The sequence below is a fragment of the Paenibacillus abyssi genome (assembly GCF_014640295.1).
Taxonomy (GTDB): domain Bacteria; phylum Bacillota; class Bacilli; order Paenibacillales; family Paenibacillaceae; genus Paenibacillus_D; species Paenibacillus_D abyssi.
In genome coordinates this window covers 57,672-288,357 of the sequence record NZ_BMGR01000004.1, presented here as the reverse complement: position 1 = coordinate 288,357, position 230,686 = coordinate 57,672, and the positions used below count along the sequence as shown (strand labels likewise).

General features: G+C 49.2%; 210 protein-coding genes, 1 pseudogene and 2 riboswitches (2 of these 213 only partly in view). Of the genes and pseudogenes, 174 read left to right on the top strand and 37 right to left on the bottom strand.

Features of this window, described 5'->3' with window-relative positions; translation table 11 throughout:
* Together IEW11_RS08045 and IEW11_RS08040 are read left to right on the top strand one after the other, a co-directional pair.
* Positions 1 to 93: the 3' end of a vWA domain-containing protein gene (locus IEW11_RS08045; RefSeq protein ID WP_188530539.1), read on the top strand. 1,200 nt of this gene lie to the left of the window's left edge; the window shows 93 of its 1,293 coding nt (coding positions 1,201-1,293); its start codon lies off the left edge, out of view; it ends in the stop codon at positions 91 to 93.
* Positions 94 to 270: 177 nt separating this feature from the next.
* Positions 271 to 726: a gamma-glutamylcyclotransferase family protein gene (locus tag IEW11_RS08040; protein ID WP_229725023.1), complete on the top strand. Its 456-nt coding sequence runs from the start codon at positions 271 to 273 to the stop codon at positions 724 to 726.
* Positions 727 to 1,056: 330 nt separating this feature from the next.
* Here IEW11_RS08040 and IEW11_RS08035 read toward each other — a convergent pair whose 3' ends face one another.
* Together IEW11_RS08035 and IEW11_RS08030 are read right to left on the bottom strand one after the other, a co-directional pair.
* Positions 1,057 to 2,094 carry a ribonucleotide-diphosphate reductase subunit beta gene (locus IEW11_RS08035; protein ID WP_188530538.1) on the bottom strand — a complete coding sequence of 346 codons (1,038 nt, stop codon included), beginning with the start codon at positions 2,092 to 2,094 and terminating at the stop codon, positions 1,057 to 1,059.
* Positions 2,095 to 2,243: 149 nt separating this feature from the next.
* Positions 2,244 to 4,469, bottom strand: coding sequence for a ribonucleoside-diphosphate reductase subunit alpha (locus IEW11_RS08030; protein ID WP_188530537.1), 2,226 nt, complete (start codon positions 4,467 to 4,469; stop codon positions 2,244 to 2,246).
* Between the two features lie 327 nt (positions 4,470 to 4,796).
* Between IEW11_RS08030 and IEW11_RS08025 the strand changes: the two genes are divergently transcribed.
* The 13 genes and pseudogenes from IEW11_RS08025 to zapA all read left to right on the top strand — a co-directional run bounded on the left by IEW11_RS08025 (position 4,797) and on the right by zapA (position 21,688).
* The gene (locus IEW11_RS08025; RefSeq protein ID WP_188530536.1) at positions 4,797 to 6,398 is read left to right on the top strand and encodes a copper resistance CopC/CopD family protein; all 1,602 of its coding nucleotides are present in this window, start codon (positions 4,797 to 4,799) and stop codon (positions 6,396 to 6,398) included.
* Positions 6,399 to 6,437: 39 nt separating this feature from the next.
* Positions 6,438 to 7,301 (top strand): sensor histidine kinase, encoded by an 864-nt coding sequence (locus IEW11_RS08020; RefSeq protein WP_188530535.1) that lies wholly within the window; start codon positions 6,438 to 6,440, stop codon positions 7,299 to 7,301.
* Positions 7,294 to 7,992, top strand: coding sequence for a response regulator (locus IEW11_RS08015; protein ID WP_188530534.1), 699 nt, complete (start codon positions 7,294 to 7,296; stop codon positions 7,990 to 7,992). Before IEW11_RS08020 ends, IEW11_RS08015 begins: the two co-directional genes overlap by 8 nt.
* A 144-nt stretch (positions 7,993 to 8,136) precedes the next feature.
* On the top strand, positions 8,137 to 8,808 hold the full coding sequence (locus IEW11_RS08010) for a YcnI family copper-binding membrane protein (RefSeq protein WP_188530533.1): 672 nt from the start codon (positions 8,137 to 8,139) through the stop codon (positions 8,806 to 8,808).
* Between the two features lie 588 nt (positions 8,809 to 9,396).
* Positions 9,397 to 9,758: pseudogene (locus IEW11_RS25435) on the top strand (transposase); the annotation flags it as partial.
* Between the two features lie 170 nt (positions 9,759 to 9,928).
* Positions 9,929 to 11,011 carry an FtsH protease activity modulator HflK gene (hflK, locus tag IEW11_RS08000; protein ID WP_188530532.1) on the top strand — a complete coding sequence of 361 codons (1,083 nt, stop codon included), beginning with the start codon at positions 9,929 to 9,931 and terminating at the stop codon, positions 11,009 to 11,011.
* Entirely contained in the window at positions 11,008 to 11,877 is an 870-nt protein-coding gene (hflC, locus tag IEW11_RS07995) for a protease modulator HflC (RefSeq protein ID WP_188530531.1), read from the top strand. Before hflK ends, hflC begins: the two co-directional genes overlap by 4 nt.
* 426 nt (positions 11,878 to 12,303) lie before the next feature.
* Positions 12,304 to 13,797, top strand: coding sequence for a spore germination protein (locus IEW11_RS07990; protein WP_188530530.1), 1,494 nt, complete (start codon positions 12,304 to 12,306; stop codon positions 13,795 to 13,797).
* A 19-nt stretch (positions 13,798 to 13,816) separates the two neighbouring features.
* The gene (locus IEW11_RS07985) at positions 13,817 to 14,920 is read left to right on the top strand and encodes a GerAB/ArcD/ProY family transporter (protein ID WP_188530529.1); all 1,104 of its coding nucleotides are present in this window, start codon (positions 13,817 to 13,819) and stop codon (positions 14,918 to 14,920) included.
* Positions 14,913 to 16,112 (top strand): Ger(x)C family spore germination protein, encoded by a 1,200-nt coding sequence (locus IEW11_RS07980; protein WP_188530528.1) that lies wholly within the window; start codon positions 14,913 to 14,915, stop codon positions 16,110 to 16,112. The genes IEW11_RS07985 and IEW11_RS07980 overlap by 8 nt, the downstream gene beginning before the upstream one ends.
* Positions 16,113 to 16,689: 577 nt before the next feature.
* On the top strand, positions 16,690 to 17,724 hold the full coding sequence (gene pheS / locus IEW11_RS07975; protein ID WP_188530527.1) for a phenylalanine--tRNA ligase subunit alpha: 1,035 nt from the start codon (positions 16,690 to 16,692) through the stop codon (positions 17,722 to 17,724).
* A 33-nt stretch (positions 17,725 to 17,757) separates the two neighbouring features.
* Entirely contained in the window at positions 17,758 to 20,199 is a 2,442-nt protein-coding gene (gene pheT, locus IEW11_RS07970) for a phenylalanine--tRNA ligase subunit beta (protein WP_188530526.1), read from the top strand.
* 100 nt (positions 20,200 to 20,299) lie between these two features.
* A complete protein-coding gene (gene zapA / locus IEW11_RS07965) occupies positions 20,300 to 21,688 on the top strand; it encodes a cell division protein ZapA (protein WP_188530525.1) in 1,389 nt (462 codons plus the stop codon).
* Positions 21,689 to 21,816: 128 nt separating this feature from the next.
* Here zapA and IEW11_RS07960 read toward each other — a convergent pair whose 3' ends face one another.
* The 3 genes from IEW11_RS07960 to IEW11_RS07950 all read right to left on the bottom strand — a co-directional run bounded on the left by IEW11_RS07960 (position 21,817) and on the right by IEW11_RS07950 (position 23,810).
* The gene (locus tag IEW11_RS07960; RefSeq protein ID WP_188530524.1) at positions 21,817 to 22,503 is read right to left on the bottom strand and encodes an SDR family NAD(P)-dependent oxidoreductase; all 687 of its coding nucleotides are present in this window, start codon (positions 22,501 to 22,503) and stop codon (positions 21,817 to 21,819) included.
* A 340-nt stretch (positions 22,504 to 22,843) separates the two neighbouring features.
* Positions 22,844 to 23,254 (bottom strand): cupredoxin domain-containing protein, encoded by a 411-nt coding sequence (locus IEW11_RS07955; RefSeq protein ID WP_188530523.1) that lies wholly within the window; start codon positions 23,252 to 23,254, stop codon positions 22,844 to 22,846.
* Positions 23,255 to 23,447: 193 nt separating this feature from the next.
* Positions 23,448 to 23,810, bottom strand: coding sequence for a phage holin family protein (locus IEW11_RS07950; RefSeq protein ID WP_188530522.1), 363 nt, complete (start codon positions 23,808 to 23,810; stop codon positions 23,448 to 23,450).
* 143 nt (positions 23,811 to 23,953) lie between these two features.
* Here IEW11_RS07950 and IEW11_RS07945 point away from each other — a divergent pair, with 143 nt between their 5' ends.
* From IEW11_RS07945 to IEW11_RS07930, 4 genes are all read left to right on the top strand, one after another.
* On the top strand, positions 23,954 to 26,317 hold the full coding sequence (locus tag IEW11_RS07945) for an endonuclease MutS2 (protein WP_188530521.1): 2,364 nt from the start codon (positions 23,954 to 23,956) through the stop codon (positions 26,315 to 26,317).
* An 18-nt stretch (positions 26,318 to 26,335) separates the two neighbouring features.
* Positions 26,336 to 26,755, top strand: a complete 420-nt coding sequence (locus tag IEW11_RS07940) for a DUF350 domain-containing protein (protein ID WP_188530520.1) — start codon at positions 26,336 to 26,338, stop codon at positions 26,753 to 26,755.
* A gap of 127 nt (positions 26,756 to 26,882) precedes the next feature.
* Complete coding sequence (locus IEW11_RS07935) at positions 26,883 to 27,407, top strand: hypothetical protein (protein ID WP_229725018.1); 525 nt, start codon at positions 26,883 to 26,885, stop codon at positions 27,405 to 27,407.
* A gap of 87 nt (positions 27,408 to 27,494) precedes the next feature.
* Positions 27,495 to 28,817, top strand: coding sequence for an MFS transporter (locus IEW11_RS07930; RefSeq protein ID WP_229725016.1), 1,323 nt, complete (start codon positions 27,495 to 27,497; stop codon positions 28,815 to 28,817).
* Positions 28,818 to 28,868: 51 nt separating this feature from the next.
* Here the strand turns inward: IEW11_RS07930 and IEW11_RS07925 are convergent, their stop codons facing one another.
* Positions 28,869 to 29,975, bottom strand: coding sequence for a CotH kinase family protein (locus tag IEW11_RS07925; RefSeq protein WP_188530519.1), 1,107 nt, complete (start codon positions 29,973 to 29,975; stop codon positions 28,869 to 28,871).
* Between the two features lie 98 nt (positions 29,976 to 30,073).
* Positions 30,074 to 30,394, bottom strand: a complete 321-nt coding sequence (locus IEW11_RS07920; protein WP_188530518.1) for a c2 calcium-dependent domain-containing protein 4C-like protein — start codon at positions 30,392 to 30,394, stop codon at positions 30,074 to 30,076.
* 325 nt (positions 30,395 to 30,719) lie between these two features.
* Here IEW11_RS07920 and IEW11_RS07915 point away from each other — a divergent pair, with 325 nt between their 5' ends.
* From IEW11_RS07915 to IEW11_RS07765, 31 genes are all read left to right on the top strand, one after another.
* Complete coding sequence (locus IEW11_RS07915; RefSeq protein ID WP_188530517.1) at positions 30,720 to 30,944, top strand: hypothetical protein; 225 nt, start codon at positions 30,720 to 30,722, stop codon at positions 30,942 to 30,944.
* 18 nt (positions 30,945 to 30,962) lie between these two features.
* A complete protein-coding gene (locus IEW11_RS07910) occupies positions 30,963 to 31,361 on the top strand; it encodes a spore coat protein (RefSeq protein WP_229725014.1) in 399 nt (132 codons plus the stop codon).
* 125 nt (positions 31,362 to 31,486) lie between these two features.
* Positions 31,487 to 32,425, top strand: coding sequence for a DUF4397 domain-containing protein (locus IEW11_RS07905; RefSeq protein ID WP_188530516.1), 939 nt, complete (start codon positions 31,487 to 31,489; stop codon positions 32,423 to 32,425).
* A 125-nt stretch (positions 32,426 to 32,550) separates the two neighbouring features.
* A complete protein-coding gene (locus IEW11_RS07900; RefSeq protein WP_188530515.1) occupies positions 32,551 to 33,051 on the top strand; it encodes an Lrp/AsnC family transcriptional regulator in 501 nt (166 codons plus the stop codon).
* 17 nt (positions 33,052 to 33,068) lie between these two features.
* Entirely contained in the window at positions 33,069 to 34,286 is a 1,218-nt protein-coding gene (locus IEW11_RS07895) for an aminotransferase class I/II-fold pyridoxal phosphate-dependent enzyme (protein WP_188530514.1), read from the top strand.
* 113 nt (positions 34,287 to 34,399) lie between these two features.
* Positions 34,400 to 34,627, top strand: coding sequence for an aspartyl-phosphate phosphatase Spo0E family protein (locus tag IEW11_RS07890; RefSeq protein ID WP_373289311.1), 228 nt, complete (start codon positions 34,400 to 34,402; stop codon positions 34,625 to 34,627).
* A 126-nt stretch (positions 34,628 to 34,753) separates the two neighbouring features.
* Positions 34,754 to 35,326 (top strand): cob(I)yrinic acid a,c-diamide adenosyltransferase, encoded by a 573-nt coding sequence (locus IEW11_RS07885; RefSeq protein ID WP_188530513.1) that lies wholly within the window; start codon positions 34,754 to 34,756, stop codon positions 35,324 to 35,326.
* The gene (locus tag IEW11_RS07880) at positions 35,323 to 36,279 is read left to right on the top strand and encodes an RluA family pseudouridine synthase (RefSeq protein ID WP_188530512.1); all 957 of its coding nucleotides are present in this window, start codon (positions 35,323 to 35,325) and stop codon (positions 36,277 to 36,279) included. Before IEW11_RS07885 ends, IEW11_RS07880 begins: the two co-directional genes overlap by 4 nt.
* Positions 36,280 to 36,304: 25 nt before the next feature.
* Positions 36,305 to 36,676: an arsenate reductase family protein gene (locus IEW11_RS07875; RefSeq protein WP_188530511.1), complete on the top strand. Its 372-nt coding sequence runs from the start codon at positions 36,305 to 36,307 to the stop codon at positions 36,674 to 36,676.
* Between the two features lie 10 nt (positions 36,677 to 36,686).
* Entirely contained in the window at positions 36,687 to 37,760 is a 1,074-nt protein-coding gene (locus IEW11_RS07870) for a site-2 protease family protein (RefSeq protein ID WP_188530510.1), read from the top strand.
* Between the two features lie 25 nt (positions 37,761 to 37,785).
* On the top strand, positions 37,786 to 39,006 hold the full coding sequence (locus IEW11_RS07865; protein ID WP_229725051.1) for an aminotransferase class I/II-fold pyridoxal phosphate-dependent enzyme: 1,221 nt from the start codon (positions 37,786 to 37,788) through the stop codon (positions 39,004 to 39,006).
* 24 nt (positions 39,007 to 39,030) lie between these two features.
* Entirely contained in the window at positions 39,031 to 39,933 is a 903-nt protein-coding gene (locus IEW11_RS07860) for a 5'-3' exonuclease (protein ID WP_229725012.1), read from the top strand.
* Positions 39,934 to 40,249: 316 nt separating this feature from the next.
* The gene (locus IEW11_RS07855; RefSeq protein ID WP_188530509.1) at positions 40,250 to 43,483 is read left to right on the top strand and encodes a S8 family serine peptidase; all 3,234 of its coding nucleotides are present in this window, start codon (positions 40,250 to 40,252) and stop codon (positions 43,481 to 43,483) included.
* A gap of 227 nt (positions 43,484 to 43,710) precedes the next feature.
* On the top strand, positions 43,711 to 43,905 hold the full coding sequence (locus IEW11_RS07850) for a hypothetical protein (protein ID WP_188530508.1): 195 nt from the start codon (positions 43,711 to 43,713) through the stop codon (positions 43,903 to 43,905).
* Positions 43,906 to 44,061: 156 nt separating this feature from the next.
* On the top strand, positions 44,062 to 45,822 hold the full coding sequence (locus IEW11_RS07845) for a methyl-accepting chemotaxis protein (protein WP_188530507.1): 1,761 nt from the start codon (positions 44,062 to 44,064) through the stop codon (positions 45,820 to 45,822).
* Positions 45,823 to 46,009: 187 nt separating this feature from the next.
* Entirely contained in the window at positions 46,010 to 46,381 is a 372-nt protein-coding gene (locus tag IEW11_RS07840) for a sensory rhodopsin transducer (protein WP_188530506.1), read from the top strand.
* A gap of 138 nt (positions 46,382 to 46,519) precedes the next feature.
* Positions 46,520 to 47,584 (top strand): Gfo/Idh/MocA family protein, encoded by a 1,065-nt coding sequence (locus tag IEW11_RS07835; RefSeq protein WP_188530505.1) that lies wholly within the window; start codon positions 46,520 to 46,522, stop codon positions 47,582 to 47,584.
* Between the two features lie 79 nt (positions 47,585 to 47,663).
* On the top strand, positions 47,664 to 48,773 hold the full coding sequence (locus tag IEW11_RS07830) for a Gfo/Idh/MocA family protein (protein WP_188530504.1): 1,110 nt from the start codon (positions 47,664 to 47,666) through the stop codon (positions 48,771 to 48,773).
* A gap of 20 nt (positions 48,774 to 48,793) precedes the next feature.
* The gene (locus IEW11_RS07825; protein ID WP_188530503.1) at positions 48,794 to 49,597 is read left to right on the top strand and encodes a sugar phosphate isomerase/epimerase family protein; all 804 of its coding nucleotides are present in this window, start codon (positions 48,794 to 48,796) and stop codon (positions 49,595 to 49,597) included.
* 28 nt (positions 49,598 to 49,625) lie between these two features.
* Positions 49,626 to 51,071, top strand: a complete 1,446-nt coding sequence (locus IEW11_RS07820) for a sulfatase family protein (RefSeq protein WP_188530502.1) — start codon at positions 49,626 to 49,628, stop codon at positions 51,069 to 51,071.
* Complete coding sequence (locus IEW11_RS07815; RefSeq protein ID WP_188530501.1) at positions 51,068 to 52,090, top strand: Gfo/Idh/MocA family protein; 1,023 nt, start codon at positions 51,068 to 51,070, stop codon at positions 52,088 to 52,090. Before IEW11_RS07820 ends, IEW11_RS07815 begins: the two co-directional genes overlap by 4 nt.
* Positions 52,091 to 52,657, top strand: a complete 567-nt coding sequence (cysC, locus tag IEW11_RS07810; protein ID WP_188530500.1) for an adenylyl-sulfate kinase — start codon at positions 52,091 to 52,093, stop codon at positions 52,655 to 52,657.
* A complete protein-coding gene (locus tag IEW11_RS07805; protein ID WP_188530499.1) occupies positions 52,654 to 54,072 on the top strand; it encodes a sulfatase family protein in 1,419 nt (472 codons plus the stop codon). The genes cysC and IEW11_RS07805 overlap by 4 nt, the downstream gene beginning before the upstream one ends.
* Before the next feature lie 53 nt (positions 54,073 to 54,125).
* Positions 54,126 to 55,049 carry an AraC family transcriptional regulator gene (locus IEW11_RS07800; RefSeq protein ID WP_188530498.1) on the top strand — a complete coding sequence of 308 codons (924 nt, stop codon included), beginning with the start codon at positions 54,126 to 54,128 and terminating at the stop codon, positions 55,047 to 55,049.
* On the top strand, positions 55,046 to 56,461 hold the full coding sequence (locus IEW11_RS07795) for a sulfatase family protein (RefSeq protein ID WP_188530497.1): 1,416 nt from the start codon (positions 55,046 to 55,048) through the stop codon (positions 56,459 to 56,461). The genes IEW11_RS07800 and IEW11_RS07795 overlap by 4 nt, the downstream gene beginning before the upstream one ends.
* Positions 56,462 to 56,487: 26 nt before the next feature.
* Entirely contained in the window at positions 56,488 to 58,332 is a 1,845-nt protein-coding gene (locus IEW11_RS07790; protein ID WP_188530496.1) for a cache domain-containing sensor histidine kinase, read from the top strand.
* The gene (locus IEW11_RS07785) at positions 58,307 to 59,827 is read left to right on the top strand and encodes a response regulator transcription factor (protein ID WP_188530495.1); all 1,521 of its coding nucleotides are present in this window, start codon (positions 58,307 to 58,309) and stop codon (positions 59,825 to 59,827) included. The genes IEW11_RS07790 and IEW11_RS07785 overlap by 26 nt, the downstream gene beginning before the upstream one ends.
* A gap of 140 nt (positions 59,828 to 59,967) precedes the next feature.
* Positions 59,968 to 61,314 carry an ABC transporter substrate-binding protein gene (locus tag IEW11_RS07780; protein ID WP_188530494.1) on the top strand — a complete coding sequence of 449 codons (1,347 nt, stop codon included), beginning with the start codon at positions 59,968 to 59,970 and terminating at the stop codon, positions 61,312 to 61,314.
* Between the two features lie 66 nt (positions 61,315 to 61,380).
* On the top strand, positions 61,381 to 62,247 hold the full coding sequence (locus IEW11_RS07775) for a carbohydrate ABC transporter permease (protein ID WP_188530493.1): 867 nt from the start codon (positions 61,381 to 61,383) through the stop codon (positions 62,245 to 62,247).
* Positions 62,244 to 63,077: a carbohydrate ABC transporter permease gene (locus IEW11_RS07770; protein ID WP_188530492.1), complete on the top strand. Its 834-nt coding sequence runs from the start codon at positions 62,244 to 62,246 to the stop codon at positions 63,075 to 63,077. Before IEW11_RS07775 ends, IEW11_RS07770 begins: the two co-directional genes overlap by 4 nt.
* A 23-nt stretch (positions 63,078 to 63,100) precedes the next feature.
* Complete coding sequence (locus IEW11_RS07765; protein WP_188530491.1) at positions 63,101 to 65,773, top strand: family 78 glycoside hydrolase catalytic domain; 2,673 nt, start codon at positions 63,101 to 63,103, stop codon at positions 65,771 to 65,773.
* A gap of 308 nt (positions 65,774 to 66,081) precedes the next feature.
* Here IEW11_RS07765 and IEW11_RS07760 read toward each other — a convergent pair whose 3' ends face one another.
* A complete protein-coding gene (locus IEW11_RS07760) occupies positions 66,082 to 66,288 on the bottom strand; it encodes a DUF1657 domain-containing protein (protein ID WP_188530490.1) in 207 nt (68 codons plus the stop codon).
* Between the two features lie 189 nt (positions 66,289 to 66,477).
* Between IEW11_RS07760 and IEW11_RS07755 the strand changes: the two genes are divergently transcribed.
* The 11 genes from IEW11_RS07755 to IEW11_RS07705 all read left to right on the top strand — a co-directional run bounded on the left by IEW11_RS07755 (position 66,478) and on the right by IEW11_RS07705 (position 75,072).
* Complete coding sequence (locus IEW11_RS07755; RefSeq protein WP_188530489.1) at positions 66,478 to 67,338, top strand: DUF421 domain-containing protein; 861 nt, start codon at positions 66,478 to 66,480, stop codon at positions 67,336 to 67,338.
* Positions 67,339 to 67,353: 15 nt separating this feature from the next.
* Positions 67,354 to 67,839, top strand: a complete 486-nt coding sequence (gene spoVAC / locus IEW11_RS07750) for a stage V sporulation protein AC (RefSeq protein ID WP_188530488.1) — start codon at positions 67,354 to 67,356, stop codon at positions 67,837 to 67,839.
* Positions 67,840 to 67,841: 2 nt separating this feature from the next.
* Complete coding sequence (gene spoVAD, locus IEW11_RS07745) at positions 67,842 to 68,861, top strand: stage V sporulation protein AD (RefSeq protein WP_188530487.1); 1,020 nt, start codon at positions 67,842 to 67,844, stop codon at positions 68,859 to 68,861.
* Positions 68,858 to 69,208: a stage V sporulation protein AE gene (gene spoVAE / locus IEW11_RS07740; protein ID WP_188530486.1), complete on the top strand. Its 351-nt coding sequence runs from the start codon at positions 68,858 to 68,860 to the stop codon at positions 69,206 to 69,208. Before spoVAD ends, spoVAE begins: the two co-directional genes overlap by 4 nt.
* 60 nt (positions 69,209 to 69,268) lie before the next feature.
* Entirely contained in the window at positions 69,269 to 69,814 is a 546-nt protein-coding gene (locus IEW11_RS07735) for a YhcN/YlaJ family sporulation lipoprotein (RefSeq protein ID WP_188530485.1), read from the top strand.
* A gap of 161 nt (positions 69,815 to 69,975) precedes the next feature.
* The gene (locus tag IEW11_RS07730) at positions 69,976 to 70,752 is read left to right on the top strand and encodes an IclR family transcriptional regulator (protein WP_188530484.1); all 777 of its coding nucleotides are present in this window, start codon (positions 69,976 to 69,978) and stop codon (positions 70,750 to 70,752) included.
* A gap of 18 nt (positions 70,753 to 70,770) precedes the next feature.
* A complete protein-coding gene (locus tag IEW11_RS07725; protein ID WP_188530483.1) occupies positions 70,771 to 71,544 on the top strand; it encodes an SDR family NAD(P)-dependent oxidoreductase in 774 nt (257 codons plus the stop codon).
* 25 nt (positions 71,545 to 71,569) lie between these two features.
* The gene (locus tag IEW11_RS07720) at positions 71,570 to 72,454 is read left to right on the top strand and encodes a fumarylacetoacetate hydrolase family protein (RefSeq protein ID WP_188530482.1); all 885 of its coding nucleotides are present in this window, start codon (positions 71,570 to 71,572) and stop codon (positions 72,452 to 72,454) included.
* An 18-nt stretch (positions 72,455 to 72,472) separates the two neighbouring features.
* Positions 72,473 to 72,799 carry a UxaA family hydrolase gene (locus IEW11_RS07715; protein WP_188530481.1) on the top strand — a complete coding sequence of 109 codons (327 nt, stop codon included), beginning with the start codon at positions 72,473 to 72,475 and terminating at the stop codon, positions 72,797 to 72,799.
* Entirely contained in the window at positions 72,796 to 73,956 is a 1,161-nt protein-coding gene (locus tag IEW11_RS07710; protein WP_188530480.1) for a UxaA family hydrolase, read from the top strand. Before IEW11_RS07715 ends, IEW11_RS07710 begins: the two co-directional genes overlap by 4 nt.
* An 18-nt stretch (positions 73,957 to 73,974) precedes the next feature.
* Positions 73,975 to 75,072, top strand: coding sequence for a Gfo/Idh/MocA family protein (locus IEW11_RS07705; protein ID WP_229725010.1), 1,098 nt, complete (start codon positions 73,975 to 73,977; stop codon positions 75,070 to 75,072).
* Positions 75,073 to 75,525: 453 nt separating this feature from the next.
* Here IEW11_RS07705 and IEW11_RS07700 read toward each other — a convergent pair whose 3' ends face one another.
* The 3 genes from IEW11_RS07700 to IEW11_RS07690 form a co-directional block, all read right to left on the bottom strand.
* Positions 75,526 to 76,257: a DsbA family oxidoreductase gene (locus tag IEW11_RS07700; RefSeq protein WP_188530479.1), complete on the bottom strand. Its 732-nt coding sequence runs from the start codon at positions 76,255 to 76,257 to the stop codon at positions 75,526 to 75,528.
* A gap of 49 nt (positions 76,258 to 76,306) precedes the next feature.
* On the bottom strand, positions 76,307 to 77,170 hold the full coding sequence (locus tag IEW11_RS07695; RefSeq protein ID WP_188530478.1) for an SDR family oxidoreductase: 864 nt from the start codon (positions 77,168 to 77,170) through the stop codon (positions 76,307 to 76,309).
* Positions 77,171 to 77,289: 119 nt separating this feature from the next.
* A complete protein-coding gene (locus tag IEW11_RS07690; RefSeq protein ID WP_188530477.1) occupies positions 77,290 to 77,733 on the bottom strand; it encodes an Rrf2 family transcriptional regulator in 444 nt (147 codons plus the stop codon).
* 256 nt (positions 77,734 to 77,989) lie between these two features.
* Between IEW11_RS07690 and IEW11_RS07685 the strand changes: the two genes are divergently transcribed.
* A complete protein-coding gene (locus IEW11_RS07685) occupies positions 77,990 to 78,376 on the top strand; it encodes a hypothetical protein (protein WP_188530476.1) in 387 nt (128 codons plus the stop codon).
* A 325-nt stretch (positions 78,377 to 78,701) separates the two neighbouring features.
* Here IEW11_RS07685 and IEW11_RS07680 read toward each other — a convergent pair whose 3' ends face one another.
* Entirely contained in the window at positions 78,702 to 78,977 is a 276-nt protein-coding gene (locus IEW11_RS07680) for a hypothetical protein (protein WP_188530475.1), read from the bottom strand.
* Positions 78,978 to 79,023: 46 nt separating this feature from the next.
* Complete coding sequence (locus tag IEW11_RS07675; RefSeq protein ID WP_188530474.1) at positions 79,024 to 79,320, bottom strand: DUF3055 domain-containing protein; 297 nt, start codon at positions 79,318 to 79,320, stop codon at positions 79,024 to 79,026.
* Positions 79,321 to 79,558: 238 nt separating this feature from the next.
* Here IEW11_RS07675 and IEW11_RS07670 point away from each other — a divergent pair, with 238 nt between their 5' ends.
* On the top strand, positions 79,559 to 80,554 hold the full coding sequence (locus tag IEW11_RS07670) for an HRDC domain-containing protein (RefSeq protein WP_188530473.1): 996 nt from the start codon (positions 79,559 to 79,561) through the stop codon (positions 80,552 to 80,554).
* Positions 80,555 to 80,590: 36 nt separating this feature from the next.
* On the opposite strand, the gene IEW11_RS07665 is transcribed toward IEW11_RS07670, so the two are convergent.
* A complete protein-coding gene (locus IEW11_RS07665) occupies positions 80,591 to 81,673 on the bottom strand; it encodes a zinc dependent phospholipase C family protein (RefSeq protein WP_188530472.1) in 1,083 nt (360 codons plus the stop codon).
* Positions 81,674 to 81,807: 134 nt separating this feature from the next.
* On the opposite strand from IEW11_RS07665, the gene IEW11_RS07660 reads away from it, so the two are divergent.
* The 7 genes from IEW11_RS07660 (at position 81,808) to IEW11_RS07630 (ending at position 89,033) form a co-directional block, all read left to right on the top strand.
* Complete coding sequence (locus IEW11_RS07660) at positions 81,808 to 82,266, top strand: chemotaxis protein CheX (protein WP_188530471.1); 459 nt, start codon at positions 81,808 to 81,810, stop codon at positions 82,264 to 82,266.
* Positions 82,267 to 82,348: 82 nt separating this feature from the next.
* Positions 82,349 to 83,122: an SDR family NAD(P)-dependent oxidoreductase gene (locus IEW11_RS07655; protein ID WP_188530470.1), complete on the top strand. Its 774-nt coding sequence runs from the start codon at positions 82,349 to 82,351 to the stop codon at positions 83,120 to 83,122.
* Between the two features lie 28 nt (positions 83,123 to 83,150).
* A complete protein-coding gene (locus IEW11_RS07650) occupies positions 83,151 to 84,539 on the top strand; it encodes a DEAD/DEAH box helicase (RefSeq protein WP_188530469.1) in 1,389 nt (462 codons plus the stop codon).
* Between the two features lie 92 nt (positions 84,540 to 84,631).
* The gene (locus tag IEW11_RS07645) at positions 84,632 to 85,840 is read left to right on the top strand and encodes an S-layer homology domain-containing protein (RefSeq protein WP_188530468.1); all 1,209 of its coding nucleotides are present in this window, start codon (positions 84,632 to 84,634) and stop codon (positions 85,838 to 85,840) included.
* 113 nt (positions 85,841 to 85,953) lie between these two features.
* The gene (locus tag IEW11_RS07640; RefSeq protein WP_188530467.1) at positions 85,954 to 86,712 is read left to right on the top strand and encodes an ABC transporter ATP-binding protein; all 759 of its coding nucleotides are present in this window, start codon (positions 85,954 to 85,956) and stop codon (positions 86,710 to 86,712) included.
* Positions 86,696 to 87,940: an ABC transporter permease gene (locus tag IEW11_RS07635; RefSeq protein ID WP_188530466.1), complete on the top strand. Its 1,245-nt coding sequence runs from the start codon at positions 86,696 to 86,698 to the stop codon at positions 87,938 to 87,940. Before IEW11_RS07640 ends, IEW11_RS07635 begins: the two co-directional genes overlap by 17 nt.
* A gap of 25 nt (positions 87,941 to 87,965) precedes the next feature.
* The gene (locus IEW11_RS07630) at positions 87,966 to 89,033 is read left to right on the top strand and encodes an aminopeptidase (protein WP_188530465.1); all 1,068 of its coding nucleotides are present in this window, start codon (positions 87,966 to 87,968) and stop codon (positions 89,031 to 89,033) included.
* A gap of 177 nt (positions 89,034 to 89,210) precedes the next feature.
* On the opposite strand, the gene IEW11_RS07625 is transcribed toward IEW11_RS07630, so the two are convergent.
* A complete protein-coding gene (locus IEW11_RS07625) occupies positions 89,211 to 90,512 on the bottom strand; it encodes an aminotransferase class I/II-fold pyridoxal phosphate-dependent enzyme (protein ID WP_188530464.1) in 1,302 nt (433 codons plus the stop codon).
* A gap of 175 nt (positions 90,513 to 90,687) precedes the next feature.
* Here IEW11_RS07625 and IEW11_RS07620 point away from each other — a divergent pair, with 175 nt between their 5' ends.
* Positions 90,688 to 91,479: a helix-turn-helix domain-containing protein gene (locus IEW11_RS07620; protein WP_188530463.1), complete on the top strand. Its 792-nt coding sequence runs from the start codon at positions 90,688 to 90,690 to the stop codon at positions 91,477 to 91,479.
* Positions 91,480 to 91,511: 32 nt separating this feature from the next.
* Here the strand turns inward: IEW11_RS07620 and IEW11_RS07615 are convergent, their stop codons facing one another.
* Positions 91,512 to 92,138, bottom strand: coding sequence for a pyridoxamine 5'-phosphate oxidase family protein (locus tag IEW11_RS07615; protein WP_188530462.1), 627 nt, complete (start codon positions 92,136 to 92,138; stop codon positions 91,512 to 91,514).
* A 156-nt stretch (positions 92,139 to 92,294) separates the two neighbouring features.
* On the opposite strand from IEW11_RS07615, the gene pdxR reads away from it, so the two are divergent.
* Complete coding sequence (gene pdxR / locus IEW11_RS07610; RefSeq protein WP_188530461.1) at positions 92,295 to 93,755, top strand: MocR-like pyridoxine biosynthesis transcription factor PdxR; 1,461 nt, start codon at positions 92,295 to 92,297, stop codon at positions 93,753 to 93,755.
* Positions 93,756 to 93,798: 43 nt separating this feature from the next.
* On the opposite strand, the gene asd is transcribed toward pdxR, so the two are convergent.
* On the bottom strand, positions 93,799 to 94,581 hold the full coding sequence (gene asd / locus IEW11_RS07605) for an archaetidylserine decarboxylase (protein ID WP_188530460.1): 783 nt from the start codon (positions 94,579 to 94,581) through the stop codon (positions 93,799 to 93,801).
* Between the two features lie 143 nt (positions 94,582 to 94,724).
* On the opposite strand from asd, the gene IEW11_RS07600 reads away from it, so the two are divergent.
* From IEW11_RS07600 to IEW11_RS07545, 12 genes are all read left to right on the top strand, one after another.
* Positions 94,725 to 95,030 (top strand): hypothetical protein, encoded by a 306-nt coding sequence (locus tag IEW11_RS07600; RefSeq protein WP_188530459.1) that lies wholly within the window; start codon positions 94,725 to 94,727, stop codon positions 95,028 to 95,030.
* 147 nt (positions 95,031 to 95,177) lie between these two features.
* On the top strand, positions 95,178 to 96,260 hold the full coding sequence (gene gutB, locus IEW11_RS07595; RefSeq protein WP_188530458.1) for a sorbitol/xylitol/iditol dehydrogenase GutB: 1,083 nt from the start codon (positions 95,178 to 95,180) through the stop codon (positions 96,258 to 96,260).
* A gap of 128 nt (positions 96,261 to 96,388) precedes the next feature.
* Entirely contained in the window at positions 96,389 to 97,555 is a 1,167-nt protein-coding gene (locus IEW11_RS07590) for a glycosyltransferase family 4 protein (protein WP_188530457.1), read from the top strand.
* Positions 97,556 to 97,618: 63 nt separating this feature from the next.
* Positions 97,619 to 97,727: riboswitch (TPP riboswitch) on the top strand.
* A 177-nt stretch (positions 97,728 to 97,904) separates the two neighbouring features.
* Complete coding sequence (thiC, locus tag IEW11_RS07585; protein WP_188530456.1) at positions 97,905 to 99,671, top strand: phosphomethylpyrimidine synthase ThiC; 1,767 nt, start codon at positions 97,905 to 97,907, stop codon at positions 99,669 to 99,671.
* Positions 99,658 to 100,779: a ThiF family adenylyltransferase gene (locus tag IEW11_RS07580; protein ID WP_188530455.1), complete on the top strand. Its 1,122-nt coding sequence runs from the start codon at positions 99,658 to 99,660 to the stop codon at positions 100,777 to 100,779. The genes thiC and IEW11_RS07580 overlap by 14 nt, the downstream gene beginning before the upstream one ends.
* Complete coding sequence (thiE, locus tag IEW11_RS07575; RefSeq protein WP_308422713.1) at positions 100,767 to 101,612, top strand: thiamine phosphate synthase; 846 nt, start codon at positions 100,767 to 100,769, stop codon at positions 101,610 to 101,612. The genes IEW11_RS07580 and thiE overlap by 13 nt, the downstream gene beginning before the upstream one ends.
* Positions 101,613 to 101,616: 4 nt before the next feature.
* A complete protein-coding gene (locus IEW11_RS07570; RefSeq protein ID WP_188530454.1) occupies positions 101,617 to 102,438 on the top strand; it encodes a thiazole synthase in 822 nt (273 codons plus the stop codon).
* Positions 102,431 to 103,570, top strand: a complete 1,140-nt coding sequence (gene thiO / locus IEW11_RS07565; RefSeq protein ID WP_188530453.1) for a glycine oxidase ThiO — start codon at positions 102,431 to 102,433, stop codon at positions 103,568 to 103,570. Before IEW11_RS07570 ends, thiO begins: the two co-directional genes overlap by 8 nt.
* Positions 103,571 to 103,820: 250 nt before the next feature.
* Positions 103,821 to 109,985, top strand: coding sequence for a WIAG-tail domain (locus IEW11_RS07560; RefSeq protein ID WP_188530452.1), 6,165 nt, complete (start codon positions 103,821 to 103,823; stop codon positions 109,983 to 109,985).
* A gap of 199 nt (positions 109,986 to 110,184) precedes the next feature.
* Positions 110,185 to 110,472 carry a nucleoside-diphosphate sugar epimerase gene (locus IEW11_RS07555; RefSeq protein ID WP_188530451.1) on the top strand — a complete coding sequence of 96 codons (288 nt, stop codon included), beginning with the start codon at positions 110,185 to 110,187 and terminating at the stop codon, positions 110,470 to 110,472.
* A gap of 27 nt (positions 110,473 to 110,499) precedes the next feature.
* Positions 110,500 to 110,856 (top strand): alpha-helical endospore appendage domain-containing protein, encoded by a 357-nt coding sequence (locus IEW11_RS07550; protein WP_188530450.1) that lies wholly within the window; start codon positions 110,500 to 110,502, stop codon positions 110,854 to 110,856.
* Between the two features lie 2 nt (positions 110,857 to 110,858).
* A complete protein-coding gene (locus IEW11_RS07545; protein ID WP_188530449.1) occupies positions 110,859 to 111,164 on the top strand; it encodes a hypothetical protein in 306 nt (101 codons plus the stop codon).
* Between the two features lie 55 nt (positions 111,165 to 111,219).
* Here IEW11_RS07545 and IEW11_RS07540 read toward each other — a convergent pair whose 3' ends face one another.
* The gene (locus tag IEW11_RS07540) at positions 111,220 to 112,296 is read right to left on the bottom strand and encodes a YheC/YheD family endospore coat-associated protein (RefSeq protein ID WP_188530448.1); all 1,077 of its coding nucleotides are present in this window, start codon (positions 112,294 to 112,296) and stop codon (positions 111,220 to 111,222) included.
* A gap of 188 nt (positions 112,297 to 112,484) precedes the next feature.
* Between IEW11_RS07540 and IEW11_RS07535 the strand changes: the two genes are divergently transcribed.
* The 5 genes from IEW11_RS07535 to IEW11_RS07515 all read left to right on the top strand — a co-directional run bounded on the left by IEW11_RS07535 (position 112,485) and on the right by IEW11_RS07515 (position 117,417).
* Entirely contained in the window at positions 112,485 to 113,576 is a 1,092-nt protein-coding gene (locus tag IEW11_RS07535) for a phosphotransferase (protein WP_188530447.1), read from the top strand.
* A gap of 101 nt (positions 113,577 to 113,677) precedes the next feature.
* Positions 113,678 to 114,859, top strand: coding sequence for a phosphotransferase (locus tag IEW11_RS07530; protein ID WP_188530446.1), 1,182 nt, complete (start codon positions 113,678 to 113,680; stop codon positions 114,857 to 114,859).
* Between the two features lie 40 nt (positions 114,860 to 114,899).
* On the top strand, positions 114,900 to 116,612 hold the full coding sequence (locus IEW11_RS07525) for an HAD-IIIC family phosphatase (protein WP_188530445.1): 1,713 nt from the start codon (positions 114,900 to 114,902) through the stop codon (positions 116,610 to 116,612).
* The gene (locus tag IEW11_RS07520) at positions 116,609 to 116,842 is read left to right on the top strand and encodes an acyl carrier protein (protein WP_188530444.1); all 234 of its coding nucleotides are present in this window, start codon (positions 116,609 to 116,611) and stop codon (positions 116,840 to 116,842) included. Before IEW11_RS07525 ends, IEW11_RS07520 begins: the two co-directional genes overlap by 4 nt.
* Positions 116,839 to 117,417, top strand: a complete 579-nt coding sequence (locus tag IEW11_RS07515) for a GNAT family N-acetyltransferase (protein WP_188530443.1) — start codon at positions 116,839 to 116,841, stop codon at positions 117,415 to 117,417. Before IEW11_RS07520 ends, IEW11_RS07515 begins: the two co-directional genes overlap by 4 nt.
* Before the next feature lie 114 nt (positions 117,418 to 117,531).
* Here the strand turns inward: IEW11_RS07515 and IEW11_RS07510 are convergent, their stop codons facing one another.
* The 3 genes from IEW11_RS07510 to IEW11_RS07500 are packed head-to-tail and all read right to left on the bottom strand — an operon-like array spanning position 117,532 to position 120,730.
* The gene (locus IEW11_RS07510) at positions 117,532 to 118,422 is read right to left on the bottom strand and encodes a glycosyltransferase family A protein (protein ID WP_188530442.1); all 891 of its coding nucleotides are present in this window, start codon (positions 118,420 to 118,422) and stop codon (positions 117,532 to 117,534) included.
* Positions 118,423 to 118,445: 23 nt separating this feature from the next.
* Entirely contained in the window at positions 118,446 to 119,741 is a 1,296-nt protein-coding gene (locus IEW11_RS07505) for a UDP-glucose dehydrogenase family protein (RefSeq protein WP_188530441.1), read from the bottom strand.
* Entirely contained in the window at positions 119,738 to 120,730 is a 993-nt protein-coding gene (locus IEW11_RS07500) for a sugar phosphate nucleotidyltransferase (RefSeq protein ID WP_188530440.1), read from the bottom strand. The genes IEW11_RS07505 and IEW11_RS07500 overlap by 4 nt, the downstream gene beginning before the upstream one ends.
* Positions 120,731 to 120,910: 180 nt before the next feature.
* Here IEW11_RS07500 and IEW11_RS07495 point away from each other — a divergent pair, with 180 nt between their 5' ends.
* The 14 genes from IEW11_RS07495 (at position 120,911) to IEW11_RS07430 (ending at position 134,572) form a co-directional block, all read left to right on the top strand.
* Positions 120,911 to 121,606 carry a glycosyltransferase family 2 protein gene (locus IEW11_RS07495; RefSeq protein WP_188530439.1) on the top strand — a complete coding sequence of 232 codons (696 nt, stop codon included), beginning with the start codon at positions 120,911 to 120,913 and terminating at the stop codon, positions 121,604 to 121,606.
* Positions 121,607 to 121,623: 17 nt separating this feature from the next.
* Positions 121,624 to 122,568, top strand: a complete 945-nt coding sequence (locus IEW11_RS07490) for a phosphotransferase (protein ID WP_188530438.1) — start codon at positions 121,624 to 121,626, stop codon at positions 122,566 to 122,568.
* 154 nt (positions 122,569 to 122,722) lie between these two features.
* On the top strand, positions 122,723 to 123,526 hold the full coding sequence (locus IEW11_RS07485; protein WP_188530437.1) for a glycosyltransferase family 2 protein: 804 nt from the start codon (positions 122,723 to 122,725) through the stop codon (positions 123,524 to 123,526).
* Positions 123,527 to 123,528: 2 nt separating this feature from the next.
* Entirely contained in the window at positions 123,529 to 124,635 is a 1,107-nt protein-coding gene (locus tag IEW11_RS07480; RefSeq protein ID WP_188530436.1) for a glycosyltransferase family 2 protein, read from the top strand.
* A 12-nt stretch (positions 124,636 to 124,647) separates the two neighbouring features.
* On the top strand, positions 124,648 to 125,379 hold the full coding sequence (locus IEW11_RS07475; protein ID WP_188530435.1) for a glycosyltransferase family 2 protein: 732 nt from the start codon (positions 124,648 to 124,650) through the stop codon (positions 125,377 to 125,379).
* 24 nt (positions 125,380 to 125,403) lie between these two features.
* The gene (locus IEW11_RS07470) at positions 125,404 to 126,126 is read left to right on the top strand and encodes a sugar phosphate nucleotidyltransferase (protein WP_188530434.1); all 723 of its coding nucleotides are present in this window, start codon (positions 125,404 to 125,406) and stop codon (positions 126,124 to 126,126) included.
* Positions 126,123 to 127,226 (top strand): CgeB family protein, encoded by a 1,104-nt coding sequence (locus IEW11_RS07465; RefSeq protein ID WP_188530433.1) that lies wholly within the window; start codon positions 126,123 to 126,125, stop codon positions 127,224 to 127,226. Before IEW11_RS07470 ends, IEW11_RS07465 begins: the two co-directional genes overlap by 4 nt.
* 81 nt (positions 127,227 to 127,307) lie before the next feature.
* The gene (locus IEW11_RS07460) at positions 127,308 to 128,372 is read left to right on the top strand and encodes a GT-D fold domain-containing protein (protein WP_229725009.1); all 1,065 of its coding nucleotides are present in this window, start codon (positions 127,308 to 127,310) and stop codon (positions 128,370 to 128,372) included.
* Entirely contained in the window at positions 128,369 to 129,700 is a 1,332-nt protein-coding gene (locus IEW11_RS07455) for a glycosyltransferase family 2 protein (protein WP_229725008.1), read from the top strand. The genes IEW11_RS07460 and IEW11_RS07455 overlap by 4 nt, the downstream gene beginning before the upstream one ends.
* Positions 129,701 to 129,722: 22 nt before the next feature.
* Positions 129,723 to 129,995, top strand: a complete 273-nt coding sequence (locus IEW11_RS07450) for a hypothetical protein (RefSeq protein ID WP_188530432.1) — start codon at positions 129,723 to 129,725, stop codon at positions 129,993 to 129,995.
* 6 nt (positions 129,996 to 130,001) lie between these two features.
* Positions 130,002 to 131,186: a glycosyltransferase gene (locus IEW11_RS07445; RefSeq protein ID WP_188530431.1), complete on the top strand. Its 1,185-nt coding sequence runs from the start codon at positions 130,002 to 130,004 to the stop codon at positions 131,184 to 131,186.
* Positions 131,187 to 131,207: 21 nt separating this feature from the next.
* The gene (locus tag IEW11_RS07440; protein ID WP_188530430.1) at positions 131,208 to 132,236 is read left to right on the top strand and encodes a glycosyltransferase family protein; all 1,029 of its coding nucleotides are present in this window, start codon (positions 131,208 to 131,210) and stop codon (positions 132,234 to 132,236) included.
* A gap of 27 nt (positions 132,237 to 132,263) precedes the next feature.
* Positions 132,264 to 133,397 carry a DegT/DnrJ/EryC1/StrS family aminotransferase gene (locus tag IEW11_RS07435; RefSeq protein WP_188530429.1) on the top strand — a complete coding sequence of 378 codons (1,134 nt, stop codon included), beginning with the start codon at positions 132,264 to 132,266 and terminating at the stop codon, positions 133,395 to 133,397.
* Complete coding sequence (locus IEW11_RS07430) at positions 133,394 to 134,572, top strand: ATP-grasp domain-containing protein (RefSeq protein ID WP_188530428.1); 1,179 nt, start codon at positions 133,394 to 133,396, stop codon at positions 134,570 to 134,572. Before IEW11_RS07435 ends, IEW11_RS07430 begins: the two co-directional genes overlap by 4 nt.
* A 25-nt stretch (positions 134,573 to 134,597) precedes the next feature.
* Here IEW11_RS07430 and IEW11_RS07425 read toward each other — a convergent pair whose 3' ends face one another.
* Entirely contained in the window at positions 134,598 to 135,593 is a 996-nt protein-coding gene (locus tag IEW11_RS07425) for a ketoacyl-ACP synthase III (RefSeq protein ID WP_188530427.1), read from the bottom strand.
* Between the two features lie 313 nt (positions 135,594 to 135,906).
* Here IEW11_RS07425 and IEW11_RS07420 point away from each other — a divergent pair, with 313 nt between their 5' ends.
* The 23 genes from IEW11_RS07420 (at position 135,907) to IEW11_RS07310 (ending at position 161,914) form a co-directional block, all read left to right on the top strand.
* Entirely contained in the window at positions 135,907 to 136,497 is a 591-nt protein-coding gene (locus IEW11_RS07420; protein ID WP_188530426.1) for a YhcN/YlaJ family sporulation lipoprotein, read from the top strand.
* Positions 136,498 to 136,716: 219 nt separating this feature from the next.
* Positions 136,717 to 136,802, top strand: a riboswitch (cyclic di-GMP riboswitch).
* Between the two features lie 77 nt (positions 136,803 to 136,879).
* The gene (locus IEW11_RS07415; protein WP_188530425.1) at positions 136,880 to 138,718 is read left to right on the top strand and encodes a FapA family protein; all 1,839 of its coding nucleotides are present in this window, start codon (positions 136,880 to 136,882) and stop codon (positions 138,716 to 138,718) included.
* Positions 138,719 to 138,924: 206 nt separating this feature from the next.
* Positions 138,925 to 139,149 carry a helix-turn-helix domain-containing protein gene (locus IEW11_RS07410; RefSeq protein ID WP_188530424.1) on the top strand — a complete coding sequence of 75 codons (225 nt, stop codon included), beginning with the start codon at positions 138,925 to 138,927 and terminating at the stop codon, positions 139,147 to 139,149.
* Between the two features lie 693 nt (positions 139,150 to 139,842).
* Positions 139,843 to 140,622 (top strand): tyrosine-protein phosphatase, encoded by a 780-nt coding sequence (locus IEW11_RS07405; RefSeq protein ID WP_188530423.1) that lies wholly within the window; start codon positions 139,843 to 139,845, stop codon positions 140,620 to 140,622.
* Positions 140,623 to 140,671: 49 nt separating this feature from the next.
* On the top strand, positions 140,672 to 141,433 hold the full coding sequence (locus IEW11_RS07400; RefSeq protein ID WP_188530422.1) for a YveK family protein: 762 nt from the start codon (positions 140,672 to 140,674) through the stop codon (positions 141,431 to 141,433).
* Complete coding sequence (locus IEW11_RS07395; RefSeq protein ID WP_229725007.1) at positions 141,417 to 142,097, top strand: CpsD/CapB family tyrosine-protein kinase; 681 nt, start codon at positions 141,417 to 141,419, stop codon at positions 142,095 to 142,097. The genes IEW11_RS07400 and IEW11_RS07395 overlap by 17 nt, the downstream gene beginning before the upstream one ends.
* A 20-nt stretch (positions 142,098 to 142,117) precedes the next feature.
* Positions 142,118 to 143,953 (top strand): polysaccharide biosynthesis protein, encoded by a 1,836-nt coding sequence (locus IEW11_RS07390; protein WP_188530421.1) that lies wholly within the window; start codon positions 142,118 to 142,120, stop codon positions 143,951 to 143,953.
* Positions 143,954 to 143,982: 29 nt separating this feature from the next.
* The gene (locus IEW11_RS07385) at positions 143,983 to 145,356 is read left to right on the top strand and encodes a flippase (RefSeq protein ID WP_188530420.1); all 1,374 of its coding nucleotides are present in this window, start codon (positions 143,983 to 143,985) and stop codon (positions 145,354 to 145,356) included.
* Positions 145,353 to 146,588, top strand: coding sequence for a polysaccharide pyruvyl transferase family protein (locus IEW11_RS07380; RefSeq protein WP_188530419.1), 1,236 nt, complete (start codon positions 145,353 to 145,355; stop codon positions 146,586 to 146,588). The genes IEW11_RS07385 and IEW11_RS07380 overlap by 4 nt, the downstream gene beginning before the upstream one ends.
* The gene (locus IEW11_RS07375; protein WP_188530418.1) at positions 146,585 to 147,724 is read left to right on the top strand and encodes a glycosyltransferase family 1 protein; all 1,140 of its coding nucleotides are present in this window, start codon (positions 146,585 to 146,587) and stop codon (positions 147,722 to 147,724) included. The genes IEW11_RS07380 and IEW11_RS07375 overlap by 4 nt, the downstream gene beginning before the upstream one ends.
* The gene (locus IEW11_RS07370) at positions 147,705 to 149,018 is read left to right on the top strand and encodes a hypothetical protein (protein WP_188530417.1); all 1,314 of its coding nucleotides are present in this window, start codon (positions 147,705 to 147,707) and stop codon (positions 149,016 to 149,018) included. The genes IEW11_RS07375 and IEW11_RS07370 overlap by 20 nt, the downstream gene beginning before the upstream one ends.
* The gene (locus IEW11_RS07365) at positions 149,005 to 149,637 is read left to right on the top strand and encodes an acyltransferase (RefSeq protein WP_229725006.1); all 633 of its coding nucleotides are present in this window, start codon (positions 149,005 to 149,007) and stop codon (positions 149,635 to 149,637) included. The genes IEW11_RS07370 and IEW11_RS07365 overlap by 14 nt, the downstream gene beginning before the upstream one ends.
* A 29-nt stretch (positions 149,638 to 149,666) precedes the next feature.
* On the top strand, positions 149,667 to 150,899 hold the full coding sequence (locus IEW11_RS07360) for a glycosyltransferase (RefSeq protein ID WP_188530416.1): 1,233 nt from the start codon (positions 149,667 to 149,669) through the stop codon (positions 150,897 to 150,899).
* Positions 150,896 to 151,951 (top strand): NAD-dependent epimerase, encoded by a 1,056-nt coding sequence (locus IEW11_RS07355; protein ID WP_188530415.1) that lies wholly within the window; start codon positions 150,896 to 150,898, stop codon positions 151,949 to 151,951. The genes IEW11_RS07360 and IEW11_RS07355 overlap by 4 nt, the downstream gene beginning before the upstream one ends.
* The gene (locus tag IEW11_RS25200) at positions 151,948 to 153,732 is read left to right on the top strand and encodes a sugar transferase (RefSeq protein WP_188530414.1); all 1,785 of its coding nucleotides are present in this window, start codon (positions 151,948 to 151,950) and stop codon (positions 153,730 to 153,732) included. The genes IEW11_RS07355 and IEW11_RS25200 overlap by 4 nt, the downstream gene beginning before the upstream one ends.
* Positions 153,732 to 154,457 (top strand): acetyltransferase, encoded by a 726-nt coding sequence (locus IEW11_RS07345; protein ID WP_188530413.1) that lies wholly within the window; start codon positions 153,732 to 153,734, stop codon positions 154,455 to 154,457. The genes IEW11_RS25200 and IEW11_RS07345 overlap by 1 nt, the downstream gene beginning before the upstream one ends.
* Positions 154,458 to 154,473: 16 nt before the next feature.
* A complete protein-coding gene (locus tag IEW11_RS07340) occupies positions 154,474 to 155,646 on the top strand; it encodes an aminotransferase class I/II-fold pyridoxal phosphate-dependent enzyme (protein WP_188530412.1) in 1,173 nt (390 codons plus the stop codon).
* Positions 155,633 to 156,535: a UTP--glucose-1-phosphate uridylyltransferase GalU gene (gene galU, locus IEW11_RS07335; RefSeq protein ID WP_188530411.1), complete on the top strand. Its 903-nt coding sequence runs from the start codon at positions 155,633 to 155,635 to the stop codon at positions 156,533 to 156,535. The genes IEW11_RS07340 and galU overlap by 14 nt, the downstream gene beginning before the upstream one ends.
* 1 nt (position 156,536) lies before the next feature.
* Positions 156,537 to 157,880 (top strand): UDP-glucose 6-dehydrogenase TuaD, encoded by a 1,344-nt coding sequence (gene tuaD / locus IEW11_RS07330; RefSeq protein WP_188530410.1) that lies wholly within the window; start codon positions 156,537 to 156,539, stop codon positions 157,878 to 157,880.
* Positions 157,810 to 158,382: a VanZ family protein gene (locus IEW11_RS07325; RefSeq protein WP_188530409.1), complete on the top strand. Its 573-nt coding sequence runs from the start codon at positions 157,810 to 157,812 to the stop codon at positions 158,380 to 158,382. Before tuaD ends, IEW11_RS07325 begins: the two co-directional genes overlap by 71 nt.
* Before the next feature lie 20 nt (positions 158,383 to 158,402).
* Complete coding sequence (locus IEW11_RS07320) at positions 158,403 to 158,942, top strand: hypothetical protein (RefSeq protein ID WP_188530408.1); 540 nt, start codon at positions 158,403 to 158,405, stop codon at positions 158,940 to 158,942.
* 30 nt (positions 158,943 to 158,972) lie between these two features.
* Positions 158,973 to 159,830, top strand: coding sequence for a hypothetical protein (locus tag IEW11_RS07315; protein ID WP_188530407.1), 858 nt, complete (start codon positions 158,973 to 158,975; stop codon positions 159,828 to 159,830).
* A 200-nt stretch (positions 159,831 to 160,030) separates the two neighbouring features.
* On the top strand, positions 160,031 to 161,914 hold the full coding sequence (locus IEW11_RS07310; RefSeq protein ID WP_188530406.1) for a PAS domain S-box protein: 1,884 nt from the start codon (positions 160,031 to 160,033) through the stop codon (positions 161,912 to 161,914).
* Positions 161,915 to 161,984: 70 nt separating this feature from the next.
* On the opposite strand, the gene IEW11_RS25315 is transcribed toward IEW11_RS07310, so the two are convergent.
* Complete coding sequence (locus IEW11_RS25315; RefSeq protein WP_188530405.1) at positions 161,985 to 162,146, bottom strand: aspartyl-phosphate phosphatase Spo0E family protein; 162 nt, start codon at positions 162,144 to 162,146, stop codon at positions 161,985 to 161,987.
* Between the two features lie 293 nt (positions 162,147 to 162,439).
* Here IEW11_RS25315 and IEW11_RS07300 point away from each other — a divergent pair, with 293 nt between their 5' ends.
* Together IEW11_RS07300 and IEW11_RS07295 are read left to right on the top strand one after the other, a co-directional pair.
* Positions 162,440 to 162,832: a thiol-disulfide oxidoreductase DCC family protein gene (locus IEW11_RS07300; RefSeq protein ID WP_188530404.1), complete on the top strand. Its 393-nt coding sequence runs from the start codon at positions 162,440 to 162,442 to the stop codon at positions 162,830 to 162,832.
* Between the two features lie 50 nt (positions 162,833 to 162,882).
* The gene (locus IEW11_RS07295; protein WP_188530403.1) at positions 162,883 to 163,608 is read left to right on the top strand and encodes a cyclase family protein; all 726 of its coding nucleotides are present in this window, start codon (positions 162,883 to 162,885) and stop codon (positions 163,606 to 163,608) included.
* Here IEW11_RS07295 and IEW11_RS07290 read toward each other — a convergent pair.
* Together IEW11_RS07290 and glsA are read right to left on the bottom strand one after the other, a co-directional pair.
* Positions 163,605 to 164,474, bottom strand: a complete 870-nt coding sequence (locus IEW11_RS07290; RefSeq protein ID WP_188530402.1) for an SDR family oxidoreductase — start codon at positions 164,472 to 164,474, stop codon at positions 163,605 to 163,607. The genes IEW11_RS07295 and IEW11_RS07290 overlap by 4 nt on opposite strands.
* Before the next feature lie 84 nt (positions 164,475 to 164,558).
* Positions 164,559 to 165,503, bottom strand: coding sequence for a glutaminase A (gene glsA / locus IEW11_RS07285; protein ID WP_188530401.1), 945 nt, complete (start codon positions 165,501 to 165,503; stop codon positions 164,559 to 164,561).
* A gap of 217 nt (positions 165,504 to 165,720) precedes the next feature.
* Between glsA and IEW11_RS07280 the strand changes: the two genes are divergently transcribed.
* The 5 genes from IEW11_RS07280 to IEW11_RS07260 all read left to right on the top strand — a co-directional run bounded on the left by IEW11_RS07280 (position 165,721) and on the right by IEW11_RS07260 (position 173,285).
* Positions 165,721 to 166,392: a tetratricopeptide repeat protein gene (locus tag IEW11_RS07280; protein ID WP_188530400.1), complete on the top strand. Its 672-nt coding sequence runs from the start codon at positions 165,721 to 165,723 to the stop codon at positions 166,390 to 166,392.
* Between the two features lie 154 nt (positions 166,393 to 166,546).
* Positions 166,547 to 168,295, top strand: a complete 1,749-nt coding sequence (locus tag IEW11_RS07275) for a sensor histidine kinase (RefSeq protein ID WP_188530399.1) — start codon at positions 166,547 to 166,549, stop codon at positions 168,293 to 168,295.
* A gap of 93 nt (positions 168,296 to 168,388) precedes the next feature.
* Positions 168,389 to 169,966 (top strand): SWIM zinc finger family protein, encoded by a 1,578-nt coding sequence (locus tag IEW11_RS07270; protein ID WP_188530398.1) that lies wholly within the window; start codon positions 168,389 to 168,391, stop codon positions 169,964 to 169,966.
* Complete coding sequence (locus IEW11_RS07265) at positions 169,963 to 172,857, top strand: DEAD/DEAH box helicase (protein ID WP_188530397.1); 2,895 nt, start codon at positions 169,963 to 169,965, stop codon at positions 172,855 to 172,857. The genes IEW11_RS07270 and IEW11_RS07265 overlap by 4 nt, the downstream gene beginning before the upstream one ends.
* A 236-nt stretch (positions 172,858 to 173,093) precedes the next feature.
* Positions 173,094 to 173,285: a hypothetical protein gene (locus tag IEW11_RS07260; RefSeq protein ID WP_188530396.1), complete on the top strand. Its 192-nt coding sequence runs from the start codon at positions 173,094 to 173,096 to the stop codon at positions 173,283 to 173,285.
* 594 nt (positions 173,286 to 173,879) lie between these two features.
* Here the strand turns inward: IEW11_RS07260 and IEW11_RS07255 are convergent.
* The gene (locus tag IEW11_RS07255) at positions 173,880 to 175,019 is read right to left on the bottom strand and encodes a YfbR-like 5'-deoxynucleotidase (protein WP_188530395.1); all 1,140 of its coding nucleotides are present in this window, start codon (positions 175,017 to 175,019) and stop codon (positions 173,880 to 173,882) included.
* A gap of 103 nt (positions 175,020 to 175,122) precedes the next feature.
* On the opposite strand from IEW11_RS07255, the gene IEW11_RS07250 reads away from it, so the two are divergent.
* From IEW11_RS07250 to IEW11_RS07235, 4 genes are all read left to right on the top strand, one after another.
* Positions 175,123 to 176,670 carry a fumarate hydratase gene (locus IEW11_RS07250; RefSeq protein ID WP_188530394.1) on the top strand — a complete coding sequence of 516 codons (1,548 nt, stop codon included), beginning with the start codon at positions 175,123 to 175,125 and terminating at the stop codon, positions 176,668 to 176,670.
* Positions 176,671 to 176,775: 105 nt separating this feature from the next.
* A complete protein-coding gene (locus IEW11_RS07245) occupies positions 176,776 to 177,708 on the top strand; it encodes a bile acid:sodium symporter family protein (RefSeq protein ID WP_188530393.1) in 933 nt (310 codons plus the stop codon).
* 48 nt (positions 177,709 to 177,756) lie between these two features.
* Positions 177,757 to 179,568 (top strand): two-component system histidine kinase PnpS, encoded by a 1,812-nt coding sequence (gene pnpS / locus IEW11_RS07240; RefSeq protein ID WP_188530392.1) that lies wholly within the window; start codon positions 177,757 to 177,759, stop codon positions 179,566 to 179,568.
* A gap of 124 nt (positions 179,569 to 179,692) precedes the next feature.
* Complete coding sequence (locus tag IEW11_RS07235) at positions 179,693 to 180,412, top strand: response regulator transcription factor (RefSeq protein WP_188530391.1); 720 nt, start codon at positions 179,693 to 179,695, stop codon at positions 180,410 to 180,412.
* Positions 180,413 to 180,454: 42 nt separating this feature from the next.
* Here IEW11_RS07235 and IEW11_RS07230 read toward each other — a convergent pair whose 3' ends face one another.
* Positions 180,455 to 181,324 (bottom strand): helix-turn-helix domain-containing protein, encoded by an 870-nt coding sequence (locus IEW11_RS07230; protein WP_188530390.1) that lies wholly within the window; start codon positions 181,322 to 181,324, stop codon positions 180,455 to 180,457.
* Between the two features lie 168 nt (positions 181,325 to 181,492).
* On the opposite strand from IEW11_RS07230, the gene IEW11_RS07225 reads away from it, so the two are divergent.
* Positions 181,493 to 182,572 (top strand): Gfo/Idh/MocA family protein, encoded by a 1,080-nt coding sequence (locus IEW11_RS07225; protein ID WP_188530389.1) that lies wholly within the window; start codon positions 181,493 to 181,495, stop codon positions 182,570 to 182,572.
* A gap of 74 nt (positions 182,573 to 182,646) precedes the next feature.
* Here IEW11_RS07225 and IEW11_RS07220 read toward each other — a convergent pair whose 3' ends face one another.
* Positions 182,647 to 182,793, bottom strand: a complete 147-nt coding sequence (locus IEW11_RS07220) for a DUF6254 family protein (protein ID WP_188530388.1) — start codon at positions 182,791 to 182,793, stop codon at positions 182,647 to 182,649.
* Positions 182,794 to 182,966: 173 nt separating this feature from the next.
* On the opposite strand from IEW11_RS07220, the gene IEW11_RS07215 reads away from it, so the two are divergent.
* From IEW11_RS07215 to qoxD, 5 genes are all read left to right on the top strand, one after another.
* Positions 182,967 to 183,230 (top strand): metal-sensitive transcriptional regulator, encoded by a 264-nt coding sequence (locus IEW11_RS07215; protein WP_188530387.1) that lies wholly within the window; start codon positions 182,967 to 182,969, stop codon positions 183,228 to 183,230.
* 235 nt (positions 183,231 to 183,465) lie between these two features.
* Positions 183,466 to 184,458 (top strand): cytochrome aa3 quinol oxidase subunit II, encoded by a 993-nt coding sequence (gene qoxA / locus IEW11_RS07210; RefSeq protein ID WP_188530386.1) that lies wholly within the window; start codon positions 183,466 to 183,468, stop codon positions 184,456 to 184,458.
* On the top strand, positions 184,448 to 186,430 hold the full coding sequence (gene qoxB, locus IEW11_RS07205; protein WP_188530385.1) for a cytochrome aa3 quinol oxidase subunit I: 1,983 nt from the start codon (positions 184,448 to 184,450) through the stop codon (positions 186,428 to 186,430). Before qoxA ends, qoxB begins: the two co-directional genes overlap by 11 nt.
* A complete protein-coding gene (qoxC, locus tag IEW11_RS07200; protein ID WP_188530384.1) occupies positions 186,414 to 187,019 on the top strand; it encodes a cytochrome aa3 quinol oxidase subunit III in 606 nt (201 codons plus the stop codon). Before qoxB ends, qoxC begins: the two co-directional genes overlap by 17 nt.
* Positions 187,020 to 187,319 carry a cytochrome aa3 quinol oxidase subunit IV gene (qoxD, locus tag IEW11_RS07195; protein ID WP_188530383.1) on the top strand — a complete coding sequence of 100 codons (300 nt, stop codon included), beginning with the start codon at positions 187,020 to 187,022 and terminating at the stop codon, positions 187,317 to 187,319.
* A gap of 66 nt (positions 187,320 to 187,385) precedes the next feature.
* On the opposite strand, the gene IEW11_RS07190 is transcribed toward qoxD, so the two are convergent.
* Together IEW11_RS07190 and IEW11_RS07185 are read right to left on the bottom strand one after the other, a co-directional pair.
* Positions 187,386 to 187,628: a hypothetical protein gene (locus tag IEW11_RS07190; RefSeq protein ID WP_188530382.1), complete on the bottom strand. Its 243-nt coding sequence runs from the start codon at positions 187,626 to 187,628 to the stop codon at positions 187,386 to 187,388.
* Positions 187,629 to 187,769: 141 nt separating this feature from the next.
* Positions 187,770 to 187,961: a hypothetical protein gene (locus IEW11_RS07185; protein WP_188530381.1), complete on the bottom strand. Its 192-nt coding sequence runs from the start codon at positions 187,959 to 187,961 to the stop codon at positions 187,770 to 187,772.
* Between the two features lie 359 nt (positions 187,962 to 188,320).
* Between IEW11_RS07185 and IEW11_RS07180 the strand changes: the two genes are divergently transcribed.
* The 12 genes from IEW11_RS07180 to IEW11_RS07125 all read left to right on the top strand — a co-directional run bounded on the left by IEW11_RS07180 (position 188,321) and on the right by IEW11_RS07125 (position 197,950).
* Positions 188,321 to 189,631: a hemolysin family protein gene (locus IEW11_RS07180; RefSeq protein WP_188530380.1), complete on the top strand. Its 1,311-nt coding sequence runs from the start codon at positions 188,321 to 188,323 to the stop codon at positions 189,629 to 189,631.
* Positions 189,632 to 189,980: 349 nt separating this feature from the next.
* On the top strand, positions 189,981 to 190,670 hold the full coding sequence (locus IEW11_RS07175; protein WP_188530379.1) for a DsbA family protein: 690 nt from the start codon (positions 189,981 to 189,983) through the stop codon (positions 190,668 to 190,670).
* Between the two features lie 18 nt (positions 190,671 to 190,688).
* Positions 190,689 to 191,102 (top strand): disulfide oxidoreductase, encoded by a 414-nt coding sequence (locus tag IEW11_RS07170; RefSeq protein ID WP_188530378.1) that lies wholly within the window; start codon positions 190,689 to 190,691, stop codon positions 191,100 to 191,102.
* Positions 191,103 to 191,214: 112 nt separating this feature from the next.
* Positions 191,215 to 192,534, top strand: a complete 1,320-nt coding sequence (locus tag IEW11_RS07165) for a sensor histidine kinase (RefSeq protein WP_188530377.1) — start codon at positions 191,215 to 191,217, stop codon at positions 192,532 to 192,534.
* 14 nt (positions 192,535 to 192,548) lie between these two features.
* A complete protein-coding gene (locus tag IEW11_RS07160) occupies positions 192,549 to 193,187 on the top strand; it encodes a response regulator transcription factor (RefSeq protein ID WP_188530376.1) in 639 nt (212 codons plus the stop codon).
* Between the two features lie 156 nt (positions 193,188 to 193,343).
* Positions 193,344 to 193,793, top strand: a complete 450-nt coding sequence (locus IEW11_RS07155) for a thiol-disulfide oxidoreductase DCC family protein (RefSeq protein WP_188530375.1) — start codon at positions 193,344 to 193,346, stop codon at positions 193,791 to 193,793.
* Positions 193,786 to 194,742, top strand: a complete 957-nt coding sequence (locus IEW11_RS07150) for a DoxX-like family protein (protein WP_188530374.1) — start codon at positions 193,786 to 193,788, stop codon at positions 194,740 to 194,742. The genes IEW11_RS07155 and IEW11_RS07150 overlap by 8 nt, the downstream gene beginning before the upstream one ends.
* On the top strand, positions 194,715 to 195,392 hold the full coding sequence (locus IEW11_RS07145; protein ID WP_188530373.1) for a DUF4166 domain-containing protein: 678 nt from the start codon (positions 194,715 to 194,717) through the stop codon (positions 195,390 to 195,392). Before IEW11_RS07150 ends, IEW11_RS07145 begins: the two co-directional genes overlap by 28 nt.
* 73 nt (positions 195,393 to 195,465) lie before the next feature.
* Positions 195,466 to 195,840: an ArsR/SmtB family transcription factor gene (locus IEW11_RS07140; protein ID WP_188530372.1), complete on the top strand. Its 375-nt coding sequence runs from the start codon at positions 195,466 to 195,468 to the stop codon at positions 195,838 to 195,840.
* A gap of 198 nt (positions 195,841 to 196,038) precedes the next feature.
* The gene (locus IEW11_RS07135; RefSeq protein ID WP_229725005.1) at positions 196,039 to 196,995 is read left to right on the top strand and encodes a cation diffusion facilitator family transporter; all 957 of its coding nucleotides are present in this window, start codon (positions 196,039 to 196,041) and stop codon (positions 196,993 to 196,995) included.
* Between the two features lie 214 nt (positions 196,996 to 197,209).
* Complete coding sequence (locus tag IEW11_RS07130; RefSeq protein ID WP_229725004.1) at positions 197,210 to 197,455, top strand: hypothetical protein; 246 nt, start codon at positions 197,210 to 197,212, stop codon at positions 197,453 to 197,455.
* A gap of 12 nt (positions 197,456 to 197,467) precedes the next feature.
* On the top strand, positions 197,468 to 197,950 hold the full coding sequence (locus tag IEW11_RS07125) for a hypothetical protein (RefSeq protein WP_188530370.1): 483 nt from the start codon (positions 197,468 to 197,470) through the stop codon (positions 197,948 to 197,950).
* Positions 197,951 to 197,971: 21 nt separating this feature from the next.
* Here the strand turns inward: IEW11_RS07125 and IEW11_RS07120 are convergent, their stop codons facing one another.
* The 5 genes from IEW11_RS07120 to IEW11_RS07100 form a co-directional block, all read right to left on the bottom strand.
* Entirely contained in the window at positions 197,972 to 198,292 is a 321-nt protein-coding gene (locus IEW11_RS07120) for a hypothetical protein (protein WP_229725003.1), read from the bottom strand.
* A gap of 35 nt (positions 198,293 to 198,327) precedes the next feature.
* Positions 198,328 to 198,759 carry a spore germination protein GerPC gene (gene gerPC, locus IEW11_RS07115; RefSeq protein ID WP_188530369.1) on the bottom strand — a complete coding sequence of 144 codons (432 nt, stop codon included), beginning with the start codon at positions 198,757 to 198,759 and terminating at the stop codon, positions 198,328 to 198,330.
* On the bottom strand, positions 198,759 to 198,983 hold the full coding sequence (locus tag IEW11_RS07110) for a hypothetical protein (RefSeq protein ID WP_188530368.1): 225 nt from the start codon (positions 198,981 to 198,983) through the stop codon (positions 198,759 to 198,761). The genes gerPC and IEW11_RS07110 overlap by 1 nt, the downstream gene beginning before the upstream one ends.
* Before the next feature lie 83 nt (positions 198,984 to 199,066).
* The gene (locus IEW11_RS07105; protein ID WP_188530367.1) at positions 199,067 to 199,519 is read right to left on the bottom strand and encodes an Hsp20/alpha crystallin family protein; all 453 of its coding nucleotides are present in this window, start codon (positions 199,517 to 199,519) and stop codon (positions 199,067 to 199,069) included.
* Between the two features lie 118 nt (positions 199,520 to 199,637).
* Positions 199,638 to 200,171, bottom strand: a complete 534-nt coding sequence (locus IEW11_RS07100) for an Hsp20/alpha crystallin family protein (protein ID WP_188530366.1) — start codon at positions 200,169 to 200,171, stop codon at positions 199,638 to 199,640.
* A gap of 390 nt (positions 200,172 to 200,561) precedes the next feature.
* On the opposite strand from IEW11_RS07100, the gene IEW11_RS07095 reads away from it, so the two are divergent.
* The 15 genes from IEW11_RS07095 (at position 200,562) to IEW11_RS07025 (ending at position 222,991) form a co-directional block, all read left to right on the top strand.
* Entirely contained in the window at positions 200,562 to 201,332 is a 771-nt protein-coding gene (locus IEW11_RS07095; protein ID WP_188530365.1) for a sugar phosphate isomerase/epimerase family protein, read from the top strand.
* A gap of 14 nt (positions 201,333 to 201,346) precedes the next feature.
* Positions 201,347 to 202,474: a Gfo/Idh/MocA family protein gene (locus IEW11_RS07090; RefSeq protein WP_188530364.1), complete on the top strand. Its 1,128-nt coding sequence runs from the start codon at positions 201,347 to 201,349 to the stop codon at positions 202,472 to 202,474.
* Positions 202,475 to 202,836: 362 nt separating this feature from the next.
* Positions 202,837 to 204,231 carry an ABC transporter substrate-binding protein gene (locus IEW11_RS07085; protein WP_188530363.1) on the top strand — a complete coding sequence of 465 codons (1,395 nt, stop codon included), beginning with the start codon at positions 202,837 to 202,839 and terminating at the stop codon, positions 204,229 to 204,231.
* 158 nt (positions 204,232 to 204,389) lie between these two features.
* Positions 204,390 to 207,449: an extracellular solute-binding protein gene (locus IEW11_RS07080; RefSeq protein ID WP_188530362.1), complete on the top strand. Its 3,060-nt coding sequence runs from the start codon at positions 204,390 to 204,392 to the stop codon at positions 207,447 to 207,449.
* A 20-nt stretch (positions 207,450 to 207,469) separates the two neighbouring features.
* Entirely contained in the window at positions 207,470 to 208,351 is an 882-nt protein-coding gene (locus tag IEW11_RS07075; RefSeq protein ID WP_373289312.1) for a carbohydrate ABC transporter permease, read from the top strand.
* A 26-nt stretch (positions 208,352 to 208,377) separates the two neighbouring features.
* On the top strand, positions 208,378 to 209,253 hold the full coding sequence (locus tag IEW11_RS07070) for a carbohydrate ABC transporter permease (RefSeq protein ID WP_188530361.1): 876 nt from the start codon (positions 208,378 to 208,380) through the stop codon (positions 209,251 to 209,253).
* Between the two features lie 14 nt (positions 209,254 to 209,267).
* Entirely contained in the window at positions 209,268 to 211,334 is a 2,067-nt protein-coding gene (locus tag IEW11_RS07065) for a YIP1 family protein (RefSeq protein ID WP_188530360.1), read from the top strand.
* Positions 211,321 to 213,627, top strand: a complete 2,307-nt coding sequence (locus IEW11_RS07060) for a DUF5696 domain-containing protein (protein WP_188530359.1) — start codon at positions 211,321 to 211,323, stop codon at positions 213,625 to 213,627. Before IEW11_RS07065 ends, IEW11_RS07060 begins: the two co-directional genes overlap by 14 nt.
* A 1-nt stretch (position 213,628) precedes the next feature.
* A complete protein-coding gene (locus IEW11_RS07055; protein ID WP_229725002.1) occupies positions 213,629 to 214,510 on the top strand; it encodes a carbohydrate ABC transporter permease in 882 nt (293 codons plus the stop codon).
* Between the two features lie 5 nt (positions 214,511 to 214,515).
* Positions 214,516 to 215,502: a carbohydrate ABC transporter permease gene (locus tag IEW11_RS07050; protein ID WP_229725001.1), complete on the top strand. Its 987-nt coding sequence runs from the start codon at positions 214,516 to 214,518 to the stop codon at positions 215,500 to 215,502.
* Positions 215,503 to 215,552: 50 nt separating this feature from the next.
* Positions 215,553 to 216,620, top strand: a complete 1,068-nt coding sequence (locus IEW11_RS07045) for a Gfo/Idh/MocA family protein (RefSeq protein WP_188530357.1) — start codon at positions 215,553 to 215,555, stop codon at positions 216,618 to 216,620.
* Positions 216,621 to 216,638: 18 nt separating this feature from the next.
* Positions 216,639 to 217,964 (top strand): glucoamylase family protein, encoded by a 1,326-nt coding sequence (locus IEW11_RS07040; RefSeq protein WP_229725000.1) that lies wholly within the window; start codon positions 216,639 to 216,641, stop codon positions 217,962 to 217,964.
* A 105-nt stretch (positions 217,965 to 218,069) separates the two neighbouring features.
* Positions 218,070 to 219,065 carry a LacI family DNA-binding transcriptional regulator gene (locus IEW11_RS07035; RefSeq protein ID WP_188530356.1) on the top strand — a complete coding sequence of 332 codons (996 nt, stop codon included), beginning with the start codon at positions 218,070 to 218,072 and terminating at the stop codon, positions 219,063 to 219,065.
* 165 nt (positions 219,066 to 219,230) lie between these two features.
* The gene (locus tag IEW11_RS07030; protein ID WP_188530355.1) at positions 219,231 to 221,645 is read left to right on the top strand and encodes a beta-galactosidase; all 2,415 of its coding nucleotides are present in this window, start codon (positions 219,231 to 219,233) and stop codon (positions 221,643 to 221,645) included.
* 14 nt (positions 221,646 to 221,659) lie between these two features.
* Positions 221,660 to 222,991 carry a hypothetical protein gene (locus IEW11_RS07025; RefSeq protein ID WP_229724999.1) on the top strand — a complete coding sequence of 444 codons (1,332 nt, stop codon included), beginning with the start codon at positions 221,660 to 221,662 and terminating at the stop codon, positions 222,989 to 222,991.
* 50 nt (positions 222,992 to 223,041) lie between these two features.
* Here IEW11_RS07025 and IEW11_RS24795 read toward each other — a convergent pair whose 3' ends face one another.
* The gene (locus IEW11_RS24795; RefSeq protein ID WP_229724998.1) at positions 223,042 to 223,152 is read right to left on the bottom strand and encodes a YjcZ family sporulation protein; all 111 of its coding nucleotides are present in this window, start codon (positions 223,150 to 223,152) and stop codon (positions 223,042 to 223,044) included.
* A 174-nt stretch (positions 223,153 to 223,326) separates the two neighbouring features.
* Between IEW11_RS24795 and IEW11_RS07020 the strand changes: the two genes are divergently transcribed.
* Together IEW11_RS07020 and IEW11_RS07015 are read left to right on the top strand one after the other, a co-directional pair.
* Positions 223,327 to 225,267, top strand: coding sequence for a TOMM precursor leader peptide-binding protein (locus IEW11_RS07020; protein WP_188530354.1), 1,941 nt, complete (start codon positions 223,327 to 223,329; stop codon positions 225,265 to 225,267).
* Between the two features lie 186 nt (positions 225,268 to 225,453).
* Positions 225,454 to 226,764 carry a polysaccharide deacetylase family protein gene (locus IEW11_RS07015; protein WP_188530353.1) on the top strand — a complete coding sequence of 437 codons (1,311 nt, stop codon included), beginning with the start codon at positions 225,454 to 225,456 and terminating at the stop codon, positions 226,762 to 226,764.
* Positions 226,765 to 226,846: 82 nt separating this feature from the next.
* Here the strand turns inward: IEW11_RS07015 and IEW11_RS07010 are convergent, their stop codons facing one another.
* Positions 226,847 to 227,752: an ArsR/SmtB family transcription factor gene (locus IEW11_RS07010; protein ID WP_188530352.1), complete on the bottom strand. Its 906-nt coding sequence runs from the start codon at positions 227,750 to 227,752 to the stop codon at positions 226,847 to 226,849.
* Positions 227,753 to 227,924: 172 nt separating this feature from the next.
* Here IEW11_RS07010 and arfA point away from each other — a divergent pair, with 172 nt between their 5' ends.
* Together arfA and IEW11_RS07000 are read left to right on the top strand one after the other, a co-directional pair.
* Positions 227,925 to 229,430 (top strand): arabinosylfuranosidase ArfA, encoded by a 1,506-nt coding sequence (arfA, locus tag IEW11_RS07005; protein ID WP_188530351.1) that lies wholly within the window; start codon positions 227,925 to 227,927, stop codon positions 229,428 to 229,430.
* A 73-nt stretch (positions 229,431 to 229,503) separates the two neighbouring features.
* Positions 229,504 to 230,686, top strand: partial view of an alpha-N-arabinofuranosidase gene (locus IEW11_RS07000; RefSeq protein ID WP_188530350.1) — the 5' portion only. It continues 302 nt past the right edge of the window; the window shows 1,183 of its 1,485 coding nt (coding positions 1-1,183); its start codon is at positions 229,504 to 229,506; the stop codon falls past the right edge of the window.

Sequence of the window (230,686 nt, the reverse complement as noted above, 5' to 3'; positions counted from 1 at the left end):
GCTCATCTGGAACCGGATGTCGGGGAGTATGAGGTTCATCTGTTGAATGATCTGCTTGTTGACCTGATTGTTCGTTATACCGAGCATAGATAGGCTTGCTGCCACATGCTTGCACCATAAGCGGACCTGCTTGCAGGATACGCGGTGCAAGCATTTTTTGTCGTGTGGATCGAATGTAAGGGGCATTGCGCCAATGCTGGACAACCGTGGCGGATTACGGCAAACTAGGTTAGAGATGAATTGAAACGTTTTATCAGGACAGATACGCTAGTGGCTAAATTGCGGCTGGATCTAAGAATGGAAAAGGAGAGGTCAGAGGGCATGTTGGATGAGCCGCCATACATACGTGTATTTATATACGGATCGCTGCTGCCGGGTTTGTCGAACCATCATGTGGTTGCTCCGCATCTTCAGTCGATTGTTCCGGGCACCATAGCTGGCACGCTTGTCGATTTTGGTCCTTATCCCGGTCTGTTCCGTACGGGGGACTTACGGTCGGCAGGGACGGTGCGGGGCTGCTGGATTGAAGTGACACGAATCGGGCTGCAAAAGATGGACGAGCTCGAAGGCTTCGCCGGAATAGAGGAAGAGAATGATTATGAGCGGGTTTGGGTACGCGATTCTAATCATCCCAAGATGCAAGGATGGGTATATGTTTGGCGGGATAATCGCGGCTATCCCGTGGTACGCGGTAATTATTGGCCGGATTATTTCGCGGCAAAATAAAAAGCCTGGGCCTCAAGGTTACGCACCTTGACTTGCCCAGGCTTTTTAAATGAAGTTTCACCTGCATATTTCGCAATAGACTGCTGCCGTTGCTTCTGCTTGGCGGCTTATGCAATTACACAATCACAGCCGTGTTCCTTAATTGCCTGCAGCCGTTTTTCTTTTTATTAATATACATTATAACGAATAAAAATTCAACTAATTTCGATCTGTTTATATTATCCAGCAGCACAACACAGCTCCAAAAACCTTGTTTAAATAACAAAAATGGCGTATAAATTGGATGTCAATTTACGCGCCATTTTGTATGTCACATGAAAACCAAGCGGCTTACAGGTCGCCCCAGTTCAGGTTGGATGATTTGCTGTAGTTCGTTACTTTTTGCTCGAAGAAGTCGGTTTTCATGCCGTTCATGTTGCTGAAGCTCTCGACCCATTTCATCGGGTGCTCCGTAATTTCCGGATAAAGGATATCCAGGCCGAGCTTTCTTAACCGTTCGTTGGACAGGAACTTGATGTATTGGTCGATGATGTCGTTCGTCAAGCCGGCAATTTGGTTGTTGGTGATATATTGTCCCCACTCAATTTCATGCTCGACCGCAGTGCGCATCATTTGGCGCAGTTCTTCGACCAGAACCGGGGTGAACAGCTCAGGATTTTCCTTGCGCACTTCCCGGAAGATCCCTTGGAAGAGGGCCAGATGCGTCAGCTCATCGCGCTGGATATATTTGATCTCGGAGACGGTCCCCAGCATTTTGCCTTGGCGGCCAAGCGCATAGAAGAAGCTGAATCCGCTGTAGAAATAGATGCCTTCGAGAATATAGTTGGCCATGATCGTTTTCACAAGATTTTGGGCGGACGGTTCCGCGATAAAATTCTCGTACAGGTCGGTGATGAAACGATTGCGTTTCAACAGGTTTTTATCCTCGCGCCACAGGTTGTAGATCTGGTCGCGCACGTCAGCCGAGCAGACACTGTCCAAAATATAGGAATAGCTTTGGCTGTGTACCGCTTCCTGGAATGTATGCACGGTCAGGCACAGATTGACTTCCGGCGCCGTAACAAATTCGTTCACGTTCGGCAGGTTTGCCGTTTGAAGCGAATCCAAGAAGATCAGGAAGCTAATGATTTTATCATAGCTGTTACGCTCGGAGAGCGACAGGTTTTTGTAGTCTTTGGCATCCTGTGCAAGCGGAATTTCTTCCGGAATCCAGAAGTTGTTCATCATCGTCCGGTACATCTTCGTTGCCCAGTCGTACTTCACGTTATTAAGCTCGATCAGGTTCGTGGTGTTGCCGCCGATCATCCGGCGTTTGCCCCAGTCGCGATCGCCTTCCTCATTAAACAATTTCTTACGCTGCAGTTCCATAATTCACGATTCCTCCTTATAACTTTCCTTATTATATCATTGCCGAATAGGTTTCTGCACATGAAAGAGGCCTTTACGCATAATCCAGATGTGCTTAAGCAGAAGATAAGGCCCCTGAGGGCCTTATCTGGTCATGTAATCTGGTGTTGTTACGAGCTGCAGCTGACACAATCTTCGACCTCAAGACTCTTGTTGCGGCAGTAGTAGACGGTTTTCAAGCCGTTCTCCCATGCAGCCATGTATAGTTCCAAAAATTCTTTTGCTGTATATTCAGGCGTAATGTATAAGTTAAATGATTGCGCTTGGTCGATATGGCGCTGACGGCGGCCGGCAGCTTTGATGCTCCAATGCTGGTCGATATGATGCGCTTCTTTGTAATACCAGAACGTCTCTTCGCTAAGGTTAGGAGCGGTTTGCGGAATGACGGCGTTCTTCTTCTCTTCAATAAAGAATTTGTTGAAGATCGGGTCGATACCAGCTGTTGAACCGGCTATCAGCGATGTCGAGGCAGTCGGTGCAATTGCAAACATCCATGCATTGCGGACACCGTGCTCGGCAACCTGTTTTTTCAGCTCCAGCCACTCAGGGCTGTTATAATCCCGGCGATCGAAGTATTCACCGGTCTGCCATTCGCTGCCTTCATACGCGTTGTACGTGCCTTTTTCTCTCGCAATTTCCATGGAAGCTTTGATCGCGCAGTAGTTGATCCACTCGTACAGCTCGTCCGCACGATCCAGATGCTCTTCACTTTCCCAGTTGACTTGGTTCAGAGCGAGCCATTGATGGTATCCGCTTGTTCCAAGTCCGACGGCGCGGTATTTCTTGTTCGTAATTTCCGCTTGTGGGATCGGGTAGTGATTAAGATCGATTACGTTGTCCATCATCCGCATCTGGCATGCAACAACCTCAGCGATTTCTTCCTTCGAGCGGGTACGGCCCAGATTAAGCGATGAAAGGTTACATACAACATAGTCGCCGCTTTTGACCTGTGTAGTGATAATGCCGTCTTCATGCGTTGTTGAGATGTACTCAGTCGGGCTCATGTTCTGGCAGATCTCGGTACACAGATTGGAGCAGTAGATGATCCCTTTATGTTTATTCGGATTCGCACGGTTTACCGTATCACGGTAGAATATGAATGGTGTGCCGGTTTCAAATGAGCTGGCCAAAATCTTCTTCATGATATCGATCGCCGATACTTCATCCTTGGAGATGTTCGGATTCTCTACGAGCTCTTCATAACGGCGTTCCCATTCTTCGCCCCAGAAATCTTCAAGCGCCCAGCCCATCATGGAGCGAACTTCATGCGGATCGAACAGGTACCAGGATTCGCGCGTCTGCACTTTGCGCATGAACAAATCCGGAATACATATGCCTGGGAAAATATCATGGGCTTTCATCCGGTCGTCGCCGTTGTTGGTTTTCAAGTTCAGGAAATCAAAAATATCTTTATGCCAAACGTCGAGATAGATGGCAACGGCACCGGAACGAACGCCGAGCTGATCAACTGCAATCGCAGTGTTATTGTAGTTCTTGATCCACGGCACAACGCCGCCGGCCACGCCTTTGTATCCGCGGATATTGGAGCCGCGGCTGCGTACCTTCCCGATATAAATGCCCATGCCGCCGCCGAATTTGGATACTTGGGCAAAGCTGGAGTCAACATTGTAAATGCCCCACAGATTATCCGGCACCGTATCGATAAAGCAGCTGGACAGCTGGTGGAACGGCTTGCGCGCATTGGCCAGAGTAGGCGTAGCAACTGTCATTTGCAGGCGGCTCAGCACATCATAGAATTTGCGTGCCCAAGCGAGCTTGTCCTGTTCTTTCATCGCCAGATGCATCGCAACGCCCATGAACAGCTCCTGCGGCAGCTCTAACACTTCTCCGCTAAAGCCTTTGATGAGGTAACGGTCCGCCAATGTTTTCAGTCCGATATAGTTAAACAGATAATCGCGTTCCGGCTTCATATAATTACCGAGCTCCGTTATTTCATCACGTGTATAATGCTCGAGTATGTATTTGCCGTAGAAGCCTTTGTCCGTTAAGTAAGTAATGAGGGAGTAGAAATCGCCATAACCGAAATACCCGTATTTGCGGTTGATTTGCGATTCTTTGTACAGATCATATACAAGCAGCTTTGCTGCGACATATTGCCAATTTGGCTCTTCAATGCTCGTTTTCTCAACGGCAACTTGAATAAGCGTACGTTGAACCTCTTTAGTCGTTATATTATTACGGAAGTAAGGAAGGAGAGCAGTTTCCAGCTCAAGCGGATCGCATCCTTCAAATCCGTCACAAGCAAAATCGATTACTTTCTTTAACTTCGAGAAGATCAGCTCTTCTTTTTGACCATTGCGTTTAATAATATCCACGTATAAGTCACTCCTTGTCGAAAGGCGTCATTGAACCGCTAGATAAACAACAGATAGACAATTGATATCCTACATATACACAACATATTGATAACAGAAAATAAGGTTACACCAAGATATAGTGGCTGTCAAGAAAAAGGATTCGACATTATTTGCGGAAAAAGACAGAAAAATTTGCAAGCCCATACCCCGCTTGAAAAATTCAATATTTGTCCGTTGGTATTCCGTAAGGCTATTTAGTACACTGTTTGATGAAAGGACGTGAATCCGTTGTTGTCAACTGGAAATTTTCAAAACAAAAGAATCACAAGGTGGCTTGCAATCGCAATGCTATTCTTGACATTCATCTCTATTTGGAGCGTCACGCCTCAGACGGCGAATGCGCATGCGTCAGCGGTGCGGTTCGTGCCGGAGCCGAACAGCCGCTTGGACACCGGCCCCTCCAAGGCAGAGATTCAATTCAATGAAGCGGTCGAGCCGGACGTCGGAGCGCTTCAGGTATTGGATTCCATGTCCCGTCTGGTGACGGAATCGCAGCATTCGGTATCGGAAGACCGCCAGACATTATCGATTGATTTGCCGAAGCTCGGTGAAGGGGTATACACGGTCGCTTACAGTGTCGTATCGGAGGACGGGCATCCCGTCTCAGGTTCCTATATATTTGTAGTGGGCAATCCGCCCGCAGCAAAGGACGCCTCTTCTTTTAATCCGCATGATCAGCTTGGACACAGCGGTCATGAGGTCGCCACCCAAATGACCACAGAGCAGTTTGTTATATATGCGGTTAGAGGAATCTATTATGCGGCTTTATTGCTGTCAACCGGATTAATGCTTTGGTACGCACTATTAAAACATAAAAATGAGGTTCAGCTTGCGATGTTCCGCAAATGGGGGCTGTGGACGGTAAGAGCCTTGTTAATTTCATCGCTGCTCTACGTATTCACCCATTCGCGCGAATTAATGGCGGGACAACCGTCATCGGACTGGGCAAGGCTGTTTACGCAAACGGAGATCGGCATGACATGGGGACTTTTAATTGTGCTGGCGCTCCTCGGCTTTGTTATGTTAAGGGCAAACGCAGCGCTGCGGGTTGTTTGGGCGGCTGCTCTGCTCGTATTGGAGGGCTTTAGCGGACATGCGGCGGCATATGCTCCCAAATGGTATTCCTTATCGCTGGGCATCGTCCATCTTATCGCCTCTGCAGTATGGGCAGGAGGATTGGCTTTCCTGCTGGTGCTGTGGTTCGAGGAACGGAAAGATGCCGGAAGGTTTGCTTCGAAGTTTACGAATGCGGCATGGACATCGATTGTGCTGCTGACGTTTACCGGGGTATTATCAGCGGTACTGTTCATTCCAAACTTTTCTTATCTGTTTTATACCTCTTGGGGAACGCTGCTAATTGCAAAGACGGTACTGGTGCTGCTCGTTATCGTCGTGGGAGCATTGCTCAGACGACGCGTGCGCCGCGGTGATCTGCCGGCTAATATTTTCCTGCGGATTGATGCGGCGCTCATGGCTTTGATCATCGTCATTGTCGGAATCTTTACCTATATAAGCCCGCTCCCGGCCAATGAACCGGTATCCAAGCATTTGATGGGCGAGAAGATGCATCTTACGCTGCGGATTACGCCTAATGTGCCGGGTGATAATGAGTTTATGGTAAAGGTATGGCTTCCTGAAGAAACAGGGGTGCCCAAATCGGTGAGACTGCTGCTCAGCTCGGAGGACCGGAAGAATATGGGCCCGATCGAGGTGCCGATCAAGCCGGTAGATGACGACGAGATCGGAGCGTTCACCGGATTTGTAAGAGCGACCTATCAGGCCGAAGGGCCATATATCCCGTTCCCGGGACGCTGGGTGGCGGAAATCAAGGTGCTGGATAAAGAAGATAATGAATTGACGCATCAGGAGACGTTCCGGAACTATTAATGATTCCGCACTGCTATTGTCATTGGAGGAGCGCAGTTGATGTCGTACAAGCAAATCAAGTGGTTAATTCTTTGGATTCCGACACTTACAATCGGCGTATGGGAGTATCTGCGGCATACGATATTGCTGCCGTATCTTTCCATGGAGCTTGGCAATCTGCTCTCGCCATTTATTGTGCTGGCTGTTACCGTAACGCTGCTGCGCAAGCTGTTCTCCCATTTGGAACAAACGCAGGACGAGCTGAGGCGGCATCAAGCGCTCAAAGCCGCGTTGGAGGAGCGTGAGCAGCTGGCAAGAGAGCTGCACGATGGAATTTCACAGTCGCTGTTTCTCATGTCGGTCAAGCTTGACCGGTTGGAGAAAGCGGACACAGATCATGAATTCCGCAGCCAAACGCAGCAGATACGCGATACAGTGAGACATGTATACGAAGATGTGCGCCAGTCGATCGCCGCGCTGCGAACCGCACCAGTAATAACCGACCAGCCATGGATGCAATCGATCCACGATTTGATGGATGAGATCCGCGAAGGAAGCGGGCTGCGTCTTGAGCTGGATTGGCAGCTCTCCGACGGGATGCTGACTGCCAAGGAAAAGGTGGAGCTGCTCGCTATCTTGCGGGAAGCATTGCTTAACGTACAGAAACATGCCCGAGCTTGCCAAGCGGTTGTCCGCTGCAAGCCTCATGGAGAAGACGGGCGCAGCTTCCTCTGTTCGGTAACGGACGACGGAATCGGAATCAGCGGCGAACGAATGAGAGCAAAGGGATGTTACGGCTTGCGGATGATGGAGAACCGGGCCGCTGCGATGGGATGGAGGCTCGACATCCGTGCTGCGGGGCCGGATGGTGCCCGTGGCACAACCGTTACCATAACAGCAAAAGGGGGCGGAGTGGATGAGTAAGAGCGATCACGATCACGTATTCAAGGTACTGCTCGTTGATGACCATCCGCATGGAAGGGATGGCATGCGGACAATTCTTGAGGTTGATCCGGTGTTCGAGGTGGCGGGAGAAGCGACAAGCGGGGAGGAAGCAATTGCGATGGCCGACCGCTTGATGCCTGATCTCATCCTGATGGACATTAATATGCCCGGAATGGGCGGGTTGGAAGCGACGCGGCGCATCAAAACACGCGTGCCCTATGTAAAGATTGTTATGGTGACCGTCTCGGATGACATTACGCATCTGTTCGAAGCGCTCAAACGGGGCGCTCAGGGCTACCTGCTGAAAAATTTGACGCCCTCTTCGTGGCTTGAATATTTGCGGGCAATCGCTGTTGATGAGGCGCCGATGTCCAAAGAGCTTGCCTTCCGCATTCTGCAGGAGTTTTCACCCGGTATGCAAGCAAGCAGCCCAAAGATGGCGCAAGGAGCCGCACCTTCGCCGGGTAACCCTCTTACGTCAAGAGAGCGCGAGATTTTGGGTCGGGTTGCGCTTGGCGAATCGAATCGTGAAATCGCAAGTTCTTTCAGCTTGTCCGAGCATACGGTCAAAAATCACTTAAAGAACATTTTGCAGAAGCTCCATCTTGAGAACCGGGTGCAGCTTACCCGTTATGCGCTGGAGCAGGGGCTCCTTCCCCCGGAAGGTTGACCCTGTCGATCCAATCGTCCATCCTTATGGAGGTCTGTCACAAATTGTACAAGGGGGCATAGCCCTTTCGAGTCATATGCCAGATCGGTTCAGGTGGTTATACTGGGTAACAGCAGTTAACAATTTGACCAGAGGTGAAAGAGGATGAAGAAATGGGTAAGCTTTGCAATTACAGCAATGGCGCTGTTTCTGTTTGCGGGAGTGGCGGCAGCGCATGTAACTGTTCAGCCGAAGGAAGTGACGCAAGGCACATATGAGGTTTTTACGGTACGTGTACCGAGCGAGACGAAAGGTACGAGCACCATCAAAGTGGAAGTTAAAGTGCCTGATGGCGTCAATATTTCACGTATTGAACCGAAGCCGGGCTGGACGAATACGCTGGAACGAGCAGCGGATGACCGAATCATCGGGGTTGCTTGGAGTGCAGAAGGCGATGGGCTCGCCGAAACCGAGTTCAGTGAATTTAAAATGCAGGGCAAGGTCGCGGATGATGCAGCAGCGCTGGAATGGAAAGCCTATCAAACCTATGCGGATGGCAGCACAGTGGATTGGGTAGGCGATGAGGCATCGATCACACAGGTTCTTGCAGGCACCCCTGGAGAAGATGGCCACGGACACGGCGTTGACGCAGCTGCAGGCCACGCGGCGGATACGGATACAGCTGCGGGTGCTGATACAACCGCTGCTGCGGGCGAACAAGCGGCAACTCAGGAAGCAGCCGCTGCCAATCCGCTTTCAACCTGGTTATCGATCGCCGCTCTGGCGCTTTCCTTGATCGCATTGATTATCGCTTTATCACGCAAACGTACGCGTTAATACGTTTGTGTTTGTCCTGGCAGCCTTACGTAAAAGAGTGGAATAGCTCCATATATGGAACTTGAGTGAGGGATTCATCTAACGGGAAAACCTCCCGTAAATTTATTTGCAGTCGTACGAATTGATCCATCTAACTGGAATTCCTCCTTCTAATTCGGCGCTCGAACGATAAGACGAGCTCAATCGATAAAATTAGCGGGAGGATTTCCATCTTTACTTCTTACGGAAGCCTTGAAGGATGAATTAGCTGGAGGTTTTCCAGGATAGCTTGCTTCAGCGGATCAAGGACCGGCTCAGATTGGTCCGGCCACACCCGTGTGGCTGACTGCCGACACGTATCGCCCCACCTGCGCGCTGGGAGCTTCTCGGGGTGCATGCGGCGCTTCTCGCGGTCACCGCCACGGAATCGGAAACCCCCGCCCGAATAAAGTTCTAATTCTCATCATTCGGGTTTATTGATGCTCTGAAGAGAATCATTCGATCTGCTTCGTTTAGGCGTAACCGATTCTTTCCTAAAAACAAACCAAAAGAAGCCTTTCCTTGTTAACATGCAAGTACGACCAAACATGAACAAGGGAGAGGCTTCTTTTGTATATCGAATATACCATGGACCCGCTTACTTTGCCCATGGACTTGCAGGAAGATATCCCCGAAAACCATCTCGTCCGCGTCGTCAATGATGCCGTCAATCGCCTGCCTATGAAGATCTTCACTCCAGCTTATCCCGGCGGTGGTCAAGATAGCTAAACCACCCCAAATTGCTCATGAAAGTCATCATTTACGCCTGCACGCAGCGTATCTACTCTTCCCGCCAAATCACCACAGCCGTTCGCGAGAATAGCATGTTCATGTGGCTCGCCGCCCGGCAGTGCCCAGACTTTCGCACCATGAACCGCTTCCGGTCAGAGCGCTCTTTTTATGTTATTAAGCTGCGATATTTTCGGCTCTTGTGTTGATTTTCCCCATAAGATAAATTACCGGTAAACCGCACAAAGTCATCCAGAATACGGTCATGTGGGAGGAAATGTTTGTAAAGAAGGATGAAACGAAACAGCTATGTCTTTCGTAGTACTACAGTCTTGGTTTTTTTATTTTTATATGAAAGGGGAAATGAATGCTCATGGAGGTTTACCCAGGGGGAAAGAACAATGAGCCGGCCAACGCGCCGCAGCTCCCGGAAGGAACGGTCAAGAAGCTGATTATCGGAGCGGTTATCGCACTTGTGCTGATGATCGGATGGACGACATTCTATACGGTGGAGGAGCAGGAAGAGGCAGCGATCCTGACGTTCGGCAAATATTCGGGAACACAAGATTCAGCGGGTTTGCATTTTAAACTGCCGTATCCGATCCAGCAGGTTGTTATCTATCCTGCAAAGCTGACACAAAGACTACATATTGGCTATCGCGAACAGAACGGAACGATTGTTCCTGTGGAAGAGGAAGCGCTGATGATAACCGGCGATGAGAATCTGGTATCGGCAGACGCGGTTGTGGAATGGCGTGTTGCCGATCTTCATAAATTCCTGTATAACATCGACGATCCGGAGCTGTTTTTGCGGAACATGGCCAGCGCGTCCATTCGGTCTGTCATGGGCGCCACCAATTTGGACTTTGCCATCACGGAAGGAAAGACAGTCATTCAAACCGAGGTAAAGCAGCGTCTGGATGAAATGCAGCTGCAGTACAACACCGGCATTCAGATTGTCAATCTGATGTTCCAGGATATCGAGCCGCCGGAAGGAACGGTGCAGCAGGCGTTCAGAGAGGTTACGAATGCGCGGGAAGAGAAAAATACGAAGATCAATCAAGCGCAAAAGTATGTGAATGATTTGCTTCCAAGAACAAGAGGTGAAGCGCAGGCGGTGCTCGAAAAAGCGGAGGCGGAAAAGCATTCACGCATCGTGAACGCACAGGGTGACGTGGCGAAGTTCAACGCCGTATATAACGAATATGTTAAAAATCCGGATATTACGAGCAGTCGTCTCATTCTGGAGACGCTGGAGAAAATATTGCCTGGCGCGAAAGTCATCATTACCGATGGCGGCAGCGAAACCGTTAATTATTTGCCTTTGAATGAACTGATGAGATCGAACGCTTCCAAATCTTCAGCGGGCGGGACTACGACACCGGCACCGACGCCGGTACCAGCACCGACGCCGGTACCGCAGGAGCCAGCAACTGAAGGAGGCGATGCAAGGTGAGAAAGTGGATTATAGCCGGAGTGAGTTTAGCGGTATTGGTCGTAATATCGATCGGTTCATTGTTTATTGTTAAGGAAGGCGAATACAAAGTCGTGCTGCAGTTCGGTGAAGCTGTGCGAATTCACCATAATCCCGGTATCAAAGTGAAAATTCCTTTCATCGAAACTGTGACATCACTGCCTAAATACCAGCAAATTTATGAAGATGCCCAGGTTGCCTCGATCCTGACGAGGGACAAGAAACCGATCAATGTGGATAATTATACGGTTTGGAGAATTTCGAATCCACAGCAGTTTTTGCAAACGCTGCGTACCGTCTCGAACGCGGAAAGCAGGCTTGGGGATGCGGTATACAGCACAGTTCGACGTAAGCTGTCCGAGATTGACTATGGCAACATTATTAGCGAAAATACGGCGCGTGGTGATTTGAACGACGAAATCACAAAGGATGTGGCCGACGCAGCGGTTAGACAAGGATACGGCATCGAGGTTATCGATGTCCGCATCAAACGGACGGATCTGCCGGATGAGAACAAGGAGAGCGTGTTTAACCGGATGATCTCCGACCGTCAATCGATTGCGGCAGGATACTTATCCGAGGGTGATGAGGAATCGCGTAAGATTACATCGAGTGCTGACCGTCAGGCAAGGGAAATGATCGCCAAAGCGGAATCGGACGCGAAGAAAATCCTGGCCGAGGGCGAGGAAGAAGCGGCTCGGATCTACAACGAAGCGTACGGCAAAGACGCGGAGTTTTACAAGCTATACCGCACGCTGGAAAGTTATGTAACTACAATACAGGATGAGACGGTTATTATGCTGCCGATCGATTCGCCGTATACGAGAACGCTGCTTGGTCAGCAGTGACCGGTATTCTGCAAGGATGAAGGAAGAGGCTGTCCCAAAAGGGATCTTCAATGAGATATTGAAGCTTGATAGGTACCTCTAAATCGGTAAAAATGGCGTCACAGGTCTCTTATCTGTGGCGCCATTTCTCGTCTTCGGACAACTGCGGCCTTCTTCACTCTTTAAACGAAGCAGATCGAATGATTCTGGAGAAGCGTCAGCGGTCGGAAGAACATTCGACTGCGCAGTGAATGCGGTACAACCAAAGCGTTTAAGAGAAAGGGGGTATCCCATCGTCATCATCGATGACTTATGGGATACCCCCCTTTTGCCTTTCTTATTGAAATGTCCTGATAACCAAGCTTCAACTTCAATTGGTTAATTCCCTCAGAAGTGGGGAACCTAACAGGGCAGCCAATGACAAACTAAGAAAGAAAGGTTCATTGTATGACAACATTATCCCACAGCGAAATGAATACAAGCCTTGCGGAGAATCTAACCCGTATTCGAACAACCCTTGGAAACCCGAACGATCTGATCATCAGGGAATTTACCATTCGACCGGGTATTCGCTGTTCGCTTGTTTGTATAGCCGGGATGATCGATAAGGATCTGCTTCATCGGGATGTTTTGCAGCGGGTGATGGCATTCGATTTCTCCGAGTCTGAGCCCCAGGCCGATCGCGGCAGCGTGCTTCAGCTGTTATATTCGGATGCGCTTTCTTTTCAGGATGTAAGGATGGTCACCGCATTCGATCCATTGATCGAAGCGGTTCTGTCAGGGAAATCCGTATTGCTGATTGATGGAAGCGCCAGAGCGCTTGAGTTCGGCAGTCAAGGCGGACCCAGCCGCGGCATTGAAGAACCGCAAACAGAATCCACGGTAAGAGGTCCAAGAGACGGTTTCACTGAAAATATACTCACAAATAAAACATTAATCCGGTATCGTATCAAAGATCCGAAGCTGAGATTTGATTCCTTTGATATTGGAGAGCGTTCCAAGCGGCAAATGTGCGTCATTTACATTGAAGGGCTTACAAACCCGGATCTAGTCGTGGAAGCAAAGCGGCGGCTGCAAACCATCGAGGTGGACGATCCTGAAGGCTCCGGCTCGATCGAGCAATGGATTGCGGATGAATTCCTGACGCCGTTTCCGCTCAGCCTGGAAACGGAAAGGCCGGACAAGATCACGCGCGCACTGATGCAAGGGCAGGCTGCACTGTTGGTGGACGGCACCCCTTTTGGCATTATCTTTCCGGTGACATTGAAGCACTTTATTCACTCGCCTGAAGATTTTTATCAGAATTGGATGGTCGCCACTTTATTAAGGATATTAAGAGTTGTCGCCATCTTTGCAACGATGTTTTTGCCTGCGCTGTACATAGCGCTGGTGGAATACCATCAGGGGATGATCCCGTCCAAACTGGCCTTTTCGATAGCTGGTTCCCGGGAAGGGGTTCCATTTCCCGCCGTGATCGAGGCGTTGTTGATGGAAGGGACGCTGGAGCTGCTTCGGGAAGCAGGGATTCGGCTGCCCAAGCCGATCGGTCAAACGATCGGCATTGTCGGGGGTCTTGTCATTGGCGAAGCTGCGGTATCTGCTGGCATTGTTAGCCCGGTCATGGTCATTGTCGTCGCAATTACGGCAGTATCTTCGTTTGCGCTACCGTCGTATACGTTTTCGATATCCATTCGGATCATCCGTTTTTTTGTGATGCTTGCTGCCGGAATATTCGGTCTGTACGGGATTATTCTGGCTTACATTGCGATCAGCATCCATATCGTGAATTTACAAAGCTTTGGCGTCCCTTATGCAAGCCCGTGGGTACCTCTCATATTGGAGGACTGGAAGGATCTGATCCTGCGGGCACCGGTAACTTTCTTGCGAAAGCGGCCCAAGCTGCTGCATGCCGGTGATCAGGTGCGAATGAGAAAAAAATAATCAGAGAGGAGTGAGCAGAATGCAAAGTGAGAAGAACAAAGCTACTGAAATCGAAATCACATTTACGCTCGCGTCAATGCTGATCGGGATAGGAGTTTTGGCTGCGCCACGGCTGTTGGCGATGCATTCTGAAGGCATCGATGCGTGTATCTCGATCATTCTGGCGGCGTTGCTTACGGCAATTTCTTGTTGGTGCATTGCGAAGCTGGCAGCACGATTTCCGGGAATGAATTTTTATGAATACAGCAGGACAATCGTCACGCAGCCTATTGCGCTTATTCTAGTCATTGCCATGACGCTTTTTATGATGTTGTTTGCCGCCTATGAGGCCAGAGCGATCGCTGTGATTTCCCGGCAGTATCTATTTGATCATACCCCCGTTGAAGTGATTGCGCTGACCTTTTTGATGATTGTAAGTTATGCCGTCCTTGGGTCGCGAATTGCCATTATCCGCTTGAATCTCATGTTTCTGCCGATCGTGGTTTGCACCATTCTATTTATATTGGCCTTCAGCTCTAATATTATCGAGATCAATAATTTGAAACCATTTTTGGTCACGCCCTGGCAGGATATCATGAAGGGGATGAAGGACAGCCTTCTGATGTTTATCGGTTTTTCCGTTTTGCTGTCTTATATTTCATTAATGAAGCGCCCGGAAAAAGCGCCCTCAGCCGCGATGTATGGATTACTGATTATCGTCGTTTTATATGTTGTCGTTTATATTGTCGTAATCGGCGTCTTATCAAATATGGGCACGGAGCATGTGTTGTTTCCTACGTTAGAGCTTGCTAAGGAAGTGAGGATCCCGGGTGATTATTTTGAACGGCTCGAATCGCTTTTTTTTGTTATTTTCATTATGACCATCTTTAACTCGGCAACGATGGCTTACGATACGGCCATGCTGTCCCTGCATTCGGTCATTGGAAAAGGCAAAAAAATTCATTACGTGTTTTGGCTGTCGCCGATTATTTTTTTAACCGCCCTGTTTCCGCAGGATGTGGTCGAGCTGTGGGAACTAGGCGAATTATTGGTGTTGATCAGCTTATTCTTAGGCTATAGCGCCCCGGTTGTGTTGTTATTCATTGCGACTGTAAGAGGACTGAAGGGGGATGTAAATGGTTAGGCCATGGTTCAAAGGGATCGCTTGTTTGATGGCAAGCACGATGCTGCTGACTGGCTGCTGGGACCGGGTGGAAATTGAGGAGCGCGGTTTTGTATTAAGCGTTGCGGTCGATGAAGCGGCCGAAAAAGAGGGGAGCGCTGACGAACCGAAAGGACTGCAGCAATTTGAAGTGACATATCAGTTCATCATTCCTACAGGATTGATGAAAAACGGTAAATCCGGGAGTTCGGATGGCAGCAGCGCTTATTTTAACATCACAAAAACTGGCGATTCGATGTTTGGGATTGCAAGGAGTCTGGCGGCTGAGGTTAGCCGAGCTCCTTTTTTTGAACATTTGAAATTAATTGTCATATCGGAATCCGCTGCCGAAACATTGGGGTTTGCCAATGTCCTGGATTTCTTCATCCGCGATCATGAAATGCGCAGAAGCGTCCGGACCGTCGTATCAAAGGGCCAAGCGAAACAAATGCTGTCGGTTGTCGCGTCCAACGAGGTGATTCCCGCTGAATACATCAGTTCGATATTGGAAAATTCCCGAAAAAATGCGGAAATCGTGAAAAAGGCAAGAATCGGCGATGTGCATGAATATCTGCTGCAGAAGCAAAGCTTTGTGCTGCCGCAGATCTCAAAGATCAACGACAAGGAAGCGGATTTGCGGGGAAGCGCGATGTTCAATGGTACGGATAACAAGCTGGTTGGTTTTCTGTCAGCGGAAGAAACGAAAGGGCTTAATTTTCTGCACGATAAAATTGAAGGAGGCAGCGTCAAAATTAAATGGAACGACAATGTATCAAATTTTGAAATTCGGGAATCAAAAACGACATTGCATGCCGACGTAAAGGATCGTAATCGAATTAAATTCCATTATCACATTAAAACAGAAGGCATCATAGCTGAGCTGTTTGATCGGCCGGATCTGATGTCCGCACCCGTAATCAAAGAAATGGAAAAGCTGATCGAAGAAGAAATTCGCCGTACCGCCGAAAAGACAATCCATAAGGTACAGCGGCAAAAAAAGGTTGATGTACTGCTGCTGCGCAGTCACCTGGAGAAAAACCACTACAGGATGTTCCAGGCCATAGAGCCGGACTGGGAAACCGGGATCAACTATTTTGCCAAAAGCGATATCATCGTCTCCGTTCATGCTAACATCAGGGCGATTGGCGCGATTAACAAATCAGAGAGGCCGTAGAAAGGAAAAATACGATGTGGACGATGCTCACCGAGAGGTTTTCCGTTCAACTTATTTTGTATGCTTTATTATCAGGGATCATACCTTGGGGTGTGTTCACACTCACGGACATGCTCCATCGACACGGAGATCCGCCATGGAAAAGCAGAAAAACCGAGTAGTTTCACTCTTGCAACAAAGGGAAGGTTTGGCTATAATATACGATAATGTATCAAGCAATGAGAACATGTGACAAATGCAAAGACGGAGAAGAGTAAGCAGTGCTTTCGTACAGGGAGAGGACACCGGAGATTGAGAGTGTCTTCATGAAATCAGGCTGCCGAAGTTCGCTCCTGAGCAGGGCTTTGAACGGCAGCGCGCGCTAAGCTGGCCAAGTAGGAGATGCCCGGCGCCGGTCCGTTATCCGGTATGAGGGATTGCCCGTCTGATGAAGATGAAGAGGCGATCCGAATTAGGGTGGTACCACGGTCCTTTCGTCCCTTACGGGGAGAAGGGGCTTTTTTTTATGCGAAACGATGCTTACTCTTAGAGGGTGGCGACAGCCAGAGCCGTTTCAGCTTGTTAGGAGGCGAATGGAATGAAGGAGCGTTTGGAGGCATTACGGTCAGAAGCGCTGCAGGAGCTGCAGCAGGTGGCTGATCCGGGACAATTAAATGAACTGCGTGTCAAATTTCTTGGCAAAAAAGGTGCGTTAACGGAAATTTTGCGCGGCATGGGCTCGCTCAGCGCCGAAGAGCGTCCTGTTATCGGCCAGGTGGGCAATGAGGTGCGCGGCGCAATCGAAGTGGTCATTGAAGAAAAACAGTTGATCTTCCAGCGGCAGGAGACGGAAAACCGGCTTCGCGAGGAAACGATCGATGTGACGCTGCCGGGAACGAAGCCTGCAGCTGGCGCAGTTCATCCGCTTAACAAAGTGGCACAGGAGCTTGAGGACGTATTTATCGGCATGGGATATACGATTGCAGAAGGGCCGGAAGTGGAAACGGATTTCTTCAATTTCGAGGCGCTCAACCTGCCTAAGAATCATCCGGCGCGTGACATGCAGGACTCTTTCTATGTAACGGACGACATTTTGATGCGCACGCATACGTCGCCGGTTCAAGTTCGGACGATGAAAGCGATGAACGGCAAGACGCCGGTTAAGGTCATTTGCCCAGGCAAAGTGTACCGCCGCGATGATGACGATGCAACGCATTCGTTCCAGTTCAATCAAATTGAAGGGCTTGTCATCGATAAAAATATCCGGATGAGCGACCTTAAGGGCACATTGCTGCAATTCGTGCAGCAAATGTTCGGCAAGCAGGCGCAGATCCGGCTGCGTCCGAGCTTCTTCCCATTCACGGAGCCGAGCGCAGAGGTGGATGTTACCTGTGTGCAATGCGGCGGCGACGGCTGCCGGATGTGCAAACAAACGGGATGGCTTGAAATTCTGGGCTGCGGCATGGTCCACCCGCGCGTGCTTGAGATGGGCGGTTACGATCCGAATGAAGTAAGCGGCTTTGCCTTCGGGATGGGCGTGGAACGGATTGCGCTGCTGAAATACGGAATTGACGACATCCGCCATTTCTATACGAACGATCTGAGGTTCTTAAGCCAGTTTGCCAGAATGTGACGCCACTAGAGCGAGGAAAGAAGGGACGAAACGATGAAAGTATCCTATCAATGGTTGAATGAATATATCGATTTGAGCGGTTTCAGCGCGGAAGAATTAGCGGAAAAGCTAACCCGCGGCGGAATTGAGGTTGACGGGGTCGAAGCCCGCAACAAAGGGGTAACCGGCGTTGTGGTCGGTTATGTGAAGAAGAAAGAGAAACATCCCGATGCGGATAAATTGAATGTCTGCACAGTCGATGCCGGGCAAGGCGAGGATCTGCAAATCGTCTGCGGCGCGCGCAATGTTGATGCAGGCCAATACGTTCCGGTTGCGATGATCGGCGCCAAGCTGCCGGATGGCCTGAATATTAAGCGGGCAAAGCTGCGCGGCGTGGAATCGCAGGGCATGATCTGTTCTGCGAAGGAGCTTGGCCTGAACGACAAGCTGCTGCCGAAGGAGCAGCAGGAAGGGATTCTTGTACTTCCTCAGGATAGCGAGATTGGCAGGCCGATCGTTGAGGTTCTGGGTTTGAGCGATGAGATCATGGAGCTTGATCTGACGCCTAACCGTTCCGATTGCTTGAGCATGCTCGGCGTTGCTTATGAGATGGGCGCATTGACCGGACAGCAGGTAAAGCTGCCTGATAACAGGGTGCATGACGCTTCAGAGCAGGCCGCCGATCATATTTCTGTGAGCATCAGCGCACCGGAGCACTGCACGCATTATGCTGCAAGATACATTAAAGGCATCAAAGTCGGACCGTCGCCATTATGGATGCAGAACCGTTTGATCGCTGCCGGCATAAGGCCGATTAACAACATTGTGGATATTACCAACTTTGTCATGCTGGAGTACGGCCAGCCGCTTCACGCGTTCGACGCTGATAAAGTAAGCGGCGGGCGCATTGATGTCCGTTTGGCGAAACCGGGTGAAACGCTGGTCACGCTTGATGACCAGGATCGCCGTCTGGAGCCGCATATGCTGCTTATTACCGATGGCGAGAAGCCGGTCGCGCTCGCGGGTGTCATGGGCGGAGCCAACTCCGAAGTGACGTCGGAAACCGTAAATATCTTGCTGGAATCCGCGAGGTTTGACGGCGGTACAGTTCGCAAGACGTCACGTCAGTTGGGCCTGCGCTCGGAAGCGAGCATCCGCTTCGAGAAGGAAGTGGATCCGGGACGCGTCATTCCTGCATTGGACCGTGCGGCAGCACTGATGGCCGTCTATGCGGCAGGGCTTGTCACCGAAGGCGTAGTGGAAGCTGTTACTGCAGGTGTTAGTCCGGTAACCGTCAAGGTGTCCTTGAGCAAAATCAATGGCTATCTCGGCACGTCCCTTTCCAGCCTGGAAGTAAAAACTATTTTTGGGCGGCTGCATTTCGAATATGAAGTTTCCGGGGATGACGTTTTTGAGGTTCGAGTACCGAGCCGCCGCGGTGACATTACGCGCGATGTCGATCTCATTGAAGAGGTTGCCCGTATCTATGGTTATGATAATATTCCGACGACACCGATCGAAGGGGCATCAACGCCAGGTTCACTGACGCTTCCGCAGGCGATTCGCCGCGAGATCCGCAAGCGGCTCACTAATTCAGGGGTTCATGAAGTGATCAGTTACTCGTTCACCGCACCTGAGCGTACGGGGCTGTTTCCTGCGCTTGCAGGCAATGTATATCCTGTCCGGCTTTCGATGCCGATGAGCGAGGACCGCAGCGTACTGCGTACCAGCCTGATTCCACATTTGCTGGAAATTGCCGGTTACAACCGGAATCGCAAAAATGATAATGTGGCTGTGTTTGAAATGGGCAGCGTGTTTTTGTCCACTGAGCAGGAATTGACACGACTTCCGCAAGAAAAGCATCGTCTGGCAGCTCTGCTGACAGGAAGCCGCACAGATGCGCAGTGGAATGTCAAAACAGCGCCTGTCGATTTCTATGATGTAAAAGGAATGCTGGAAGCAGTGTTCGACCTGCTTGGCATATCAGGCAAAATCACATATGAAGCTGCGGCGCCTGAGCATTGGCATCCGGGCCGGACAGCAGCGGTGCTGCTCGATACGGAAAGAGGCAGTGAATGTATTGGATATGTCGGCCAATTGCATCCGGATCTGCAGCGTGAATTTGATGTGGCGGACACTTATGTATTCGAGATTGAGCTGTCTCCATTGTACGAGGTTGCGGATTTCTCCATCGTATACAAGGCACTGCCCCGTTATCCGGCAATCGGCCGCGATATCGCCGTTGTTCTTGAAAAACAGGTGGAAGCAGGCAAGCTGACTGTATTAATTAAAGAAACTGCCGGCGATTTGCTGGAATCGGTCGAGGTATTCGATGTGTTTACCGGAGAAAAGCTGGGCGCGAATAAAAAGAGCGTGGCATTGTCCCTTGTCTACCGAAACGCTGAACGCACCTTGACAGATGAAGAAGTAACCGAGCTTCATGGCAAGGTTGTGACAGCGCTGGAGCAATCTTTTGGCGCGGAATTAAGAAAATAGGCAGGAAACATCCGAAGTCACATCGAAATAGTTCCATGCGAACTTTGATGTGACTTTTTTCGCGCCAACGATGGGTAAGATTCAGGGAGGTACAAACGCAATGGAAGCAGAACGCACACGGGTTACGGTTGATATATATGGGCATCAATACAAATTAGTAGGTCATTCCAGTGTAGATTACATGAAGCGGGTTGCCTCGCTTGTTGATGAGAATATGAATAAGCTGGCCAAAGGATACCCGAAGCTTGATATGCCGAGGATCGCCGTGCTGGCAGCGGTGCATATGGCAGATGAGGTGTTCCGTCTCCGCCAGGATAATCAGCGGCTGTCTGAGCAAGCGGAGAAGAACAGGAAGCTGGCGGAAGAATTGGCCGAGGCCAAAGCTGTCGTTTTGTCGCTTCGCAGCGATCTGTCCGAGCAAAGAATGAAATCCAATGATGATATTGAACGTTTGCGTGATGAACGCCAGCAGCAGCTTCAGCAGTTGGATGCGAGCTGGCAGGCCCGCTATGAAGAGCTGGATGCAACTTGGCAGAGCAGCGAGCAAGAGAAGCTGCAAGCGATGGAGGCAGAGGCTGAGCGCCGGGAACAGGAGCGGAAAGCTGAGCTGGAGCAGCTGGAGCAGCAATCTGCAGAGCGGATGGAAGCGGAGAGAATACGCTTGGAATCAGATTGGCGCAATAAAGTTCAATCTGTTGAAGAACATCACCAAGCGGAGAAAGAGCGCTTGGAGCAGAGGCTTGAAGAGGCGGAAGTGCGGGCGATGCAGGCGATGGAGCAGGAAGAGGCGGTACGGACCATGCTTCATGGCATAGAAAACGAGCTGAGACAGCGGGAATCACGATTTGCTGAGGCTGAGAAGCGGGTAGAACAGCTTCAGAGCAAAGAAGGCGAGCGAATTCACAAGCTTCAGCAGCTGGAACAGCAGCTCGCGAAGCAGCGGGAACAGCTTGAAGCCGCGCAGAAGCTCGACCAAGAGCGGAAGCAGCAGCTTGCGGCCGCGCAGAAGCTTGACCAGGAGCGCAAGCAGCAGCTTGCGGCTGCGCAGAAGCGGGAGCATGACCAACAGCAGCAGCTTCTTGAATCAAGGAAGCAGATCTCACAATTGGAGCAGGAGCTGGAGAAGAACGCGGTCCGCGAAGCCCAGCTCATGGAACAGCTGCAGGCCCTGGAAGGCAGGGCGGCGGAAGCGGTCCGCCGGGCAGAACAATCGCAGAGTGATGAAGAGCAGCGGGCACAGCTGGAGCAAGAGCTGAAGGAAGAAGCGCAGCAACTTCGGCGGCAGACTGAAGAGGCGGCAGCCGAATTAAACCGATTGAGTGAGACTATCCTTCGTTTGTCGGAGGAGAGTCAAGCCAGCAGGCAGGCTTCCGAATCTTTGAAACGGGAGTATGAGGAGATAAGCGAGGAGCATGCCAAGCTTCGTAATGAATATGCAAAACTTCAGTCGGAATATAACGAGTGGATCGAATTGATCGAGCAAAGCTGAATACCATCCATTAAGTCCGGCTGGAGCAAACAGCAGCGGCAATCGGACTGCACAACAAGACGCCGGATACTGCGCAACCTGGGATGAGCGCAATATCCGGCGTCTGTTGGCGAGATAGCCAATAGATCCTATTTATAGGTAACCAGCGTGCCTGTTGGACTGCCGGCTGGCAGCGAGGCTAACCGAATCAGATCGGGGGTCACCGTGGAGGCTTCCTTACCGGTCGCATGCATCTCGCTCTTAACCGTGCCCGGGTTATACAGATTGGCGATGATCCCGTTCTCGTGTTCTTCATCTGCCAATGTTCGGGTTAGGGACTCGAGTCCGGCCTTTGCGGCGCTGTATGCGGCATAACCGCCTGCGCCGTTCGAAGCTAAGCTGGATGTAATATTGATGATCCTTCCGTATCGGGATTTTCTCATGATGGGAAGCACCGCTCTTGTAAGCAGGAAAGGACCGGTCAAATTGACGGCGATTTGCTTGTCCCATTCTTCTGCCGTCAATTCAATTACGAGTCCGGGCTCGAATACCGCAGCATTGTTAACCAATACGTCGATGTTTCCGAAAGCCGCTACGGCTGCCTGCACGGCTGCGTTTATTTGTGATTCGGATGAGACATCGGCAGGATAAACCAAGGTCTGTCCCTTGCCGCTTGTCACAGCTGCAATTTCCTGCGCGGTTTCCTCCAGTTTGCCTTTGCGTCTGCCGACTAATATTACTGCTGCGCCTTCTCTCGCATAAGCAATGGCGGTCGCATTACCAAGACCGGTTCCCGCACCGCTAATCAATGCAACTCGTCCGTCCAATACGCCCATTCTGATCTCCTCCATCCGACTATTTAGGTTGAGTACATCTTAACAGAGGGAACGCCTTTGGGGGAAGGGGCGGCGCCATAAGACTTTCTTATGCTTCTCATAAGATCTGAGTTGTTCCGGTCCTTGATCCGCTGAAGCAGGCGATCCTGGAAAACCTCCCGCTAAAGGCTGCCAGGGTATAGGGATGGTCAGTCTTCGGAGAAGAGACAACGCTCTTCCGGAACGGAAAGAAGTTCAGGCTGAAGAAGGCCAACCAGTAAATCTGGTTGACCTAATAATACGAAAAAGCCGTCCCTGCGTAGTTAAAAACTACTGGAACGGCCCCTTTGCTATATGGATATTATTCAACGATTAATGTGGAGACCATTTTTGTGTGGCCGACGCCGCAAGGGATGCTGCAAATAATTTGATATTCTCCGGCATCGTCGATTGTGATGGTTTGCGGGTCGCCTGCCTGGATCTTATAATCCGTGTTGGCAATGGCAATGCCATGTACGCCCTGATTGTTTATCAGATTTATTGTGACAGGCTCGCCTTTTTTGATGCGGTATTCGGTTTGGTCAAACTCGAAATTTTTAGCTGCGATCGTCAGTTCTGTTCCGCCTGCAGCACCCGCTTCATTCGTCTGGCCGGTTTCATTTGCCGCATTTGTATTCGATGCATCTGTATTGTTGTTTTCGGTTGCGCCGCAGGCTGCCAATACGAGCACAAGAGCCATAGCCGCAGTGAGCAGCCATAATTTCTTTTTCATTAGAATACCCTCCAAATCAGTTGTATATGCTTCTAGTTAATTGTACTGCAAGTGCCAATCATTTGCAGTGACAATCTGTTGAAGTTAGTATGAACAAATCATGAACGCAGACATTCATTATTCTTCTATATAAATAGAACAACCCCTGTCCGCATTGGAAGCAGACAGAGGCTGTTAGGTGTGCAGCGTCAAGTTAATGATTGTTACGGCTGCGGCCGGCTTCATACGGACTGCTAACCGGTATGAACAAGTCGATAATACCGATCACCAAAGCGGCTAATATCGCGCCAAGCCAAGTAACGGTTACGCCGCTCACTATGAATTGGGCAATCCAGATGACCAGCGCGCTTACAAGAAAACCGACGATCCCTCTGCCGAATGGGGAAACCCGTTTGCCGAATATGCCTTCAATAACCCATCCGAGCGCGGCAATGACCAATGCCAGGAACAAAGCGCTCCAAAAACCGCCAACGGCAAAGCCGGGTACAATAAATCCGACGACCATCAGCACAAGCGCAGCGACGATAAAGCGAATCAGATGTCCAAGAAATCGCATGTACAGCGTCCTCCTTAATTCAGTTAGATTGTGTGCCAAAGTTATTTTCCCCGTATTTGTCCATAACGATGCGTGGAAGGTTCCGTCATGGCATCAATGACTTTCATCGGCTATAATAAGAGCGAGAGGAGTTGGGCTCAAAGGTGAACGATAAAATATTAGCTACCCTTGAATATTCCAAAATTTTATATAGATTGGAACAGCATGCGGCTACGGCACTCGGCAAGCGGGCGGTTCAGGCGCTGCAGCCAAGCCCGGACCTGGAAGATGTCAAACGTTCGCTCCAGGCAACGGATGAAGCCTATAAAGCAGACCGATTGAAAGGCAGCGCACCATTTGGCGGGATAACGGATATTAGCGCACCGCTGCAGCGCGCCAGAATCGGAGGAATGTTAAACGCTGCGGAACTGCTGGATATTGCCAATACTGTCCGTGGTTCACGCCGCGTCAAACGCCATGTGCAGAATCTGCACGACGATGATCCGATTCCTTTATTAGCTATGATTGCGGAACAGCTGTCTGAAGCAAAGCCGCTTGAAGATGCGATAACGGCTTGCATTGACGATCAAGCGGAAGTCATGGACAGCGCGAGCCCTGAACTGGCAACGATCAGGCGCGAGCTCCGGTCGGGTGAATCACGCATCCGCGAGAAGCTGGAACAGATGATTCGCTCCTCATCCGTTCAAAAAATGCTGCAGGACAACCTGATCACGCTGCGTAATGACCGTTATGTCATTCCGGTAAAGCAGGAGTACCGCTCTAACTTCGGCGGTATCGTGCATGACCAATCCGGTTCGGGCGCCACGCTTTTTATTGAACCGGAGGCAATGGTCGCCATGAATAACAAGCTGCGTGAGCTGAAGCTGGCCGAAACGCGGGAGATTGAGAAGATTCTGCAGAAGCTCACCGCTCAAGTGGCGGAATATGAAAATGATCTGATGATCGATCTGGATTTGCTGGGGCAGCTTGATTTTGCATTTGCCAAAGCGAGGTTCGCGCATGGTATGCGCGGGACATTGCCTCGTATGAATGACAGGGGCTTTCTGAAGCTGAAGCGGGGCAGGCATCCGCTCATCGATCCGGGGCAGGTCGTTCCCCTTGATGTTGAGCTTGGCAATTCCTATACGTCAATTATCGTGACTGGACCGAACACAGGCGGTAAAACCGTATCCCTCAAAACCATCGGACTGCTCAGCTTAATGGCGATGTCGGGATTGTTCGTACCTGCCGAGGATGGCAGCCAATTATGTGTATTTGATGCGATCTATGCCGACATTGGCGACGAGCAGAGCATTGAGCAGAGCTTGAGTACCTTCTCCAGCCATCTGACCAATATCATCCGCATTCTGAACGCCATGACTCCGAAGAGCCTGGTGCTGCTTGATGAACTGGGTGCTGGAACAGACCCTGCTGAAGGCTCGGCGCTTGCGATTGCGATTTTGGAGCATATGCATAATACGGGCTGCAGACTTGTCGCTACGACCCATTACAGCGAACTGAAAGCCTACGCTTATAACCGTAATGGCGTCATTAATGCAAGCATGGAGTTCGATATCCAGACGCTCAGCCCTACCTATCGTCTGCTTATCGGTGTACCTGGCCGAAGCAATGCGTTTGCGATCGCGGAGCGGCTTGGTCTATCACGCGATATTATTGATCACGCGCGCGGTGAAGTCAGCGATGAGAATATACGTGTTGAGAATATGATCGCTTCCTTGGAAGAGGACCGGTTAAGTGCAGAGAACGAGCGGCAGACGGCCGAATCACTGCGCCGCGAGATCGAGCAGCAGCGGCTGCAATATGAAGATCAGCTCAAGCGTTTTGAAGACCAGCGTGACCGGATGCTGCTCAAAGCACAGGAGGAAGCGCGGGAAGCCGTCGCCAAAGCCAAACGCGAAGCCGAGCAGATTATATCCGATCTCCGTAAGCTTGCGTTAGAAGAAGGCGCATCGGTGAAGGAGCATAAGCTGATCGAAGCACGCCGTAAGCTTGATGAAGCAGCACCGGAGCTTCACAAGCCGGGTAAGAGCAGCGCCAAATCTCAAAAGCAGCCGCAAAAAATCGGGGCCGGCGACGAGGTCATGGTATATAGCCTGGGCCAAAAGGGGCATGTCGTGGAGCTTACGGGCAGCGAAGCCTTGGTTCAATTAGGCATTCTTAAGATGAAGGTTGCCCTCGATGATCTGGAACTGGTCAAACAGGCATCATCGAAGCCGCAGCAGCCGAAACACGCCGTAAGCTTAAAGCGGACTCGAGATGATGATGTACGGACAGAGCTTGATCTGCGGGGAGCCAATGTTGAAGAAGCGATTATCGAGGTGGACCGGTTTTTGGATGAAGCCTTTTTGTCCAATATGGGGCAGGTTTACATCATTCACGGAAAAGGCACGGGTGTCCTTCGCACGGGAATAACGGATTATTTGCGTAAGCATAGACATGTTAAAAGCTACCGTCTGGGGAATTACGGGGAAGGCGGGGCAGGGGTTACGGTTGCGGAACTAAAATAATGGAGGGAGGAAAAGCGGATGCGGCAAGAAGTCGATCGGCTGCTTGACAATCCCTATACCGGCACGTTAGCTTATGTTTCGGTTGCCGTGCTGGCCTTGATCGTGTTTCTGTTTTGCTTTGAATTTGTTGCCCGCTACAATTGCTGGGATGAGATCAAAAAAGGCAATGTAGCGGTTGCGATGGCAACAGGCGGTAAAATATTTGGGATCTGCAATATTTTTCGCTTTTCCATCGAAGCCAACGATTCGGTCTATCAAAGCATGATATGGAGCATGTTTGGTTTTATTATTTTACTGGCCGCTTATTTTCTGTTTGAGTTTTTGACACCTGTGTTCAAGATCGATGAAGAAATAAAACAGGATAACCGGGCGGTCGGTTTGATTGCGATGATGATTTCTGTATCGTTGTCTTACATTATCGGCGCAACGATCGTTTAAAGAACAAGATTGATCACCGGGGGCGTGGAGAATAGACGTATGAAATATTTGTGGGGAACGTTATTAGTGCTTGCAGTGTTGTTCGTAGTGATTGGCGTAGTATATCTAAGCGGTGGCGGAGAGGAAAGTGAACAAAGTGGATCAACAAACAACAATCTGTCCGTGGTGTCATACTGAAATCGTATGGGATGAAGAGCTTGGACCAGAGGAGTATTGCCCGCATTGTGAGAATGAGCTGAAGGGGTACCGTACGCTCAGCCTAAATGTGGATAATGATGAAGATGAAGATGAAGAGATGAATGACGGGGAGCCGGACATGAATCTGTACTCTTCTGGGCAAGAGGAAGGATTTCGGAGCACGAACCGGTCTATGCTCGCATTAGAAGAGACGGTGGAGCGGATTCTTGATCAGCAGGAAGAGGTTCCTGAATGCCCTTCATGCAGGGAATATATGCTGGAGACCGGGCGGCAGACGATGAGTAAGGAAGAAGGATATGAACCGACTGCTCATGAACATATCGGCGATGCGCTGCTTCCGGTTCCTTTTCAAGTCATCTGGTATGTTTGTCCGACGTGCTTTCAGATGCAGAACCGGCTTCGTTTCAATGACCGCGAGGAGCTGTTGAGGCGTTTAAGCAGCGGGTCGAAATAGTAGTTCATTGGCAGTAACGTACAGCATGCGCTTCCCCTGTTTTGGGAACCTTACCTAAGGTACTTTCCGTAGGTAGGAGGAAGCGGCGTGGAGCACGGAAAATCGACTGTACAATCACGGCTTTATGCAGCCATGCGAGGCTTGCGATTTGATGGGGCGGACTCTGAACATAAGGGTCATGGAGCAGCTCAGGACAGGAAGGACGGAGCACTGGACAAGCAAGCGGTATTATTGCTCGCCGTGCAAGGTTTGTTTGCTGTCGCCAATGCGCTCTCGGGTACTTTTGTTCCCGTGTATTTGTGGAAAACCAGCCAGTCCTTTATGTTGATCGGATGGTTTACCCTGTTTCAATACGCGGTATCCGGATTGACGTTCTGGCTTGCCGGTAAATGGGTCAAGGAACGAAATAAGATGAACAGCCTAAGAATTGGTGTAGTGCTGTCCGGTGTTTTCTATTGTTCCATTTTATTTCTCGGCACCTCGGCAAGCGCTTATGTAGTGCCTCTAGGGATGCTGAACGGGATGGCCGCCGGTTTCTTTTGGCTTGCTTTTAATGTCGTGTACTTTGAAATTACGGAGCCGGATAACCGGGATCGCTTCAACGGCTGGGCTGGATTGCTCGGATCGGGTGCGGGTATTATTGCGCCATGGGTATCGGGCTGGCTTATTACTTCATTTGAAGGAAACAGCGGATACCGGATCATTTTTACGATTTCCTTGGTGGTATATGGCCTTGCGGCTGTGATCAGCTTCTTTCTGCGAAAGCGAAAAGCCGGAGGGCAATACGAGTGGCTTCACGGCTTTCGCCAGCTGAAACGCAGAGACCTGCCATGGAGAAATGTGTTTGCGGCATTGGTTGCGCAGGGAATCCGCGAGGGTGTGTTTATGTTCCTTGTCGGGCTCATGGTCTATATCGCCACGCAAAATGAGCAAAAGCTGGGCAATTTTGCATTGTGGACATCTCTGGTAGGCTTAGTGTCGTTCTGGCTGGTGGGCAAGCGTTTGAAAATGAAGGTTAGAAAACAGGCGATGTTGATCGGTGTAAGCATGATCGCTCTCGTTATTTTGCCGTTATTCTGGAGCGTCGATTACACCATGCTGCTTATTTTTGGAATAGGCACTGCTTTGTTCATGCCGCTTTTTTCGATCCCAATGACGTCATCGGTGTTTGATCTGATTGGTGCAACGGAAGAAAGTGCGCGAAAGCGCGAGGAATTCGTTGTACTGCGTGAGATCGGCCTCGTAATGGGCCGTTTGATTGGCTTAAGCGCCTACTTGCTTGTCATGTCACGCACTAATTCTCCCGCTGCCATGACCTGGCTGCTGCTTGGGGTTGGCGTAATGCCTATTGCAGGCTGGTGGTTCATGCTTCGACAGATGGGTAAGCGTGCTGCAACCGTCAAGCCTTAGGTATGCATATTTGGCGTCGGCGCTGCACCCGCGCCCCTGTCCAGACGAGCGTTACTTAAGGATGGACATTTTCTGACGATCGGACTTTGTCAACAGCTTTAAACGGGACTGCAGGATCGCTCTTCTCTCCCGAATGTAATTCAAGATATATGGAGGCTCTTGTTCAAAAACAGCGTATGTCCATTTTCTTGTATGATCATAACGGATAAGCGGTGAGATGGCGTCGTGCATGGCATGAATTGTGGGTGATAACGTCTCCGCTGTAAATGCTGTTTGCAGCAAGTAAGATAGCAGTTTGTAATAGGATTTCCGGTATTCAGGGATGGACAACACTCTTTTTGTCAGTGTGTTGTAGCCCTGAATCCGAACCAAGTCGCTTCCGCAGGGCTTTCCGTAACAATTTCGTCCCCATGTGCCTTCATAATCCCACGGCAGGATGCAATATAGACGGTTGCTTTTATTCTCAAAGAGGGTATAGTTCTGATCGAAACCGTCATAATTGCCGGTGAGAACTGCACCGGACAGCCACTTTAAATATTGCTCCACATCCAATTGATTGCTCAGGTGGACTCTCAATCTCTCCCCCTTCAACTGATGAAGTTTCCGAATAAATGAGATCAGGCGCACACGGTCTGAGGTTTCTCCGTTTTTTAATTCATATCCGTCGAATAATGATCTTTTCCTGCGTCTCGTTTCCGGATCGATCAGCCCGAAACCGGCATTGTCATTAACGGCGTAGATGATCGACTTTACACCGATCCCTCTGCTTTCAAAGAACTTCCGGTCCACGGCTTCAATCTCTAAGTAAATGCCAATTGGTTGGCCGTTCCACTCTACCCAGCAGTGACGCGTTTTTGAAGCGGGTACGCCAATCATGTTAAAGAAGGCAAATGAGAGCGCGTTGCGCAGCATGGAAGGATCGTCATACTCCGCGTTCCAGTGCAGCGTCGTGCCATCTTCCAATTGAATTTCAAAGGATTTCTTCGGATAATTTCTCGTATGTCCGCCACGATGACGAAGCATGGCAGGCATCCACCTTCCATCCAGCTCTATCTGAATAGGAATGAAACGTTTACTCCAAACATCTCTTTGGCTAAGCTCCTTTAGGTGCTCGGCTTCAATATGGATCCGGCGGGTTGGCAGTCCTCCTATAGACATGAGACCATCCCCTCAGGCAAAAATATAGCCTACGCTAAGCGTCAGGCTATTGTTCGTATTACCATATTCAGGATGATTCTATAATGTCACTTCCCGGATTACATATAAAAATACCAATGCGGGGGCCAGTTCACCATCATGCCGCCGGTGCGATGGCCTTTCGAACCATGGCTGCGGTTTCCATGGGTGCGTTCACCGCCGGTGCGATGGCCTTTCGAACCATGGCTGCGGTTTCCATGGGTGCGTTCGCCGCCGGTGTGATGACCCTTCGAGCCATGGGTGCGGTTTCCATGGGTACGTTCGCCGCCTGTTTGATTGCCTTCGATGCCATGAGAGCGTTGGCCATCATTAAATCCGCCGATCATGTCGCCTCTTGAACCATGAGAGCGCTGGCCTTGCGTACGTTCACCCCTACTCATGTCGCCCCTTGAGCTGTGTATACGTTCTCCATGGGTACGATGGCTGAGGGGGCGTTTTCCTACTGGCCGCTTCATTTGTTTTTTCTTCCGAGTCATTCTCATTCTTTGGTCTGTCATATTATGATTCCTCCTTTTTCGGTTTACTATAAGGTATGAAGCAAGTCTATTAACTGCGATAGTCACCTGCATAGTTTTCTAGAAATTGGTTGTATGATACATATATTTACTTAAGACAGGTCATAATATTGGACGTGTTTGCAGCAGCTGCCGGTGTTTACCATGCGGTAAGCCTGCTCCAATTAACGATGAACAGGGAGGATACAAGATGATATTGCCCTTAACGGCAAAGGAGATGGAGTACATTGTTGACTCTATGTCCAATGAAGATTTGCTGATGAAACAGTGCGCGGTTACGGCCGCAACGGCGAACAATGGGAGCTTGCGCCAGATCTGCTCCCAGATGCAGCAGGTCCATGAGCAGCACTATCAAGCGTTAATGAGCGCTTTATCGTATCACCAATCCATGGCGCCAACACAGCCGCAAAGCTGATTAAAAGGGGGAACACATGTGTATCAATCGCATAATCAGTCTCTAATGCCCGAGCAAGATATGGCGTATACTGTTTTAGCCGACTTAAAAAGAGTATCCAGAGAATACGCAATTGCTGCAACGGAATCAACCTGCCCGGATATCCGTCAGCTTTTTACGAGCCTGCTTAACAGTACGCTCCGCTTGCAGGGAGACCTGTTTCAAACGATGCAGCAGTTGAAGATGTATACGCCCTCTTCACCGGCCTTAAAGCAGGAAATAGACAAGCAGCTGCGGCAGCACGAACAAACCTTTCAGAAAACGAAGCAATTTTTACAGCAAACCAATGGAAATGTCCAACAATTTTCAAATCTGGCGGGACAGCATCAGATGCAGCAAGCCTCGATGCAGCAGCCGAATAATCCTTACTATATGTAGTTGACAGACCGGCGACCGACCCTGTCCCCTGCGGGACCTTGGGCCGGTCTTATTTATCTTCTGAAATACACGGGCGGAGCATAACCATACTACGAGCCTGTATGTTGAAGGAGGAGCTTGTTTGAATGAATGCTAATGAATGGACGATACAGTATTGGAAAAAAGCGAATCTGTACGGGATGCTGTCGGATTACTTCAGATATATCAATCCGGACAAATCAAACTATTACATGAAGCTTCATTGCGATTGGTTGATGAGGCTTGCCAATCACATCGAGCGTTCCGGTGATCCTTTCGATTACCCGATGAGTTCGGTCGGAGGAGGGCTCCCTTACGAGGCGACTTCATCATCTGTCCCGTATTCATCCGGATTTGGAATGCCGCCCGGCATCGGTCATGGCCCCCTGCGAGATCCGTTTCCGTGTCAAGCGGCAGCGTCCCCGTATGTTTCTTATGGCTCGCAGCCGATTCGGATGGAAATATCCGGATCAAGAGTGCGGATCATCCATGCTTCACCTGATGCAGCTGACGTCGATGTATATATCAACGGAAAGCAGGCCGCACATCATTTGGCTTATAAAGATATTGTCCCATATAGCAATGTGACGGCAGGCCAGTACACGATTGATCTTTATCCAGCCGGCCAGAAGGATCGGCCGATCCTGTCACAAACGCTAAACGTACAATCGGGACATTCGTATACGGTTGCAGCCTGCAATAAACAGAAGGATTTAAGGCTTTACGCCTATATTGACGATCCTGCACCGGCAGCCGGGATGGCGAAACTGAAGTTCATCCACCTGTCGCCTGATGCGCCACCTGTTGATATCAAAGTAAAGCAGGGCGCTGTTCTGTTTAAGCAGGTTGGTATCCCGCAAGCAACAGAATATGCTTCGCTGCCTGCGGGAGCGGCAACGATTCAACTGTTCGCGGCAGGGACTGGGGAGCCCGATCTCGAGGTGCCGGAGCTTTCCCTGACGCCGGATTCTGTCCGCACCGTTATTGTATTTGGCTGTCTTAATGGCAGACCGCCGCTTGAAACCTTGCTCTTATCAGATCTTTAATTGCTCGCCATTCGGCTTTATCGACGGTTTGGACCGCCCTTATCAAGAGGCGGTTTTTTTCTTTGCAGGAACGAACATTTAGTTGTAATATAAAGATTATGGTTCGAAGACGTTAGCAGAAGGGAATGAGGCCCGTGGAGAAGTTGAAAACGGACATATTGGAACTGCTTAAGGAAGATGCGCGGCGCAGCCCGGATCTGATTGCGACGATGCTTGACGTACCCGAAGCAGAGGTTACACAAGCGATTCAAGAGCTGGAAAAGGATCATGTGATTGTGAAGTACGCGACTGTGGTTAATTGGAGTAAGGTGAGCGATGAGAAAGTAACCGCACTTATCGAGGTTCAAATTACGCCCGAGCGGGGCCGCGGATTCGAAGGGATTGCGGAGCGCATTTACCTCTATCCAGAAGTTAAATCGGTCTATTTGATGTCTGGCGCGTATGATCTGTTAGTCGAGGTTGAAGGGAAGACCTTAAAGGATGTGGCGTCGTTTGTTTCGAACAAATTGTCGCCGATCGATGCTGTGTTATCAACGAAAACATTTTTTATATTGAAAAAATACAAACAGGACGGAATTATCTTCGAAGATTATGAGGATGATCAGCGCCTGTTGATTTCTCCATAGGATAAGGGTGAAACGCCATGATTAAAGACGAAGAACTGCAAACTTCCAAGGCTACCCGCCGTGCCTCGATGTCTGACTACTTATCGCCTCGGGCGAGGGCAATTCCACCGTCTGGTATTAGGCGCTTTTTTGACTTGGTCAGCGCGAGCAAGGATGTGATCACGCTGGGCGTGGGCGAACCGGATTTCGTTACGCCTTGGCACGTTCGGGAAGCATGCGTATATTCACTGGAAACAGGAAAAACACAATACACCTCCAACTCGGGCACGCCTGAGCTGCGGGAAGCAATCGGCCAGTATATGAACGACCGTTTTCATGTCGAATATGATCCAGCCAAGGAAATACTGGTGACGGTTGGCGGGAGTGAAGCGATCGACTTGGCGCTTCGCGCCTTGATCTCTCCAGGGGATGAGGTTCTTGTTCCCGAGCCTTGTTATATTTCTTATTCACCGATCACAGCGCTTGGCGGCGGTGTTCCGGTCGGCATCGAAACCTTTGCCAAAGATCAATTCAAGCTGACGGCTGAATCGCTCAAGGCGAGCATTACACCGAAATCCAAACTGCTTATCCTTTGCTATCCGAGCAATCCTACCGGGGCGATTATGACCTATGAGGATTGGCTGCCGATTGCTAAGATCGTAGAGGAAAACGACCTCATAGTGATCAGCGATGAGATATATGCAGAGCTTAGCTACAGCGGCAATCATGTCAGCTTCGCCTCTCTTCCGGGGATGAAGGACCGGACGATTGTGGTTAGCGGCTTCTCCAAGGCTTTTGCCATGACAGGCTGGCGCATGGGATATGCCTGCGGCCATCCGGATCTGATAAATGCCATGCTGAAGATTCATCAATACACCGTCATGTGTGCTCCGGTCATGGGTCAAGTGGCGGCATTGGAAGCTTTAACGAACGGAATGGATGAGATGAAACGGATGGTCGAATCGTATAACCAGCGCCGTCGTCTAGTCGTTAAAGGTTTCACCGAAATCGGCCTTGAATGTCACGAGCCGCAGGGCGCTTTCTACGCCTTTCCATCCATCAAGTCAACGGGATTGTCCTCGGAGACATTTGCGGAACGGCTGTTGATGGAAGCAAAGGTAGCAGCAGTCCCCGGCAATGTATTCGGCAAAGGCGGAGAAGGTTATCTAAGGTGCTCTTATGCAACATCGGTATCCCAACTGACAGAGGCACTTGATAAAATTGGGAATTTTGTCCATAAAATTAAAATGTCGTAAAATGAATTGTTTAATCTGAGATATTTTGATATAATTTAACAAATATCTTGAATAATTTGTATAAGCAAAGGGCATGAAGTCGTAACAGTGGATGCAGACAAGGAGGGGTGGCGATGGCTTATGCGGATCACGGGTTGTCTATGTTTGATGACCGAGGCATGGGTAAGTCTCGTAAGTTATCCTCTTCAATTCGAAATCTGGAAGACGAAATTTACCATTTGCGCAGAGTGATGGAACAAACTTATTTGCAAGAGGCCTCTTTTAATTCCGAGGTTGTCATCGAGATCAGCCGCAAGCTCGATCTCAAAATTAATGAGTATATGAAGCAAAAGCGAAAATAAATCGTATGATTATCACCTGTATGGTGACCTTTAACCTGAAGCCGGGCAAGTGGGCTTCTTTTCTTTTTTGGCGCGGCAATATTATGATATAGTTAGGATACGAATAGGGAAGGGAAGAAAATAAGGATGAAAATTTATACGCGGACGGGCGACAAAGGCCAGACTTCCTTAATCGGGGGCCGTGTTCGTAAGGACGATATTCGTGTAGAAGCATACGGAACGATCGATGAGCTGAATGCCTATACCGGCCAAGCCGCTGCGCTCGCAGCCAGATCCGGTGATCTAAGCGATCTTGCGCAGCATCTCGAGCAAATTATGCAGGAGCTGTTCGATTGTGGTTCGGACCTTGCTTTTGCGGATGAAAAACAGCCGGTCTATAAAGTGACAGGCGAACCTGCTGTGGAGCTCGAATCGTTGATCGATCAATATACCGCCCAAGCGCCGGACATTACGCGATTTATCCTGCCCGGGGGAAGCGATTTGTCCGCCCAGCTGCATGTATGCCGTACGGTATGCCGCCGCGCGGAACGGCGCATCGTCACATTGGCGGAGCATCATCCCGTCAATCCCGAAGTGATGATCTATATTAACCGGCTGTCAGATTTTTTCTTCGCGGCTGCAAGAGCGGCAAACGCACGCCAAGGCATGGCGGATGTCGAATATGTACGCAGCGCGGAGGTGTTCCGGAAATCCAAATGACAAATACCCAATATTATGCTCCCCTTACTTTGGAAATCACACCGGATGATGAAGGGAAAATGGTGAGAACGGTCCTTGAGCGCCGGCTGGGCGTCTCCCGCAAGCTGATGTCACGTTTAAAGCTGACGGACGAAGGCATTATGTTAAACGGACGGCGAGTATACACATCGGAGAGGGTCCATGCGGGCGACGTATTGGCGTTACGTATGGAGCAGGAGCAGTCGGATGATATTTTACCGCAGCCGATGTACCTAGATATTATTTATGAAGACGATTATTTATTGATCATCAATAAACCGGCAGGAATCATTGTCCATCCGACTCATGGCCATTATACGGGCACGCTCGCCAACGGCGTTGTTCATCATTGGATGGAACGGGGAGAGAAGATTAGATTTCGGCCTATACACAGGCTCGATCAGGAAACGTCCGGAGTGGTCGCCATCGCCAAAAATCCATATGTGCATCAACAGCTGTCGGAGCAGATGCAGCGCGGGGAGATCGAGAAGGAATACTGCGCTTTTGTATATGGCGCTCCAGAACAGCGTGATGGAACCGTTGACGCTCCGATCGACCGTGACCCGGACATGCCGCATGTCCGAATCGTAACGGCGGATGGATATCCTTCCATTACACATTATCAAACGGTTCATGTTTTCGGCGATCGCGGTGCGTCATTGGTGCGATTGCAGCTAGAGACCGGCCGTACCCATCAAATTCGCGTGCATATGAAACATATCGGCTGTCCGTTGATCGGGGATAAAATGTACGGCAACCCCAAGTTTGCGGAGCTTGGCTGGGCGGAGCAAGCGGAAGCCGCTGCAGGACGCCAAGCACTGCATGCGCAGCGGCTGGCATTTGTACATCCATATACGAAGCAAAATATTTCGTTTAAAGCGGAGCTTCCAGAGGATTTGCTGGAACTGGAACGTTTATTATCAACACTTAAATGATAGATAAAGGGGCTTTCAACTAAAGATGAGCAAATTACAAGTTTATTATTATCCGAAGTGCGGCACATGCCGCAATGCGTTGAAATGGCTGAAAGAAAATGAACGTGAAATGGAGCTTTACGACCTCTTCGAGCAGGCGCCGTCAGAGGGAATCATACGTGGATGGCTGGAGAAAAGCGGCCTGGAATTGAAGAAATTTTTCAACACGTCAGGCGAGGTCTACAAAGAAATGAAGTTAAAGGACAAGCTGCCTAAGATGTCGGAAGACGAGCAGATTAAGCTTCTGGCTTCGAATGGCAGGCTGATCAAACGTCCGGTTGTTTCCGATGGAGAGCAAGTAACGGTCGGCTTTAAAGAAGACGAATATAGCCGCGTATGGTCGGCTTCGGGGAAGTGAGAAGACGGCCGTGACAGATAAACGTAAACAAAACAAGCGCAATCCTTGGTGGATTTTGGGTGCAGTGTTGTTTTTTATCATCACAAAGGGCAAGAGCCTATTGCTCGCGCTTAGTAAGTTTGCAGGTCCGCTGATCAGTATGGCTGTAACCGTGGGCGCTTATGCGCTGTTAAGCCCGATTTGGTTCGCGGTAGGCTTAGTTTTGCTGATTCTTGTACATGAGCTCGGACATGTTATTGCGGCGAAGAGAAAGGGCTTGCCGGTCAGCGCGCCCTTGTTTATTCCGTTTATCGGGGCGTTGATTACGATGAAGCGCCATCCCAAGGATGCAGTTACTGAGGCATACATTGCGTATGGCGGTCCGCTAGTTGGTACGATCGGCGCGCTTATCGTATATGCTGCCGGACTCATCACGGAGATGTCTTTTCTGTTTGTGCTGGCCAATGTCGGTTTTTTTATAAATCTGATCAATCTGCTGCCGATTCATCCGCTTGACGGCGGCCGGATTTCCACGGCTGTGAGCAGGTGGTTATGGGTTCCTGGCCTGATCGGAGGCGCAGTCCTTATCATCGTCATGAAGAGCCCGCTTTTATTTATCATCTGGGCGCTGTTTGCCTGGGATTTGTATCAGAAATTTTTCCGTTACCGCAAGAGCGGCAAACCCTATCATATGGTAGGCGTATACGAGATTGATATTCAGCAGTTGGGGCTGCCGGCGTGGTATTTCTCGGGCGAGCAGCATGCGCGTGAGCTTCCCTTTACGACGTACAGCAAACTAAGCGGTGAACAAATCGTCCGTTTTGATTGGGAGACGTTGAATTTCCGGGGGGAAATGGAACTCCCTTTGCAGGGTATTGTGAAAAAAGTGCAGCTTACCGGAAGTGAACGGTTTGAAAAGGATGGCAGTGAGCAGCTGCGGATTAATGTACGGGTCGATTATGAAAAATACGAGAATGACCGTTACTATGAGGTACCGGTTGCGGTTCGGTGGAAATATGGCTTTGCATACGGCGGATTGGCCCTCTTCTTGTTGTTCATGATGTGGCATATTCAAACCTCCGGCGTTGTAGAGCCAATCCGATAGACCGATTATTGGAGGGAACAGCTTGATTACAGATACAAAATGGCGGTCCGAGCGGCTGCCGCGTTTAGGCTCCGCGATATTTGCCGATGTGGCGTCATGGAAGGAAGAAGCGCGCCAGTCCGGAATGGATGTGATCGATCTGGGCATCGGAAGCCCGGATCGGGCGCCGTCGGATAGGGTTAGGCGAGCGTTAAGCGAAGAGGTACTGCGGCTGGATCGTTACGCATATCCGGCATCACGGGGAAGTGCGGCTTTTCGCGAACAAGCGGCTCTATGGATGCAACACCGTTTTGGGGTTTCCTTGGATCCGGATCACGAAGTGCTTGCACTGATGGGTTCTCAGGACGGATTGGCTCATTTGGCGCTTGCGGTTACGAACCCGGGAGATGCGGTATTGGTGCCAGATCCTGGTTATCCGATCTATGCGGCAGGATTAGCGGTGGCCGGAGTAGAAGCTATCTATGTACCATTGCGGGAAGTGAACGATTTTTTGCCTGATCTTGATGCGATTCCAGAGGAGTCATGGAGGAAAGCAAAATTCATTTTACTGAACTTCCCAAGCAATCCGGTTTCATCGGTAGCGGAGCTGCCGTTCTTTGAGAAGCTGATTAAGATGGCGAAGCATTATGGCGTGCTTGTTGTGCATGATCTGGCCTATTCCGAGATGGCCTTCGATGGTTACAGGCCGCCAAGTATTTTGGAGGTACCCGGGGCGCTCGATATTGCCGTGGAGTTTCATTCCTTATCGAAGAGCTTTAACATGGCAGGCTGCCGGATCGGATTTCTCACCGGTAACCGGGAGGCGATCGGAGCGCTTCGCGATCTGAAGGCTAATCTCGACTACGGCGTTTTTGATGCGCTACAGCAGGCCGGAATCGTGGCGCTGCAGGAGGATATGGAGCGGGTCGGGGCTCCGGTGGGTGCGCTGTATGAGAGGCGGCGCGACAGCTTCGTGCAAGCATTGCGTGAAGAGGGATGGAACGTGGCTAAGCCAAAGGCGACCATGTTTATCTGGGCGGCTCTTCCTGGGGCTGCGGTGTCGAATGGTTGGACATCCCGTCGAATTTCCCAGGAAATGCTGCGCAAGACGGGCGTAGCGGTCATACCGGGCGATGCCTTCGGCCAAGAAGGGGAAGGTTATGTTCGTATCGCATTGGTAGAAGAGGAAGAAAGGTTAGTAGAGGCTGCCAGACGGATTGGGCGATTTATTCGCGAAGAATTGAACCAAAACATGCCGAAATTTTAGTTTTGGGGAAACGGGGGAGAAGAAATGCAAGTTGAGATGGAGATAGAGTTGCAGGCGGCGGATAGACCAAACCGATTGCTGTTGGTGGATGGAATGGCACTTTTGTTCCGCGCATACTTTGCCACATCGTTCACGGGCTCAATCCGCCGCACCAACTCGGGTATTCCAGTGAATGGCGTACACGGTTTTGTACGGTATTTCTGGGATGCCGTTAAGAAGTTCGAGCCTACGCATATTGTATGCTGCTGGGATATGGGAAGCACGACGTTTCGGACAGAGCAGTTCGCTAATTACAAGGCGAACCGGCCGGAAGCGCCGATCGATCTGATTCCGCAGTTTGATCTGGTGAAAGAGGTTGTGGACAGCTTCGGGATCCCTAATGTCGGGATTGCCGGGTTTGAGGCCGACGATTGTATCGGGACGCTTGCAAGGTTCCACAGCAAGGATGCAGAAGTATTCGTGTTAACGGGCGATCATGATATGCTGCAGCTAGTGGATGATCGGGTCACCGTTGTCATCATGAAAAAAGGCCATGGCAATTATGCAGTGTATACACCGCAATTTTTATTGGAGGAACGCAAGCTAACACCGGCTCAGATCATTGATCTGAAAGGCTTGATGGGCGACACAAGCGATAATTACCCGGGCGTAAAAGGCATCGGGGAGAAAACAGCGTTGAAGCTAATCCAAGATTACGGCACGATCGATATCATGTTGGAGCGTCTGCCGGAGCTTTCCAAAAGCATCCGTGCCAAGATCGAAGCGGATCTGGAGATGCTCCATCTGTCACGCGATTTGGCGCGCATCCGCTGCGATGCGCCTGTCGCTATTGAGCTGCAGCAGTGCCGCTGGACGCTGAACCGGGCGAATGTGGTGAACAAGTTCGAGGAACTGGAGTTCGGCAGCTTGATTAAGCTGATTGGGTGATCCCATCCGTCTTAATTGGCATTTAACGGTCATTTTGCAGGCTGAACAAGGAACAGCTCATCCATTATTGGAAGAGCTGTTCTTTTAATTTAACTTATAAAGTTTAGTGAATATAACAATTAGTTTATTATTTATAATATAACTCTATCAACCAGCAGCCTTCAAAATATATGGATAAGTTTATAATATAATATAAATTTTAAGTGATTTATAACGTTCATTGTAACAATAATTAGTAATTTTATACAGAATAACAAGAAAGAAGAGGTTGGTGAGAACTAATTAAACATTTCACTTGTTAAGGAGGTTGATATTGATGTACAAGACAAATGGTTTGTATGATATCAAAGTTTTGATGGTTATCTCATTGCTATTGTTTGTATTCTTCCCCGTTTCTACCTCGTACGGCGAAGGTTCATCAGATGGCAATTCCGCTGATGGCCAGCTCGTTCGTACCGAAGAAGCGTTACCGGGTCAAATCTTGATTAAATATAAACAAAGACCGGACAACCGCAACTTCGGCGCTCGATCGGTAACCAATATATCAGGGACAAGTTATAAGAAACTGGACTATTCTCCTAATATGGATGTAATAGAAAAGATTGAGCAGCTTGAATCCGATCCTGCAGTTGCTTATGCTGAGCCGGTCTACCGGGTTTACACTTCCACTGTGGTTACAGAATCCGTTTATTTTAATCCTTCCGATCCGGTTTATATGAAAACATGGGGACAGCAGGTGACGGGCCTTGCACAAGCGCGGGAGTTTACAACACCTGAACAAAACAAGAGAGTAAAGGTTGCTGTCCTTGATACCGGAGTTGACCTGGATCATCCCGATCTGGCAGGTCACCTGCTTCCAGGCAAAAATTTTGTGACCTCAGAAATCGCCCGTAATCCGAGTGCTCCCCCTCAAGACTATAACGGTCATGGTACGCATGTGGCAGGCATTATCGCTGCGAATGCACAGCATCCGGATGGATACGCAGGCATCGCACCAGGTACATCCATTGTACCGGTTAAAATATTAAATAATAATGGTATAGGGGATACTGCCGGACTTCTATCCGGGATAGAATACGCCATGCAGCAGCAGGTGGACTTTATTAATTTAAGTTTGGGTTTTTATTCCAGTAGCAATGCGGTTCATGATGCGGTGAAGAGAGCGGCTGCCCAGGGTATATTAATTTTTTCGGCTTCCGGTAACGATAGCAACCATTGGATTGGCAGCGAACCCGGTCAGCTTTTCCAATCAAGCAATGATACGGGACGATATTTCGGGTTGACGAATTATCCGGCTGCTTATCCTGAAGTGGTCAGCGTCGGGGCGCTGGCACAGCTTGCAGATCATTCACTAACCATCGCCGATTTTTCCAACATAGGTAAAGTGGATATTGCTGCGCCGGGCGTTAACATTTACAGCACTTATCTTGAAGAGCCCAATGTGATTGGAGACGGGTATGCCGTAATGCACGGTACGTCGCAGGCGGCACCGTTCGCTGCGGGTTTTGCCGCGCTGCTGAAATCGCGCAATCCAGCATTGACAGCAGGGGAAATCCGCCAGATCCTTCAGGATACAGCAAGAGAGATTTCTTTAACAAGGTTGAATTACAATGACAATTCATATCGGCTCGAGCCTTCTACGATGGCTGAATACTTTGGGAGCGGCCTGATCAGGAGCGAAGGGGCATACACATTTCCGAGGCTTCAAATGGATTTGGACACGAGTTTATTCGCAAGCGAGCGTAAGGTAAAAGCTGATGTTCGCATCGTTGATTCGTATGGAGCTATTATCGGGCAAGATGCTGGAGCTGCTCTGCAGGCTTGGAGTGTCAAAGAAGATGAACCGCTTGGTGCAATAACAAGAACGCTCATCTCTGAGAGCGATATTCCCCTTCAGGCGGGAGATGGTGCAGCGACATTGACCCTGCCGGATCAGGATGTTTATCATTTTGTCATTTACAGTGCTAATCGATTGGACGGAGACCGTATGATCCGTTCCAAGTTTTACGAATTGATCCGCAGACCGCGTACGCCGGTAGCGAATCTTGTAAGCGGCGTTTATAACGGCAAACAAACGGTCAGCTTGTCGGACAACACACAAGGGGCCAAGGTTTATTATATGTTCAGCGCTGCAGTTGGTGGCAACGTAACATCGGGAGTATACAACGGCTCCATACCGATCACGGAGTCCGGCGTGCTCACTGTTTTCTCATTGAAGAACCATGTGTTCAGTGAAAAAGCTTATTACCACTATATAATTAACCCAGAGAGTGCTTCTGCGATGCCTGACAGCAGCGCTGGCGGGGAGGTGATTGTCCCAGTCCCTGCCCCGGCACCGACGCCACCAGCTCCGGCACCAATACCAGCACCGACGCCAACGCCGACTCCTGTACCTGCACCGACGCCAGCGGCGCCGGAGAAAGAAATCGTTTCCGGGGAACGCGGAAAGGTTGTTCATGTAAGGCCGGAGCAGAATGAACTGGTAAAGCTTATTGAAGATAACACAATTAATGTAGTGACAATCGATGCGAGAGCTAATGACGATATTGATCAAGTCTATGTGATTCTACCTATAAAGGCGCTCCAGCTTGCTGCGGCGGGCAAGAAGACCGTGAATATTGAAGCGGACGATTTCACCCTCTCGTTTCCTCCGGGAGCGATAGAAAAAGCAGCAGTTGATGCCGACGTTACCTTTATCGCCCAAAAGAAGACCGAGAGCGATATCCGTCCGGCAAAAACGTTTGAAGGCGAACGGCGGTCGCCATTATATGACTTTAACTTATCAGCTGACGGCAAAAAGATAACCAGGTTCAACACGCCTGTTAAAATCTCTTTCTTGATTGATAATACCGGCTACGATCCGGATAAACTAGGCATTTTCCTGTTTGAAGAGACTAAAAATAGCTGGGTCTATGCAGGGGGCAAAATAACCGGAGGCTTGATCGAAGCTAATGTAAAGCATTTTTCTACTTATGGTGTGTTTGAGCTTGATAAAACCTTCGACGACATTAAGGGGCATTGGGCCCGTAAAGAGATTGAAACCTTGGCATCCAAGCAAATCATCACAGGTGTCAACGCATCACAGTTTATACCGGGCGTACAAGTAAACCGGGCACAGTTTGCTTCCCTTTTGGCAAGGACGCTTCTTCTGGATGAGCAGGCTGAGGGGATTCACTTTCATGATGTACCGGCAAACGCTTGGTATGCCCAAGAAGTTATGAGGGCTTTTGAGGCGGGGATTATTAACGGGGTAAGCAGCACCCGTTTTGAACCGGACAAAGCATTGACCAGGGAACAGATGGCTGCGATGCTGGTGAAGGCATACTTGTCCGCTGCCGGGAAACAGCTTAGTGAGATCGGAGAGAATGAGCGTATGAGCTACAAGGATGAGATGGAAATAAGCCCGTGGGCAAGAGAATATGTCCGCGCGGCAGCTGTATTGGGGCTTCTTCACGGTATGCCTGATCAGCGGTTTGAACCGAAAGGAATAACAAGCAGAGCACAGGCAGCGAGAGCTGTCTACCAATTGTTTTCAATCATTCCATCTTAGCTGGATATGTCGTAATATTCATATCATTTGTACTCTGTAACAAATCAAATGAAGAGACATAGAGATATGGCAGATTATTCAAAAGATCTAATGATCCGTTGACGATAAACCGGTAATTTAAGGATATTCCCTTAAATTACCGGTTTTTTTAATTTCAATCTGCTTTTAATATGGAGACAGTCGTTTCAGCTCGCTTTGCAGATTTATTCTAAAAAATAAGGGGAAATATGCCGATTACAATTAAAGAAGATATTGGAAGGTATGAGGCTGTTAGAGATATCGTTTCTGAGCTGGAAGTGTTTTTTGGCGGAGCAGCGCAAGAAATCTTTGTGAAGCTAAGTGCAATGAACAAAGAGGGAGCTTATCCAGCTGGACAAAACGTTGGTGTCTATATTTTCCAGTATATTTCAAATTATCAATAGTATGGAGGCGGAGGGTGCGGAAGGGGACCAAGCGTGCAAGAAGGCAATTGGTTTAACGAAGGAAGAAATTGTGGATCTCATAGCCATATTTGGAAGCTGAACTGAAGCAATTGTGATCGAAATACCGCTCGTCAACAACACATTGGGGGTAACTGCATGAATTTGCGTAAACACATCACATTCTCTTTCCGGTCCTTATCAACCAAATTAATTATGATTTCCCTTATGCTGCTTTGCATTCCAAGCATTACAGTCGGCGTTATAAGTTATATGAATGCAAAAGAAGAAATGAACAACTCGGCTAAAATTCAACTGAAGAATGATGTAAATCTGGTTATATCGACCATTGAGCTTTTAAATAAAGAAGTGGAAAAAGGAAATATCACGCTGGAGGAAGCGCAGGAAAGCGTGAAGGAGAAGATATTAGGGCCATTGGGCTCTGATGGAAAGCGTCCCATCAACAAGGATATCGATTTGGGCGAGCATGGTTATTTTTATATTCTTGACGGGGATGGAATGCTGCTGGCCCACCCCAACATAGAAGGGGATAGTCTATGGGACGTAGTGTTAGAAGACGGTCGGATGCTGGGACAAGAATTAGTGAAATTAGGCCGGAATAACGGCGGCTATCTCATTTATGATTGGCCTTTGCCTAATTCCGCTCAAGTGGCCTCCAAAATTACCTATTCCAAGATGGAAACGGATTGGGGATGGATTGTAGTTGTCGGTTCGTATATGAGCGATTACAATAGCGGGGCGAACCGCATCCTTGAAAGCATGGCCATTACCCTTTTGGTTTCGGTGATCGTTGGGATAATAGTGATGTTATTCTTTGTCAGGCGAATCACAAGGCCGATTAACCGGATCACAGAATACTCAAAACGGGTAGCAAGCGGAGACCTTACGCTTGAGGAGCTTAAAATCCAAAGCAGAGATGAGCTAGGCCAATTAACCGGGCATTTCAATGCCATGGTGATAAACCTGAAGAGGGTTATTTCTCAAGTCAATTCCAGTGCAGATCGGTTGACTGCCTCAGCGGAGCAATTATCGGCCGGCGCCGACCAGACGGGTAAGGCGACAGAACAGATCACCCTGGCTATCCAGGAGGTTTCGTCAGGCTCTGAACAGCAGGTCCAACGGGTATCGGTTGCTAATCGGACCGCACTCGAAACCTCTCAGGGTTTGGAAACAATATCGGCATCCATACAATCCGTTGCCGGGCTGTCGGATGCTGCAAGTAATGAAGCCTCTCTTGGGAATGATGTTGTGAATCAAGCGGTTCATCAAATGAACGAGGTACAGCAGCAAGTACAAAATACAACACAAGTGGTTAATATTCTTGGAGAAAAATCAAATGAGATCGGCGAAATTGTAAGTTTAATTACTGAAATATCCAATCAAACGAATTTACTTGCCTTAAATGCGGCTATAGAGGCTGCACGTGCTGGGGAGCATGGACGTGGATTTGCGGTCGTTGCCGGTGAAGTCCGGAAGCTGGCGGAACAATCGGGTGCTGCAACAGAAGGAATCAGGGAGCTCATTGGGCAGATTCAAAAAGAAATCGCCGGAGCGGTGGAATCGATGCATATGGGGCAAAGATCCGTGAATGAAGGGATTCGAACGGTAAATCAAACGGGAGATGCCTTTAAACGAATATTAAAAATGGTCGAAGAGGTGTCTCTTCAATCCCAAGAGGCGGCGGCGATCGTACAACAGGTGAATGACGGTACGAAGGACATGGTTCATACGATGGAAATGGTGTCTGTCATATCGCAAGAAGCAGCAGGAAACGCTCAGAGCGTAGCTGCAGCGGCGGAGGAGCAATTAGCCTCTATGGAAGAAATTACTTCATCCGCCCAAACTCTTTCGGGAATGGCCGAAGAGTTACAGGATGTGATCAGGAAGTTTAAAATGTAAGAACACGCAGGATTAGTACGCGGCAAGGCTTGAGCAGGGTTTACCGCTCAAGCCTTGTTTGTTTTTGAGAACCTGAATTGTCCCGATCGAACAGCAAGGTGTCGCATATGACAATGAACAATTCAATGGAAAACGATACGCTTAGATCGAGAAGTATATTCTTGTTCGACGGAAGGGAGCAGAGCGTATGATTGGCAAAAAAACCTGGATAATACCGGATGGATTTCTTCAGCCGAAGAGTACGGGAGAAGAAGTGAGCCATGAAGCCGTTTGTGTGTTGAATTTAGGAGATCAGGGTGCTGATATTCGGTTAACCTTTTATTTCGAGGACAGGGAGCCGATGGATCGATTTTTGTCCACCTGCGGCGCACAGCGGACACATCATATCCGGTTGGACAAATTAAAGGACGAAACAGGAAGCTCTGTTCCTATGGGAGTTCCTTATGCGATTAAAGTAGACAGCAGCGTGCCGGTTGTCGTTCAGCACAGCAGGCTCGACACATCTCAGGAGGCATTGGCGCTGTTCACGACGATGGCGTTTCCGGTAACCGAAGAGTAGGAAAAAGAATATTCATTTTGTCCGGATCGAAAATGTGATTGTCCCGATCAGTCATGAAGCGGGCGAAAGAGTTCATTATGATAGAAATAGGAAACGTTTTCAAACCATGCAGGGCCAAATTGCGGAGGAGAGGAAATGATGGATAAACCGATAGGCGTAGGCATTCTCGGTTTTGCGCACGGACATGTCAATGCATACTGCGAGGAGTGGGGCAAGCTCGAACACGGAGTCAAGGTTACAGCAGGCTGGGATCATGATGCGAAACGATTGGAGACCGCCAGGCAAGCTTATGGGATCAAGGCGTACTCCAGTGCCGATGAGCTGCTCGCCTGTGAAGATATTCAGGCGGTAGTGATCGCTTCGGAGACTTTGCTGCATGCGGAACTGGTTGAAGCCGCTGCGGCGCAGGGCAAAGCCGTCGTGCTGCAAAAACCAATGGCGCTCACGTTGGCTGAAGCGGACCGGATCGTAGAGGCTGTTCATAAGCATCATGTTCCGTTTACATTAGCCTGGCAGATGAGAGTAGATGCGCAAAACCTGCAAATGAAAGCGTGGCTGGAGAGCGGCGAGCTTGGTCAGGTATTCATGGTTCGCCGCCGGCATGGGCTGCCAGTAGCGTTAAACGATGAGTTCGTCGACTCGTGGCATGTCGATCCCGCTTATAACCGGGATATCTGGGCGGATGATTCCTCGCATCCGATTGATTTTATCCATTGGCTGCTCGGTGCCCCGGACAGTATCACTGCAGAATTGGAATCGCTTTATCATCCAGAAATCCCAAACGATAACGGTATTGTATTGTTCCGGTATATCGGAGGTCCGATTGCCGAAGTGAGCTGTTCCTTTACGTGCACCGCAGCGGAGAACACGACGGAAATCATTTGTGAACGAGGTACAATCGTGCAAAATTACGGGGATGTGCCCAGCTGCAATGTCCCGCGGCCCGAGGGCGCGGCCGGGCTGAAGCGGTTCGATGTGTCTACGGAAGCCTGGACGGCAAACGATATCGCAAGCCCGCCTCATCATGGGCATCGGATTCGCGGATTGGCTAAGCCGCTGGCTGAATTTATCAGAGGAGAGCGAGAACCGATTGCAACGGCCGAGGAAGGGCGGATGTCGCTGCGTATGGTGCTTGCCAGCTATGTATCTTCCCGGGAGGGACGCCGCGTCCGGCTGGATGATCCGGCTATCGCGCAAGTGTAATCGAAATCCCAAATAACGAGAGACGAAAGGAAGGTGAAGTTTCCGGATTTCCGATCCATCGGAAACCGGAAACGCACATATGGCAGTTAAAATAGGCATTGTCGGAATGAATGGAATCGGTAATAATCATGCGGCCTGTTATAAGGAAGATGAACTGGCACAGCTCGTTGGCGTGTGCGATGTGGTGAAGGAGCGCGCTGACGTAGCTGCTGAAAAATTCGGAGTGAAGGCTTACTACAGCCTCAAAGATATGATCGAGAACGAACCGGATCTGCAGGTTGTAGACGTCACGACAGGTGGAATTGACAACGGCAGCTGGCATTATGAACCCGCGATGGAGGCGATGAGCTACGGCAAGCATGTTCTGATCGAGAAGCCGCTCGCCCACGATATTCACGAAGGAAGAGAGCTGGTTGCATTCGCTGAGAAGCAAAAGGTTTACCTTGGTTGCAATCTTAACCATTATTTCACGCCGCCAGCTGAGAAAGCCAAGCAGTATATCGACAGCGGCGACATCGGAGAGCTGGTCTATTGTCTTGCGAAGATGGGCTTCAATGGCGGGGAAGCAAATTACGCGCCTGCGGGCTCTCCAAAAATCAAGGGCCACCCATACTTCCACATGAGAGCGTTTCTAACCCATCCGTTCAGCGTTATGCGGCATTTCTGCGGTGACATTACGCACATCCAAACCTTTTCCGATCGTCCCGGCTTCCGCCGCAGCGCAGGGGATGTCATGGTCTCGATCAACAGTATTCATGTGAAGTTCGCTAATGGCGGCGTCGGTTATTTGCTCAGCCAAAGGGGAGATGCGGTATACGGCCTTGGCGGCTGGTGGAGCCTGGAGATGGCGGGCACCAAAGGGACGTTCACAATCGAGAATTGCGTGGAAAAGGTATCGTACTGGAAAGCGGAGAAAGGCATCGCCCCGATCAGTGTCCAGCCGGAGCCGGTGGTTACGGATTTCGGGACGAATGATTTCAGCAGAACCTTCAACAACCGTCTTCACGCCTTTTTGGAGGACATATCAAACCAGGTGCCTTTCGATCAACTGCGTGCGAACGGAAGAGACGCGCTAGCCGTATTGGAGTATACCTACGCCGTTCAGGAGTCGTATGAGCGCGGAGGAGAAGTTGTCAGGCCGCACCGGCTGCCGCCGCTGCACGGTAATCCGTTGTTCATGAAAAATTAAATTCTAGGAGGCAATTATAAATGATCAAATTAGGTGTAAATTCCGTTTTATTCAGTCAATTTGACTTTGCAACTGCCGCGAGGCAAATCGCGCTTAGCGGTTATGACGGCGTCGAAATCGCCGCCATCCAAGGAATGTGCGAGCATTTGGATCTGAGCCGCTGGAAGGAGCAAAAAAGCGAGCTGCAGGCGATCGTTCAAGAGAACGGACTGGAGTTTCTGTCTACAGAGGTCGCGTCCTTGAAGGAAGAGAGATTGCTGCCGGCATTCGAAGCGGCTGCGGAAATCGGAATCCCGATCGTCAATGTAGGCCCCGGCGGAAAGCTGGGCGTGGAGGAGGATTTGCAAGCATCGATTGATACATTGGCAAAAATGACGGAGAGAGCGGCTTCGTATGGCATCACTTTATGCGTGAAGGCGCATGTGGGCAATGCCATCTATAATACGCCGACAACGCAACGTGCGATGGAAGCCATCCCATTCCCCGCATTCGGGATCGATATGGATCCAAGCCATATTCACAGAGCGGGAGAAAATGCGGAAGAAGCGCTGCCGGCTGTGCTTAGCCGGGTGAAACACGTTCATATCCGTGACTGCAAAGGCCGTGAGCAGGGGCCGGGCCCGATCGAGCTGCAAGCGTGCGGACGGGGAGAAATCGATCTGTTCGGTTATTGCAAAGCGATGGTAGATGGCGGTTATGACGGTCCGGTAGTGGTGGAAGTGATCGGCTCCAAGCCCGAGCATTCGCTTGCCCAAGTTTCGATTGTTGCGGCAGAGTCATACGGTTATCTGAATGCATGCCTGAAAAAGCTGAATGCCCGATAACACAACCAACGTTTAGGAGGACAAAAACATGCCACAAAAAAAACCGAATGTCATTATTTTTGGTATCGATAGCTTGCGGCGCGATCATATGAGCGCATACGGTTATTCCCGATTGACGACGCCTCATCTGGATAAGGTTGCATCTGAGGGCGTACTGTTCGAGCAGCATTTCAGCCCGAGCATTCCAACTACGCCGGCCTACGCGTCAATGCTGACGGGCATGGATGTGTTCGGAACAGACGTGGTGGCGCTTAGGCACGAGGGCCCGATGGGCGATCATGTGCAGACGCTGGCTGATGTGTTGGGCAAAAATGGATATAACACAACCTGTGTCGGATTCACGGGCAATCCGTCCTCGCGCGGCTTTCAAACTTATCTCGACTACGAATCCTGGGTTCCCGATGAAACCGGACGTACCCCGAAGGCGCAAAATCTAAATGATGTAACGATACCGGAGCTGGAACGCCTTGCCGCTTCAGAGGAGCCGTTCTTCTTATTTCTCAGGCACATGGATCCGCATTCGCCATATTTGCCGCCGGTGCCGTATGAGCGGATGTTCTACGGCAGTGATGAGAAGGCGCCGGATAACCGATCGATGGAACCGGTATATAATTTCAAGCCATTCGCCGACTTCCTGAAATCATGGATCCCTGAAGGCGTTACCGATCAGGAATATGTGACAGCTCAGTACGATGGCGCAATCGCTTATATGGATGCATGCATCCAAAATCTGTTCGCCAAGCTGGAAGCGCTGGGCATCGAAGAAGAAACACTTGTTGTCATCACCTCCGACCACGGTGAAACGCTGTATGAGCACGATTGCTACTTCGATCACCATGGACTGTACGACTGCACGCTGGTCGTTCCGCTCGTTATTAAGTTTCCGGGCCGTGTGCCGGCAGGGAAACGGGTATCCGATGTCTCGCTGATCTCGGATATTATGCCGACGGTGCTCGAGCTGTTAAATATTCAGAGTGAATCCGGTTTTGACGGACGCAGCCTTACGCCTCAGATGGCCGGTAAGGAAACGAAACGAATCAGCGAGTTCTACATTACAGAATGCACCTGGATGCGCAAGCATGGATGGCGCACGCCGGAATGGAAGCTGATCTGCGCGCTGGAGCCGGACTTTCATTTCAAGCCGGAGGTGGAGCTGTACAACCTGATTCAAGACCCGGAAGAAAACGTGAACCTGGCCGATCAAGAGCCGGAGGTCGTGGCATTGCTGCAAAAACGGATGAATGATCATATTGCAAGGCGCGAGCAGCAGGTCGATCGGATCAATCCGATCTATACGAACTTGAACTGGCATGGGAAAGGCAAAACCTTTACCTCATCGCAGGAGGCGTATGAATCGCTTCATATCGGTTCGGTTGTGGGTGCCCGCTCCCTGCAGGCGAAGGATCAGGGTAATGCCCTGCTCAATGAACGAGCCGCTCAAGCTGAGGAAAAGGTAAAGGAAGGTTCAAAATGATCAAAGTCGCAGTCGTCGGTGTCAACAATATCGGTAAAATCCACTGCCGCGCTTATCTGCAGCATCCGGACACAGCGCTTGCCGCCGTGTGTGATCTGATGCCGGAGCGGGCCGGCGCGGCCGGACGTGAATATGATGTTCCCTTCTATACGGATCTGCGGGAGCTTCTGGATAAAGAGACGGTTGATGTCGTCGTTGTGGCAACGGCAGGCGTGGAGAAGGGCAGCCATCATTTCCAGCCTGCCATGACAGCGATCGAAGCAGGCAGGGATGTGCTCGTGGAGAAGCCGATTTCCAATCAGATCGAAGAAGCCCGCCAATTAGTTGCTTTTGCCCGTGAGAAGGGTATCCGGTTAGCCTGCAACTTGAATCATCGATTTACGCCAATGGCTTATAAGGCAAAGGAATTAGTCACACAAGGGAAGCTCGGTTCACTGTTGTTCCTCAATATGCGCCTGACGATTCAGAATCCGCAGGATGAGACGGAATGGCTTCATATGCGGGCGCTGCATCCTCATTCCATCGACGTGATGCGTTATTTTGCGGGCGATGTAAAGCGTGTACAGTCGTTTATGACGAAGGCGCCGGGCAGAAGTTCGTGGTCGACCGTATCCGTGAATATGGAATTCACCTCCGGAGCGGTCGGGCATTTAACAGGAAGTTATGATATGTCGATGCGTCACCCGATTGAATACTGCGAGGTAGCCGGTCATGAAGGGCGGCTTGTGATCGACAATGTCTATGAACAGATGACATACTATCCGCACCACGCCAATGAATTAACAGTTATCAGAAATCCGTTGTTTGGCGGCATGCAAGGATTTAATGATACGTTCGGGCAGCGGATCAACCGTTTCATCGAGCAGATTAAGGCGGGTGCTGCGCCAGGAGACATTGAAGCCTCCGGCGCCGATGCGCTTGCCGCGCAGGAAGTAATAGAAGCTGCAATTCGTTCACACCAGCTTGGCGGAACCCCTGTAGATGTACCGCCAGCCTTGGTAAAGCGGGAGGGGATTTAGATGGACAGACAGCAGGGATCGGTACTTTGGTTTACAGGCTTATCCGGCGCCGGCAAGACCACGACAGCGAGATGCGTGGAAGAGAAGCTCCGCAGCCAAGGCCGGCGCGTGGAATTGTTTGATGGCGACGTGATGCGGGAGACGATCTGTAAGGGGCTGGGCTTCAGCAGAGAGGAAAGGTTTGAAAATACTCGCAGAATCGCGTGGGTTTCCAAGCTGCTTTCGCGCAACGGTGTGGATGTTATCGTATCGGCCATTACGCCATACCAAGAAATGAGGGCATTCGCCCGTCAAGAGATTCCCGGCTTTGTGGAGATCTATGTGAAATGTCCGCTCCAGGAATGCGAGCGCCGGGATGTTAAAGGTCTGTATGCCAAAGCGCGGCGCGGCGAATTAAAACATTTTACGGGTATTTCAGACCCATATGAAGAACCGCTGCATCCTGAAATTACGGTGGACACATCAGCCTTTTCTTTAGAGCATAACTGCGCTTTCATTTTGTCATGGCTGGACAAATACGGGACTGTTGACCGATGCGCCCTGCAGGGAGGATACTATACGATATGAAGATCATTCTGATCTCGCTGGATACGCTCCGCGCCTCCCGGTTAAGCGGGTATGGCTACGGAAAACCGACAAGTCCGCATCTGGACCGTATTGCCAGCCAGGGTGTATTGTTCGAACGCGCATATGCTGCAGACATTCCTACCGAAGTGGCGCACACCGGCATTTTTACCGGCAAGGTCGGCCTGACGACCGGGGTCGTGTCGCATGGCTCGGACCTGACTCATCTGCCCAAAACAACCGCATGGCTGCCCAATATGCTGCGGTCCGCAGGATTTACGACGTCGGCTGTGGATAATTTGTATCAGCTTAAAGAGTGGTTTGCCAGAGGATACCGGTATTACATGAACAGCGTCGGAGGCAACCGCTGGATCGACGGGAAAACCGTTAACGGGCTCGCAATGCCTTGGATCGAGCAGCACAAGGAGGAAGATTTCTTTTTATTCCTTCATTATTGGGACGCCCATACGCCATATTTGCCGCCCGAATCCTACATCCCCGATTTCTATGAAAGCGGCCGTGATCCGTATGATCCGGCGAACAAAAGCATGGAGAAGGCCTATAATCATATGGCATATCCCTTCTTTAAACATCATCATTATGACCTCGTCGGCCCGGTTACAGACGGCGCGTACTACAATGCGCTCTATGATGCGGAGATTCGTTACCTGGATGATCGGCTGAAGGAGCTGGACGATCATTTGAATGCACTGGGCATCCAAGATGATACGTTAATCATTCTGTTCGGTGACCATGGCGAGAGCTTAATGGAGCATGATATTTATTGGGATCATTGCGGATTGTACGAACCTACCGTCCATGTACCCGTCATCATGCGTTGGCCCGGCCGGATTCCGGCTGGACGGCGCGTATCGGGGCTTGTTCAGCAGGTTGATCTGCTGCCGACGATATTGGAGGCGATCCGCAGCGAGGCGCCCCAAGGAATCGACCTGGCCAAGCTTGAGGATCCGTCCGGGCTTGACGGGCGAAGCCTGTGGCCGGCGATCAAAGGGGAAAAGGAAGGGACTCACGATACCGTCTATCTCAGCGAATGCGCTTGGCAGGCGGCGAGGGGGATTCGGACGGACCGTTACAAATTTATCCGCACTTATGATTCAGGCCCGTTCACCCGTCCGCCCAGGGAGCTTTATGACACCATCACCGATCCAGAGGAAACGAAGAACCTGGCGGTTGTGCAGCATGAGCTGGCCGATCAGCTGGAACACCAATTGGAGCAATGGGTTGCCTGTAAACTGGCCGGCCGCAAGGATCCGATGGAGATACAGCTTGAGGAGGCGGGCCTTCCTTTCCGCAAGCGGATCAATCAAATACTGGCTTCTGCAGGACTGACCTGGGAAGATTGGAAGAAGGATCCGCGCCGCGAACGATTCGACAGAGCCGTACAAACCGTTCATTGAGAGGTAAAGCTTACGATCGTACGATCAGAGTCTTTTGCAGAGGGGATGGACGCATGCAGGATATTTTGGGCAGCAATCGCTACATGAAAGAAGAATTTCCTTTCTGGATTACACGGACGGAGCAGGGCTCGATTGCCGAGCATGGCCATGAGTTTGTCGAGCTCGTGTATGTGGCGCGCGGCAAGGGTGTCCATATCTTTCAAGGTACCGAGTACGATATTGATGCCGGAGATGTATTTATCATTAATCCCGGGGAAACGCATGCTTATTCCGTAACCCCGGGCGAACAAATGGAAATTATCAATTGTTTGTTTATGCCCTCTTTCATCCCCGACGCTCTGCTGAGCGAGCTGGAGATTACGGGTTCAATGGACTATTTTTACGTCCACCCTTTTCTGAAGCATGACGTTCGTTTCAACCACCACCTTAATCTGCATGGACAGGATGCAGCAGCTGTCCTTACACTGCTTGAAAGCATGATCCGGGAAATCGGTTTACGCGGTCTGGGCCATACGACGCTGATCAGGCTGCAGATGATCGAGTTACTCGTACTGCTTTCCCGTTATTACACCTTAATGCAAAAACAGCGAATTTACCTCTCCCCGCGCCAATTGGAGCGTGAGATGACCGCCAAGCGCATCTACGGTTATCTGGAACGCAACTATGACAAGAAGATCACTCTGCAATCGCTCGCCGGCTTGTTTAATGTCAGTACCCGCCATTTAAACCGTCTCATAAGGGAGGAGTTCAGCCGAAGCGTGATCGATGTGCTGCATGAGATTCGCATCGAAAGGGCGAAACATTTGCTGCTTGAATCGGATGAAAAGGTCATCGTTGTTGCGACTATGGTCGGGTATGATGACCCGTCGTTCTTCAGCAGGCTGTTTGTCCGGCACGTCGGCTGCTCACCCAGCCAATACCGCACTGGATTAGAGCTTCAAGTGCTGCGCAGTGCTAAGGAGGACGCCCCGGTATGAAAGCAGAATTACCCAATGTACTTTTGATCACGGCTGACCAGCTTCGTTACGATTGTGTCGGGTACAGCGGCAAGTATCCCGTTCGCACGCCGAATCTGGATCTTCTGGCGTCGCAAAGCGTTGCATTCTCTCATGCCTACTCCAATATTCCGGTATGCGGTCCAGCCAGGCAGTCCCTTTTGAACGGGAGAAGGTCGGAGATGTTTGGCGCCCTGTGGAATTATAACGGCGCGCTGCCTGTGGCTTCGCTCCAGCCGGATGCATATGCATGGACCAAAACGCTTGCAAACAGCGGTTATATGTCAGCTTTCCTTGGGAAGTGGGGCGTAAATCCGGTGTTTGATCCTACTGCATTCGGCTATCAGACATACGTGAGTGAATCAGATTACCGGAATTATAGGAAGAATCTTTATCCAGAAGTAAGCTATACCAACGGATTTTTCGGTGAAGTGAATCCGATTCCGGTCGAGGACGCGCAAACGCACTGGTTCGCAAAGCAGGCGATTGAAACGCTTGAGCGGCTGCAATCCGGAGGCGGCCCATGGCATTTGGCCCTTCATTTCCCGGAGCCGCACTTGCCCTGCCGGCCATCGGGACGATTCGCAATGATGTACGATCCGGCCGCCATACCACAGTGGGACGGATTCTCCGAAACCTTCGCGGGCAAGCCCTACATTCAGCAGCAGCAGCTATACAGCTGGGGGATTGAGCAATTCACATGGGAAGATTGGGCCCCTATCGCTGCCAGATATTACGGCATCATCAGCCAAATGGATGAGGCGATCGGCCGTGTTCTTACGGCGCTTGATAAACTCGATGCGGCAAAAAATACGATCGTCATCTTCACGGCCGACCACGGCGACATGTGCGGCTCCCATCGGATGATGGACAAACATTATATCCTATACGACGATGTGGTGCGCGTACCGCTGATCATTCGGCTGCCTGACCGCCGGCAGGAAGGGATCGTATGCAGCCGGTTCGTGTATAATTTTCTTGATTTTGCGCCCACCTTGCTAGAGCTGCTTGGACTGGAGGCTGATGACCCGGGAAATCTGCAGGGAACATCGCTGGTGCCGCTCCTCTCAGAGCATCAAGGCACGATACCATGGCGGGATTTCATCGTTTCGACCTATAACGGACAGCAGTTCGGATTATATACGCAGCGCATGATACGTACGGAGCAATGGAAATATGTGTGGAATCCTACCGATACCGATGAATTATACGATTTGCTGGCCGATCCGGCAGAGCTGGCCAACCGGATCACAGAATCGGACGGCAGCGGGATACTGACTGAGCTGAGGCGTAAATTATACGAGCAGCTGACGAAGGACGGTGATGCGCTTGCAGGCAATGAATGGACCCGCCGTCAACTGCTCGGTGGAAGCAAGCTCGTGCGCAGGACATAAACCCTTTTGAAGAGAGTGGATTGGGCATGCGGCGCTGGAATGATCTGATGTTAAAAACAAAAATGTTTGTTACGTTTTCGGCGGTCTCGTTATTTATTATCCTGTTAACCTGTCTTATTTTCTATTATAAAAATGTTAATGACATCAAAAACCAGACGTACTCGCTGTCAGAAATGATAACCAAGCAGTTCAGCAGAACGTTTGAATTGTATATGCAGGAGATTGAGAAGCTGTCCATATCGATCTTTGGCGACCCCGTTATTCAGAGCAACCTGCTCGCGCATTATGAAACGTTCGATCCCGTTGAAAATAACCGCATTGAAATTTCCATTAATTCGCGGCTTTTTAATCATGCCCACTCAAGGCCCCACGTAGAAAGTATCGCGATCTTCACTTTGGATGGGGATGTCTACTACGTTTCCAAAGGACAAAACCAGCTGTTAAATAATTCATTACAGAATGAAACTTGGTTTGAAAACAACCCGAAAATCTATGAAAATACATTCTTCCTGGTGCCTACCGCCAAAGAAAATGCGATCGGGGGAACGCAAGTCCATGTGATTCCCTTCGTGCGCAATATTAATCGTGTACCTTCACGCAATGTAATGGGATACATGAAGATCAATATTAATGCCGATGTCATCGATAATATGCTGGTTCCTTCAGACACCAACGAAATGGAGAAAAATATGCGGGTGTTTATTATTACGGACGAAGGGCATATCGTGTACGATAACAAACATGAACTGACCGGCCGTACAAGCATCGATATGGACACTTCGATTTTGCAGCGGGATCATCGCTATGGAGATATGATCTGGAACGGCAAGCAGTATCTCTATACCTATGAAAAATCAAGTTATTCCGGCTGGAATACCATGATTCTTATTCCAAATGATTTTATTTTATCAGAGCAAAAAAGATCGCAATACATCCTCATTATCGTCGGGCTCCTCGCCACGCTGATCATAGCTGTGGTTTCTTATGTTTTATCCCACCATATTACCCTTCCGCTGCGCTATATGATGAAGAAAATGAACCGGGTGGAGCAGGGCGATTTCAGCCAACGTATGACATTTGAAGGAAACAATGAAATCGGCCGGTTAAGCCGGATCTATAACAATATGCTGGACAGTATCTCCCGCTTGATCAGCGAGGTTTATGAGTCCAAACTGGCAGAGAAAAATGCTCAATTGTCGGCTTTGCAGGCGCAGATCAATCCGCATTTTTTATACAACACCTTGAATATTATGAAGTCAATCAGCCGCATCCGGGGCATTGAAGAGGTAGCGGAAATGTCAGAATCGCTGGCGGAATTATTTCAATACAGCATGCACAATTTGCAGCATCCGGTGCCGCTAAGGCAAGAAATGGACCATATCCACAACTACATGAACATTCAGCAGCACCGATTCAGCAACCGGTTCGAGCTGCGATGCGATATTCCCGAGGAGCTGCTCCAAGCCTCGGTATTAAAATTAACAATCCAGCCGCTGATTGAAAATGCGATTATACACGGCCTTGGCAAAGTAAAATCCGGAGGTTATATCGATGTGTCGGCACGGAAGGTGAATGGGATTCTAACCATTGAGGTTGCGGATAACGGCAAGGGAATGGATGATGAGCAGCTGTTCCTGCTGCAGCATTCGCTCCGGGCCCCGAATCGGATGAAGGAGCTTCAGGATGAAACACGCGGCATCGGGCTGCGTAACATCGGGCAGCGCATTCAACTGCTGTATGGTGAAAATCACGGGATTGAAGTCGTGAGTCAGCCAGGCGCAGGAACGACGGTAAAACTGAATTTTCCATACCTTACACATGAAAATGAGGAAGGGAAGGCTGCACATGAATATTTTTCTCGTGGAGGATGAGCGGTGGGCTTTGGCTGAATTGGTAGAGTTATTTAAGATTTATGAACCGGAGCATCAAATTTATGCTTTCGAAAATGGCGAGGATGCGTTAGCCGCCGCAAGCCACACCAAGCCGCAGCTGGTATTAACCGATATTAATATGCCGGGCATGGACGGCTTGGAGCTGATCAGCCGATTGAACCGGATCGACCAGACGGTTAAAGGCATTATTTTGAGCGTGCACGATCAGTTTGAATATGCGCAAAAAGGGGTGAAGATCGGGGTTATCGACTATTTGCTCAAGCCTGTAAAAAAGAACGTCCTTTACCAAACGATTGACAAGTCCCTCGAAGGCATAAAAAGCGATGACAAGCAAAAAGAAGAACGGTTGAAGTGGTCGATTACACAAATGATGTTCGATTGTGCCATGAACGAGGATGAGCATACGGTCTCGATCTACCATCGCAAGTATTGCATTGCCTTACTCCTGCTGGAAAACTGGGCCACGAAGAAAAGCTGGAAAGACACATATATTGTCGAGAGCGGGATTAAGAAGCAATTCACTTACAGGGCGGGTAAGGAGAGCGAGGTGGTGTGCGTCGATATCGATTCACAGCGCAAGGTCCTTTTGCTGCCGATGACCGATGACTTACATCGAAGCGCCATCATATCTAATCTTCGTTCATTCTATCAGCAATTGAACCATCATCGTCTCCATGTACATCTCAGTTATGTTTTCAAAAAAGAAAAAGAACGGATGCATACTTGCTTTGACTTCTTAAACAAACAAATCGAGGAACATATGCTATTAGGCAATTCCACATGGATCTATCCGGAGATGAGCAGCCGGGACGTGGATCTCAGCGGAATATGGGATAAGGTCAGAGTGCTGGAAATGTTATATAAAAAAGGCGATATCCTGAAAGGAAAAGAGGCGATCGATAAAATATTGCTGGAGCTTCAAATGAAGGAGATCACAAAGAGACAGCTGATGCTGTTTATTAACGATCTGTTTTACTCTTTAAAATATAATCTTCAATCCTCGGAAAAAAGAGACATCAATATCAATAAATTGCAAGAAGATATTCATTTGTTGGATGAAATCACCACGTTCAGCGAATTGGCGAAATGGCTGGGCGACAAAATAGTAGATGTATTTAGCGGGCATGAAGCGAAGGATATGAAGCCTAAAGGCCTTATTCCCGTTATCTTGAATTGGATCCACACGAATTATCAGTACGATATTTCCTTACAGCAGTTCGCCGCAGACAACCATGTCAGCTTGGGATATTTGTCCAGGCTCTTCAAGTCGCAAACGGGGTATACGTTCTCTGATTATTTGATTCGCTATCGTATAGGCAAGGCGAAGGAGTTGCTGATAGACGGGGTCGATCGAATGTCTGATGTCGGCAGCCTTGTCGGTTACGAGGATCCGAAGCATTTCCGTCATGTTTTCAAAAAAATAGTAGGCGAGCCGCCTAACAGTTATGTGAAACGGATAAATGGCCGTCCTTAGTGAATGTTTTTCTGTAAAAAGAAAAATTCCCCCCCTAAAAAAGTCAAAGGCGCAGGTATTCAGGCGTAATCAAACACCTTAAACTAAAGATGTAAACGCATTCAAAACTTTGATGAGTGAAAAAGGGAGGATGTTTTAGAATGAGAAAAACAAGAAGCAAACTGATCTCCACAGCTTGTATCCTGTTGATCATTACTTTGCTTGCAGCCTGCGGAGGCAACAATGCACCGGCGACCACAAACAATGCGGCAGACCCAGGCGCTCAAACCCCAACCAATACGGCGGAAAAGACGAAAGTCACACTGATGGTCGGCAATACGGGCACTGCACTCGAAGCACTCCGGCATGTAGCGGCTGAAGCTGAGGATAAGCTGAACATCACGATTGAATTCGATATCAAGCCTGATGGCACAGAGGGCGATAATCTGGTCAAGACGCGTTTGGCGACGGGGGATATGGCCGATTTGCTCGTGTATAACTCAGGTTCCCTTCTGCAAGCGATCAATCCGGAGCAGAACTTCGTTGACCTCACAAATGAACCGTACATGGCGACCGTTATGGATTCCTTTAAATCAACGGTAAGCGCCAATGGGAAAGTATTCGGTGTTCCGTTTGGATCATCCAATGCGGGAGCCATTCTATACAACAAAAAAGTATACGCTGAGCTGGGCTTATCCGTTCCGAAAACATGGGCGGAGTTCATGGCGAATAATGAGAAAATCCATGCTGCCGGCAAAACTGCGGTAATCGGCACCTACAAGGATACCTGGACCTCACAGCTGTTCGTGCTGGCGGATTTCTATAACGTACACTCCCAAGTTCCAGCCTTCGCAGAGGATTATACGGCCAATAAAGCCAAATACGCGACAACGCCAGCCGCACTCCGAGGATTTGAGAAAATTGAGGAAGTGTTCAAGGCTGGCTTCATGAATAAGGATTTTCTTGCTACGACATACGACGTAGGACTGAAAATGTTGGCTGAAGGCACCGGCGTCCATTATCCGATGCTGACATCCGCTCTCGATGCGATCAATCAAAATTATCCGGAACAGGTCAATGACATTGGCGTATTCGCACAGCCAAGTGACAGCGCCGATAGGAATGGACTTACCGTATGGATGCCTAGCGCGATTTACATCAATAAAGAAGGTAAAAATGTAGAGGCTGCGAAAAGATGGGTGGAGTATTTCGTCTCTCCTGAAGGGCAGGAAGTATTAACTTCCAAGTTTAACGCGGCCGGGCCTTATGTTATCGAGGGCGTAGAGCTTCCCGACGACGCTTATGAAGGCGTAAAAGAGATGCAGGTTTATTTTGACGAAGGAAGGACTGCTCCGGCACTTGAATTTCTCTCCCCTGTAAAGGGCCCCAACCTGGAAAATATTACAGTGGCTGTAGGAAGCGGCATTAGTAGCGCAATGGAAGGCGCAGAAAACTATGATAAGGACGTAGAGAAGCAGGCTCACCAATTGAATCTTCCGGGTTGGTAAGATTGAATAAGGCCCTGCAATCAGATGCAGGGCCTTATTTTCAGAAGAGGGAGGAGAGAGAACACGATGTCCACAATGACCAAGAGGAGATACTCATATGTGTTTCTGCTGCCGGCTGCGATTATTTATTTTGTATTTTTTCTGCTGCCGACGGTGCTGTCTTTCTTTTTCAGTATGACGAGATGGACACTTACGGATTGGGATTTTATCGGATTTGATAACTATATTACGTTCTTTTCGGAGACCGCGCTCAGCATCGGCTTCCGCAATACGCTTATTTTCGCTGTCGTAACTTGCGGCCTAAAGGTTTTGCTTGGCCTGCTTCTCGGTACCTTGCTGACCTCCAGCATTATATTCAAAAGCTACCTCCGGTCGGTTATCTTCTTTCCGACACTTTTAAGTACCATAGCAGTTGGTATTACCTTTTCAACGATGATGCATCCATCTCAAGGGTTAATCAATATCAGCCTCGCCGCACTCGGGCTTAACGGCCCTGACTGGCTCGGCAATGTCAAAATCGCCCTCTTATCCGTAGCGCTCGTCGATGTGTGGAAAGGTGTCGGGATCGCAACGGTAATCTTTATCGCCGGCATTACGGCGATCCCCCAGGAGTATTATGAGGCGCTAAAAATCGACGGAGGCAATGCCTATGACGGCTTCCGGCATATTACAATCCCGCTTAGCCGGCCGGCGATGAATACAGTTATTATCCTCGCGTTTATCGGGGGCTTGCGTACCTTTGACCTGATATGGGCAATGACCAAGGGGGGACCGGGATTCACCACCGACCTGATCGCCTCGATCATATATAAACAGTACCAAGCGGGCTTTTACGGCCTTGCGACGGCGGGTAATGTCATCCTCTTTATCGGCGTTTCGCTGCTTGCGTTCCCGCTGTATAGGTTCCTGACCAGAAGTGAGGTGGACCAATGAGCACAGGTTTGAAACGATTTGTGACAGGCTTCTTTGCCGTCTTGTTGACAACGGTCGTATTCTGGGTGCCTTTCTATTTCGTCATTATCAACTCCTTCAAAAATCAAGCCGAAGCTGCGGAGATGACGATGGCCCTGCCGACGACATTTGAAATTTTCAACAACTACAAAGAAGTGTTGACGACGGCGGACAACATGCTGATTCGGGCCTTCTATAACAGTACGCTGCTTACTGTCCTGTCCATTATTATTCTAATTTTCGTTAGCGCGATGGCTGGTTTTGTGATGCAGCGCAGAGAAGGCGGAAGGGCATCCTCAACCATTAATTTCCTCGTCCTTGCGGGGCTGATGATTCCGCCCGCCATCGTACCGACAATCTGGGTGCTCGATTCCATCGGATTATTCAAAACGCTGGCAGGAATTACGCTGATCGAGGTTGCGCTTCACTTTCCTTTTTCGGCAATTCTGTACAAAGCTTTCATGTCCACGCTGCCGCGTGAAATTGACGAGAGCGCGTTTATCGATGGGTGCGGCGGTGTCAGGCTGTTTTTCAGTATTATTTTTCCGCTGCTCAAGCCTGTGACCTCAACCATCATAATTTTGCAAGCCATTAACATTTTTAATGATTTCGTCAACCCTTTGTATTTTTTCCCCGGCGCCAATAATGCAACCGTACAGCTTACGCTTTACAATTTTATGAGCCGATTTACGACTTCATGGAATCTGTTATTTGCTGATATCGTATTAATTTCCATTCCGCCGCTCATTCTGTTTATTTTCTTCAATAAAAAGATTGTTGCCGGCATGACGGCAGGAGCGGTAAAGGGATAGTTGGATAAGAGAGGAGAAATGGCATGTTTACAATAACCGGACTTCGCTGTGAATACCTTGAGAATCCCGTGGGGATCGATGTGCTGCAGCCGCGAATCAGCTGGCGGATGGAGTCGGATGAAAGGGCTTCTGCCCAGACCGCATACCGGATTGAAGTGGCCGGGGACGACCGGTTTCAAGAAAAGCTTTGGGATTCCGGGCAAGTGTTGTCGGATCAATCGGTTCATATTCAATTAACCGGGTTAAAGATGGAGTCGCGCCAAAGATACTATTACCGTGTTCAAGCCTGGAACCAGCATGGAGAGTGCTCGGAGTGGTCCGAGACGGCTTTTTGGGAAATGGGACTGTTGAAAGCGGACGAATGGCAGGCCGTTTGGATCGGCGCCCCGGCAAGCTTGCTGCCGGAGAACTCCGAGCAGTGCCCAATGCTGCGCCGCAGCTTCGAATTAGACGGCAAGATCAAGTCTGCGCGCGTCTATGCATCGGCATTGGGCTTATATGAACTGGAAATGAACGGCGTGAAGATCGGAGACGCCTATTTTGCCCCGGGATGGACCAGCTATAAGCATCGGCTTCAATATCAAACCTACGATGTAACCGGCCTGCTGCGGCAGGGCGGGAATGTAATCGGGGCTATGCTCGGGAATGGATGGTACAAAGGAAATCTGGCATGGGCAGGCAGCAAAGATCTGTACGGTGACCGACTTGCCTTACTTTTTCAACTTCACATCACTTTGGAAGACAGCAGGGAAATCACCGTCATATCGGATGACGGCTGGAAAGTGTCCGGCAGTCCGATCCTCATGTCGGAAATTTATCACGGCGAAACCTATGACGCGCGTTTGGAACAGCCGGGTTGGAGCGCAGAAGGCTTTGACGACAGCGGCTGGCAGCCTGTAGTGATCCTTTCGCATACCAAAGCAATCCTCATCGCGCAGGAAAACGTTCCAGTTAGGAAAATAGAAGAGATTAAACCGATCCAGCTGATCGAAACGCCGGCAGGCGAAACGGTCATTGATATGGGGCAGAACATGGTCGGCTGGATCCGCTTCACCGTGAAGGGCGAAGCGGGACAAGAAGTCCAGATCCGGCATGCCGAAATACTCGATGGGGAAGGCAACTTCTATACGGATAATCTGCGCGCTGCGAAGCAATTGATTCGATATGTATTAAAAGGCGGGGAGAGCGAGACCTTTGAGCCGCATTTTACATTCCAGGGATTTCGTTATATCCGGCTGACCGGATTCGAGGAACCGGTCCGGCTCGATGATTTTACGGGAATCGTGCTGCATTCGGATATGGAGCCGACAGGCGATTTCCAGTGCTCCAATCCGCTAATCAACCAACTGCAGCATAATATCGTGTGGGGGCTGAAAGGCAATTTCCTCGATGTCCCGACCGATTGTCCGCAGCGGGATGAACGGCTTGGCTGGACGGGTGACGCGCAGATGTTCATCCGCACTGCTTCGTATCTGGCGAATATTACGCCATTCTTTACCAAATGGCTGCGGGATTTAAAGGCGGATCAAGCCGCGGACGGAGGCGTGCCGTTTGTCGTGCCCAATGTTTTAGGAACGGAGGGCAATGGCTTGTTTGGACCGCCCTTTAACTCTGCCGCCTGGGGAGACGCCGCGGTCATCTGTCCATGGACAATCTATCTCTGTTACGGGGATAAACGAATTTTGGAAGAGCAGTATGACAGCATGAAGGCATGGGTGGACTATATCCGCGGGCAAGGTGAACACGAATACCTTTGGAACACCGGCTTTCACTTTGGCGATTGGCTGGCTCTGGATTCGAAGCCGGATAGTTACATTGGCGCGACAGACCGGGATTATATTGCGACAGCGTTCTACGCCTACTCGGTTTCGCTGATGCAGAAAACGGCTGCCGTGTTGGGTAATACGGAGGATGAGAAAGCTTTCGCAGCGCTTTACTCAAACATACTTAGGGCCTTTACCGATGAATTTGTAACGCCATCAGGCCGTCTATCGGTAGCTACCCAGACCGGGCAGGTACTCGCGTTGATGTTCGGCCTGTTGGAGGGACCGGCCAAGGAAAGGGCGGTTCGTAAATTGATGGAGCTGCTTGAGGAGAGCAAATTTCATTTGACGACAGGCTTTGTGGGCACACCTTATTTGAATCATGTATTGAGCGATAACGGAAACAATGAAGCGGCTTATAAGCTGCTGTTCCAGCAGGATTATCCTTCCTGGCTGTATCAGGTCACAAAGGGCGCAACGACGATCTGGGAGCATTGGGACGGCATCAAGGAGGACGGCAGCTTCTGGAGCAAAGACATGAACTCCTTCAATCACTATGCGTATGGCGCAATCGGCGATTGGCTGTACCGCTCTGTGGCGGGGATTGATACGGATGATCATGAGCCGGGATATAAGCGGATTCGGATTAGGCCGCAGCCCGGGGACGGATTGGACTGGGCGCAGGGACAACTCCAGACGCTTTACGGGTTAGTTCGCAGCCGCTGGGAAAAATCGGATGATGGGAGAATGCGGATTGAAGTGAAGATTCCGCCGAATACGACGGCGGAAATTCATCTGCCTGGCGCAGCTTTGGAAGCAGTGACCGAAAATGGCATAAAGCTTTCAGAGGCTGCCGGCATTTCGTCCGTGACGGATATGGATACAGGCGTGCGGGTGTTGGTGGGTTCAGGTGAATTTCAATTTGCGTATTAATCGGTAAAGCCGGCCCTGTCTGCTCCGCTTTCTTTTCTTTTTCGATCTGGGCAAAAAAGAACCGGCTTCCTGACTAGCATGATTTTCTCCAGAAAGCAGCAGGGAGAGTTCTTCATTCGTTATTCCATTGTTCAAGTTGCTACCGCCTTAATCGACATAATATGACATATTATAAACGATTTATAGAGTCAAAGAACAGTATGAAAAATGGATTTAGCGGAACTTTTTATAGGGGGTTGTCCCAGAAGGTCTAATTAGACCTAGGGGACAACCCTTTTTAAGGATCAGTTACAACAAAGGAATTCCGCTTAGAAACCTTTATATTGGGGTTCTTCATTCTCCAATTGTGTAACACGGTTTTGCACTTGATCCACGATTTGTTGTGTTTGCTGAGCCGCGTTAGTGAAGAGTGTTTTTGCCTCTTGATTTTGAGTGCCCAGAGCAAATTGTTCAAGGCTGGCCTGCGCGCTTTTCAATGAAGCGACGCATGTTTTAACGTCAGATCCGATTGTCATCGATGTCACCCCCCTTCCCTGTTAACGAACAGTAATATAACTCATTTCAGGCGTAATTATACATGCATGCCGCACTCCTGCTTTTCCCTGTTCAGGGTAATGATTGTTCGGTTGATCTGCTCGATTTTGACAAATAATTTGGAATGTGAATAAGTGTTCTCGATTCTTGATCAAAGGAGGAATCAAATTGTGCAGGCATGGCTTGAAGTGGCACTGCGTACGTTGTTGTCCGTGGTCATCCTTTTTTTTATGACGAAGCTTTTGGGGAAACGGCAAATTTCCCAGTTATCCTTGTTTGAGTATATTACGGGAATTACGATCGGCAGCTTGGCCGCATATATCTCATTGGACCTTGAGGCAACATGGTATTTGGGTATTGTATCGCTTATTGTTTGGGTCGGCGTTTCCTTAGGAATTGAATTGCTGCAGCTCAAAAGTAAAACGATGCGAAATTTGATTGACGGCACAACAACGACGCTAATCAAAGACGGAAAAATAATGGAAGATAATTTGAAAAAAGAACGTCTAACCAATGAAGAGCTGTTGGAACAACTGCGCAGTAAAAATATTTTTAAGGTGGCCGATGTTGAATTCGCGGTGATCGAACCAAGCGGTGAAGTGAATGTGCTGCTCAGAAGAGAAAACCAACCGATGACCCCAAAGCATCTAGGCATTAAAGTCGGACCTGAACAAGAACCTCAAGCGGTCATTTTGGATGGCAAGATTATGGATGAACCGCTCGCAACCATCGGATTAAACCGGGCATGGTTGAATACGGAATTGGAGAAGTTAGGTGTTTCCGTCGACAATGTGTTTGTGGGTCAAGTCGACTCTTATGGACAATTATTTGTCGATCTGTTTGATGATCAGATTAAAGTGCCTGTACCTCAAAAAAAAGCTGCATTATATGCCACATTGAAAAAATGTGAAGCGGACCTGGAAATGTTCGGCCTGGCAACTGAGAGTAAACAGGCCAAAGAAATGTACGAACAATGCGCGAAGCAATTGCAGAATGTGATTTCGGACGTTAAACCGATCTTACACCGCTAATTGGAGGAAATGATCATGGCAAACAAAAAAAAGAAAAAACTGACGCCGGTCCAGCAGGAATATCAGGAGCTAGCCAAAAAAAGGGAGCCGGCCCGGCCGGTTGTTAAAAATTGCTTCAGGGCTTTTATTGCCGGCGGTACGATCTGCTTAATCGGTCAAGCGGTACAAGAGATGTTTGTTCATTGGGCCGGCTTCACAGAGAAGAAAGCAAGTGACCCCACCGTGGCCGTAATGATTCTGCTTTCTGTTATACTCACGAGTCTTGGCGTCTACGATAAAATCGCGCAGTGGGCAGGAGCGGGCTCTGCGGTTCCGGTGACCGGGTTCGCGAACTCGATGGCTTCGGCAGCGCTGGAGCACCGCAGTGAAGGCTATGTGCTGGGCGTCGGCGGGAAAATGTTCAAGCTTGCCGGCCCGGTCATTGTTTTCGGTACCGTCGCGGCTTTTATTGTCGGTATTCTTCATTGGATCTTTAATCCGGCAGCCGTAGGGGGTTCTTGAGCATGCTGAAAGGTCATCAAAGCTGGCTGTTTGAGAATAAGCCAACCATTCTTGCAGAAGCGACCGTGGTGGGCCCGTTTGAAGGGCAAGGTCCGTTAGCCAACGATTTTGACATCATTCACGGTGATTTAAGAATGGGGCAGGACAGCTGGGAAAAAGCGGAGCGGACACTCATGGAGGAAGCGACTAAGCTGGCCGTCGAAAATGCCGGATTGACAAAAGAGCAGATTAATTTTTTTGTCGGCGGCGATCTGATGAATCAAATCATCAGCAGCAGCTTTGCCGCCAGGACGCTGGCGATTCCTTATATCGGGATATTCGGGGCATGCTCTACTTCAATGGAAAGCTTGGCAATCGCCGCTAATCTTGTCAATTCGCGTTCGGCGAAATATGCGTTGTCCAGTGCGTCCAGCCATAATGCTTCTGTAGAAAAGCAATTTCGCTATCCCACGGAATATGGCTCACAGAAGCCTCCTACCGCGCAATTTACCGTTACCGGGGCAGGTGCCAGTGTTATTGCACAGAAAGGGGAAGGACCCTATGTCACTTCGGCGACAATCGGAAGGATTATCGACATGGGCATGACGGATCCTTTTAACATGGGGGCTGCGATGGCACCCGCAGCGGTAGATACGATTCAGGCTCATTTCCGTGATTTTCGGATTGAACCCGGGCACTATGACCTGATTGTGACGGGAGATCTATCCAAGGTAGGCTATGAAATTGCTAACGATTTATTCAAAAAGCATCACATTCCGATGCAGCAGACGGTCTATAAGGATTGCGGTATGATGATCTATGATTACGAGAAGCAAATGGTGCAAGCCGGAGCGAGCGGGTGTGCATGCTCAGCCGTCGTAACCTATGGCCATTTACTTAAAAAACTGCGGAATCGTGAACTGAACCGAATATTAGTGGTGGCGACAGGAGCGCTGTTATCGCCACTGTCTTATCAGCAAGGAGAAAGCATTCCCTGCATCGCGCACGCTGTATCGATCGAGAGCGGGGTGGAAAACACATGATTTATTTTTGGGCGTTTGTTATAGGTGGAGCCATCTGTGTAATCGGACAAATCTGTTTTGATGTATTCAAGCTGGATCCGGCTCATACGATGACATTGCTCGTTGTCGCCGGAGCAATCGCGGACGGATTAGGACTGTACGATCCATTCATTCAATTTGCGGGCGCAGGAGCAAGCGTGCCGATAACCAGTTTTGGCAATGCCTTGGTGCACGGTGCATTGGAGGAGTTGAAAAGCAGCGGCGGTATTGGCATTATTACCGGTATATTCAAAGTGACCAGCGCCGGTATCTCCGCCGCAATCATCTTTTCTTTTATGGCATCACTGTTTGTCAAGCCGAAAGGATAATGAATGAACAGAGCCGCTAGAAAGCATAATAACAGAAGATCATAAGAAGGGGTGAATAATGTGTTAAATCAAAAACATAAATGGTTGGCTGTTTTAATGCTGATCGCGATTTCAGTTTTTGCCGCAGGCTGCATGAACAACAACCCGAATGACAACAATGACACTAACGGTACAAATGGCACAAATAATGTCCAACAGCAAGGTACCCGAATGCAGCAGATTCAAAATCAACCGCGCAGGGATAATGATAATACCGGCGATCGTGTTGAAATAGCTGATAAAGCAGCAGAAAAGATCGTGCGCATAAAAGGTGTAAAACAAGCAAATGTATTGATCACAAGACGGAATGCCTATGTAGCAGCGGCTGTTGATGCAGACCGTATGGGTGCCAATCAAGGCGACATTACTCCGGAGCTGGAAAAAGAAATTGCTGATAAAGTCCGGGCCACCGATCCAAGCATCCAAAAAGTATATGTATCGACCAATCCGGAATTTTTTGACCGTGTCAATCAGTACGTGGCAGATGTAGGACAAGGAAAGCCGATCTCTGGTTTTTTCCAACAGTTTAACGAGATGATCCAACGTATATTCCCGAACGCCCGGTAATTGATATCAATCAGATCCCGCCTTGTCTACACTGCAAGGCGGGATCTTTTTTTTGAGTGATTGATTTGATGATTGACCACCAAAAAATCCGGTGATATGATGAAATCATATAAATTATAAACCTGGTTTATTATAGTAAACCAAATTGCATTGGAGGAGCAATGGAGAAGAAATATTGGGTTCCGGCTTTGGATAAGGCAACTCGTGTTATTGAATTAATAGCTGAGCATCCGCATCAGCTCAAGCTGATCGATCTCTCCAAGCAGCTCGGCATCAATAAGAGCTCGATGTTTTCCCTGCTTCATACGATGGAGGAGCTGCGATGGATCGCCAAAGATAAAGGGGATACCTATGCCCTAAGCTCTTTCTTCGGATTGATCGGCAGCACGTACTTCCGGCAATTCGATCTTATCTCTTTGTTCCATCAAGAAGCATTCATGACTAAACTGCGGATCGGGGAAACCATTCAGCTTGCGAAGCTGGAAGGCGATCATGTGCTTTATTTAGCCAAAGAGGAAGCGCCTTCACCGGTAAGATTAGCTTCGGATCCGGGGATGAAGCTGCCGGCGCATGGAACAGCGCTTGGCAAGGCGATGCTCGCCGGACTAAGCGAGCCTGAATTGGCGAGTTTATATCCGGAGGCAAGACTCTCAGGCGGGACGGCTAACTCCATCAAGACGAGAGATGAGCTGTTTAAGCAGATCTCCGAGATTCGCGTGGAAGGCGTCGCATTTGATCTTCAGGAGGCTGTTATCGGCTTTAGCTGTGTCGCTGCACCGATCAGAGGTGTAGGAGGGGAAGTGATTGCTGCTGTCAGCTGTTCCATGCCGCAGCATCAATGGGAAGTAAAACATGAGCTTGCACAGGCGGAAATTCGCAAGCTGGCTCAGCAGCTGTCGCAGTGCGCCCAACCACAAAGCATGTCCATAGCGAAATAGTGAAGGAGCGAGGCTCTAATGAGACTGCAAGGAAAAGTTGTCCTGATTACCGGTTCGGGATCAGGAATAGGCAAAAGCACAGCGCTGTTGTTCGCGCAGCAGGGCGCATCTGTCATTGTGAACGATCTGGATGCCGTTAAAGGGCAGGAGACGGTACAGGAAATTACCGAAAACGGCGGTAACGCCACCTTTATTCAAGCGGACGTAACCGATGCTCCGAGCGTACAATCGATGGCTGCTGAAGCGCTGCGGCATTACGGACAAATTGATGTGCTTTTCAATAATGCCGGTGTAAGCGGTGTCGGCGCACTGCATGAGATCGAGCCTGATGTTTGGGATAAAGTGATGGATATAAATATCAAAGGCGTGTTCCTTGCCAGCAAGTATATTGTTCCTCATATGATGGAGCGCAAATCCGGCAGTATTATTAACATGTCCTCTTGTGTTGCAGAGATGGGCTTGGCTAGACGCGTATCATATGCAGCGACTAAAGGCGCAGTGCTGGCGATGACCAAATCGATGCAGGTGGATTACGCGGGCTATGGCATTCGGGTGAACGCGCTGCTGCCCGGAACGATACTCACGCCGTTTGTCGAGCAATATCTGAAAAATTCGTATGATGATCCGGAAGCAGCGATTGCCGCGATCAAAACGCGCCAATTGAGCGGTGAACTCGGGACGCCGGAGGATGTGGCGCAAGCGGCGCTGTTCCTTGCCTCGGACGAATCGAAATTTATGATGGGCTCTCCGCTTTATATCGATGGAGGCGTTGTATTCGGCAAGAATGCATAATTATATTATGGAAAGGGAGTAAACGATGAAATTATTAACTTTTATTGAAAATCAGCAGTATAAATTAGGCATTCATACGGATAAAGGCGTCATTGATGTTGCCGCGGCGGCAGTGGAGCAGGCAGAAGTACCATTAAATGTGCATGAAGTTATAAATGGAGGGAGTAAGGCCATTGCGGCGCTGCAGCGTTTGGCAGATCAGGCACTGGCCGGAGAAAGGGCATTACTTGATGAATCGGAGTTGACTTTGGCTCCTTGCGTAACGGCCCCAAGTAAAATCATCTGCGTTGGCTTGAATTACCGCAAGCATGCGGAGGAGACGAATGCGCCGATTCCGGAATACCCGATTCTGTTCAACAAATTTTCCAATACGTTAACCGGCCACGGACATGATGTGGCGCTTCCGAAGGTTTCTCAGAAGGTTGATTACGAAGCGGAGCTCGTTATTGTCATCGGCAAAGAATCGAAATATTTAACGAAAGAGAATGCGCTTGACCATGTATTCGGTTACTGCTGCGTGAACGATCTGTCGGCCCGTGACCTTCAGCTTCGCACGCCGCAATGGATGTTAGGCAAAATCTGCGATGATTTCTCCCCGCTGGGGCCTTATCTGGTCACTGCCGATGAAGTCGGAGATCCGAATGAGCTGGAGATTAAATGTATTGTAAACGGTGAGGTGCGCCAGCACTCCAACACGTCCGATATGATCTTTAAGGTAGATGAGATCGTGAGCTACATTTCGCAGCATCTTACGTTGTCGCCTGGAGACATCATTTTAACGGGGACACCGGAGGGCGTTGTACTCGGTTATCCGCTGGAGAAGCAGGTTTATCTGCAGGATGGCGACGTCGTAACGATCGAAATCGAAAAGCTCGGCTCGATCACGAACCGCATGGTTGCGGAAGTTTAGGAAAAGGGGCTGTTGAATATGGCTGGAGAAATCCAAGCTGGAGCAGACGCATTGGTGGTTGATGAAAGGGATCATGTTGCAACCGCTTTACGCGACCTGGCTAAGGGAGAAACCGCACGGATTCGAAGGGGTGAAGATCTTCTTAGCATTGAGCTGCTGGAAGACGTTGCATTTGGACATAAAATAGCGGTAAAAGACATTATGAACGGTAAGGATGTACGAAAATACGGCGAAGTCATCGGACGGGCGACAATCGATATTAAGCAGGGGCAGCATGTTCATGTGCACAATATCGAAGGGATTCGCGGCCGCGGAGACCAAGCCGTAAAGGAGGCGCACGCATGAGAACGATTCAAGCATACGTACGGCCTAACGGAGATATCGGGATTCGCAATCATTTGCTTATTATTCCAACGGTTATTTGCTCGAATCAGGTGTGCAGCAGAATTGTGCAAATGGTACCCGATGCGGTTGCGATTACCCATCAGCACGGCTGCAGCCAGATCGGAGCCGACAAGGATCGAACGTTTGAAGTACTGGCCGGGACGGGGAAAAATCCGAATGTCGGCGGCGTTATTATTATTTCTCTTGGCTGTGAAGTCGTCGATCCGATCGCGCTGGCGGAAGAAATCCGCAAAACCGGTAAACCTGTTGAAGTGTTTGATATTCAATCCGTTGGCGGCTCGGTGAAAGCGATTCAGCATGGTGTGGAGCTCGCGCGCAAGATGAAGGCAGAGCTTGATAAACAGCAGCGGGTCCCTGTGCCGCTAAGCAAGCTGAAGGTCGGCGTAAAATGCGGCGGCTCGGACGCAACCTCCGGTCTGGCCTCCAATCCGGCGCTAGGCGTGGCGGCGGATGCGTTAATTGAAAGCGGCGGAACGATTGTCATTGGGGAGACGACAGAGATCATCGGTGCTGAGCATGTGCTGGCGGAGCGCTGTGCAACGGAAGAGACGCGGGCGAAGCTGTACCATATCGTGGACCGCTTTGAGAAAGAGGTTGACCGGATGGGCGCCGATATGCGCGGCGGCAATCCAAGTCCCGGCAATATTGCGGGCGGTCTTTCCACGATTGAGGAGAAATCACTTGGTTGTATCAGCAAATGCGGAACCGCTCTGATTAAGGGCGTGATTGAATATGCGGAGGACATTCCTGAGACAGGGCTTTACTTCATGGATTCTCCAGGTAACGATATCGAGTGCGTGTCCGGCATGGCAGCGGGCGGCGTTCATATTGTATGCTTCACGACCGGCCGCGGGACACCGACAGGCGCTGCTGTTGTGCCGGTTATAAAAATCACAGGCAACAAAAAAATGTTCATGCATATGGAAGATAACATGGATGTTGATGTCAGTGATATTTTGTCCGGCACGATGAGTTTACAGTCAAGCGGTGACCGTATTTGGCAGGAAATTCAGGAAGTAGCTGATGGCAAGCTGACGAAGGCGGAAATTTTGGGGCATCAGGAGTTCAGCATTAACCGGATTGGACCAAGTTTGTAACAGGGGAGAAGAAAAAACATGAGCACAATGGACAGTCAGTGGCTGAATCTTGAATATGAGCCTGCTCTGCCAAGCAACAAGCAGATGGGAATTGGTATTGTCGGAGCGGGAGAAATCGTGGAATCCTGCCACTTGCCGGCTTACCGGATGGCTGGATTTCTAGTTGTCGGTATCTTTGATTTAAATCAAGAGCGCGCACAAAAGCTGGCCGGACAATTCGGGATTGATAAAGTCTACTCAAGCGTAGAAGAGCTGCTCTCGGATTCTGCGGTTGTTGTCGTCGACATGGCTGTTCCCGCGAAGGTACAGCCGGGCTTAGCCCGGCAGGTTGCTGAGGCGGGAAAGCATATCCTGTGCCAGAAGCCTTTGGCTGAAAGCTATGAAGAAGCCAAGCAGATCGAAGAAGCATGCAGAAAAGCCGGTGTCAAAGCGGCTGTGAACCAGCAGATGAGATGGTCACCGGGCATTCGCGCGAGCCATACGATTATCAAGAGAGGCTGGCTCGGAGAGCTGCTTCAGGCATCCATTGCGGTGAATGTAAAACAGGAGTTCTCCAATTGGACGTGGCTTCGCGAGATCGAAACGTTGGAGTTTATGTATCACAGCATTCACTATATGGACACGATTCGGTTCTTGTTCGGGACGCCCGAATATATCTATGCTGACGGTGCACGGTTCCCTGGGCAGCTATGCAAAGGCGAGACGAGAACACTGCTTCATATCAAGTTCCCGGGCGAGGCAAGAGGTCTGATTCAAGATAATCATAATCATATCGGTTCAGAGGATGATTGGTACGCGACGTTCCGGTTTGAAGGGACTGAAGGGATCATCAAAGGAACGAACGGTTCGTTATACAATTATCCTGCAGGCAGGGAAGATACGCTTAGCTACTATTCTCGGCGCATTCATCCGGATTACTGGTTTACTCCGCAGCTGCACGGCAAATGGTTCCCGCATGCCTTTATGGGCACGATGGGCGAACTGATGCGCGCAATCGAAGAAGACCGCGAGCCCGAGAACAGCGTCTCCGACAATTTGCTGACGATAAGAATGGTGTTTGGCGCTTATATTTCGATGAGCGAGAACCGGCCTGTTTATTTATCTGAATTTGAGTAGGATGACCAAGCAGAATATTTCGTAGTATTTTGTGTCTCAATGTTATGAATATATTACCTGAATTACATCCCGTTAATTGTTCAGTTTAACCCATTCCACACCTGAACAACTGGAAAACCTCCTGATATATTTACTTCTGTCGGTCATTATCTCTACCGAGAGCCTTTTTAGATGGAGCGATTCCAGTTAGAGTAATCTTTCTAGATAACGAAGTCAATTTAGCTTGAGGAAATCCTGCTATACGCATACATATTGTGAAGCTTCGCAGCTGTGGTGGAACGACATGCGAGGTTACGGTTATAATTTCTGCACCGCGCAGCTCCCAGATCGCAGTGGATCGATACGTGTTGGCAATCAACCACACGCAATCAACCTAAATAAGGCTTGTGCAGAAACAGCATTCTGCACAAGCCTTTGTTCATTCGCACATATAAATCAAGCATAAAGAAAATATTATTTCAACTGGTTGGCAGGCGCAGCGCATACACCATCGACACAAGCAGCATCTGCCGCATTGTCATCCGATTCGTTCAATACGGTAAGCGGCGGCTTTATTTCACTCCACGCCTTTTCAAGCGCTTGAAGGAAGACTTCGCTGGACTGCGCGCCGGATACGGCATATTTGTTGTTAATGACAAAGAAAGGCACGCCACGTATTCCCAGATTGACCGCTTCCTGCTCATCGGCGCGGACTTCTTTGGTGTAATCATCGCCTGCGAGCATTTGGGCGGCCTCGTGTTTGTCCAGGCCAACCTCTTCCGCTAATGCAGCTAATGTTTCATGATCGCCGATATGCTTGGATTCGGTGAAATAAGCTTTGAGCAAACGCTCCGTCATCTCCGTCATCTTTCCATGCTTGGCGGCGAAATGCGCCAAACGATGTGCATCAAACGTGTTGGTTAGAATCATCGTATTGAAATGATAAGTTAACCCCACAGCTTGCGCTTGCGCAGTAAGATCATCATTCATCGACATCGCCCGTTCACGGCTCATGCCGTATTTGGATGCAAGCATATCATGCACATCAAAATCCACGTCGCGTTTTGCGTTTGGATCGAGTTCAAAGCTGCGGTAAACGACTTCTACATCATCTTTATTGGAAAACCGCTCAAGCGCCGCCTCGAAGCGGCGCTTGCCGATATAACAGAACGGACACATAAAATCAGACCAAATATCAACCTTCAACATAAGCACCTCCGATTAAAAAGTATGTTAAGCTTTCTTCACTTAGTCCTTAGCCTTGCAAAGCCTGCTGTACAGATGCTTTCAGCGGTGTCTCTGAGCCGATAAGATTTTTCAGATCATCTGCGGATTTGGACGTTTCACCTTCTGCCACGGCTTGATAGATGCCGGCGAAAAGAGCGGCTACCGGCTCAGGGAAGCCTGCGCCGATCAGGATGTTTTTCTCTTCTTCGAACGAAACGGCTTGATGTACGACCTGCTTGCCTGAAATCTCCGAGATCAGCTGCGCCAGTTCGTCGTAGCTCCAAGTTTGGCTTGAAACGAGATTATAAGTCTTGTTTTCATGTCCATCTTCTGCAAGGACTGCAGCAGCCGCCAATGCGAGATCATTGCGGGTTGCCGAGTTGATTCTTCCGGTTCCTGTATTCGTAACGACTGCGCCATGGGCTATGGATGCGCCAAGGCCCGGGTTAACAAATACTTCAGTATATAAAGCGTTACGCAAGAAAGTAAAAGGAATTTTTGTCGTGCGAATCGCTTGCTCTGTCGCTAAATGAACATGTGCCAGTGGAATGACCGACTGCTCGGCAAATGCAAAGCCAGTGTAAGCAATATGTTTCACTCCAGCATCTCTAGCTGCTTTTACAACATTCGCATGTTGAACGATACGTTGCGTGTCATCGTTATCCGGACTGGAGATAAAGAGCAATTTAGAAGCGCCTGCAAAAGCTTGTGTGAGCGATTCCTGATCGTTATAGTCGCCATGACGGACTTCGATTCCGAGGTCGGCAAGCGCGGCTGCTTTCTCTACATTACGGACGACGGCAACGATTTGATCCGCTGCCACTTTTTTGAGCAAGTGATTGACAACCAGACTTCCAAGTTCTCCTGTAGCGCCTGTAATCATAATTGACATAATAGTATACATCCTCTCATTAACCGAATTTGTGGGAGTGGGGTGTAGTGTAACCGAAAGAGTTACAACTCATTCAAAAAAAAGAGCCATAAACGATTCAGTTACAACTGACATAAACATTAGCCTTTAGCAGTTTCAACCGTTTTCTCGCTAAGCTCTGAAACCAATTGCTTCAGTGTAACTTGAGCCAATTCTTGCTCCATTGCCGTCTGTGCTTTCAACATATTTTTCCGAAGCACGGATTCGATATTCGCACCGATTGGACAAGCTGGATTGGGATGCTCATGGAAATTAAACAGCTCCCCTTGCTGGGCTACCTCTACAGCGCGGTAGACATCAAGCAGTGTAATTTCATCCAGCTCTTTATTCAGATACGTTCCACCGGTTCCGGCTTTGACCGAAACTAATCCCGCCTTCTTGAGACTGCTGATAATTCTGCGAATAATAACGGGATTGGTATTCACGCTGCCCGCAATAAATTCTGATGTACTAAGCGATGAATTCCAAGAGACGACGGATAAAATATGAACAGCGATGGAAAAGCGGCTGCTAAATTTTTTCATGTTGCTTCACCCTCTCGATGTAATCATTATAGTTACAACGAATATAGTTGTCAAATATTTTTCATTTGAAAGACGTTCTGTTGTCCGCGGTAGTGGGCCAGAGCAGGCGCAAAAATGCACCATGTGGAGGCAGTTCATGGGCGGTTTCCCAAGTTTAATGCATAAAAGTGATCATTTGCAGCTGCTTTATCTTGACTTCTTGGATAATTACCATAAGAATAAGGTTAAAGGACTAATCCTGGTTAAGGAGTCTGATATGGACGGTAAAACGATCTTATCTCATGAAGAATTAGAAGCTTTGCTCGGGGAAGAGAATAACAGTCAAGCCCTGAACGAAACGGCTGCCGGCATTCCGCAGGAGCGGAACATTGAGAAGAAAGAAGATGTTCCATCGATTCATACGCTTGTTAATGCGGTTAGAGCGCTGTCTTCCAGAGTTGAGATATTAGAGCAGCATGTAAGAGAGCTGAGGATCGAAGCGATTGCAAGGGAACAGATGGCAAGAGAGCAGAGCGTTCCCACGATGAAAGAAAAAGCGCCTGTCCAGGCATCCAAGACGACAAATCATCAGAATGAAGAAAAAGAAATGGAACAGGCAAGCCTTAGCCGGATGAAACGATACGATAAGTCTAGGACAAAATAGCTGTTTTAAATGATTGCAGGACAAGGGGCTGTCCCAAAAGGGATCTTCAATGAGATATTGAAGCTGGATACAAGGAAAGGCTTCTTTTATTTGTTTCAGGAAAGAAACGGTTACGCCTAAACGAAGCAGATCGAATGATTCTGGAGAAGCGTCAGCGGTCGCCTTTGTTCCCGGATTCCCACCTTGGCCTATTCATTCAAGGGAATCCGGGAACAACAGCGATCGGAAGAACATTCGACTGCGCAGTGAATGCGGTACAACCAAAGCTTTTTAAGAGAAAGGGGTATCCCATCGTCATCATCGATGACTTATGGGATACCCCTTTTTATTCTTGGACAAGCTCTGGAGCTGCGTTGCCCTCGCCGCCATCTCCGGGATAACCGCGTTCCAGCCCTTTATGCAGCGAGCGGTTTTCATAGTCAAAGCGGTTCGAAGGTCGTTGGTCATCACGCCAAGGTGAGCTCTTGCCGAGTGATTCGCTGAGCAGATCAGCCCCGTAAGGCCCTTCCGGGAATTCCTCCGGAATAAGGTCATTCCGCTGGGATTCCACCGTGGCGAGATCAGTATACAACTGTTTGTCTTCCTTCATCATTCCGTCCATAACCACACCCCCGGAAACAGTAGGATACGGTTACAGTGTGCCCCTGTTAATCTGTAAAATTCACAGTTCCAACAACTAAATAAAGGAATTGCTGAAGCTCCAGCGCTTCCTCTTCGGTTAGCTTAAACACATATTCCAAATAGCCTTCTTCTTCTAAATCATCGGGACCGATAATTGCTGTTTTGCCTGCCTGCAGGTCTGTAACTAATTTTTTTCCGTAGAAGCGGCTTGTCGATGTAACCGCAAGGTCAAACCTTTTAAGGCTCGGTCCAATAAAGGTAACAAAACGCGTATTGGTCTCTTCGGTCGTATCCGACATAAAATCGTAATCAGGAAGAATCATCCGCACAACCTCCATATCTCCTCTTTATCGCTTCATTATACACGAAAAACTGAGCCCAACAAACCGAATCCCCGGATCGGCTTGGGCGGATACAAAACCCTTGTAAGAAATAATGATTTATGGTAATATGCAAACAACCGAATCATTGTACGTGAGGAAGCACCTCTCTTGCTTAAGCAGGAGAGGTGTTTTTTTATGCTCATTTACGTGTCGGCAACAACGATGGAGGTGTGTAATTATGCAATTAGTCTTCTTGAACACGATGGAAAAACAAACCGAAGAGGGACGCGTAGCCCGCTTACAGGTGTCGATCTGTGAACGGCAGGGCACCTGGCAGGTTATTTGTGAAGAAGGGGATAATGATACACAATCAGGAATATGGTTCGAAGGCACATCGTGGGAAGAGATGCTTTGCGCTTTCCGGCATGGTGTTGCAATTAAGATGGGTGAAGGGTATGTTCCTGTCATTGATGGAATGCTTGACGACCGTTCGACCAGAGGTGCAGGCGGAGGGCTCTCGTTTCTGCATTGTTACGGCGAGCTTAACTCTCATCCGGAGCTGTCTGAGGCGCTTAGAGATTGGCGGAGGGCTAAAGCAGTTGAGCAGAAAAAGGCGGCTTACTTGGTTGCAACGAACCGTATGCTGTGGATGATCAGCGCGTTTGTGCCCCACCAGGAAACGGAGCTGCGACAAATTCCGGGCTGGGGCGAAGCGAAAAACTCAGATTATTCAGAAGAAGTGCTGGAAATCACCCGCAGGTTTGAACAGACAACCTCATTTCCTCTCGATTGGGTAAATGAATCACTTGATCCGAAAACCTATACGCAATGGCTTTATAAACAGAAAGAAAATAAATTCAAAGGAGAGATGGAAAGACAGCAGGAAAAACGCAGAATACTCGGTGGAGTCAAGGAGGGACATTCACTTGCTGATCTGCAAGCAGCGCTCGAAATGCCCAAGCGTGACCTACTCGAGAGAATTGAACAGCTGGAACGGGAAGGATATGATCTGGAGGCGTTGATTGAACGCGAGCTGGCAGAGGTGCCGGAGACGGAGCAGCAGAAGATATGGGCTGCGCTCGACGAGATTGGCGACCGCTACCTCAAACCTGTATTAAGCCAGGTGTATAATGAAGAAGAACTGAAGAGCAAGCAAGTGGACCTTCTTTATGATCGCTTGCGGCTCATGAGGCTGCGTTACCGCAGAGCCGTGCATAAACCGCAAGCCATGTAGCAAATAAGGGAAATAGAGCCATCTTCGTAAGCGGGCTTATCCGGAGGATACCGATGAAGATGGCTCTGGCTCCGGCCGGGATAGACCGCCGTCAGGCCAGATCGGATCAGCGTAACGGATTGCGGCATCTCCGTCACAAGAAAGGCCGGTTTCGTAGGAGTAATTGCCTATACAGTCGGCGGCGGTCATTCTTAGCTCCGCTGCTTGTCCGTTTTGGAAATCAAGGGTACGGGTATCGGCTTGCGAATCCACCGGAGCCTCTTCCTTCCCGTTCAGCATCTTTTCTTCTTCCCTAAGCCATTGCAGCACGGCTCTGATGACTTGAACGCCATCCTTTAATGCTCTATCCCAGAGCATCCAGGCACTGTGATTATGCTTGGTCTTATTATCCGTCGGATCGATCCAACTCCTCCTTGCTTCGTTTAATATGTCCAGCGGAGGGAGTTTCTTTTTGTAAACCAGCGGTTCAATTTGACCGAAGGTCAACACCCTGCGGATGCCTGTGGGATCATGGAACAGCCGTTGGGCATTAATCATATCACGGCATGCTTGATCCCAGTCCTCCCGGTGGACAAGAGGTGCAAGCTCAGGATAATGATAGGCTGTGATCTGCTCAAATGCCTCGACAATTCCTTCCGGGAATCGTCCTCCGATGTTAATTTCTCTCCATACTGGCGTTTTCCATGTTTCAATATTCAGCAGTTTAGCTGCAATCAGCGTATCCATCATGACTTCAAAGCGCTGATGATCCCATTTTCTGAATCCGGAACGGCTGAACACGTAGGGATGCATATTCCGGTCAAGCACATGGTGCAGCACAAAGCCAAGCGAATAGATAACTGCAGGGTTCGGAGAGTCGCCTTGGATCTTACGGCCGCTTACGGCATCCAGCATATCCATAATGACTTTGCCGCAGTGTTGGTTGTGCATCGCGCTGGCAAGCCTATTCATCGTTTTTCCTTTTTTCCATGGAAGGAAATGGTGGTAAAACAAAAAGTCCGGTCCTTGGCAGCCCATATTGAATAACCGTTTAAGTTCAGGTTTCTCAATTAACTGATGTTCTTCCAGCGCTTCGAGAACTTTGCTGCCAAAGATCAGATGAGTCCAAACATTCGGCATTATTTCCCTCCTTTAGATATGGGTAATTAGTCCTTTGGAGCAAAAAAATAGTATACTTGTCCTACGCTTTTAAGTATAATGTATTAAAGTACATGGAATCGATCGATTGATGTCGAAAAGGGGCGTTGCTGGTAATGAAGGCTGAGTATATTAATCCGTTTCTTGAGTCGGCGAGAATCGTCATTGAACAAGTGATCATGATTCGCCCTGCTACCGGACAACTCGGAGTGAAGGATGTGAAGTTCATTGAGGACTACATCTGGATTCAAATCGGCATGACCGGTCAAATGAGCGGTGACATTGTTTTCGGCCTAAGTGAAGAAGTAGCGCTAAAGATTATTTCTGCGATGATGGGCGGATTTGCAATATCAGAAATCGATGAAATGGGCAGCAGTGCCATTTCCGAGCTAGGTAACATGATCAGCGGCAATGCCAGCACGATGCTGTTTAATCAAGGCGTGCGCGTGGACATTACACCGCCGGTTGTGCTGCGGTCAGCTCAAGCTGCCGGATTCGAACCAAAGAAAGCACTAACGATCCCTCTTATCATGGACGGAATTGGGGAGCTTGATATACAGGTCTTGATTGCATAGTAACATGAATTTGCTCCCAAGAGGAGCTTTTTTTTTGCTTCCAGCATATCGGTTGCGGTAAAATTGATAGAGGTGATGAAGCATGTTGAAAGGGAAAAAAGTGTTGATAACCGGGGCGACAAGCGGAATTGGATTACTTACCGCAAGCATGCTTCTTGAGCGTGGAGCCTTCCCGATTATCACGGGACGCAATGAGACAAAGCTGCGCGAAGCGTCGGCTTCGTTGAGAGGAAAGTACGGTGTACATAAGCTGGATGTTACGGACGAGCAGCAGGTCGCTCTGGCGTTCGAACGCATCACGTTGGAATATGGCGAGATTGACGTGCTGATTAATAATGCCGGTTTTGCTTGGTTTGAGCCGATATCGGATGCGCCGCTTGAGCATTATGAGCAAATGATGGACACGAATTACATGGGAATGGTCCGATGCACCAAAGCGGTGCTGCCGCATTTTATGCGTCGGAAGCAGGGCCATATTGTTAATATCGCCTCAATAGCCGGCAAGATCGGTTCTCCCAAATCAACCGGATATTCGGCGACGAAGCATGCCGTGTTAGGTTTTACCAATGCACTGCGGATGGAATTAGAGGGAACAGGCATCGCGGTATCCGCGGTAAACCCGGGACCGATTGATACGCCTTTCTTTAACGTAGCGGACCCAAGCGGGACCTATGTCAATAATATAAAATGGTTTATGATGCCGCCGGAGCGGGTGGCAAAAACGGTAATCAAGGTGATCGAACGGCGGGTGCCTGAGGTTGATTTGCCGCGTATGGCTGCAATCGGGATCAAGCTGTTTCAGTTATTTCCACGTTTATCCAACCGGGTAGCTGCCAAATGGCTGAACAAAAAATAAGTGTTTTGAAGAGAGTGGGGCATGGATGATGAATAATACTTGGGCCAGTTTGTCCTTAGACGCACAGCTTGCGGCGTTACTTCAGGAGAATAATATTGTTACGCCGACTCAGGTGCAAGCCGAAGCCATACCAGTGATGCTGGAGGGAAAAGATGTGATCGCGCATTCCCAGACCGGTAGCGGCAAAACGCTGGCATACCTGCTGCCTGTGCTCCAGCGGATTGATTCAGAGGATAAGAACGTGCAGGCCGTCGTGCTTGCACCTACGCAGGAATTAGCTATGCAAATCGTTCAGGTTGCTAAATCGTATGGCGAACCGATCGGGGTACGAATCCAGGCTCTGATTGGCGGGGCGGCGATCAAAAGGCAAATCGAGAAGTTAAAGGAGCATCCTCAGCTGGTTATCGGGACGCCCGGGCGTATTCGTGAACTGCTTATGCAGCGGAAGCTTAAGCTTCATGAAACCAGAACGATCGTGGTCGATGAAGTGGACCAGGTGTTCGGGCTTGGCTCGACAAGCGAGGTGGAAGAGGTGCTGCAAAGCACCAAACGGGATCGGCAGGTCGCATTTTTCTCGGCGACCTTCCCGGAGGCGATGGAGGAACTTGAAAGGCGTTGGCTCAATGAACCGGTTCGTGTTGCGGTTACGCCGCAGCAGCGTGTTGCTGCTTCCGTGGAGCATCAATTTATCGTGTGCGACAAACGGGATAAAGTCGATACTGCCAGACGGATTGTACGGTTATTGAATCCGGCTGCGGCGCTGCTTTTCTTGAACGATACCGATGTGATCTCCAATTGGGAATCCAAATTGAGCTATGAAGGATTTACGGTTGAGGCCATTTACGGCGATGCGGATAAAGCCAAACGGGCGAGTACGCTCGCGAGGTTCCGCGACGGACGCTGCCAGTTATTACTTGCCACAGACGTTGCTGCAAGAGGCTTGGATATCGCGGACCTGCCGCTGGTCATCAATCTGGATCCGCCCTTCGATGCGGATCACTATGTTCATCGTGCCGGACGAACGGGAAGAATGGGCCGTTTCGGAACGGTCATCTCGATCGTCACCCCGCAGGAGCTGTTTATAATGGACAAGTTCCAGAAGCAGCTTGCGATAACCATTACGCAGAAAGTGTTGGATCGCGGTAAGCTTGTGAATGCAGATGAAGCCCGCCAGAAAGCAGCCCCGTTCCGTAGAGCATCCGGTTCGAGGCAAGCGGAACAAGCTCCAGGACAAACTGCGGGAGCTGGAAAAGAATCAATGCAGGGAACCGCGCGGACAACAGCATCCAAGGCAGATGCCAAGCCGGCCTCGAAACGTCCGCCGCAAAAGACAGCGACTAAATCGGTGCGTGAGCGTGACCGTAAGGACAAAGGCGCTCCGAAATGGCTGAAAGCAAAGCGGAGCGAAAACGATTAGTGAAAATTTATTTAGCCCACCCCCAAAAAACGAAATGGACAAGCCGAATGGTATAAGCGTCAAACCATTTCGAGAAGGAGTGTGGCTAACGAATGAAAAAAGCAACATGGAAAAAGCTCGCGATCTCATCCCTGGCTGTCATGACATTAATGGGTGGAGCAACCTCGGCCTTTGCTGATGGGAAAGAAAAGGGCAGAGACAAAGATAGAAAAAAAGGGAAAGAAAAACACCATCAAAAAGCTGAAATTAAGATTAACGTAAATTTTAAGGATCTTGACGAAAAAGAAATGGAATGGGCGATGGAGCATATTATCCGCCTTGCATCCAAAGGGGTATTCAATGGATATGAGGACGGCACTTTCAAGCCAAGACAAACCATTTCCCGCATCGAAGCTTTGGTTGCGGCAGTACGTTTAATGGGACTGCGTGAGCAAGCCGAATCAGCGGAAGAGATGAGCACGGATCTTAACTTTAAAGACGCCGAGCTGCTGCAGGAAAAATATCCTTGGGCGGTTGGTTATGTCGCTGTAGCGTTGGAAAACGACTTGTTCTTTGAGACGGATGCGAAGATTGAGCCGAACAAACCGGCCGACCGCTTGTGGGCGACGACTTTGCTTGTCAAAGCACTGAAGCTGGAGGATGAAGCTAAAGCTAAAAATAATACCAAGCTTGAATTCAAAGATGCAAGGCAGATTCCAGCCGGTTCAGTCGGTTATGTAGCGGTAGCGATCGAGAAAGGGCTGGTCACCGGCTACCAGAACAACACCTTCCGTCCGAATCAACCGGTATCGCGCGCCGAGCTGGCTGCCCTGCTTGATCGTACGGACAACCAGCTTCCAGACCATGATGCCCAGGCTGTTGTTGGAAAGCTGAAGGCTGATCCGGCCAGCGGAGCGATCATTCTCCAAAAATCGGACAATACAGATGTCGCATTGGCACTCGATCCGAATGTGTTCATCTTCCGTGACGGAACGAAGGCGCAGGTATCCGCATTGAAAGCGGGAGATGAAGTTTTGGTTCGGACCTTCCAAAATAAAGTGGTTTTCATCGAAGTGACAAAGTCGGCAGCGGTTAATGTTGCGTTCACAGAAATCGGCAAGATTAATTCCGTAACGCTGAATGCGCAAGGTAAGCTGTCTACGATCTCGATTATTAAGACGGTAGATGGAAACGAGCAAGCGGTAATTTTCAACGTTGACACCAATGTAGAGATTAAAGGTAATGCTTCTCTGCTTTCCCAGGGCCAGCTTATTGAGGTCAAAGGTGAAAATGGCATCGTTAAGTCGATTGAAATTAAATAATACGGACTGATATCTTTTACATGCAGCTCCGGCTACCTTCGATATCGAGGGGGGCCGGAGCTGTTTCCATTTGAGCTGAGCGTTCGTTATAATAGAAGGATGAGGTGAAGCGGATGGAATCAGTTCTTCAAGTAGATCAATTGACAGGCGGCTACAGCCCGCGCAAACCCGTGCTTCACGGAATATCGTTCACTATTCGGCCAGGCGAGATGGTTGGTTTGATCGGATTGAACGGTGCAGGGAAAAGCACGACAATAAAGCATATTCTTGGCCTGATGAAGCAGCACAAGGGTGATATCAGGATCAATGGCGTCACCTTAGAGGAAAACCCGGAGCGTTATCGTTCAGCCTTTGCTTATGTACCGGAAACACCGGTATTATTCGACGAGTTGACCGTACAGGATCACATGCGGCTGACAGGCATGGCTTACGGAGTTGAGGAGCAGCTGTATGCTAAACGCAGTGAGAGGCTGCTGCAGGAGTTCCATATGAATGCGAAGGTAAACGCTTTTTCAGGACATTTGTCCAAAGGGATGAAGCAAAAGGTCATGATCATGAACGCGCTGCTGCCGGAGCCGCCTTTATACATTATAGACGAGCCGTTTCTCGGGCTTGACCCGCTCGGGATCCGTTCGCTGCTGGAACGTCTTGTAAAGGTAAAGGAAAGCGGGGCGGCCATTCTGATGAGCTCGCATATTTTGGCCACGGTTGAAGCGTATTGCGACCGGTTCCTCGTGCTTCATCGGGGCAGAATGGTTGCACAGGGTACGCTTGATGAGGTAAAGGGGCAAGCAGGAGCAGGAGCGAAGACGCTGGAGGAGGCGTTTTATCGTTTGGTCACGGAAGGGGATGGCGATGAACCGGTCGCTTAGCTTATTATGGCAGCAGCGGGCCACAGCGTTTCGCAAGGAAACGATACCGTATATTCGGTATATGGGGCAAAGCGGCTTTCCTGGTTTTGTCTCACTGCTGTTCATTGTAGGCATGATCGGGTACAGCCATTTGCTGCGCAATATGCCGCCATCCTTTCCGATTATTTCAGTCGGGGTTATCGTGCTCACGCCAATGATTTGCTGGAGTCCGTTTCGGACGTGGCTCCATCCTGCGGATACTGTATTCCTTATGCCTAGAGAAAAGGAGATCGGGGACTATTTGGCAAATTCATGGCGCTATAATGGCATACCCGGCGTCATTGCCTTATGGGCATTGCTGATGCTTTATGTGCCTTTGTACGTCAAAGCTGTTGATGAGCCGTTAGCGTGGCCGATGCTTGCTGTTGTCGTCACCGTTATGAAAGGCTTGAATGCGTTCGGAGCTTGGAGGGAGCGGCAGATGGCTTGGCCGGGCGCACGGCGCGGGATCCGGTTGGTCCGTTGGGCGGCAGCGGGACTGATGCTTGCAGCTTTTTTGGCTGCACCGCTCTGGAATGCGGCGGCTTTTGCGCTTCTGTTAGTGATTACCTGTGTTGTAGTGATTCGTTTGCCGCAGCGGCATTCTGTACCATGGGAGCGATTAATAACAGAGGAAGAACGAACGAGAAGAAGGTATTACCGTTTTTTCAGTGCCTTTATCGATGTCCCGGTTCTGCCTTCTCGAATAGCCAGAAGGGGTTATTTGTCCTGGATCGCCAATCGGATCAGATATGCTCATAAAAATACGTACCGTTACCTGTTTGCTTTTACCTTACTGCGTACGGAGCTAGGCGGCATCATCATGAGATTGACGATGCTTGGTGCGCTGATCGTTTATTTGACCTCGGTCGGGCTCTTGTTATCGGGTTGGGGGGCTGTAGCCGTACATATCCTGTTTGTACTTATTATCGCTGTTCAGTCCTCCTCGCTGCACCAGGTTCACCGCCATTCGGTATGGCGCCATATCTACCCGCTGCCGGAACAGCGGCATGACGGTTCTTTGGTCCGGGTCGTTGTCACGGCTTCCGCAATTTGTGGAGGAATAATCTGGCTTCCGCTGGCACTGACCTCCGGTTCACCCGATCAATATGCCCCTGCTCTAACAGCATTAATTGTTTATCTGGGATATGTATTCTGGATGCTGCCTGCAAGATTAAGGCGTAAGCTGACAAGTGGTCTGGAAGATTGAAAAGTGAAAAAGGAGGTTAGACGATATGGGAGATCCGCGGGTGAAGCAATTGGCCGAGCTGCTCGTTCATCATTCGGTGAGAGTGCAGCCGGGAGAGAGGATTTTGATTATCGGCGCAGCAGAGACTGCACCGTTGATTAAAGAGGTATATCGAAGTGTACTGCGTGCAGGCGGGCATCCGGTTACACAGATTGGGCTTGCCGAGCTGGATAAGATTTTTTACGATGAAGCCAGCGACGAACAGCTTGCCGACATCGAGGTCATGGATTGGCTATATCATCGTGCCGACGGTTTAATTCGGATTCTTGGCGCGGCTAATAACAAGGAATTGACCAATGTTGACCCGAAAAGGCTCCAGCAACGGCGCAAAGCAACCGGGAAGCTGTCCCAATATTTAATGCAGGGCGGAGCGAAATGGGTGCTGACGATGTTCCCGACACAAGCCCAGGCACAGGACGCGGATATGTCGTTGGAAGAGTATGAGGACTTCGTATACAGTGCGACCAATGTGGACTATAAAGCGCTGCAGCAATCCATGCTCGCGGCCGCAAGCAGGTTCAATGCGGCGAAGAAGGTACGGATCGTGGGCAAAGAAACTGACTTGACCGTTGACATTGAAGGACGTGAAGCTGTCCTTTGTTACGGCTTGCGCAACGTGCCGGACGGGGAGTTCTACTTCACGCCGAATCATTTGTTGACCGAAGGCTATATCTACTATGAATGGCCGACTATTTTTAACGGCAGGGAAATTGCCGGGATCCGCCTTCGCTTTGAAGCTGGGAGAATTGTGGAATGTTCGGCGGAAAAGGGAGAGGACTCGTTGATCCAGGCTTTGGATACGGACAAAGGCTCGCGATATCTCGGCGAGCTTGGAATCGGAGCAAACTTCGGAATTACCAGGCCGACCAAGGATATTCTGTTCGACGAGAAGATCGGCGGCTCCGTTCATCTGGCGGTCGGCAGGGCCTACGAAGCTGGCGGGGCAGGCAACGAATCGTCGATCCACTGGGACATGGTCAAAAACCTCATGGATGGCGGAGAACTATACCTCGATGGTGAATTAGTCCAAAAAGACGGAAAATGGTTATTCTAATAAAAAAATCGGAGTGCAGGACGAATGAACCTGTGCTCCGTTTTTTATTGCGACTCTAGTTGTCTTTGCGGACAAAGTATGGATATGCACGTAAAAGGGTTGACTTGTTGACCAAGCGGCAGCAAAAAAAGGACAACATTCCGCTGTCCTTTCTAGGTGATACATTTATGGATATAATCAAGCTTTGCCGGAAACCTCAAGAACCGCTTTGTAGATCGTATCGAACAGCTCCTCCAGATGCAGCTCCTCGATGCAGGAGAAAGCGACACGAAGATCAGTTTCGCCCAACGCGATCGTGCCGATCGCATATTCGTCAAGCAAACGTGTGCGAACGGATTCCGCATCCGTAGTTTTCAGCTTCAAGCACATAAAGTAACCGGAGTTAAACGGATAGTAATCCCAAACCTCTCCGTATCTGCTGCTGTCGAGCAGAGATTTGACACGGTTGGCGCGGCGTTTCATGATTTCGAATTTCTCTTGTTTCTGCGCATCGAAATCCGGAGATTTCAAGGCTTGCAGGACAAAGGTTTGCGAAGGATGGGCGCCGCTTGAAATGGTTGCGCGGATAATGCCCATCGTCTTCTGCTCCAGTGCTTTCAAAATCGCGTCAGAAGAGGAAGCGTACGTAATAAATCCGACACGGAAGCCCCAAACATATTCTTCTTTGGTCGCACCGTCAACCTTGACGGCCAGAACACGCGGATGAAGGTCGGCAAGCTTGCCGAACAACGATTCATGCATCGAGTCTTCAAAGAACAATCCGAAATAGGCGTCATCAGTTACGGCAACGACATTAATGCCTGCTTCTGCAGCATCGCGAATCGCAGCAACGATTTCTTCCCCTTCTTCTTTTCCCGGCGTGTAACCGGTTGGATTATTAGGGAAGTTGAGCAGTACGATCGCTTTGCCCTTTTCCTTTTGCGAGAGAAGCGCATTACGCAGTCCTGCGCTGTTAAAGCGGTTCGCTTCGTTATAAAGCGGGTACTCTACAATTTCAGCTCCGCGGCGAAGCCCGAAGGTCAGTTCATAGTTTTCCCAGTTTTTGTTCGGGATAATTACCGCGTCTCCCGCATCTGCGAATAGATCGGCAACGATACTTAATCCATGTGTCAGCGCATTAGTGACAATGGGATTGCCGAACGATTTGCCCTGTAAAGACGGATTCTCTTCAATCATTTTCTCGCGCCATGCGGTTCGGAGCTCAGGCTTGCCTTCCGGTGGCGCATATGGATAAATGTCTTTAGGTTCGTAAGAAGATAATGTATCTTGAATGACTTTTAGATGCATCGGTTGACCGCCCTCTGTAGCGATGCCGATTGTTGCGTTAAACTTCTTGGCCTTGGCCTTCGCTTCCGCTGATTGGCTTAGAATGCCTTCCTTTGGAAAATAAATCGCTTTGCCGATGCCGGAGAGCATGGAGTAGACATGCGCATTTTCTTGTTCAATCGCTTCATTCAACTGCTGAGCAAGTGGGTTCATTGGATATTATTCATCCTTCCAAATAGTTCGATTCCTTTCGGGTGCTATTATAACACTTTTTGGGTGTTATCGGCTAATGATATCCAAATTTTTTTAAGAAGTTGCACTGCCTTTTTGCTGTAGTGTATGATGACATCGATAGATTAGATAGAGGCTGTTGGGAGGTTTGGAAAATATGCTGCATGCTTCGCCTTCTTCATTTGTTCTGAAACCTGCGTTTGCAAAGATTGTTTGCGAGCCCGGATGGAAATGGCAGAAACGTGAGAAACCGCTGGCCAATTACGATTTGTTCTATGTTTGGAGCGGAGAAGGTGATTTGGAGTTAAACGGCCAGTCCTACCAAGTGGGCAAAGGAAGCTGCTTTTTATTTCGGCCGGGCGACCACACAAGCGCTACGCATAATCCGCAAAAGCCATTGGTACTTACCTACATCCATTTTGATATCGCTGAACAGGTTCATTCCGTGCCTGAACCCTACCGTGTTTTAACTGAAACCGTCGATTTTGAATATTTGCTTTCCAGGTATGTGAGGTTATTTCTAGTCAAAACCTTCGCAGCGGAAGAGGAGGCATGCCTTATTCTAAAGCAGCTGCTCATCCATTTGCTGCGGTCGGATCTGGAAGGACAAGTGCCAATCGAACGCAAAGCGAGCAACCAATTGACGGAAGCTATTCATGAGATCGCTAATTACATTCATCAAAATCCGGGCATTTCGCATCGAGTGGAGGATCTGGCCAAGCGGGCACAGCTCTCGCCCCGATATTTCTCCATCAAATTTAAAGAAATGATCGGTGTGTCCGTACAAGCCTATATGATTCAATCCCGCATTGAGCGGGCGCAGCATCTGTTGATGCATGCAGGAATGAATGTGACTGAGGTGGCTGACGCGCTTGGCTATCGGGATATTTTCTTTTTTAGCCGCCAATTTAAACAATATACCGGCAAGAGCCCTTCTGAAATTCGTTAAAGAGCAGAGAAGGGGATATAGATGATTGGCTGTTAAGTTTCACGTTTGTTGGCATGAGGGCAATATTTATGCATGAGGGCTGCCGTCTCCTCATCTAATTTCCCGCCGCGGTCGGACAGGCCTTGCAGGACAGGCTCCATACGCTGTGCGGATAAATTTTGCCCGAATTTGAACTTGCCGGATAGATGGACAATATCGATACGTACGACCGCTACGCCCTTGAGTCTAGGGATATAGTCGGCATCCTCGGCATCAATCGGTTTATAACCTCCTTCAGGCTGCAGCTTTCTCATCAGCGCTTCGAGCGCTCCAGCTTTTTCGCGAGCATCGTCAACAACCATTGCACGGCCTTGGATCATAACCGATTTAAAATAGCTTGTAGCGGGACAAGCCATCAGTGGATCGGAGAAATAGGATGGAATGATGGCATATTCTTTGGCAACGGCAAACGTAACATTCGGATGGGCGGCCAAGCTTTTCATTTTCTCGCCAATTCGGCTTCCATGAAAGTAAATGGCCTCTTGATGATAGACATAGTTGAGCGGTATTACGGACGGCCAACCATGTTCTGTCAGGGTACCGAGAAAGCCGAAGCTCATCTCATGAAGAAAATTATCGGTATCCTGTTTTTCCTGCGTCTCGAACTCTCCTCTTCTCATTTCAATCCCTCCAAAGTAATCATTCTAGATCATGTTTTCTGATGAAAAGTAGCATACCTTACTTGATTGATATTTAAAAAGATCCAATTTACATTACTTTTAATAGACCAATTTTGGGGTTGCCAACTGAATTGTGGCTGCCGGAGGTGATAGCAAATGGATCTAAGAACGGAATTCCGGATTGGTTATGACCGGCACCTGGAAACCTGCGGAAATGCTTATACTGCTTTGTATGAGGCCATTCGTGAGGCGATCTTGCAGGGGCAATTGACTTATGGCACGAGGCTTCCTTCAAGCCGCCAGCTGGCCTCCTCGTACGGCATTTCCAGAGGGACGGTAAATACGGCCTATGAAATGCTGCTTTCTGAAGGGTATATCAGAGCAGAGACCGGGCGAGGCACATTTGTTGATTTCCAATCGGCCAGTGCTTTTGGACAGAAGGAGCATGCGGCAACGATCTTCCTCTCGCCATGGGTTAGCCAGCTTGATCCTGTACCGGACCGAGGCGGGAGCGGGAGGGAGCTTCGCAAACCGCCGGCAGATTTGACGATCGGCAGAGTGGACCCGCGGTTATTTCCAATCGAGGAATGGAAAACGGCTTATTATGCGGAGGTGCGATCATCGGCAGAGCGGCCATATGAGTCTGCTTTTACAACGGAAGGTTATGTGCCGCTGCGCGAGGCAATCGCCCTTTATTTAGCCCGTGAACGTGGAGTTCTGGCTGAGCCGGAACAGATCGTCATAACGAATGGATCCATGCATGCAATCGCAATATTGAGTATGCTGTTAATTCATGAAGGCGATGACGTTGTTGTGGAGAATCCATCATACGGGGGAATCAGAAGGGCAGTTAAAGCGGCTGGAGGAAGGGTGTTGAATGCTGCCGTCGATCGTGAGGGTATTATTCCGGATCAGTGGCAATCACGCTTGCTGTTTGTTACGCCGACGAGGCAATTTCCTACGGGCGTGGCATTATCCCTCAAACGGAAAACGGCTTTGCTGAAATGGGCGGTCAGCCAAGATGCAGTCATTATTGAAGATGATTACGACAGCGAATTCCGCTGGGGGGAGAGGCCGACGGAGCCGTTAAAAGCTCTGGACCAGACGGGGCGTGTTGTCTATATTGGCACATTTTCCAAGACGATGCTTACTGATTTGCGGATTGGATATGCCGTACTTCCCTCACCCCTTGTGGATCCGTTCCGCCGAGCAAAATATTTATTTGAGCCATATCCAACGGGCATCGTAGAGCAGCGGGCGTTATCCGGTTTTATGGCTTCCGGCCGATACGGAAAACATTTGAGGCGGATGAAGCGTGAATGTGGACGCCGCATGATCGTATTCCGTAATCATATACAGCCGCTGCTTAACCGACATTTTGAGTTTTACGATTCGGATGCGGGCCTGCATCTGTATGCACGATGGAGGGGAGCTTCTTGCGATTATGATCATTTCAGGCAAGAATGTGAAAAGGCAGGCATCGTCTGGACGGACGGGAACAGATATGAGCTGCCTAATACAGAGCAGCGATACGCTTTGTTTGGCTTCGTACATATGAACGAACAGGAGCTAATGGAAGCGGCGGCTATTATAGAATCGGTTATAGAACATAGATAAGAGCCATTCCATCTGTCGATTGGAATGGCTCTTTTTAGGGTATTTAGGATAAACGCCCAAGCTCTTCTCCGACCCGAACCCGTTTCCCGGGCATGAGATCGTTACGAAGCGTGAAGGAATCGTCCTCGGTGAGCAGGACTACGGTGGAGCCGAATTCGAAGTAGGCAAGCTCTTCCCCTTTTTCGACCTGATTCTTGATCGGTTCGACATACCTGATGCTGCTGACGTTCATCGCACCGACTTTGATGACGGCGATCTCTCCGGTGTTGTGTTTAATGTAAGTGACCAACCGTTCATTGCGGCTAAGCACGCGAGGCATATTGCGAAGGGCGAAGTCATTAACGGGATACACTTTGCCAGGAATGTGCTCTCTCTCCACGATGACACCTCCAACCGGGGTATGAATCCGATGGTAATCGGTTGGACTTAAATACAGCACAATACAAAAACCGTGGCGGTAATTTTCCGTGCGCGGAGAGCGATTAAGCAGCTCCTCGATCGTATAATCCTGCCCCTTTACATTTAATATCGTACCGGAATTCACCGGTCCAGCGCCTGTGATCAATGCATCGACAGGGCTGACCAGCACATCGGGATGCGGCTCGATTTCTCTGGCTCCGGGCTTTAACCGGCGGGTGAAAAATTCGTTTAACGATTTATATTCATGGAGCTTCTTTTCAGCTTCTTCAATCCGGATGCCGTACAATTTGGCGAATTTTGGGATAAAACGGCGGCTCGCCGACGATTGGGCAAATCGGCCTGTTAATTTTGAGATCCATTTACGCGAGCTCAGCTCGGTCATCGATCGCAGCAGCCATTTGTTCATGCCGATTACTTCACGTCCTTTCTAGCACATCATATCTCTACCGAAATAGTTTGACACATCAGGCGGGTGAAAGCAATACATCATCCCTGCTCCAAGTATAACAGGATATTTTGCTGTGCATGCTGTCAATGGAGGTGTCTCTAATGACCGTGGTAATCATGGTATTGCTGTTAGTCTCTTCCGTATCCATTTGGTGGATGAAAAGGTTAAGCGGAAAGCTGACATTTTTTTTGGATGCACTGGGTTTTTTAGCGCTGCTCATCGTGTTCGCTATTGCATCGGCAAGTATCATCCGGACACTGCTCGATAACGCGGTATTTATGACCCAGGTTCATGAAGTGCTGTTGAATCCGTTATTTATTATCGGAGGCGCCTATCTTGGACCGTATTTTTCAGCGCTGTTGTTTAAAAATGTGATGGTGGGCCAGAAAAACATCAAAAGCCGTTAAACGATGAATCTGACAGCCATGTTCATAATCCCCATTTTCTTCTAGGCAAAAAACTTTTATACTAGTTTGTAGTAATCCAAGCAGCTAGTCTTGAAAGTTTCTTTGTCATGGAATCAGAGCAAATCATGCGAAATAGGGAGGAAGACTATGTCAACCATTCAGAATGCCCATGAAGCGATTCCCAAAACGATGCGAGCGGCCGTTATGCCGCAGCCGTTTGATATTGTGATCGAGGAGCGGAACGTTCCTGAGGCAAGCGGAGACGAGGTGCTTGTAAAGATCATGGCGGTAGGTATATGCGGTTCGGACATTCATTATTACGAGCACGGCAGGATCGGTCCGTATGTGGTGGAAAAGCCGATTATTTTAGGACATGAGTGCGCGGGCATCGTAGCTGCTGTCGGTGACAAGGTGACCCGCTTTAAGGTTGGAGACCGGGTGGCGGTAGAGCCGGGGATTACCTGCGGCAGATGCGATCATTGCAAATCCGGAAGATACAATTTGTGCGCGGATGTGCAGTTTCTCGCTACACCGCCGGTGGATGGCGCATTTGTCCAATATATCAAGCATCGTGAAGACTTTTTGTTTCCGATTCCTGACGGAATGTCCTTTGAAACAGCGGCCTTGATCGAACCCTTCTCAGTCGGCATCCATGCGGCCAAACGGGCAGGCATTAAGCCCGGAGAGACGGTTGCAATCATTGGCATGGGGCCGGTGGGGCTCATGGCGGTTGTTGCGGCAAAAGCGTTCGGTGCGGGAAAAATCATCGTCAGCGATATGGAGCCGGTACGTTTGAAGGCGGCAATAAAGCTGGGCGCACATCATGCGCTTGATGCAAGCAAGCAGGATGCAGCTGAAGTTATCAAGGATTTGACGGGTGGTAAAGGGGCGGATGTCGCTTTTGAAACGGCCGGACATCCCCATGCATTGAAAACGGCGCTCCGTTCTCTTTGCAGAGGAGGAAGGTTATCAATCGTCGGGCTCCCTCCGCAAGAAGAGATCCCTGTCAATGTTCCATCCATAGCGGACAACGAAATCGACATTTATGGAGTGTTCCGCTATGCAAATACCTATGCTCAAGGAATCACCTTTATATCGTCGGGAATTGCCGATACGGACATCATGATCACGGACCGTTATCCATTGGAACAGACTAAAGAAGCAATGGAGCGGGCTAGAACGAATAAGAGCGGTTCGCTCAAAGTAGTTGTATACCCTAATGGGATGTAGCGAAGCAAGACTTTAGCTTCCCCGTATAAAGTTGGGTGATGCCGGGCGGGATAATGCCGTGCCGGACAGGGCATTTCGCGTGTATGTTGTCATAGTAAAGCATACCGGAAAGAGGGTGTCCCATAGGCATGGCCATGCCCAAAGTCGCTTTCGTAACACCTGGCTCGTTCCCTCTGCCTTCCTCTAAAAGCAGCTCGGTGGAGCGTGTTGTCGAGTATATCGTGCCGCAGCTTAACCACGTCGTGAGAGCAAGAATCTACGGTCGAACCGCGCCCAGGCTGGCGAGGCGGGGAACTTTGCATGGCGTAACCTGTTTACGTTTTCCGGCGGTTAACAAAATCAGGTATATCCAGTCGGTAGCGCGATCGCTGCGCACGTTCAGGCCTGATTTGGTCGTGGTTGAAAATCGTCCCCAGCATCTTTTGCGCATTCGAAAGCAGTGTCCGCGTTCCCGCATTTGGTTGAATCTGCATTCTACAACCTTTATCGGGAACGGATATATTAGTCCGAAGCTGCTGCGGGAGAGCTTGCGCTGTGCGGAGCGGATCATTGTAAACAGCATGTACTTAAGGAATGTCGTCGCAGCCAAAGTGCCTGATGCGCTGCATAAGCTGCGCGTGGTTCATTTAGGCGTGGAAACCTCGAAATTTCATTCGCAATATTCTGTTGAAGGTGCTGAGAGGCGCCACTGGCTGCGGCATATAAGAGGGTGGAAGGATCGAAGCGTCGTACTGTATATGGGGAGGTTGATTCCCCGTAAAGGCGTGCATCACTTGCTCAGCTTACTGCCTGAGCTCGTTGCCGTTCACCCTGACATTCTGATCGTCATCGTGGGCAGCGCATACTATGGCTCCCATCGGATTACAGCTTATACCAGACAACTGCATAGACTGGGAAAAGCGTGGCCGAATCACGTGCTTTTTGTCCCCTATGTGCCTTATAACGAGGTGCCGGACTGGTATCTTGCTGCCGATGCTGCCGTGGTGCCTTCCGACAGAAGGGAAGCGTTCGGACTGGTCAACGTGGAGGCCATGGCATGCGGCCTGCCGGTTGTTGCAACAAGGGCCGGGGGGATGAAAGAAATCATTGAAGACGGCGTGACAGGGCTTCTTGCAGACCCGGATCATCTGCGAAGCGAGCTGCGTGACTGTATACTTCTGCTGCTGCAGGACAACGAGCTCCGGGCGATGATGGGACAACGAAGCCGTGAACGGGTAGAACGTTATTTCAACTGGCAAAAAGCAGGCGAGCGGTGGATGGAGGTCTTCATGGAAACGGGGCTCTTGAATCCATAAAATGTTATAAACCAAGGCAAATCAGGGTTGACAAATAAGGTTAACAAACGTATAGTCAAAGCAAGAATCCACTAGGGGCGCCCGAACGGGCTGAGATAAGGCGGAGCAACGCCTTGGTCCCTTTGTACCTGATCTGGGTTATACCAGCGTAGGAAAGTGGGATAATGCCTTGGTCGATTTGATAGACGGTTAGATGCCGGCAGATGATGCCCGTATACCGTCCTTACCATTGCATCATTCAGCCGCTCCTTCGCCGGGGCGGCTTTTTTGCTGGCTCCGCGATGCGAGAGAGGACTTTATCTGCGAGCCTCCTAGGGATTCTAATTTATTCCTTAGGAGGCTATTTTATATGTCCATTTTAACTACACCGCTGCCAGGCAGCCGCAAGGTTTACGTGAAAGGCTCAAGAGAAGATATTCAAGTTCCGATGAGAGAAATCGAATTAAGCCCGACAACGGCAGGGGGCAAGGAAGTCATCAATGAACCGGTACGTGTCTATGATGCGAGCGGTCCTTATACGGATACCGCATATGAAGCAGACGTCCGTCGCGGTCTGCCTGCGCTGCGCCGCGCATGGATTGAGGAGCGGGGCGATGTTGAAACATATGAAGGCCGCCAGATTAAGCCGGAAGACAATGGCTTCGTTTCGCAGGAACGTGTGGAAGAAAAAGGAGCAGAGCTGTTTCCTGGGTTGGAGCGCAAACCGCTTCGCGCTAAAGCGGGAAGCAATGTGACACAGCTCCATTATGCCCGTAAAGGAATCATAACGCCGGAGATGGAATACATTGCAATCCGTGAAGGGATGGAGCCTGAATTTGTCCGCAAGGAGATTGCGGAAGGCAGAGCGATTATCCCGGCCAATATCAACCATCCGGAAAGCGAGCCGATGATCATCGGACGCAATTTCCATGTTAAGATCAACGCGAATATTGGAAATTCCGCCGTTGCTTCCTCCATCGAAGAGGAAGTGGAAAAGATGACTTGGGCAACCCGTTGGGGAGCGGATACGATCATGGATCTGTCCACGGGCAAGAACATTCATACGACGCGGGAGTGGATTGTCCGCAATTCACCGGTTCCGGTAGGAACAGTTCCTATTTACCAGGCATTGGAGAAGGTAAACGGAGTAGCAGAGGATTTGAACTGGGAAGTGTTCCGCGACACGTTGATCGAGCAAGCGGAGCAAGGCGTCGATTATTTCACGATTCATGCGGGGGTACTCCTGCGCTATGTTCCGTTAACAGCCAAGCGGGTAACCGGTATCGTGTCCCGCGGCGGATCGATCATGGCTGCATGGTGTCTGGCGCATCATCAAGAGAATTTCTTGTACACGCATTTTGAGGAAATTTGTGAAATTATGAAAGCCTATGACGTATCGTTCTCGCTAGGCGACGGCCTGCGTCCGGGCTCGATCGCCGATGCGAATGATGAAGCTCAGTTCGCTGAATTGGATACGCTGGGTGAATTGACGAAAATCGCCTGGAAGCATGACGTGCAGGTGATGATTGAAGGTCCGGGCCACGTGCCGATGCACCTGATCAAAGAAAATATGGACCGCCAGCTTGCGGTGTGCGACGAAGCGCCATTCTATACGCTCGGGCCGTTGACCACGGACATTGCTCCAGGCTATGACCATATAACTTCGGCGATTGGAGCGGCAATGATCGGCTGGTTTGGAACGGCTATGCTTTGTTATGTTACACCGAAGGAGCACCTGGGACTGCCGAACAAAGAAGACGTGAAAGAAGGCGTCATTACTTATAAAATTGCCGCTCATGCTGCGGATCTTGCCAAAGGCCATCCGCGTGCTAGAACGCGTGACGATGCATTGTCCAAAGCAAGGTTCGATTTCCGCTGGAAGGATCAATTTCATCTGTCGCTCGATCCGGAGCGCGCAATGTCCTATCATGATGAGACGCTGCCGGCCGAAGCGGCAAAATCGGCTCATTTTTGTTCGATGTGCGGACCGAAGTTCTGCAGTATGAGAATTACACAGGATATTCGCGATTATGCCGAGCGCAACGGAATGGAAACGCAAGAGGCGATCGAAGCGGGAATGCGTGAAAAGTCAGATGCGTTTAAGGCTGCAGGTGGCCAGATTTATGCCAAATCTTGATCTTGGCGAATCAAAGCGGATCGGATCAGCTGAAATTCCCTGGGAAGAGCGTTATTCAAGACAGCTGAGATTCGCGCCGATCGGCCGTGCCGGCCAGCAGCGGTTAAGCGAAGCAAGCGTACTGATCGTCGGCGTCGGCGCGCTTGGGGCATCGCTTGCCCAGCATATGGTGCGGGCTGGTGTGGGCACTGTGCGGCTGGCCGATCGTGATTATGTTGAGCCGAGCAATCTGCAGCGGCAGGTGCTGTTTGATGAGGAGGACGCCCGCCTTGCGCTGCCTAAAGCGGTGGCCGCGGCGCGCAGGCTGCAGTGGATCAACAGCAGTGTGCATGTGGACGCGCATGTGACGGATGTGACGGCCCATACGGTCATGCCGTTGTTCGATGGCATCGATCTTGTGTTGGACGGAACGGACAATGCAGCGGCCCGGCTGCTGCTGAGCAAGGTCTGTTATCGCAAAGGGATCCCGTTTTTATATGGCGGAGTGGCTGGATCAAGCGGGATGAGCGCAATGTTCATTCCCGGGGAGACGGGCTGCCTGCACTGCCTGATCGGCGGCGAAGCTGCTGAGAATGAAGGCGGAATGGCAACTTGTGAGACGTTGGGCGTCATCTCGCCGGCTGTCGAGTTCGTTGCTTCACTGCAATCGGCGGAGGCGCTGAAGTGGCTGACGGGAGATCGTGATTCGATACGCCCTACGCTGCTTCAGTTTGATCTGTGGCCGTTTAAGGTTCGTGAGATGAGGCTGCCTCAAGCCAGACTGCAATGCTCTGTATGCGGAGAACAAGCACGGGGTGGGAATGTTGGGGACCAGCCTGCTGAACGCGTACCGGCAGCCGCTTCTCTCTGCGGAAGGGACACCGTTCAGGTGTCGCTTCCGCATACATTAGATTTGAATATGTGGAAGCAGAGGCTGACGGCGCAGGGAGCTACGGTATCCTCGAACCCTTATCTGGTAAGGGCTGAGCTGATGGATAATAGAAGGCTGGTTCTGTTTCCGGATGGAAGAGTGCTCGTGCAAGGGACGTCCGACCCATCGGAGGCCGTCCGGTTATGCGAGGCCTATTTGACTTCGAAGGAGAGGGTCGAAGAGCTATGGGAAAGCTGAACGATTTTTCATTATATGTCATCACCGGAGAGAACTATCATCCCGGACGCGCGATCAGTGAAGTAATGGAAGAGGCACTGCAGGGCGGAGCTGATATTGTGCAGCTTCGGGACAAAACGTCATCCCCGCAGGAGCTGCTGCGCAAAGCGCAAGAGCTTAAGGCGCTAACCAGGCGTTACGGCGTTCCGCTCATCATCAATGACCATATTGAACTGGCTATTGAGGTTGAAGCGGACGGCGTGCATCTGGGACAGGAGGATTTATCGCTTCAGGAGGCTAGACGCCTGCTCGGAAGCAGCCGTATTATCGGCATTTCCACCCATGCGATTGAGGAAGCGCGCGCGGCTGAGCTGGGTGGTGCAGACTACATTGGCGTAGGTCCGGTCTATCCAACCGGAACAAAACCCGGCGTCAAGCCGGTGACGCTGGATTATGTGCGCCAAGTGGCTGCAGAAATCACGATTCCTTTCGTTGCAATCGGCGGAATTACACCAGGTAATGTGGATGATGTGCTTGAAGCCGGAGCGAAGCGGATTTGCGCGGTATCCGCCATCGTGGGAAGCAGTGATGTCAAAGGAACGGCAAGGCTGCTCAGCGAACGCGTTCGTTCGAGCCGGGGCAGCGTTTATGCGCCAAAGGAAATCGTCGTCAACGGACGCCCGGAAACTGTAACCGCGCGAACGGTGGATCAACTTATTGCCAGATACGGATTACAGGGCAGAAAGCTCGTTGTTGAGCTGGATGGGTATATAGTTCCGCAGGATGAATGGGCAGCCACCCAATTGTTCTCCGGGGTAAAGATTGAGCTGGTCCATTTTGTTGGAGGAGGATAACGTGATGCAGAGCGAATGGGATAATGATGAGCTTATTATCGGGGGCGAACGGCTAAAATCCCGTTTTTTTCTCGGAACGGGCCGTTTTCCTTCACCTGCCGTATTTCAAATGGCACTTGATGCATGCGGTGCGGAGGTCCTTACGTTTGCTGTGCGGAGGGTTAATCTGGACTTTGTGGAAGACGATTCGATATTGCAGCATATTTCCGATCGTTCTTTAACCTATCTGCCCAATACTTCTGGCGCGGGAAATGCGGATGAAGCAGTCCGTATTGCGAGGCTTGCACGGGCGGCAGGCTTGGGTAACTGGATCAAGGTAGAGATCAGTGCTGACGACCGGACGCTGCTTCCCGACCCGATCGAAACGTTAAGGGCGACAGAAAGGCTAGTCAAAGAAGATTTTATCGTACTGCCTTATACTTCGGATGACCCGATCCTGTGCCGTCGGCTGGAGGAGGCCGGGGCTGCGGCGGTCATGCCTGGCGGAGCGCCGATCGGAACGGGGCTTGGCATACTTAACCCATACAATATCGGGTTAATCTGTGAACAGGCGAAGGTCCCGATTATTGTGGATGCGGGGCTTGGCTCGGCGCAGGATGCCGTACAGGCAATGGAGCTTGGCGCGGCCGGCGTCCTTGCCAACACGCCGGTTGCAAAGGCGCAGGATCCGGTGGCAATGGCCCAAGCGATGGCATTGGCCATTCGGGCTGGACGCATGGCATATTTGGCCGGAAGAATCTCCAGGAAAAAGTATGCTTCCGCGAGTAGTACGCGTGACGGAGTGTTATTCCATTCCGGGCAGAAGGAGTCGGTTGACGTTGGCTGAACATGTGTTGATTCTCGGCGGCGGCATCATCGGTTTATCCTGCGCGTTTGAAGCCAGACAAAGGGGCTACCGTGTTACGCTGCTCGAGCCGGGCTCGCTTGGCGGGCAGGCGTCAGGGGCTGCGGCTGGGATGCTGGCGCCCTACGCTGAGAATACTGAGCAGCCGGATGCCTTTTTCGGCCTCTGTCATGCGAGCTTGCTGCGTTATCCGGAATGGATTGGGCGCGTGCAAGAAGCATCCGGTATGGAAGTAGAGTGGAGCCGCTCCGGCAGCCTTCACATCGTATATCATGAGGCGGATTTGCTTCCGCTGCGCACCCGCATGGAATGGCAGAATCAGTTCGGCGCGCAATCTGAGCTCGTGGATTCCGCAGCTCTCAAAGAGCTTGAACCGCTTTTGTCTGGTGATGTCGCTGCGGCGCTGTATTGTCCGAAGGAAAGTCATGTCTATGCTCCAAGCTTGGTGAAAGCATTGGAGACGGCTTGCCGCAAAACCGGGGTAGAGCTTTTGGATCATGCGGGTCCGATCTCGGAGGTGACGTGGGATAAGGGCATCCAGGTATCGGTCAAGCCGGGTCGCTCTGCTGAGGTAAGGGGCGACCGGCTTGTTGTATGTACTGGAGCATGGACGGGAATGTATGAGTCATGGTTCGGTGTGCCGCTGCCGGTGCATCCGATTCGCGGACAAATCTGCTCGTATCCGGTTCCGACAGGCATGGTCAGGCATATGGTCTTTTCCAGCCAGGCTTATTGGGTGGCGAAAGGGAATCAGACGCTCGTGTGCGGAGCATCGGAGGATGTTGCAGGATTCGATACCTCGGTAACGGATCGGGGAATCGGACGTTTGACCCGGATGGGGCCTCGTGTGTTTCCTTTCCTCGGCGACAAGGAAACGGTGCACCGGTGGGCGGGCCTGCGGCCTGCAACCCGTGACGGCTGGCCGTTAATCGGGGAGCTTCCGCATCTGCCCCGCGTCATTTTAGCGGCGGGACATTACAGAAACGGCATTTTATTAAGTCCGATCACCGCTTTTCTTGTATCAGATCTTCTGGACGGCAAACAGCCGGAAATATCGCTTCAGCCTTTTGCACCTCATCGGTTCGCAGCAGGCGCAGTTCGAGGGGCCCTATGAGAGGGCCCCTTTGTTTATATATACAACAGGACATGCAGATATTCCGCGAACGGATCTCCCGCAGCCAAGTTGCGACTGTCTTCCGTTAATTTTATTCATTTCAGACCCCCTTTCAATCGGCTGTCGATTAACTTGGTGATATTCCCGGTTGTTAGCTTATTGATCGGTTTTCATTTTAACCTCCACAGTGACCTGCTGATAGGTATATGCATATGCTGTCTATGACTATTGGTGGAAGAAGGAGAGGGACATGGCTAAGAACAGGAGAGGTAAGGGCGCTAAAGGGCGAAAACCGCTTTTTTATGTGGATAATCCGAGAACGTCGGAACTCAAATGGCTGGATGAGTTAAAGGATACGGCTGCGAAAGATGTGCCTGTGAGCAAGCCTGTTACGATCAATTCGACCGCTGCGGCGGCAGAGCTGAAGGCGGAGGAGCAGACGGCCGATTCTGATGCGGCATCGATAACGGATGCCGTCTCAGAGGCGGAGCAAGCTGTACTGCAGGAAGCGGAAGAGCTTGTCCAGTTGATCGTCCAAAGTGAATCCGAGCGCGCTGAGCGAGTAGCGGAAAAACGAGCCCCGAATCGGGTGATGCCGATTATATATACCGATGATTTGGCGGAAGAATCGGTGACCACGAACAAGATTGCGCCGGGGGCAGTCGATAGGTCCAGAATCGCAAAAGATAGTGTAGTCACACAATCGATTGCCGATTTTGCGGTTGAGAGCATTAAAATTGCAGATCAGGCGGTTACGTCATCCAAGATTGCGTTGGAATCGGTGACGGGCGAGCATTTGATCCGCAACTCCATATCTGGAAGTAAAATCCGCGACCGTTCCATTAGCGGCGATAAGCTGAAGGATTACAGCATCACGTCGGATAAACTGGCTGACCGGACGATCAGTGCGGATAAATTGGCCGAGGGCTCGATCGAAACCAAACATTTAAGCTTGGGAAGCATAACCGGAGAATTGCTGGAAGAGCAATCGATAACAGCCGATAAAATACGCAGCGGTGCAATCCGGACGGAGAATCTTGCCAATGAATCGATCGATACATCCAAGCTGGCGGATGAATCGGTCTCGACCTCCAAGATTCGGGATAGCGCGATAACCGAGGAAAAAATCAGTCCGGCGTCTATCAATTCCGTTCATTTGAAACCGGGCATCCTGCTGTCCGATCACGTAGCGGTAGGTACTGTGCAGGGAAAGCACTTGGCTCCGGGCATAATCTCCGCAGAGCATCTGTCCGAAGGCGCGGTCGGAAGCCGGGAGCTGCAAGCAAGAAGCATCATCGGACGACACATCGCGCCCAAGTCAATCGGACCGGAACAGCTTCAAGAAGGCGCCGTGTTAAGCGGAAACGTCGGGCAAGGTGAAATTAATGCAGTACACGTAGCCGATGGCTCCATTATTACGAGCAAATTATCCGACCAAGCTGTCACTACGATTAAAATTGTCGATCATGCCGTGACATCATCGAAAATTGCAGATTACAGCGTAGTGACGCAGAAGATTGCCGAAGAGGCGGTTGTCGGCAAGCATCTGGGTCGCGAGAGCATTACAGCGGATAAATTGTCACGGGGAAGCGTGGAATCCCGTCATTTGGCAAAATTTTCAGTGGGAAGCGCCAATATACAACCTGCGGCAATCAGCTTTAAACATCTGCAGCATGGTGCAGTTCATACAGACTCGATTGCTCCATTGGCAGTAAGAGAAGAACACATTGGCATTGCCGCGGTTGGGATGACTCAGCTTGCCGATGAATCCATCAGCGACAGCAAGCTCATCGAGGGCAGTGTGACATCCAAAGCCCTTGCCAAAGGCTCGGTTCAATCACGCCATATCGTGCAGGATGCCGTTACGTTTGACAAAGTGGCGCCTGCATCGATCCGCTCCTATCATTTATCCGAAAATGTGGTAACCGATGAAGCGATTGCGGAGGAAGCGATTGGCAGCCGCCATCTTATGAACGCTGCAGTTGAATCCCGCCATTTGGCCGGAAATGCCGTAAGCACTGAAACGATCAAAGATGAGGCGGTCACTACATCGAAGCTGGCACCCGGGTCGGTAACGGAACGCCAGCTGGGCACGGGGGCGGTATTCTCCCATCATTTAGCCGATCATGTCGTTAACTCGCTCAAGCTGTCACCGGAATCCGTATCGACAGATAAATTGACGGACAGTTCAGTCACTTCAGGTAAACTTGCTGATGGCAGCGTTACTTCATCCAAGCTGGCCATACAGTCGGTGACAGAACGGCATATCGTGCCGGGAAGCATATCAGGAATACATCTGGCAGCTAAAGCGATCACCGAAGATCTGCTTGAGGATCGTTCGGTCAGCTCGGCACACCTTGCTCTGGATGCTGTGGGCAAGGATCATTTGCAGAATGGCTCCGTGACTTCCCCGAAATTGGAGACAGGGAGTGTTCAATCGGCTCACTTATCGGATGAAGCGGTGTTAAGCAAACATTTGTCCACGCAATCGGTGCTCGGTATTCATATCGGCGAAGCAGCGATTCGTGAATCCCACATCTCCGATCAAGCCGTTAGCGCTGAGAAGCTGGGAGAAGGAAGTGTAGCCTCCAGACATCTTCAAAACGAAGCCGTTGGAACGGATACACTGCAGGATGGAGCGGTGACAACAAACAAAATTGCCCGCCATGCCGTTACGTCAAAGCAATTGGCGGAGCAGGCGGTGAAGCCGCAGCATATCGCGCCTTCTTCTATCGGCTTTGTTCATTTAGCTGATGAAGCGGTAGGAACGGAAGCCCTTCAAACCGGAGTGGTCACTTCCGACAAGCTTGCCGTAGATGCGGTTAAAGGCGAGCACATTGTTTTGGAGTCGATTTCCGGGAAACATCTGAAGGCGGAAACGATTCAAGGATATCATATTAAAAAGGGCGCCATCACCTCACAGCATTTGTCACCTGACGCTTTATCTTCCGAGAGATGGCCCGATGGCTCCGTTCCGGGCAATAAAATCAAAGAAGGCACGATTGAACGGAAACAGCTGGCCCCGGGGGTCATTGGCAGTGAGCAGCTCGCAGAGGAAATCATCGGTTCGGCGCATTTAGCGGCGGGCTCAGTAACGACCGATAAAATTTCGCTTGGTTCAATCAATTCTGAACATCTAGTTCAGGCGTCCATTCTCGATCGGCATTTGGCTGATGGCTCTGTAACGGAAGAAAAAATCAGCAATGGATCGGTCACGGGAACGAAACTGGCTGAAAGTTCTGTAGGCGAGTCGAAGCTGGCGGATGAATCGGTGACAAGCGCAAAGCTGATGAACGGCGCTGTCACTTCGGAGAAGCTGGCCGAAGGTTCTGTAGGCGAGTCGAAGCTGGCGGACGAATCGGTGACAAGCGCAAAGCTGATGAATGGTGCAGTCATCTCGGAGAAGCTGGCGGACGAATCGGTGACAAACGCAAAGCTGACGAACGGCGCAGTCACTTCGGAGAAGCTTGCCGACGGATCTGTAGGCGAGTCGAAGTTGGCGGATGAATCGGTGACAAGCGCAAAGCTGATGAATGGCGCAGTTACTTCGGAGAAGCTGGCGGACGAATCGGTGACAGGCGCAAAGCTGATGAATGGCGCAGTCATCTCGGAGAAGCTTGCCGACGGATCTGTAGGCGAGTCGAAGCTGGCGGACGAATCGGTGACAAACGCAAAGCTGATGAATGGCGCAGTCACTTCGGAGAAACTAGCCGAAGGTTCGGTAGGCGAGTCGAAGCTGGCGGACGAATCGGTGACAAACGCAAAGCTGATGAATGGCGCAGTCACTTCGGAGAAACTAGCCGAAGGTTCTGTAGGCGAGTCGAAGCTGGCGGATGAATCGGTGACAGGCGTAAAGCTGATGAATGGCGCAGTCATCTCGGAGAAGCTGGCCGACGGATCTGTAGGCGAAACGAAGCTGGCGGACGAATCGGTGACAAACGCAAAGCTGACGAATGGCGCAGTCACTTCGGAGAAACTGGCCGAAGGTTCGGTAGGTGAGGCACAGCTAGGTGTTAGCTCGGTTACGGAATCCAAACTGGCTGACGGCTCGGTAACCGATCGTAAGCTGGCTGAAGGTTCGGTAGGCGAGTCGAAGCTGGCGGACGAATCGGTGACAAACGCAAAACTGTTGAATGGCGCAGTCACTTCAGAGAAGCTGGCCGACGGTTCGGTAGGCGAGGCGCAGCTAGGTGTTAGCTCGGTTACGGAATCCAAACTGGCTGACGGCTCGGTAACAGACCGTAAGCTGGCCTACGGTTCTGTAGGGTGGGCGAAGCTAGCGGATGAATCGGTGATAAGTGAAAAGCTCTCCAACGGCGCAGTCACCTCGGAGAAGCTGGCCGACGGTTCTGTAGGGTGGGCGAAGCTGGCGGATGGATCTGTGACAAACGCAAAACTGTTGAACGGCGCAGTCACTTCAGAGAAGCTGGCCGACGGTTCGGTAGGCGAGGCGCAGCTAGGCGAAAGCTCCGTCACAGAAACTAGGCTGGCCGATGCTTCAGTAATGGAAACGAAACTAGCCGCAGGCTCCGTGACGGAATCCAAACTGCGTGATGAAGCGGTCACAGAAGCGAAACTGGCCGAAGGTTCAGTAACCGGCGCAAAGCTGGCTAACGGCTCGGTAACTTCTTCCAAGCTGGCCGATGATTCGGTAACCAGTGCGAAGCTCATCGATGGAGTAGTCACGTCGGCGAAACTCGCCGATGGTTCGGTTGGCCAACTGCATTTACTTGATGGTTCCGTAACCGAATCGAAATTAGTCGATGGCTCGGTGACGGAATCAAAGTTAGCGGACAGCGCGGTTACGGAAATGAAGCTGCGTGATGAATCCGTAACTGGCGCGAAACTCGCCGATGGTGCTGTCGGTTCATCGAAGCTGATGGATGAATCAGTTACAAGTGATAAAATCTCGCATGGAGCAGTTATCACGGAAAAGCTTGCGGAGAGCTCTGTTGGAGCGGCACAGCTAGGAGAAGGCTCGGTCACGGAAACAAAATTGGCTGAAAAATCGGTGACAGAAACGAAGCTGGCTGATGGTTCGGTTATTAGCTCAAAGCTGGCTAACGGCTCGGTAGGCTCATCGAAGCTGGCGGATGAAGCAGTAACAAATGCGAAGATCATAAATGGAGCAGTCACGACGGAGAAACTAGCCGAAGGCTCAGTGACGGAGACGAGGCTGTGTGATGAGGCCGTGACAGAAGCGAAGCTGGCTAATGGCTCGGTCGGATCGTCAAAGTTGGCTGCCGAGGCTGTTACAAGTTACCATATCGCCTTGGGAGCCATTAATGCCCGGCATTTGGCCGAAGGATCGATATCGGGAACTACACTTCAAGACGGTACGATAACAGCGGAAAAACTTGCTCCGGAGCTTTTGAGTTTTAACGGTCGCAACGATGACAAAGCAGGGCAGGAGCATCTTGCGTGTGCATCCGTTAACGAAGAAAAGCTCGCCGACGGCTCGGTGACGGAAGCGAAGCTGCGCGACGAAGCGGTGACAGGTGCGAAGCTGGCTGACGGCTGCGTAGGCACAACGAAGCTGGCCGAGGAATCGGTGACCAGCGAGAAGCTCTCCAATGGCGCAGTCACCCAGGAGAAGCTGGCTGAAGGCTCGGTAGGCGAGGCGCAGCTGTGCGAATTCTCCGTCACAGAAACCAGATTGGCCGATGCCGCGGTTACGGAAACGAAGCTCGCCGACGGCTCCGTGACGGAAGCGAAGCTGCGCGACGAAGCGGTGACACGTACGAAGCTGGCTGATGCTTCCGTCGGATCGTCAAAGTTAGCTGCCGGTGCCGTTACGGGTTTCCATATTGCTGCGGGAGCTGTTCACACAAGGCATCTGGCCGAAGGGTCAATTGCAGGAAGCTTGCTTCAAGACGGTACGATAACGGCGGAAAAGCTTGCTCCAGGGCTTTTGCATTCCAACGGTTCAGTTACGGAAGGCAAATTGGCTGATGAATCGGTAACCAGTGCGAAGCTGGCTGAAGGCGCGGTGACGTCGGAGAAGCTCGCTGCCGCTTCGGTTGGTTCCGCGCAGTTAGCGGAAGGCGCAGTCAGTCGCGAGCACCTGTGCGCGGATTCAATCATCGGCCGCCATGTCCAAGATTGGTCGATCACGCCGAGCAAACTTTCTTTCACGCCTGTTGTCAGCCTGGCCGTGCAAGGAATCATCGGGCAATGCTTCGGATTAGAGCCTTATAAGTTCAATGGTCAGGAAGAGCATATCGATATCACCATTCGTTTCCCTGAAGCGTTCGGCAGCGTTCAATATGCGCTGACGGCAATAACTGACCATCCGTCTTGTTATGCGGTTATCAAAAGCAAAAAATCGGAAGAAGCGGTTGTCTCCATTATAAGAAGCAGGTTCGGTCCTGAGCCAGGCGGATGGCTGAACTGGATTGCCGTAGGAATGAAATAAGCTTTTTCTGAACTGGGCCTCTGCAGAGCATTCTCTGCCAGAGGCTATTTTAATTTCAAGACTGTTCCCAGGCACAATTCACACCGTATGCAGTCATCGCTAATTAAGGCTTCTTTGCTTGAGGCTGTAGCATGAGGAAATACGGCGCATATGTTGTAATAGAGCCAACAAGAACATAAGCGAAAGAGGGGTACACACTGTGCAGCACCTTGTGAATGAGATCGTTGAACATCTGTCGAAATCGCATCAGCAGTTAGCGCGGGTTCTGGAGGCAGAACGCCATGTTGTGGTCAGGATGGCAAATAACGTGCATGCATTGCCGGATCACAATCCGGATTTCAACGGGGTTGCAGGATTGCTGGAAAATTCCCAGTTCGTTACGAAAAGCATTGTCGGTTATTTGAATAGTTTGGCTGAGTTGGAAGAAGCTATCGCTGATAATTTGTCGCATATTATAAGGGAACTGGATCATGATGAGGAAGAATAAGGCTGTTATAGAGGGAGGAGGAGGTTCATGAGCCGCGAGCAGGATTTTTTACGCGTACTGGAAGCTTCCGCAAACCTGCATTTGAACATGGAGAAAATATTGGAAGCCAAAGCGGTTGAAGCCGAGAAGGTACGAAGCTGGATGAGCAGCCACATCACGGCTGAAGTGTTCCCCTCCCAGCAGGAGCTGGTAAAGGAAACGATGCAGGTACATGAGCAATTAATTGAAGTGATTGATGGGTTGACAAAGCTGAATCATGGAATGACCCATGTATTAAAGGTGGTGCTCCGGCATGATGCGGACAATCAGGGCGGCATCGGTGCCATGGGCTCCTTGGGTGGGATGCTTGGCGGCGGTTTTGACATGGAGGCAGGTGGCAAGTAGCGATGAGTCTGCGTTTGAAGGAATGGGAGATTAAAATGGAGTTAATCGCCTCCGTCGCGAGGAGTCAGATAGCGATGGCGAAAATATTGGAAAGCATCGCCGATCTTTCCGGGACTTCACCGAAAATGGCCAAGTCGATTCGGGAAAATATCCGCTTGTTAACGGGCATGCAGCAGACAATTGCAGAGAAAATAACGGGCATCAGATGGGGACGCCCTCAGCAGGGGCAGCCGGGCCGGCTGTGGCTTTGCGACCCGAAGCTTGCTGTCAGCAGGGTGAAATCAATCCAAACGGATGATAACCCATGAGTGAATTAGATAAAGCCGAAATTAGTCTTTTACCTATCCAGGTCAAATTTCGGTTTTATTTATGACGGCTGTCAAATAGAAAACGTGCATATCCGATCGGATTTGCATAGGTCGCCTTCCACTCCTCGAACAGATTTCCCAGTTGAAAACTGTAGCGCAGATCTCTCCCGTTACATTCCACGAACATCGGAAATCCGTTGGCTGTAATCCCTATGTCAAACCCGGCGTCTGCAAGGTGGGGCAAATAACCGCTCAAATGGTGAACGGTACGAAGGCAAAAGCTTGTGATGTCGCTGCGCACCTGCGCTATATTCAGCTCAGGATACTGCTGCAGAACGTCCTCGATTCTGTATACCGATCCGCCCTGCGCTACATTTGTAATAAACAGATCCTTGGCTGCTACTTTTGCGGCAATCCCTGTTACCTGCCAATTGCCGTCATGTGAGCGCTGCACGGATACTCTTAGATCGAACGGACTGCCGTTATAGGTTGCAAGCGGAAGCCTTTGCTGGACGATATAACGCTCCTTTCGCAGCTTTCGCTGCAAAAACAAAGGCAATGAGTTTTTGAAATCCAGCTTCCGCCAACCCCTCTTCCCGCAATAAGTAAGCTGCCACCCTGTCTCAAGCCGGTCCATTTTCATCAGTCCCCGGCCAATACTGCTGTTGTCCGGTTTCAGGATAAGCGAATCGTAAATGGCCATCATTTCCTTCACAGTGTCCGGTGAGGCTGCAACTGTGCCCGGCAGATGCGGCCTAAGGAGAGTGTCTTCCATAAGCAACTCATGGATATAAAGCTTGCGGTACCGGTTCCAGCTGTTAAATACTTGTTTTCCAGACTGAATAAGACGTTCAATCTGCCGTTTTGCGGACGTGTTCTCGAATAAGGCCCGGTTATGGATGACGTGCGGGATTACGAGCTGTTTTCGAATATAGCCGATCGGATGTTTGACATAAGCATGTACCGTATTTCTATGAAAATGGATATCCTGCAGACGAAAATAACAAGGTATCAATCCGTGCAAACGTCCTGCTTCTTCATAATAACGGATGGCTTCATGCCGCGTTTTGCCGGAAGGGATGCCTCTGTATACGGATGAGTTGACTAGTATGCCTACATATTGACTCTCCATATGACTACCACGTTCCTTCCTGGAGTAACTTGATCCTTCTATCAGACTATGAACGAACCCGTCCCTCTGCATGGACAAATGGGAGGTGCGCAGCAAAAAATGTGTTAGCGTGTAATGGATTAAAGACCACTTCAAGAAGCATGGACTTACATAAAATAATTTAGAGGCTCGAAGGGAGTGGGATCTACATGGGTCGCCCCAAAGAAATAACCCAAAGGCTTATTCGCAGAGCTTGGCGCAAGCTGGAGTTCTCCGGAAAGTTTAAACGCTTTTTTAAAGAGGAAGTAACCTTAAACCGCCATAAGATGGAATGCTTGAAGGACTCCTATAAGAGCAGTATCTGGAAGCTTGAAATTAAAGTGGATCAAAAAAGCATGCCGATCATCCTGAAAATCTCGAAGCAATTAAGGAAACCGCGACCGGAAAGCACCGTTGAAAAAAACATCTACCGCAAAGCGAAGCCTATTCTCCATTCGTTTATGCCTCAAATTTATATGACAAAAAAGAATGTCAACGGCCGTGACTTATGGGTGTTTATGGAATATATCGAACCGATTAAAAGCCGGGTGCAGTTCACGCCGGCGCACTTTGAAAATATCATTCCTGCATTAGCAAAGCTTCATGCATCCACAATGAATGAACGCTTGTTAAAACATGAGAAGATTTTCGGAGACTGGCTTCCCCGCTATGATTCTAAGGAAATGGAGGAAGAAAGAATCCGGTTGAACCAAAAGACGATCTATTATCTTGAAAAAGCGATGAAAGATTCCCGGCTCAAAGTGAAAGTGGAACCGTATTACAACCTCCTGAAGGGCCTGTTGAAAAAAGGCCCGGGTTATTTCCCGGAGGTGAGCAAGGCCGGATTCAGCATCGTACATGGCGATTTGCACACCGCAAATATGGCCTGTCACAATTTGAAAGAAAAGGCATGGCAGATTAAATTTATCGATTGGGAAGGAGCGAAATTTGCGCCGTGTTGGTTTGATATGGTCAATTTGATCGGCGTTTTCCTGGCCTACCGAAGAGAGTGGGAGGAGGAGGAAGAGGAGATCACCCGTCGCTGTGTGCATATGTATGCTAATGAGATGAAAAAACACGGCGTCGTGTTTAAAACCGATCCTATGAAATTATATCACATGGCGTATCTGAAACGGCTGCTTGAGCGGAGTATGTATCTGCAATTAAGCTGGGCCGTAACCGGTAAAAAAGAAGCAAAGCTGCTGCCGGTTTATCTGGAAAAAATCAAAGTGTTGGGCAAGAAATATGGTTTGTATAATTAACCTGCTGACTCTGCATCCGTGATAAACAGCTGATTTTTATGTCACGATTGCAGGTCCTTACATAAGATACAGAAGGAATCTGATGTGGAGGACAATGAAATATGACAACAGCTTATAATCCGGATGGCTTTAAAAAGGGACGAGAGGATGGATTTAAAAAGGGAAGACAGGACGGATTCAAAAAGGGGTTTGAAGTGGCGCAGGCTTCATCACCGGACGTTCAGTTAAATGATATTAGTCTGAGATGGCGGGAATTTCGGGCAGCTGAAGCGTTTGCCGAGCACTTTGGACACCCCGTCAAGCTGAATGACGGGCAGATGGATTGCCTGAAAGAAACCGTTAAAAGCGCGGTTTGGAAGCTTGAAATTTCAACCGTTCATCAAACTTATCCTGTCATACTTAAAATTTTCAAAGCCCCGATTGAAAGCCACAGCCTGGTTGAGTTAAATATGTACCGGAAAGCTAACGTAATTCTTGCGGACCTTATGCCTTCGATCTATTTCATCAACGAGGAAATAGACGGCGGTGATGTCTGGGTGTTCATGGAATATGTGCCGCAATTAAAAGGGCAGCTCATCTTTACGCCGGATCATTTTGATAAGATCATCCCTTCTCTGGCAAGAATGCATGCGCAGACGCATAATAACCGGTTCTATGAACACTGGGAGGTTTTCGCCGACTGGCTGCCTTTTTATCACTCGGAATCTGTCGCACTTGAGCGGCAAAAGACAAACAAGGAGACACTGGAGTACTTGGATAAAGCCATGCACCGCCCTGAATTAAAGGAGCGGCTGGATTCCAACTATAGCATGCTGCAAAAAGTATTGCGCAGAGGGCCGCATTATTTTCCGGAGCTGAATCAAGCGGGACAAAGCATTACGCATAACGATCTCCAAACGCCGAACATCGGGTGCGCGAATGTGGCGGAAGACAGCTGGAACATTAAATTTATCGATTGGGAAGGGGCCAAGTTTGCGCCTTGCTGGTTTGATATGTTTAATCTGGCGGGCGTGTTTTTTGCTTACCGTAAAGACTGGAGAAGCGATGAGGAAGCTGTCATTCACCGCTGTTCCCATCTGTATGCCGCGGAGATGAACAAGTACGGCATCGAATTTCAGGGTGACCCGGTGAGGCTGTACAAAATGGCTTACTTGCAAAGAGTATTGGAGCGAAGCCTGTATCTTCAACTGCATTGGGCAACAGAAGGACATAAGCAAGCTTTCCTATTGGAGGGTTATTTGGAGAAAATCAAAGGCTGGGGCAAGGAGCTCGGCTTGCATTAAACCAGACCAAGGACAAGATGAAAAGGAGGGGAGGACTGCAATGAATGCCGTATTGGACTATCTGAAGTTGACAGATGCTCTGCTCTGCTCTCTTCCCACCAGAGAACGAATCGCCAAAAGCCCAAAGCTTATTGTCCGGAGGACATTCGAGGTTAGAGTAGACAGAACGATGCCTTTTGAGTTTATCGCGAATGTAATGCCGCCTTTTTGCGGACTATGGGGAGCGGATGTCCGGTTCAACTATTCCGATTATGATGCCGCCTTGCCTCAGCTTGGCGGAGATCAGCAAGCGGATATGTATATCATGTGGCTGGATTGGCGTATCTATCGCAAATCGATGACAGCGCGGGAAGCCGCAGATTGGATCATGAGACGTATTCAACAATTGCGCGGCGGAACGGACAAAACGATCGGGGTGAATAATTGGCCGGAGTCGCTGGAGCCAGGCGGGATGCTGTTCAGCTCCTCTGTGAGCGACCGCGGGTGGATTCGCAGATTGAATGTGGAGTTGTCCGACCGGATCGAGAAAACGCCCGGCTGTGTATTGATTGATGTGGCCGGACTTGCGTATGAGTGGACAGGATCATTGTACGATCGCAGAAATGAAGAGTTAAGCAGTTATCCTTTTTCAGATCAAGCGACCATCCTGGTTGCCCGCCATTTGGCGGTTCACCTGCTTCCCGCTGTGTTTCATCCCCGGCTTAAAGCGATAGCTCTGGATCTGGATGATACGCTGTACAGCGGCGTTTTGGGGGAGGATGGCGGTGACGGGGTGATCCTCTCCGAGGGGCATTATGAATTGCAGCGGCTGCTGTTAAGGCTTAAGCACTCTGGAATGATGTTAACGGTTTGCAGCCGCAACGAAGAGCAGGATGTGAGGGCTTTATTTGAAAGCCGGGATGATTTTCCGCTAAAATGGACCGATTTTGCTGCGGTCTGCGCAAATTGGCAGCCAAAAGCGGAAAATATGACTCTGTTGGCGCAGCGGCTGAACATTGACCCTTCCGCATTCCTATTTATTGACGATAACCCGGCTGAGCTGTTGAAAATGGCGGGGGCGCTGCCTGGCGTGCATCTGCTGCAAGCGGACAGTAACGGGAGCGGTACAATGGCCAAAATATCGTATTACCCGGGGCTGTATCAGCTTCATTCGGATAAAGAAGCTTCCTCGAGAACAGCTGATATCCAGGCGAATCAAATGCGGGAAACACTGCGGAAGGACGCTAACGACTACGCGTCGTATTTGAAAAGCCTGCAGATGAAAATAACCTTGTATGTTAACGAGCCGTCCCATGCCGGACGATTGTTCGATCTGAGCCGTAAAACGAATCAATTTAATCTGGCTTTGCGCCGCATGACGGAAGTAGAAGCAAAACAAGCGATGGATACAACGGGCTATTTAACGATTACCGTTCGTCTATCAGATCTATTATCCGACAGCGGGATCATCGGAGCTTTTGTATGCCGGCTGGAAGGCGGGAAGGCCCGTATCCTTGAAACGCTTTTCAGCTGCAGGGCGCTTGGCCGTGAGATTGAGACGGTGTCATTTGCCGTTGTGTTGGATAAATTAGTTGCGCTTGGCGTCAAGGAGCTGGGTATAGATACGGTTGAAGGTTCCCGGAACGGCCCTGCTGTTGACTGGTTGAAGCGTTTTGTTACGGCTTCTTCTGAAGATGTCTCGGCTGAGTATTTGCTCTCCCTGGTCAAAGCATCATGTATGGAACATCCTGCTGAGGTGGAGGTGATCGAATGAACAAAGAGCTGCACACCCGTATCGCCTCGATCTTATCGGAGGTGCTGAACGCAGAATTTGTACCGCAAGACAATCCGACGCGGCAGGGAATGCCTAACTGGGATTCATTAAAGCATATGGAGCTCATTCTTCGGCTTGAAGAACAGTTTCAAGTACGGTTTTCAATCCGCGAGGTAGCGGGAATCCAAAGCCTGGATGATCTTATTAAGATCATAGGAGTGAAGTTATGAACCATCATATCGTTGTGGAGCGCTTTGGGATCCGGCTGCGGCCGATCAAGATGGATGATGCCGATTTTATATACCAAATCAGAAGATCGCCGGAATTGTCCAAATATATCGGGGAGCTCGATTCCCGGTTCTCCGTACATCAGTCATGGTTGGAACAGTATTTCCAAAGGGACGGCGACTATTACTTTTGCATCGAGCTGCTCACGGGAAAGCCTGTAGGAACGATTGCAATTTATGATATCGCAAACGATGCCGGGAATTGGGGCAGATGGGTGGTTTCCCCTTCGGTTCCGGCCGCCCCAGCCAGTGTATGGCTTATTTTTCACGTTGCTTTTGATCTGCTGGGATTATCCAGCGTATACTCCAATACGGTGATCGATAATGCGAGCGTTGTCTCTTTTCACGATAACTGCGGGTTGGCCCGCACAGGAATCGAGAAGGGAGGCCTCACGATCCATGGCACTGCCTATGACGTCGTCATTCATACGGTAATGAAAGAGGATTGGCCTTCGATCCAGCAAAGGCTGGAGCGGCCTGCTGCGTTGGCAGAGCGGCTGCTGCTGGAAGCGGATTAAGCGAAAGCATTGTACCACGCAAAAAGGGGGCGTTCCAAAAGTCATCGATGATGACGATGGGATAGCCCCTTCTCTTAAAAGCTTTGGTTTTACCGCATTCACTGCGCAGTCGAATTACAATTTGTTTACTTTAAAATAACGATAAAAGCGCCCTGTGAGTTTTTCTCCACTTGTCCCATAGTGTTTTGCTGACACGCCATCATCTTTTTTTCCTTGCAGCACACTGGTGTTATCTCCGTGTCCAAGCACCCAGGTTACTAATGGCAGTTCTACCATTACATAACGCCTGTCTGCCTCCTCCAGATGCTCATCTATATTAGAATGGGGTTTGAGCGCTAATCTGAACAGCTTTCTTCGTACATCATCCCGCTCCGTGGTTCTGGGGAAATCGTGATGCTTGAAGTGAAAAACAGCACTGCTGCCACAGCCGATATAGAACCGGTGCTTTCGCAGCCAGACTTCTTTGCGCACTAAATTGACCATGCAGCCCTTTTTTATAATAAAAGCCTCCGAATAAGGCTGTGAGCGTATATATTCTACAAAACGATGATGAATCCAATCATCGGCATCAAGCGGCATGAAGTAGCCTGTAAACCTCGCTTTTCTTAAATACACGCCGATTTCCTTGCGCTTGCGCATTTTGTCCTTGCTGAAATCTTTAGGCGCCTTTGGCGGTGGGAAATCTACCGGCAACCAGGTTACGCGTTTATTCCGAAGCTCCCTGATTTTTGGCATCTCATGTCCTGCAATAATAATACGAAAATGTTGATCTGTGCTTCTTAATATCGAACGAAGCGTTTTTGCCAGGCTGGCTTGGACATTATCCCAATCTTTTGAAACGGTTTTGCTTTTAAGCGAAATCGCAAATACAATTTCGCTTGGATGCTTCTCTTTTTCAGGGTGAATCATGTCATCCCTATTCAATTGGTTCAGATGCACTTCAACCTTTCTCAGGTGTTCCTTTATCGTTAATAGCGCTTCGGGAGTTTTCATTACATCTGCCAAATATGCCCCTCCTTCTGTTCGATTTAACATTGATACCCGATCCCTTGATAATGAAAGCCTATCGCCGCCATTAACCGGGCATCAAGCATATTTCTTCCATCAAATATGTTGGGGTCGTTCATGTATCGCTTTATCCGCTCCCAGTCGATATGCTGATAGCTTTTCCATTCCGTACAGATAAAAACGGCATCCGCCCCATAGAGCGCTTGTTCCGGGGTATTGCAGGGGGTAACCGAAACGTGAACAAGCTCCGGCGGAAGCTTTGCTACCGGATCATGGACGCTTACAATCGCTTTTTCATCAAGCAGGCTCTTAATAATATTGACGGCAGGCGCCTCCCTGATATCGTCGGTATCCGGTTTAAACGCCAGGCCTAATACGGCAATTTTTTTATGGACAAGCGTTCCCAGCCGCTGTCTGGCCTTATGGAGCAAATGCTGATGTTGAGCCCGGTTTATGGAGATGACCTGCTCCAATAATCGCAGCTCGGTATCATGTTCATTTGCAGTTTGGAGCAATGCGGATACATCCTTGGGAAAGCATGAGCCACCGTATCCAATGCCTGCCTGTAGAAAACTTGAGCCGATTCTCGGGTCGAGTCCGATTCCCTGCGCAACTTCCTTCACATTGATTCCCAGCTTGTCGCAAAGTTTGGCCAATTCATTGATATACGAAACCTTGGTCGCCAAAAAAGCATTCGCAGCGTATTTGATTAACTCCGCTGTTTTCGGTGTTGTGATGACAACAGGGCACTTCAGTGACTGATACAGCGCCTTAAGCAGCTTTGCCGCATGATCGCTGCTCGCTCCGATAACGACACGGTCAGGATACATGGCATCCGGCAAGGCTTTTCCTTCACGCAAAAACTCTGGATTTGAAGCGACATCGAATGGATGGGTGCGCGTTTGCGCTTCGAGGACCCAACGGGTCACTTTCTCCTGCGTGCCGACAGGAACCGTGCTTTTGTTAACGATCAGCTTGTACCCGTTCATATGTCTGCCGATGTCCATCGCCACCTGCTTCACATAGCGGAGGTCGGCGCTGCCGTCCTGCTGGGAAGGCGTTCCCACACAGATAAAGATCAGGTCGGATTGTTCGATTGCCTTGACTGTCTTTGTCGTAAAACGGATGTTTCCTGATTGCAGATGCTTCTTCAGCAGCGCTTCCAAGCCGTCTTCATAAAAAGGCAGCGAGCCTTGTTGCAATAGCTTAATCTTGGAATCGTCGGTATCAAGCCCCGTAACACGCCATCCTAATTCCGCCAATACCAGAGCGGTAGTTGTTCCCACATACCCCGTACCTACTACCAAGATGCTCACTGGTCTGTCACCGTCCCTCTTGATTGTAAGCCCGCTACAACGGACTGAAACCCGACAACCGTATCCTTTATAAGATAAGGAATATTTTTTAATTGCGTTTGGTTCAGCAGAATGCTGTTCTCAATATGGCATCCTTCGATATTGGTGTCGGCACCGATCGATACATAGGGTCCAATAACGCAATCTTTCAATCTGCATCCCTGTGCGATGGCCACAGGGGGAATGATATCGCAATTGTCCAGTTGACAGGTTTCATGAATGCGATGGGTAGGGCTCATCTCTTCAAGCATCCATCGGTTGGCTTCCAGCCAGCGCTCCAGCGTACCGATATCGCTGTTCTGTTTTTCCGTAATATGGTAAGGCACGGGGTGACCTTGATTAATGAGCCACTGAATCGCATCCGTAATCTCGTATTCTCCTCTCTTAGAGGGAGTAATGGCAGCTATTGCTTTGAAAATCAACGGATGAAACGCGTAGGCGCCGAGCACGGCCAGGTTGGATCTGGGGAGGAGCGGTTTCTCTTCCAAATGAACAATGCGATGATCTGAAATTTCAGCGATCCCGTATCCGTGCGGATTATCCACCTTTGTCAGCATTAAAGAGGCATAGCTGATTTGCGATGTAACGGGCAGCATTAGCTTGGCCAGAGAATCGGTAATTAAGTTGTCGCCTAATAACAGCAGAAAAGAATCCTTGTTTATATATCCTTCCGCTTGCTTCACTGCATCTGCGATCCCTTTGGGTTCATGCTGATAAATATAAGTGAGCTTAAGCCCCCATTGTTCACCGGTTCCGATATGGTCCTTCATGATGCGTTCCTGCGACGGGGAAATAACGATCCCGATATCGGTTATGTTTTGTTCGGTTAACTTCTCTATGCAGGTTTGTAAAATTGGAATATTAGCTACCGGAATAAGTGTTTTTGGATAGGAGCGGGTTAACGGATAGAGTCGGGTGCCTTTTCCGGCACAAAGGATAAGTCCCTTCACAGCGCATCTCCTTTTTTTTACAATATAAATCTTTACCTTCAATCTATGATGAAAATGTATTGTTGGTATGGATAAAGTGTCTAAGGTAATCGCCGTTTCTTTGTAAAAACGTGAATCATACGTTAATAAATGAAGAAAACGACGCTTCTGTATTTTGTAAAACGAAGGAGAGGGTTCACAATGGTTTCCATCATCTGCTGTACGATGAGAAATTCCTTTATGGAAAATATATTTAGCAATTACGAGCGCCAAAGTGTTAAAAAAAAAGAAATGATTATTGTCTTGAATCGGGATAACATGGACCTTAAAAAATGGAAAAGAAAAGCGAAAGAGTACAAAAATATCAGAGTATATCAGGTTTCCGAGAATGAGAAACTGGGCAAATGCTTGAATTACGGCATTAAGAAGGCAAAGTATGATATTATTGCAAAATTTGACGATGACGATTACTATGCGCCGGACTATTTAACAGAATCTGTAGACACGATTAAAAAGCTGAAAGTTCCCGTGGTTGGCAAGCACACCTCCTACATTTATTTTGAAGGGAAAAAAGCGCTGATGTTATTTAGGGAGGGCGGCGAATACAGGCATCGCAGCAAGGTAAAGGGAGGCACATTAGTTTTCAAAAGGGAGGTATGGGACAAAGTGCAGTTCGATGAAGACCAACAGAACGGCAGTGATTCAGACTTTTTAAGGCGTTGTAAGCGAAACGGCTTTAAAATTTATTCCGTTTCAAAGCATAATTATGTTTGCTTCAGGAGAGAAAATATTAAATCACATACCCAAAAAACAAGTACAGAAGAATACATGGCAAGATGCAAATTAATTGAACGTACAAGAAACTATATCCCGATCATAACCAAAAGCTTTTCATAGACGATGGGGGGAAGAAGATGTCGTCCGAAGAAAAAGCGATGGCGGTTTTGAAATTGTACTTTGGCAATAAGCAGCCCAGGATCAGGTGGCTACAGAATGAACCGGACAAATCCGTATGGAAAGTAACTGTCGATCATAATAAATATGTTTTGAAGTGCAGTAAGAAGCACCGCAAGGCTCCGATTTTTTCCATCCTGCTTCAACACGAACTATCTCAAAAAGGACTGCCTACTCCTGCCGTTATTCCAACGATCAATAAAGAAGTATTTGTAGAAGACCAATCATATCATTACTTTCTAACCGAGTACGTCAAAGGCAGCACGGCATCGATTAAAGAGCGTACGAAAATCATCGGTGATTTCCACAGGGAGGCGGTTTTACCCCGATCGCTTTCTATGTACCGTTCCAAGTTAGTACAAGTAGAACATAAGAGCGATTGGATCGCAGAATACGAATATAAATTGCGCTGCTTGAAAATGTGGATGGGAAAATATGCTCTGCCAAGGGATATGCGTCATTGCATAAATATGGCGGAAAAATGTATATCGATATCCAAGCGAGCAACGCTGCTTGATGAGCATATCGACGAGGTTAACCGGAAAAATCTGCTGACGCACGGGGATTTCTACAGTTCCAATGTATTGAAATCAAAAAAAGGAAAGCTGTGGATTATCGATTTTGAGCGTTCCGGTATCGACTCGCCGGTCAAAGATCTTCGGTTTATCATGCCGGATATTATTTTATCCTCCTACTATGAAACGTATTTTTCAAGATATCCCCAGGGTAAACGATACGAGCAGATTTATTACATGGATGCACTGTTTCCCCATCGGCTTTTTACCAAGCTGTATATATTGATACGCAAAAAGAAGGCGAGACGAAATTTGGACCAAATCAAAGACATCATTGGCCTGGAGCTTGAGAAAGAGCGGATGATCGGGGAGCTGCGGAAATATCAGTAAAATAGAGGGAGGGAATGGGGAGTGGCCGAGTTCGATAGCGGTTAGAGGCCATCCCTATTTTCCCCTCCTGGTACGAATGCCGTTACAGATAAACAACCAGTACATAAACTGAATGTAGCACACTTCTTAAATCTTTATTAGGCAGGTGAGAAACATGCCGAAACAAAGTCATATGAAGCCCGGAAAAAGAAAGAGGATCCAAAGCTATTTGTATACGATCAAGAATTCAGAATCCCCTAAAGTATCTGTGATCATCCCTGTTATGAACGAGCGAAGAACGATCGCGGCAGTCATCCGCCATGCTTATCGGGTGCATCCGGAGACGGAGGTCATCGTAGTGGCCAATGGATCCACTGACGGTTCGGCAGAGTTGGCACAAAAAATCGGTGCGAGAGTAATTCGCTATGACCATCCGCTAGGCCATGATGTGGGTAGAAGCATTGGAGCCAGGGAGGCCAAAGGGGAAATTCTGCTGTTTACGGATGGAGACATTATCATACCGACCCGGGATTTGGTCCCCCTGATTAAAGCGGTGAACAACGGCGTGGATGTGGCGTTGAATAAGTACCTCGGACCAACAGATAAACAGCACGTACACAGTGTCATCCTGGCAAAACATACGCTGAACATCATCGTCTCGAATCCCGATTTGAAGGGCGCCTCCATGACGACGATTCCCCATGCAATCAGCCGAAGAGCAAGAGATTTGATCGGGAGCGAGCAGTTGGCTATTCCACCTAAGGCTCAGGCCATAGCATTATATAACGGATTGAATGTCCAGGGTGTTCACTATGTAGAGGTTGGCAAAACAAATCCTCGAAGGGGGAGACGAAAAGGAAACGATCCGCTTGAGCAATTGATCGTAGGTGACCATTTGGAGGCAATTGACTGGTTCATCACGAAATCAGGCGAGCGGGGGAACCGGTATGATCTCTCACGAAACAGAGAGAGTGTATGAAGATGATCAATAAAAAAACGCGAGGGCCTAACGGCAGGACCCGTAAATTGCGAAAATCGCCAAAGAGAAGCCGAATCGGCAAAGGGACGCGCAGCTTTAAAAGGCCGCTGAAAGCAGCCGGTATCGATTGGGGAGAGAAAGCCTTCCGAGCGGGTCTGCTTGCTGCTTCTACGGCTGGTACGTTATTGGAAGAAGGGTCAAAGGCATCTGAAACGGATCCGCAGAAAAAAGTGAATGAATGCTGGACCAGATGGTATCGTTCAGTAAAAAGACTGCCATGGCCGTTTTATCATGTGGCAGCCGCCAAATTTGTGGCAGGATACCGCAAGCATACAAGCGGATATACACCGAATTGGGTACTGGTTCCATCGGATAAAACGATTGCCGCAATTGTTACGGTAATGAATGAAAAAGATACGATTGCAAGTGTTATTGAGCAGCTTCACAGGCTGCCGCTCCATGAAATGATCTTTATCGTGAACGGTTCGACAGATGAGAGTTTTGAAATCATCCGGAATCAATCCCGGGCAACCGTTGTCCATTATCATCATCCGTTAGGACACGATGTCGGCCGGGCAGTTGGAGCCAAGTTGGCCGAATCCGAAATATTGATGTTTCTTGACGGCGATTTTCCGGTTTTTGCAGAGCATCTGGTTCCATTCATCGACGCGGTCGAGCAAGGGATGGATATTGCGCTGAATAATATCTCGCCTTATCTCGGCTTATTCTCCAGAAGAGATTATGTCACCACGGTTAAGGAATTCGTCAACCGTTCCATGTCAAGACCCGATCTTGGTGCAAATTCGCTGACCGCAATCCCGCATGCAATGAAAAAACAGGCGGCACAGCAAATCGGGTATGCCAATTTGGCCGTTCCTCCGAAAGCGCAGGTTATCGCCATTGACATGGGATTGAAGGTAGGCTCTGCAGCCAGTGTGGATGTTATTACAAGGAACCGGCTGCGAACGCGCAATGTTGGCCAGAGAAACAATGTATCGGAATTGATTATCGGGGATCACATCGAGGCGTTAAAAACGGCTTTGGAACGAAAAGGTTCACGGCTATCTTATCCGGATCATATCAGACAAAGAAAGCTAACCTTGCATTAGAAGGTGGAGGCTATGAAAAAAACAAGCATCATTATCTCGACTTACAACGGCAAAGAGCTGCTTAAAGATTGCATATACACCATTAAGCGCCATACGGAAGAGCCGTATGAAATCATCGTCGTTGATAACGGCTCTACCGATGGAACAGCTGATATTTGCAGGCAGGAGCAAATAACCTTTATATCTTTGGCCAGTAATGCCGGTTTTCCAAAAGCGTGTAATATGGGGCTGAAAATCGCATCCGGTGATACATTGCTGCTTTTAAACAATGATGTTCTCGTATCTAAGAACTGGTTGAAGAATATGCTGGATTGCTTGTACAGCCGCAAAAACATCGGCATCGTCGGACCATTGACCAACTATGCAAGCGGCAGGCAGCAGATCGACATGCCTTTTACCAGTCTGGAGGACATGGCCAATCAATTGAATGAACCGGATCCGGGCAAGTGGCTGAAAGTGGATCGAATCGTAGGGTTTTGTTTTCTGTTTAAACGTGAGCTGCTGGAGAAGATCGGCCTGCTGGACGAACGATTCTCTCCTGGCCATTACGAAGATGACGATTACTGCTTCCGGGCAAGGAATGCGGGATACCGGATGATGATTGCCGGCGATGTGTTTGTCTTTCATCATGGCAGCGCCAGCTTCGGGCAGCAGGATGAGCAGGAAGTAAAGCAGCTTATTGAGCGCAATCGACAAATGTTTATCGATAAATGGGGGATCGACCCGGCTATATATATAAATTGATATTCTGCAGAAAGGAAGGGTTATATGAAAGGCGCTATTCTTGCCGGAGGCACAGGCAGCCGTCTTTATCCGTTAACAAAAATTATAAATAAACATCTTCTACCCGTTGGCCATGTTCCAATGATCTGCCATGCGATCGAAAAGCTCAGGGCAGCGAAGATTGATGACATTTTGATGATTATCGGCAAACATTCCGCGGGTTTATTCACTGAACTGCTCGGCAGCGGACAAGAACTGGGGGTTCGTCTAACCTACAAAATACAAGAAGAGTCTGGCGGGATTGCCCAAGCGTTGTCCCTTGCACAATCCTTTATCAGCCCGGGTGAAAAGTTCGTTGTGCTTCTTGGGGATAACTTATTCGAGGATTCTTTGATCTCCTATGCGCAGGCTTTTCAAGAACAAAAAGAAGGAGCTCGCGTGCTTCTGAAAAAAGTTCATGACCCGCAAAGATACGGGGTTCCCGTAATCAAGGAAAATAAAATTGTATCCATCGAGGAGAAGCCGGCCAATCCGAAGTCGGATTATTGCGTCACCGGGATTTATATGTATGATTCCGGTGTGTTTGATGTGATTCGGACGATAAAGCCCTCAGCGCGGGGTGAGCTGGAAATTACCGATGTCAACAATGTTTATGCATCCGGAGAACGGCTTGCCTATGATATTTTGAACGGCTGGTGGACGGATGCGGGAACCTTCAATTCCCTCTATTATGCTAGCGGCCGCTTGCTTGACGGTGAGAGGAAATGAATCTCCCGGAACAATCGGCAAGGAGAGAAGGGCAGGATGCCGGTTTTCGCCAGGGACGCAGTGACGGTTACCGGATTGGCTTATACGATGCTGTCCTTAAAGGGCTTCCTGCATTAGAAGAACCTGCACGGCGTGATATCCGCGTTCTATATGTTACGGCCGGAATCGGCGTCCCGTATCCGGCGCTGGATCAGGCTGTAATCGAAGGATTGGCAGGGCTGGTGCGTTACCTAACGGTCGCCAGTCCATCAGACGATGTTGCAATGATCGCAGGAAACGTCAGACCGGATCTTGTGCTCGTTCTTAACGGCGTTGTGCTGCCTGCTGAGAAAGTCGCTCAGCTTCGGCAGGCCGGATTCAAGACTGCCGTCTGGTTTACGGACGATCCTTATTATACGGATTGGACGATTGCAATAGCTCCCCGCTACGATTATGTGTTTACGCTTGAGTTGAACTGCTTGCCTTTTTACCGGCAGTTGGGCTGTGAGCAAGTTTATTATTTACCGTTCGCAGTTAACCCGGCCGTATTTCACCCGAAACGGGTGCCTACCTCCCGCCAGTCCGATATCTGCTTTATCGGTACGGCTTTTTGGAATCGGGTCGAATTAGTGGATCGATTAACTCCGATTTTGGCACAACGGAAAGTGATGATCGCTGGATGGTGGTGGGACCGGCTCAAAAACTATGATCTTCTCGCTGACAAAATAAAGCTGGGCGACTGGTTGAGCCCGGAGGAGACAGCCAGCTATTACAACGGAGCGAAAATTGTCATCAACCTTCACCGTGCCTTTGACGATGAGACGCTTAATGCCAACAGCCGAAAAATCCCGGCTGTTTCCGTTAATCCGAGAACCTTCGAAATTTCCGGCTGCGGCACGCTTCAATTATCGGACATCCGTCAGGATATGCATCATTTATATCATCCGGGCACTGAAATAGACACCTACGTTTCCGATGATGAGCTGATTCAGAAAATTGATTATTATTTACGCCATGAAGAAGAGCGGCAGCGTGTCGCACTGGGGGGATTTATGAGGACGAGGAAGGATCATACGTACCGAAAAAGGCTGGGCGAGATGTTATCAATCCTATTTCCATAACCTTCGGCAGGACAAAATGGATGGCTGTACCCGTTTCTTAAAATAGGGTGAAGAATATATTGATTTTATGAGTAAGATGGGGTGATAACCATTGCGCAGCGATTAAATAAAACAAAAAAAAAGATAGCCCCCAAACGTTTCCATAAACAAAGCTCCAAGAAAAGGAGAACAGCGCTCAAAAGGCCGCTTGGCCTAAACACATACCGACAGAAGCTGCTGGAGCAAGCGGCTGTTTCCTTCAACCAGGGCTTTGATGCCGGCTATGACGAAGCCATGCGCAAGTCGGCCCAGGCGGCTGTGCCTGCCCTTATCAGGAAGGAGCGGTTCAGCGGCTCCGAGGATGAGTATAAGAGGGGGCTCTATGACGGAGGGGATGGGATTGTGGATGCATTGCTGCCTGAATCGGATATTCTGCCCGAACTTTCGATTGGGCAGATTATTGAGGCCGGTGTGAGGGAGCTGCATTCTCATCGTTATCCTCTGCTTAGCGCAACGGATGTCGCCGGACAGATAAAGAGCGCTTTGGATTCACGCCAGCCGTTGTCGGTCGTTCGACTCGGAGACGGAGAGTTAATCACATTAGCGCAGGAAGTGATAATGAATGAAGAACAGGTACGGAAGGAAGGCCACTTTCTAAGCTATGCGGGAATTCATATACCGGATCTGGCGGCCAGGGATCAGCTGGTAAAGGCTGTGGAAAAAGCGGACATTGTCGGCATCCCAAAGTTGAGGCTGCCGAATTTTCAGCCGCTTGCATTTGCCGTATTGAAAGCTCACGGCATCGATTACCGCAAGCTGCAGCTGACCCAATCGACAATTAACTACTCGTTGTATTTGGAAGGCTATCTGAGGAGCATTCTTGCCGGCCGCCGTGTCCTGGTAATCGGCAATACCGCGCCCGGCCTTTCACAGGTGTTATCGGGCAGCGGCATCCATGTGACTGGTGTTATCGCACCTGTACATGGGATGTTGGATATCCCGCGGGTGATGAATGAGCTATCGGTTCATGAATTTGATATTGCGCTCGTCGGAGCGGGTATCCCGGCTGTCATTATTGTGCAGCGGATTGCGACCGAGCTTGGTAAGGTCGCCATCGACTTCGGGCATCTGGCGGATTCTTTTGTCAAAGGGGAAGCAGTCTTATGATGAACAAGGCGGTGAAGCGGGCGGACGGCTATAACGATGGATATAACAAAGGGTTCAACAAAGGTTATCATGACGGCTACAGCCGCGGAAAACTGGAGGGAGCCGCGGGCTACAGCATACCGTTCGACGGCACGAGTATCATTATACCAACCTATAACCAGCTGTTATATCTGAAAGAATGCATCGAGAGCATTGTTCGTTATACTCCGGAGCCATATGAACTGATTATTATCGATAATGCATCGGTTGACGGTACAGCGGATTATCTTAAGGCTGCCGGAGGTCTCCGTTTCCGGATCAACAAAGAGAATCTGGGCTTTGCGGGAGCGGTGAACCAAGGTCTCATGATGGCAAGAGGATCGACATTGATGATTTTAAACAACGATTCGGTGGTTACCCCGCATTGGCTGTCGAATCTGCTCGCCTGTCTGCACAGCAATCCGCGATTTGGAATTGTCGGGCCGGTCACCAATTACATCAGCGGGGATCAATTAATCGGTATCAGCTATACGAATATGACGGAAATGCAGCAGTTTGCCAACAGCTACAATCAATCCAATCCAGAGCGGTGGACCATAATAGGCAGATTGACGGGTTTTTGCATGTTACTTAAGCGGGATGTTTTTAACCGGCTAGGTTATTTTGACGAGGGGTTTGAGATCGGCAATTGTGAAGATGACGATTACGGGCTTCGTGCCCGGCTGCTCGGTTTGCAGCTAGTGATCGCCAAGGATACGTTTATTCATCATTACGGCAGCGTAAGCATGAAATCATTAAACGATCGATTTAACCAGGTGTATGAGAAGAATCTTTCGTTTTATGCCAATAAGTGGGTTGATCCGAACGGATTGTTATCTCTTGATTGGCTGCCGAAGATGAACGGTTTAACGCTTCGGACGGTTGATTCGTATCCAACCTGTGTGACTGTGCAGGGAGCCGGTTCAACGATGTACTGGGTAGAGAATGGGAAGAGATCCCCGATTAACGGCAGCGGCGGCCTGCTGGCGGTTCGCGTTTCCCAAATCGATCTGCGCAATTGGGAGCTGGGCGCAGGGATCTCCGCGGAAGAAGTGAAACGGCGCATTCAAGCTTTGCGCACGCCATCCCAGTCAAATGACATGGCCGAAGGCAGGCTCGTGAAAGCGGAAAGCGGGGCGGTCTATCAGCGCAAAGGGAAGAAGCTCCATCGTTTTATGAATCACCAGGCATTAGCTTCCTGGCAGCTAGATCTGTATGCACAGCAGATAATTGATCAGCATGAGCTGAATATCGATGAGGAGGGGCCTCCCATCATTGCTCCTCCGGTAATTAAGGCTGATAATCTATAAACCCTTTGAGGAGGCGCGACAAATGATAAAACGGAAAAAATCCGCTGATGTGCCTGCAAAGGCGGCCGGCGGCAGAAAAACAATAACAAGAAACGGCACGAAAACGACAGTGAAAAAAATAACCAAAAGAGGAAGAAGAACAACGTTTAAACGCAGAAAAATACCGGTAAAACAAAACGTCTCTTACAATAAAGCTTATGATGCAGGGTTTGACGAGGCATACAATGAAGGATTCGATGTCGGCTATGCCGAGGGGTTGCAAGCCGGCCATCAAGAAGCCTATAAGGGAGAATGATACGGGATGGCTCTGAGAAAAAAACAAAGGCCCGCCGCAAAAAGGAGAAAGCAGCAACCCGTCCGTATTAGCGCTTACCAAAGGGGGCATATCGCAGGCTTTGAGCGGGGAAAAGCAGACGGCTTTCAACAAGGGCGCGCAGATGCCCTGTCCAGCAATACAACAGCAATCGCAGAACGAACCAAGGCTGATGTGCTGGTCATCGCGGCCGGATTTATCCCTTCACTGGATATTGGCGTTATCCAACCATTCAATGAGCTGAAAAACCGCGGGAATTTCAATTTTGAAGTTATGGGCGAAGATGAAGTCAGCAAAGAGATGATTGCAGCAGCGAATACGGTTGTGTTTGTGCGCAATGTTGAGCCGGCAGCCTATACGCTGATGGAGCTGGCGCATCAATTAAGGAAACAGACGGTATATGTGATTGACGATAATTTTCTGGAGATGGATCCCGGCACCCCGGTCGGTCTCTACTATTGCGAACCTGAGCGCCGCGAAACGTTCATCAAGTTTTTGAAAAACGCAAAAACGGTGAAAGTCGATGCCTTGGAGCTCGGTGAATATATACAGAAGCGGTATAACAACAATGTGGTTTATTTTCCGGGTAGCGTAGATTTTGCCTGGATTGATCAACAGTCAAAAGATGAGCGGAATGATATGCAGGTGGTTATCGGGTATGAAGGCGGCGTTAAAGAGGAGGATTTTGCTCCTGTCATTCCAGCATTGAAAAAAATACTTGATTACTATGGAGGATTTGTAAGGCTGGAGTTTTTCGGGTTTGTTCCTGCCTCATTAGAAGGTCATCCGAGCGTATCTTATGAAGAGGGGGGCATGGACTACAGAAGCTTTATCAGGAAGCTCAAACAATGCACTTGGGATATTGGTCTGGCCCCGCTTCATAATCATTCTTTTAATAACAGCAAGACGAATAACAAATTTCGCGAATATGCGGCATGCCAAATTCCGGGGATCTATTCCAAATCGCCTGTCTACACGCCTTGGGTCACCCATGGGGAAACAGGATACCTCGCTCCACACACGGAGGAAGGCTGGTATGAAGGGATCAGGAAGTTAATTGAGGATCCGGAGATGAGGCATCGCATCAAAGAAAATGCAGAAGCTGCGGCCAGACAGCATTTTTCACTGGATACGTGCGTGGAGAATTGGAACAAATATATTTTTAAACCGTAGGCCGGAAGGAGAGAACAGACGATGGGGAAACGAGGGGAAATACACGCACTCATCATCGGTTCAGATAAAATCGCATCGTATAAAATCGGCATTGAGCAGCCCTTTCGCCATCTGGAAAAAGCGGGAATATGCAGTTATGATGTCAAGTCGGAGGATGATGTCAGTGTTTCAAAGGTTGCTTCTGCCGACATCGTCATCTTTTTTCGCACGGTGAAAAAGGAAGCTTATAAATGGCTGGACATCGCTCACGATATGGGCAAAAGAACGGTATATGTGATCGACGATCATTTTATTGCGATGTCTCCCGGGTCAGATATCGGAAGCTATTATCATGAAGCTTCCCGAAAAAGCACGTATGTGAATTTTTTGAAAAATGCTCAGATGGTAAAAGTGGCCTCCAAATTTTTCGGCAAACATATTGAAATGCATTTTAAACCGAGAAAAGTCGTTTATTTTCCGGGCAGCGTTGATTTTTCGATCATTGACCGCGTGGAGAAACGAAAAAGGCATCACGATAAAATCGTAATCGGTTATGAGGGCGGGAGGAAGCAGCTTGCCTTTGAACCGGTTGTTAAAGCGCTTCGCAAAGTTCTCAGAGTGTATGGGGACAAAATCAGAATTGAATTTTTCGGATATGCTCCCGAGGAGCTTGAAGGGAAACAGCAGGTGCATGTCCGCCATCACGATTCGGATTATAAAAGCTTCTTGAAGCGCCTGTACCGGTCGAAGTGGGACATCGGACTGGCGCCGCTGGAACAAACGCTGCTGCATGATTGCAAAACGAACAATAAATTCCGCGAGTATGCATCCTGCCGGATCCCCGGCATCTATTCCGCATCGCCTGCTTACACGGACTGGGTCAAACACAAAGAAAACGGGCTGCTTGTCTCGAGAACGAAGGACGATTGGTACGAGTCGATGGCCGAGCTGATCGAAAACCCTGAGCTGAGGGAAAAGATCATGGATAAAGCAGAACGTGAGGCGAGAGAAAACTTTTCAGTGGCAGCATGCGCCGATCGTTGGCGTACACAAATTTTGATGCCTAACTAAGATGGGATAAAGAAAGGAGATGTTCTCTTGGAGGATAAACTGATACCTGTTCTGCAGCCTAGCATTGGCCAGGAGGAAATTGATGCGGTAACCGAGGTTTTACGTTCCGGCTGGCTTGGCCTCGGACCCAAAACAGAGCAGTTCGAGCAGCAGTTTGCCGGTTTCGCAGGCAGCCGTTTCGCGGTTGCGCTCAATTCCGGCACAGCCGCCCTGCATTTGGCGCTGGATGTGCTGGGGATTGGGCCGGGCGATGAAGTCATCGTGCCTTCCATTACCTTCATCTCTACCGTTCATGCCGTTAGTTATGTCGGCGCGAAACCTGTCTTTGCCGATCTCGAGCATGACTCGATGAATCTGTCGGTAGCCGATATCGAGCGCAAAATTACAGACAATACCAAGGCGATCATCGTCGTCCATATGGGCGGCCATCCTTGCGACATGGATGCTGTGCATGAGCTGGCTTTAGCGAAAGGAATCAAGGTGGTCGAAGACGCAGCGCATGCCTGCGGTGCCGAATATAAAGGCCGGCGCATCGGATCGGTCGGCGACGTGACCTGCTTCAGCTTTCATGCGGTCAAAAATTTGACCAGCGGTGAAGGCGGAGCGGTTACCTGCAAGGCAGAATGGATGAACCGAAAGCTGCGCGAGAAAAGATGGGTCGGCATTTCCCGGGATACGTGGATGCGTTCATCGGGCGAGAAGGTGTATGCTTGGCAGTATTTTGTCGATGAAGTCGGTTACAAATATCATATGAATGATTTGCAGGCGGCAATCGGTCTCGTACAGTTGAATAAACTGAACCAGTTAAACGCAAGGCGCAGACAAATTGCCGAGCGCTACCAGGCTGAGCTGAAGGATTTGGAATGGATGGAGCTTCCGCAGGAAAAGCCGTATGCCCGCAGTTCATGGCATTTATTCCAAATTAAGCTGCAGGACGAAGGCCTGAGGGATCGCATGATCACCCATTTGCAAGAGAAAAATATCGCCTCCGGCGTCCACTACTACCCGTGCCACCTTCATCCGTGTTATATCCACCTGAAAGCTGTCGTGCCGATCTCCTCTGAAGTATGGAGAAAAATTCTTACCTTACCAATTCATCCGAATATAACGGATCATGATCTGGACCGGATCATCAGCCGGATAAGAGAGCTGAAGCCATGAAAAAAATTATGATTCTGGGTGCAGGAATCTCTCAGCTGCCGTTAATACAAACCGCGAAAAAAATGGGGCTGCAGGTGATCGTTTTAAGCCGCTCTGGAAACTACCCGGGATTTGCATGGGCTGACAAAGTCTATTACGAGGATACGACGGATACGGAGAAAGTCGTGGAAATCGCCCGGGAGGAGCAGATTGACGGCATCTGCACAACCGGTACGGACGTCGCCGTCAAAGCGATCGGCAAAGTGGTGGATACGCTTGGGCTGAGCGGCATCAATTATACGTCTGCGCTTCTCTCATCCAACAAATGGGAGATGAAGCAGGCGTTTATGGAGTATGGCGTAAGGACGGCAAAATGCATCAAAGCGAAATCGATAGACGAAGCTTACCGTGCTTTCGAATCGCTGTCTTTGCCGCTCGTATTCAAAGCGGTGGATAGCGGTGGAAGCAAGGGCATCGTAAAGCTGGAGCAGGCCTCACAGGTGGAATACGCCTATGCTGAAGTGATAAAGGCGACAAAACAGAACTTCTTTATTGTCGAGGAATTTATTGAAGGCATCGAGTTTGGCGCGCAGGCATTTGTCTATAACAACAGCCTTCAATTCGTCATGCCGCATGGCGATCTTATGTTTTATGGCGATGCCGGCGTGCCGATCGGCCACTACGTGCCCTATGAGCTGCCGGATCAAGTGATCCAGGATATTCAGGTCCAATTAGAACAAAGCATTCGCGCGCTGCGTTTGAATAATTGTGCCATTAATGCGGATTTTATATTAAAAGATCAAGAGGTGCACGTGCTCGAAATCGGCGGCAGAGCGGGGGCGACATGCTTGCCTGAACTCGTATCGACCTATTATGGATTCGATTATTATGAACAGTTGGTCAGAGCTGCTCTTGATATGGACCCGGATTTCCAATCTACAGCTTCACAGCCCTGCGCATGTGAACTGTTAATTGCCAATCAGGATGGAGAGATTGTGGGGCTGGAGAACGGGAACGAGCCTCATGAGGATATCATTCAGATCTCGTTTGATTACGGGATTGGAGATCCGGTTCGTAAGTTCAAGGTCGGCACAGACCGGATCGGCCAGATCATCGTCAAGGGGGAACGGCTGGAAGATACGCTTGAACGCTTGGAAGAGGTAAAGAAGAACATCAGGATCACGTTGAACCGTTGAGGGGGCATATCGTCCCTTCAACGGTTTAAGTGATCGACCATTTTACAACCAGCGCAGCTTGTGTCAGTCCGCCGCCGAATCCATAAAGCAGCAGCAGATTGCCAGGCTGGACACGACCGTCCTTCACGCCTGCGTGGAGGGCAAGCGGTATCGATGCTGCAGAAGTGTTGCCGTTATAGACAAGACTGTGCAGCGTATGTTCCATGGGAATGCCGGTTCGTTCACAAATGGATTCAATGATTCGCAGATTGGCGCTATGCGGAATAAACCAATCGATGTCATGGACGGATAAGCCTGCACTTGCAAGCAATTGCTGGATCCCTTCCGGTATTCTCGTAACCGCCCATTTATAGACCTCGCGGCCGTTTTGCACAATATGGCCTGTCTGCCTAATTTCACTGGAGCCGATTGTCGGGGACAAGCTGGAACGGTACAAATGATGTCCGGCGCTTCCATCGGTTATGGCATAGGAACCGACAAATGTCCCTTCGTCGCCCGGCTCAACCAATACAGCTCCGGCCCCGTCGCCAAATAGGATACAAGTGGTTCGATCGGTATAATCCGTAATTTTGCTGAGCGTTTCAGCGCCGATAACAAGAATCTTCCGATAGGCACCGGATAAGAGCAGGCCGTTGGCTACCTGCAATGCTGAGACGAAGCCCGCACAGGCTGCTTGGAGATCGACCGCGCCTGCTGCCTGGATCCCGAAATAAGCTTGGACCCTTGAAGCTACACTGGGAAAAAACGTGTCAGGTGTTGAAGTGGCGACGAGGATATAATCGACATCTTCGACAGTGACCGGATAATTCTCTAGAAGGCTGCGAACCGCACCATAACAAAGATCACTGCAATACTGATCATCTGCAGCGATTCTCCGTTCCACGATGCCGGTACGCTGGACGATCCATTCATGGTTCGTGTCGACCATTTGTTCCAGGTCCTCATTGGTTAAAATCCGCTCGGGTACATAAGTGCCTATAGCAGTTATCCGTGCATTGGAGTGAAATTCTGAGGCTGCCATCGGTGATTCACACCCCTCCGTAATATTGTATATCAGGTATTAGTACCAGGTACTAAAATATAATTTCATCCTACATAAAAATGATGGGACTGTCAAACATTATTAATGAGGGGGACAGCAGCTAGGAATCGTTCCTTCCCGTCATAGACATGGCAATTTCATTTTTCCGAAAGAAACGGCTTGTTATTCACAAAGTTGAGTGAAAATTCTTCTTTACCCTTATTTTACCATACTTTGTTTGCATAAGGTTACCTTCGTCTTCAAACGCTACTGATGAGAAGTTTACTTCAGTGTACAAATGGAGGATGGTACAATGCAGCGAAAATGGATCATATTGGCCATAAGTGCCGTCATTGGTGTGATGTTGACGGGATGCTCTGAACTGCAAGGGGATGTGGGCAATAAAAACATTCGCCCCAATAGCGTTAAATATGATGCAAATGGTAATCGAATGATCGACAAGCGATTCGCAAATGACCAGATGAATGAGATGAACCGTATCAACGGACGTCGATTAAACAGTAATAATGTGATCGGTACCCATCGAAATTATCACATTGACATGAGTGAAAAAGCTGCCGATCGGGTAACGGGGATGATGAATGTCGATGCGGCATATGTCATGATGGGGGACAAAAATGCTTATGTTGCTATCGTTCCGCAAAAGAATGATGGCGGTGAAGTTAGCAGCGCGTTTAAACATCAAATTGCAGCTGAGATCAAAGCGATGAATCCGGATATCGTGAACGTTTACGTATCGGCCAATCCGGACTTTGTGGGGCGCATGACGAATTATATGAACTATGCCCGCAGCGGCAAACCTGTACAAGCCTTGATTGCTGAGTTTAACGCAATGGTGGATCGCATATTTCCAGCAGATTCGGGCACCAGCATTATTCGATAAGATCGTGTATTCAATATTGACGTCAGCGGCAGATATTCCGCTGGCGTCATTCAATAAGTAAATAGGTATTCGATACCAAAAATTTTGATGTTTTTGTTACAAAAAAAAGGTTCTAAACGAATAGGATGTCGAAATGTGTCGAACTTCCAAATATATTCTTGTTGAAATATTTTCATGACACCAATACAATATAGCTAACATCAATTACATATACCGACTTATTCGAAACGGCAAATCTATTGAAAGATAGAGACGCAAAGCTATGGGCCTAAGGAAGAAAATTCTATGGTCGCCTGGTTCCCGAAGATGAGCTGAGCGTTTAAAAACATCACTCATTTTGGATGTTTTTTTTTATTTTATTTTTGTGAGGTGTTGCAATGCTATGGCTGAACATATGAGTGAGCAAGAAATATTGAAATTATTGAAGAAGCTGGACCAGGAGTCCAATCAGCTGCATGAAGAACATCAGGAGGCCGGATATTCCGGTCAAAATGTAGAGATAAATGATAAAATTATCGATGGCTTTATAAAAGTAGAGCATGGAAAGATCATTGTCGGAAATCCATCCAACGGGGGACGAATTCCTATCATCAATGCAAAGCTGCCTGTTAGATTATACATAGACGGGCAAGAAGCAATTGGTGAGACGAAGGTTTCTTCCGCGAGTAATATTGAGTGGAGAATCGAAGAAAAGCCATTATTTGAAATAACGGTATCGGAAGACAAATTGGAAGCTTATTTAACCATCAACCGTACCCGGCGGCATGCCTGGATTTTAAAGGAGGTTGCCACAACGTTGTATGCGGTGCTTCGTGCGGAGGAAGATCCAACGATCATACTGGAAACCGTTTATTTACAGGACGTTTTATCAGCGGTCGAGAAGATGAATATCAAGATGAATCTTGATATTGCGATGATTCAGGCCGAGATTCTTAACCCTTCTTTCAAGCCTATAAAATTTGCGTATGGAAAAGCGCCGGTTCAAGGACAGCATGCTCAGCTCAACCTGTTTTTCTCGGAAAATATTGAGAGCATATTCAACGAGGTCAAAGGCTCCATCGACTACAAAAATCATATGAATATCCCATCTGTCAAAAACGGTGATGTCATCGCCAGAAAGACACCGCTTGTTGAAGGAACGGCCGGTTATGATGTCTATGGCAACGTGCTGCTTCCTGATCCGGTCAATGACATCCGCATTGTAGCGAAGCAAAATGTCGAGATTACACCAGAAGCGATCGCGATTGCGCGTAAAGAAGGAAGGCCTAGAATTACCGGAAACAAAATCAAATACCTGGACATCAACACGACTTACATTGTGCCGGGGGATGTTGATTTACATACAGGCAACATCGTCTTTGCAGGAGATGTTGTCGTGTATGGCGATGTTACGGATAACATGATTATTGAATCGCTCGGAAACATCTATATTTCAGGCAGTGTATTTAATTCGACATTAACCGCTACAGGCAGCATAGCTGTACAAGGAAATGTGATCGGAAGCAATTTGTACTCAGGTTACTTTGGTATGCTCTATAACAGGCTTTATAACACGTCCAACCAATTGATCCAATATATTGAAAAAATGCTGGTCAGCACAAAAATGCTGTTGGCTGAAATAGGGAAAAAAAACAAGCACATTCGTTATGGACAAGTGTTGGTACTGCTTATTGAGAGCAAATACAATCAAATGCCGGAAATCGTTAAGGAAATGTTAAGCGTCATATCGAGCATTCAATCCTTAAATAAAGAAGCGATGCAGCAATTGAAATATTATTTGGAATTATCGCTGCATCCAGCGAAGATTGTTGAAGTGATGACAGCCGCTAGGTTGGAGGATTTTCTGCGTATCCTCCGGGAAACCTTCATGAGAATCGCGTTAAGCCAAGAAGCCCATGTCCAGATCAATATTAATCAAAGCCAAAATTCAACATTAAAATCCAATGGAGATATCCTGATCAGAAAAGAAGGGGTCATCCAATGTGATCTCTACTCAGCCGGCAATATTATTTTCTTTCTAGATAACTCTGTGTGCAGAGGCTCGAAGCTTGAAGCCGGAGATACAATATCGGCCATGTATGTCGGAGGGATCACGGGAGTAGGGACCACCCTTAAGGCGGCCAAGAAAGTCATGATAAAGAAAATGTTTGAGGGCAGAGTATGCATTGACCGAAGCTGCATCGATATCTTTGAGCCCATTGAAGATAAGACATTTGAGTAGGGCAGCTTCAAATAATATGAGGTAAGAATATAAGCCTGAGACAAGGAAGCATTTGCATCCTTGTCTTTTTTTGTGCGATCAGCTCTGTACCGTGCCCAATTTTCTGTGATACCGCACCATTGGTATAGCTAATTCATAAAATAATTTGACTGTATCCCTTAACCTTGTTATACCATAAAAACCCGAGCAAGGAGGGGTGACAAACTTTGAAAGATAGCGACCATAAGAGCAAATTTTTATTAACTCATCGTGAACGCGAGGTCTTTGAGCTTTTAGTACAGGACAAAACGACAAGGGATATTGCGCAGCAGTTATTCATCAGCGAAAAAACCGTACGCAACCATATCTCGAATGTGATGCAAAAATTGAATGTCAAAGGTCGTTCGCAGGCAGTTGTCGAGCTGATCAAGCTTGGGGAATTACAAATCTAATTCATCGGCACTTCTTTCTTGACCTTCTAACTATACTTCCTGCAAGGGAAGTTGGATGGGAGGTTTTTTGATAATTATTTCTAAAGGATTAGGCGAGTAATCACGCCTAAATACGTGTTTTTATGCGCTGCGCTGCACTGAATGGTTAAACTGGCGTATTCAATGGGCTTAGAGTACGGGGTGAATGTATGGGCTATTACATGAAAAGTCCTGAAATGGTAGTTCTTAGGATGTTGTGGCAGGTTCCGGTTGGAATATTGTTGAAATATCGAATTCAGTCATAAACCAGCTCTTGCTCCTCCTCCGGTACCATAATCATGCTTAAGTCCTTAGTGATCCCGAAATAAATTACAATTTTCTGACAATAAAAAAATGAGAAATGATTAATAAACAGCCTCTCACCCGTTATGGGTTATAAGAAGATCGACTTGTTGAGATATTGTAAAACGTAATCCTTTTGATATAGGTCGCATATAATCCAAAAATAATTTTATTTGCAAATTAATTACATATTATCTTTGTTTTTGACCTCTTTTTATTCGAACTAAAATCCACAATTTAGGAAAACGTGCTTATAAAAATAATGATGAAAATAAACAAGAACACCTAAATCAAATTAAACCTTTGTTCCCTCATTCGTTATTTCGATTTGTGACATAATCTAATCACATTCTCAGGACAGGAGGAAAAGTCGTGATTGACATCCATAGTCACATCCTGCATGGGATGGACGACGGGCCTGCCCGTTTGGAGGATAGCGTCGAATTGGCGGTGGCGGCTGTGAATAATGGAGTAACTGCCATCATTGCCACACCACACCACAAAGAGACCTTCCACAATGATGCCATTAAAGTAGAGCAGGCGGTAAAGGAACTAAATTTCATATTAAACGCCAGAGGCATACCGCTTTACGTCTATCCCGGACAGGAAATCAGGGCGCATGAAAAATTGCTTGAGGACTTGGAAAGCGGAAAGCTCCATACACTTGGTTCCTCTAGTTATTTATTAATTGAATTTCCATCTTCACGAATACCTGAGCGTTTCGAGGATACGATTCATGAGCTTTCCATAGCGGGGCTCACGCCGATCATCGCCCACCCGGAACGCAACGCGGAAATTGCCGGGCGTCCGGAGCGATTGGCTGAGCTAGTGCTTGCCGGGGCGCTCTGTCAGGTCACCTCACACTCATTGACCGGCATATTCGGCAGAAAGGTTTTGCGGTTAGCATATACCTTGATTCAGCGCAATCTGATTCATCTGATCGCTTCGGATGCACATAACCTGACGACCAGGCCCTACCAACTGCTTGAAGCCTACAATGTCGTGAGCAGCCGATTCGGATTATCGACAACGGAATATTTCAAAGCAAATGCCTATGCAGTTCTTCACAATTTGTCAATATTACGAAGGCCGTATATTGCACCAAGAGGCCCAGGAAGGCTATTAGCCGGATGGCCTTCGTTCAAAATATGAAGAGAGCAGAGCCGTCTTTCTGATTCAAAAAATGATGGAGGTTACGCAATTGAATATACAGCTTGACTTAAGATACTATGTTTCACTGATCCGCAAACGGATCTGGATCGTGCTGCTCGTCATCGTTCTTGGAGCAGCGGCATCAGGTTTATTCAGTTACATGCTGCTTAAGCCCGTTTACCAGGCCTATACGAAGCTAATCGTTAATTCGCCCAATGACCAGCCCGGCATGCTGAAGCTGGACTTAAATGCGATTAACACCAATATTAGTCTGATCAATACATACAAAGAGATCATCCGCACACCGGCAATTATGGATGTTGTCGTACAGAAGCACCCGGAATTAGGCGTAACGACCGAAGAGCTGATGCGCAAAATCCGCTTTAGCTCGGTGAATGGCACACAGGTCATTACCTTGGCCTACCAAGATACAGACTACAAGAAAGCTGCGAGGGTTGTTAATTCGATATCCGAAGTATTCCAACAACAAATATCAAAAATCATGCGGGTGGATAACGTTTATCTGCTGCATATGGCTGATCCGGCTAAGCTCCCGGCCCCCGTTAAACCTAATCCATTGCTGAATATCGCCATTAGCGTCGTGTTTTCACTTCTGCTTGGTATCGGACTAGTTATGCTGCTCGATTATTTTGACGACACGATCAAGAATGAATCCGATGTGCAGCGTTATCTCGGACTGCCGACGCTGGTCATGATCCCGTCTATCAGGCAGAAGGATTTCAAGAAGCGGAAAGCTTCCGCAACCATCCCTTCGAAAGCAGGTGAAGCGTCTAGTGTCACGACATCCTGAAGCACGGCCGATCATTATGGATTTAAATCCGAATTCTCCCATCTCCGAGTCTTATCGCAAGCTGCGGACCAATCTGCAATATGCGGAAGTAGACCGCCCGCTGCAAATGCTAATGGTCACATCGGCCAGCCCGCATGAGGGGAAGACGACCACCGTGAATAACTTGGCGGTTGCGTATGCCCAGTCTGAAAAATCCGTGCTGCTGATCGATGCGGATTTGCGAAAGCCAACGGCACATCACAGCTTTCGCTTATCCAACCGAGTGGGTGTCACCTCCATTCTTTCCGGACAAAAACGAATCATTGAAGCCATTCAGGATACCCGGATTCCCAATTTGAAGGTGATGACCGCAGGGCCGATTCCTCCTAATCCATCCGAACTGCTCGGCTCAAAACGGATGGATGGACTGCTGCAGGAGCTTAGAGAAATGTACGACATTGTATTGGTCGATACGCCGCCTGTGCTGGCAGTCAGCGATGCGCAGATCGTATCGACACGTTGTGATGGTGTCCTTCTGGTTATTAATTCCAAAAGGGTTAAACGCCAATTTGCTGTCAAAGCCAGGGATGCATTGTTATTTGTTAAAGCGCGGATTGTAGGGGTCGCCCTGAACCAGGTCCCTACAAACGAAGCTTACCCATATTATGAATACAGCTCCAACTAAAAAATATAGGAGGTATCAAAATGATTGCTGCTTACCGAACACGTTTGTTAATTGCCATGGATTTGACTGCGGTTGTGCTTCCGCTCGGGGCCGCCTTATGGATCCAGTATTCGAATCCATGGCAGAACCCCCATCCGGGAGTTTGGCTGGTGTACACCCTGCTTGCCGGATTCATCGGCCTCTACGGGATCATCAAGCAGCAGCTGCACCGAAGCGTATGGCAGTACGCCGGTGTGGGTGACATGCTCTCCATTCTGAAGGCAGCGATTCCGGCAGCATTCATTCCTTATACGGCCATAGCTCTAATCTGGGTGGAGAGCTTTCCGGTGCTGCTGCTGGCACATCATTTGGCCGGCATGGTCTTTTTAATGGCAGGTCCCCGATTATTCTGGCGTGCTTTCTGTGATAAATTCGGCAAATGCTCGCGTATCGAGCAGGGCCGGGAATCCCGGCGTGCTTTAATTATTGGTGCAGGCAGCTGCGGCACTCTAATTGCCAAAGAGCTACTGCAAAACAATGCCTCCACATTGATCCCTGTCGGTTTTATTGACGACGATCCGTACAAGCAGCAGCTTCGCTTGCTTGGTTTGCCTGTATTAGGAAATCGTGGGGATATTCCAAAGCTGGCGGAGTTGCATCACATTGACGAGATGATTATTGCGATGCCGTCAGTCTCCAAAACACAAATCTCCGAAATCATCAACAAATGCAAAACGACCCAAGCCAGACTTAAAATCGTCCCGGATTTGCAGGATGTCCTGCACGGCCGAAGCATGGTGGAAAAAGTGCGGGACGTTTCGGTCGAAGATTTGCTGGGGCGTGAGCCGGTACGCAGCGATCTTGACAATATCGCCAACTACGTCGAAGAGAAAACGGTGCTTATTACCGGTGCAGGCGGCTCAATCGGTTCGGAGTTGTGCCGCCAAATTGCCCCGTTTCATCCCAGTAAGCTGATTCTGCTGGGACATGGAGAAAATAGCATCTACACAATTGAGATGGAGCTACGCAGCCTGTTTCCAGACCTGGCGTTCGAAACGGTCATTGCCGATGTGCAGAACCGCAGCAGCCTGGAATCAGTATTTGAGCGCTTCCGCCCGGAGGTTGTCTTTCATGCAGCAGCGCATAAACACGTTCCATTAATGGAACGCAATCCATCGGAAGCCATTAAAAATAATGTGTTCGGCACGAAGAATGCAGCCGAATGCGCCGACCGTTTCGGCGCGGAACGTTTTGTGCTGATCTCTACCGATAAAGCGGTCAACCCGACCAGCATTATGGGCACGACCAAACGCATCGCGGAGATGTTCATTCAAAGCTTGGACAAACACAGCAAGACAAAGTTCGTGGCCGTGCGCTTCGGTAATGTTCTGGGCAGCCGGGGCAGCGTTATTCCGAGATTCAAGGAACAAATTGCCAAAGGCGGGCCGGTCACGGTCACACATCCGGAAATGGTGCGGTATTTCATGACGATTCCGGAAGCCGTTCAGCTTGTGATCCAGGCCGGCGCTTTTGCCAGCGGCGGCGAGGTGTTCATACTCGATATGGGGCAGCCGGTAAAAATATACGATCTTGCGGTTGACCTGATTCGATTGACCGGTTATGAGCCGCATGTCGATATTGAAATCCGGTTCAGCGGAATCCGTGAAGGCGAGAAGCTCTATGAAGAGCTCTTGACTAGCGAAGAGGGCATGACCTCGACAAAGCACAACCGGATCTTTATCGGCAAGCCGATGAATATCAACCGGACAGAGCTGGAATTCGAGATCCGTAAGCTCGAACAGGTAATCGGGCAGGATCAGGCGCAAATCCGCGCGGTATTGAAGCATATCGTACCAACGTTCCGCAACGTGTCTTAATTACGAATCGAGAGTAAGGTAGGTCTTTCATGAGCATAGAGGGCGCAACGCATTTAAAAGTACCGCATCACAAAGCAGGGCAGCGCCCGGCGGTTTCCAAAGTGTTAGCCCGGGGCGGCAGCATAAGCTTTTTGATCAATACGACCGGCATGGGACTTGCTCTTTTATTACAGATTATTCTTGCAAGAGTGCTAGGGGTTACCAGTTACGGAATTTATGCATTTGTTACAACGGTCATCACGTTTCTTGTCTTTCCGGCGAAGCTGGGGTTTGATACGGCGATTGTACGTCTCATCGCTTCTTACCGCGTACATGGCGCATGGTCCTCCATTAAAGGGCTGCTGCGCCGGTCGAACCAGATCACATGCGCATTATCACTGCTTATCTCTGCGGCTGGACTTATCATGCTTTGGATCCGCAGCAGTGTCATGAGCAGCGAACAAACGGCAGCCTATGCCGCCGGCTTGGCTTCGATCCCGCTGTTGACCTTAGCGACACTCAGGCAAAGCGCGCTGCAGGCGATCAAAGACGTGTTGTTCGCTCAAATGCCGGAGAAGATTTTACGGCCGGTATTAACGATCGGACTGCTGCTGCTCTGTATATACGGCTTCGGTATGAACGCAGGTGCCGGAGTGGCGATGGCCTGCTTCGCAGCAGCTGTACTTGTCACTTATGTGCTTGGGGCATTTGTGCTCAGGTACCGGATCGGCCCGGAGACAGCCGGATTGGAGCCGCAATATGAGACACGCCGGTGGATGGCCGTATCCTTATCACTGATGATCAATGCAGGCATGTATCTTATCCTCGGGCAATTGAACGTTCTCATGATGGGCGTGATGCACGGGTCTACGGAATCCGGCATTTTCTCGGCGGCCGTAAGGCTTGCAGCGCTTGTGTCGTTTGCTTTAACGGCGATCAACATGACGGCGGCCCCGCTGCTCTCCGAGATGTTTGCGAAAGGGGATACCAAGCAATTAAGACAAGTCAGTGTTTTATCCGGAAGAGCGGGCTTCGCATTCGCAGCAGTTGTTTCCGCACTGTTTGCTGTCCTGGGGCGTTGGATCCTCGGATTATTCGGCGAAGAATTCCAAGCCGCGTATCCTGCACTGCTGATCCTTGCTGCCGGGCAGTTGTTCAGCGCTTATTGCGGTCAGAACGGAACGCTGGCGACGATGACGGGGCACCAAGGGATGCTGACCAAAGCATTAATGGCAGCAACTGTGCTGAATATTGTGCTGAATATCGCGCTCATCCCGCTGCTAGGCATGACAGGGGCTGCCCTTGCAGCCACCTGCTCCGTAATAGGCTGGAATACGGCGATGGTCATCGTGATCAAACGAAAGTTGGGTATTGTTACGTTAGCTTGGATACCAAAGAGAAAGAGTAGGAGTGGACCGATATGACAACCGTACTGCTAGCAGGTGTGCCATTATCCCCTAACCTGGGGGATGGATTAATTGCCTCGACATTAAACCGGATTATCCGGATGAAAGGGAATGTCGAGATTATCCATTTTGACTTGGTTCAGGGACGCTGTAAAGGTGGAGGCTCTCTATCTCCGATGGATGAAAGCAGGGCAGTATCCGAACATTCCAACATAAATCGTCTGAACCAGGGCGGAATCAGAAAACGGTTAACGCCGAATTGGATGCGAATGGCAAAGTCATATTGGCTGCACCGTAGAAAGGATACGCTCATGCAGGAGCAGATCCGTAAGGCAGTAGCTGAAAGCGATGCGGTATTGATCGGCGGAGGCCATCTCTTGATTGACACGTATCTGACGTTTCCGCTCTCTGTCAGGCGTGTTGCCGTGGAGGCCAAGCGGCAGCGCAAGCCGCTTCACATTGTAACGGTGGGGGCGCGCGGTCCCTGGAGCTTGCCGGCGAAGGCCTGGTTTTTGGATGTGTGCCGCACAGCGGAGACGATATCCGTTCGGGATCATGACTCGAGAAAATTCCTGCTGTCTATGGACGCGGGACTTGAGACGAAGACGGTGGTGCTCTCCGATCCTGCGCTTTATACGCCGGAAGCCTTCCCGCTCGCTTTCGCTCATCGAAGTAAACCGGAGCGTGTTGGCAGCAGCCCCCAAGAAGTGATGCCTGTTGTGGGATTAGGGATTATGGATCCCCATGAGATGAACCGGCATTCCGAATATCGCTGGGAGCGGGATGCCTGCGCCTCTTGGTGGCGAGATTTAGCGGCTCATCTGGTACGCCAGGGGTTTGCAGTCGATTTCTTCACGAATGGCTCGGCGACTGACAATGCTTTTATGGAACAATACATAAAGCCATGCGCTTCCAATATTGAGCGCGTTTATTTCCGCCCATATCCGACGACTGTATACGGCCTTGTTGAGCAAATCGCCGACTGCGACGCAGTAATTGCCCAGCGCCTGCATGCATGCATTCCTTCTTTATCCATGTTCAAACCTACATACGGCCTCATTTGGGACCGAAAGCTGGAAAATATATTTAAAGATTTGGGGCTTGAAGCCAATGTGATTGATTTTCACATCCCTGCCGCCCAGGTAGCGCAGCGGTTGGATCTATCCGCTCCAATGCCTCTTGGGGTCCGGGAGAGGCTCCGGGAGAAAAAAGCGCAGATCAATGATTATGTCGGGAGAATCGTCGTATGAGCGCAAAAATCAAAGTGCTGCATGTCGTCGGTAAAATGCATCCAGGCGGAATTGAGACGTTGCTAATGAATATTTACCGCCATACCGACAGGGATACATTCGAATATCACTTTGCCGTGCAAACCGAGGAGAAAGCATTCTACGATGATGAAATCCTTGAACTAGGGGGAACCATTTTCCGTCAGCCACATCCCCAGCGGAGCCTAAGCCGATTCCGGCGTGAATTTGCCGCCAATGTGACAAGGCATGGTCCCTATGCAGCAGTGCACAGCCACATCTTCGGCTTCAGCGGATATGTGCTTAAGCTTGCTGACCGAATGGATATCCCGGTCCGTGTCAGTCACAGCCATAACACGCATGATAGCCGTCAATCATCGGTGCTGCGAAAAGTTTACCGCAGTTACATGCGCCAATTGATCAGCAATCACGCGACGACGATGCTTGGCTGCTCCAGGGCAGCCTGCGAATCACTGTTTGGCGATCACTGCTGGAGTGACAGGAGGGTCGATGTGATCCCTAATGCGATTATGCTGGAGCCCTACGAACAGCTCTCGGAAGACCGTTCGGAGCTAAGAAGGAGACTGGGCGTTCATGATTGCTCTGCCCCGCTGTTTGCACATATCGGGAGATTCAGCCAACAGAAGAATCATGCTTTTTTGTTGGAAGCCTTCGCTTGTCTTGCGGCGCAAAGGCCGGATGCAAAATTATTTCTCATTGGGGACGGTCCGCTTCGCCAGGACATGGAACGCAAAGCGAAGCAGTTAGCAATTGACGGGCAGGTACAGTTTCTCGGCTTGCGAAAGGATGTGCCGGAGCTGCTTGGCGCAATGGACGGCTTTCTTCTTCCTTCATTATATGAAGGGCTTGGAATTGTCCTCATTGAAGCGCAAGCAGCCGGGATTCCGTGCCTTGTATCGAACCGGATACCTGAGGAGGCGGATCTGGGCCTGGGCATGATTCACAGGCTGAGGCTTGAGGATTCTGCGCAGCGATGGGGGGAGGAAATGAACCGGATCGTTCTGCAGAAGCGGCATCCGTGGAACGACATTCAACAGGCTTTGCAGAAAAGCGGATACGATATTAAAAGCAGTGTAAGCAGACTGGAGCGGATCTATCGTGGCGAATCCATCCTTTAACCGGACGTTCTTGCTTGTGTTATATGGTTTCGTAGTCGTGTTCGCCTTAAAATGGATCTTTCCGCAGGATATGCTGCTTGGGATCATCTTATTTTTCGGGCTGCTCATTCCATTCTTTTTCCTGCTTCGCTGGCCGCATACGCCCGGGCCTTTGCTCATTGGGCTTCTTGCCTTGCTGACTGGAAAACTGGCTTATGCGGTTACAACTGATCCGCTCGCAGGTCCCGATGAAATTAATTACTTCGAACAGGTAAGCAGCTTTGAGCGGTTATCGGATTTCATGCCTTATGCACTTCAGCATATCTCGGGCGAGTGGGCTAATATGTCGGCTTATCCGATATTCGGGTTGCTTTATATGCCGTTTTTCAAGTGGATTGAGGTGCAGGAGCCGCTTCCGATCATTGCATTCAATGCGCTGTTGTTTGTGCTGATTGTCAATCAAACCTATCGCCTGAATGAGTCATACCTGACGTACCCGACACCTGGGGAAAATCGATCCGGTTTTCACAGCATGGTCATATTGGGTCTGCTGCTAAGTCCGTCCTTTATGCTGATGACGTCCATATTTGCCAAAGACGTCACATGCGTGCTGCTGGGCGTGTATGCAGCGGGCCTGCTGCTTCGCCGCAAATATATCTGGTTTGTCATCGTTATGGTGTATGCGACCGGACTGCGTGATTATGCCATCGTCTATACGCTGGGATTCTATTTCTTTTATGCCCAGCGGTTCCGCTCCGCCGTGGCCGTCATGCTGGGTGCAATGGCAATCCTGGCGGTACAGGTCGGGCCGACGGGATTAATTAATTCCGTTCTGTTGACCATATTTTTGTTTGTCAGTCCGAATCCTGTGAATCCTGGCAATTGGGACAGCGAGGTATTTCTGCGCACGCTTGAAGCGGTATGGATGCTTGTCATTCTCGGGCTCTCAGCGATTGTTTTCATGAAATACAAAGAAACCAGAAAGTTTTATATCCTTGCCTTCATCCTTTTGTATACGTATGCCTGTACCCTTGTTCTCGTTGGTTATGTAACCGTCACGGGCAGGGAGCTCGAGTACGGTGTGGGGACGATTGGTGACAACATGGTGCGCAAAAAGCTGCCGGTTCTTCCGCTGCTCTACATTATGCAAGGTTATACGCTGGTTTGGTTCGCACGGCTTTGCCGCACTCCTGTTAGGAGGAGTGCCGCAGCGCCAATGGAATTGACGTTAAGTACAAGCATAGGAGGAGAAGGGGAAGATGATTTATCGAACAAACGGATATTGAAAGGAGGGGGGATTCATGCGGGGTCGTGATCTGTTTGCGAAATATCAGCCCATGCTGCGTTTGATAATCAAAATAATGGGCTTGCTGCCAAAAGCGCTTCTGAAATGGATGTGGACGCTGAGCGATTTGCTTCCCGAGCTTTTGGGCGTAGCGTTAAGATACTGCCTGCTTAAAAACCTCGCCGGCAGGTGCGGGGATAACGTCGTGGTAGGAAGAGGGGTTGAGCTTCGTTATGCCGAGCGGTTAACCGTCGGTTCCAACGTGAGTATACACAAGCAGTGTTACCTGGATGCTTACGGTGAATTGTTTATCGATGACGAGGTGTCCATTGCGCATCAGACCTCCATCGTTTCGTTTCAGCATACATGGGGCGAGGAAGGGCTGCCGATCCGCGATAACCCGCTGTTGTGTGCTCCGATTCGCATCCGCAAAGATGTATGGATCGGCTGCGGGGTCAGAATTATGGCCGGTGTCGATATCGGCAGCCGTTCGGTGGTTGCTGCAGGAGCTGTAGTCACCCGGTCCATCCCTTCCGGCGTAGTTGCTGCAGGCGTGCCGGCCAAATTGGTGAAGCAGATCAGGCCGGAGCCGGAGCCTGATGTTTGTAGACAATCTGCGATAGCGCAGCTGAGGCAAGAGTCAGTATAGCAAGTGAGATCCATAGGAGGGAAAGAGCCATGCATGTTGTTTGGGCGCATGATCACACGTTTTATTTTAACGAATCCGGCAAGTTTTTCTCCGGAGGCAAGCTTCCTTATGCGGTATGGGAACGATACCTGGGCGTTTTCGGCCGGATGACGGTCGCATGCAGAGGAAAGAAGGTGCCTTCGGATGCCGAACTGCAGGGCAAGACGGTATCCAGCGGACCGAATGTCGATTTTCTCGTACTGCCCTCTTTAAGCAATCCGGTTAATAAATTGACCAAGAAAGGGTATGTCGATCAGCTGCTGACCGATACCATATCCCGTGCCGACGCGGTCATTGCCCGCATGCCCAGTGAAATCGGAGCAGAAGCCATCCGGGTCGCCCGCAAGTTAGGCAAACCTTATGCCGTCGAGATGGTAGCGTGTGCTTGGGATGGCCTGTGGAATTACGGGAATACGCAGGGGAAGCTCTACGCGCCGTTATCCTTATGGAAATCGAAGCGGATCGTGTTACGATCGCCATTCACGATCTATGTGACGGAGCAATTCCTCCAGGACAGGTATCCATGTATAAATGGGCATACAGGGTCATGCTCCAATGTGGAGATACCAGAGTCGGCTGTAGAAGTGCTGGAGAAGAGGCTCGCGCGGATCAGGGAACGGGCAGGCCGGGAACCGCTGCATCTTGGGCTGATCGGTTCATTAAACGGGAAAACGAAAGGAATTGATACGGCACTTCGGGCACTGAAACGCGTCATCCTTGATTTCCCGGATACCCGGCTTTATGTGCTTGGCGACGGCTCCCCGGACGGGTGGATGACGATGGCCCATAGGCTGGGAATAGCTGGACAAGTCAGCTTCTGCGGCGTCCTTCCCAGTGGAAAAGCGGTGTTTGATTGGTTGGACGATATCGATTTGTATATCCAGCCGAGCTTTCAGGAGGGATTGCCACGGGCCACGATTGAAGCGATGAGCCGGGGGTGCCCGGTGCTCGGTTCAACGGCCGGAGGGATTCCTGAGCTGATCGGGGAAGAGTGCCTGCATCGTCCGGGCAGTGATAAACATCTCGCACGGCAGATAACACTGGCGTATCAGAACGAAGAGTGGATGCGGAAGCAAGCCGGGCTGAATTTCTATCAATCGCAGAATTATACCAAAGCAAAGCTGGATCAGAAGCGCCAGGCCTTCTGGATGGCGTTCCGGGATTATGTAAGGGCAGAAGGGAATCTGCCGGAGTATGTAACCGAGGGAGTGGAAGCATTATGACGATTCTGGTGACCGGAGCAGCCGGCTTTATCGGCTACCATCTAAGCGATAGATTGCTACGGGAAGGCAATCATGTGGTAGGCATCGATAATTTCAATTCCTATTATGACATCAAGCTGAAAGAGGACCGGTTCGCCATGCTGGAGAGCCACCCGAATTTTCAAGGGGTGAGGCTGGACATCGCCAGCTACGGAGATCTTGAAGGACTATTCAACAAACACGCCATTCATACCGCCATACATTTGGCAGCGCAAGCCGGGGTGCGTTACAGCATCACGAATCCTTTTGCTTATCTGGAGTCCAATCTGCTTGGATTCGGCAACGTGCTGGAAGCTTGCAGAAGGCATGAGGTTTCCCACTTGATCTATGCTTCATCGAGCTCCGTATATGGAGCCAACGAGAAAATGCCGTTTTCGGTTCATGACAGCGTCGATCACCCGGTGAGCTTGTACGCTGCTACCAAAAAAGCGAACGAACTGATGGCGCACACCTATAGCCACCTTTATGGCCTGCCTACGACCGGGCTTCGTTTTTTCACGGTGTATGGGCCGTGGGGGAGACCGGATATGGCCTATTTCAGCTTTACGAAGCGCATCGCCGAGGGCGTTCCGATTCAAGTGTTTAATGAGGGCAGGATGAGACGGGATTTTACTTATATCGATGATATTGTCGAAGGGATTTACCGGTTGATCGGACATCCGCCAAAGCCGGATCCGCAGTGGAACCGGGAGCGTCCGGATCCCGGCAGCAGCTATGCGCCATATAAAGTTTATAATATCGGCAATAATCAGCCCGTCGAGCTGATGCGGTTTATCCGTGCGATCGAAGATAAATTAGGCAAACAAGCGGTAATGGAGTTCAAACCGATGCAGCCTGGAGACGTACAGGCCACGTTTGCGGATATCGACGAACTGACGCGCGATGCAGGCTTCCGTCCACAGACCACCATTGAGGATGGGATTGGACGTTTTATTGACTGGTATGCCGACTACTACAATGTGCAGTCGGACAAGCCGTCTGAAACGGCCGCAAACGGGGAGGTTCCTGTATGACCAAAGTCGCTCATGTGGTGACATCAGGAATCAGCCACAAAATTTTGGGCGACAAGCTTAAGCTTCTTCATCAGGCCGGCTTCGATGTCACGTTGATTTCTTCACCTGAGGAGGCGGATGCAGAGGTCGGGGCGTCCTACCCGTTTCGCTGGCTGTTTGTACCGATGAACCGAAAAATTCATCTTACTGAGGACCTTCGCGCGATCATACAGATGAGAAGCCTGTTCAAGCGTGAACGCTTTGATGTGGTGCATACGCACACAGCCAAGGCTGGCTTGATCGGCCGACTGGCGGCAAGACTTGCGAATGTACCCGTAGTGATCCATACGAGCCATGGCCTCCCATTTTTTGAAGGTCAGTCGCGCATTACATACACCTTGTATCGATGGCTGGAGAAGCTGGGAGCGTTTTGCTGCGATGCGCTGGCCTCCCAGAACAGCGAGGATGTCTCCGTCATGCAGGCGCTTGCGCCGTGGCGCAAGGTTTACTATGAAGGCAACGGCGTTGACCTATCGAAGCATGATGACGAGCAGCGACGGATCTCGCAAGAGACAATTGCAGACATAAAGAAAGTGTACGGTATTCCTTGTGACAAGCCTGTCCTGTTGATGGCTGCCCGGTTCGAGGGGGTGAAAAATCATACGATGCTCATCGAAGCGCTTGTGAAAGCCAAGCGTGCAGGCGCGCTTGGCTGGGTGAGCGTGCTTGCAGGAAAGGGGCCGCTTGAAGACGCGATTATGAAACGCGCAGCTGAAGAAGGGCTGCAGCGGGAGGTGTTTTTTGTCGGTCAGCAATCTCAGATGGCGCCATGGATGAAGATGGCAGATATCGTATCGCTTACCTCGGAGAAGGAAGGCATTCCCCGTTCATTGATGGAGGCGATGTGTTATGCCAAACCGGTAGTTGCAACCGATGTGCTCGGTACCCGGGAGCTGGTTGTTCACGGAGAAACCGGAGAGCTGGTGCCTTACCAGGATGCAGGGGAGCTGGCAGAGAGCCTGCAGCGTCTAATGTCCGATCCTGCGCGGTTAGTCAAGCTTGGAGAGGCTGGGCGCAGACGAATTGAGGAGCACTTCACAGAATCCCTGGTGGTCGAACGTCTTGCACGAATATACCGGGAAACTGCAGCCCGCGCTTCAAGACAGCGAAGATGGGGCTTGTGTTTCCAGCAGTTCGCCAAGCGCGGACTGGACTTGCTCGTATGTGTTCCCGCATTTGTCATGCTGCTTCCGCTGTTTGGCCTTACGGCAGCCTTAGTCAAGCTGAAGCTTGGTTCGCCGGTGTTGTTCCGGCAGCAGCGGCCGGGGCGCTTTGGCAAACCGTTTCATGTTTACAAGTTCCGGACGATGACGAGCGAGACGGATCCATCCGGGAGGCTATTGCCCGATGACCTGCGGCTGACCCCCTTTGGCAGGCTGCTTCGCAGGCTCAGCTTGGATGAGCTTCCCCAACTGATCAATGTCATTCGCGGAGATATGAGTCTTGTCGGTCCCCGCCCTTTATTGATGGAATATTTGCCTTTATATACCGAAGAGCAAGCCCGCCGTCACGACGTCAGACCAGGCATTACCGGTCTGGCGCAGGTGAGCGGACGCAATACCGTAACGTGGGAGGAACGCTTCAAGCTGGATGTCCGTTATGTGGACAACCAGTCTCTATGGATGGATTATAAAATATTGGCTTTAACGGCGGTCAAAGTATTGAAGCGGGAAGGAATCGAGCAGCAAGGGCAAGCAACTGTCCGTAAATTCACAGGAAATCCGGGAAGGGAGAGTGCCTGATGAGCAAGACCCCCTTATTAATTGTAGGCGCTGGCGGACACGGACGTGTCGTACGTGATTTGCTGCAAACTACGAAATCGTACTGGCTTGCCTTGGTGGCTGACGATAAGCTCTCCCATACGGAGCTTCGGGATGGTGTCTATTACGGTCCGGTTGCTCTGATGCGCGATTTGATCGCGAATGAAACAGACGCCGCTGCTGCGGTAATTGGGATCGGCGACAACCGGATACGCCGGGAGATGTCAATCCGGCTCGAGTTGCCTGATAAGCGGTACGCAGCCCTCATCCATCCAGAGGCATCCGTGGCGAAGGATGCGGTAATCGGTCACGGTGCTGTCGTGATGGCAGGTGCCATCGTGAACACAGGCGCTGTCATCGGACCGCATGCAATCGTGAATTCCGGGGCGGTTGTCGAGCATGATTGTACCGTCGGCGCGTTCGCGCATATTTCGCCGCGCGTTGCGCTGGCAGGCGGCGTTAGGGTGATGGAAGGCGCTCATGTCGGCATCGGCGCTTGCGTCATCCAGGGAATAAGCATTGGCAGGTGGAGCATCCTTGGCGCCGGGGCGGCAGCAATTGCCGATGTACCGGATGGCGTTACAGCGGTAGGCGTACCGGCCAGAGTGATCAAGCAGCAAACAATGCAGCAGCCGCACTTGACAAATCAAGATATCTACCCAAAATTCACGGAAAATTCAGAAATCAGTTTACTTCGCAACATTTAGCTAAAGGAGTGGTTCCATGAACGCCAAACGACGTGTCTATTTGTCCCCGCCCCATATCGGGGAAGCGGAGCAGCGCTATGTGCAGGAGGCTTTTGCAACGAATTGGATTGCACCGCTCGGTCCGAACGTGGATGAATTTGAGCGGGAGCTCGCCGAGAAGGTAGGAGCCCGAGGGGCGGTAGCGATGAGCTCCGGTACGTCTGCGATCCATCAGGCGCTTCGCCTGGCAGGAGTTGGAAGGGGGGATCGGGTATTCGTCTCGACGCTTACCTTTGTGGCTAGTGTGAACCCGATTTTGTACGAAGGGGCAGAGCCTGTCTTTATCGATTCGGATTTTGAAACATGGAATATGTCGCCGGTTGCATTGGAGCGGGCGTTTGAAGCAGCGGAACGTGAAGATAAGCTGCCCAAAGCGGTCATCGTCGTCAATCTGTACGGGCAGAGCGCGGATATGGATCCGATTCTCGAGAGATGCGGCAAGTATGGCGTTCCGGTCATCGAGGATGCAGCGGAGTCGCTTGGGGCGAATTACAAGGGGAAGGCCAGTGGAACGTTAGGCCATTTCGGGATTTATTCTTTTAACGGAAACAAAATTATTACCACTTCCGGCGGCGGCATCCTTGTCTCTAATGACACCGGAGCGCTGGCCAAAGCAAAATTTCTGTCTACACAAGCCCGTGATCCTGCTCTTCATTACGAGCATAGTGAGATAGGGTATAACTACCGGATGAGCAATGTGCTGGCAGGCATTGGACGCGGTCAACTGCAGGTGCTGGAGGAGCGGGTTGCGGCAAGGCGGGCCGTCTTCCAGCGGTATAAGGAGGCATTTGCCGGCTATGAGGGCATCGAATGGATGCCGGAAGCGTCCTACGGAACGGCTACGCGCTGGCTTACGGCGCTGACGGTCAATCCGCTTATCCTCGGCGTCACCCCAATTGAGCTGGTTAAGGCCCTTGCAGCAGAGGATATCGAAGCGCGCCCGGTTTGGAAGCCGATGCATCTTCAGCCATTGCTGCGCCAATATGATTATTTCACGCATGCGCCGCAGTTCAGTGTGTCCGATCAGCTGTTTGCTCAGGGCCTGTGTCTCCCATCAGGCTCGAGCCTTTGCGAGGTGGAGCAGCGCAGGGTAATTGATTGCATTCTATCCCAAATCGAAGCCAGGAGGAAAACTCATGAAAGTGCGTAAAGCGATTATCCCGGCAGCAGGACTTGGCACAAGGTTTCTGCCTGCTACAAAAGCTCAGCCCAAGGAAATGCTGCCTATCGTGGACAAACCGACGATTCAATACATTATTGAAGAAGCGATTGCCTCCGGCATCGAGGATATTCTGATCGTAAGCGGACGTGGAAAACGGGCGATCGAGGATCATTTCGATAAATCATTCGAGCTTGAGGAGACGCTGGGCAAGAAAGGAAAAACCAAAGAACTGGAGCAGATTCGTCAGATTTCCGAGCTGGCTAATATTCATTATATACGCCAAAAAGAACCAAAGGGTCTGGGGCATGCAATCTGGTGCGCGCGCAGCTTCGTCGGCAACGAGCCGTTTGCGGTCCTGCTCGGCGATGATATCGTGCAATCCCAGGAGCCATGCCTTGGTCAGCTGATCCGCGTCTTTTCAAGGTTCTCCTCATCGGTGGTCGGTGTGCAGCGGGTTAATGATGAGGATGTGTCCAAATACGGCATTATCGCGCCGAGAGGCTCCTCCATCGAGCCATCCGTATTTTTCCTGGATACCCTTGTGGAGAAGCCTGCACGCAAAGCGGCTCCATCCAACTATGCCATTATGGGCAGATATGTGCTTACGCCGGAAATATTCGATATTCTCGAACATTTAGAGCCGGGTGCCGGAGGCGAAATTCAGCTGACCGATGCGATAAAAAAATTGAACGACCAAAAAACGGTCGTTGCCTATAATTTCGAAGGCGTTCGTTACGATGTCGGAGACAAATTCGGATTTATTCGCGCAACGCTCGATTTCGCTATGGAGCGCGAGGAGTTAAAGCAGGATATGCTGAACTACATCCAGTCCTTGTATGAGCAGCATGTTCCAATTCTGAATAAGGTGGCGAAATAGAATGCGTAAAATAACGGTCATCGGTACGGGTTATGTCGGATTGGTCTCGGGCACATGTTTTGCGGAAATCGGCAATCGGGTCGTCTGCTGCGATGTGGACGAAACCAAAATCGCCAAGCTCCGCCAGGGTGAAATCCCGATCTATGAGCCTGGTCTCAAGGAGCTTGTCGAGCGCAATGCGGCAAACGAACGGCTGTACTTCACGACGGATGTCGGGGAAGCCATTCAAGCTTCGGATATTATATACATTGCTGTCGGGACACCGATGTCGGAGACAGGTGAGGCGGACATGCGCTATGTCATGCAGGCTGCCAAGATAATCGGGGAGAACCTGAACAACTATAAAATCATTGTCAATAAGAGCACCGTGCCTGTCGGCACCGGCCAGCTGGTGCGCATGGTTGTACAGGCGAACAAGAAATATCCTTGGACCCGTTTCGATGTCGTATCCAATCCAGAGTTTCTGCGCGAAGGTTCAGCCATCGCGGACTGCATGAACATGGACCGTGCGGTAATCGGCTCGGATAGTGAGCAGGCGCTGGAGATAATTGCGCAGCTGCATGAACCGTTTGGCACGCGTATTTTCAAGACCGATCTGGAAAGTGCCGAGATGATCAAGTATGCGGCGAATACGTTTTTGGCCACGAAGATTTCGTTTATTAATTCCATCGCGAATATTTGTGAACGGGTTGGCGCGAATGTGATGCATGTCGCAGAAGGCATGGGACTGGACAGTCGAATCGGCGGGAAGTTTTTGCAGGCAGGTATCGGATACGGTGGTTCCTGTTTTCCGAAGGATACCTTTGCGCTTGCCCATATTGCAGATAAAGCCGGTTATGATTTTGAATTGCTCAAGTCTGTGATCCGCACCAATCAGAAACAGCGGTATGTCGTAATGAGCAAGCTGCGCGAAGCGTTGGGCGGGTTAACAGGGAAGCAAATCGCTGTACTGGGGCTCGCTTTCAAGCCGGAAACCGATGACATGCGTTATGCGCCGTCGCTGACAATCATTCCGGAGCTGTTGAAGCAGGGGGCTTCCGTACGCGCGTATGATCCGATTGCAGTGGACGCAGCCCGGGTGCAGCTTCCGCCGGAGGTGCACTATTACGATCATGTGGAACAGACGGTCATTGGATGCGATGCCTGTGTCATTCTGACGGAATGGCAGGATATTGTGGAAATGGATTTAGGCACGATTCGAAGCTTTCTGAATCAGCCGATTATCGTGGATGGACGTAACTGCTTCTCGCTTGAAGCCATGCAGGAGCACGGCTTTGAGTACCATTCAATCGGTCGTCCGACGATTAACAGAGCGGAGCGTGATCGCCATTCGGCGAATTTTTAGATGGCTGGGCTGGATACCCGTCGTATGGTGGACGTTCACCATACTGGGCTTCTCTTCCCAGCCCTATACGGAGCAAAGTATTCAACCCTGGCTTCGCGATCAGGTGACGGAAGCCCGTCTTTCAAGCCTGCTGCCCGATACGACGCTGCGCTATCACCATGCGGTCATTCATGCGAAGCAGGAGCCGTATCGTTTTGTCGAGTTTATATTCCGCAAGTCAGCACATCTGTTTGTGTATGCCGTGCTTGCTGTCCTAACCTACACGGCTATAAAACCGTGGCTGCGGGACCGGCCTGCTGTGCTGCTGCTTGTCTCATTAAGTTATGTGCTGGTGTTTAGCCTTGTGGATGAGTGGAGGCAATCGTTGAATCCGATGCGCACAAGCACCATCCAAGATGTGGCGGTTGATGTGGCCGGCGGGGTTATTGGGCTGCTCTGCTTGACCGTGAGCTCTCACTTGTTGAAGCTTAAGCAAAATAAGCGATATGGATGCATCGACTAACTGGCGGGGAGGGAGGTGAAATGTCAATAACGTCGGAAAGGGTTGCTCGGAAACAACGGAAGCCTGTCAGATGGGGACGCCTGATGGCTTGTACCGCTATGCTGCTGATCATTCTGCTCGGCGCAGGTCTGCTGGCCTATAACTGGATGACTGACCGGGTCTTAGTTATTCTGGCAGATTACGAGCTAGAGGCCGGTCCAGGGTGGCAGACCGGCAAGCCGGGAGGAGCATCAGGGGTTCATAGACAACGGGAGAATTACAACCCCGAGCTGACTCCCGAGGAAGCGAAGCGGGCAAAGGAACGGGTAACGCTCGAAGAAAAGCTGCGCCTTGCTTCAGTGTTTCTTCGTCACTGGAGTGGAGAGGAACTTAAGCAGTTTCAGTCCTCGCTCCAAGATGGCCTGTCGCTTGAAGAGAAACGGGAACTAAAACGTAAGATGCTGTCCAGGTTGGATGAGGAGGAGTATAACGAGTTAATTGCAATTGCCCAAAAATACGGATGGAGCCAAGGCAAGGAGTATGAGGAATCGCTGCGTGAGCAATCAAGCAGAGAGCGCTAAGGTCCCATTCAACAAAGTGAGGAAAAGAAATTGCGTAAAACATCTGCATTAATCTCTTTATTAATGGTAGTGATGCTGTTATTGCCTGTAACTTCAACCTTTGCGGCAGCGGGAGAAAACCAGGACACAGCCTCAAAGATGCCGGTGCAGAGCACCGCAAATGTATCTGGATTTGGATTGCTGAAGCCGGTAATGATGAATTTCTTTCAGCTCTTGCTCGAAATGAGCAATAGCAAGTCTGAAGCAGTAGATAGGTCCAATCAGTCGGATAAATCCGATGACAAGAAGGATAACTCTGGCTTTAACGAGAAGTTAAGCAATCCTGGCAAGGACAAAGACAAGGACAGAGGCAAGAAGAACGACAAAGATAAGGACAAAGATAAGGACAAAGACAAGGACAAAGACAAGGACAAAGACAAGAAGAACGACAAAGATAAGGACAAAAACAAGGACAAAGACAAAGACAAAGACAAAGACAAAGACAAAGACAAAGACAAAGACAGGGACAAGCCAACAAAACCTGGAAAGCCTGATGAAAAACCGGAGAAACCCGATCATCCTAAGCAACCAAATGATGAAGAATTACAGAGGATTATTAACGAAACAACGAACAAACTCGTTGCCTTGAAAAACAGTTGCCAATCGAAATTAATCCCGATCGGACTTGAATTTTCGATGGCGGAAACGACCCATGAGAAAACCGTTCTTTACGATAAAGGAACGACGGTGTTAGCCGAGTGCGCCTCACAGTTTAAGTCGATCATTCAAGATGCTGCGTTGAAGCTGCAAGCCGCAGGATTATCAACCGATGAGCTTGAGCCGTTCCAAGCGCAATATGAGCGCGAGCTGGAGATCGGCAAGGATATGCTGGAAAAGATTGTAGACTAGTTGTTTTTATCATCATTGCTGGATATTATCGAGCGCACAGCTTTACGAATCTTTATTCTGCGGAATAGAGATGAGTAAGGCTGTGTTTTTTATTATTAATATTCAAACTTCATGTTTACACGTTGAGCATTAGTGAAATAAAATGAGGAGGAGCATCTGTAAAGCTGTGTATACGAAAGAAAATCAGGAAAGGGGCAGAAATGAACCGAAAAAACATTGATTTTTTAGGTGATATTACGATCGTCGTCTCCCCTGCATTAAGAATCAATAATGTAAATAAATCGATTTTTAATTTTCTCCTCTATACGGAAGAAGAACTCATCGGAAAGCATATACGCACAGTTCTTCCCGAATATCAGCTGGATAAGATTATCGCAAAAGAATCCCGATATATCCCGTTTACCGATACGATACTACTTAGTAAAAATGGAGATAAAGTACCAATCTCTGTTTCCGCTTCAGCAGTTCATGATGAGCAAGGAAATTTACTTGGAATTATGCTGCTTATGCATAGTGTTTTGGGAAGAAATCAAGTCAAAGTAACGTTAATGGATATAAATAATCGCTATCGTGCCATGACGGACTATGCTCTGGATGCCGTAATTGTGATGAATTCCGAAGGTATGGTTATCGAATGGAATGCGCAAGCGGAATTACAGTTTGGTTGGAGCGAGGACGAAGTTATTGGGAGCAGTCTGGCAGATCTCATCATTCCGCATGATCTTCGTGAAAGGCATCAACAGGGATTGATGCGGTTTATGGCGACAGGTGAGTATAAAATCCTGAATAAAAGAATTGAGCTGTCAGCTCTTCATCGTCTCGGTCATCATATTCCGGTTGAATTAACCGTAACACCCATCAGATGGGGAGACACGTATCTTTTCAGCGCTTTTATAAGGGACATCACAGAAAGAAAAGAAACGGAGAGAGCGCTTGTTGAGGCTAAAGAAGCTGCTGAAGCTGCGGCGCTGGTCAAAAGCAAATTTCTGGCAACGATGAGTCATGAAATTAGGACGCCGCTCAATGGCATTGTCGGAATGACACAGCTGTTAAAAGAGACGATACTCTCCCGCGAGCAGCAGGAATATTTGGAGTATATTCTGAAAAGCGAGGATGCATTGCTGGCGATCATTAACGATATTCTAGACTTTTCAAAAATTGATGCCGGTATGGAGCTGGAAGAGGAGCCGTTTGATTTGGTTGCCTGCGTTGAAGAATCATTGGATATTTTGTCCACCCTAGCTAAGGAAAAAGATTTGGAAGTAAATTATATGTTAGATACTGAAATCCCGCAGTATATTGTCGGAGACGTTACGAGGCTGAGGCAAATTCTAATTAATTTAATTGGAAATTCGCTTAAATTTACAGCGTCTGGCGGCGTCTTTCTATCGGTAAACAAACTTAATGATCTGAATAACGGTCAATTAGAGCTGCTCTTTACAGTCAAGGATACTGGAATTGGCATTCCGAAGGACAAGCAGACGTTATTATTCCTCCCGTTCTCTCAAGTAGACTCTTCAACTAATCGGATGTACGGCGGGACGGGCTTAGGGCTAGCCATTTGCAAAAGCTTGGTAGAGCTTATGGGGGGAGAGATATGGGCAGAGCCGGATTCGGAAGGGGCAACGTTCAGGTTTACAATCATAACCCAACCAGCGGATTCTTGGAGCAGTTATCATCAAGCTGCCGATACGGACATGCCTGCCGAGGTGAGCGCACAACTTCGGATCCTGATCGCAGAAGACAATGAAATCAATCAAAAGGTACTCCTGTATTTATTGGAGAAAGAGGGATTTCATTCGGATGTTGTCCATAATGGCTATGAGGTATTGGAAGCCATTCAACATCAATCCTATGATCTTATTCTCATGGATATAGAGATGCCCGGATTGGATGGAATCGAAGTCGCTCAAATGATAAGAAAAAATTTGCCGGCACAAGACCAGCCCAAAATGGTTGCGGTTACGGCGAATGCTTTCACGGAGGATAAAGAGAAATGCTTGGCAGTTGGAATGGATGATTACATTAGCAAACCGTTCAACCGAACGAAACTGCTGCAAATCTTGAAAAATTTAACCTTCTAATCCGCTTCCCGCGAGGGGTAGCGGATTAGAAGGTTTTTTTTGAAAAAGATAAGCCTACAAGTTTCACCTCTTACACGGAAGATGCTTCAGAATACGCCATCGATGCAACAATAAGATGATCTAATTTTTGACTTACCCATAGGACGTCAGGATGAAGGAGGTTCATTGCATGCTGTTCAGCGGTATGCAGCAGTTCGTTTCTGATATGATCGATTTCTTCTATCAGGTTCATTGTCATCACCTTTTCAATTTTTTAATTTGATAACCTCCTTTAACCGTTTTTTATAGTGAGAAAACTGATTTCACCAAAAATACAAAAAAAACCCACCCTTCGAACAGTTAACCCGGAGTTAACCGTTTGGAAGATGTCCGCTCAAGCTCCGGATCCGGGTGATTGGCCAGAGAATAACCCAAAACGAAGTTTGAGGTTTCGCCGCTTCGCTATCGCAAAAAATTATCGAATTGAGGAATGTATTGCCTGGCATGCAGTGCAAGAGTATGATGGAGCAAAAGGAGGTGTTCGCTATGGGTGGGAAGTTCATCGTTTTATTTGACGGGATGTGCAATTTTTGTAATAACAGCGTGCAGTTTATTATGAAGCGGGATCCGAAGCAAAAATTCCAGTTTGCTTCCCTCCAGAGCAGCATCGGCAGAGAACTGGTCCAGAAGTATAATGTGGCCGGTATTGACAGCTTCTTATTAATAGAAGGGGAAAGGTGCTATATCAAATCAACGGCGGCCCTGCGGGTATGCCGGAATTTGAAGGGGCTGTGGAAGCTCGCCGCAGCGCTGCAGATTGTGCCCAGAGCTGTTCGGGACCGTGTCTACGATTGGTTTGCCAGAAATCGCATCCGATGGTTCGGTGCAAGCGACAGCTGTATGCTGCCAACGCCTGAACAGCGGAAGCGGTTTTTATAATAAGCTTTTCATGTCAGCATTAATTCTATTAGAAGTCTAGGAGGAGAACGATGCCGGATTCACTCGTAAAGCAGATGCAATCCATGCTGAGCCAAATGAGGATGGTCGATCTGTCCCATATTTTGGAGGAGGATATGCCGGTCTATCCGACGCATTCACGTTATTTTCACACACAGTGGGACAGCTTTGAGACAGGAAGCCCGGCGCTGGTGTGCCAACTGCTCATTAACGAGCATTGCGGCACCCATATCGATGCGACGGCCCATTTCCTGAGGGAAGGCGATCCGCAGCATCGTTACATGTCGGAGACCGAGCTCACACAATGTTATGGCCGGGCGCTGACGCTGGACTTCTCGCATTATACGGATCAGGATCTTGTGTCCAAGCTGGAGATTGAACAATGGGAAAACTCGAATCAGACGATTGAAGAGGGAGATATCGTGCTGTTCCGGTTTGGATGGGATCGCTACTGGGCACCCCGCTCTGTTAACCGCACTTATGTTGCTTCATGGCCGGGCATTAGCGGTGAGGCGGCGGCTTACTTGGCGGATAAACGGATCAAAGCCGTCGGCTGTGACACGCTGGCGATTGACAGCTCGTCCTCAAGCGAGAATGCTGCGCATTATGCGCTTCTTGGAAGCGGTATCAACATCATTGAAAATCTGACGAGGTTGGAAGAAGTGTTAGGGGAGTCGCTTGTTATGGTGATGCCGCTGAAAATAAAAGGCGGATCGGGTTCTCCGATCCGCGCTGTAGCATGGAAGGCAATGAGCTAACCATTTATAACTTCTCCGCCGTTAATATGGAGGACTTGTCCCGTCATGTACGAGGAGTCTTCAGAAGCCAGATAGACATATGCAGCTGCCAGCTCCGACGGTTGACCGGGACGTTTCATCGGTGTGTCCGAGCCGAAGGCAGCTACCTGCTCATCATCAAATGTGGCGGGAATAAGCGGCGTCCAGATCGGGCCCGGCGCAATTCCGTTTACCCGGATGCCGCTTGCGGCAACATTGACCGCCAGCGCCCGGGTGAACGAAACGATCGCCCCTTTGGTAGATGAATAATCGATGAGCATCGGGTTGCCGCGGTAAGCGGTCACCGAGGTCGTATTAATGATGGAAGCGCCTTGGGTAAGGTGCGGTAAGACCTCTTTGGTCAGATAGAACATCGCAAACACATTTGTTTGGAAGGTCTTCGCCAGCTGCTCCGAAGTAATATCTTCGAGCTTCTGCTGCGGATGCTGCTCTGCCGCATTGTTGACAAGCACATCGACTTTACCGAATATGTCGATGGTATCCTTCACTATCTTGCGGCAGAAAGCTTCGTCGCCGATGTCTCCTGCAATCAACATGCATTTCCTGCCAGCTTGTTCTATTTTCTGCTTGGTCAGTTCCGCATCCTCATGTTCATCTAAATAGGCGATCACTACATCGGCCCCTTCTTTAGAAAAGGCAATGGAAGCTGCGCGCCCAATACCGCTGTCGCCACCGGTAACAATGATGGTTTTGCCTGCTAATTTGCCTCCGGGACGATAGGAAGGTGACTCAAATTCGGGTAACGGATGCATCTTTGATTCCAGACCGGGCTGCTTGTTTTGGTGCTGCGGCGGATTAATCGGCTGCTTCGAATTAGATTTACTCATAATAGGTGTCCTCCTTTGGAAAAAGGTATAACATTGGAATACCCCTATCCGCGGGAAATTAACCGGAAAACATGATTTTAATGATTAGAACATGCTCCAATCATAAGCCTGAGAAAGCTTTTCCAGCAGATCAACGCCCGCTGTGCTATTGCCTTTTTTATTCAGCGCCGGACCGATGACACCGATGCCGTAGCGGCCGGGTACAAGCGCCAATATTCCGCCGGCGACACCGCTTTTAGCTGGAATGCCCGCTTGGATCGCGAACTCCCCGGATGCATTGTACATCCCGCATGAAATCATGAAGGTTTTGGCGATTTGCACATAACGCCTTGGAATGAGCTCTTCTCCGGTGTGCGGATCGACGCCGTCATTCGTTAGCACCAGCGCCATCCTTGCCAGATGCCGGCAGTTAATTTCGATCGAACAGTGCTTGAAATAAACATCCAGCACTTCTTCCACATCAATATCCTCATCCAATACCTCATTATCCTTCAGAAAATAAGCGAGAGACCGGTTGCGGTGGGCGGTACGCTTCTCCGAGAGATAGACATCCTTATTGTACGAGAGGGAGGGATCATCGGCCAGCTTGCGGAAAAAAGCCAAAATCCGCTCTACCTTCTCATCCGGATCCGCTCCATGTATTAAGGAAGAGATCACAATCGCCCCGGCATTGATAAGCGGATTAAACGGGATACCCGGCTCAACGAGCTCAAGCTTTAACATGGAGTTAAAATCATCGCCGGTCGGTTCCTTGCCGACCTTGGCAAAGACGCCTTCTTCGCCATTGTCCATAAGCGCAAGCAGCAAGGTGTACACCTTGGAAATGCTTTGCATGGTGAATGACAGCCTGCAATCGCCCGCTGTAATCATTCGTCCTTGCAGGTCAATTACGGTAATGCCTAATGCATCGGCCGGCGCGAAGGCCAGCTCCGGTATATATTCCGCAACGTTGCCCTTTGCAGCTTGTTTCCGGCTTTCCTCAAGCATTGCCGGCAATTGTTGTTCTAATTTTGCCCATTCTGAATTCATATCAGGGGTTCCCTCCAAACCTATTCTCTAGTCTAAAAATGCATATTCCCTATAATTCGACATACACTGTTTTCTCCCTGCTGTTTTATTATTGAGATTCTCTTTTTCCGCTTTTTCCCGCTTGCTGCCTTAACATCTTCTATATATTTCCGACATTACGATTACCACAATTTGTGTTATGATGAAAGAATGAATGAACGGCTGACGGAGGGTTGGAATGAGCAAATTTCTTTTATTCCCACTGTTGTGGTGGATTTTTGGCAATCCTTTTGTTGCTATTATTGTACTGCTTGTTATTTTGTATTTTCTGGACCGCAGATTTATCGGACTTTCTCCCAGTTTGGTTAAGCCGCTGCGCAGAAGGAGTCAGATTGCAAAGCTGCGCCAGCAACTGCTGCTTAATCCCAATGACATCACAGCGAAACAGGATATCGCAAGGTTGCTGATTGAGAAGAAGAGCTACCGGGAAGCGCGCAAATGGCTGGAATCGGTAGGCAATGTGATGGAGCATTCCGCAGAGTACTGGGATGACCTGGGTACCGTCTATTTGCATACAGGGGATAAGGCCAGGGGAGAGGAAGCGATACAAAGAGCGGTCGCCATCAATCCAAGAGTAAAATACGGCCAGCCATATCTGCGGCTGGCAGCGCTGCATTCCAAAAGCGATGCGGACAGAGCGATTCGTTATTTGGATGAATTTCGGACGATTCATTCGTCTTCCTGCGAAGCGTATTATCGTCTCGGGGAGATCTACAAGCTGCTTGGGCGAACGGAAGAAGCAAAGCAGGCTTTTGGCGAAGCATTACTGATCTATCGTTCTTTGCCGAAGTACAAGAAGAGACAAGAGAGAAAATGGGCGATCCGCAGCCTGATTCGAAAGCTGTCATAGTTATCCAGTTAATAAATTCCCCTTTTGTGCCGATAAGAGGCAAGAGGGTTTTTTGCGTGAAAGAATCATTGTGAAAATTTCAAGAATCGTTGATAATAAAGAAATGCTACGCCCTCTACATAGAAAACCAGAATGGAAATACGGGGGACAATTCATGTTAAGAAGTAATACCTGGTTGATTACGACCGTCGTTATCATCTTGCTGCTCGGCATAAATAATACGGTCTATTATTTCACAACAAAAAAATCGTTGGAGGAAAGCCTCAGCCATGAGATGAGCTCAGTGGCGAAACAGATCGAAATATCGATCGAGCAGTCCAGGCTGGGGGCAGAGAAATACCAAGAGCTGATCGGCCATCAACTGAGAAGCGTATCCATTGCCGCGCAATATGCCCTTGATCCGGATATTGAAAAGGTGGACAACGAGCAACTTGTAGAGCTTAGTGACCGTCTGGGTGTCCTCCATATTACACTTTTGAAACGGACGGAGGACAATATTGTTTTGTATAAATCTTCCGATCCGCAGCAGCTTGGCCTCAATACGAGCTCGTGGTATCCGTGGTATCAGGCATTTAATGAGCTGTTCGACAATCACCAGGTCACGATAGACTGGGGACAATCCCTCAGTAACTTCTGGACCGGGCCATTCGAGCTGGCCACATCCGATACAAGTAAAATTCGTAAGTGGGGTTATTATTATGACGGTACCACGAACTATATTATCGATCCTTATGTGAGTTACGATATGCAGGAAGAGTACGAAAAGATTACCGGAGCCAATCCAATGATTGAACAGACGCTGCGGGAGAATCCTTCGATTCTGGAAATCACGGTCATTAACCCGAAGACATTCCCGGACGGGATGCTCCGGACGAAAACGGAAACCGGAGAGGATCTTGACCATATTACAACGCAGCCAATTATCTATGGAACTTATGAATATCAAGATCCGGAGGATGTCGGAAGCGTACAGGAAGCATTCAATACGAATGAAGCGGTGACAATCAATACGGATATTAATGGTAAACATGTGCTCAAAATGTTCATTCCCGTACCGATCGCTAAAGTGGCAAGCATTGTCGACGAAAACAGCGAGCCTGTCGACCATTACATTTTAAGCATTGTGTCGGATTATCAGTCGATCCAAGATACACTCGACAAGCAGTTTCTTAATATCGGACTGATTATTCTCGTTGTATCGGTGTTAAGCGTCATTATCGTTTTCGTTACGATGAGATATTTCCGCAAATCGAGAGACCGCGTTGTCGGTGAAGCCCAGGCCAGATACTCGGACGAAATCAATCAGCTCTTTCATTCGATCCGGGTGCAGCGCCATGATTTTCTCAATCATGTGCAGATGATTCATTCCCTGGCGGAAATGAATAAGGTGAAGGAGCTTAGGTCCTATACGAAGGATTTGGCGGGAGAAATTCATGTGCTGAGCGATATTATCAATATCGGCAATCCTGCGATCGCGGCGCTTGTCCGTTCAAAGCTGTCCCAGGCGGAGAGCCATAAGGTTAGGTTCGAGAGCCATTTCCAAGGGATGAGTTCATTGGAGCTGGGCGTAAAAACGTTGGATCTAACCAGAATGCTCGGCAATTTGGTGGATAATGCAATCGATGAGGCCATGAAATACCCGGACGAAGAAAAGCGCTGGGTCGCGTTAAGCGGCTCGGATGAACAGCATTATCTTCTGTTCTCGGTCAGCAATTATTGCCAAAACCCGGACGACTTGAAAAACAAATCGCTCTTTGAAGCCGGTTATTCCAATAAAGGCAATGGCCATCAAGGCTTAGGTTTATCGATTGTGAAGGAAATCGTAGAACAGTACAAAGGCACGATTAGCTTGGATTTGGATATGCCTAATCAAGTTTCAATTGTCATTATCATTCCTCATTAAATGAAATTATGCTTCTCTAACGAATATCCATTCGGCGGGGAAGCATTTTTTTTGGTATAATAATAAGATGCTCACATGATCGGAGAGTGTCGCATGGATGCGTTGATTCGCCTGGTAAATGAACAATTGGCCTATTTAGAACAGCAATTCGCCGCGTTAATGCCGCGGCATATCCTGTCGCGCGGTTGGGATTATTACCGTTCACGGAAAGTCACAACGGTTGAAGTGGTTGAAGGAAATGCAATCTATGGTACGGTGAACGGCAGCGGCGTATATGCCGTCGTACTGGATGCGGATGAGTTCACATACAGCAAATGCACCTGCCCCTATCAAGGCTACTGCAAACATATGGCGGCGGTGTTTTTTCACTATAGCGCAATGACCGGGGGGGATGCCGAAACGATCTATCTCCGGACAACGGGGGAGGTGACCCTTACGGAAAATGCACAGGCAGCTGACATTTCCCCGAATCGGCCGAATGAGGAAAACGATGTGCATGTATGGCGGGAGTGGTTTCATAACGTATACGGAGAGGTATGGCGCCAGTGTAAGCAATCCCTCTATCCTATGCAGCCCATCTTGTCGGAAATGAAGGGGACGGCAAAGCACTGGGAAAGGGTAAAGCAGCGGCTGCACTGGCTGCATACGCTCGAATTCGTGCTGGAACAAGTCGAAAAGGCGTATGCCGCTACCGATTCATATAACCGTTATTATTATGAAATGTCTTTTACGCGCACTGTTGATCCCTGGATTCTTCATTTTAATGAATTAGCCGCAGCACTGAAGCCGGCTTCATTCACGGAGGAAGAAGAACAATGGGTGCTTGCCCTAGTAGACGTTCTGCGGAAGAGGGCTTTGAATGCGGAGACGACCTTGCTGCGCTGGGATTTTTTGTACCACGTCGTATGGGAAGCCTTGTCTTCGGATGAGCAATGGCGTGCTTCGGAACGGCTCCAATTGCAAGCTGAAGCATTGAATGTTTCGCCTTTGCTTGTAAAGCCATTTGCGTTTGTCCAGTCAACATTGGCTTGCTTGGATGTCATTGAAAATCAAGACGAGCATGCGGTTGCCCGCATGAAGCAAGCTGATTTTGACCGCACATCCGAGCTTGTATACGGCTTTGCCGAACAAAAGCTTGAACAGCGGCAGTGGGCCTTGTTTTCCCTATGGATGGATTACTTGGAAGAGCAGCTTGCCTCCTGCCGTAATGCTGTCATCCTAAAGCCCTTTTTGACGCTGTGCCGCAAAGCGGATATTCTCCAGCCTGAACAGCCCGGGTGGACGGACCGGATGATTGCTTTTCTGCCTGCTGCTTATCAAGAGCTTTCGGAGCATTGGCTGGAGAACGGCCATTATGCGCGTTGGGCGGATTTGCAGTTATATCTCGGCATTCGGCCGGATGAGCTGGATATCCAGGATGTCCGTTCTGTTAGCAAAGCGGCGCCTCGTGTATTGATTCCGCTGTATCATCAAGCGATCGATGAATCGATTACCTCGCGCAACCGGCAAGGTTACCGTGCAGCAGTAAAGCTGATCAAAAAGCTTGAGAAGCTGTATAAAGCGGAAAATAAGCCGGTCAAATGGGAGAGTTATATCCAAGGACTGGTCAGCAAATATTCCCGTCTGCGTGCGCTTCAGGAAGAGTTATGGAAAGGGAAGGTCGTGACATGAGCAGAACGGTCGACAGGTTGACATGGAAGCTGGATGGGAGCTGGGTGGAGAACGAAGGTCTATGGATAACCGAGATCGATTGGTCGGGACCGATGCAGCGTTTGAAAAACCTGCTGTTTGCCTGGCATGAAGGCTCATGGTACGGGGCAGATATTCAGGAGAAAACCGTTGGCGGAGTTCAGGGGCTGCTGATTTCACCGCTGCTTGCAGCAGATTATTTATCCCAGCCTGATTCGGTTCGATTGATGAAGCTGCAGTGGACGCAGCGGATGCTGCTCTACATTCAAGCGGCGAAGATGGTAAGGACGTCGCTTCTTCAAGGCTGGTATGCGCCGAATGTATCGGGGTGGTCAGCAGCAGGGCAGCGCTGGAAGCTGCATGGCCCGCAATCATTGGGACAGGAGCTCATGGAATGGAAATCGGCGGCGGCAGCGGCTGGTGTGAATCATCATGTGCCTGACCAATGGGTCAGCTTAGCGGCCAATGAAGCGATCCATAGCAGTGAGGAAGCGTCGTTGAGCTGGCACAGGCTGATCGACCGGGTCGGTGATAACCGGTCGGCTGATGGATACCGCGATGAAGAAGATTGGTGGATCGGGCTTGGCTGGAAAAAGGATGAAACGCCGTTTCGCGTGCTGCTGCAGCTTATAGAGCCTGATGAGTGGAGCGGTTGGCGCTTCGCGGTGCTGCTGCAGAGCAGGGAAGATACAGGCTACCGTACCGCGCTGCGGCGTGCAGAGGGGGGCTGGGAAGTGGAAGGAGCGGAAATTCCTGATTCCTGGGCTCCTTTTGTAAAGGAGCGTATGGAGAAGGAGGAACGTAAATGGCTTCAGGTTTTCCCTGAGTGGGAAAATCCGCTTGCTCCAGGAACGTTACGCATGAATCTGTCGGAGCAGGAAGCCTGGGCGTTCCTTGAGGATGGCAGCGTCAAACTGCTCGAAGCCGGCTGTTCTGTTCTGTTGCCCGGTTGGTGGGAGGCTGTCCGCAGCCGTAAGCTCCGGTTGAAAGCGAAGGTGAGATCATCCGTAGGTTCATCCGGCCAGCCGATGTTCGGCTTGGATACGATCGTGCAGTTTGATTGGAAGCTGGCTGTCGGGGACCTTGATCTGTCCGAGGAGGAATTCCGAAAGCTCGTCGACGAGAACAAACGGTTGTTTCGTTTGAAGAACGAATGGATCCACCTTGATCCCCGCGATCTTGAGCAACTGCGCCGCTGGATGAAGAAAAGCGGGAAGAAGCGCGGCCTCTCGTTTCGGGATGTGCTTGAGATGCATCTGCGGGGCGAGATGCCTTTAGATGTAATGGATGGCAATGAGGATGAAGTCAGCATTAAGACCGAAGTGGAGCTTAACGAGCATTTAAGCCGCTGGATGGAACAGCTCCAGCATATTTCAGAGCTGCCGCTTGTGGAGAAGCCGGAGTCGTTTCTTGGTGAGCTGCGCCCATATCAAATGCAAGGGGTATCGTGGCTTGCTTTTCTGAGGCGTTTTGGGCTGGGAGGTTGTCTTGCCGACGATATGGGCCTCGGAAAAACGATTCAATTCACAGCCTACCTGCTTCATATTATAGAGAGTCAAGGCAAGAATGCCTCCGCGGGTCCTTCCTTGCTGATCTGTCCGACCTCTGTTATCGGAAACTGGAAGAAAGAGCTGGAGCGGTTCGCGCCTTCGCTCAAAGTGGTCATCCATTACGGTCCCAGAAGGTCAAAAGGAGAGGCCTTTGCGGAATCTGTCCGCGATGCGGACCTGGTCATTACATCATACGCTTTAGGGCCGTTGGATGAAGAGGAGCTTAGCTCTATCGAGTGGAACGCCTTGTGTTTGGATGAAGCGCAAAATATCAAAAATGTATATACAAAGCAATCCTCGGCCATCCGCAAAATTCCCGCACGCCACCGGATCGCGATGACGGGAACGCCGATGGAAAATCGCTTGACGGAGCTGTGGTCGATTCATGATTTCATGAATCCGGGTTACTTGGGAAGCCTTGCGGAATTCCGCAGAGAAGTGGTGCAGCCGATCGAACGGACGCGCGATGAAGCGATGATCGGACAATTGCAGCACTGGGTGAAGCCGTTTATGCTGCGGCGGTTGAAGAAGGATCCGGCCATCCGTCTGGCTTTGCCGGATAAGAATGAAGCGAAAACTTATATTTCATTAACGGTGGAGCAAGGCACGTTATATGAAAATATGGTCAGCGATCTGCTGGAGAAGCTCGATACCCTGTCGCCAATGCAGCGGCGGGGGTTGATCTTAGCAACCTTGACCCGGCTGAAGCAGGTATGTGACCATCCTTCTCTGCTGAACAAGGAAGAGTGGGCGGCGGCTGGCCAGTGGGATGCTTCCAGGTCCAATAAAGTAACTCGCTTGTTGGAAATGGTGGAGGAAATTGCGGCGGAGGGAGAGCGGTGTTTGATCTTTACGCAGTTTGTCGGGATGGGCCAGATGTTGAAGTTGCAGTTGGAGCAGCAGCTCGGCATGCGGGTTTCCTATCTGCACGGTGCAGTGCCCAGAACGGAACGCGATGAGATGATTGCCGAGTTCCAGAATCCCAGCGAACGGCGCTGCGCTTTTGTGCTATCTCTCAAAGCAGGCGGTACGGGGCTTAATCTGACTGCTGCAAATCATGTATTTCACTTTGACCGGTGGTGGAATCCGGCGGTGGAGAATCAAGCGACCGACCGTGCGTTTCGGATCGGACAAACGAAGGATGTGCAAGTGCACAAATTCGTCACCTTAGGCACATTAGAGGAAAAAATTGACGATATGATTGCGCGTAAGCAAGCGTTAAACGAGCAGGTTGTCGGCCAATCCGAGAATTGGATCACCGAGCTTTCGCGTGATGAGCTTGCTTCCTTGTTCACCCTGCGCAAATCATGGCTGAACGGGTGAACTGCTGAATAGCTGTGCGGTGCTGTGCGGTGGATGGGTACGCACATAAGCACTCGGGTACACCAGCATAGCAGCACACACTGCATACCGGAACACAAGCACACAAGCACTGAGGCCAGACTCACAGACTCACAGACTCACAGACTCACAGACTCACAGACTCACAGACTGACAGGCGCATAACCGCCGCGTTTTGCTCTGCTTGCTCTTGGTCAGTTAGTAAAGGAGTGTTACAGTTGAAGAATGAACAAGGCAATGGTTCTGAACTAGAGAGTCGATCAGGCATGCCGAATGCCAACGAGCTGGAAGAAGCGGGAGTCGGGCGAACGGAGCAGGATACGGCATTTCCCCCAGATGCCGATCCGGATTGGCAGGAATTGTACCGTATAATACGCAAATCCGTGCTCGCTTTGCGTTCCGGCAAGTAAAATAATTTGCTTAAAAGAAGAGCTGTCCCAAAAGGGATCTTCAATGAGATATTGAAGCTTGATAGGTACCTCTAAAACGGTAAAAATGGCGTCACAGATCTCCTATCTGTGGCGCCATTTCGTTTCGAGGACGTCCTTCATGGGCTTTGACCGGAAGCGGTTAATAGTGCGAAAGTCTGGGCACTGCCGGGCGGCGAGCCACATGAACATGCTATTCTCGCGAACGGCTTTTGCGGGGATATCTTCCTGCAAGTCCATTGGCAAAGTAAGCGGGGCCATGTCTTTTTGTTTGCTTTTTAGGAAAGAAACGGTTACGCCTAGACGAAGCAGATCGAATGATTCTGGAGAAGCGTCAGCGGTCGCCTTTGTTCCCGGATTCCCACCTCGGCCTATTCATGCAAGGGAATCCGGGAACAACAGCGATCGGAAGAACATTCGACTGCGCAGTGAATGCGGTACAACCAATGCTTTTAAGGGGCTATCCCATTGGTCTGGAGATTTTAGTTGAAATGTGAACGTCAAGCGGACAGACTGGGGCCCGTGCGTGGAGTGGAAACATAGGCAACAGACTACCTATCTCCCCTCAACCATGCGTTACCGAATATAATTCGCATAAGTCAGGTCATGCAAAATGTAGGCGAGAAAGAAGATGACGCTTGGATGCTCGAATTTATGCTGGATGGTTGCGAGCTGTCCATAATAAGTTTCCGCATAATGCGGATTATTCCTCATCTCCAGGTTTGCTTTAATCAATGCATCGAGCTTGTCAGCAATATCGACGAGCTCCCCTTCATAAGTGTCATCCTTGGATTCGACCATATAATCAATCATTTCCTCGCGCAGCTGCTCGGGCAGCAGATTCACGATGCCTGTTGCGATCTGTTTTTCATACTTTTCAAACGCGATTTTGACCTCTGGCAAGGAATGCTTGAAAGGTCCCTTTACATCACCGCTTAACGATTCGCTAACATCGTGCAGGAGCGCTTTGCCAAGTAGGCGGCAGACGTCGAGGCTTGTTTGCCCGAACCGTTCGCGCTCCAGCAGCCCGTTAAACAACGATAGCGCCGCTACGCGGAAAGAGTGTGTCGCATCATTGTCCGGAATCAGGTTGAAATTGCCGTTCCAGCGGTCGATATTATCCAGATTCAACAGATGGCAGAGAAATTCGTATACCCCGCCCTGCTTGTCATATTCAGCGGCCAGCCATTTCATCGACTGCAGCTCACACTGGTGGATCTCGGCATGCAGCGCCGCATACTGTTTGTGGAAATAAGGATTATTGCCGTTTAACGCTTCACGGTGGCAAAACAGCATCGCATCAAACGTATCGATCGCTGCCACCAATCGCCCGGTATAGGAATCATCCTCCGCATTTACGATGTAATCATAGAAATAAGGCCGCAGCGATCTGGATAAGTAAGTGACGAGCTCCTCATTCACTTCTTTTTCAAAGTTGCGGATATGCTCGATGACAAAAGGGTCTTTTTTGGTGACGTGTTTAATGGATCCGGTCTTCGTTTCATTCAAGTCGTGAAGCAGCGCCTTCGCAACTAACTGCAGCCGGTCGACCGGCTCACTGAACAGCTTATGTTCCACCAAACCGACCAAGACAGCAATTGCTGCGCACCTAAAGCTGTGGCTGGCTGCATTGTCACGGAATTTTGGCGCATGCTCGCTCCATCTGGGGACGTATTGCATTTGAATGATCGTTTGCGTGAATTTTCCGTTCTTCATCTAGCTTCCCTTCTTTTCAGGTGTATAATAGGTTCAAGCGTACTATTTATGCTATTATATAGCTAAAGATTAATTGCGACCAGAGAGGGGAAGCGTAACTATTATGCAGCGTTTTGAAGAAAGTGTCTATCAACTCATCGTAGAAACCTCAACGAATCTGCCAGGAGATGTACGTCAAGCGATCAAAGCCGCGCAAGAAGCCGAAGACCGTGCGACTCGCGCCGGATTATCTCTATCGACGATTGCAACGAACATCGAGATGGCGGAATGCAATGTATCTCCGATTTGCCAGGATACGGGCATGCCGACCTTTATTGTTCATACTCCTGTCGGCGCGAACCAGATCATCATGAAACAACAAATCCGCAGTGCCATTGCGCGGGCTACGAAAGACGGCAAGCTGCGCACGAACTCCGTTGATTCACTTACTGGCGCTAACACCGGCGACAATCTGGGACCGGGAACGCCGGTTATCCATTTTGAGCAGTGGGAAAAAGACGATATTGACGTTCGTCTGATCCTTAAAGGCGGCGGTTGTGAGAATAAAAATATACAGTACAGTCTGCCGGCTGAGATTGAGGGGCTTGGCAAAGCCGGCCGCGATCTCGACGGCATCCGCAAATGCATCATGCATGCGGTATATCAAGCACAAGGACAAGGCTGCAGCGCCGGTTTTATCGGCGTAGGCATTGGCGGCGACCGGACAACCGGCTATGAGCTTGCCAAGCAGCAATTGTTCCGCCGCGTTGACGATACGAACCCGAACGAGGATCTTCGCAAGCTTGAAGAATATGTGATGGAGAATGCGAACAAGCTTGGAATCGGAACAATGGGCTTCGGCGGCCAAGTGACACTGCTCGGCTGCAAAGTCGGCGTAATGAACCGCCTGCCAGCAAGCTTCTTTGTGTCCGTTGCCTATAATTGCTGGGCTTACCGCCGCCAGGGCGTGCTGTTGAGTGCAGAATCCGGCGAGATCAAGGAATGGCTTTATCCGGAAGGACAAGAGGTTTCGATGAAATCGACAACTGTCGAAGCTGCAGAAGAAGCGGTTACTGCCGGTTCCTCCGAGCGCCGCGAAGTGACGCTGACCATGCCGCTTACCGAAGAGCAGGTTCGTGACCTTCGCGTCGGTGATATCGTCATCCTGAACGGTGAGATGCATACCGGCCGGGATGCGCTGCACAAACATTTGATGGATCATGATTCACCGGTTGACCTCAATGGCGCGGTCATTTACCATTGCGGCCCTGTGATGATGAAAGATGAATCAGGCTGGCAGGTAAAAGCGGCCGGCCCGACAACGAGTATTCGCGAAGAACCTTATCAAGGCGATATTATTAAAAAATTCGGCATTCGCGCAGTCATCGGAAAAGGCGGAATGGGCGCGAAGACGCTTGCCGCGCTTCAAGAACACGGCGCTGTTTATTTAAATGCAATCGGCGGAGCCGCCCAGTACTATGCAGAGTGCTTCAAGAACGTTAACGGTGTAGACTTCATGGAATTCGGCATCCCTGAAGCGATGTGGCACCTGCAGACAGAGGGCTTTGCCGCGATCGTTACGATGGATGCGCATGGCAACAGCCTGCACGCCGAAGTCGAGCAGAATTCCATGGCTAAGCTGGAACAATTTAAAGAGCCTGTATTCAGCTAATCTGTATTTCAGGCGGATACGCGGCGCAACTTAAAGCTTTTAGAGAAAGAAGGGTGTTCTACGCGATCATTTGGTCTATCATTTAACCGGCGTTTCGAACAATGGATGTTTCTTATTATCCCCGGATCACTTGTTCTGGGGTTTCTTTTTTCTGAGTTTCTAATCCGGTTTATCGACGCCGTGCCTTATTTATTTGCCGTTGTCACATTAACGATGGCGCTTGGCTGCGGCATTCGGCAGCTTCAGCTCGTTGTCCGCCGGCCGCTGCCGATGCTGTGGACGCTTGTCATCGCCCATCTTGTTCTGCCGCTTGTCGCTTTCGCGCTTGGCACGGCCGTATTTGGATCTGATTCGCCGTATGTGATCGGCCTGGTGTTGTTCACCATTATCCCGCTCGGCGTATCCTCTGTGATCTGGGTGGGCTTGTCCGGTGGAAGTATCCCGCTTATGCTGTCGCTTGTCGTTGTGGATTCCGCACTGAGCCCGCTTGTCGTATCGTCGGGTATTCATATGTTGTTCGGAACAGGTATTACAGTGGATACCACACACATTATGGTGGATCTGCTGATTATCGTGGTACTTCCAACCATTGTCGGCGTTATCCTGCATGAGATATCAAAGGGAAAGCTTAACGAAGTGGTCAAGCCGGTTGGAGGGCCGATCTCGAAGCTGTGCTTCACAGCCGTAGTGGCACTGAACGCAGCGGCGATAGCGCCATATGTGGCTCAGCTGCAGGGTGATATGCTGAAGCTGGTGCCAGTGGTAGTTGTGCTTGTTGGACTATGTTATGCGGCGGGCTTTGCGGGCGCTGTTCCATTCCGTGACCGTGAGCTTCTGACCACGGTCTCTTATGCGACAGGCATGCGTAATATTTCGCTTGGAATCGTGCTGGCGCTCGGTTATTTTAGCCCGTTAACGGCGGTGCCGGTCGTATTGTCTATTTTGATTCAACAGCCGGTTGCAACGCTCCATCATTACATTTTACAAAAAATTAACATCTCAAAGTCTGGTGAAATCGGTCGCGGACAGGTACGATAGTCTTCGGGGAACAGGAAAATGCTTATGACAGGGACGGGATGATCAATCATGAACAGCTTTCGGGTCCGGCTTACTTTTATAATGATATCGCTATTCGGTTTGTCGATCCTTGGGGCAGGCTTATTTATGGCCCAATCGTTCAGAGAGAACCATCTCGATACACTGCAGGCCAATATGGTGCGGGAGATGAAGCTCATTGTGTCCTCTATGGCTTGGGAAACCGGCACTCCTGAGATGTTGTACGATTATTATACGAATGAAGCATTGAAGGTAAAACAGATCACGGGGGAGCGGGTCACTTTTATTCGAGGCGATGGAGTTGTATTGGGAGACTCCGACCATGATCCCCGGGATATGATGAATCACGCGCTCCGCAATGAAGTGGTGGAAGCGAAAGAGAATGGCGTTGGGAGAGATATCCGCAAAAGTGAAACCACGAACGATAATCTGATGTATGTGGCAATTCCGATTGATCCGTCTAGTGCCTCATCCGGCGTAATCCGCCTTGCTATGGGATTGGAAGAGGTGGAAGGGAGCGTTCGAGAGCTCTGGTACACGCTTTTCATTGTCCTGCTGCTGCTGTTCATAGCTTCTGCAGTGGCCAGTTACCATATCGCTAAAGGATTGACACGACCGTTGGAGCAGATGTCTATTGTAGCCAGACGCATCAAGAACATGGACTATCAAGCGCGCGTGAATATAGATAAATCTGATGAAATCGGTGAGCTGGGGCAGTCTATTAATGCGATGGCAGATAGCCTGCAGGAGCAAATGGAGCGGATTCACAGGGACGAGAACAAACTGGAGAGCGTGCTCAATAATATGATCAACGGGATCGTGATGATCGACCGCGATGGCTTTGTCGTGCTGATGAACAGCAGAGCAGAAGAAGTGCTCGGTTTTTCCTCCACGGCATTGGTGGGCCGTCATTTTACGGAAGCGAAGCAGCAGTATGAGCTGCTGCAGATCATTCAGGAAGGCCTCGATACCCGCAAGGATCTGAAGGAAGAGATTACGTTCTATTATCCGGAAGAGAGACTGCTCGAGCTGAACCTGGTGGCGATCTTCCACGGCAGGGAAGGCTTTGGCGGTCTGCTGCTCGTGCTGCAGGATGTGTCGGCGATCCGCCGTTTGGAACGTATGCGGAGTGAATTTGTTGCTAATGTGTCGCATGAGTTGAAGACGCCGATTGCTGCGGTCAAAGGTTTTGCGGAGACACTGCTGGGCGGAGCTGTTAATGACCCGGAAACCGCGCGATCTTTCCTGAAGATTATCTTTGATGAAAGCGAGCGGTTGAACCGGTTGATCGGCGATATTCTAGAGCTGTCCAAAGTGGAATCACGGCGCATACCGCTGCAGTTCTCACCGATTGAGATGTCTTCCTTCATCTCTGACACCGTGGAATTCATCGCAGCGCAAGCGCATCGCAAAAATATCCGCATGGATATGAAGGTCGATCAAGGCATCTATGTGGAAGCCGATGAGGATCGCCTGCGCCAGATTATGATGAACTTATTGTCCAATGGCATCAATTATACGCCCGATGGCGGCAGAGTCTCCATATCAGTAGAGCCTATTGTTAAAAAGGCTCCTCATAACGATGCTGCAGAAGGGGAAGACGATGATTATATCCGGATCAAAATATCCGATACAGGCATTGGCATCCCTAAAAAGGATCTGCCAAGAATTTTTGAGCGGTTTTATCGGGTGGATAAAGCGCGTTCCCGCAGCTCAGGCGGTACGGGCCTTGGATTGTCGATTGTAAAACACCTTGTGGAGCTCCATAAAGGAACCATTACGGTAGAAAGCACAGTCGGCGTCGGCTCGACATTTATCATTGAACTGCCGGTCCTTCACTGAAGACATTGAACAGTTTACAGCACCTTAACATACTTTTTACCTATTCTTAATGAAAGCATGATATGATAAAGTTGAAAAAAACGGTATGATTACGCGAGGGTAGATCGCGAAGCTGGGGGATTTCATGTCGCAAAAGGTGCTTGTTATTGAGGATGAGCCGACGCTGGCTCGTCTCTTATCTTATAATCTGACACAAGATGGTTATGAAACAACGGTTGTGGTGCATGGTGCGGAAGGGCTCCAGACTGCGCTTCAGCGAAGCTTCGATCTGGTTATTCTGGATATCATGCTTCCTGAGATAAACGGGTTCGAAATTTTGACCAAGCTTCGGCAAAATGGGGTACGGACGCCTGTCATCATTCTGACCGCCCGCAATGCGGAAGAAGAAGTGGTGCAGGGCCTGAAACACGGGGCCGATGACTATATTACAAAGCCCTTTGGGGTTGCCGAGCTGCTTGCTCGCGTCTCGGCTGTACTTCGTCGTTCCGGGATTGAGGATGTTCGTGAGATCGATGCGTCGGAGAAAGTGATTACGGCCGGTGAGTTGTCGATATATCCTGAAAAATATGAGGTCATTGTGAATGGCGAATCGATTCCGCTTCGTCCAAAGGAGTTCGAGGTGCTGTTATATATGGTGCAGCGGCCTGGAATGGTGATCACGCGCGATGATCTGATGAATGTCGTATGGGGCTTCGATTATATCGGGGGCCAGCGGACGGTAGATGTGCATGTCAGCTCATTGCGCAAAAAGCTGGAGCTCGGGCAGCAGTCGGTTCAGATCGAATCGATTCGCGGCGTCGGATATAAGCTTGTCATGCCTAAAAGGCTCGTACAACCGAAATAAACCGGTGTACGAGCCTTTTTGCATGCTTGTATAGGGTTGAAGTTATGCCTGCTTCCACAACAACATTCGCTTCTGGAATTCCTTCGGTGAACAGTTGTTATATTTCTTAAACATCTTATAGAAATGGGCCATGTTCGGCATGCCGATCTGCTCTCCTACCTCGGAGATGCTAAGGTCTTTCGTTAGCAGTATTCGCTCTGCCCACTTGATCTTCCTGTAATTCACATACTCCGTGAAGGATAATCCGACGGATTTTTTGAAAAACTTAACAAAGTAATAATAGCTCATATTGGCCAGCTTACACACTTCGTCCACTTGAATGCGGTCGGTTAATCTTGCTTCCACATAATCCAGCACAGGTTTCATGCGGACCCGATCGAAATCTTCTCGCTCAGCCAATACTTTACGCGCATCATTACGCAGCAAGAGCAGTAAAATCTTCTTGATCAGGATATTAACCGCGAGTTCGTAACCGGCTTCCTTGCGCGTAACTTCATCATATATTTCTTGAATAACATTAGCTACCTGGACCTTGATCTCCGGATGCTCCGAGAAAATATAGTTAGCAAGACTGAGCGGATACTTGGCTTCGAAGAAATATCGCATATACGGCATCGTGCTGTGATCAAAGAACTGTTCCAAATCAAACTGCAGTACAATGTAATGCAGCGGCAAGCCGATGCTGCGGTCCCTGTGGAGCTGTGAGGTACCAATAAGAGCTACATCGCCCGCTCCTAGCTGATAGTATTCATCATCGACATAGACATCCAGATTACCTGCAAGGACTAACAGCATCTCCATCTCGCGGTGATAATGCCATTGTATCGTTTCGTCTGTTATACGCTCCGATCTGAATACACGCAAAGACAAAAGAGGGTTTTCATAATCGACCTTCTCTTTGAAAATTTCCACTGCCCTAGCCCCCGATTGACAAAATCACATAAAAGCTTCGCCATAAAGTTGATATCTTTTTTGAATCAGTTTTACTATACTTTATTCTAGTGTTAATGCATCACTGGAATCAAGCGTCTTAACGCATTTTGTGAAAATTCACAGGAAAAGTCGGAGGAGGATGTACAAGTGGCACAAGTTCGAGTAGGAATCATCGGCTGTGGCGGTATTGCAACAGGCAAACATATGCCAAGCTTGGCAAAAGTAGAAGAAGCGCAAATGGTGGCATTTTGCGATATCGTTCTTGAAAAAGCCGAAGAGGCAAAAAATAAATTCGGAAACGAAGAATCCGTGGTATATGCAAATTATCACGATCTGTTGAACGATCCGACCATTGATGTGGTTCATGTATGTACACCGAATGATTCCCATGCCGAAATTTCGATCGCTGCTTTGGAAGCAGGCAAGCATGTTATGTGCGAGAAGCCGATGGCCAAGACTGCGGAAGACGCTCGCCGGATGCTTGAGGCAGCTAAGCGTACAGGCAAGAAATTAAGCATCGGTTACCAAAACCGTTTCCGTTCAGACAGCCGTTATCTGAAGGATGCTTGCGCGGCTGGTGAGCTTGGTGAAGTTTACTTCGCTAAAGCGCACGCGATCAGACGCCGTGCGGTGCCGACTTGGGGCGTATTCTTGGATGAAGAAAAGCAAGGCGGCGGACCGTTGATTGACATCGGTACACATGCATTAGATCTTGCGCTTTGGATGATGGATAACTATAAACCAAAAGCCGTGCTGGGCCGTGCTTATCATAAACTGTCTCAAAATGAAAATGCAGCAAATGCATGGGGTCCATGGGATCCAAAGCAATTCACCGTTGAGGATTCCGCATTTGCAATGATTACAATGGAGAATGGCGCATCGATCGTATTAGAGTCCAGCTGGGCGCTGAACTCACTTGAGGTCGATGAAGCTAAGGTAACCCTGTGCGGTACTAAAGCCGGTGCGGACATGAAGGATGGCCTTCGCTTCAACGGGGAGCATAACAGCCGTCTGTATGTGAACAACATCGAAATGAACAGCGGCGGCGTCGCTTTCTACGAAGGCAATTCAGACGATCCTGCCGAGCTGGAAGCGCGAATCTGGATTGATGCGGTTATTAATGATAAAGAACTTATCGTGAAGCCGGAGCAAGCGCTTGTCGTATCCGAGATTCTGGAAGCCATCTATGAATCCTCGCGTACAGGCAAGGCTGTGTACTTCGATTAATTTGATAAGCCATTAAAAAACAAAGGGATAGCCTGTAAGCTGCTGAGCAGCTGATGGCTATCCCTTTTCCGTCATTAATCTTTACGCTGCGATGTTGAAGTTTCTTGATCGGCTTCCTGTTCCTGTGACAGCTCGTGTAGGGATTTCACTTTCCCATGAGGCTGCTGGTTCTGTTTACGGCTTTTCCATGCGCTCTCCTCACGTCTTTTGGACGTCGACATATCCATTGCCTCCCTTATCTCGATATCGTATTTAGGTTTCCCTGGATATAAAAAATCATGAATGCTTAAGGCAGGCATCTTCGTTTGAAATCCGCGCACTAGGAGTTATTGTCCATAACGAGTTTTTCAGACATAATAGACCTATAAGATCAGATCGAATGGAGGGAATCAAAATGATGAAATATGATGATAGCGTGTTCCGGCGGTTAAGAAGAATGGAAGGACAAATTCGGGGTGTCATGAAAATGATGGAGGAAGAAAAAGATTGCAAGGATGTCGTGGCACAGCTCTCCGCGATCCGCAGCGCTGCTGATAAAGCGATGGCCTACATTGTAGCCGTCAATTTGGAACAGTGCATCTTGGATGAAAAAGCAAAAGGTAACGATACGGGGAAGCTCGTTCAGGAAGCTGTAGAATTGCTGATAAAAAGCCGCTGATCCTCCAAGTAAGGCCGGGAGCAATCCCGGCCTTTTTTGATTTCGATACAATTCTTGCCTTACATGATTTGTAACAGTTTTAACCGATCTGTAACAGTTTTTAAAATACCGTCGTGCTATGATCAAATCAACAGAGGGGTATATCACAGAGTACAGCTTTAAAATTTTGAACAAAATGTGAAAATATTCACAAACTAGTCACAAACACATTTTAATTAAAGGAGATGAGACACTTATGAAATTTCGAAAGCTTCTGTTTTCAGCTGCAACCCTCATTTCGGTTTTGTTGTTGAGTGGTTGCGGATATAATATGGTCGTTTTCGAGCCTCAAGGACCTGTGGCAAGAAGTATTATGGAGCTTATCAACTGGTCTCTGATCTGGATGGCACTGGTTGTCGTCGTTGTATTTGGATTGTTTGGTTATATCGTATGGAAATATAGAGAAAAACCTGAAAATAAGGATTATGAGCCGCCCGAAGAGCACGGCAGCATGGTGCTTGAAGTGATATGGACTGCGATTCCGATTCTGATTGTCATTGCTTTGACGATTCCGACGGTGAAAACATTGTATGCACTCGAGGATGTTCCACCCGGTTATGAGAATGTGAAACCAATCACAATCCACGTTACTTCTGCGGACTGGAAATGGATTTTCAGCTATCCGGAGCAAGGTATCGAAACAGTGAACTATGTCAATATCCCTGAGGACACGCCGATTGATTTTAAACTGACTTCAGCAAGCACAATGCAATCGTTCTGGGTACCTGCACTAGGCGGCCAGAAATATACGATGGGCAAAATGGAAACCCAGCTGTATCTCGTAGCCGATCATCCCGGTTCCTATTTTGGCAGAAATACAAACTTCAATGGCCGGGGATATGCGGGAATGGAATTCGAAGTCCAGGCTCAGACAAGGGAAGATTTCGACCAATGGATCAAGGACGTAAAGGAAACCGCTCCGAAGCTGACAGAGAGAAAATATGAAGAATTGCTGGAGCCGACCCACTTGGGACGAATGACATTCTCGAATACTCACTTGGAATGGGTGGATCATGCGGATCCTGATTCCCCATCGTATACAAATCCTGAATTATACAGATATCACGGTTATCAAGGCAGAGTGTTTGAAGAAGAAGATAACTACCGAAATAAAACGAATGATGATAAAAACCTTCATGAGCACCATGTAGAAGGCGACGGAAACGGAGGCGAGCATAGTGGGCATTAAATGGAATGAAATTCTCATTACAGGCGATCCGTTGATTTTAGGTTCTCAGATTGCCATTCTTCTAACGATGATCGGAATCGTCGGGGGAATCACATACCTGAAAAAATGGAAATGGCTGTGGACAGAATGGCTGACAACTGTTGACCATAAAAAAATCGGGATCATGTATATCATTTCCGCGGTTCTGATGTTTTTCCGCGGCGGTATGGACGGAATATTGATGCGGGTACAGACGTCCAGGCCGGAGATGGAGTTTTTGAACGCTCAGCATTATAACGAAATTTTCACGACACATGGCGTCATTATGATCTTATTCATGGCGATGCCGTTTCTGATCGGTTTTATGAACCTTGTTATCCCCCTTCAAATCGGAGCAAGGGACGTAGCTTTTCCGCAGTTGAATGCCTTAAGCTTCTGGCTGTTCTTTTGCGGCGCGATGCTGTTTAACCTTTCCTTTGTTGTCGGCGGATCGCCCGATGCAGGATGGACTTCCTATTTCCCGCTTGCGGGTAAAGAGTTCAGTCCGGGCATTGGCAATAACTATTATGCCGTGGCGCTGCAAATATCCGGTATCGGGACATTGATGACGGGGATTAACTTTATCGTCACGATTCTCAAGATGCGGACCAAGGGCATGACATTGATGCGTATGCCGATGTTCTCGTGGACAACATTCATTACATCGATCATTATTGTGGCGTCGTTCCCGATCTTAACCGTAGCGCTTGCTTTAATGACATTCGATCGTCTGTATGGCACGCATTTCTTTACTTTATCCGGCGGCGGTTTGGATATGCTGTGGGCGAACCTGTTCTGGCTGTGGGGACATCCAGAGGTATATATTGTGGCGCTTCCTGCGTTCGGGATCTTCTCTGAGGTCATCGCGACCTTCTCGCGCAAAACGCTGTACGGCTACAAGTCGATGGTCTTCTCTATTGTCGGGATTGCCATTCTAAGTATGGTGGTATGGGTTCATCACTTTTATACGATGGGCGCGGGTCCGGGCGTTAACTCGATCTTCTCTATTACGACAATGATGATTGCCGTACCGACAGGCGTGAAGATGTTTAACTGGCTGTTCACGATGCGCAAAGGCCGTATCAAAATGACGACTGCCATGCTGTGGGCTTTGGCTTTCGTGCCTTGCTTTGTCATTGGCGGCGTTACAGGCGTAATGCTGGGCATGGGGGCGGCGGATTATCAATACCATAATACGCTCTTCCTCGTCGCGCACTTCCATTACGTGCTGATCCCAGCTGTAGTATTTGCCGTATTCGCCGGAACATACTATTGGTGGCCAAAAATGTTCGGGCATATGCTCAATGAAAAAATCGGTAAATGGCATTTCTGGTTGTTTGTCATTGGTTTCAATATGACATTTATGCCGATGTTCTTCCTTGGCTTGGACGGTGCAGTAAGACGTTCTTATACGTATTCGGTAGAATCCGGTTACGCGCCATTATTCTTTGTATCCTTTATCGGGTCCATCATTTTGGCACTGGGCTTCGCGGCATTCTGTTACAACATCTATTGGAGCGTTCGCTATGCGGACCGCAACATTCCAAGCGATCCTTGGGATGCAAGAACATTGGAATGGGCAACGGCTTCACCGGTGCAGCATTATAACTTTGCCAAGCTGCCGGAAGTAAAATCCATGGATGCGTTCTGGTACATGAAGAAGAACAATGAAGGTTTGACACTGAAAAAAGAAGAGCTCGAAGAAATTCATATGCCAAGCAACTCTGGACTTCCGTTCATTATGTGCGTCGTGTTTGGCATCAGCGGCTTCTTCCTCGTATTCGAATGGCATATCGCAGCGGCGGTTGCGGCTGTTGGTATTTTTGCAGGACTTATTATTCGTTCCTTTGATTATAATGACGGCTTCCACGTTCATAAGGAAGAAATTGAACAAACGGAGAGCGCATGGAGAAACGGTGAAGGAGAGGTGAATCGATATGTCGGCAAACGTTAATACTTCACTGCCTTTGGAGTATCAGACCGAGCAGAGCCGGATGAACATTCTCGGTTTCTGGATCTTCCTTGGAGCAGAGATCGTGTTGTTTGCTACGCTTTTCGGTGTATACGGCGTCCTATATGAGCGCTATGCGGGCGGACCTACGCATCAAGACATTATTATGATGAGAGAGGTTATGATCCAGACGATTCTGCTCCTGACGAGCAGCTTCACCTGCGGTCTTGCGATCTTTGAAATGCGCCGCAACAATCTTAAGGGCTTGATCACATGGCTCATCATTACATTGCTGCTTGGCGTCGGCTTCTTATTCATGGAAGTGAATGAATTTCTTCATTACATCCATGAGGGCGCGACAATGCAAACAAGTGCATTTCTATCCAGCTTTTTCGTCCTGCTCGGGACACACGGACTGCACGTAACGGTGGGGATTGGCTGGGCGATATTAATTATTATTCAGCTTCTGCAGCGAGGCTTAACGCCGGTAACCGCGAGAAAAACCTTTATTATCGGGTTGTACTGGCACTTCCTCGATGTGGTATGGATCTTTATCTTTACATTCGTGTATTTAAAAGGGATGGTGGCCTAAATGGATAAGAAAATGAAAAGATATCCGATTGGACATGTCGTTGGATTCTTATCCTCGCTGCTGCTTACTTTTGTCGCGGCAGGGATCGCGCTGAGAACTTCCCTTTCTTTTCATACGATCATGCTGCTTATCGGTGGCTTGGCACTCGTTCAGGCGGCGCTTCAATTATTCATGTTCATGCATGTCAATGAAGGTGAAGACCGGAAGACACAAGTCATCAATATCGCATATGGACTCATCGTTGCAGTCATCATCGTAGCGGGAAGCATATGGGTCATGTCCTTCGGACATCATCACTGATAAAATAACGGGGCCTCGTAAGCAAAGCTGCTTACGGGGCCCCGATTTAATGTATTTATTGAAAGTTTAAATGGTATCCTCACTGTAGCCGTTTCTTTTCTCAGATGACCTGTCAACCAGCGCAAAGAACGTACCACATGCGAAAAGCAATGCTGCAGAGAACATAACGCCGATTCCGATATTCAAAAAGTAGTCACTATTGGGATCGCTTACAAAAAAGCTGAATAAAAAAAGCCCAAGCCCTAAGATGAAAAATACGGATGTAACTCTCTTCGTTATCGTCAATGCTCTTAGTTGATGATGATTCATTGTGACCCACTCCTTTACTACCTATTTTAATCGGGTTCACAAATTTGTCAAACAATATTTTGTTTTTGGACAATATATTCCGCTTTTTAATCCGTATAACAAAGTATGTATAGAGCGACGTGAGAATAATAATGCGGATTGTTACCGTTTTAGTCTGGACTTGTTCAGCCTGATAAAGGTGATGACAACGGCTATCATCATTGCTACAAACGCGATATTGCTTGCCGTCTCTTGAGATGCTCCCATGGCAAGACAGATTGTTGTGATCAAGCTATTGACGAGAAAAGCTACAGCAAGGATGAGCAAAGGCCGAATAAAATTATATTTCCTCAAAATAATAGTCCTCCTATATGAAATATATAAATTGTAACGAAATTATGAAGTGAAGTCTAGAAAACATTGTCATTTTAACGTCCGTACAGGTCGGGAAGGAAGATATTATGCTGTGAAGACTCTTTTCTATTACCGTGCAAACCGATATAATAAAGTAAGTGTATTTTATTCGACTTGGAAGGAGGTGGCGAAGTAATGGACGATGAGCCAGGAGAAGAGGGCGATAGTGACCCGACAATGCGTTTGAGAGATAAAGCCAAAATCGTATGGAAAATAAGATATTATCGCAGGATCTGATCCTCCATGAATCATGACCGGAAGCTGAATCATGTACTCATAAAATCGGAGGATGAAGAAAATTGTCGATAGAAATTTTGGTTCTTATTTTACTCATTGTGTTGAATGCGTTTTTTGCCGCTTCAGAGATCGCTTTAATCTCGCTTAATGACAACAAGATCAAAGCGATGGCGGAAGCCGGGCATAAAAAAGCAAAACTATTGCAAAACCTTCTGAGCGAGCCGAGCCGTTTCTTGGCTACTATCCAGATCGGTATCACATTGGCAGGCTTTATGGCGAGTGCCTTTGCAGCTGAGCGATTTGCAGGAAGATTAGCGGAGTTTCTCTATGCGGCCGGGGTACCGATGCAGCAAAGCTTATTGCAGACGATTTCACTAATCGCAATCACTTTGGTACTTTCTTATTTTACATTGGTAATGGGAGAGCTCGTGCCGAAACGGCTGGCGATGCAAAAGGCGGAAGCCGTCTCGATGTTTGCTGTCAGACCGTTGACCCTATTATCCAAGGTATCCGCCCCGTTTGTAAAATTGCTAACGCTCTCCACCAATTTGATCGTGCGAATGCTGGGCGTTGACCCACATGCGAACAAAGAACAAGTGACGGAAGAAGAGATCCGCATGATGGTGGATGTCGGCAATGAGAACGGAGCCATTCAAGAAACCGAGAAGATGATGATTAACAATATCTTTGAGTTCGATAACAAAACCGTTTCGGATATTATCACGCATCGAACCAAAGTTGTATGTATCCCGCATGATCTTTCGCTTAAAGAAGTCGCGAATCTGATCCATGTTGAGAAATATACACGATTTCCCGTATATGAAGATCAAATGGATAATATTATCGGTATTTTGCATGTCAAGGATCTGTTTCAATACATTGAGCATGATACTTCGAAAGAGTTCGATCTCAAGTCGATCATTCGTGCCCCTTATTTCGTTCCGGAGTCCAAACGGACGGATGAACTGTTCAAGGATCTGCAAAAGAACAAAGTATATATGGCCGTTGTTATTGACGAGTATGGCGGCTTAGCCGGGATAGTGACGATCGAGGACCTGCTTGAGGAAATCGTCGGCAACATCTTCGATGAGCATGATGAGGAAGAAAAGGAGATCGAGATACTCGATGATAATACCTTCCTAATCAACGGGATCGTCTCCTTGCGCACATTGAAGGAAGTATTGAATGTGGAAATGCCCGTCGATGAGTATGATACGTTAAGCGGTTTCGTCATTGGGCACCTGGGCAGAATCCCCGATCAAGGCGAACAGCCGGAAGTTGAGTTCAACGGCATTATATTTAAAGTCGAAGTGGTCAATGAAAAGCGGATTGGTAAAGTTAAAGTTTACAAAACCGCAGAAGTGCTCAGCTAATCAATAGAAACCGAAGAAGGGGCTGTCCCAAAAGGGTAATGAAAGAACTGTCCTTTGAGAGTAGCCCCCCATAATAGAAAGCAAATGGCGCACAGGGACTTACACTTGTGGCGCCATTTGCTTTCTTTAGCAAACCTTCTTTGTTTAGCGTTTACATGTTGAAGCAAACGATAAAGGGTACTTTCATGATTGCTGTGAAGTGCCCTGTATTTCGTTTCAAGGCGGTAGAGATAAATAGACGACAATATAGCTTTTTTATACCGGACAATGTTGCATGATTGTCATATTCAATAGGTTCATTCCATCACCGCACATGATAAAATGCTGATTAGAAAAGGAGTGTAAACTGATGAGTAAAAACAAACGGTCATCTAAAAATCTGGTCATCTTTACCCTTGTTATTCTAGTTCTCTTCATTACGTTATTCGCGTTAAATCAGGCAACAAAAGATACGGAAGAAAACAATGATGTCATCGCTTTTAATGGCGCACCGGAAATTACAAACCAGCCGACGATGGGCGATCCAAACGCTAAAGTATCGATCGTTGAATTTGGCGATTTTAAATGCCCGGCTTGCAAGGCTTGGGGAGAGACGATTATGCCTCAATTGGAGAAGGACTATATTGATACCGGCAAAGTAACATTTTCTTATGTGAATGTGCTTTTCCATGGTGAAGAGTCGACAACAGGCGCATTGGCTGCAGAATCCGTGCTTGCTCAAAATCCGGATGCTTACTGGACATTCCATCATGAATTATTCAATGCCCAGCCGGCCAATCAAAGTCATGACGACCTTTGGCTGACGCCGGAGAAAGTGCTGGAGTTGGCCCAGACCTATACACCTGAGGTTGATTTGGACAAGTTGAAAGCCGATGTTGAAAATCAAGCGACCATGGCTCAAGTCAATGTGGATAATCAATTAGTTCAGGATTTCAATGTGCAGCTGACACCAAGCATCATGATTGGCGATGTAATGGTTACGGATCCGTTTGATTATAATAAAATAAAAGAAATTATCGACCGGCAGCTGGCGGAATAATCGGGAGGGCAGAGCGCGATGCGAGTTCGTGACTATACCTTATACATGGCATGGATCGTGGCCGTTACAGCTACGCTTGGAAGCCTTTATTTTAGCGAAATAAGAGGGTTTATCCCTTGTGATTTGTGCTGGTATCAACGGATATTCATGTATCCGCTCAGCATCATTCTAGGGATTGCAGCCTTCTATAATGAGACCAGCTTAAAGAAATATGTGCTGCCTCTGTCGATTATTGGGATGTGTATTTCGCTTTTCCATTATCTGAAACAGAAGGTTCCTGCCTTCTCATCCATCAACCTGTGCGAAAAAGGCGTACCATGCAATATGGAATATATTAACTGGCTCGGTTTTATTACGATTCCGTTCCTTGCCTTGACCGCTTTCACTCTGATTACGATATTGATGCTGCTGATCAAATCAGGTCGGCAATAATGAAATGCGCGGGGCTCTATCCCGAACTCATCGCACTGCAGCTTCTGTAGTGCTTTTTTTTATTCTCAATATGATAAAATAGAACTAACAATTGCTCATAGGATGGTATGGGATGCTGTATTATTTTTTCGCGCTGCTTACCGCGGCCCTTATTCTGTTGTTCAACAACCCCCGAAGCGAGACGAATCGTTGGGCTGCCTTTTTCCTGGGCTGTGCTTCGATCGGCGGCTTGTCCGGTTTCCTGCTGGACGTTGGGTTAGAGACATGGTCATATGCCGCCCAGTTTCTAAATCTGACCCTAACGCCTTATGGGGTGCTCCTATTCAGTGTAGTCTACGCTGAGAGCGTATCGTCTGCAAAAGTAAGGCTCGTTCTCAAATTGCTGCTTTTATTGCCTGTGCTTGTTACGCTCGCAGCGACTACTTTTTCACCGGTATTTTCAATCAATTATGTTCTGCTGTTTTTATGGACTGCCCCTTATTACCTGGTATCCTGCTTTCTCCATCTCGCAGCGCTCTGGAGGGAGGAGAACCGCAGGAGAAAACAGAGCCGGCTCGTTACATCGATTATTATCGTGCCGACACTGCTTGCTGTGCTGATCCTTATCAATGTAGGCAAAGTGATTTCACCTGAGTTTGAGCCCTTTGGATACGTCTCCGTCTTTATTTTCTATTCGATGGCTGTTGCATTGCTGTGTACTTTTGCTTTTGGCGTGCTTGGGGTAAAGCTCCGGTTTGAGCGGGATTCGCTGGAGAGCACGATGAAGGCGGTAAGCTCGGGGACAACGATGCTGAACCACACGATCAAAAATGAAATCGGCAAAATAGCGATCAGCACGGAAAATTTGAAGCATTTCGTTCCCCCGGAGGATGAACAATCCAAGCAGCATCTGCAAATCATTTCGAACGCATCCGCGCATATGCTGGCGATGGTGACCCGCATTCACAGCCAGATGAAGGACATCGTTTTGAGAGAGGAGCCCTGCCTTCTGGATCAGCTCATTGATGAGTGCGTATGCATGCATCAGCGCCTTCTGGACGACCATCGCATCAAGGTGAAAACCTATTATTTGTGCCGGCCGGCCGTGGTATGTGATAAGGTGCATATCAAAGAGGTTATCGGTAACCTGCTGACGAATGCAGTGGAGGCTATGCCTGCAGAAGGAACAATTAATATCCGTTTGGATAACTGCAAAAAAGGCATTGCGTTGTCTGTTCAGGATACCGGGAAAGGTATTCCAAAGGATCAGCTAACGCATGTGTTTGACCCTTTCTACAGTACTAAGAACCACTCCCGGAATTTCGGGCTTGGTCTATCTTATGTCTATAATGTGATGCAGAAGAGCGGGGGCTCGGTCGAGATATCAAGCCGTGAACATGAAGGTACACGAATAACCCTGCTATTTTCGCGCAAGAAAACGGTTCAACCGTGATAGGGGGAATGACGATGAGCCATATTAAGGTCCTTATTGTTGAGGATGATCCGGATTGGATCAAAGCGATGACCGCTTTTTTAAATAAGGAGAAAGATATCCTTGTGGTCGGAGCCGCGACGGGGTCGGAGGAAGCCGTCTTACTTGCGCAAACGCTCTCCTTCGATGTGGTTCTGATGGATATCCAGCTAACCGAGAGCGGGCATGACGGCATTTATACGGCGATTGAGATGATTGAAATCCATCCCGCCAAAATTATTATACTGACCTCATTAAATGATGATCATGTGATTACTCAAGCTTTTACCGCGGGTGCGGTTAACTATATCGATAAAACCCGCTTCATGGATCTCCCGCATGCAATCCGCAGCGCTTATCATCATCCGACAGCTATGGAGGCGCTTTTAAAGGAGTTCACAAGGCTGAAGCGGGAGGAGCAGCTGAAGGGACTTACCGCCGCGGAGCGGGAAGTGTATGATCTCATTGAAGAAGGTTACACACAATCCCAGATCGAGAAAAAATTGCACAAAGCCGAGAGCACACTGAAGAATCAAGTTAACAAAATGCTGAAAAAGCTCGGTGTAAAAAGCAGTAAAGAAGCAGTGGAACTGGTAAAAAGGAAAGGGCTCTTTCAAAGGAGAGACAAGGGGTAAGAGTGGATAAAGTTCTTAATTCTCATCATATAGGTTTATCGACAGTTAAGGGGTACTACAAACTGTAGTACCTCTTTTTGTGCGGTCCTATAAAAGTTGGAACTGAGCAAACAGATAAAAACCGTCTACAATAGCAGGGAGAGGAAGGGATGCAAAATGAACAACGATGTATCGCGCCGGGAGGAGCCAGCCCTGCTGTTAATAGACGGTCACTGCAATTTATGTCATGCGATCACACGATTTGTGATCAAGCGGGATGCTGCCATGCGATTTCAATTTGCTTCCATTCAGTCAAAGGCAGGACAGCGTTTGCTGGCGGAAGGAAGCTTGGCGGCGGATGATCTGGACACGTTTGTCATGATTCAAAACGGGCGTTATTACACGAAATCGGATGCGGCCCTCCGGGTATTCGGGAAGCTCGGACGCTTATGGCCGCTGCTGTATCCCCTTATCGTGTTCCCGGCCTTCATTCGGGATATAGTCTACGATTACATAGCCGGCCGGCGTTACCGGTGGTTCGGCAGGAACGAGGTTTGTCTCATGCCGACTGCGGAGCTGCGTAGAAGGTTTATTGAGGATGCAGAGGAGGGTTCACAGGATGAATAGGAAGCCGATCTACGTGGAAATCGACATCGATACAGATATGGATTCGCTGTGGCGGCATACGCAGACACCTGAGCTTCATGAACAATGGGATTTGCGGTTTTCTGAAATTTCCTACTTGCCCCGTGATGATGAAAAGGACCCGCAGTATTTTCTCTACCGGACACGGATCTGCTTTGGCCTGGATATAACAGGAACCGGCGAGACCAAAGCGAATATCCATAGCGCCGGCGGCGAACGGACTTCGACACTAACCTTCGGATCGGACCAGCAAATCTCGCTTATCCGCAAGGGTGGCGGGTATTGGAAATACAAGCCGAAGGGTAAGGGGGTCACCTTCATGACGCAGTATGATTACCAGACGCGGCTTGGCATCATCGGACGATGGTTTGACCAGATGTTGTTTCGCCCGTTGTTTGGCTATGCTACGGCATGGAGCTTTGATATGCTCCGGATTTGGTTGGAGAAGTTTATTCCACCTGCCGTGACAATGCAGCGGGCCGTCATGCACTATTTCAGCGTCCTTATGCTGGTTTTCCTTTGGTGTTATCAAGGCATCGTGCCCAAGCTGTTGTTTCCGGAAGCGGGAGAGCTTGCGCTGCTGCAGGCGTTAGGCTGGTTTGGAGGCCGGGAGGAGCAGCTGCTGTTACTGCTCGGTGTAGCAGAGATTAGCCTGGGGCTGCTTATATTTAAACTGCATAGGCATAGATGGGTTTATTTTACGCAGATTGTTCTGCTGGCACTGCTCGCTGCCGCAGCGCTTATAGGAACACCGGAAATGCTTGCAGCACCATTTAATCCGCTCACGCTTAGCTGCTCCATGATTGGTTTTTGTTTATTAGCCCATTGGTCCGCCAGGGACCTGCCGCAGGCAAATCGTTGTTTGCGTAAACCTGCTTATCGCAGCAAAGGAGATGAACGAGGGTGGCATCGATCTATGAGCAAGCGTTAGGCGCTGAATTTCATAAGCTTCATCCCCGGATAAGGCAGCGCTTCGGATTTAACAGCGGGGATCGGGTGGCATCCATCGGCCAGGGCGTCATGGAACGGATATGGTATGCGAAATGGGCTGCCGTGCCTTTATATATCGGTACGTATAGACATATCATGTTTCCGCAGGGGGGCAGGCAGATTCCGTTTACGATTGAAAATTTTGCATATGTGGACCGTTTCGGCCGAGAGACAGTGACCTGGATCCGTAAATTCAGATTCGAGCGTACGATCCGGCATTTTGATGCCACGATGGTCTACAGCGAGCAGCGGCAGGGCATTGTTGATTACCTGGGAAATAAACAGCATTTGGCTGTCGATCTTTCGATTTCGGAGGGACCGAACGGGGGCATTCGAATCCGCTCCGGCGATCAGCGTTTCTATGAGGGGATGCTCCAGTTTCGTTTTCCTCAGATGTTTACTGGAACGGCAGAGGTGAACGAATGGTACGATGATCGGGAGGAGCAGTATAAAATAACCGTGGAAGTAAACAATCCGATGCTCGGTCCGGTATTTCAGTACAACGGTTCATTCCAAGCACAGTTTGTGGACATGAAGCCTTCGTTGATTCCATTGGACGCCAAGCCGCTGCGGGAGGAGAAGCGGGAGTGACGTTAATTGTATTATTCATAAGCGCAGTTTTGGTATAATAGTTGTATCGCGGTTTGAACAGGAGGGGCAGCTAATGGAACAGCCGGTATCATCTTCAACAGAGGATTGCGATACGACTTGTTTAGGTTCTGAAACGGACCTGCAGCAAATAAAAGCGGGGATGATTGACGAGCAGGCGGCGGTTCAAGTCGCCGATTGGTTTAAAGCGTTTAGCGATCCGACAAGGGTTAAGCTGATCGGAGCTTTGCTTCAAAAAGAGTTATGTGTGCACGATTTATCCGTTGTGCTTGAAATGGGACAGTCCGCGGTTTCACACCAGCTTCGGTATCTCCGCAATCTGAGAATTGTGAAACGCCGCAAAGTGGGGAAAACGGTATTCTACTCCCTCGATGATACCCATATTGAGCAAATATTCGTTCAAACCCTGCAGCATACAAAACACGGATAGCCAATACGGAAACCTGCCTGCTCCAGCTAAGGAGCGGCAGGTTTTTGTTATTGTTTAGGACGGGATGGAAAATTGTTGTTGTTTATTGGACTTATATTTTATATAATAACGATAACACATATGAGCATATGTTCATATATTATAAATAAATAATTGAGTTTGGTACATAATTATTACTATTCATGAGGAGGAGTTCCCGTGAGCCATCATCACGACGACCATTCGCACAGCAATCATGACCATCATGGGCATAGCCATGGGCATCATGGTCATGCTCATTCCCATATGCCCAATAATAAGAGGGGCCTGACAATCGCTCTAATTATAACAACAGGCATCATGTTTCTTGAGTTTTTTGGAGGTTTGATAACGAACAGCCTGGCACTGATATCCGATGCCGGACATATGTTAAGTGACGCCGGGGCGATCGCTTTAAGCCTGGTCGCCATGTGGTTTGCCGCCAAACCTGCATCGCCCAATAAAACGTACGGGTTTTACCGTTTTGAGATATTGGCTGCGTTGTTTAATGGCGTTACCTTGTTTGTGATCGCCGGCTTTATTGTCAAGGAAGCCTATGGACGGTTCTTTGATCCGCCGACAGTGGCCAGCGGTTCAATGATCTTGATTGCATGTATCGGATTGTTTGCTAATCTGCTCAGTGCCTGGTTTTTAATGAGGCAGGGCGATGTGAAGGATAACATCAACGTGCGAAGCGCTTATCTTCACATCTTAGGCGATGCGCTAGGTTCAGTAGGGGCCATTGTTGCAGGACTGCTCATGTATATGTTTTCGTGGTACATTGCGGATCCGATTATAAGTGTCGTTGTCGCTTTGCTCATTCTGAAAAGCGCATGGGGCGTAATGAAAACAGCCGTGCACATTCTGATGGAAGGAACCCCGATCACGATCAGCCCTTCACTTGTCAAGGAAACGCTGCTTCGTATACAAGGGGTAAAGGATGTTCACGACCTGCATATCTGGACGATCACTTCGGGCATGGACTCGTTAAGCTGTCATCTTCAGGTGGATGATAAAGAGGACTGCCAGGTGATACTGCAACAGGCGATCGATCAGATCAGAGAAACGTTCAACATTCAACATACAACGATTCAAATCGAAAAATCAGCGCTCAGGCATTCGGAGCTAAAAGTATAAAGTACAACCACACAATAGTATGAATAGAGCCCTTTGCATCTATCGTATAAAAATCACGTCTTTATCGAATTGGAGGGCTGCCGGATGGCAGTCCTTTTTTTATGGCAGTCCATGCGTTTGCCCGGCTGGGAAGGCACAAAAGACAGGCGTCCGATGTAACCTTGGGAAATGGGCGGAATATAATACGCTTATAATGTTTTGCGGGGGTGAGAGCTTGGCGGTTTTTATTTCATTCGCGGCAATAAATGTGAATACGTTGAACAGGGGAGCAAGCATTTCAGTAGGAGAGGTTGCTCAAGGGGGCTGGGCTCAACATGGGAAAAATAACTTCGGGAACGGAAACATGTTCGGATTCAGCGTTGAAACCAATGTAGTGAACAGCATTATTGACACGGATGTTATCGATACACCGATCACGACGATACCAAATACGCCAACTGTCCAAACACAAGTTATATAAGGGGAGGATATTTTGAATAATTGTCCTCAGAACACCAGCGTCATTTTTAATAAATTAATTGTGAATGCTGTTGAAGATACATCGGGCATTTTTATCGGAACTAACCTGGCAATCGGTTGGAGCACCTACACCAAGAGCAATCAAGGGGTTGGAAGCGTCAAGAACGCCAACATCTCAAAGGCCTTGAATATCGTAAACGATCAGGACATGATGGATATGCCCGTAGAAGATAGCAAGAGCATAACTATGCCGGCTGACGGTGAATTCCAGCAGCATTGTGAAATCGCTTTTCAATCCGTCAACGCTCTTTCCGTCAGCAATGGGTCGGCCATTGACATTGGAGAGAACAGGCAATACGGCTGGAGCAGTGTTCATAAAAACAATTATGGCACAGGCAAAAATATAGGCAGCAACCGGTTAACAAGTATAGCGAATTTTATTCAAGATAATGATGTGATTGATGCGCCAGCGCATCTTGAGGGACAAAGAGTATAAAAGGGTGTATAAAAAGCATCTTTAGCCGGGCACAGGATTGATTTGCGGCTCCGGTGTTTTTGCCCCGGAGTGGCTCGTGGAAAGCAGCAGCTTCTGCAGCCATTCCGGCGCCTCGGAATCGGAAATGTTGAGCATATCCAGAAAATCGGAGTCGTTCAGAAGAGAGCGGATGCCTGACACGACATTGCTGTCGCCGCTAACGGAACCGAATCCTTGCGTCAGCTTCTGGTGGCTCTCAAATCCGGTCGGCCAGTTATTGCCCATATTGATGCAAGCTGCATTCTCAACAGAGCCTATCCGGATCGATCCGATGACAAACTGGGGCGACATAAAAGAGGACAAGGCCCACACCTCCGTTCAACTAGTGAGTGTTCAACTCAAGTTCTTTTCAGCCGAAATCCGGATGGCGTGCGATGCAAACCTGGTTCCGTATCATAAGGCGGCCGGGGCCGCGAGGGCTTATCTTCTGTAGCAGAGGCGGCCGTGGCATCATCCTGATCTTTTTTTCGGCGTAATGGCGGTTTTTCAAAGGATTCTCCCGGATTGAATTTGGTGCCGAAGTTGTTTCCCAGATTTAATGAACCGCTGAGCTGCTCAATTTCCAGTCCGTCTAGACGATATTCCAATTTCTCAAGCACGGGTTGATGGATATGGACATTCTCGATTATGATTTGCGAAGATTTCTCAGCAAGGCGTTCGAGCGATTGTTCCATCCGGTTAAATCGGGCATTCAAATCCTGAAAACGATTGTTCATGTCTTTGATCAGGAGATCTGAACGATCATTTTTTTTCTTTCCAAACCATGACATCACGGGTTGAGGATCTTTCGCATAAAAAGTAAGTCATATTGGTCATTATCGTTCAGAGAAGCCCGGACGTTCGAGATGGAGCACGCTTTACCGTTTACGGTGCCAAACGCTTGATTTTGCTTGGCGATATGTTTGAATTTCCATTGTATATTGCTGCCCGAGTAAATCCCGGAAGACTTGGAGAGCGACTCGATATGAATATCCTGATATCGTATGCGTACCATCTTCCCGCCCCTTTAACGGAGATTTTTATTCAGTATATGATGAAAGCTGTATTCCAATGATCGTTTTGGCGAGGGGAAACAAATTAAGTAAAATCAATGGGAATAGGAGTTTGCTGTACTTCCCGTTCGATCTGTAATTCGATGGTAAGCAAACCTTGGGTATATTTCGCATGAATTCCGATCATGGAAACCGGCTTCGGCATGGGCAGGGAACGGCGAAAGCTTCCAAAGAAGCGTTCCTTTTGAGTGATCCGATTGTCGGTAACGGGATATAACCGCGGAATCTCCCCCTCCATCACAAGCGTTTGTCCTTCAAGTAATATAGCGATCTGATCAGGGGATTGAAGACCCGGAAGCTCGACAAGGACAACTACAGTAGCCGAGGTATAATAGATATCGATTCGCGGGCTTGTATTGGGAATTAACCCGGCAATATCCTGCCAGAACTCTTCTCCGAGCACTTCACCGGCCTGATTGTGAAACGTATTCCACTCCTTCATCGGGTTCGGATGAGGTATTTCTTTACCTTCCATCATTCATCACCGCTTTCTCACAGATAAACCTCATTTATATCTATATGTTACAGGATCCTGATCAAAACAGAAAAAAGGCAGATTCTCTGCCTTCATCGATGGATATTTTAGTGTTTAACCTTTATTCCCGGATCGAAATTTCTTGAAAGGGTTGATTTTCACTTAATTTCGGCATGCGAATTTCCAGTATTCCATCTTTTATCCTGGCTGTTGAGCGGTTGGGGTTGACATCATATTTCAATTGAATTTCCTCCGTTATTCCTGAATACTCGATCTTTAATTTTCGTTTTGCAGCATAAAATTTTAGGTCATTCGGGGAGATATTCTTTGGAATCTGGCATTGGATATAAATACTACGATGGGTTTCAAACATCTCATAATCGAGACCAGCCGGTGCAAATGGGTTAAAGCTAGGAGAAGAGCTGGAATTTTGTCCGGAAATGCCGAGCCAGGAAGAGTTATGATCCATAAAAGGGATTTGTTTTTTCATATACTTTCCAAATTCATCCCAGTCGATCATCGCGTGTTGGGGCTCCTTGTTTTTCCCGGTCCCGGTGATTTCCAGCCAAGGTTGGTCAGCTATAAAAGGGAATTGCTTTCTCATATATTTCCCGAATTCATCCCAGTCGAACATCGGTTGCTGCTGATTATCCAAACGGTTCAGCTCCTTTCTTTTACTTTGCTAATGCCTGTTACATTGTATGTCTGATTCGCCCATTTGACACTGCTCCGACTAAGCTGCGGCAGCCGGTAATTAATGTTAAAGAAAGGGTTTACAACCTATGGAGACGATGATATATTGAAGGAGAAACGTTTCGAAAAAAATGTAAATGATTTCTGATAACTAATAGCAGATAATATTATAATTCTACATTCATTTTTTAACTCATTAGTGAAACGTTTCGATTATTTTGTTAACGAAAAGAATGAAGACGCTTACATGTCCGGCGCTGATCCGGCAACCTATCATGACTTTGAAGGAGGTGAGCAAGGGGAACCGATCGATTATATATTTCAGCACATCTATAACTTAAGGAGTGGAAACATGAATATTTCTATCGCGTCTTATTCTTTTCACGGGATGTTTAATCAGCAGGAAATTGATCTGTTCGGTTATCTGGAAAGCTTGAAATATCGGTATCATGTTAATGGAGCTGATATCTGGAATATTATGTTGGCTTCTTATGACGAAGAGTACCTGCGTAAGATCAAGAAGCATATGGACCAGAAGGAAATCCATCTGGCAAATCTTTGTGTAGACGGTGCGCATGTATGGGAACAGGAACCTGAGTTGAGGGAGAAAAATTATCAGCACGCGCTAACGAACTTGCGTGCCGCTGAAGTTTTGGAGGCGCAGACCGTCCGGATCGACATGGGCGGCCATGATCTGGACATGTCGGATGAGCAGTTTGAGTACACCGTGAAAAGGTACAAAGAATATGCGCACCGTGCTGAAGAGGGCGGTTACAGGGTAGGTCCGGAAAATCATTGGGGTACCTCACGTGTTCCCGAGAATATCAAAAAACTGGTGGAAGCGGTAGACAGTCCGGCATTTGGAATATTACTGCATCTGGAGAATTGGGATGTGGACAAAGAAAACGGAGACCGCCTTTGCGCGCAGTATGCCTTCCACACTCATTTTGCCGCATGGGTGCTGCCGCGATATGAGGAAAAGATTAACCATCTGATCGATGCGGGATATAAGGGCCACTTCAGTGTGGAGCATCATTCGGGCAAGAATGAATACGTGGAAGCCGAATGGCAGCTTGCCAATATTAGGCGCATTTTAACACACTTAACGAACAAAGCGAATTAACGGAGGGATCGGTCATGGATAAGATCAGAATCGGAATTATCGGCGTCGGGATCATCGGTAAAGCCCATTTGGATTATTACGCGAAAATAGAAGGTGCCGAGGTGGTGGCGGCAGCCGACCTTAATGAAGCCGAGCTTAAAAGCGTTGCCGAAAAATATAATATTCCGCATACGTACACCAGCTTTCAAGAGCTGCTCAAGCGGGATGACATTGATGCGGTCGATGTGTGTTTGCATAATAACGCCCACGCACCGGTGACGATCGAAGCTTTGAAGGCTGGAAAGCATGTCTATTGCGAAAAACCGATTGCCGGTTCGTATATAGACGGCAAATCCATGCTGGAGGCAGCGGAGTTATACGGAAAGAAGCTGCATATCCAGTTAAGCTTTCTTTACCACAAAGAAACAATAGCGGCGAAAACATTGATCGACGAAGGAAAGCTCGGCAGACTGTATCATGCGCGTTCAACCGGTTACCGGCGCCGTGGACGCCCTTACGTTGACGGTTATGGTACGCAGTTTTTCACGCGAAAAGAAACGGCCGGGGGCGGCGCATTGTTTGATATGGGAGTCTACAATATCTCGCAAATGTTATATTTGCTGGGCACTCCCAAGGTCAAAACCATTACGGGCAGTACATATCAGGAGATGGAGATTGACGAACGGAGAAACGGCATCTCAGGTTTTGACGTAGAAGAGATGGGCGTCGGTTTTGTCCGGTTCGAGGATGGATTAACATTAGATATCATCGAATCATGGGCGATTCATCTGAATGAATTTGAAGGCAGCAGCATTGTCGGTTCAAATGGCGGGATCAGGCTTCCAGGATATGCACAAGGCAGGCGGATACCGATGAGCTATCATACGAACCTGTGTGATATGGAAATGGACAGCACGTTTAATCTGGATGCGATGGATTATCGCTGGCACAATCTGAGGGACAATAGGGATGCCTATGATTCTTCCCAGCATCACTGGATTGCAGCCCTTCAAGGAAGGGTAGAACTGCTGCCAACGGCGGAGATTGCATTGCAAACGATGCTGATCAGTGAAGGGATCTACATCTCGCAACATCTAGAGAGGGAAGTGACCTCAGACGAAGTTGTTTCAATGTCCCAATCCTTATCCCTTCAACTGACTTGATGATGGACAATTGAAGCCGTTAAAAAACGATTGATTTTCATCGTCTCATATGGTAAATTTTAAGTATTAAGTGAAACGTTTCGATAATGAAGATAAAATATGAAAGGGTTTTCTTTTGTAAAATAGAATGATAAACAGCCAATAAAAGTGTAAAACTATCATTTTATTAGCTAAGAATTAACTTATTGTAATCAATAATCGAAACGTTTCTATATTTTCGGTCGGTCCCATTACGCTAGGGAGGTGATTTGCCAAAAAGTAAATGTAAACGCATTCATCACATCAGGCGGGTTATGGACAAGCAAGCGGGAAAAGAGAAAGAAACTCATTTAGAAATGAATAAAAAGGAGCTCGATGCGAAAATGAGAAAGACATTCACATTGATACTGGTGGTAGTAATGAGTCTGACCCTTGTGCTTGCCGGCTGCAGCAGCGGAAATGGCAATGCCGGAAGCAGTAATCAAAATCAAGCGCCTGCCTCCACACCTGATGCTGAAGGCGCAACGAATCAAACGAATGAGCAGGCCGAGGCTCCAAAAGAAACGGTAACACTCAAATGGGGCACATGGATGGGTGAAGAAGAGGCCAAGCAAATTATCGAGGCATTCGAAGCGACGCATCCGCACATTAAGATCGAGACTGACCCGGCCGTTACTTGGCCATGGAATGAGAAATTGGCTGCTGTCGCGGCTGCAGGTCAGCTTCCGGACGTAACATGGACGTTCGGCGTACCGGTGGCTGCCGCCAACGGATGGCTGGAGGATCTGGCTCCATACTTGGCAGCGGACCCGGATTTCCAAGCGGGCAATACCTTTAAAAACCTGGATGACACAGCCAACTACAATGGCAAGCAGTACGCGCTTCCGCATACGCTTTTGATGTTTGGCGTGTTTCTGAATTTGGATCTGTTCGAAAAAGAGAACATTCCGGTGCCGCCGGCAAACTGGACAGTGGACGACATGCGTGAAGCCGCTGTCGCATTGACAAAGTACAACGATAATCAATTTGGCATGGCCAATCTTAAAGGGATGCGTGAAACGTTAAGCTCTGCATTCGATCCGTCACTGGGATGGAATACATGGGATGGCGAGAAATTCAACTTCACAAGCCCGGCCTTTAAAGAGGCAGTTACTTATATCGATGAGCTGCTTTATTCCGATAAGGTTTCCCTGGATATCTACAAACAGGAAGAAAAAGAGCAATGGTATGGCAAGGATAAGAACCCTTGGATGCTCGGCAAGATCGGCATGCAGTACGACGGAACATGGTTAATAAACGGAAGCATCCAAGACGCGAAGTTCAAATGGGATATCAGACCGCTGCCAGGTGATGATGGGCAAAGAATTCCGCTCATTACAGACTATGTCGGCATTACAAAGAGCTCCCAGCATAAAGAAGAGGCATTTGAATTTGTAAAATGGCTGACTTACTCCAAAGAAGGCTGGATGGAGAGAATGAAGCCGGAATGGCCGCTTGGCACCATCCCGCTCATCAATGATGAAGAAGTATGGAACGCTTACTTGGGCAGAGAAGATATGCCGGCAGGCATGCAAGACCTTATTGCGATGATTCCGGAAGGGTTTGCCGATCCGATCAAGTGGCTGCCAGGTTACATTGATGGATTAGGCATCTACCATGAAACCTTCAAGCAAATCGACGAGCGCCAAGCCAAGCTCGAAGACGTCGCTCCGGATCTGGAGAAACGTATGAACGATGCGTACAAAACAGCCTTAGACCAACTCAATGCAGTACAATAATCTTTTGCTTTTGCTCTTATAATCTTTAAAATGGTTCTCTCCTCTCTTCAGAGGAAGAGAACAAATAGGGGTGTGGGGTATCCGCGACGGAACCGGAGACCCCCGCCGCTGTATTGATATTGGCTTTTGATTATTTACCTCGAAGAGGAGAAAAAAATATGAAGCGTAAAGCGCCGGCATTATTGCTTATCTTTTGTATGCTGTTGGCAAGTTTCACAACCTCTCAATCACAGCATGTCTGGGCCAATTCGGACGGTGGCACGAAGAATTTACTGGACAGCTTGTTTAAGAAAGACAACGCCGGCAATTCCGATCAAAGCAACGAACAAAACGGACAGAAATCGGAGGCGAATGAAAGTGCACGGGCGCTCGGCCAAAGAGTGACTGAGGACTACTATTTGCAAGTGAAGCAGCAGTGGGAGCAAGAAGGGGTTTCCGATTCGCAATCGTTTCAAGCGGTTATTCATCCTGCCCAATTGTATGCGGGCACCAAGAAAGCCCCATTAATACCAGTATCGCAGTCGAACGGATATGATGAGCAAGTTGTATTGTGGAATGATCTGACTCCAGAAATCAATTTCACGGTAAATGTTCCTAACGACGGGCTTTACCAGATTAAAATAGATTATTTTGCTCTCGCGGGCAAGATTACGCCAGCCGAAAGAGGCATTCAAATTAATAATGAATATCCGTATTTCGAGAGCAGAAGGATTGTATTTCCGCGGCTCTGGACCAATGAATCTGAGCAATTTCAACAGGATGAGCTCGGCAATGAGGTCTTCTCCAAGCAAGTCGAGGTACAGAAGTGGCAGAGCACGCACATCTCAGATGCAAGTTACCTGAACAATGAGCCGCTCAAGTTCCGCCTGAAGAAAGGCAGCAACCATATTAAACTGCATTATTTGAGAGAAGCGATGCTGGTTGGACGGATCAGCGTAGAATCGCCGGAGGATCTGCCGGCCTACGAAGTATACTTGCAAAGCAATAATGCGGTTTCAGAAGAGATCGAAGCCATTCATACCTTCGAGGCGGAGAAAGCTGACCTGAAGTCAGATTCCTACATTCAAGCGATGGCCAGCGGCGATGCCAACGTAACGCCTAATCGCGGCTCACTTATCTCGCTGAACACACTCGGCGGAGACAGCTGGAAGCATGGCGGACAAAACGTCACATGGAACATCCATGTGGAGAAAACCGGATATTATCAGTTGGCTTTCAAATATACGCAGTATTTCAAAATTAACATGCCTGTATTCCGCAAGCTGCTGATCGACGGAAAGGTTCCGTTTCAGGAAGTATCGGCTTATGCATTCCCCTACGCGTCCGACTGGGCGAATGAAGTGATCTCGGATGCTGAAGGCAAGCCATACAAATTTTATTTTACTGAGGGAGCGCATCAGCTGACGCTGATTGCCGATCCGTCCCCGTACCAACGGGTTATTCAAACGGTAAGAGAAGTTATGGAAGAGCTTAATGTGCTCAATCTTGAGATCAAAATGGCAACGGGCAATACGCAGGATGTGTACCGGGATTGGGACATTACCGAGCAAATGCCGGATATCGCCGATACGTTGAACGGGATTGCCGGGAAAATGCGCGGGGAGTATGAATATCTGCGCGAACTAAGCGGCCGCAATCCGGATGAAGCAAGAAACCTTCTAATCGGGGCGGAGCAGTTGGAGAGGTTGGCTGATAACCCGTCGACGATTCCCGTAAGGTTCGATCAAATCTCGCAAGGCTCGGGCTCCGTAACACAAAAGCTCGGGGATATGCTGTTAACGATGCCGCAGCAGCCGATCCAGATCGATAAATTTTATGTGTATAACAACAAAAAGCTGCCGAAGGCCAAGGCGGGCTGGTGGCAAAAAGTATCAGCCATGTCCAGTCATTTCTTTACATCATTTACGACAGATTACACGCGAATTAGCCCTGCGGATGAGGATTCACTGCAAATCTGGGTTAATCGCCCCCGCCAATATGTGATGCTGATGCAGCAAATGGCGAATCAGGAGTTTACGGCCAAGACGGGAATCAAGGTTTCCTTGTCGCTCATGCCGAACGAGCAAAAGCTCATTTTGGCCAACGCATCCGGCAAATCGCCTGATGCGGCGCTGGGAGTAAGCGAGAAATTTCCTTATGAGTTTGCATTAAGGGGAGCGCTCTCCGATCTTAGCCAATTCGAGGATTACGGGCAAGTCGTTGACCGCTTTGCGCCGGGAGCCATGCTGCCGTTCATGTTTGACGGCGGAGTTTATGCACTGCCGGAGACGCAAAATTTCTGGGTGCTTTATTACCGCAAAGACATCTTGGATGCGCTGAACTTGGATGTTCCGCAGACGTGGGACGATGTATTGGCAACGCTGCCGAGCCTGCAGCGCTACGGCATGAATTTTTATGTTCCGCTCGCAGAAGCGGGCGCCATGAAATCATTCAACCTGACGACACCGTTCTTTTATCAGCAGGGTGGGGAGCTGTTCGCAGAGGATGGCACGAGAACGGCGGTGGACAGCGATGAAGCGCTCGAAGGTTTCAAATTGATGACGAACATTTTCACGGTTTACAATATGCCGCTGCAAATCCCGAATTTCTACAATCATTTCAGGGACGGTCATTTACCGATCGGCATATCGAACTACAATACGTATGTGGAATTGACGACAGCCGCCCCGGAGCTAAGCGGCTCGTGGGCAATCGCGCCATATCCCGGCATAGCCAACGACAAAGGCGAGATCACCCGCTGGGCGCCGGGTACCGGACAGGGCGTCATCGTGTTTAAGGACAGCGATAAACAGCAGCAGGCGTGGGAGTTTGTTAAATGGTGGACTTCTAAAGAGGTCCAGGCTGAATTCGGCAATCTGGTCGAAACGATCTACGGGCCGACATATCGCTGGAACAGCGCAAACCTTGAAGCGTTCAGCGAGCTGCCATGGCCGGAGGAGGATCTAAAGATCATATTGGAGCAATGGAAATGGCTCAAGGACATTCCACATATCCCGGGCGACTATATGCTGGACAGGGAGCTTAGCAATGCATGGAACAAGGTCGTGTTCGACGGCGAGAACCCGAGAAAAGCGATCGAGGACGCTGTGGTGCTGGCTAACCGGGAAATCATGAAAAAGCTTGAGGAGTTCGGTTATGTTCAGGACGGCAAAGGGGTCAAGAAGCTGAAAGTGCCGACGATTGAGGATGTCAAAGGGGCAAGAGGTGATACCGAGTGAAAATGACAATGAGCAAAAACATGCGCAGAGAGCTGGAGGCCCTGTTTTTCGTATGGCCGTTCGTGCTGACCTTCACACTATTTATCGTTATTCCTGTTATTGTGGCCATCTATCTGTCGTTTACGTACTTTAACACCGTTCAGGCCCCTGAATTCATCGGCTTGAAAAACTATGTGAATCTGTTGACTCAGGATAATGTATTCATGATGTATGTGCTTCCCAATACCTTCAAGTTTTCATTGATCGTCGGACCGGGTGGATATATTTTATCGTTTTGGCTGGCCTGGCTGCTCGCTCAAATACCGAAACGTTCAAGGTCGGTGCTGACATTAATCATTTACTCGCCTTCCATGACGGCAGCGGTAGCGATGGCGGTCGTCTGGCTCGTTGTGTTCAGCGGTGATGCCGCAGGTTACCTGAACAGCTTTCTGTTAAGCCTTGGCGTAATCAACGAACCGATTCAATGGACGCAGTCGCCGCATTACCTGATGTATATCATGATTGCGGTTACGCTGTGGAACAGCATGGGGGTAGGCTTTCTGGCGATGCTTGCTGGCATATTGAATATTAACCAAGAGCAGTATGAAGCCGGTTATATCGACGGCATTAAGAACAGGCTGCAGGAGGTATGGTACATTACGATACCTTCGATGAAGCCTCAGATGCTGTTCGGTGCGGTTATGGCGGTTGTAGGCACATTCCAGGCGGGCGATATCGGAGTCCAGCTGTCGGGAGCCAATCCGACGCCGCAATATTCGGGCCAGGTTATCATTAATCACATCCAGGATTACGGCTTTATCCGATACGATATGGGTTATGCGTCAGCGGTTTCCGTCGTGCTGCTTATCATTGTATACGGTCTTTCCAAGATCTGCTGGAGACTATTCGCAGAGAAGGACTAAAGGGACCCAGAAGGAGAAGGTACGAAATGAATTCATTTCATGGAAATAAAATTAATCCGACAAGAATACATCGAAGCCAACTCAAGTACTATCTGTTCTTGATCGCTTTATCCGCATTTATGCTGCTGCCGATCGTATTCATGTTTTCGCAGGCGTTGAAGCCAATTAATGAGCTGTTCTTGTATCCGCCGAGGTTTTTTGTGGAAAATCCGACGTTAAAAAACTTTCTCGATCTGTTTAACGTTACGAGCGTCACCGTTATCCCGATGACCCGGTTTCTCTTTAACAGCGTCGTGGTGACCGGATGTGTCGTTTTTCTCAGCATTACGATCAGCGCCATGGCAGGTTTTGCACTGTCCAAGCTGCAGTTCAAGAGTAAAAAGCTCATCTTTGAAGCCAATGTTATTGCCTTGATGTTCGTTCCGGCCGCTATTGCGATCCCGCGATATTTTATCGTCGATACGCTGGGTTTGACGGATAATCTGCTTGGACACATCATTCCGATCCTGGCGATGCCGGTAGGGTTGTTTCTGATTAAACAATTCGTGGATCAAATACCTAATGAATTGATTCAGTCGGCATCGATCGATGGCGCTACGAATTTCATGATCTTCAGAAAGATCATTATCCCTGTCATTATGCCTGCGATGGCAACGGTTGCGATTCTGGCTTTCCAGATGGCGTGGAACAACACGGAAACATCCGAAATTTACATGAATAACGAAACGCTCAGAACGTTTGCTTTTTACATGACCACACTCACAGGCAATCTGGAAAACCGAGTAGCCGGTCAAGGTATTGCCGCTGCCGCAGCTTTGATCATGTTCGTGCCTAACCTGATTATTTTTATTTTCATGCAGAGCAGAGTGATTGATACCATGGCGCATTCGGGGCTGAAATAACGAGGGGGATAAGCATGGTAAAATTCAAATCCATTCTGTTCATTGTTTTGATCATGCTGCTGCTGCAGCCATCAGCGGCATTCGCCAATGCTCCATATATAACATTTACAGTCAACCATGAGGGCGAGCCGATCCTCACCCAAAGTGCCTACCTGCCTACAGGTGTAGTCGACGGCTTCGATATTATCGAGAAGGATGCGGGAACCGGAGAGGAAAGCAGTGTCCCGTTGTCCCGTCCGGAAGATCTGTTCATAGACAGCCAGGATCATGTCTATGTGGCGGATACCGGAAATGGAAGAATCGTCGTTTTTGACGCGTGGGGAAATTATTTGCGGTCGATCGGGCAGGAAGTGCTGTCCAAGCCGACGGGGGTATTTGTCGATGAGGAAGGTACGGTGTATGCTGCCGATTACGGTAATGAAACAGTATATATGTTCAACAAAGACGGATCGTTATTACGGGAATTCGGAAAGCCGGATTCTCATCTCTTCGGAGAGAACAATCCATTCAAACCGACAAAGGTCATTGCCGATAAACGAAAAAACCTGTTCATTGTCGGTGAAGGGACGATCCACGGGTTAATCCAGATCAGCCAGGAGGGTGAATTTCTTGGTTACTTCGGGGGGAATAAAACCGGATTCAGCCTGAAACGGCTGCTGCAGCGGACCTTCTACACGCAGACTCAATTGGATCAACTGATGAAGCAGCTTCCGCCTTCCGCGACAAATGTCGCAATCGACAGCGAAGGGCTGGTATATACAAGCACCATCGGCACAAGAAATGACAGCATCAAAAAACTGAATGTGGCGGGCAAGAACTTGCTGCCGGGTCTATGGTCGTATCCCGATATTGCCGATGTTACCGTGGATGCGATGGGAAATATTTATGTGGTGGATTCCTTCAGAGGACGGATCATCGAATATGACCGGGACGGCAATATGCTGTTTGTATTCGGAGGTACGGATGAGGGGAGCCAGCGCCTGGGGCTGTTCAAGTCGCCCAGCGGGATTGCGGTCAGCTCGGACGGACGATTGTTCGTCGTGGATAAGCAAAGAAACAATATTCAAATCTTGAAGCCAACCGAATTCACAACGATCGTGCATGAAGCGATCTTTCATTACATGGACGGCAAATACGCCCAGAGCGAAGGGCCGTGGATAGATGTGCTAAGACTGAACAGCATGTTCGACCTGGCTCATACCGGATTGGGAATGGCCGCCATGAAGCTGGGGAATTATGAGCTTGCGCTTGAGGAATTCAGCGTAGCGGGCAATAAAGAGGAGTATTCGAACGCGTATTGGGAAATCCGCCGGGTATGGCTGATGGAGAATGCTTCATCCTTCATGATTGGCATCATCCTGCTGCTTGCTGTCATTACCGCCATGAGAAAGCTGTATCGCAAATACGGGTTCGCGCGCCAGGCGGTTGACGGCTGGAAATGGTTCAGGCAGCGGACGCTCGTGGCCCAGCTATTGCATCCGTTCCGTTTAATGAGGCATCCGGTGGACGGATACTATGAGCTGGAGGCGGAAGGGAAATCATCCGTTTTATCGGCAACGATCCTGCTTCTGCTGCTGTTTGTCGTCAGAGTGTTTGAAATCTATCAGACGAACTTTCTGTTCGCGGATTGGGACGTAAAGAAGATTAACCTGTTTACCGAGTTTTTGAAAGTTTATATTCCATTCTTTGCATGGGTGATATCGAACTATCTGGTCAGCACCATTAACGATGGAGAAGGCAAATTCAAGGACATCTACAAAGGCTCTGTGTATGCTTTAAGCCCTTACATCATCTTTGCCGGACCGGTGGCTGTCATGTCGCAGGGCTTAACACAGCTTGAGGTTGTGGTGTACGATTTTGCGTCCGCTGCCATCATCATTTACTCCGTATTTCTCTTCTTCATGATGGTGAAGGAAATTCACGGGTATGAAATCGGCCAAACCGTTAAAAACATTTTCCTGACGATCATGGGTATGCTGATTATGGCCTTGCTGGCCTTCATCCTTTTTGGACTATCCAACCAGGTCACAGACTTTATCTATTCTATCTTCCAAGAGGTGAAGTATCGTGTCGATTATTAAAAAGTCGGTCGGTTATATCTGTATTGCGGCCCTGCTTTTTTTCGGCATTGTGTCATGGGCGACCGGGGAAGAACAGCCCTCCCGCGTAACTGACCGATTGCCCGGCAATAAGGAAGACCGTGCGATTGAGTATAAAATCAACAGCTATACTTCACCTGAACAACATGCCGGCAGCGATATTGAAGTTCGTGAAATACCGGACAGTTATGAGCTTGCAGCGCAAAGCGATAGCTTGGAATTGTACGTGAAGGACAGCTTGCAGAGCTTCATGATTAAAAACCGGCAGAGCGGGTATGTATGGAGCTCCGTACCGGAGGAAAAGTCGATGCAAGAGGAGCATCTGAATGAGGAGTGGGACGCTGCGGTCCGATCGCCTTTTCTGCTCGAATATTTCGATGAGAACGCGATGTTGAAAAGAGGCAGTTATACTTCCCTCAAAGCGGCGGCGAAGAGGATCGAACAGGTTCCGGGCGGAGTGAAGGCGGCTTACGCCATGGAATCCATCGGTATAACGTTCTCTATGGAAGTAAAACTGGAGGGTGACGCGCTTGTTGTAAAGATTGCCGACAAGGATATTGTGGAGGATGGCAGCGCAAAAATAGCTTCCATTCAACCGCTTCCCTTTCTGGGGGCAGTGAGGAACGGCGAGATTCCGGGCTATATGTTCATTCCGGACGGAAGCGGAGCTCTGATCCGTTTCCAGGATAACCATCCGAGGTATGATCAAGCTTATGACGGAAGAGTGTACGGCATGGATCATGCGTTAGAATACTCGGATCTGTGGAGCATCAACGAACAGCCGATCCTGATGCCGGTATTCGGCATGACGCACGGTGTGAAACAGAACAGCTTCCTCGGCATCGTCGAGGATGGAAAATACACGTCCCGGATCAATGCGTATCCGAGCGGTGTCAATACTGGGTTTTATTGGGTGTCGCCGAGGTTTATAATGCGCCAGTCGTACTTTCAGCCAACAAGCAAAAACATGGGCGGCTTTAATACGTACCAGGCGGGGCGCACGCATGAGGACCGTCAAGTGCGCTACATCTTCCAGCACGGACAAGACGCTGATTACGTGGGAATGGCTAAAACGTACCGCCGTTATTTGAATGGACAAGGCGTCCTTGCGCCAAAGAACGGTTCGCAAGAAAACATTCCGCTCAGCCTCGAAGTGCTCGGCTCGGAAAAAGAGCCGGGGATTATCGGCAATCGGATCGTCAAAATGACGAGCTTTGACGAAGCGGAGGGAATGGTAAATGAGCTGATGGAGCATGGGGTCGAGAACCTTTCCGTTGTATATACCGGCTGGGGAGACGGCGGCCTGAACGGGAATAACCCGGACAAATTTCCGGCAGGGAAGGAATTGGGCGGTGACAAAGGGCTGGCCCGGCTGAAAAAGAACTTGGCGGACAAAGGCGTTACGTTATTTCTCTATAACGACTATACCAATGCGTACGGAAACAACAACGGCTTTCTGCCGAATGCGGACGGTATCCGCAGTGTCAGCAATGAGGTGCTGAAGGAAACCTATTATTTATGGTTCGACCAGGAAAGCAACAGTGATCTGACCGTGTACTTTATGAATCCGAAGGTTGCCGCGGATATCGCCAAGAGCGATGCGCAGCGGTTCGGCCGCATGGGCATTGATTCTGTAGCCATCGGCAAGACCGGCTGGCTGCTGCTGTCGGATCATCATCCGGATAACCCCATGTCAAGACAGCAGGCGGCGAATGAATACGAGAAGCTGGCCGGAACGCTGCAGGGTGAGATGAACAACATCGGCTTTTATTCGCCAAATGACTATTTATGGAAATATTCATCGCAAATGTTTGAGATGCCGATGTACTCGTCGCAGTATATGTTCACGACTGATACAGTGCCGTTTCTGCAAATTGCGCTGCACGGCTATGTCGATTACTTCGCACCGGCTGCCAATTATAATGCGAATCCGCAGGAATATTTGCTGCGAATGGTGGAGTACGGCGCTTATCCGTCCTTTAAAGTAACCGGTGAGCCGTCGTGGAAGCTGAAATATACGCTCTCCAACAGCATGTTTACCTCGTACTTTATGGATTGGAAGGATGAGATCGCCGCTACGTACGAGAAGATGAATGCAGCCCTGCGGCAGGTACAGGACGCGACTATCGAACAACGCAACATGCTGGATTGGGGCGTCGTTGAGATCGTCTACTCGAATGGCATCAAAATTATCGTGAATTACAGGGCGAAAGACGTTCAGTATGAGAACCGGACGATTCCACAGATGGATTTCATTCTGGCGGGAGGTGAATAAATTGCTGCTGAGGCTGATCAGAAAAAGAAGAGAGATGTTTACGGGTTATTTGTTCGTCCTCCCCTGGATCATCGGATTTTTGTTGTTTATGGCATATCCGATTTATTTCTCACTGAACATGAGCTTTAATCGCGTATTAATCACCTCAGAAGGAATTAACACGACGTTTGTCGCTTGGGATAATTTTAAATACGCGTTTTTATCCGATCCGCAGTATGTGGAAGAGCTGGTTGTGTTCATTCAACAGGTTGTGTTCATAATTCCGATCGTGGTCATCTTCTCAATGCTTGTCGCGCTGTTGATCAATCAGCCGATCCGTTTTAAAGGCTTGTTCAGGGGAATCTTCTTTTTGCCGGTTGTCATTACAAGCGGTGAGGTCGTCAAGGAATTATTCTCGCAAGGGGCGACGTCCATTCCGATCGTGGAGCGCTACGGCATCGTCCAATTTTTGGAGGCGAATTTTAGTTCGACCTGGTCGGAGCCGATTATAACGGTCATTCAACAACTGATCATTATTTTATGGTATTCGGGCGTGCAGATCCTCATCTTCCTGGCCGGCCTTCAGAAGGTGAACAGCCAAATCTATGAGGCGGCTTCTATCGACGGCGCTTCGCCATGGGAGATCTTTTGGAAAATTACGCTGCCAAGCATCAAGCCGTTCATTCTGGTCAATATCGTCTATACGACGGTCGACCTGTTTACGAATGCCTTAAACGGGGTGATCGGGCTTATTAAAGAGCATATGTTCAAGCTCAATACAGGCTTCGGTTATGCGACCGCGCTGGCATGGATTTACTTTGCAATCATTTTTGTCATCCTGCTGCTCGTCGTCCTCATCTTCAGCAGAAACGAAGACTATAACCCAAGAAAGGCCGGGAGGTGAACAGGATGAAGCAGGGCATCGCATCGATCATGAGAGCGGCCAAGGCTGCAGATAAAAAGACATTTGAAAACGGCTGGAACAAATCCAAAAAGTTTCTGCTTGGCAGGCAAGGCAATGACGGCATCGTATTTAAGCTAGTGGTTTACGCGCTGCTGATCAGCATCGGTTTTGTATATTTGTATCCGATTTTTTATATGATTTCGCAGAGCCTCAAAAGCCTGCAGGATTTGCTGGATCCCACCGTTCTGTGGCTGCCGAAATCGCTGCATCTTGATAATTATATCCGGGCATGGCATGTGCTGGATTTCCCAAGAGCGTTCGGCGCGTCGCTGTTGAACTCGGTGCTGCCGGCCATCGCCCAGACCGTATCATGCGCCTTGGTCGGTTACGGCTTTGCCAGATTTAGATTTCCGGGTAAAAACGTCATGCTGGCGCTCATTTTGCTGACGTTCATTATTCCTGTGCAGGTTGTGATGATTCCGCTGTTCCTGCTGTTTCAGCAATACGGCTTGCTCGGTTCGCCGCTTCCGTTTATCGTGCCGGCCCTGTTTGCCGGCGGAATCAAGAGCGCGTTATTCATACTGATCTACTTGCAATTTTTCAAAACGGTTCCCAAAGCGCTGGAGGAATCGGCGCAGATCGATGGAGCGGGCGCATTCAAGACCTTTTTCCGCATCATTTTGCCGATTTCGGTACCGGCCATCGTCGTCGTATTTCTGTTCTCGCTTGTATGGCATTGGAATGAGACGTATACGACCTCGCTTTATTTGGGAGAAAGCATGCGGACCCTTCCTTTGAAGCTGCAATCCTTTGATCTGGCTTATTCACAGACGTATTCTTCCAGCAATGTCGGGATGGATGCAGTAAACATTAATGAGTCGATTAAACTTGCCGGTACAATGCTGATTATTTTGCCGCTGTTGACGCTGTATCTGTTTGCGCAGCGGTGGTTTGTCGAAGTCATCGACAAGACAGGGATTACAGGCGAATAAAAGCGTACAACATCAGAAGTTCAATCCAACATCAGAGGAGACGAAAAACAATGAGCGAACAAAAGTTGAAGCTGGGTATTATCGGTGCGGGAGGGATTTTCAGATATGTTCATGCGCCCGCCTGGGCAGAGCATAAAGAAGTGGAATTTACAGCTGTATGTGACGTAAATCGGGAGCGGGCGGAGGAAGTGGCCAAGCTGTTTAACATTCCGCATGTCTATACTGATTACCGCGATCTGCTGGCCCATGAAGAGATCGATATTGTAGATATTTGTACGCCGAATGTATACCACTCGACCTATACCGTAGCAGCCTTGGAAGCTGGAAAGCATGTGCTGTGTGAAAAGCCGGATGCGGTCAATCCCGAAGAAGCGGAAAAGATGGCGGAGACAGCCGAGAAAACAGGCAAAACACTGATCGTCATGCGAAACAACCGATTCAGTGCAGCGGCTCAATATATGAAGCAGTATGTGGACCAAGGCCATATGGGCGAGATTTATACCGGACGCTGCGGCTGGCTGCGCCGCCGCGGGATTCCGGGCAAGGGCGGATGGTTCACAACCAAGGAACTGTCCGGGGGAGGTCCGCTGATTGATCTGGGCGTGCACTTTATTGATCTGGCGGTGTGGCTGATGGGCAATCCGCGTCCGGTATCGGTTGTGGGCGCAGCCTATACAAAGTTTGCTGAGACCGAGGTTTCAGACTCGGAGCATAGCAAATTCGGAGAGAAGCAGGAGGAAGGCATATTTGACGTGGAGGATCTGGCTTCCGGCTTTATCCGGTTTGAAAACGGGGCCAGCCTGCAGATTGAATTCAGCTGGGCCTCCAATGTCGAGGAGGAAGTCACCTTCTATGAGCTTCGCGGAACAAAGTCAGGGGCCAGCTTCAATAATGGGCAGCTAAAGCTCATTACGGAAGTGGAGGGTAAGATGTGGAATGTGAATCCGGAAATTCACAACCACCATGTCGGCGATCACGCGAACAATATCAATCATTTCATTGATGTTGTACAAGGCCGTAAACAGCCGATCTTTACACCGCAGCAAGGGGTAGACATGATTAAAATTTTATCCGCCATCTATGAGTCAGCACGGACAGGACATGAAGTGCGGTTATAGAAAAGGGAGAGCGGTGGAATGAGCAATAGAACGCGTCTGACGCCCGGACTGCTGTTACTGGTGCTCGCATTGCATATGGTGCTTGCCGGGTGCGGCAACTCGGTCTCATCCGATCAGGAGAAAATCATTGACGAGCCGCTGCTGGAGGAGGAGAGCCGCAAGAGCTTCGATTTCTTCTGGAAGGAAGCCAATACAGATCCTGCGAGCAAGGGCTACGGTCTGATCCGGGACCGCGCGCCGGGCAATCCGAATCTGAGCAGTGTCGCATCGGTAGGCTTCGGCCTAACCGCTCTTGCGATCGGCGCGGAGCGGGAGTGGATCTCGCGGGAAGAAGCACGAGAGCGTGCGCTTGGCACATTGAATACGCTGTGGAATCATGCCGAGCAGATCAATGGTTTCTTCTATCACTTTTTGAATATGAACGATGCGACAAGAGCCGGCAACAGTGAGGTATCGATTATAGACACAGCGATCGCAATTAACGGCGCCATAACCGCAGGTGAATATTTCGGCGGGGAAGTAAAGGAGCTTGCAGAGCAGATCTACAGCAGAGTGGATTGGAACTGGTATCGCGACCCGCAGCGCAATCTATTCTATATGGGATATCATCCGGAAGAAGGCTTTAAGGGCCACTGGGATTTTTATGCGGAACAGTTGATGCTTTATTATTTGGCTGCAGGCTCTCCTGCTCATCCGCTCGATGAAGACATGTTCTACAGCTTCATTCGTCACACCGGATCATACAAAGAGAGCGAGCCGTTCATCCATTCCTGGTTCGGATCAATCTTTACGTATCAATTCTCGCATGCATGGTTTGACCTGCGGGATAAAACCGATGAACAGGGCATCGATTGGTGGGAAAATTCAGTGAACGCATCTATAGCAGCGCGACTGTTTGCCATCGATCAATCCGAGGCGTTCAGCACATTCGGTTCGGATGCATGGGGGCTCACCGCATCGGACGGTCCGCACGGTTATGAAGGGAAGTATGGGTCAGCGCCGTCGGGCTACAGCAATGATGCGCATTTCGTAGACGGCACATTGACGCCGGCCGGGGCACTCGGTTCCATCGTATTTACTCCGGAGGAATCGATTGCGGCGTTGAAGCATTTTTACACCTTCCCTGATTTGATCGGAGCGTATGGATTAAAGGATGCTTATAATACTGCCGTGTCGCCGGCCTGGTATGGCAGCGATGTGATCGGAATTGACAAGGGCATCACACTGTTGATGATTGAAAATTACCGGACCGGGTTTGTCTGGAAATGGTTTATGAAAAATGAATATGTGAAAAAGGGATTGGACATCGTCGGGATGTCGGAGAAACAGGTTTCGTCATCATAGAATAGACTCACTTCGTATGCAGAAAGAAGGTTTACGAGTCCGTTATGAAGAATGTATAGTTTAAAAATCCCGGAAAGCTACTAGTTTTAAGATGAGGAGACAACCATGGCTACGATCAAAGATGTCGCGAAAATGGCGGGCGTATCAATATCGACAGTTTCCTACGCCTTGAATAACCATGCCAAGGTAAGCAAAAAAACGAAACAAAAGATCATGGACGCAGCTCGTCAGCTGAACTATCAAAAAAATGGCCTGGCATCCGACTTGAAAAAAAACAGCACACGTACGATCGCAATCATCGTCACCGATTTGGCCGGCCCTCATTATGCAGAATTGGTGAAAGGCATTCAGGAGGTCACACTGTCCAAGGGCTACGATTTGCTTGCATGCAGCTCAGTTGGGGAGGAAACCTCCACAGCGGTCAAATTTTTGACGGAGAAACGGGTCGACGGTGCCATTGTTTTGTCACACAATATCGATGAAGATATTATTATTCAATCGGCAAGGAAGGAATTCCCGATCATTTTGTTGGACCGGAAGGTAGACAGTGATTTTGTCGTGAGTATTGAAGTGGATAATGAAGAGGGCTGCCATATGGCGGCGGAATATTTAATTGAGCAGGGGCATCGGGATATTGCGTTTATAAGCGGCAACTCGATCGGCAGCCTGCATGTCCAGCGGGTGCGCGGTTATGAGAGTGCGCTGCGCAAGCACGGGTTGGACGGCAAAAGCCGGCTGCATCAGTTCGGGCTGTTTAACCAGGATAACGGTTACAGCATGACCAAGATGCTGATTGCTCAAGGAAATCTGCCGACCGCCATTATGTATGCGAACGATGAGATGGCCATTGGAGGCATCAAAGCGTTCAAGGAGTATGGCATTGAGATTCCGTCCGATGTTTCGATCATTGGATTTGACGATATTGAGCTGGCGCAATACGTTCGTCCGGCACTCACAACCGTGATGCAGCCCAAATACGAACGCGGCGCTTTGGCTGCGCATTTGATCTTCCAGATTCTTGAAGGTCAAGATACACAGGATTACTACAAGTTTTCCACGCAGCTTGTGCTGCGCGATTCGGTCCAAAAAAGGAAGGAGTAAGCGAGCCGAAGTACAGGCTGCCGGATTCGTCCGCAATGTCCATGGAGCACAGATGGACGATGTGTTGGCTGGTCCGGTTCCCCTTCATTCCTTTGGTTCTATTTTTTCAACTGTATATCGAAACGTTTCACAACTTCTCTATACATGAAAAGGGAGGTAACGAAATTGATAGAAATCAAAAATAAACAGATTGTTATCGACGGCAAGCCCCAATTGATTATGTGCGGTGAAATTCATTACTACCGCTTGGAGAGAAAGGATTGGCAGGACCGCATCGATAAGCTGAAGGCAGCCGGCTTCAATGCCGTCGCCTCTTATATTCCTTGGTTATGCCACGAGCCGGTGGAGGGTGAAGTGGATCTGGAAGGAAAGACGCGTGCTGAGCTTGATCTTGGCGGGTTTATCGATTTATGTCAGGAGAATGGGCTTTATTTCATTGCTAGACCGGGCCCGTTTATCATGGCGGAGATGAAAAACGAAGGCCTCCCGCATTGGGTGTATACGAAGCACCCGGACATCGTGCCGGTAACGTGGGATGATCGGCCGATTCCGACCAAAACAATCGATTATATGGCGCCGGAATTTCTTCAGGAAGCACGGAAATGGTATGCCGCGGTTATGCCTGTTCTGGCTGTTCGTCTTTATGGCAAGGGCGGCAATATTATCGGGGTGCAGCTCGACAATGAAATCGGCATGCTCTCATGGGTCAGCAATTCGCCGGATTTGACAGACACTGTTCTGGGCCATTTTGCCTCCTGGCTGGAGCTGGAATATGATGCCTGGGCGCTGGAGCGGAGGTATCCCTTCAGCCTGAAGCGAAAGGAAGGGCTAAAGAAAGCCGTTCAGTCTCCAGAAGAAGAGTATGCCGCCCAGCTTCTTCATGATTTAGGCTATTATATGCGCAGGCGTTTTGCCGGTTATGTAGCTGAGCTCCGCAGGTATGCAGAGGAGTTCGGCGTAACGGACATCCCATTTTTGGTAAATATCCATGGCACAGGGCATGGCAGAGGAAAAACGTACCCGATCGGAATCAGCCAGCTTTATGAATCGTACACCCAGGCACCGGGTTACTTGTCCGGCTCGGATATTTATTTTGGCGACTTAAATATGGAAACATTCCAGGATCTTTATCTGATTAACGGGTTTATGGATGCGGTCCATCTTCCGGATCAGCCATTAACGTCGTTGGAGTTTAACTGCGGTGATGGTAATTTCGGTGAAACCTATGGAGGGCGTTATGATCCTTCGGCCGTTGATTTCAAGACACGGATGTGCATCGCCCAAGGCAACCGGCTGCTTAATTTTTATCTGTTCAGCGGCGGATATAACTATCGTATGGATCAGAAGCTTGGGGACGGCAATGACCGTGTCGCATTTACAGGGGAGCGCCATGGGTTTGCAGCGCCGGTCGGACCGGATGGCGAGCTTAACTATACCTACCCGAGAATGGCTCGCGTCAATAAGACGGTGATGGCTGTAGCGGACAAATTGGCTGTGATGGAAGAGGAGCATGATAAGGTAGCTTTCGCATTTATACCCGATTACTACATGACGGAATACAAGTATCCGCAAAGTGAGAGGATGAGCGAGATTGTTGCCAACCTGGAAGCCAACCGTAATTCTGGGGCATGGGATATAATGGCGCGTGCTATGCTGCTCGCCGGTTACCGGTTCGGGTCTGTAGATGTGCAGAACAAGCCGCTTGATCCGAAGCGGACACCTGTCATTACGATTCCATCGGCAAGTTATATGCATTCGCATATTCAACAAAAGCTGGTTGACTACATGAAAGCCGGAGGAAGCATTCTCTTATTCGGGGAAGTACCGCTCTATGATATGGAAGGAGAGGAATGCCGGATCCTGGCGGACGCATTCGGCGTCAAGCCGAGAGGCATGCTTAGAGACAGCGGACATTATTACCTCTCTTTATATGCGGAGGGCTGGGCCGCGCCGCGTCCGGAGGTGCGCTCGTATGCCGCTCAGGTGTTCGATCATGGAGACACGAAACCGATTCTGCGTGTCTATGATACGAATGAGGTATGCGCATTCGAATCGATGGTCGGCGCCGGAAAAGCGGTTGTTATTGCCGCGGCGTACCGGTGTGATATCCCGTTATTCCGGACCGCGCTCGAAAGATTGGGAGCGAAGGCGGGCCTTTACCATGATTGCCCGGACCTTGGCATATTCATGACATCGACGACGACCAAGGACGGTGAACGCTTTCTTCATCTGCTTAATCTGGATGGATTTGACAAGGAAATGCAGCTTTACGATTATGGGACACAGCTATTTGAGGGACGGAAATTCGTACTGTCAAGCAAAGACGGCGTGATGCTGCCTTTGAATGTTGCCTATCATGGCGTGACCATCGTTTATTCAACGGCGGAAATAACGAACGTATCGGATGAGGCGTTTACGTTCCGATTAACGCAAAGTGAAGATGTCATCGCACTTGAAACGGAAAGAACAATCGAGCCAGGCGAAGCGTATACCCTGGAACAAAAAGGGAATATCACATTAATTACATCCAAAAAACACGCCAAGGTGGACGACCATCTTGACATTCGATTCGGATCATAAAAAGGGGATATCATATGAATAATCAAAATACTGATGTTTACAAGGCACTGCCGGCTAATGTGAAAGCTTTCTTTGATCGTCAATATCAGGATTCGTATGCTTTAATCGACGCGGCCCGACATCCGCGAACGGGTTTGTACGGCGATGCCTATATGACATTTGAAAATAATCCGGAGGATAGATGCTCGATTGCCGCTACAGGGGTAGGCCTCATCAGTCTCTGTGTTGCCGATCTGGAAGGTTGGGACGACAATGCGGCCGAGAAGGTGCGAATTACGCTGCGCGGGGTGCTGGGCGAAATTGAGGGCTGCCATCCGGCGCGTGATACATTCACCGGATTTTACGCTCATTTTGTCCATATGGAAACGGGAGAAAATCTCCATTCGGAAATTTCCACCATCGATACGTCATTGCTGGTTGCCGGCGCGCTATTCGCCGGCCAGCACTTTAAGGAAAGCGCGCCCGACATAGCCGTAACGGCATATGATCTGCTGAAATCAATCGATTGGCGCGTCGTGGTTGCGGATAAAGACAAGGGCGTAATTAATATGATTGTCAAGAATGGCATGGGCACTGCGCCATTGCCTGCATACAATGAATACGTATTGGTCTCTTATCTTGCACTGCTCGGACAGCCGGAAAACAAGGATATTCAAGATCTGTGGTACAATAATTTCGCAGAAGAGCGGATCAATGAGCTGCCGAAGGCACAATACCGGGATATTACGGTGCTGACGGATACGACAACCAATCACAAGGCGTTTCTGTCTTCTTTTGTGCATCAATTTCCGTTCTATCTCGTTCCGGAATATGCGGCCAGCCCGACGTACCGCGATTATTTCGCCAATGCATGCTTGGCCGACCGTATGAAGTGGAAGGAGCTTGAGGATGTGCCATCCTATGTGTGGGGTTACGGGGCCGGCCCTAATGACGGGCTGTTCGGGGGATACCATGCGGATAAGATCGGCAATTCACCGCACAATATTGCCTCCGCTTATATTGTAGCAGGTTTCCTGCCGGTTTACCCTGCAGGCATCTATGATCTGTATGCGATGTATCAACTGCATATTCCATATGACAGCTATACCAATCCGGATGACAGAGCGGATGAACAGAAATTCCGTGCGGCTTATCAATACGGCTTGCACCGTTATTCCTGGTGGCATCTGGAGCTGCCGGAGCGCTGGTATCCAACGAAGATCACGCTGATTGATTGGAGCTCCATGCTTTACGGGATGGCTGCGTTTAAACGGGGGATGTTGTTCTTTACAGAGCGGCTCGTCGAGCAGGAGCAGCTGCAGGTTCTGGGGTCAGACAATGGCAAGCAGAACCCGACGATTGCATAAAAAAGAAGACCGCTCAATTTGAGCGGTCTTCTTGGTTGCGGGGGAGGAGTTTAGATCACAAATGCACGAGAAATGATGACGAGCAGGATAAAGAGAACAAGAATTACACCTACGCTCGTAAATATGCCGCCAAAGCAACTGCAAGAACCTGCGAATCCCATGTGTAGGGCCCCCTTTCACCTTTGATAACACAACCTATGCATGCCGGGAATATAATGTCTGTACAAAAGTCCATATGAGCCGAACGAACAGAAGAATGGATTAATACCCATCGCGATTTCCTGTGAGACCACGGTGGACACAGGTTCATTATTTTCACCAAGGAGGAATCACAGTTGAGCGGTATTTTGGCGGTAGTCGGGGAAGGACAACTCGCGGAGATTGTACGGGAGGCACTGTCAGGCCAGTTCGAGGTTATTCGTCAGGCCGATTTCAATGCGGGTGTACCGGATAAGACATCATTTGTGTTAGTGCTGAGCGATCATTGGCGGCCTTCCGATTATCAAAAGGCCGAAGAGCTGCTGCAGCGGACGGGGATTCCGTGGCTTAGCGGATTTATTTCATTTAACGAAGGGGTGGTCGGTCCACTCGTGCGTCCGGGCAAGCCGGGCTGCTCCCAGTGTGCGGACACGAGGCGATTAATGGCCGGACGTGATCGGGAGGAGATGCTTGAGCTTCAAATGAAGCTGCTGATGGATGGTGAAATTCTGCATGCCGTCCAGGTCTCGCGTATGGGGTTTTTACAGGTGGGCGGCTTGATTGCCGCGGAAGCCATGAAGGCGATGCAGGGGAAGCAAGCGCTGACGGAAGGAAGGGTCTATCTGGTTAACCTGGATACGTTGGAGACTTCACTTCACGGATTTCTGCCGGATCCGCTGTGTTCGATATGCAGTCGGCTGCCTGATGATTCCTCTGCTATCACCCGGATTTCACTGAAGCCGAACCCCAAGCCCAGTGAGGGGATATACCGCAGTATACCGTTGAACGAACTAAAAGCAGTTATGGCCAGAGACTATCTGGACACCCGGACGGGGCTGTTCAATGATAAAATGGATGATCTTGTATCGCCCTTTGCCGTTGTCTGCGTGAATTTGCCGTCCTCCCTGGACAATGAGGTTACGGCAGGCCGGACTCATTCTTACGCGGAAAGCGAACTGACTGCCATGCTGGAGGGATTGGAGCGCCACTGCGGCATGTCGCCGCGCGGCAAACGGACTGTCATACGAGATGCATACCGCAACTTATCGGAACGGGCACTTGACCCCGTTACAGTCGGGGTGTATTCGAAAGAACAGTATGAGCAGCCGGACTTCCCATTTGAACCGTTTGATGCTTCCCGCCTGATCGATTGGGTATGGGGATACTCGATGCAACAGGAGCGTTCGATTCTGCTCCCGGAACAGCTCGCTTATTACAGCCTGGGTTTTGGGGGCAGCTATGTCCATGAGACCTCCAACGGCTGCGCATTGGGAGGCAGCTTGGAGGAGGCTGTATTTTACGGGATTTTGGAAGTGGTGGAGCGTGATTCCTTTCTGATGACCTGGTACGCGAAACTGCCTGTCCCCCGCCTGGATCCACATTCCTCGGACGATAAGGAATTGCTGCTGATGATAGGCCGTTTGGAGGCGGCGGGGTTTGATGTGCTTCTATTCAATACGACGATGGAAAACGGGATTCCGAGCGTGTTGGCGATTGCAAAAAATAGGGGTCATAAGGGAGCGAATATCATATGCGCGGCAGGAGCTCATGTGGATCCGGTACGGGCTGCGAAGAGCGCAATATTTGAGCTCTCCGGCATGATGAGAATGCTGGAGGAGAGGCTTGAGGGCAGCCATGAGGCGTATGTGCAGATGGTCCATGATTCATCGCTGGTAAGGCGGATGGAGGATCATGCCTTATTATATAGCGTGCGCCAGGCGGAGGGACGGCTGCAATTTTTGCTGGATGATCATCGCCCCCTCCTTACGTTTGAAGAGGCGTTCAAGCAAAGGCCGCAACATACGGATTTAACCGACGATCTAAAAGATCTTTTACAGCAATTCAGGCGTTTAAATCTCGATGTCATTGTAGTCGACCAGACAACGCCGGAGATTCAGCGAAACGGCCTGTATTGCGTGAAGGTGCTTATTCCAGGCATGCTGCCGATGACATTCGGGCATCACCTTATCCGTTTGTCAGGGCTGGACAGAGTGTTGAACGTTCCTATGAGGCTTGGGTATGCAAAGCAGCCGTTGACGTTTGAGCAGCTCAATCCGTATCCGCATCCGTTTCCGTAAGCCGTGAGCGCCAAGGTTACTAGAGAACCAGAATTAAATTCAGCAGGCAATTTCGATTGCCTGCTGAATTTGTGATTTATGCCTTATTTACTCTTAATTGTGTTACCACACACGCAAATCAACAAGATTTCTCATAGATAAATATGAGCACATAATCGGAGTTTCTTCCTATCGGAGGTGGTTAATTTGATCTCTATCATATGTTGTACGATGAGACAGCACTTTATTGAGAATGTATTCAAAAATTATGAGAGACAGGACGTAAAAGAAAAGGAGCTCATTGTCATTTTAAACCGGGATGATATGGATCAAAAAAAGTGGGAGCAAAGAGCGAAGGGTTCCCAAGGGGTATCGATATATCGCCTGCCGGAATCGACAAGTCTTGGGGGATGCCTGAATTATGGTGTGCGCAAGTCCAAGTATGACCTCATTGCGAAATTCGATGACGACGATTACTATGCATCAAAATATCTTAAACGGCAAATCAGAGAGATTGAAAAGCAGAAAGCGGATATCGTATGCAAAAGATCTGTCTTCGTCTATTTTGAAAAAGACAAAAAACTTGCTGTCCACCTGCACGGCGAAGAAAATAAATTTGTATTCACTCCAGGGGGGATAAAGGGAGCTACACTGGTTTTTAAGAAAAAGATTCAGCAAAAGGTAAAGTTCCCTGAGCTGAACGTTAGCGAAGATTACCAATTTATAAAGGCATCCGTTCAAAAAGGCTATAAAGTGTATACGACAGACAAATATAACTATGCATGCATCAGAAGAAAAACGCCGGGGCATCACACTTGGAGAGTCAGGGATGACAGCCTGCTGGGCAGATCCAAGCTGATTTGCAAAACAAGCGATTTTAAGCCGTACATCCAAAAGGTGTCGAAACCAAAATTTATAGAAAAAGTAACGATCCATAAAAATAGGATTGCTTTGACCTTTGACGACGGACCCGATCCCGAGCATACAGCACAGATTTTGAACCTGTTGAAAAAGCATGATACAAAAGCGACTTTTTTTGTCATTGGAAAGAAATTGAAAAAGCACCCCGAGCTGGGCAAGCGGATCGTCGCGGAGGGACATGATATCGGCAATCATACGTATAATCATCCCGATTTAGCTAAATTATCAGCAGAAGAGATTAAAGAAGAACTGGCTAAAACGGATCGAATCATCAAAAAAATAACCGGCAAAAAACCGGCAATATTTCGCCCTCCGTACCTTTCTTATAATGACAACGTGCTTGAGGCTTCCAGGAAAATGGGGTATTTAACGATCATGCGCTCCATTGAAACAAATGATTATAAAAAGCCGGGCACAGATAAGATCGTGAAAGCCGTCATGTCAAAACTGGCTCCCGGCGAAATTGTATTAATGCATGATTCCGGCGGGGACCGTACCCAAACCGTGGAAGCAGTAAGTATTGTGCTAAAGGAAATGAAAGCAAAAAATTATAAGTGCAAGAAAATCTCCAAGCTTGCTGCACCGTATTTCGTGTAAATGCGTGCTTGCCAAGCTTACCCGGCATAAAGCTCTGCGGGCGGTTGCTTCTTTAACGAGAGAAGCACGCCTGCAGAGCTTTTTATTCATAATAGGTACGGAATACGATGTCTTGATTGTAATTGCCGAATCCCATTCCATATAACGTCAGGCCGCCGATATGCGCGGCATCGTCTTCGACGGCAAGCCGAAGCGTCCATTGGTTCCGTTCGATCGAGAGCTCATTCAAGCCGTTGTCGGACATTTTTTGCCCGTCAATGTAAGTACCGCTTTCGTTGATGCGGATTACTTTCAAAAATCCGTATTGATTGACGTCATCGCGCCACCAATCCGGCGTATACATGCCCCGGCCATTGCCTGAATCGCCAGGGCTTGTCCAGCAGCCAAGATCGGTGCCGTTCAAGTAGAAGCGGATGTCGGAAGGCCAGTTGCTGTTCACGCCGGGCGCTTCAGAGCTAATTTCCATAGAAATTTCGATTTCCTTGATTTGCTGGGAAGTGAGCAGGTAATTTGGAAATTTGTACTCCACGTACCCTTTGCCGAACCAAAGGATGTTGGCATGCATCCGCTCCGGATCCAGAAAATACCGCGGATCGTCATAATGGCCAATGACACTGGAGGTTGTTGCCAGGCCGCATGTAGGGTGAATATCGAACTGGGTATAATGGCCGATCGGCACCGATACCTCGAAAAACGTTCGGGGCAGATGTTTGGTATGCGGCAGCATGATTTCAATCGCGTCCGCAGCCAGCGAATTGAGCTTATGCGTACCGCCGTTTAATCGCACCATTTTGGATTCGACCAGACCTGCCTGCTGCAGCTTTCGCACATGCATCGATACGATCGCGCCGCTGATTTGTAACTCAGCCGCCAGATCCTTGTTATTCATCGGCTGCTTGGCAAGCAGCTGAATGATGTTTAATCGGACTTCGCTGGCCAATGCCTCGAATAAAGGGAGCCATACGGTATCGGTTGTTGCCTTAATCATGTTCAAAGACCTCCATACTGTAATTATGAATTAATATATTTATAAACCATTATCGGGAAGGATTAATAAAAATAGTGTTGCATAATTCAGAATTCCCTTATATCATGAGTTTAGATTGAATAATTTTATTATACAGTTAATGATAACATTAATTCAAGGAGGAAATTTTCAAATGGCTGAAAAAGCAAAAATGATTGTTGACAAAGATTTTACAATCGGTGAAATCGACGAAAGATTATACGGATCGTTTATCGAGCATTTGGGACGCGCCGTTTATGGAGGCATCTACGAACCCGGTCATTCGGACGCGGATGAGAACGGTTTCCGGCGTGATGTAATAGAGCTGGTCAATGAGCTGCAGGTTCCGATCGTACGTTATCCGGGCGGAAATTTTGTATCCGGTTACAATTGGGAGGATTCGGTCGGGCCGAAGGAAGAGCGTAAAAGGCGGCTGGAGCTGGCATGGCGGACCATCGAAACAAATGAATTCGGTTTCAACGAATTCGTCGACTGGGCGAAGAAAGCGAATACCGAGGTGATGATGGCCGTTAACTTGGGGACACGCGGCATTGACGCGGCGCGCAACCTGGTCGAATACAGCAACCATGCAAGCGGTACATACTGGAGCGACCTGCGCCGTAAACACGGATACGAGCAGCCGCATAACATAAAAACCTGGTGCCTGGGCAATGAAATGGACGGTCCATGGCAGATAGGCCACAAAAATGCGGTGGAATATGGACGGACAGCGTTGGAAGCGGCCAAGGTCATGAAATGGGTGGATCCTTCGATTGAGCTGGTGGCGTGCGGCAGCTCAAGCCGTCAAATGGCGACGTTCCCGGACTGGGAAGCGACGGTACTGGATCATACCTACGAGCATGTCGAGTATCTGTCGATGCATCAATATTACGGCAATGCGGACGACGACACGCCGACATTTCTGGCCCGTTCGCTCGAAATGGATGATTTCATCCGCACCTTGATCGCGACCTGCGACTATATGAAAGCCAAGAAAAGAAGCAAGAAAAAGCTGAGCCTCTCCTTTGACGAATGGAACGTCTGGTACCATTCCCATGCAGCAGACCGCAAGATGGAGCCGTGGCAAATTGCGCCGCCGCAGCTTGAAGACATCTATAATCATGAGGATGCCCTGCTTGTCGGCTGCATGTTGATCAGCCTGTTGAAGCATGCCGACCGCGTCAAAATGGCTTGTCTTGCCCAGTTGGTCAATGTTATCGCACCGATCATGACCTCCAATGGAGGCGGGTCATGGCGGCAGACGATCTTCTATCCGTTCATGCATGCTTCGGTCTATGGCCGCGGAAAATCGCTTGTTCCGCTTATTCAATCGCCGAAATACGATACGAAACAGATTACGGATGTTCCTTATCTTGAGGCGATCGCCATTCATAACGAAGAACAGGACGAGGTAACCGTGTTTGCGGTGAACCGCCATCTTGATTCATCGCTGCCGCTTGAGGTTGATCTGCGGAGCTTCGGCGCTTGCAGCCTGATCGAACATATCGTGCTTGAGCATGACGACCTGAAGGCAGTCAATACCGAGCAGCAGCCGGATAATGTGAAACCGCATCCGAACGGCAATGCACAGGTCGATGGCTTTAAGGTTCAAGCTTCTCTGGTGAAAGCATCATGGAATGTCATCCGGTTGAAAGTATAGGAGCATTGGAACCTGATCAAGATTGAAGGATAAAGGCATTCATTATTCTAATCATGAAAGCGGGGATAACGGCATGGCTACCAGCATAACGATTAATACGGATATTATTGAGGGCACTATTAACCGAAACATATATGGGCATTTCTCCGAGCATCTGGGACGCTGTATCTATGAAGGCATCTGGGTCGGCGAGGATTCCCCCATCCCGAATACGAACGGCATTCGAAATGATGTCATAGCGGCATTGAAAAAGCTCAAAATTCCTGTTCTAAGATGGCCAGGCGGCTGTTTTGCCGATGAGTATCATTGGAAGGACGGCGTAGGCCCGCAGGAAGATCGGAAACGGATGATCAACACGCATTGGGGCGGAGTAGTAGAGAACAACCATTTCGGTACGCATGAATTTTTGATGTTATGCGAGATGCTCGGCTGCGAGCCTTATATTTCCGGCAATGTCGGAAGCGGGACTGTTCAGGAAATGTCGGAGTGGGTGGAGTATATGACCTTCGACGGCGTCTCGCCGATGGCAGAGTGGCGCCAGAAGAACGGACGCGAGAAGCCGTGGAGCCTTAAATATTTTGGGGTCGGCAATGAAAACTGGGGGTGCGGAGGCAATATGCGGCCGGAGTATTATGCGGACTTGTATCGCCAGTTCCAAACCTATGTACGCAATTATGGCGACAATAAAGTGTATAAGATCGCTTGCGGCCCTAACTCCGACGACTATCGTTGGATGGAGGTATTGATGCGGGAAGCTCACAGCAAGATGGATGCGATCAGCCTGCATTATTACACGGTTCCCGGCAAGTGGCAGAACAAGGGGGCTGCGACCGGCTTCTCCGAAGAAGAATGGTTCGTGACGTTGGAAAAGGCACTTTATATGGATGAATTAATTACGAAGCACTCTGCCATCATGGACCAATACGATCCGCAGAAGCGCGTAGGCCTGATCGTAGACGAGTGGGGAACCTGGTATGATGTGGAGCCGGGTACGAATCCGGGTTTCCTGTATCAGCAAAATACGGTTCGTGATGCCTTGGTAGCCGGCCTTTCCCTGCATATTTTCCATAACCACTGCGACCGCGTGGAAATGGCGAACATAGCCCAGATTGTAAACGTGCTGCAATCGGTTATCCTGACTGAAGGCGAGAAAATGGTTCTTACGCCAACGTATCATGTATTTGATATGTACAAGGTTCATCAGGATGCTTCAATGCTCAGCACAAATTGCGTAAGCGAGGATTACACATCAGGTG

Excerpts from the sequence above, each read along its gene's own strand:
- IEW11_RS08035 (WP_188530538.1), bottom strand. The coding sequence starts at position 2,094 with ATGGAACTGCAGCGTAAGAAATTGTTTAATGAGGAAGGCGATCGCGAC.
- IEW11_RS08025 (WP_188530536.1), top strand. The coding sequence starts at position 4,797 with ATGCTATTCTTGACATTCATCTCTATTTGGAGCGTCACGCCTCAGACG.
- IEW11_RS08020 (WP_188530535.1), top strand. The coding sequence starts at position 6,438 with ATGTCGTACAAGCAAATCAAGTGGTTAATTCTTTGGATTCCGACACTT.
- IEW11_RS08015 (WP_188530534.1), top strand. The coding sequence starts at position 7,294 with ATGAGTAAGAGCGATCACGATCACGTATTCAAGGTACTGCTCGTTGAT.
- IEW11_RS08010 (WP_188530533.1), top strand. The coding sequence starts at position 8,137 with ATGAAGAAATGGGTAAGCTTTGCAATTACAGCAATGGCGCTGTTTCTG.
- hflK (WP_188530532.1), top strand. The coding sequence starts at position 9,929 with ATGGAGGTTTACCCAGGGGGAAAGAACAATGAGCCGGCCAACGCGCCG.
- IEW11_RS07990 (WP_188530530.1), top strand. The coding sequence starts at position 12,304 with ATGACAACATTATCCCACAGCGAAATGAATACAAGCCTTGCGGAGAAT.
- IEW11_RS07985 (WP_188530529.1), top strand. The coding sequence starts at position 13,817 with ATGCAAAGTGAGAAGAACAAAGCTACTGAAATCGAAATCACATTTACG.
- IEW11_RS07980 (WP_188530528.1), top strand. The coding sequence starts at position 14,913 with ATGGTTAGGCCATGGTTCAAAGGGATCGCTTGTTTGATGGCAAGCACG.
- pheS (WP_188530527.1), top strand. The coding sequence starts at position 16,690 with ATGAAGGAGCGTTTGGAGGCATTACGGTCAGAAGCGCTGCAGGAGCTG.
- pheT (WP_188530526.1), top strand. The coding sequence starts at position 17,758 with ATGAAAGTATCCTATCAATGGTTGAATGAATATATCGATTTGAGCGGT.
- zapA (WP_188530525.1), top strand. The coding sequence starts at position 20,300 with ATGGAAGCAGAACGCACACGGGTTACGGTTGATATATATGGGCATCAA.
- IEW11_RS07960 (WP_188530524.1), bottom strand. The coding sequence starts at position 22,503 with ATGGGCGTATTGGACGGACGAGTTGCATTGATTAGCGGTGCGGGAACC.
- IEW11_RS07955 (WP_188530523.1), bottom strand. The coding sequence starts at position 23,254 with ATGAAAAAGAAATTATGGCTGCTCACTGCGGCTATGGCTCTTGTGCTC.
- IEW11_RS07950 (WP_188530522.1), bottom strand. The coding sequence starts at position 23,810 with ATGCGATTTCTTGGACATCTGATTCGCTTTATCGTCGCTGCGCTTGTG.
- IEW11_RS07940 (WP_188530520.1), top strand. The coding sequence starts at position 26,336 with ATGCGGCAAGAAGTCGATCGGCTGCTTGACAATCCCTATACCGGCACG.
- IEW11_RS07925 (WP_188530519.1), bottom strand. The coding sequence starts at position 29,975 with ATGTCTATAGGAGGACTGCCAACCCGCCGGATCCATATTGAAGCCGAG.
- IEW11_RS07920 (WP_188530518.1), bottom strand. The coding sequence starts at position 30,394 with ATGAGTAGGGGTGAACGTACGCAAGGCCAGCGCTCTCATGGTTCAAGA.
- IEW11_RS07915 (WP_188530517.1), top strand. The coding sequence starts at position 30,720 with ATGATATTGCCCTTAACGGCAAAGGAGATGGAGTACATTGTTGACTCT.
- IEW11_RS07905 (WP_188530516.1), top strand. The coding sequence starts at position 31,487 with ATGAATGCTAATGAATGGACGATACAGTATTGGAAAAAAGCGAATCTG.
- IEW11_RS07900 (WP_188530515.1), top strand. The coding sequence starts at position 32,551 with ATGAGGCCCGTGGAGAAGTTGAAAACGGACATATTGGAACTGCTTAAG.
- IEW11_RS07895 (WP_188530514.1), top strand. The coding sequence starts at position 33,069 with ATGATTAAAGACGAAGAACTGCAAACTTCCAAGGCTACCCGCCGTGCC.
- IEW11_RS07890 (WP_373289311.1), top strand. The coding sequence starts at position 34,400 with ATGGCTTATGCGGATCACGGGTTGTCTATGTTTGATGACCGAGGCATG.
- IEW11_RS07885 (WP_188530513.1), top strand. The coding sequence starts at position 34,754 with ATGAAAATTTATACGCGGACGGGCGACAAAGGCCAGACTTCCTTAATC.
- IEW11_RS07880 (WP_188530512.1), top strand. The coding sequence starts at position 35,323 with ATGACAAATACCCAATATTATGCTCCCCTTACTTTGGAAATCACACCG.
- IEW11_RS07875 (WP_188530511.1), top strand. The coding sequence starts at position 36,305 with ATGAGCAAATTACAAGTTTATTATTATCCGAAGTGCGGCACATGCCGC.
- IEW11_RS07860 (WP_229725012.1), top strand. The coding sequence starts at position 39,031 with ATGCAAGTTGAGATGGAGATAGAGTTGCAGGCGGCGGATAGACCAAAC.
- IEW11_RS07855 (WP_188530509.1), top strand. The coding sequence starts at position 40,250 with ATGTACAAGACAAATGGTTTGTATGATATCAAAGTTTTGATGGTTATC.
- IEW11_RS07850 (WP_188530508.1), top strand. The coding sequence starts at position 43,711 with ATGCCGATTACAATTAAAGAAGATATTGGAAGGTATGAGGCTGTTAGA.
- IEW11_RS07845 (WP_188530507.1), top strand. The coding sequence starts at position 44,062 with ATGAATTTGCGTAAACACATCACATTCTCTTTCCGGTCCTTATCAACC.
- IEW11_RS07840 (WP_188530506.1), top strand. The coding sequence starts at position 46,010 with ATGATTGGCAAAAAAACCTGGATAATACCGGATGGATTTCTTCAGCCG.
- IEW11_RS07835 (WP_188530505.1), top strand. The coding sequence starts at position 46,520 with ATGGATAAACCGATAGGCGTAGGCATTCTCGGTTTTGCGCACGGACAT.
- IEW11_RS07830 (WP_188530504.1), top strand. The coding sequence starts at position 47,664 with ATGGCAGTTAAAATAGGCATTGTCGGAATGAATGGAATCGGTAATAAT.
- IEW11_RS07825 (WP_188530503.1), top strand. The coding sequence starts at position 48,794 with ATGATCAAATTAGGTGTAAATTCCGTTTTATTCAGTCAATTTGACTTT.
- IEW11_RS07820 (WP_188530502.1), top strand. The coding sequence starts at position 49,626 with ATGCCACAAAAAAAACCGAATGTCATTATTTTTGGTATCGATAGCTTG.
- IEW11_RS07815 (WP_188530501.1), top strand. The coding sequence starts at position 51,068 with ATGATCAAAGTCGCAGTCGTCGGTGTCAACAATATCGGTAAAATCCAC.
- cysC (WP_188530500.1), top strand. The coding sequence starts at position 52,091 with ATGGACAGACAGCAGGGATCGGTACTTTGGTTTACAGGCTTATCCGGC.
- IEW11_RS07805 (WP_188530499.1), top strand. The coding sequence starts at position 52,654 with ATGAAGATCATTCTGATCTCGCTGGATACGCTCCGCGCCTCCCGGTTA.
- IEW11_RS07800 (WP_188530498.1), top strand. The coding sequence starts at position 54,126 with ATGCAGGATATTTTGGGCAGCAATCGCTACATGAAAGAAGAATTTCCT.
- IEW11_RS07795 (WP_188530497.1), top strand. The coding sequence starts at position 55,046 with ATGAAAGCAGAATTACCCAATGTACTTTTGATCACGGCTGACCAGCTT.
- IEW11_RS07790 (WP_188530496.1), top strand. The coding sequence starts at position 56,488 with ATGCGGCGCTGGAATGATCTGATGTTAAAAACAAAAATGTTTGTTACG.
- IEW11_RS07785 (WP_188530495.1), top strand. The coding sequence starts at position 58,307 with ATGAATATTTTTCTCGTGGAGGATGAGCGGTGGGCTTTGGCTGAATTG.
- IEW11_RS07780 (WP_188530494.1), top strand. The coding sequence starts at position 59,968 with ATGAGAAAAACAAGAAGCAAACTGATCTCCACAGCTTGTATCCTGTTG.
- IEW11_RS07775 (WP_188530493.1), top strand. The coding sequence starts at position 61,381 with ATGTCCACAATGACCAAGAGGAGATACTCATATGTGTTTCTGCTGCCG.
- IEW11_RS07770 (WP_188530492.1), top strand. The coding sequence starts at position 62,244 with ATGAGCACAGGTTTGAAACGATTTGTGACAGGCTTCTTTGCCGTCTTG.
- IEW11_RS07765 (WP_188530491.1), top strand. The coding sequence starts at position 63,101 with ATGTTTACAATAACCGGACTTCGCTGTGAATACCTTGAGAATCCCGTG.
- IEW11_RS07760 (WP_188530490.1), bottom strand. The coding sequence starts at position 66,288 with ATGACAATCGGATCTGACGTTAAAACATGCGTCGCTTCATTGAAAAGC.
- spoVAC (WP_188530488.1), top strand. The coding sequence starts at position 67,354 with ATGGCAAACAAAAAAAAGAAAAAACTGACGCCGGTCCAGCAGGAATAT.
- spoVAD (WP_188530487.1), top strand. The coding sequence starts at position 67,842 with ATGCTGAAAGGTCATCAAAGCTGGCTGTTTGAGAATAAGCCAACCATT.
- spoVAE (WP_188530486.1), top strand. The coding sequence starts at position 68,858 with ATGATTTATTTTTGGGCGTTTGTTATAGGTGGAGCCATCTGTGTAATC.
- IEW11_RS07730 (WP_188530484.1), top strand. The coding sequence starts at position 69,976 with ATGGAGAAGAAATATTGGGTTCCGGCTTTGGATAAGGCAACTCGTGTT.
- IEW11_RS07725 (WP_188530483.1), top strand. The coding sequence starts at position 70,771 with ATGAGACTGCAAGGAAAAGTTGTCCTGATTACCGGTTCGGGATCAGGA.
- IEW11_RS07720 (WP_188530482.1), top strand. The coding sequence starts at position 71,570 with ATGAAATTATTAACTTTTATTGAAAATCAGCAGTATAAATTAGGCATT.
- IEW11_RS07715 (WP_188530481.1), top strand. The coding sequence starts at position 72,473 with ATGGCTGGAGAAATCCAAGCTGGAGCAGACGCATTGGTGGTTGATGAA.
- IEW11_RS07710 (WP_188530480.1), top strand. The coding sequence starts at position 72,796 with ATGAGAACGATTCAAGCATACGTACGGCCTAACGGAGATATCGGGATT.
- IEW11_RS07705 (WP_229725010.1), top strand. The coding sequence starts at position 73,975 with ATGAGCACAATGGACAGTCAGTGGCTGAATCTTGAATATGAGCCTGCT.
- IEW11_RS07695 (WP_188530478.1), bottom strand. The coding sequence starts at position 77,170 with ATGTCAATTATGATTACAGGCGCTACAGGAGAACTTGGAAGTCTGGTT.
- IEW11_RS07690 (WP_188530477.1), bottom strand. The coding sequence starts at position 77,733 with ATGAAAAAATTTAGCAGCCGCTTTTCCATCGCTGTTCATATTTTATCC.
- IEW11_RS07685 (WP_188530476.1), top strand. The coding sequence starts at position 77,990 with ATGGACGGTAAAACGATCTTATCTCATGAAGAATTAGAAGCTTTGCTC.
- IEW11_RS07680 (WP_188530475.1), bottom strand. The coding sequence starts at position 78,977 with ATGGACGGAATGATGAAGGAAGACAAACAGTTGTATACTGATCTCGCC.
- IEW11_RS07675 (WP_188530474.1), bottom strand. The coding sequence starts at position 79,320 with ATGATTCTTCCTGATTACGATTTTATGTCGGATACGACCGAAGAGACC.
- IEW11_RS07670 (WP_188530473.1), top strand. The coding sequence starts at position 79,559 with ATGCAATTAGTCTTCTTGAACACGATGGAAAAACAAACCGAAGAGGGA.
- IEW11_RS07665 (WP_188530472.1), bottom strand. The coding sequence starts at position 81,673 with ATGCCGAATGTTTGGACTCATCTGATCTTTGGCAGCAAAGTTCTCGAA.
- IEW11_RS07660 (WP_188530471.1), top strand. The coding sequence starts at position 81,808 with ATGAAGGCTGAGTATATTAATCCGTTTCTTGAGTCGGCGAGAATCGTC.
- IEW11_RS07655 (WP_188530470.1), top strand. The coding sequence starts at position 82,349 with ATGTTGAAAGGGAAAAAAGTGTTGATAACCGGGGCGACAAGCGGAATT.
- IEW11_RS07650 (WP_188530469.1), top strand. The coding sequence starts at position 83,151 with ATGAATAATACTTGGGCCAGTTTGTCCTTAGACGCACAGCTTGCGGCG.
- IEW11_RS07645 (WP_188530468.1), top strand. The coding sequence starts at position 84,632 with ATGAAAAAAGCAACATGGAAAAAGCTCGCGATCTCATCCCTGGCTGTC.
- IEW11_RS07640 (WP_188530467.1), top strand. The coding sequence starts at position 85,954 with ATGGAATCAGTTCTTCAAGTAGATCAATTGACAGGCGGCTACAGCCCG.
- IEW11_RS07635 (WP_188530466.1), top strand. The coding sequence starts at position 86,696 with ATGAACCGGTCGCTTAGCTTATTATGGCAGCAGCGGGCCACAGCGTTT.
- IEW11_RS07630 (WP_188530465.1), top strand. The coding sequence starts at position 87,966 with ATGGGAGATCCGCGGGTGAAGCAATTGGCCGAGCTGCTCGTTCATCAT.
- IEW11_RS07625 (WP_188530464.1), bottom strand. The coding sequence starts at position 90,512 with ATGAACCCACTTGCTCAGCAGTTGAATGAAGCGATTGAACAAGAAAAT.
- IEW11_RS07620 (WP_188530463.1), top strand. The coding sequence starts at position 90,688 with ATGCTGCATGCTTCGCCTTCTTCATTTGTTCTGAAACCTGCGTTTGCA.
- IEW11_RS07615 (WP_188530462.1), bottom strand. The coding sequence starts at position 92,138 with ATGAGAAGAGGAGAGTTCGAGACGCAGGAAAAACAGGATACCGATAAT.
- pdxR (WP_188530461.1), top strand. The coding sequence starts at position 92,295 with ATGGATCTAAGAACGGAATTCCGGATTGGTTATGACCGGCACCTGGAA.
- asd (WP_188530460.1), bottom strand. The coding sequence starts at position 94,581 with ATGAACAAATGGCTGCTGCGATCGATGACCGAGCTGAGCTCGCGTAAA.
- IEW11_RS07600 (WP_188530459.1), top strand. The coding sequence starts at position 94,725 with ATGACCGTGGTAATCATGGTATTGCTGTTAGTCTCTTCCGTATCCATT.
- gutB (WP_188530458.1), top strand. The coding sequence starts at position 95,178 with ATGTCAACCATTCAGAATGCCCATGAAGCGATTCCCAAAACGATGCGA.
- IEW11_RS07590 (WP_188530457.1), top strand. The coding sequence starts at position 96,389 with ATGGCCATGCCCAAAGTCGCTTTCGTAACACCTGGCTCGTTCCCTCTG.
- thiC (WP_188530456.1), top strand. The coding sequence starts at position 97,905 with ATGTCCATTTTAACTACACCGCTGCCAGGCAGCCGCAAGGTTTACGTG.
- IEW11_RS07580 (WP_188530455.1), top strand. The coding sequence starts at position 99,658 with ATGCCAAATCTTGATCTTGGCGAATCAAAGCGGATCGGATCAGCTGAA.
- thiE (WP_308422713.1), top strand. The coding sequence starts at position 100,767 with ATGGGAAAGCTGAACGATTTTTCATTATATGTCATCACCGGAGAGAAC.
- IEW11_RS07570 (WP_188530454.1), top strand. The coding sequence starts at position 101,617 with ATGCAGAGCGAATGGGATAATGATGAGCTTATTATCGGGGGCGAACGG.
- IEW11_RS07560 (WP_188530452.1), top strand. The coding sequence starts at position 103,821 with ATGGCTAAGAACAGGAGAGGTAAGGGCGCTAAAGGGCGAAAACCGCTT.
- IEW11_RS07550 (WP_188530450.1), top strand. The coding sequence starts at position 110,500 with ATGAGCCGCGAGCAGGATTTTTTACGCGTACTGGAAGCTTCCGCAAAC.
- IEW11_RS07545 (WP_188530449.1), top strand. The coding sequence starts at position 110,859 with ATGAGTCTGCGTTTGAAGGAATGGGAGATTAAAATGGAGTTAATCGCC.
- IEW11_RS07540 (WP_188530448.1), bottom strand. The coding sequence starts at position 112,296 with ATGGAGAGTCAATATGTAGGCATACTAGTCAACTCATCCGTATACAGA.
- IEW11_RS07535 (WP_188530447.1), top strand. The coding sequence starts at position 112,485 with ATGGGTCGCCCCAAAGAAATAACCCAAAGGCTTATTCGCAGAGCTTGG.
- IEW11_RS07530 (WP_188530446.1), top strand. The coding sequence starts at position 113,678 with ATGACAACAGCTTATAATCCGGATGGCTTTAAAAAGGGACGAGAGGAT.
- IEW11_RS07525 (WP_188530445.1), top strand. The coding sequence starts at position 114,900 with ATGAATGCCGTATTGGACTATCTGAAGTTGACAGATGCTCTGCTCTGC.
- IEW11_RS07520 (WP_188530444.1), top strand. The coding sequence starts at position 116,609 with ATGAACAAAGAGCTGCACACCCGTATCGCCTCGATCTTATCGGAGGTG.
- IEW11_RS07515 (WP_188530443.1), top strand. The coding sequence starts at position 116,839 with ATGAACCATCATATCGTTGTGGAGCGCTTTGGGATCCGGCTGCGGCCG.
- IEW11_RS07495 (WP_188530439.1), top strand. The coding sequence starts at position 120,911 with ATGGTTTCCATCATCTGCTGTACGATGAGAAATTCCTTTATGGAAAAT.
- IEW11_RS07490 (WP_188530438.1), top strand. The coding sequence starts at position 121,624 with ATGTCGTCCGAAGAAAAAGCGATGGCGGTTTTGAAATTGTACTTTGGC.
- IEW11_RS07485 (WP_188530437.1), top strand. The coding sequence starts at position 122,723 with ATGCCGAAACAAAGTCATATGAAGCCCGGAAAAAGAAAGAGGATCCAA.
- IEW11_RS07480 (WP_188530436.1), top strand. The coding sequence starts at position 123,529 with ATGATCAATAAAAAAACGCGAGGGCCTAACGGCAGGACCCGTAAATTG.
- IEW11_RS07475 (WP_188530435.1), top strand. The coding sequence starts at position 124,648 with ATGAAAAAAACAAGCATCATTATCTCGACTTACAACGGCAAAGAGCTG.
- IEW11_RS07470 (WP_188530434.1), top strand. The coding sequence starts at position 125,404 with ATGAAAGGCGCTATTCTTGCCGGAGGCACAGGCAGCCGTCTTTATCCG.
- IEW11_RS07465 (WP_188530433.1), top strand. The coding sequence starts at position 126,123 with ATGAATCTCCCGGAACAATCGGCAAGGAGAGAAGGGCAGGATGCCGGT.
- IEW11_RS07455 (WP_229725008.1), top strand. The coding sequence starts at position 128,369 with ATGATGAACAAGGCGGTGAAGCGGGCGGACGGCTATAACGATGGATAT.
- IEW11_RS07450 (WP_188530432.1), top strand. The coding sequence starts at position 129,723 with ATGATAAAACGGAAAAAATCCGCTGATGTGCCTGCAAAGGCGGCCGGC.
- IEW11_RS07445 (WP_188530431.1), top strand. The coding sequence starts at position 130,002 with ATGGCTCTGAGAAAAAAACAAAGGCCCGCCGCAAAAAGGAGAAAGCAG.
- IEW11_RS07440 (WP_188530430.1), top strand. The coding sequence starts at position 131,208 with ATGGGGAAACGAGGGGAAATACACGCACTCATCATCGGTTCAGATAAA.
- IEW11_RS07430 (WP_188530428.1), top strand. The coding sequence starts at position 133,394 with ATGAAAAAAATTATGATTCTGGGTGCAGGAATCTCTCAGCTGCCGTTA.
- IEW11_RS07425 (WP_188530427.1), bottom strand. The coding sequence starts at position 135,593 with ATGGCAGCCTCAGAATTTCACTCCAATGCACGGATAACTGCTATAGGC.
- IEW11_RS07420 (WP_188530426.1), top strand. The coding sequence starts at position 135,907 with ATGCAGCGAAAATGGATCATATTGGCCATAAGTGCCGTCATTGGTGTG.
- IEW11_RS07415 (WP_188530425.1), top strand. The coding sequence starts at position 136,880 with ATGGCTGAACATATGAGTGAGCAAGAAATATTGAAATTATTGAAGAAG.
- IEW11_RS07390 (WP_188530421.1), top strand. The coding sequence starts at position 142,118 with ATGATTGCTGCTTACCGAACACGTTTGTTAATTGCCATGGATTTGACT.
- IEW11_RS07385 (WP_188530420.1), top strand. The coding sequence starts at position 143,983 with ATGAGCATAGAGGGCGCAACGCATTTAAAAGTACCGCATCACAAAGCA.
- IEW11_RS07380 (WP_188530419.1), top strand. The coding sequence starts at position 145,353 with ATGACAACCGTACTGCTAGCAGGTGTGCCATTATCCCCTAACCTGGGG.
- IEW11_RS07375 (WP_188530418.1), top strand. The coding sequence starts at position 146,585 with ATGAGCGCAAAAATCAAAGTGCTGCATGTCGTCGGTAAAATGCATCCA.
- IEW11_RS07365 (WP_229725006.1), top strand. The coding sequence starts at position 149,005 with ATGCGGGGTCGTGATCTGTTTGCGAAATATCAGCCCATGCTGCGTTTG.
- IEW11_RS07360 (WP_188530416.1), top strand. The coding sequence starts at position 149,667 with ATGCATGTTGTTTGGGCGCATGATCACACGTTTTATTTTAACGAATCC.
- IEW11_RS07355 (WP_188530415.1), top strand. The coding sequence starts at position 150,896 with ATGACGATTCTGGTGACCGGAGCAGCCGGCTTTATCGGCTACCATCTA.
- IEW11_RS25200 (WP_188530414.1), top strand. The coding sequence starts at position 151,948 with ATGACCAAAGTCGCTCATGTGGTGACATCAGGAATCAGCCACAAAATT.
- IEW11_RS07345 (WP_188530413.1), top strand. The coding sequence starts at position 153,732 with ATGAGCAAGACCCCCTTATTAATTGTAGGCGCTGGCGGACACGGACGT.
- IEW11_RS07340 (WP_188530412.1), top strand. The coding sequence starts at position 154,474 with ATGAACGCCAAACGACGTGTCTATTTGTCCCCGCCCCATATCGGGGAA.
- galU (WP_188530411.1), top strand. The coding sequence starts at position 155,633 with ATGAAAGTGCGTAAAGCGATTATCCCGGCAGCAGGACTTGGCACAAGG.
- tuaD (WP_188530410.1), top strand. The coding sequence starts at position 156,537 with ATGCGTAAAATAACGGTCATCGGTACGGGTTATGTCGGATTGGTCTCG.
- IEW11_RS07320 (WP_188530408.1), top strand. The coding sequence starts at position 158,403 with ATGTCAATAACGTCGGAAAGGGTTGCTCGGAAACAACGGAAGCCTGTC.
- IEW11_RS07310 (WP_188530406.1), top strand. The coding sequence starts at position 160,031 with ATGAACCGAAAAAACATTGATTTTTTAGGTGATATTACGATCGTCGTC.
- IEW11_RS25315 (WP_188530405.1), bottom strand. The coding sequence starts at position 162,146 with ATGAACCTGATAGAAGAAATCGATCATATCAGAAACGAACTGCTGCAT.
- IEW11_RS07300 (WP_188530404.1), top strand. The coding sequence starts at position 162,440 with ATGGGTGGGAAGTTCATCGTTTTATTTGACGGGATGTGCAATTTTTGT.
- IEW11_RS07295 (WP_188530403.1), top strand. The coding sequence starts at position 162,883 with ATGCCGGATTCACTCGTAAAGCAGATGCAATCCATGCTGAGCCAAATG.
- IEW11_RS07290 (WP_188530402.1), bottom strand. The coding sequence starts at position 164,474 with ATGAGTAAATCTAATTCGAAGCAGCCGATTAATCCGCCGCAGCACCAA.
- glsA (WP_188530401.1), bottom strand. The coding sequence starts at position 165,503 with ATGAATTCAGAATGGGCAAAATTAGAACAACAATTGCCGGCAATGCTT.
- IEW11_RS07280 (WP_188530400.1), top strand. The coding sequence starts at position 165,721 with ATGAGCAAATTTCTTTTATTCCCACTGTTGTGGTGGATTTTTGGCAAT.
- IEW11_RS07275 (WP_188530399.1), top strand. The coding sequence starts at position 166,547 with ATGTTAAGAAGTAATACCTGGTTGATTACGACCGTCGTTATCATCTTG.
- IEW11_RS07270 (WP_188530398.1), top strand. The coding sequence starts at position 168,389 with ATGGATGCGTTGATTCGCCTGGTAAATGAACAATTGGCCTATTTAGAA.
- IEW11_RS07265 (WP_188530397.1), top strand. The coding sequence starts at position 169,963 with ATGAGCAGAACGGTCGACAGGTTGACATGGAAGCTGGATGGGAGCTGG.
- IEW11_RS07255 (WP_188530395.1), bottom strand. The coding sequence starts at position 175,019 with ATGAAGAACGGAAAATTCACGCAAACGATCATTCAAATGCAATACGTC.
- IEW11_RS07250 (WP_188530394.1), top strand. The coding sequence starts at position 175,123 with ATGCAGCGTTTTGAAGAAAGTGTCTATCAACTCATCGTAGAAACCTCA.
- IEW11_RS07245 (WP_188530393.1), top strand. The coding sequence starts at position 176,776 with ATGTTTCTTATTATCCCCGGATCACTTGTTCTGGGGTTTCTTTTTTCT.
- pnpS (WP_188530392.1), top strand. The coding sequence starts at position 177,757 with ATGAACAGCTTTCGGGTCCGGCTTACTTTTATAATGATATCGCTATTC.
- IEW11_RS07235 (WP_188530391.1), top strand. The coding sequence starts at position 179,693 with ATGTCGCAAAAGGTGCTTGTTATTGAGGATGAGCCGACGCTGGCTCGT.
- IEW11_RS07220 (WP_188530388.1), bottom strand. The coding sequence starts at position 182,793 with ATGTCGACGTCCAAAAGACGTGAGGAGAGCGCATGGAAAAGCCGTAAA.
- IEW11_RS07215 (WP_188530387.1), top strand. The coding sequence starts at position 182,967 with ATGATGAAATATGATGATAGCGTGTTCCGGCGGTTAAGAAGAATGGAA.
- qoxA (WP_188530386.1), top strand. The coding sequence starts at position 183,466 with ATGAAATTTCGAAAGCTTCTGTTTTCAGCTGCAACCCTCATTTCGGTT.
- qoxC (WP_188530384.1), top strand. The coding sequence starts at position 186,414 with ATGTCGGCAAACGTTAATACTTCACTGCCTTTGGAGTATCAGACCGAG.
- qoxD (WP_188530383.1), top strand. The coding sequence starts at position 187,020 with ATGGATAAGAAAATGAAAAGATATCCGATTGGACATGTCGTTGGATTC.
- IEW11_RS07190 (WP_188530382.1), bottom strand. The coding sequence starts at position 187,628 with ATGAATCATCATCAACTAAGAGCATTGACGATAACGAAGAGAGTTACA.
- IEW11_RS07175 (WP_188530379.1), top strand. The coding sequence starts at position 189,981 with ATGAGTAAAAACAAACGGTCATCTAAAAATCTGGTCATCTTTACCCTT.
- IEW11_RS07170 (WP_188530378.1), top strand. The coding sequence starts at position 190,689 with ATGCGAGTTCGTGACTATACCTTATACATGGCATGGATCGTGGCCGTT.
- IEW11_RS07165 (WP_188530377.1), top strand. The coding sequence starts at position 191,215 with ATGCTGTATTATTTTTTCGCGCTGCTTACCGCGGCCCTTATTCTGTTG.
- IEW11_RS07160 (WP_188530376.1), top strand. The coding sequence starts at position 192,549 with ATGAGCCATATTAAGGTCCTTATTGTTGAGGATGATCCGGATTGGATC.
- IEW11_RS07155 (WP_188530375.1), top strand. The coding sequence starts at position 193,344 with ATGAACAACGATGTATCGCGCCGGGAGGAGCCAGCCCTGCTGTTAATA.
- IEW11_RS07150 (WP_188530374.1), top strand. The coding sequence starts at position 193,786 with ATGAATAGGAAGCCGATCTACGTGGAAATCGACATCGATACAGATATG.
- IEW11_RS07140 (WP_188530372.1), top strand. The coding sequence starts at position 195,466 with ATGGAACAGCCGGTATCATCTTCAACAGAGGATTGCGATACGACTTGT.
- gerPC (WP_188530369.1), bottom strand. The coding sequence starts at position 198,759 with ATGTCATGGTTTGGAAAGAAAAAAAATGATCGTTCAGATCTCCTGATC.
- IEW11_RS07110 (WP_188530368.1), bottom strand. The coding sequence starts at position 198,983 with ATGGTACGCATACGATATCAGGATATTCATATCGAGTCGCTCTCCAAG.
- IEW11_RS07105 (WP_188530367.1), bottom strand. The coding sequence starts at position 199,519 with ATGATGGAAGGTAAAGAAATACCTCATCCGAACCCGATGAAGGAGTGG.
- IEW11_RS07095 (WP_188530365.1), top strand. The coding sequence starts at position 200,562 with ATGAATATTTCTATCGCGTCTTATTCTTTTCACGGGATGTTTAATCAG.
- IEW11_RS07090 (WP_188530364.1), top strand. The coding sequence starts at position 201,347 with ATGGATAAGATCAGAATCGGAATTATCGGCGTCGGGATCATCGGTAAA.
- IEW11_RS07085 (WP_188530363.1), top strand. The coding sequence starts at position 202,837 with ATGAGAAAGACATTCACATTGATACTGGTGGTAGTAATGAGTCTGACC.
- IEW11_RS07080 (WP_188530362.1), top strand. The coding sequence starts at position 204,390 with ATGAAGCGTAAAGCGCCGGCATTATTGCTTATCTTTTGTATGCTGTTG.
- IEW11_RS07075 (WP_373289312.1), top strand. The coding sequence starts at position 207,470 with ATGCGCAGAGAGCTGGAGGCCCTGTTTTTCGTATGGCCGTTCGTGCTG.
- IEW11_RS07070 (WP_188530361.1), top strand. The coding sequence starts at position 208,378 with ATGAATTCATTTCATGGAAATAAAATTAATCCGACAAGAATACATCGA.
- IEW11_RS07065 (WP_188530360.1), top strand. The coding sequence starts at position 209,268 with ATGGTAAAATTCAAATCCATTCTGTTCATTGTTTTGATCATGCTGCTG.
- IEW11_RS07050 (WP_229725001.1), top strand. The coding sequence starts at position 214,516 with ATGAAGCAGGGCATCGCATCGATCATGAGAGCGGCCAAGGCTGCAGAT.
- IEW11_RS07045 (WP_188530357.1), top strand. The coding sequence starts at position 215,553 with ATGAGCGAACAAAAGTTGAAGCTGGGTATTATCGGTGCGGGAGGGATT.
- IEW11_RS07040 (WP_229725000.1), top strand. The coding sequence starts at position 216,639 with ATGAGCAATAGAACGCGTCTGACGCCCGGACTGCTGTTACTGGTGCTC.
- IEW11_RS07035 (WP_188530356.1), top strand. The coding sequence starts at position 218,070 with ATGGCTACGATCAAAGATGTCGCGAAAATGGCGGGCGTATCAATATCG.
- IEW11_RS07025 (WP_229724999.1), top strand. The coding sequence starts at position 221,660 with ATGAATAATCAAAATACTGATGTTTACAAGGCACTGCCGGCTAATGTG.
- IEW11_RS24795 (WP_229724998.1), bottom strand. The coding sequence starts at position 223,152 with ATGGGATTCGCAGGTTCTTGCAGTTGCTTTGGCGGCATATTTACGAGC.
- IEW11_RS07010 (WP_188530352.1), bottom strand. The coding sequence starts at position 227,752 with ATGATTAAGGCAACAACCGATACCGTATGGCTCCCTTTATTCGAGGCA.
- arfA (WP_188530351.1), top strand. The coding sequence starts at position 227,925 with ATGGCTGAAAAAGCAAAAATGATTGTTGACAAAGATTTTACAATCGGT.